The sequence below is a fragment of the Vulcanococcus limneticus LL genome (assembly GCF_943369875.1).
GTDB classification, from domain to species: domain Bacteria; phylum Cyanobacteriota; class Cyanobacteriia; order PCC-6307; family Cyanobiaceae; genus Vulcanococcus; species Vulcanococcus limneticus_A.
In genome coordinates this window covers 1-217,593 of the sequence record NZ_CALROT020000004.1, presented here as the reverse complement: position 1 = coordinate 217,593, position 217,593 = coordinate 1, and the positions used below count along the sequence as shown (strand labels likewise).

Annotated in this window: 223 protein-coding genes, 3 tRNA genes and 2 pseudogenes (1 of these 228 only partly in view); 101 read left to right on the top strand and 127 right to left on the bottom strand. The window is 71.6% G+C overall.

Annotated features, from left to right (window positions below; genetic code table 11):
* From rimP to ACLV7J_RS06950, 5 genes are all read left to right on the top strand, one after another.
* On the top strand, positions 1-473 hold the 3' portion of the coding sequence (gene rimP, locus ACLV7J_RS06970; protein ID WP_411868373.1) for a ribosome maturation factor RimP. The gene continues 1 nt to the left of window position 1, outside the view; 473 of the gene's 474 nt are visible here — the last part of the coding sequence; its start codon straddles the left edge of the window (only 2 of its three bases are visible, at positions 1-2); the stop codon is at positions 471-473.
* Positions 474-550: 77 nt separating this feature from the next.
* Positions 551-2,026 carry a transcription termination factor NusA gene (gene nusA / locus ACLV7J_RS06965; RefSeq protein WP_411868372.1) on the top strand — a complete coding sequence of 492 codons (1,476 nt, stop codon included), beginning with the start codon at positions 551-553 and terminating at the stop codon, positions 2,024-2,026.
* Positions 2,023-2,301, top strand: coding sequence for a YlxR family protein (locus tag ACLV7J_RS06960; protein ID WP_411868371.1), 279 nt, complete (start codon positions 2,023-2,025; stop codon positions 2,299-2,301). Before nusA ends, ACLV7J_RS06960 begins: the two co-directional genes overlap by 4 nt.
* A gap of 64 nt (positions 2,302-2,365) precedes the next feature.
* Complete coding sequence (gene infB / locus ACLV7J_RS06955) at positions 2,366-5,815, top strand: translation initiation factor IF-2 (RefSeq protein ID WP_411868370.1); 3,450 nt, start codon at positions 2,366-2,368, stop codon at positions 5,813-5,815.
* A gap of 2 nt (positions 5,816-5,817) precedes the next feature.
* On the top strand, positions 5,818-6,927 hold the full coding sequence (locus ACLV7J_RS06950; RefSeq protein ID WP_411868369.1) for a low-complexity tail membrane protein: 1,110 nt from the start codon (positions 5,818-5,820) through the stop codon (positions 6,925-6,927).
* Here ACLV7J_RS06950 and ACLV7J_RS06945 read toward each other — a convergent pair.
* Positions 6,928-7,053 (bottom strand): annotated as a pseudogene (locus tag ACLV7J_RS06945) (photosystem II assembly family protein); the annotation flags it as partial.
* Positions 7,054-7,147: 94 nt separating this feature from the next.
* Here ACLV7J_RS06945 and ACLV7J_RS06940 point away from each other — a divergent pair.
* Positions 7,148-7,219 (top strand) — tRNA-Thr (locus ACLV7J_RS06940).
* A 132-nt stretch (positions 7,220-7,351) separates the two neighbouring features.
* Here the strand turns inward: ACLV7J_RS06940 and ACLV7J_RS06935 are convergent.
* Both ACLV7J_RS06935 and ACLV7J_RS06930 read right to left on the bottom strand, forming a co-directional pair.
* Positions 7,352-7,711: a hypothetical protein gene (locus ACLV7J_RS06935; protein ID WP_411868368.1), complete on the bottom strand. Its 360-nt coding sequence runs from the start codon at positions 7,709-7,711 to the stop codon at positions 7,352-7,354.
* A 13-nt stretch (positions 7,712-7,724) separates the two neighbouring features.
* Positions 7,725-8,342: a DUF3177 family protein gene (locus ACLV7J_RS06930; protein WP_411868367.1), complete on the bottom strand. Its 618-nt coding sequence runs from the start codon at positions 8,340-8,342 to the stop codon at positions 7,725-7,727.
* A 79-nt stretch (positions 8,343-8,421) separates the two neighbouring features.
* On the opposite strand from ACLV7J_RS06930, the gene ACLV7J_RS06925 reads away from it, so the two are divergent.
* From ACLV7J_RS06925 to ACLV7J_RS06910, 4 genes are read left to right on the top strand one after another with little or no spacing between them, the layout of a single operon-like run.
* On the top strand, positions 8,422-9,753 hold the full coding sequence (locus tag ACLV7J_RS06925) for an FIST N-terminal domain-containing protein (RefSeq protein WP_411868366.1): 1,332 nt from the start codon (positions 8,422-8,424) through the stop codon (positions 9,751-9,753).
* An 11-nt stretch (positions 9,754-9,764) separates the two neighbouring features.
* On the top strand, positions 9,765-10,499 hold the full coding sequence (gene trmB / locus ACLV7J_RS06920; protein ID WP_411868365.1) for a tRNA (guanosine(46)-N7)-methyltransferase TrmB: 735 nt from the start codon (positions 9,765-9,767) through the stop codon (positions 10,497-10,499).
* The gene (locus ACLV7J_RS06915) at positions 10,496-11,815 is read left to right on the top strand and encodes an IctB family putative bicarbonate transporter (protein ID WP_411868364.1); all 1,320 of its coding nucleotides are present in this window, start codon (positions 10,496-10,498) and stop codon (positions 11,813-11,815) included. The genes trmB and ACLV7J_RS06915 overlap by 4 nt, the downstream gene beginning before the upstream one ends.
* A complete protein-coding gene (locus ACLV7J_RS06910; protein ID WP_411868363.1) occupies positions 11,815-12,819 on the top strand; it encodes an N-acetylglucosamine kinase in 1,005 nt (334 codons plus the stop codon). Before ACLV7J_RS06915 ends, ACLV7J_RS06910 begins: the two co-directional genes overlap by 1 nt.
* A 29-nt stretch (positions 12,820-12,848) precedes the next feature.
* Here ACLV7J_RS06910 and glmM read toward each other — a convergent pair whose 3' ends face one another.
* Positions 12,849-14,237 (bottom strand): phosphoglucosamine mutase, encoded by a 1,389-nt coding sequence (gene glmM, locus ACLV7J_RS06905; RefSeq protein WP_411868362.1) that lies wholly within the window; start codon positions 14,235-14,237, stop codon positions 12,849-12,851.
* A 52-nt stretch (positions 14,238-14,289) separates the two neighbouring features.
* A complete protein-coding gene (locus ACLV7J_RS06900; RefSeq protein ID WP_255126899.1) occupies positions 14,290-14,529 on the bottom strand; it encodes a hypothetical protein in 240 nt (79 codons plus the stop codon).
* A 167-nt stretch (positions 14,530-14,696) separates the two neighbouring features.
* Here ACLV7J_RS06900 and ACLV7J_RS06895 point away from each other — a divergent pair, with 167 nt between their 5' ends.
* A complete protein-coding gene (locus ACLV7J_RS06895) occupies positions 14,697-16,700 on the top strand; it encodes a transglycosylase SLT domain-containing protein (RefSeq protein ID WP_411868361.1) in 2,004 nt (667 codons plus the stop codon).
* A 15-nt stretch (positions 16,701-16,715) separates the two neighbouring features.
* On the opposite strand, the gene ACLV7J_RS06890 is transcribed toward ACLV7J_RS06895, so the two are convergent.
* Entirely contained in the window at positions 16,716-17,219 is a 504-nt protein-coding gene (locus tag ACLV7J_RS06890; RefSeq protein ID WP_411868360.1) for a hypothetical protein, read from the bottom strand.
* Positions 17,219-17,665: an NIL domain-containing protein gene (locus ACLV7J_RS06885; protein WP_411868359.1), complete on the bottom strand. Its 447-nt coding sequence runs from the start codon at positions 17,663-17,665 to the stop codon at positions 17,219-17,221. Before ACLV7J_RS06885 ends, ACLV7J_RS06890 begins: the two co-directional genes overlap by 1 nt.
* Before the next feature lie 194 nt (positions 17,666-17,859).
* Between ACLV7J_RS06885 and ACLV7J_RS06880 the strand changes: the two genes are divergently transcribed.
* Together ACLV7J_RS06880 and thyX are read left to right on the top strand one after the other, a co-directional pair.
* The gene (locus ACLV7J_RS06880) at positions 17,860-18,369 is read left to right on the top strand and encodes a thioredoxin domain-containing protein (protein WP_411868396.1); all 510 of its coding nucleotides are present in this window, start codon (positions 17,860-17,862) and stop codon (positions 18,367-18,369) included.
* Positions 18,370-18,505: 136 nt separating this feature from the next.
* Positions 18,506-19,228, top strand: coding sequence for an FAD-dependent thymidylate synthase (gene thyX / locus ACLV7J_RS06875; protein ID WP_411868358.1), 723 nt, complete (start codon positions 18,506-18,508; stop codon positions 19,226-19,228).
* Positions 19,229-19,285: 57 nt separating this feature from the next.
* On the opposite strand, the gene ACLV7J_RS06870 is transcribed toward thyX, so the two are convergent.
* A complete protein-coding gene (locus ACLV7J_RS06870) occupies positions 19,286-20,575 on the bottom strand; it encodes an AmpG family muropeptide MFS transporter (protein ID WP_411868357.1) in 1,290 nt (429 codons plus the stop codon).
* 131 nt (positions 20,576-20,706) lie between these two features.
* On the opposite strand from ACLV7J_RS06870, the gene ACLV7J_RS06865 reads away from it, so the two are divergent.
* The 7 genes from ACLV7J_RS06865 (at position 20,707) to ACLV7J_RS06835 (ending at position 24,884) form a co-directional block, all read left to right on the top strand.
* Entirely contained in the window at positions 20,707-21,501 is a 795-nt protein-coding gene (locus ACLV7J_RS06865) for a hypothetical protein (protein ID WP_411868356.1), read from the top strand.
* A gap of 60 nt (positions 21,502-21,561) precedes the next feature.
* The gene (locus ACLV7J_RS06860) at positions 21,562-21,687 is read left to right on the top strand and encodes a hypothetical protein (protein WP_255126887.1); all 126 of its coding nucleotides are present in this window, start codon (positions 21,562-21,564) and stop codon (positions 21,685-21,687) included.
* A 28-nt stretch (positions 21,688-21,715) separates the two neighbouring features.
* Positions 21,716-22,516, top strand: a complete 801-nt coding sequence (locus ACLV7J_RS06855; RefSeq protein WP_411868355.1) for a HEAT repeat domain-containing protein — start codon at positions 21,716-21,718, stop codon at positions 22,514-22,516.
* Between the two features lie 86 nt (positions 22,517-22,602).
* Positions 22,603-22,827, top strand: coding sequence for a DUF2997 domain-containing protein (locus ACLV7J_RS06850; RefSeq protein WP_411868354.1), 225 nt, complete (start codon positions 22,603-22,605; stop codon positions 22,825-22,827).
* A gap of 21 nt (positions 22,828-22,848) precedes the next feature.
* Positions 22,849-23,241, top strand: coding sequence for a DUF1257 domain-containing protein (locus tag ACLV7J_RS06845; protein ID WP_411868353.1), 393 nt, complete (start codon positions 22,849-22,851; stop codon positions 23,239-23,241).
* Positions 23,242-23,664 (top strand): ferredoxin, encoded by a 423-nt coding sequence (locus tag ACLV7J_RS06840; RefSeq protein WP_411868352.1) that lies wholly within the window; start codon positions 23,242-23,244, stop codon positions 23,662-23,664.
* A complete protein-coding gene (locus tag ACLV7J_RS06835) occupies positions 23,664-24,884 on the top strand; it encodes an aldo/keto reductase (RefSeq protein WP_411868351.1) in 1,221 nt (406 codons plus the stop codon). The genes ACLV7J_RS06840 and ACLV7J_RS06835 overlap by 1 nt, the downstream gene beginning before the upstream one ends.
* Before the next feature lie 15 nt (positions 24,885-24,899).
* On the opposite strand, the gene rsmG is transcribed toward ACLV7J_RS06835, so the two are convergent.
* A complete protein-coding gene (gene rsmG / locus ACLV7J_RS06830) occupies positions 24,900-25,691 on the bottom strand; it encodes a 16S rRNA (guanine(527)-N(7))-methyltransferase RsmG (RefSeq protein ID WP_411868350.1) in 792 nt (263 codons plus the stop codon).
* 55 nt (positions 25,692-25,746) lie between these two features.
* Between rsmG and ACLV7J_RS06825 the strand changes: the two genes are divergently transcribed.
* Together ACLV7J_RS06825 and ACLV7J_RS06820 are read left to right on the top strand one after the other, a co-directional pair.
* Positions 25,747-26,364: a J domain-containing protein gene (locus tag ACLV7J_RS06825; protein ID WP_411868349.1), complete on the top strand. Its 618-nt coding sequence runs from the start codon at positions 25,747-25,749 to the stop codon at positions 26,362-26,364.
* Complete coding sequence (locus ACLV7J_RS06820) at positions 26,264-26,566, top strand: DUF3143 domain-containing protein (RefSeq protein ID WP_411868348.1); 303 nt, start codon at positions 26,264-26,266, stop codon at positions 26,564-26,566. The genes ACLV7J_RS06825 and ACLV7J_RS06820 overlap by 101 nt, the downstream gene beginning before the upstream one ends.
* A gap of 8 nt (positions 26,567-26,574) precedes the next feature.
* On the opposite strand, the gene bioA is transcribed toward ACLV7J_RS06820, so the two are convergent.
* From bioA to ACLV7J_RS06790, 6 genes are all read right to left on the bottom strand, one after another.
* Complete coding sequence (bioA, locus tag ACLV7J_RS06815) at positions 26,575-27,870, bottom strand: adenosylmethionine--8-amino-7-oxononanoate transaminase (RefSeq protein WP_411868347.1); 1,296 nt, start codon at positions 27,868-27,870, stop codon at positions 26,575-26,577.
* Between the two features lie 210 nt (positions 27,871-28,080).
* On the bottom strand, positions 28,081-28,245 hold the full coding sequence (locus ACLV7J_RS06810) for a hypothetical protein (protein ID WP_411868346.1): 165 nt from the start codon (positions 28,243-28,245) through the stop codon (positions 28,081-28,083).
* A gap of 10 nt (positions 28,246-28,255) precedes the next feature.
* Positions 28,256-28,936 (bottom strand): dethiobiotin synthase, encoded by a 681-nt coding sequence (gene bioD, locus ACLV7J_RS06805; RefSeq protein WP_411868345.1) that lies wholly within the window; start codon positions 28,934-28,936, stop codon positions 28,256-28,258.
* 38 nt (positions 28,937-28,974) lie between these two features.
* On the bottom strand, positions 28,975-29,820 hold the full coding sequence (locus tag ACLV7J_RS06800) for an SAM-dependent methyltransferase (protein ID WP_411868344.1): 846 nt from the start codon (positions 29,818-29,820) through the stop codon (positions 28,975-28,977).
* Positions 29,807-30,520 carry an alpha/beta hydrolase gene (locus ACLV7J_RS06795; protein ID WP_411868343.1) on the bottom strand — a complete coding sequence of 238 codons (714 nt, stop codon included), beginning with the start codon at positions 30,518-30,520 and terminating at the stop codon, positions 29,807-29,809. Before ACLV7J_RS06795 ends, ACLV7J_RS06800 begins: the two co-directional genes overlap by 14 nt.
* The gene (locus tag ACLV7J_RS06790; protein WP_411868342.1) at positions 30,520-31,752 is read right to left on the bottom strand and encodes an aminotransferase class I/II-fold pyridoxal phosphate-dependent enzyme; all 1,233 of its coding nucleotides are present in this window, start codon (positions 31,750-31,752) and stop codon (positions 30,520-30,522) included. Before ACLV7J_RS06790 ends, ACLV7J_RS06795 begins: the two co-directional genes overlap by 1 nt.
* A 56-nt stretch (positions 31,753-31,808) precedes the next feature.
* On the opposite strand from ACLV7J_RS06790, the gene ACLV7J_RS06785 reads away from it, so the two are divergent.
* Entirely contained in the window at positions 31,809-34,709 is a 2,901-nt protein-coding gene (locus ACLV7J_RS06785) for a DEAD/DEAH box helicase (protein ID WP_411868341.1), read from the top strand.
* Positions 34,710-34,823: 114 nt separating this feature from the next.
* On the opposite strand, the gene ACLV7J_RS06780 is transcribed toward ACLV7J_RS06785, so the two are convergent.
* Both ACLV7J_RS06780 and ACLV7J_RS06775 read right to left on the bottom strand, forming a co-directional pair.
* Positions 34,824-34,946 (bottom strand): hypothetical protein, encoded by a 123-nt coding sequence (locus ACLV7J_RS06780; protein ID WP_411868340.1) that lies wholly within the window; start codon positions 34,944-34,946, stop codon positions 34,824-34,826.
* A 9-nt stretch (positions 34,947-34,955) separates the two neighbouring features.
* A complete protein-coding gene (locus ACLV7J_RS06775) occupies positions 34,956-36,377 on the bottom strand; it encodes a carbohydrate porin (RefSeq protein WP_411868339.1) in 1,422 nt (473 codons plus the stop codon).
* A 454-nt stretch (positions 36,378-36,831) separates the two neighbouring features.
* On the opposite strand from ACLV7J_RS06775, the gene fumC reads away from it, so the two are divergent.
* The gene (fumC, locus tag ACLV7J_RS06770; protein WP_411868338.1) at positions 36,832-38,238 is read left to right on the top strand and encodes a class II fumarate hydratase; all 1,407 of its coding nucleotides are present in this window, start codon (positions 36,832-36,834) and stop codon (positions 38,236-38,238) included.
* Between the two features lie 67 nt (positions 38,239-38,305).
* Positions 38,306-39,964, top strand: a complete 1,659-nt coding sequence (locus ACLV7J_RS06765; protein WP_411868337.1) for an NAD-dependent malic enzyme — start codon at positions 38,306-38,308, stop codon at positions 39,962-39,964.
* A 38-nt stretch (positions 39,965-40,002) separates the two neighbouring features.
* Here ACLV7J_RS06765 and purB read toward each other — a convergent pair whose 3' ends face one another.
* Entirely contained in the window at positions 40,003-41,298 is a 1,296-nt protein-coding gene (gene purB / locus ACLV7J_RS06760) for an adenylosuccinate lyase (RefSeq protein WP_411868336.1), read from the bottom strand.
* Between the two features lie 163 nt (positions 41,299-41,461).
* Positions 41,462-41,782, bottom strand: coding sequence for a hypothetical protein (locus ACLV7J_RS06755; RefSeq protein ID WP_411868335.1), 321 nt, complete (start codon positions 41,780-41,782; stop codon positions 41,462-41,464).
* A 149-nt stretch (positions 41,783-41,931) separates the two neighbouring features.
* Here ACLV7J_RS06755 and ACLV7J_RS06750 point away from each other — a divergent pair, with 149 nt between their 5' ends.
* Complete coding sequence (locus ACLV7J_RS06750; RefSeq protein WP_411868334.1) at positions 41,932-42,759, top strand: TlyA family RNA methyltransferase; 828 nt, start codon at positions 41,932-41,934, stop codon at positions 42,757-42,759.
* A 43-nt stretch (positions 42,760-42,802) separates the two neighbouring features.
* Here ACLV7J_RS06750 and ACLV7J_RS06745 read toward each other — a convergent pair whose 3' ends face one another.
* On the bottom strand, positions 42,803-43,141 hold the full coding sequence (locus ACLV7J_RS06745) for a P-II family nitrogen regulator (protein WP_411868333.1): 339 nt from the start codon (positions 43,139-43,141) through the stop codon (positions 42,803-42,805).
* A 210-nt stretch (positions 43,142-43,351) separates the two neighbouring features.
* Here ACLV7J_RS06745 and queF point away from each other — a divergent pair, with 210 nt between their 5' ends.
* Entirely contained in the window at positions 43,352-43,765 is a 414-nt protein-coding gene (queF, locus tag ACLV7J_RS06740) for a preQ(1) synthase (protein ID WP_411868332.1), read from the top strand.
* Here queF and ACLV7J_RS06735 read toward each other — a convergent pair.
* The 7 genes from ACLV7J_RS06735 to ACLV7J_RS06705 form a co-directional block, all read right to left on the bottom strand.
* The gene (locus ACLV7J_RS06735; protein WP_411868331.1) at positions 43,753-45,084 is read right to left on the bottom strand and encodes a cytochrome c biogenesis protein ResB; all 1,332 of its coding nucleotides are present in this window, start codon (positions 45,082-45,084) and stop codon (positions 43,753-43,755) included. The genes queF and ACLV7J_RS06735 overlap by 13 nt on opposite strands.
* Positions 45,085-45,199: 115 nt before the next feature.
* On the bottom strand, positions 45,200-45,970 hold the full coding sequence (locus ACLV7J_RS06730; protein WP_411868330.1) for a cytochrome c biogenesis CcdA family protein: 771 nt from the start codon (positions 45,968-45,970) through the stop codon (positions 45,200-45,202).
* A 42-nt stretch (positions 45,971-46,012) separates the two neighbouring features.
* Positions 46,013-47,188, bottom strand: a complete 1,176-nt coding sequence (locus ACLV7J_RS06725) for an FtsW/RodA/SpoVE family cell cycle protein (protein ID WP_411868395.1) — start codon at positions 47,186-47,188, stop codon at positions 46,013-46,015.
* A gap of 190 nt (positions 47,189-47,378) precedes the next feature.
* The gene (locus ACLV7J_RS06720; protein WP_255126850.1) at positions 47,379-47,579 is read right to left on the bottom strand and encodes a phycobilisome linker polypeptide; all 201 of its coding nucleotides are present in this window, start codon (positions 47,577-47,579) and stop codon (positions 47,379-47,381) included.
* A 35-nt stretch (positions 47,580-47,614) separates the two neighbouring features.
* Positions 47,615-48,103: an allophycocyanin subunit beta gene (gene apcB / locus ACLV7J_RS06715; RefSeq protein ID WP_094591276.1), complete on the bottom strand. Its 489-nt coding sequence runs from the start codon at positions 48,101-48,103 to the stop codon at positions 47,615-47,617.
* A 38-nt stretch (positions 48,104-48,141) separates the two neighbouring features.
* On the bottom strand, positions 48,142-48,627 hold the full coding sequence (locus ACLV7J_RS06710; protein ID WP_255126849.1) for an allophycocyanin: 486 nt from the start codon (positions 48,625-48,627) through the stop codon (positions 48,142-48,144).
* Positions 48,628-49,067: 440 nt separating this feature from the next.
* On the bottom strand, positions 49,068-52,118 hold the full coding sequence (locus ACLV7J_RS06705) for a phycobilisome rod-core linker polypeptide (protein WP_411868329.1): 3,051 nt from the start codon (positions 52,116-52,118) through the stop codon (positions 49,068-49,070).
* Positions 52,119-52,294: 176 nt separating this feature from the next.
* Between ACLV7J_RS06705 and ACLV7J_RS06700 the strand changes: the two genes are divergently transcribed.
* The 14 genes from ACLV7J_RS06700 (at position 52,295) to ACLV7J_RS06635 (ending at position 62,674) form a co-directional block, all read left to right on the top strand.
* Positions 52,295-53,542 (top strand): class I SAM-dependent methyltransferase, encoded by a 1,248-nt coding sequence (locus ACLV7J_RS06700; protein ID WP_411868328.1) that lies wholly within the window; start codon positions 52,295-52,297, stop codon positions 53,540-53,542.
* Positions 53,543-53,640: 98 nt separating this feature from the next.
* Positions 53,641-54,117, top strand: coding sequence for an ATP synthase (locus ACLV7J_RS06695; protein WP_411868327.1), 477 nt, complete (start codon positions 53,641-53,643; stop codon positions 54,115-54,117).
* A 66-nt stretch (positions 54,118-54,183) separates the two neighbouring features.
* Complete coding sequence (gene atpB / locus ACLV7J_RS06690; RefSeq protein WP_094591273.1) at positions 54,184-54,912, top strand: F0F1 ATP synthase subunit A; 729 nt, start codon at positions 54,184-54,186, stop codon at positions 54,910-54,912.
* Positions 54,913-55,074: 162 nt separating this feature from the next.
* A complete protein-coding gene (gene atpE / locus ACLV7J_RS06685; RefSeq protein ID WP_094591272.1) occupies positions 55,075-55,320 on the top strand; it encodes an ATP synthase F0 subunit C in 246 nt (81 codons plus the stop codon).
* Between the two features lie 121 nt (positions 55,321-55,441).
* A complete protein-coding gene (locus ACLV7J_RS06680) occupies positions 55,442-55,903 on the top strand; it encodes a F0F1 ATP synthase subunit B' (RefSeq protein WP_411868326.1) in 462 nt (153 codons plus the stop codon).
* Positions 55,900-56,418, top strand: a complete 519-nt coding sequence (locus tag ACLV7J_RS06675; protein WP_411868325.1) for a F0F1 ATP synthase subunit B — start codon at positions 55,900-55,902, stop codon at positions 56,416-56,418. Before ACLV7J_RS06680 ends, ACLV7J_RS06675 begins: the two co-directional genes overlap by 4 nt.
* Positions 56,418-56,966 (top strand): ATP synthase F1 subunit delta, encoded by a 549-nt coding sequence (gene atpH / locus ACLV7J_RS06670; protein WP_411868324.1) that lies wholly within the window; start codon positions 56,418-56,420, stop codon positions 56,964-56,966. The genes ACLV7J_RS06675 and atpH overlap by 1 nt, the downstream gene beginning before the upstream one ends.
* A gap of 52 nt (positions 56,967-57,018) precedes the next feature.
* The gene (gene atpA, locus ACLV7J_RS06665) at positions 57,019-58,536 is read left to right on the top strand and encodes a F0F1 ATP synthase subunit alpha (RefSeq protein ID WP_411868323.1); all 1,518 of its coding nucleotides are present in this window, start codon (positions 57,019-57,021) and stop codon (positions 58,534-58,536) included.
* A gap of 12 nt (positions 58,537-58,548) precedes the next feature.
* Positions 58,549-59,502 (top strand): F0F1 ATP synthase subunit gamma, encoded by a 954-nt coding sequence (locus ACLV7J_RS06660; protein WP_411868322.1) that lies wholly within the window; start codon positions 58,549-58,551, stop codon positions 59,500-59,502.
* A 70-nt stretch (positions 59,503-59,572) separates the two neighbouring features.
* Positions 59,573-60,316 (top strand): TIGR02466 family protein, encoded by a 744-nt coding sequence (locus ACLV7J_RS06655; RefSeq protein ID WP_411868321.1) that lies wholly within the window; start codon positions 59,573-59,575, stop codon positions 60,314-60,316.
* Between the two features lie 176 nt (positions 60,317-60,492).
* Positions 60,493-60,816, top strand: coding sequence for a 2Fe-2S iron-sulfur cluster-binding protein (locus ACLV7J_RS06650; RefSeq protein WP_411868320.1), 324 nt, complete (start codon positions 60,493-60,495; stop codon positions 60,814-60,816).
* 71 nt (positions 60,817-60,887) lie between these two features.
* Complete coding sequence (locus ACLV7J_RS06645) at positions 60,888-61,115, top strand: hypothetical protein (protein ID WP_411868319.1); 228 nt, start codon at positions 60,888-60,890, stop codon at positions 61,113-61,115.
* Positions 61,112-62,233, top strand: coding sequence for a DUF3326 domain-containing protein (locus ACLV7J_RS06640; protein ID WP_411868318.1), 1,122 nt, complete (start codon positions 61,112-61,114; stop codon positions 62,231-62,233). The genes ACLV7J_RS06645 and ACLV7J_RS06640 overlap by 4 nt, the downstream gene beginning before the upstream one ends.
* Before the next feature lie 12 nt (positions 62,234-62,245).
* Positions 62,246-62,674 carry a YchJ family protein gene (locus ACLV7J_RS06635; RefSeq protein ID WP_411868317.1) on the top strand — a complete coding sequence of 143 codons (429 nt, stop codon included), beginning with the start codon at positions 62,246-62,248 and terminating at the stop codon, positions 62,672-62,674.
* Here ACLV7J_RS06635 and ald read toward each other — a convergent pair whose 3' ends face one another.
* Genes ald through ACLV7J_RS06610 form a run of 5 tightly spaced genes read right to left on the bottom strand, consistent with a single transcriptional unit; the run spans position 62,675 to position 68,549 of the window.
* A complete protein-coding gene (ald, locus tag ACLV7J_RS06630; RefSeq protein ID WP_411868316.1) occupies positions 62,675-63,814 on the bottom strand; it encodes an alanine dehydrogenase in 1,140 nt (379 codons plus the stop codon).
* 58 nt (positions 63,815-63,872) lie between these two features.
* A complete protein-coding gene (locus ACLV7J_RS06625) occupies positions 63,873-65,570 on the bottom strand; it encodes an NAD+ synthase (protein WP_411868315.1) in 1,698 nt (565 codons plus the stop codon).
* Entirely contained in the window at positions 65,570-66,172 is a 603-nt protein-coding gene (locus ACLV7J_RS06620; protein ID WP_411868314.1) for a nicotinate-nucleotide adenylyltransferase, read from the bottom strand. The genes ACLV7J_RS06625 and ACLV7J_RS06620 overlap by 1 nt, the downstream gene beginning before the upstream one ends.
* Entirely contained in the window at positions 66,169-67,530 is a 1,362-nt protein-coding gene (locus ACLV7J_RS06615; protein WP_411868313.1) for a DUF697 domain-containing protein, read from the bottom strand. Before ACLV7J_RS06615 ends, ACLV7J_RS06620 begins: the two co-directional genes overlap by 4 nt.
* Positions 67,527-68,549 (bottom strand): CNNM domain-containing protein, encoded by a 1,023-nt coding sequence (locus tag ACLV7J_RS06610; protein ID WP_411868312.1) that lies wholly within the window; start codon positions 68,547-68,549, stop codon positions 67,527-67,529. The genes ACLV7J_RS06615 and ACLV7J_RS06610 overlap by 4 nt, the downstream gene beginning before the upstream one ends.
* A gap of 83 nt (positions 68,550-68,632) precedes the next feature.
* On the opposite strand from ACLV7J_RS06610, the gene ACLV7J_RS06605 reads away from it, so the two are divergent.
* On the top strand, positions 68,633-69,952 hold the full coding sequence (locus ACLV7J_RS06605; RefSeq protein WP_411868311.1) for an aminopeptidase P N-terminal domain-containing protein: 1,320 nt from the start codon (positions 68,633-68,635) through the stop codon (positions 69,950-69,952).
* A gap of 88 nt (positions 69,953-70,040) precedes the next feature.
* Positions 70,041-70,739 (top strand): Mo-dependent nitrogenase C-terminal domain-containing protein, encoded by a 699-nt coding sequence (locus ACLV7J_RS06600; protein WP_411868310.1) that lies wholly within the window; start codon positions 70,041-70,043, stop codon positions 70,737-70,739.
* 42 nt (positions 70,740-70,781) lie between these two features.
* Here the strand turns inward: ACLV7J_RS06600 and ACLV7J_RS06595 are convergent, their stop codons facing one another.
* Positions 70,782-71,564, bottom strand: a complete 783-nt coding sequence (locus tag ACLV7J_RS06595) for a TIGR01548 family HAD-type hydrolase (protein WP_411868394.1) — start codon at positions 71,562-71,564, stop codon at positions 70,782-70,784.
* 115 nt (positions 71,565-71,679) lie between these two features.
* On the opposite strand from ACLV7J_RS06595, the gene ACLV7J_RS06590 reads away from it, so the two are divergent.
* The gene (locus ACLV7J_RS06590; protein ID WP_411868309.1) at positions 71,680-72,165 is read left to right on the top strand and encodes a 30S ribosomal protein PSRP-3; all 486 of its coding nucleotides are present in this window, start codon (positions 71,680-71,682) and stop codon (positions 72,163-72,165) included.
* A 108-nt stretch (positions 72,166-72,273) separates the two neighbouring features.
* Here ACLV7J_RS06590 and ACLV7J_RS06585 read toward each other — a convergent pair whose 3' ends face one another.
* The 4 genes from ACLV7J_RS06585 to ACLV7J_RS06570 all read right to left on the bottom strand — a co-directional run bounded on the left by ACLV7J_RS06585 (position 72,274) and on the right by ACLV7J_RS06570 (position 75,496).
* Positions 72,274-73,320, bottom strand: coding sequence for a hypothetical protein (locus ACLV7J_RS06585; RefSeq protein WP_411868308.1), 1,047 nt, complete (start codon positions 73,318-73,320; stop codon positions 72,274-72,276).
* Positions 73,317-73,916, bottom strand: coding sequence for a hypothetical protein (locus ACLV7J_RS06580; RefSeq protein ID WP_411868307.1), 600 nt, complete (start codon positions 73,914-73,916; stop codon positions 73,317-73,319). The genes ACLV7J_RS06585 and ACLV7J_RS06580 overlap by 4 nt, the downstream gene beginning before the upstream one ends.
* Before the next feature lie 108 nt (positions 73,917-74,024).
* Positions 74,025-74,345 (bottom strand): hypothetical protein, encoded by a 321-nt coding sequence (locus ACLV7J_RS06575; RefSeq protein ID WP_411868306.1) that lies wholly within the window; start codon positions 74,343-74,345, stop codon positions 74,025-74,027.
* Positions 74,346-74,476: 131 nt separating this feature from the next.
* A complete protein-coding gene (locus tag ACLV7J_RS06570; protein WP_411868305.1) occupies positions 74,477-75,496 on the bottom strand; it encodes a hypothetical protein in 1,020 nt (339 codons plus the stop codon).
* 162 nt (positions 75,497-75,658) lie between these two features.
* On the opposite strand from ACLV7J_RS06570, the gene ACLV7J_RS06565 reads away from it, so the two are divergent.
* A complete protein-coding gene (locus tag ACLV7J_RS06565; RefSeq protein ID WP_411868304.1) occupies positions 75,659-76,843 on the top strand; it encodes an N-acetylmuramoyl-L-alanine amidase in 1,185 nt (394 codons plus the stop codon).
* Here the strand turns inward: ACLV7J_RS06565 and ACLV7J_RS06560 are convergent, their stop codons facing one another.
* The 7 genes from ACLV7J_RS06560 to ACLV7J_RS06530 all read right to left on the bottom strand — a co-directional run bounded on the left by ACLV7J_RS06560 (position 76,844) and on the right by ACLV7J_RS06530 (position 83,494).
* Positions 76,844-77,803: a hypothetical protein gene (locus tag ACLV7J_RS06560; protein ID WP_411868303.1), complete on the bottom strand. Its 960-nt coding sequence runs from the start codon at positions 77,801-77,803 to the stop codon at positions 76,844-76,846.
* Positions 77,804-77,843: 40 nt separating this feature from the next.
* Positions 77,844-78,692: a hypothetical protein gene (locus tag ACLV7J_RS06555; protein WP_411868302.1), complete on the bottom strand. Its 849-nt coding sequence runs from the start codon at positions 78,690-78,692 to the stop codon at positions 77,844-77,846.
* Positions 78,693-78,849: 157 nt separating this feature from the next.
* Positions 78,850-80,358, bottom strand: coding sequence for a protein phosphatase 2C domain-containing protein (locus tag ACLV7J_RS06550; RefSeq protein ID WP_411868393.1), 1,509 nt, complete (start codon positions 80,356-80,358; stop codon positions 78,850-78,852).
* Positions 80,359-80,363: 5 nt separating this feature from the next.
* Positions 80,364-81,098, bottom strand: a complete 735-nt coding sequence (locus ACLV7J_RS06545; RefSeq protein ID WP_411868301.1) for a vWA domain-containing protein — start codon at positions 81,096-81,098, stop codon at positions 80,364-80,366.
* Positions 81,098-82,420, bottom strand: coding sequence for a protein kinase domain-containing protein (locus ACLV7J_RS06540; RefSeq protein ID WP_411868300.1), 1,323 nt, complete (start codon positions 82,418-82,420; stop codon positions 81,098-81,100). The genes ACLV7J_RS06545 and ACLV7J_RS06540 overlap by 1 nt, the downstream gene beginning before the upstream one ends.
* Positions 82,421-82,457: 37 nt before the next feature.
* A complete protein-coding gene (locus ACLV7J_RS06535; RefSeq protein ID WP_411868299.1) occupies positions 82,458-83,222 on the bottom strand; it encodes an FHA domain-containing protein in 765 nt (254 codons plus the stop codon).
* On the bottom strand, positions 83,219-83,494 hold the full coding sequence (locus ACLV7J_RS06530; RefSeq protein WP_411868298.1) for a hypothetical protein: 276 nt from the start codon (positions 83,492-83,494) through the stop codon (positions 83,219-83,221). Before ACLV7J_RS06530 ends, ACLV7J_RS06535 begins: the two co-directional genes overlap by 4 nt.
* Positions 83,495-83,538: 44 nt before the next feature.
* On the opposite strand from ACLV7J_RS06530, the gene ACLV7J_RS06525 reads away from it, so the two are divergent.
* Complete coding sequence (locus ACLV7J_RS06525; protein ID WP_411868297.1) at positions 83,539-85,956, top strand: transglycosylase domain-containing protein; 2,418 nt, start codon at positions 83,539-83,541, stop codon at positions 85,954-85,956.
* Here ACLV7J_RS06525 and ACLV7J_RS06520 read toward each other — a convergent pair.
* The 3 genes from ACLV7J_RS06520 to atpD form a co-directional block, all read right to left on the bottom strand.
* The gene (locus ACLV7J_RS06520) at positions 85,917-87,215 is read right to left on the bottom strand and encodes a rhomboid family intramembrane serine protease (RefSeq protein WP_411868296.1); all 1,299 of its coding nucleotides are present in this window, start codon (positions 87,213-87,215) and stop codon (positions 85,917-85,919) included. The genes ACLV7J_RS06525 and ACLV7J_RS06520 overlap by 40 nt on opposite strands.
* 217 nt (positions 87,216-87,432) lie before the next feature.
* Positions 87,433-87,840 carry an ATP synthase F1 subunit epsilon gene (atpC, locus tag ACLV7J_RS06515; protein ID WP_411868295.1) on the bottom strand — a complete coding sequence of 136 codons (408 nt, stop codon included), beginning with the start codon at positions 87,838-87,840 and terminating at the stop codon, positions 87,433-87,435.
* A gap of 49 nt (positions 87,841-87,889) precedes the next feature.
* Positions 87,890-89,356: a F0F1 ATP synthase subunit beta gene (atpD, locus tag ACLV7J_RS06510; RefSeq protein ID WP_411868294.1), complete on the bottom strand. Its 1,467-nt coding sequence runs from the start codon at positions 89,354-89,356 to the stop codon at positions 87,890-87,892.
* Positions 89,357-89,673: 317 nt separating this feature from the next.
* On the opposite strand from atpD, the gene groES reads away from it, so the two are divergent.
* Both groES and groL read left to right on the top strand, forming a co-directional pair.
* Positions 89,674-89,985 carry a co-chaperone GroES gene (groES, locus tag ACLV7J_RS06505; RefSeq protein WP_094588579.1) on the top strand — a complete coding sequence of 104 codons (312 nt, stop codon included), beginning with the start codon at positions 89,674-89,676 and terminating at the stop codon, positions 89,983-89,985.
* A 79-nt stretch (positions 89,986-90,064) separates the two neighbouring features.
* Positions 90,065-91,699: a chaperonin GroEL gene (gene groL, locus ACLV7J_RS06500; RefSeq protein WP_411868293.1), complete on the top strand. Its 1,635-nt coding sequence runs from the start codon at positions 90,065-90,067 to the stop codon at positions 91,697-91,699.
* A gap of 121 nt (positions 91,700-91,820) precedes the next feature.
* Here the strand turns inward: groL and ACLV7J_RS06495 are convergent, their stop codons facing one another.
* Positions 91,821-91,952, bottom strand: coding sequence for a hypothetical protein (locus ACLV7J_RS06495; RefSeq protein ID WP_411868292.1), 132 nt, complete (start codon positions 91,950-91,952; stop codon positions 91,821-91,823).
* Between the two features lie 274 nt (positions 91,953-92,226).
* Between ACLV7J_RS06495 and ACLV7J_RS06490 the strand changes: the two genes are divergently transcribed.
* Entirely contained in the window at positions 92,227-93,531 is a 1,305-nt protein-coding gene (locus ACLV7J_RS06490; protein WP_411868291.1) for an ammonium transporter, read from the top strand.
* A 67-nt stretch (positions 93,532-93,598) separates the two neighbouring features.
* Here the strand turns inward: ACLV7J_RS06490 and msrB are convergent, their stop codons facing one another.
* Genes msrB through gpmI form a run of 3 tightly spaced genes read right to left on the bottom strand, consistent with a single transcriptional unit; the run spans position 93,599 to position 95,942 of the window.
* Positions 93,599-94,078 (bottom strand): peptide-methionine (R)-S-oxide reductase MsrB, encoded by a 480-nt coding sequence (gene msrB, locus ACLV7J_RS06485; protein ID WP_411868290.1) that lies wholly within the window; start codon positions 94,076-94,078, stop codon positions 93,599-93,601.
* A gap of 28 nt (positions 94,079-94,106) precedes the next feature.
* Positions 94,107-94,343 carry a preprotein translocase subunit SecG gene (gene secG, locus ACLV7J_RS06480; RefSeq protein ID WP_411868289.1) on the bottom strand — a complete coding sequence of 79 codons (237 nt, stop codon included), beginning with the start codon at positions 94,341-94,343 and terminating at the stop codon, positions 94,107-94,109.
* A gap of 24 nt (positions 94,344-94,367) precedes the next feature.
* Entirely contained in the window at positions 94,368-95,942 is a 1,575-nt protein-coding gene (gpmI, locus tag ACLV7J_RS06475; RefSeq protein WP_411868392.1) for a 2,3-bisphosphoglycerate-independent phosphoglycerate mutase, read from the bottom strand.
* Between the two features lie 581 nt (positions 95,943-96,523).
* Between gpmI and pyrR the strand changes: the two genes are divergently transcribed.
* Positions 96,524-97,051 carry a bifunctional pyr operon transcriptional regulator/uracil phosphoribosyltransferase PyrR gene (pyrR, locus tag ACLV7J_RS06470; protein WP_411868288.1) on the top strand — a complete coding sequence of 176 codons (528 nt, stop codon included), beginning with the start codon at positions 96,524-96,526 and terminating at the stop codon, positions 97,049-97,051.
* A 31-nt stretch (positions 97,052-97,082) separates the two neighbouring features.
* Here the strand turns inward: pyrR and ACLV7J_RS06465 are convergent, their stop codons facing one another.
* From ACLV7J_RS06465 to ACLV7J_RS06455, 3 genes are all read right to left on the bottom strand, one after another.
* Positions 97,083-97,304 (bottom strand): ferredoxin-thioredoxin reductase variable chain, encoded by a 222-nt coding sequence (locus ACLV7J_RS06465; protein WP_255126502.1) that lies wholly within the window; start codon positions 97,302-97,304, stop codon positions 97,083-97,085.
* Between the two features lie 75 nt (positions 97,305-97,379).
* On the bottom strand, positions 97,380-98,216 hold the full coding sequence (locus ACLV7J_RS06460; protein ID WP_411868287.1) for a hypothetical protein: 837 nt from the start codon (positions 98,214-98,216) through the stop codon (positions 97,380-97,382).
* A 126-nt stretch (positions 98,217-98,342) separates the two neighbouring features.
* Positions 98,343-99,908, bottom strand: coding sequence for an Hsp70 family protein (locus ACLV7J_RS06455; protein ID WP_411868286.1), 1,566 nt, complete (start codon positions 99,906-99,908; stop codon positions 98,343-98,345).
* Positions 99,909-100,155: 247 nt separating this feature from the next.
* On the opposite strand from ACLV7J_RS06455, the gene ACLV7J_RS06450 reads away from it, so the two are divergent.
* Both ACLV7J_RS06450 and ACLV7J_RS06445 read left to right on the top strand, forming a co-directional pair.
* Positions 100,156-100,386, top strand: coding sequence for a DNA-directed RNA polymerase subunit omega (locus tag ACLV7J_RS06450; RefSeq protein WP_094588561.1), 231 nt, complete (start codon positions 100,156-100,158; stop codon positions 100,384-100,386).
* 14 nt (positions 100,387-100,400) lie between these two features.
* Positions 100,401-100,772: a DUF1818 family protein gene (locus tag ACLV7J_RS06445; RefSeq protein WP_411868285.1), complete on the top strand. Its 372-nt coding sequence runs from the start codon at positions 100,401-100,403 to the stop codon at positions 100,770-100,772.
* Here ACLV7J_RS06445 and ACLV7J_RS06440 read toward each other — a convergent pair.
* Positions 100,735-101,637 carry an NAD(P)-dependent oxidoreductase gene (locus tag ACLV7J_RS06440; protein WP_411868284.1) on the bottom strand — a complete coding sequence of 301 codons (903 nt, stop codon included), beginning with the start codon at positions 101,635-101,637 and terminating at the stop codon, positions 100,735-100,737. The two genes, ACLV7J_RS06445 and ACLV7J_RS06440, sit on opposite strands and share 38 nt — an antisense overlap.
* Before the next feature lie 464 nt (positions 101,638-102,101).
* On the opposite strand from ACLV7J_RS06440, the gene ACLV7J_RS06435 reads away from it, so the two are divergent.
* Positions 102,102-102,368: a DUF2811 domain-containing protein gene (locus ACLV7J_RS06435; RefSeq protein ID WP_411868283.1), complete on the top strand. Its 267-nt coding sequence runs from the start codon at positions 102,102-102,104 to the stop codon at positions 102,366-102,368.
* Between the two features lie 24 nt (positions 102,369-102,392).
* On the opposite strand, the gene ACLV7J_RS06430 is transcribed toward ACLV7J_RS06435, so the two are convergent.
* Both ACLV7J_RS06430 and ACLV7J_RS06425 read right to left on the bottom strand, forming a co-directional pair.
* The gene (locus ACLV7J_RS06430) at positions 102,393-103,160 is read right to left on the bottom strand and encodes a hypothetical protein (RefSeq protein WP_411868282.1); all 768 of its coding nucleotides are present in this window, start codon (positions 103,158-103,160) and stop codon (positions 102,393-102,395) included.
* 83 nt (positions 103,161-103,243) lie between these two features.
* Positions 103,244-103,705, bottom strand: a complete 462-nt coding sequence (locus ACLV7J_RS06425; RefSeq protein ID WP_411868281.1) for an EVE domain-containing protein — start codon at positions 103,703-103,705, stop codon at positions 103,244-103,246.
* Positions 103,706-103,805: 100 nt separating this feature from the next.
* On the opposite strand from ACLV7J_RS06425, the gene ACLV7J_RS06420 reads away from it, so the two are divergent.
* Positions 103,806-104,180, top strand: a complete 375-nt coding sequence (locus tag ACLV7J_RS06420; RefSeq protein ID WP_411868280.1) for a hypothetical protein — start codon at positions 103,806-103,808, stop codon at positions 104,178-104,180.
* 10 nt (positions 104,181-104,190) lie between these two features.
* On the opposite strand, the gene murD is transcribed toward ACLV7J_RS06420, so the two are convergent.
* The 4 genes from murD to ACLV7J_RS06400 all read right to left on the bottom strand — a co-directional run bounded on the left by murD (position 104,191) and on the right by ACLV7J_RS06400 (position 107,305).
* A complete protein-coding gene (gene murD / locus ACLV7J_RS06415) occupies positions 104,191-105,615 on the bottom strand; it encodes a UDP-N-acetylmuramoyl-L-alanine--D-glutamate ligase (protein ID WP_411868279.1) in 1,425 nt (474 codons plus the stop codon).
* Positions 105,616-105,667: 52 nt separating this feature from the next.
* Positions 105,668-105,739, bottom strand: a tRNA-Val gene (locus ACLV7J_RS06410).
* Between the two features lie 191 nt (positions 105,740-105,930).
* Positions 105,931-106,791: a photosystem II S4 domain protein gene (locus tag ACLV7J_RS06405; protein ID WP_411868278.1), complete on the bottom strand. Its 861-nt coding sequence runs from the start codon at positions 106,789-106,791 to the stop codon at positions 105,931-105,933.
* Positions 106,792-106,801: 10 nt separating this feature from the next.
* Positions 106,802-107,305 (bottom strand): hypothetical protein, encoded by a 504-nt coding sequence (locus tag ACLV7J_RS06400; RefSeq protein WP_255126512.1) that lies wholly within the window; start codon positions 107,303-107,305, stop codon positions 106,802-106,804.
* 125 nt (positions 107,306-107,430) lie between these two features.
* Here ACLV7J_RS06400 and serA point away from each other — a divergent pair, with 125 nt between their 5' ends.
* The 4 genes from serA to ACLV7J_RS06380 all read left to right on the top strand — a co-directional run bounded on the left by serA (position 107,431) and on the right by ACLV7J_RS06380 (position 111,096).
* Positions 107,431-109,017 carry a phosphoglycerate dehydrogenase gene (gene serA / locus ACLV7J_RS06395; RefSeq protein WP_411868277.1) on the top strand — a complete coding sequence of 529 codons (1,587 nt, stop codon included), beginning with the start codon at positions 107,431-107,433 and terminating at the stop codon, positions 109,015-109,017.
* A 125-nt stretch (positions 109,018-109,142) separates the two neighbouring features.
* On the top strand, positions 109,143-110,078 hold the full coding sequence (gene prmA / locus ACLV7J_RS06390) for a 50S ribosomal protein L11 methyltransferase (protein ID WP_411868276.1): 936 nt from the start codon (positions 109,143-109,145) through the stop codon (positions 110,076-110,078).
* Positions 110,079-110,253: 175 nt separating this feature from the next.
* Complete coding sequence (locus ACLV7J_RS06385; RefSeq protein ID WP_094588541.1) at positions 110,254-110,553, top strand: ferredoxin; 300 nt, start codon at positions 110,254-110,256, stop codon at positions 110,551-110,553.
* A gap of 141 nt (positions 110,554-110,694) precedes the next feature.
* Positions 110,695-111,096 carry a hypothetical protein gene (locus ACLV7J_RS06380; RefSeq protein ID WP_411868275.1) on the top strand — a complete coding sequence of 134 codons (402 nt, stop codon included), beginning with the start codon at positions 110,695-110,697 and terminating at the stop codon, positions 111,094-111,096.
* A gap of 89 nt (positions 111,097-111,185) precedes the next feature.
* On the opposite strand, the gene psbV is transcribed toward ACLV7J_RS06380, so the two are convergent.
* Entirely contained in the window at positions 111,186-111,698 is a 513-nt protein-coding gene (gene psbV / locus ACLV7J_RS06375; RefSeq protein WP_411868274.1) for a photosystem II cytochrome c-550, read from the bottom strand.
* A gap of 151 nt (positions 111,699-111,849) precedes the next feature.
* Positions 111,850-112,878: a ribonuclease Z gene (locus tag ACLV7J_RS06370; RefSeq protein WP_411868273.1), complete on the bottom strand. Its 1,029-nt coding sequence runs from the start codon at positions 112,876-112,878 to the stop codon at positions 111,850-111,852.
* 143 nt (positions 112,879-113,021) lie between these two features.
* On the opposite strand from ACLV7J_RS06370, the gene ACLV7J_RS06365 reads away from it, so the two are divergent.
* Both ACLV7J_RS06365 and ACLV7J_RS06360 read left to right on the top strand, forming a co-directional pair.
* Positions 113,022-114,620 (top strand): SpoIID/LytB domain-containing protein, encoded by a 1,599-nt coding sequence (locus tag ACLV7J_RS06365; RefSeq protein ID WP_411868272.1) that lies wholly within the window; start codon positions 113,022-113,024, stop codon positions 114,618-114,620.
* The gene (locus ACLV7J_RS06360) at positions 114,620-115,429 is read left to right on the top strand and encodes a glucosamine-6-phosphate deaminase (protein WP_411868271.1); all 810 of its coding nucleotides are present in this window, start codon (positions 114,620-114,622) and stop codon (positions 115,427-115,429) included. Before ACLV7J_RS06365 ends, ACLV7J_RS06360 begins: the two co-directional genes overlap by 1 nt.
* A gap of 58 nt (positions 115,430-115,487) precedes the next feature.
* Here ACLV7J_RS06360 and ACLV7J_RS06355 read toward each other — a convergent pair whose 3' ends face one another.
* The 4 genes from ACLV7J_RS06355 to truB form a co-directional block, all read right to left on the bottom strand.
* Positions 115,488-116,882, bottom strand: coding sequence for a DUF1254 domain-containing protein (locus ACLV7J_RS06355; protein ID WP_411868270.1), 1,395 nt, complete (start codon positions 116,880-116,882; stop codon positions 115,488-115,490).
* Between the two features lie 189 nt (positions 116,883-117,071).
* Positions 117,072-118,562, bottom strand: coding sequence for a DUF1254 domain-containing protein (locus ACLV7J_RS06350; protein ID WP_411868269.1), 1,491 nt, complete (start codon positions 118,560-118,562; stop codon positions 117,072-117,074).
* Positions 118,563-118,859: 297 nt separating this feature from the next.
* A complete protein-coding gene (locus ACLV7J_RS06345; RefSeq protein ID WP_411868268.1) occupies positions 118,860-119,630 on the bottom strand; it encodes a YebC/PmpR family DNA-binding transcriptional regulator in 771 nt (256 codons plus the stop codon).
* Positions 119,631-119,671: 41 nt separating this feature from the next.
* Positions 119,672-120,646 carry a tRNA pseudouridine(55) synthase TruB gene (gene truB / locus ACLV7J_RS06340; protein ID WP_411868267.1) on the bottom strand — a complete coding sequence of 325 codons (975 nt, stop codon included), beginning with the start codon at positions 120,644-120,646 and terminating at the stop codon, positions 119,672-119,674.
* Positions 120,647-120,777: 131 nt separating this feature from the next.
* On the opposite strand from truB, the gene ACLV7J_RS06335 reads away from it, so the two are divergent.
* Both ACLV7J_RS06335 and ACLV7J_RS06330 read left to right on the top strand, forming a co-directional pair.
* On the top strand, positions 120,778-121,566 hold the full coding sequence (locus tag ACLV7J_RS06335) for a queuosine precursor transporter (RefSeq protein ID WP_411868266.1): 789 nt from the start codon (positions 120,778-120,780) through the stop codon (positions 121,564-121,566).
* Positions 121,567-121,682: 116 nt separating this feature from the next.
* Complete coding sequence (locus ACLV7J_RS06330) at positions 121,683-122,423, top strand: class I SAM-dependent methyltransferase (RefSeq protein WP_411868391.1); 741 nt, start codon at positions 121,683-121,685, stop codon at positions 122,421-122,423.
* A gap of 114 nt (positions 122,424-122,537) precedes the next feature.
* Here ACLV7J_RS06330 and rpmA read toward each other — a convergent pair whose 3' ends face one another.
* Together rpmA and rplU are read right to left on the bottom strand one after the other, a co-directional pair.
* Positions 122,538-122,801, bottom strand: coding sequence for a 50S ribosomal protein L27 (gene rpmA / locus ACLV7J_RS06325; protein ID WP_411868265.1), 264 nt, complete (start codon positions 122,799-122,801; stop codon positions 122,538-122,540).
* A 48-nt stretch (positions 122,802-122,849) separates the two neighbouring features.
* Positions 122,850-123,212 carry a 50S ribosomal protein L21 gene (gene rplU / locus ACLV7J_RS06320; protein WP_411868264.1) on the bottom strand — a complete coding sequence of 121 codons (363 nt, stop codon included), beginning with the start codon at positions 123,210-123,212 and terminating at the stop codon, positions 122,850-122,852.
* A 180-nt stretch (positions 123,213-123,392) separates the two neighbouring features.
* Between rplU and ACLV7J_RS06315 the strand changes: the two genes are divergently transcribed.
* From ACLV7J_RS06315 to kaiC, 3 genes are all read left to right on the top strand, one after another.
* Entirely contained in the window at positions 123,393-124,304 is a 912-nt protein-coding gene (locus ACLV7J_RS06315) for a circadian clock protein KaiA (RefSeq protein ID WP_411868263.1), read from the top strand.
* 72 nt (positions 124,305-124,376) lie between these two features.
* On the top strand, positions 124,377-124,751 hold the full coding sequence (gene kaiB / locus ACLV7J_RS06310; protein WP_411868262.1) for a circadian clock protein KaiB: 375 nt from the start codon (positions 124,377-124,379) through the stop codon (positions 124,749-124,751).
* A 52-nt stretch (positions 124,752-124,803) separates the two neighbouring features.
* Complete coding sequence (kaiC, locus tag ACLV7J_RS06305; RefSeq protein ID WP_255126537.1) at positions 124,804-126,348, top strand: circadian clock protein KaiC; 1,545 nt, start codon at positions 124,804-124,806, stop codon at positions 126,346-126,348.
* Between the two features lie 60 nt (positions 126,349-126,408).
* Here the strand turns inward: kaiC and nblS are convergent, their stop codons facing one another.
* Both nblS and purD read right to left on the bottom strand, forming a co-directional pair.
* Positions 126,409-128,475 carry a two-component system sensor histidine kinase NblS gene (nblS, locus tag ACLV7J_RS06300; RefSeq protein ID WP_411868261.1) on the bottom strand — a complete coding sequence of 689 codons (2,067 nt, stop codon included), beginning with the start codon at positions 128,473-128,475 and terminating at the stop codon, positions 126,409-126,411.
* Positions 128,476-128,596: 121 nt separating this feature from the next.
* The gene (gene purD, locus ACLV7J_RS06295; protein WP_411868260.1) at positions 128,597-129,904 is read right to left on the bottom strand and encodes a phosphoribosylamine--glycine ligase; all 1,308 of its coding nucleotides are present in this window, start codon (positions 129,902-129,904) and stop codon (positions 128,597-128,599) included.
* Positions 129,905-129,981: 77 nt separating this feature from the next.
* Here purD and ACLV7J_RS06290 point away from each other — a divergent pair, with 77 nt between their 5' ends.
* The 9 genes from ACLV7J_RS06290 (at position 129,982) to ACLV7J_RS06250 (ending at position 138,764) form a co-directional block, all read left to right on the top strand.
* On the top strand, positions 129,982-131,049 hold the full coding sequence (locus ACLV7J_RS06290; RefSeq protein ID WP_411868259.1) for a hypothetical protein: 1,068 nt from the start codon (positions 129,982-129,984) through the stop codon (positions 131,047-131,049).
* Entirely contained in the window at positions 131,046-131,804 is a 759-nt protein-coding gene (gene purC, locus ACLV7J_RS06285) for a phosphoribosylaminoimidazolesuccinocarboxamide synthase (RefSeq protein WP_411868258.1), read from the top strand. The genes ACLV7J_RS06290 and purC overlap by 4 nt, the downstream gene beginning before the upstream one ends.
* 42 nt (positions 131,805-131,846) lie before the next feature.
* On the top strand, positions 131,847-134,234 hold the full coding sequence (locus ACLV7J_RS06280) for a BamA/TamA family outer membrane protein (protein ID WP_411868257.1): 2,388 nt from the start codon (positions 131,847-131,849) through the stop codon (positions 134,232-134,234).
* A 66-nt stretch (positions 134,235-134,300) separates the two neighbouring features.
* Complete coding sequence (gene lpxC, locus ACLV7J_RS06275; RefSeq protein WP_411868256.1) at positions 134,301-135,158, top strand: UDP-3-O-acyl-N-acetylglucosamine deacetylase; 858 nt, start codon at positions 134,301-134,303, stop codon at positions 135,156-135,158.
* Positions 135,159-135,196: 38 nt separating this feature from the next.
* Entirely contained in the window at positions 135,197-135,682 is a 486-nt protein-coding gene (fabZ, locus tag ACLV7J_RS06270; protein ID WP_411868255.1) for a 3-hydroxyacyl-ACP dehydratase FabZ, read from the top strand.
* Between the two features lie 4 nt (positions 135,683-135,686).
* Positions 135,687-136,535, top strand: coding sequence for an acyl-ACP--UDP-N-acetylglucosamine O-acyltransferase (lpxA, locus tag ACLV7J_RS06265; RefSeq protein WP_411868254.1), 849 nt, complete (start codon positions 135,687-135,689; stop codon positions 136,533-136,535).
* A complete protein-coding gene (gene lpxB / locus ACLV7J_RS06260; protein WP_411868253.1) occupies positions 136,532-137,734 on the top strand; it encodes a lipid-A-disaccharide synthase in 1,203 nt (400 codons plus the stop codon). The genes lpxA and lpxB overlap by 4 nt, the downstream gene beginning before the upstream one ends.
* Positions 137,734-138,414, top strand: a complete 681-nt coding sequence (gene msrA / locus ACLV7J_RS06255; RefSeq protein WP_411868252.1) for a peptide-methionine (S)-S-oxide reductase MsrA — start codon at positions 137,734-137,736, stop codon at positions 138,412-138,414. Before lpxB ends, msrA begins: the two co-directional genes overlap by 1 nt.
* Before the next feature lie 167 nt (positions 138,415-138,581).
* Positions 138,582-138,764, top strand: a complete 183-nt coding sequence (locus ACLV7J_RS06250; protein ID WP_411868251.1) for a hypothetical protein — start codon at positions 138,582-138,584, stop codon at positions 138,762-138,764.
* A gap of 38 nt (positions 138,765-138,802) precedes the next feature.
* Here ACLV7J_RS06250 and ACLV7J_RS06245 read toward each other — a convergent pair whose 3' ends face one another.
* The 5 genes from ACLV7J_RS06245 to ACLV7J_RS06225 form a co-directional block, all read right to left on the bottom strand.
* Positions 138,803-139,075: a hypothetical protein gene (locus ACLV7J_RS06245; protein WP_411868250.1), complete on the bottom strand. Its 273-nt coding sequence runs from the start codon at positions 139,073-139,075 to the stop codon at positions 138,803-138,805.
* 32 nt (positions 139,076-139,107) lie between these two features.
* Positions 139,108-140,598 (bottom strand): leucyl aminopeptidase, encoded by a 1,491-nt coding sequence (locus tag ACLV7J_RS06240; protein WP_411868249.1) that lies wholly within the window; start codon positions 140,596-140,598, stop codon positions 139,108-139,110.
* 85 nt (positions 140,599-140,683) lie between these two features.
* Entirely contained in the window at positions 140,684-141,415 is a 732-nt protein-coding gene (locus ACLV7J_RS06235) for a GIY-YIG nuclease family protein (protein WP_411868248.1), read from the bottom strand.
* Positions 141,416-141,421: 6 nt separating this feature from the next.
* Positions 141,422-142,132 (bottom strand): helix-hairpin-helix domain-containing protein, encoded by a 711-nt coding sequence (locus ACLV7J_RS06230; protein ID WP_411868247.1) that lies wholly within the window; start codon positions 142,130-142,132, stop codon positions 141,422-141,424.
* Between the two features lie 47 nt (positions 142,133-142,179).
* Positions 142,180-142,881 (bottom strand): LuxR C-terminal-related transcriptional regulator, encoded by a 702-nt coding sequence (locus ACLV7J_RS06225; protein WP_411868246.1) that lies wholly within the window; start codon positions 142,879-142,881, stop codon positions 142,180-142,182.
* Positions 142,882-143,086: 205 nt separating this feature from the next.
* Between ACLV7J_RS06225 and ACLV7J_RS06220 the strand changes: the two genes are divergently transcribed.
* Both ACLV7J_RS06220 and tyrS read left to right on the top strand, forming a co-directional pair.
* Positions 143,087-143,410 (top strand): DUF1825 family protein, encoded by a 324-nt coding sequence (locus ACLV7J_RS06220; RefSeq protein ID WP_411868245.1) that lies wholly within the window; start codon positions 143,087-143,089, stop codon positions 143,408-143,410.
* 99 nt (positions 143,411-143,509) lie between these two features.
* Positions 143,510-144,781 carry a tyrosine--tRNA ligase gene (tyrS, locus tag ACLV7J_RS06215; RefSeq protein ID WP_411868244.1) on the top strand — a complete coding sequence of 424 codons (1,272 nt, stop codon included), beginning with the start codon at positions 143,510-143,512 and terminating at the stop codon, positions 144,779-144,781.
* A gap of 36 nt (positions 144,782-144,817) precedes the next feature.
* On the opposite strand, the gene ACLV7J_RS06210 is transcribed toward tyrS, so the two are convergent.
* Positions 144,818-146,443, bottom strand: a complete 1,626-nt coding sequence (locus ACLV7J_RS06210; RefSeq protein WP_411868243.1) for a serine hydrolase — start codon at positions 146,441-146,443, stop codon at positions 144,818-144,820.
* Positions 146,444-146,683: 240 nt separating this feature from the next.
* On the opposite strand from ACLV7J_RS06210, the gene pyrF reads away from it, so the two are divergent.
* Entirely contained in the window at positions 146,684-147,415 is a 732-nt protein-coding gene (pyrF, locus tag ACLV7J_RS06205; RefSeq protein WP_411868390.1) for an orotidine-5'-phosphate decarboxylase, read from the top strand.
* Positions 147,416-147,530: 115 nt separating this feature from the next.
* Positions 147,531-148,904, top strand: coding sequence for a lysophospholipid acyltransferase family protein (locus ACLV7J_RS06200; RefSeq protein WP_411868242.1), 1,374 nt, complete (start codon positions 147,531-147,533; stop codon positions 148,902-148,904).
* Positions 148,905-148,964: 60 nt separating this feature from the next.
* Here the strand turns inward: ACLV7J_RS06200 and ACLV7J_RS06195 are convergent, their stop codons facing one another.
* The 5 genes from ACLV7J_RS06195 to hpf form a co-directional block, all read right to left on the bottom strand.
* The gene (locus ACLV7J_RS06195) at positions 148,965-150,194 is read right to left on the bottom strand and encodes a glycosyltransferase family 4 protein (protein WP_411868241.1); all 1,230 of its coding nucleotides are present in this window, start codon (positions 150,192-150,194) and stop codon (positions 148,965-148,967) included.
* A gap of 28 nt (positions 150,195-150,222) precedes the next feature.
* On the bottom strand, positions 150,223-151,584 hold the full coding sequence (locus tag ACLV7J_RS06190; protein WP_411868240.1) for an MFS transporter: 1,362 nt from the start codon (positions 151,582-151,584) through the stop codon (positions 150,223-150,225).
* Positions 151,572-152,402 (bottom strand): DNA repair protein RecO, encoded by an 831-nt coding sequence (recO, locus tag ACLV7J_RS06185; RefSeq protein WP_411868239.1) that lies wholly within the window; start codon positions 152,400-152,402, stop codon positions 151,572-151,574. Before recO ends, ACLV7J_RS06190 begins: the two co-directional genes overlap by 13 nt.
* A complete protein-coding gene (gene deoC / locus ACLV7J_RS06180; RefSeq protein ID WP_411868238.1) occupies positions 152,399-153,112 on the bottom strand; it encodes a deoxyribose-phosphate aldolase in 714 nt (237 codons plus the stop codon). The genes recO and deoC overlap by 4 nt, the downstream gene beginning before the upstream one ends.
* A 90-nt stretch (positions 153,113-153,202) precedes the next feature.
* Complete coding sequence (gene hpf / locus ACLV7J_RS06175; protein ID WP_411868237.1) at positions 153,203-153,790, bottom strand: ribosome hibernation-promoting factor, HPF/YfiA family; 588 nt, start codon at positions 153,788-153,790, stop codon at positions 153,203-153,205.
* A gap of 71 nt (positions 153,791-153,861) precedes the next feature.
* Between hpf and lipB the strand changes: the two genes are divergently transcribed.
* The 5 genes from lipB (at position 153,862) to queA (ending at position 159,823) form a co-directional block, all read left to right on the top strand.
* Positions 153,862-154,521, top strand: a complete 660-nt coding sequence (gene lipB, locus ACLV7J_RS06170; RefSeq protein WP_411868389.1) for a lipoyl(octanoyl) transferase LipB — start codon at positions 153,862-153,864, stop codon at positions 154,519-154,521.
* 43 nt (positions 154,522-154,564) lie between these two features.
* Complete coding sequence (locus ACLV7J_RS06165) at positions 154,565-156,535, top strand: AMP-binding protein (protein ID WP_411868236.1); 1,971 nt, start codon at positions 154,565-154,567, stop codon at positions 156,533-156,535.
* Positions 156,536-156,682: 147 nt separating this feature from the next.
* The gene (locus ACLV7J_RS06160; protein WP_411868235.1) at positions 156,683-157,123 is read left to right on the top strand and encodes a YlqD family protein; all 441 of its coding nucleotides are present in this window, start codon (positions 156,683-156,685) and stop codon (positions 157,121-157,123) included.
* 116 nt (positions 157,124-157,239) lie between these two features.
* Complete coding sequence (locus tag ACLV7J_RS06155) at positions 157,240-158,598, top strand: dihydrolipoamide acetyltransferase family protein (protein WP_411868234.1); 1,359 nt, start codon at positions 157,240-157,242, stop codon at positions 158,596-158,598.
* Positions 158,599-158,653: 55 nt separating this feature from the next.
* On the top strand, positions 158,654-159,823 hold the full coding sequence (queA, locus tag ACLV7J_RS06150; protein ID WP_411868388.1) for a tRNA preQ1(34) S-adenosylmethionine ribosyltransferase-isomerase QueA: 1,170 nt from the start codon (positions 158,654-158,656) through the stop codon (positions 159,821-159,823).
* Here queA and ACLV7J_RS06145 read toward each other — a convergent pair.
* The 4 genes from ACLV7J_RS06145 to ACLV7J_RS06130 all read right to left on the bottom strand — a co-directional run bounded on the left by ACLV7J_RS06145 (position 159,815) and on the right by ACLV7J_RS06130 (position 162,951).
* Positions 159,815-160,672 carry a hypothetical protein gene (locus ACLV7J_RS06145; RefSeq protein ID WP_411868233.1) on the bottom strand — a complete coding sequence of 286 codons (858 nt, stop codon included), beginning with the start codon at positions 160,670-160,672 and terminating at the stop codon, positions 159,815-159,817. The genes queA and ACLV7J_RS06145 overlap by 9 nt on opposite strands.
* Before the next feature lie 396 nt (positions 160,673-161,068).
* Entirely contained in the window at positions 161,069-161,668 is a 600-nt protein-coding gene (locus ACLV7J_RS06140; RefSeq protein WP_411868232.1) for a superoxide dismutase, read from the bottom strand.
* 240 nt (positions 161,669-161,908) lie between these two features.
* A complete protein-coding gene (locus ACLV7J_RS06135; protein ID WP_411868231.1) occupies positions 161,909-162,523 on the bottom strand; it encodes an FKBP-type peptidyl-prolyl cis-trans isomerase in 615 nt (204 codons plus the stop codon).
* 65 nt (positions 162,524-162,588) lie between these two features.
* Complete coding sequence (locus ACLV7J_RS06130) at positions 162,589-162,951, bottom strand: phasin family protein (protein ID WP_411868387.1); 363 nt, start codon at positions 162,949-162,951, stop codon at positions 162,589-162,591.
* Positions 162,952-163,009: 58 nt separating this feature from the next.
* Between ACLV7J_RS06130 and ACLV7J_RS06125 the strand changes: the two genes are divergently transcribed.
* Entirely contained in the window at positions 163,010-164,563 is a 1,554-nt protein-coding gene (locus tag ACLV7J_RS06125) for an apolipoprotein N-acyltransferase (protein WP_411868230.1), read from the top strand.
* A gap of 15 nt (positions 164,564-164,578) precedes the next feature.
* Here ACLV7J_RS06125 and ACLV7J_RS06120 read toward each other — a convergent pair whose 3' ends face one another.
* The 6 genes from ACLV7J_RS06120 to ftsH all read right to left on the bottom strand — a co-directional run bounded on the left by ACLV7J_RS06120 (position 164,579) and on the right by ftsH (position 169,449).
* Positions 164,579-164,839: a cell division protein SepF gene (locus ACLV7J_RS06120; protein WP_255127346.1), complete on the bottom strand. Its 261-nt coding sequence runs from the start codon at positions 164,837-164,839 to the stop codon at positions 164,579-164,581.
* A gap of 186 nt (positions 164,840-165,025) precedes the next feature.
* Positions 165,026-165,316 carry a hypothetical protein gene (locus ACLV7J_RS06115; RefSeq protein WP_411868229.1) on the bottom strand — a complete coding sequence of 97 codons (291 nt, stop codon included), beginning with the start codon at positions 165,314-165,316 and terminating at the stop codon, positions 165,026-165,028.
* A 137-nt stretch (positions 165,317-165,453) separates the two neighbouring features.
* A tRNA-Ala gene (locus tag ACLV7J_RS06110) sits at positions 165,454-165,526 on the bottom strand.
* A gap of 98 nt (positions 165,527-165,624) precedes the next feature.
* The gene (lexA, locus tag ACLV7J_RS06105) at positions 165,625-166,296 is read right to left on the bottom strand and encodes a transcriptional repressor LexA (protein WP_411868228.1); all 672 of its coding nucleotides are present in this window, start codon (positions 166,294-166,296) and stop codon (positions 165,625-165,627) included.
* Between the two features lie 114 nt (positions 166,297-166,410).
* The gene (gene argF / locus ACLV7J_RS06100; RefSeq protein ID WP_411868227.1) at positions 166,411-167,409 is read right to left on the bottom strand and encodes an ornithine carbamoyltransferase; all 999 of its coding nucleotides are present in this window, start codon (positions 167,407-167,409) and stop codon (positions 166,411-166,413) included.
* Between the two features lie 159 nt (positions 167,410-167,568).
* Entirely contained in the window at positions 167,569-169,449 is a 1,881-nt protein-coding gene (gene ftsH, locus ACLV7J_RS06095; RefSeq protein ID WP_411868226.1) for an ATP-dependent zinc metalloprotease FtsH, read from the bottom strand.
* Positions 169,450-169,613: 164 nt separating this feature from the next.
* Between ftsH and ACLV7J_RS06090 the strand changes: the two genes are divergently transcribed.
* Both ACLV7J_RS06090 and ACLV7J_RS06085 read left to right on the top strand, forming a co-directional pair.
* Positions 169,614-170,315 carry an SOS response-associated peptidase gene (locus ACLV7J_RS06090; protein ID WP_411868225.1) on the top strand — a complete coding sequence of 234 codons (702 nt, stop codon included), beginning with the start codon at positions 169,614-169,616 and terminating at the stop codon, positions 170,313-170,315.
* A 133-nt stretch (positions 170,316-170,448) separates the two neighbouring features.
* Complete coding sequence (locus ACLV7J_RS06085) at positions 170,449-171,189, top strand: potassium channel family protein (RefSeq protein WP_411868224.1); 741 nt, start codon at positions 170,449-170,451, stop codon at positions 171,187-171,189.
* Here the strand turns inward: ACLV7J_RS06085 and ribD are convergent.
* The 3 genes from ribD to ACLV7J_RS06070 are packed head-to-tail and all read right to left on the bottom strand — an operon-like array spanning position 171,179 to position 175,433.
* The gene (gene ribD, locus ACLV7J_RS06080) at positions 171,179-172,291 is read right to left on the bottom strand and encodes a bifunctional diaminohydroxyphosphoribosylaminopyrimidine deaminase/5-amino-6-(5-phosphoribosylamino)uracil reductase RibD (protein ID WP_411868223.1); all 1,113 of its coding nucleotides are present in this window, start codon (positions 172,289-172,291) and stop codon (positions 171,179-171,181) included. The genes ACLV7J_RS06085 and ribD overlap by 11 nt on opposite strands.
* Positions 172,288-172,824 carry a DUF3122 domain-containing protein gene (locus ACLV7J_RS06075; protein WP_411868222.1) on the bottom strand — a complete coding sequence of 179 codons (537 nt, stop codon included), beginning with the start codon at positions 172,822-172,824 and terminating at the stop codon, positions 172,288-172,290. Before ACLV7J_RS06075 ends, ribD begins: the two co-directional genes overlap by 4 nt.
* A 53-nt stretch (positions 172,825-172,877) precedes the next feature.
* Positions 172,878-175,433, bottom strand: a complete 2,556-nt coding sequence (locus ACLV7J_RS06070) for a GH116 family glycosyl hydrolase (protein WP_411868221.1) — start codon at positions 175,431-175,433, stop codon at positions 172,878-172,880.
* Between the two features lie 85 nt (positions 175,434-175,518).
* Between ACLV7J_RS06070 and ACLV7J_RS06065 the strand changes: the two genes are divergently transcribed.
* Entirely contained in the window at positions 175,519-175,866 is a 348-nt protein-coding gene (locus tag ACLV7J_RS06065; protein WP_411868220.1) for a nucleotidyltransferase domain-containing protein, read from the top strand.
* The gene (locus ACLV7J_RS06060; RefSeq protein ID WP_411868219.1) at positions 175,863-176,270 is read left to right on the top strand and encodes a HEPN domain-containing protein; all 408 of its coding nucleotides are present in this window, start codon (positions 175,863-175,865) and stop codon (positions 176,268-176,270) included. The genes ACLV7J_RS06065 and ACLV7J_RS06060 overlap by 4 nt, the downstream gene beginning before the upstream one ends.
* 5 nt (positions 176,271-176,275) lie before the next feature.
* On the opposite strand, the gene ACLV7J_RS06055 is transcribed toward ACLV7J_RS06060, so the two are convergent.
* Positions 176,276-176,527 (bottom strand): hypothetical protein, encoded by a 252-nt coding sequence (locus ACLV7J_RS06055; protein ID WP_411868218.1) that lies wholly within the window; start codon positions 176,525-176,527, stop codon positions 176,276-176,278.
* Between the two features lie 29 nt (positions 176,528-176,556).
* Between ACLV7J_RS06055 and cbiE the strand changes: the two genes are divergently transcribed.
* Positions 176,557-177,894, top strand: a complete 1,338-nt coding sequence (gene cbiE, locus ACLV7J_RS06050) for a precorrin-6y C5,15-methyltransferase (decarboxylating) subunit CbiE (RefSeq protein WP_411868217.1) — start codon at positions 176,557-176,559, stop codon at positions 177,892-177,894.
* An 18-nt stretch (positions 177,895-177,912) separates the two neighbouring features.
* Here the strand turns inward: cbiE and ACLV7J_RS06045 are convergent, their stop codons facing one another.
* The 5 genes from ACLV7J_RS06045 to pheS form a co-directional block, all read right to left on the bottom strand.
* On the bottom strand, positions 177,913-178,422 hold the full coding sequence (locus ACLV7J_RS06045) for a DUF1643 domain-containing protein (protein ID WP_411868216.1): 510 nt from the start codon (positions 178,420-178,422) through the stop codon (positions 177,913-177,915).
* Positions 178,419-178,898, bottom strand: coding sequence for a DUF192 domain-containing protein (locus ACLV7J_RS06040; protein WP_411868215.1), 480 nt, complete (start codon positions 178,896-178,898; stop codon positions 178,419-178,421). Before ACLV7J_RS06040 ends, ACLV7J_RS06045 begins: the two co-directional genes overlap by 4 nt.
* A 5-nt stretch (positions 178,899-178,903) precedes the next feature.
* Positions 178,904-179,602: a winged-helix domain-containing protein gene (locus ACLV7J_RS06035; protein WP_411868214.1), complete on the bottom strand. Its 699-nt coding sequence runs from the start codon at positions 179,600-179,602 to the stop codon at positions 178,904-178,906.
* Positions 179,599-180,516, bottom strand: a complete 918-nt coding sequence (locus ACLV7J_RS06030) for an NAD(+) kinase (protein WP_411868213.1) — start codon at positions 180,514-180,516, stop codon at positions 179,599-179,601. Before ACLV7J_RS06030 ends, ACLV7J_RS06035 begins: the two co-directional genes overlap by 4 nt.
* A 120-nt stretch (positions 180,517-180,636) precedes the next feature.
* Positions 180,637-181,644 carry a phenylalanine--tRNA ligase subunit alpha gene (gene pheS / locus ACLV7J_RS06025; protein WP_255127878.1) on the bottom strand — a complete coding sequence of 336 codons (1,008 nt, stop codon included), beginning with the start codon at positions 181,642-181,644 and terminating at the stop codon, positions 180,637-180,639.
* Positions 181,645-181,770: 126 nt separating this feature from the next.
* Between pheS and surE the strand changes: the two genes are divergently transcribed.
* A complete protein-coding gene (gene surE, locus ACLV7J_RS06020) occupies positions 181,771-182,559 on the top strand; it encodes a 5'/3'-nucleotidase SurE (RefSeq protein WP_255127877.1) in 789 nt (262 codons plus the stop codon).
* Positions 182,560-182,600: 41 nt separating this feature from the next.
* Here surE and ACLV7J_RS06015 read toward each other — a convergent pair whose 3' ends face one another.
* On the bottom strand, positions 182,601-183,182 hold the full coding sequence (locus ACLV7J_RS06015; RefSeq protein ID WP_411868212.1) for a DUF3611 family protein: 582 nt from the start codon (positions 183,180-183,182) through the stop codon (positions 182,601-182,603).
* Between the two features lie 161 nt (positions 183,183-183,343).
* Here ACLV7J_RS06015 and ACLV7J_RS06010 point away from each other — a divergent pair, with 161 nt between their 5' ends.
* From ACLV7J_RS06010 to ACLV7J_RS05990, 5 genes are all read left to right on the top strand, one after another.
* Positions 183,344-184,369, top strand: coding sequence for a bifunctional riboflavin kinase/FAD synthetase (locus tag ACLV7J_RS06010; protein WP_411868386.1), 1,026 nt, complete (start codon positions 183,344-183,346; stop codon positions 184,367-184,369).
* 182 nt (positions 184,370-184,551) lie between these two features.
* Positions 184,552-185,727 (top strand): thiamine phosphate synthase, encoded by a 1,176-nt coding sequence (locus tag ACLV7J_RS06005; RefSeq protein WP_411868385.1) that lies wholly within the window; start codon positions 184,552-184,554, stop codon positions 185,725-185,727.
* Complete coding sequence (thiS, locus tag ACLV7J_RS06000; RefSeq protein ID WP_411868211.1) at positions 185,724-185,963, top strand: sulfur carrier protein ThiS; 240 nt, start codon at positions 185,724-185,726, stop codon at positions 185,961-185,963. Before ACLV7J_RS06005 ends, thiS begins: the two co-directional genes overlap by 4 nt.
* A 26-nt stretch (positions 185,964-185,989) precedes the next feature.
* Complete coding sequence (locus ACLV7J_RS05995) at positions 185,990-186,955, top strand: DUF1517 domain-containing protein (protein ID WP_411868210.1); 966 nt, start codon at positions 185,990-185,992, stop codon at positions 186,953-186,955.
* A gap of 280 nt (positions 186,956-187,235) precedes the next feature.
* The gene (locus ACLV7J_RS05990; RefSeq protein WP_255127872.1) at positions 187,236-187,367 is read left to right on the top strand and encodes a hypothetical protein; all 132 of its coding nucleotides are present in this window, start codon (positions 187,236-187,238) and stop codon (positions 187,365-187,367) included.
* A gap of 250 nt (positions 187,368-187,617) precedes the next feature.
* On the opposite strand, the gene larB is transcribed toward ACLV7J_RS05990, so the two are convergent.
* The 5 genes from larB to ACLV7J_RS05965 all read right to left on the bottom strand — a co-directional run bounded on the left by larB (position 187,618) and on the right by ACLV7J_RS05965 (position 192,043).
* Positions 187,618-188,343: a nickel pincer cofactor biosynthesis protein LarB gene (larB, locus tag ACLV7J_RS05985; protein WP_411868209.1), complete on the bottom strand. Its 726-nt coding sequence runs from the start codon at positions 188,341-188,343 to the stop codon at positions 187,618-187,620.
* Positions 188,324-188,716, bottom strand: coding sequence for a TIGR03792 family protein (locus ACLV7J_RS05980; RefSeq protein WP_411868384.1), 393 nt, complete (start codon positions 188,714-188,716; stop codon positions 188,324-188,326). The genes larB and ACLV7J_RS05980 overlap by 20 nt, the downstream gene beginning before the upstream one ends.
* A gap of 233 nt (positions 188,717-188,949) precedes the next feature.
* Positions 188,950-189,435, bottom strand: coding sequence for a 2-C-methyl-D-erythritol 2,4-cyclodiphosphate synthase (gene ispF / locus ACLV7J_RS05975; RefSeq protein WP_411868208.1), 486 nt, complete (start codon positions 189,433-189,435; stop codon positions 188,950-188,952).
* A 707-nt stretch (positions 189,436-190,142) separates the two neighbouring features.
* The gene (locus ACLV7J_RS05970; protein ID WP_411868207.1) at positions 190,143-191,042 is read right to left on the bottom strand and encodes a hypothetical protein; all 900 of its coding nucleotides are present in this window, start codon (positions 191,040-191,042) and stop codon (positions 190,143-190,145) included.
* Positions 191,043-191,167: 125 nt separating this feature from the next.
* Positions 191,168-192,043, bottom strand: a complete 876-nt coding sequence (locus tag ACLV7J_RS05965) for a LysR substrate-binding domain-containing protein (protein ID WP_411868206.1) — start codon at positions 192,041-192,043, stop codon at positions 191,168-191,170.
* A gap of 575 nt (positions 192,044-192,618) precedes the next feature.
* Between ACLV7J_RS05965 and ACLV7J_RS05960 the strand changes: the two genes are divergently transcribed.
* Positions 192,619-192,885, top strand: coding sequence for a hypothetical protein (locus ACLV7J_RS05960; RefSeq protein WP_411868205.1), 267 nt, complete (start codon positions 192,619-192,621; stop codon positions 192,883-192,885).
* A gap of 29 nt (positions 192,886-192,914) precedes the next feature.
* Here ACLV7J_RS05960 and ACLV7J_RS05955 read toward each other — a convergent pair whose 3' ends face one another.
* The 4 genes from ACLV7J_RS05955 to era form a co-directional block, all read right to left on the bottom strand.
* Positions 192,915-193,175: a hypothetical protein gene (locus ACLV7J_RS05955; RefSeq protein WP_411868204.1), complete on the bottom strand. Its 261-nt coding sequence runs from the start codon at positions 193,173-193,175 to the stop codon at positions 192,915-192,917.
* A 405-nt stretch (positions 193,176-193,580) separates the two neighbouring features.
* On the bottom strand, positions 193,581-194,285 hold the full coding sequence (gene trmD, locus ACLV7J_RS05950) for a tRNA (guanosine(37)-N1)-methyltransferase TrmD (protein ID WP_411868203.1): 705 nt from the start codon (positions 194,283-194,285) through the stop codon (positions 193,581-193,583).
* Between the two features lie 4 nt (positions 194,286-194,289).
* Positions 194,290-194,820 carry a phycobiliprotein lyase gene (locus tag ACLV7J_RS05945; protein WP_411868202.1) on the bottom strand — a complete coding sequence of 177 codons (531 nt, stop codon included), beginning with the start codon at positions 194,818-194,820 and terminating at the stop codon, positions 194,290-194,292.
* A gap of 88 nt (positions 194,821-194,908) precedes the next feature.
* Complete coding sequence (gene era, locus ACLV7J_RS05940; RefSeq protein ID WP_411868201.1) at positions 194,909-196,054, bottom strand: GTPase Era; 1,146 nt, start codon at positions 196,052-196,054, stop codon at positions 194,909-194,911.
* A 52-nt stretch (positions 196,055-196,106) separates the two neighbouring features.
* Here era and ACLV7J_RS05935 point away from each other — a divergent pair, with 52 nt between their 5' ends.
* The gene (locus ACLV7J_RS05935; RefSeq protein WP_411868200.1) at positions 196,107-196,646 is read left to right on the top strand and encodes a hypothetical protein; all 540 of its coding nucleotides are present in this window, start codon (positions 196,107-196,109) and stop codon (positions 196,644-196,646) included.
* Positions 196,647-196,780: 134 nt separating this feature from the next.
* On the opposite strand, the gene ACLV7J_RS05930 is transcribed toward ACLV7J_RS05935, so the two are convergent.
* The 6 genes from ACLV7J_RS05930 to ACLV7J_RS05905 form a co-directional block, all read right to left on the bottom strand.
* Positions 196,781-197,515: a Bax inhibitor-1 family protein gene (locus tag ACLV7J_RS05930; RefSeq protein WP_411868199.1), complete on the bottom strand. Its 735-nt coding sequence runs from the start codon at positions 197,513-197,515 to the stop codon at positions 196,781-196,783.
* Between the two features lie 85 nt (positions 197,516-197,600).
* Positions 197,601-198,098 carry an FUSC family protein gene (locus ACLV7J_RS05925; RefSeq protein ID WP_411868198.1) on the bottom strand — a complete coding sequence of 166 codons (498 nt, stop codon included), beginning with the start codon at positions 198,096-198,098 and terminating at the stop codon, positions 197,601-197,603.
* Complete coding sequence (locus tag ACLV7J_RS05920) at positions 198,085-199,134, bottom strand: PhoH family protein (RefSeq protein ID WP_411868197.1); 1,050 nt, start codon at positions 199,132-199,134, stop codon at positions 198,085-198,087. Before ACLV7J_RS05920 ends, ACLV7J_RS05925 begins: the two co-directional genes overlap by 14 nt.
* Before the next feature lie 11 nt (positions 199,135-199,145).
* The gene (gene rpsP, locus ACLV7J_RS05915) at positions 199,146-199,544 is read right to left on the bottom strand and encodes a 30S ribosomal protein S16 (RefSeq protein WP_411868196.1); all 399 of its coding nucleotides are present in this window, start codon (positions 199,542-199,544) and stop codon (positions 199,146-199,148) included.
* A 188-nt stretch (positions 199,545-199,732) separates the two neighbouring features.
* Entirely contained in the window at positions 199,733-201,208 is a 1,476-nt protein-coding gene (gene ffh, locus ACLV7J_RS05910; protein ID WP_411868195.1) for a signal recognition particle protein, read from the bottom strand.
* 75 nt (positions 201,209-201,283) lie between these two features.
* Positions 201,284-203,398, bottom strand: a complete 2,115-nt coding sequence (locus ACLV7J_RS05905) for an IMS domain-containing protein (protein WP_411868194.1) — start codon at positions 203,396-203,398, stop codon at positions 201,284-201,286.
* A 140-nt stretch (positions 203,399-203,538) separates the two neighbouring features.
* On the opposite strand from ACLV7J_RS05905, the gene pdhA reads away from it, so the two are divergent.
* Complete coding sequence (gene pdhA / locus ACLV7J_RS05900; protein WP_411868193.1) at positions 203,539-204,690, top strand: pyruvate dehydrogenase (acetyl-transferring) E1 component subunit alpha; 1,152 nt, start codon at positions 203,539-203,541, stop codon at positions 204,688-204,690.
* A gap of 28 nt (positions 204,691-204,718) precedes the next feature.
* Here pdhA and ACLV7J_RS05895 read toward each other — a convergent pair whose 3' ends face one another.
* Both ACLV7J_RS05895 and ACLV7J_RS05890 read right to left on the bottom strand, forming a co-directional pair.
* Positions 204,719-205,633, bottom strand: coding sequence for a histone deacetylase (locus ACLV7J_RS05895; RefSeq protein WP_411868192.1), 915 nt, complete (start codon positions 205,631-205,633; stop codon positions 204,719-204,721).
* Between the two features lie 27 nt (positions 205,634-205,660).
* A complete protein-coding gene (locus ACLV7J_RS05890; RefSeq protein ID WP_411868191.1) occupies positions 205,661-206,533 on the bottom strand; it encodes a hypothetical protein in 873 nt (290 codons plus the stop codon).
* Between the two features lie 305 nt (positions 206,534-206,838).
* Between ACLV7J_RS05890 and ACLV7J_RS05885 the strand changes: the two genes are divergently transcribed.
* Positions 206,839-207,411 (top strand): hypothetical protein, encoded by a 573-nt coding sequence (locus tag ACLV7J_RS05885; protein WP_411868190.1) that lies wholly within the window; start codon positions 206,839-206,841, stop codon positions 207,409-207,411.
* Positions 207,412-207,451: 40 nt separating this feature from the next.
* Here ACLV7J_RS05885 and ACLV7J_RS05880 read toward each other — a convergent pair whose 3' ends face one another.
* On the bottom strand, positions 207,452-208,384 hold the full coding sequence (locus tag ACLV7J_RS05880; protein WP_411868189.1) for an RNA polymerase sigma factor, RpoD/SigA family: 933 nt from the start codon (positions 208,382-208,384) through the stop codon (positions 207,452-207,454).
* Positions 208,385-208,556: 172 nt separating this feature from the next.
* The gene (locus ACLV7J_RS05875) at positions 208,557-210,263 is read right to left on the bottom strand and encodes an NAD(P)H-hydrate epimerase (RefSeq protein ID WP_411868188.1); all 1,707 of its coding nucleotides are present in this window, start codon (positions 210,261-210,263) and stop codon (positions 208,557-208,559) included.
* Positions 210,264-210,448: 185 nt separating this feature from the next.
* Between ACLV7J_RS05875 and mnmA the strand changes: the two genes are divergently transcribed.
* Positions 210,449-211,663: a tRNA 2-thiouridine(34) synthase MnmA gene (gene mnmA / locus ACLV7J_RS05870; RefSeq protein ID WP_411868187.1), complete on the top strand. Its 1,215-nt coding sequence runs from the start codon at positions 210,449-210,451 to the stop codon at positions 211,661-211,663.
* A 69-nt stretch (positions 211,664-211,732) separates the two neighbouring features.
* On the opposite strand, the gene ACLV7J_RS05865 is transcribed toward mnmA, so the two are convergent.
* Genes ACLV7J_RS05865 through ACLV7J_RS05855 form a run of 3 tightly spaced genes read right to left on the bottom strand, consistent with a single transcriptional unit; the run spans position 211,733 to position 213,957 of the window.
* Entirely contained in the window at positions 211,733-211,981 is a 249-nt protein-coding gene (locus ACLV7J_RS05865) for a 2Fe-2S iron-sulfur cluster-binding protein (RefSeq protein WP_411868186.1), read from the bottom strand.
* A gap of 54 nt (positions 211,982-212,035) precedes the next feature.
* Entirely contained in the window at positions 212,036-213,532 is a 1,497-nt protein-coding gene (locus ACLV7J_RS05860) for a cobyric acid synthase (RefSeq protein ID WP_411868383.1), read from the bottom strand.
* 53 nt (positions 213,533-213,585) lie between these two features.
* Positions 213,586-213,957 carry an Npun_F0494 family protein gene (locus ACLV7J_RS05855; protein ID WP_411868185.1) on the bottom strand — a complete coding sequence of 124 codons (372 nt, stop codon included), beginning with the start codon at positions 213,955-213,957 and terminating at the stop codon, positions 213,586-213,588.
* Between the two features lie 184 nt (positions 213,958-214,141).
* Between ACLV7J_RS05855 and ACLV7J_RS05850 the strand changes: the two genes are divergently transcribed.
* Positions 214,142-214,747: a Maf family protein gene (locus ACLV7J_RS05850; protein WP_411868382.1), complete on the top strand. Its 606-nt coding sequence runs from the start codon at positions 214,142-214,144 to the stop codon at positions 214,745-214,747.
* Between the two features lie 19 nt (positions 214,748-214,766).
* Here the strand turns inward: ACLV7J_RS05850 and ACLV7J_RS05845 are convergent, their stop codons facing one another.
* From ACLV7J_RS05845 to ACLV7J_RS05835, 3 genes and pseudogenes are all read right to left on the bottom strand, one after another.
* The gene (locus ACLV7J_RS05845) at positions 214,767-215,639 is read right to left on the bottom strand and encodes a YcgJ family protein (protein ID WP_411868184.1); all 873 of its coding nucleotides are present in this window, start codon (positions 215,637-215,639) and stop codon (positions 214,767-214,769) included.
* 255 nt (positions 215,640-215,894) lie between these two features.
* Complete coding sequence (gene psbC / locus ACLV7J_RS05840; RefSeq protein WP_411868183.1) at positions 215,895-217,283, bottom strand: photosystem II reaction center protein CP43; 1,389 nt, start codon at positions 217,281-217,283, stop codon at positions 215,895-215,897.
* Positions 217,267-217,593, bottom strand: a pseudogene (locus ACLV7J_RS05835) (photosystem II D2 protein (photosystem q(a) protein)); the annotation flags it as partial. The gene psbC and the pseudogene ACLV7J_RS05835, both read right to left, overlap by 17 nt.

Here is a 217,593-nt window from a genome sequence, read left to right as displayed (position 1 = left end):
TGCCCCATCCCCTGATCCCCGACCTCCAGACCCTGGCCAGCCAGGTGGCGGACAGCGCCGGATTCCAGGTGTGCGGTGTGCAGCTGCTCAGCCACCGCATCCCGATGACGCTGCAGGTGCAGCTGCGTCTGGCCGATGGCGGCGACGTGAACCTGGACGACTGTGCCCGCTTCAGCGTCCTGCTGGACGCGGCCCTCGAGGCCGGCGAGCTGCTCCAGGAGGCCTACGTGCTGGAGATCTCCAGCCCTGGCATCGGCGAGGAGCTGATCGAGGACCGCGACTTCCGCAGTTTTCGTGGCTTCCCGGTGGAGGTTCACTACACCGATGCCAGAACAGGGGGCGAGGCCCGGCGTGAGGGCCTGCTGCTCGAGCGCGACGCGACCACCGTGCACCTGAACGTGCGCGGCCGCACCGTTCGCTTCCCCCGAAGCGACGTGCTCGCGGTGCGCCTCGTGGCCCCCACCGAGGGCTGAGCCCAGCCCGGAGCCGCCGCTGCGGCCCCAGTCCGACTCCCCGCCTTTTCCCACCCAACCCCGCGCGACCTCGATCTATGGCACTGGTTCTTCTCCCCGGTCTGGCGAACCTGATCGAGGACATCAGCGACGAGAAGAAGCTGCCCACCCAGGTGGTGGAGTCGGCGCTGCGGGAGGCCCTGCTCAAGGGCTACGAGCGCTATCGCCGCACCCTCTATCTGGGCATCAGCGAAGATCCCTTCGAGGAGGACTACTTCTCCAACTTCGACGTGGCCCTCGACGTGGACGAGGAGGGCTACCGGGTGCTGGCCTCCAAGATCATCGTGGAGGAGGTGGAGAGCGAAGACCACCAGATCGCCCTTGCTGAAGTGCAGCAGGTGGCCGAGGACGCCCAGATCGGCGACACGGTGGTGCTCGATGTCACCCCCGAGAAGGAGGACTTCGGCCGCATGGCCGCCGCCACCACCAAGCAGGTGCTGGCCCAGAAGCTGCGCGACCAGCAGCGCCGCATGATCCAGGAGGAATTTGCCGACCTCGAGGACCCCGTGCTCACCGCCCGGGTGATCCGCTTCGAGCGCCAGAGCGTGATCATGGCCGTGAGCAGCGGCCTGGGCCGGCCCGAGGTGGAGGCCGAGCTGCCCCGCCGCGACCAGCTGCCCAACGACAACTACCGCGCCAACGCCACCTTCAAGGTGTTCCTCAAGGAGGTGAGCGAGGTGCCGCGGCGTGGCCCTCAGCTGTTCGTGAGCCGCTCCAATGCCGGCCTGGTGGTCTATCTCTTCGAGAACGAAGTGCCCGAGATCCAGGAGGGCTCCGTGCGGATCGTGGCCGTGGCCCGCGAGGCCAACCCGCCGTCGCGCGCCGTGGGCCCCCGCACCAAGGTGGCCGTGGATTCGGTGGAGCGCGAGGTGGATCCGGTGGGCGCCTGCATCGGCGCCCGCGGCTCCCGCATCCAGCAGGTGGTGAACGAACTGCGGGGCGAGAAGATCGACGTGATCCGCTGGTCGCCCGATCCGGGCCAGTACATCGCCAACTCCCTCAGCCCGGCCCGGGTGGAGGCGGTGCGCCTGGTGGATCCCGAGGGCCAGCACGCCCACGTGCTGGTGCCGCCCGATCAGCTGAGCCTGGCCATCGGCCGCGAGGGCCAGAACGTGCGCCTGGCCGCCCGCCTCACCGGCTGGAAGATCGACATCAAGAACAGCACCGAGTACGACCAGGGCTCGGAGGACGCCAAGGTCGCCGAGCTGATTGCCCTCCGCCAGGAGGAGGAGGCCCTGCAGGCCGAGGCCGAGGCGCGGCTGGCCGCCGAGCAGGCCCTGCGCGCCGAAGAGGATGCGCGCCTGCGGGAGCTCTATCCCCTGCCGGAGGACGAGGAGGGCTACGAGGAGGAGGGCTATGACGAGCAGGCCTACGCCGAGCAGGCCGACCCTGAGCAGCCCGCGGCGGCGGCCAGCGAGGCGGCCCCCGAGGACGCCGAGGGCGAGGCCAGCACGGCTGACGCCACCGACGACGACGCCACCACCGGCGATGCCGCCGAGGATGCGGTCGGGTGAGTGGCAAGCCCGTCCTGCGGCGCTGTGTGACCTGCCGGGAGCTGCTGGATCGCCAGGGGCTCTGGCGGGTCATCCGCCTGGCGGACGGGGGGCTGGCCCTGGATGGGGGCATGGGCCGATCGGCCTACCTCTGCCCCAGCCAGGCCTGTCTGGAGGAGGCGCGGCGGCGCCGCAAACTGCAGAAGGCCTTGCGCTGCCAGGTTGCGGATTCCATCTACGCCGCGCTGGAGCAGCGCCTTCTCAGCGCACCGGCAGCGGGCGCTGAGGCAAGATAAACAGTGGCCTCACCGTGCGTGCGGGCCCGGTGGCACCCGTTGCCCCGACCGATTGGAGCATTGAATGACCAGCAGCGGCAAAGTCAGGATTTACGAGCTGTCCCGGGACTTGGGCCTGGAGAACAAGGACGTGCTCGAAGCCGCCGAGAAACTGTCCATCGCCGCCAAGAGCCACAGCAGCTCGATCAGCGATGACGAGGCCTCCCGGATCCGGGGGCTGATCACCGGCAACGGCCAGCCGGCCGCTCGCCCCGCCGCCGCTGCCCCGGCCGCTGCGGCGCCGGCCGCCGCTGCTGCGGAACCGCCCAAGGCGATCCTCTCGGTGAAGAAGGCCGCAGCACCGGCCGCCAGTGCCCCCGCTGCAGCGCCTGCCGCCCCCGCCCGTCCGGCTGCGCCAGCCGCCCCGGCCCGCCCCGCCGCAGCGGCTCCCGCTGCCTCGCCCAAGCCCCCGATCACCAAGCCGATGGCCCCGGCCGCCAAGCCCGCCGCCCCTGGTGCCGCCACCCCGGCCCCGGCCCGGCCCGCCGCTGCTCCGGCCCGGCCGGCTGCCCCCGTGGCGCCGCCGGCCCGCCCCGCCGCCGCTGCCCCGGCCGCGCCCGCCGTGAAACCGCCGGCCGCCAAGCCCGCCGCCGGCGCGGCCCGCCCGGCCATGCCCGCCCGGCCGGCGGCCGCCCCTGCCCGTCCCGCGGCGGGTCGCCCGGCCCCGGACATCGTGGCTAAGGCGCCCGCCGGCGCCCCGCCCGCCCGCAAGCCCGCCGCTCCGGCCGCCGCGGCTCCTGCGGCCCCCGCCACACCCCGGCCCGCCACCGCGCCCCGGCCCACGCCTCCCGCGGCCTCCGCGCCCGTGCCGCGCCCCAGCGCGCCGCCGGCCCGCCCCGCCGCCTCCCCCCAGCGCCCCGGTGCCCCGGCGCCGGCCCGCCCCGGTGCCGTCAAGCCCCAGCTCGTGGGCCGGCCCCAGCCCGGTCAGGGTCAGGGCGGTGGCAGCAGCCGCCCCGCGCCCCCGGCCGGTCGCCCCTCCCTGAGCCAGCGCCCCGGCATGCCCGTGCGCCCCGGTGCCCCAGCCCCCGTGCGCCCCGGCCAGCAGGGTGCCAAGCCCGGCTCACCGCCGGTGCGGGCCCAGGTGGAGCTGGTGGGCAAGCCGATCCGCCGCGATGCCGCCGGCCCCGCGGGCCCGGTCCGTCCGGGTGCCCCCGGCCGCCCCGGCATGCCCCAGGGCATGCGCAAGCCCGTGGCTCCGGGCGAGCTCATGCAGCTGCAGAAGCCCGGCGCCCGCCCGATGGCGGCCCCGCCGCGCCGTCCCGCCGCCGCCGAGGGTGGCGCCGGTGCCCCCGATGCGCCCCGGCCCACCGCCACGCCGCCCTCGGCGCCCCGTCGCCCCGGTTTCCGCACGCCCCAGCCGCCCGGCCGCGCCCGTCGCCCCGACTGGGATGACAGCGCCAAGCTGGAGGCCCTGCGCAGCCGCTCGCCCCAGAAGCAGCGCACCAAGGTCCACATCATTGGCGAGAACGACGACGCGCTGACGGCTGAGACCGGCGGCTACGCCGGCGAATACGAGGCCCAGGTGCTGCAGGCCAGCCTGGCCCGCCCCGCCAAGCCCCGCGGCAAGGCGGCGGCCCCCGCCGCCAAGCCCGTGGCGGCGATGCGCAAGCGCAAGAAGGAGACCACCCGTCAGCGCCAGCGCCGCCGCGCCATGGAACTGCGGGCCGCCCGCGATGCCAAGGCCGTGCGTCCCGACATGCTCGTGGTGCCGGAGGGCAACCTCACGGTGCAGGAGCTGGCCGATCGCCTCGGCGTCGAGAGCTCCGAGATCATCAAGAGCCTGTTCTTCAAGGGCATCATCGCCACGGTCACCCAGACCCTCGACCTCTCGGCGATCGAGACGGTGTCCGAGGAATTCGGCGTGCCGGTGCTGGAGGACGACGTCCAGGAAGCCGCCAAGAAGACGGTGGAGATGATCGAGGAGAGCGACCTGGCTCACCTGATCCGCCGTCCGCCCGTGGTGACCGTGATGGGCCACGTGGACCACGGCAAGACGAGCCTGCTGGACGCGATCCGCAAGACGCGGGTGGCGGCCGGCGAGGCCGGTGGCATCACCCAGCACATCGGTGCCTACCAGGTGGAGATCCCCCACGCCGGGGAGCACCGCAAGATCACCTTCCTCGACACGCCGGGCCACGAGGCCTTCACCGCCATGCGGGCCCGCGGTACCAAGGTGACCGACGTGGCCGTGCTGGTGGTGGCCGCTGACGATGGCGTGCGCCCCCAGACCCTGGAGGCCATCAGCCACGCCCGCGCCGCCGAGGTGCCGATCGTGGTGGCGATCAACAAGATCGACAAGGAGGGCGCCCAGCCCGACCGCGTCAAGCAGGAGCTCTCGGCCCTGGACCTGGTGGCGGAAGACTGGGGCGGCAGCACCGTGATGGTGCCGGTGAGCGCCATCAAGGGCCAGAACATCGACCAGCTGCTGGAGATGATCCTGCTGGTGACCGAGGTCGAAGACCTCCAGGCCAACCCGGATCGGATGGCCAAGGGCACCGTGATCGAGGCGCACCTCGACAAGGCCAAGGGCCCGGTGGCCACCCTGCTGATCCAGAACGGCACCCTGCGCACCGGCGATGTGGTCGCCGCCGGCCCCGTGCTCGGCAAGGTGCGGGCGATGGTGGACGACACCGGCAAGCGGGTCAAGGAGGCCGGCCCCTCCTATGCCGTGGAGGCCCTCGGCTTCAGCGAGGTGCCCACCGCCGGTGACGAGTTCGAGGTCTACCCGGATGAGAAGACCGCCCGCGCCGTCGTGGGCGATCGTGCCAACGAGGCCCGGGCCACCCGCCTGGCCCAGCAGATGGCGTCGCGCCGGGTGTCGCTGGCGTCGATGTCCGGCAAGGCCAGCGAGGGTGAGCTCAAGGAGCTCAACCTGATCCTCAAGGCCGATGTGCAGGGCTCGGTCGAGGCCATCCTCGGCTCCCTGGAACAGCTGCCCCAGGGCGAAGTGCAGGTGCGGGTGCTGCTCTCGGCCCCGGGCGAGATCACCGAGACCGACGTGGATCTGGCGGCCGCCTCCGGCGCCGTGATCGTGGGCTTCAACACCTCCATGGCTCCCGGCGCCAAGCGCGCCGCCGATGCCACCGGCGTGGACGTCCGCGACTACGACGTGATCTACAAGCTGCTGGAGGACATCCAGATGGCCATGGAGGGCCTGCTGGAGCCGGAGCTGGTGGAGGAGAGCCTGGGCGAGGCCGAGGTGCGGGCCGTGTTCACCATCGGCAAGAGCGCCGTGGCGGGCTGCTACGTCACCAACGGCAAGCTGCAGCGCAACTGCAAGGTGCGGGTCTGGCGCGCCAAGGAGAAGGTGTTCGAGGGCGACCTCGACTCCCTCCGCCGCAACAAGGACGACGTCAAGGAAGTCGCCACCGGCTTCGAGTGCGGCATCGGCACCGATCGCTTCGCCAACTGGCAGGAAGGCGACCGGGTGGAGGCCTTCAAGCTGGTCACCCAGCGCCGCACCCTCAGCGTCTGACCGTGACCACCAGCCGGGCCGACCTGCCCCAGGCCACCCCGCTGCCGGGCCATCCCGCCCGGCGCGAACCGCTGCTCTGGCTGCAGCTGCTCGGCCTGGCGGCCCTGCCCCTGGAGGCAGTGCTGCTGGTGCTGGTGCTCGGTGGCGCCGACCCAGGACCCTGGCCGGCTCTGGAGCGGCTGCTGGCCTGGGCCCTCGGTGGCCTGGGCTCGGCCTTCCTGTTCTGGCGCCTGCCGCCGGATCTGTGGTCGCTGCTGCTGCTGCAGGTGCCGCTGCGGGGCCGGCGACCCGATCAGTTGCGGCTCAGCGCCCTGCAGGAGGTCCTGCCGCTCAAGCTGCTCACCAGCGCCGGTGTGGTTCTGTCGCTGCCCCTGATCTGGTGGGCGGACGGCGCGGCGGGCCTGGCCTGGTCCTGGTCGCCCCTGGCCGGCAGTTCCCGGCTGGTCGGCCTGCTGGCGGCGGCCCTGGTGCTGGCGCTCCTGCAGTGGCAGTGGCACCAGCTGGTGCAGGCCCTGTGGATGCTCAGCCGCCGGTCCGAGCTCGTGGCGGTCACCACGCCCCTCAGCCAGGCCGAGGCGGCCGAGCGGCGTCTGAACCTGGGGCTGCCCCTACTGCTGCTGGCACCGCTCCAACTGGATCCCCAGCCTCCGGCCGCGGCCTCCCCGGCTCGAGCGGCAACGGAAGCGGCCACGGCCCCGGAGTCAGTGCCTGAAGCCACTAAGCCCCAAGGACAGGCTTCTGGCCTGGCCTCCGAGCCCCCTGCGCCCAGCGAGCCCGGGCAGACCAGCGAGCCCGAGCAGACCAGCGAGCCCGAGCCAGTTGAGTCCGTGGAGCCCACGGCACCCATGGAGTCGTTCGAGCCCGATCACGCGAGGGAAGAGGCCGTGGACCCTGAGCCGTCCGCGGAGCCTGAGCCATTCGCGGAGCCCGATCCGTCCACCGAGCCTGCGCCGGACCCCCTGCCCGAGCTCCCCGAGGTGTCAGCGCCCCTCGCGGCCGCCCCGGCCGACCTTCCCGTCAGTGAGCCCAGCCTCGTCGACGGGACCGCTGCGATCCTTCCAGAGCAGCAGGCCGAACAGGCCGAGGGCACTGACCTGGATCAGCAGGTCTGAACCGGCCACCTCACCGCCGGCGGAGGCCCGCAGCGCCATGGCGGCGAGGCCCACGCCGGCCGATGCGGTGAAGGCCAGCCACAGCCCCCGCCGCAGACCCCGCCAGGGGGTGCGGGCCTCCTGCATCAGTCGGGCGCGCAGGGCCGGGTCCAGGGGGTCACGGGCGGGAGGAACCATCGACGGCCAGCGGCTGAGGGCCGAATGCTAAATTCGTGGCCACGCCGGTGTAGCTCAGTGGTAGAGCAACTGATTCGTAATCAGTAGGTCGCAGGTTCAAATCCAGTCACCGGCTTTTGGCTCCAAAAGTTATTGCTTCGGGCTCAATCATGGATTGGGCCTTTGTTCTGTTCGGGCTCTTGGCTCGGATGGCTTCGGGCTGATCGGCGCCGGCCGCTAGCGGCTGGATTGCCGTCATGCCGCCCGATCACGCCGACTGCCAGTGCTCAGGGCTCAGAAACTCCTGCACCGGTCCCGGTCCGGCCAGAAGCCGCTCAGCCGCCGGATTCAGGGGGCCCTCCAGCAGCTCCGCGGTCTCGATCACGGCGCCCTCCGGTAGGGCCGGCTGATCCGGGTCAAAGGCCGTGGGATGGCTCACGCTGCTGGAGAAGCCGCGGAAGATCAACAGCTCGAAGGGCTCGGAGCCGTCTGCCCCGCCAGGCCCGTCCGACCCAGTGCCCGGGATCGGCAGGCATCCCCGCAGCCGCAGCACCCGATCCGACCGGGAACGGCTCAGCTCCTCCAGGGCGGCCAGCAGCTCGGCGATGGTCGGGGGGTTGGATGGCATCACCGGCTCCACGTCAGAAGCCACCGGCCACGCGCCCCTGCTTCGGCAGCCGCACCAGCAGCCACTGCAGCAGCCCCACCACGTAGGCCACCAGGCCCAGGTAGCCCACGAAGGCCGCCACGGCGGAAGTCCACTCGCCGCCGAACACGAAGGAGAACACCTTGGCCACATGCAGGTGCAGGCCCTTGGGGGCCTCCAGCCACACGGCGCAGACGGGCTGCTGCAGGGCGCCCGCCAGGCAGCGGAAGGCCGAGGCGCTCAGGGCCGCCCCCAGCAGCCCGAACACCGTGAGTCCCCAGCGCCAGGCCCGCACCGTGAAGGGCAGGGGCCGCCAGGGGGGCAGGTCGGCCAGCTCCTCGTTGAGGTCCACCCAGAACCACACCGAGGCCACCAGCAGCAGCTGGGCCACGGCCCCCAGCAGATAGCCCAGGGGCCTGGCGTCGGTCAGCAGCAGCACCGTGATCGGCAGCAGGCTGGCCACCCGCCAGTAGATGCCCAGCAGGCGCAGCAGGGCCTGCTCCCGCTTGAGGGTCGCCCAGATCAGCAGCACCAGCGGCAGCCCCAGGGCAAAGATCGCCGCCAGGCGGTAGTCGAGCCAGACAAGGGTGCGGTAGGGCAACAGGTCCGGCACGGGGAGGGCTCAGGGAGGTGCCATTATCCGCGGCCCGGCGCACCCCTGCCCGCCGGCGGGCCCACGGTAGGGTCCGCCTATGGCGGTACGTCTTCCGGCCCAGCTTGCGCGGCGTTGGTCCCTGCCCTGGCGAGCCCGCCGCGGGCGGGTGGCCCGCTGCCGCACGGCCCTCTCCCGGGCGGTGGCCCTGGAGCTGGCGGTGGCCGAGATCGTGCGCGATCTGAACCGGCAGGCCCCGCGGCGCCCCCGCCTGCCCGGCCGGGCGCCCCAGCCGGCGGATCTCGCCCTGGTGTTCTGTTCCACGGCCTTCGCCAGCGATCTGCAGCGGCTGTTGCCGCTGCTGCGGGAGGCGATCCCGGCCCGCCACTGGATCGGCTGCGCCGGCGGCGGTGTGGTGGGCACGGGCCCCGATGGCGTGCCCCATGAGCTGGAGCAGCAGCCGGCCCTCAGCGTCACCCTGCTGGATCTGCCCGGCGCCGACCTGCAGCTCTTCCAGCTCGAGGGCGACGCCCTGCCCGACTTGGATGGCCCCAGCCAGCAGTGGATCCAGTGGGTGGGGGCCGATCCCGAGCGGGGGCGCTCGATGCTGCTGTTCGTGGATCCGGGCTGCCCGGCCATCAACGACCTGATCAGCGGCCTCGACTACGCCTACCCCGGCATCGCCAAGGTGGGCGGCATCGCCGGCCAGCACAGCGCCAGCCACGGCTCCCTGTTCTTCGACGACCGGGTGGTGGGCGGCGCGGTGGGCTGCCTGATCGGCGGCCGCTGGCGGATCGAGCCGGTGGTGGCCCAGGGCTGCCGGCCGATCGGCCCGGTGTTCGCCGTGGAGAAGGCCGAGCGCAACGTGCTCCAGCAGCTCAGCGCCGATAACCAGCGCGGCACGCCGGTGGCCTGCCTGCAGGCCATCCTCGAGACCCTGGCGCCGGCGGAGAAGGAGCTGGTTCGCCACGCCCTGTTCCTGGGGGTGGCCCGCAGCAGCTTCCAGCTCGGCGGCCCCGACGACGGCCTGCAGCGTCCGGCGTTCCTGGTGCGCAACCTGATCGGCGTCGATCCCCGCAACGGGGCGGTGGCGGTGGCGGAGCGGATGCGGGTGGGCCAGCAGGTGCAGTTCCACCTGCGCGACGCCGGCGCCTCCCGCCAGGAGCAGGAGCAACTGCTGGGCTCACTGCAGCGGCGCGGCGGTGAGCCGCTGGCGGCGCTGCTGTTCGCCTGCCTGGGCCGGGGCGAGGGCCTCTACGGCCGCGCCGACGGTGATGTGGAGCTGGCGGGCGCCCTCTTCCCCCGGCTTCCGATCGCCGGCGCCTTCTGCAACGGCGAGATCGGGCCGGTGGCCGGCACCACCCACCTGCACGGCTACACCGCCAGCTGGGGCTTCCTGCTGGGGGATCCCGAGCCTGCGCCAGAGGTCTGAATCCGTCCGCGATGGTCCGTCAGCACGTCAACCCGCTCAGCCGCTTCTTCCAGCAGCCCCGGCCCCTGCCGCCGCCGGCCGAGCTGTTCGCGGAGCCCGATCGGCCCCTGCACCTGGACATCGGCTGCGCCCGCGGCCGCTTCCTGCTGGCCCTGGCCCAGGCCGAACCCCAGCGCAACTACCTGGGGGTGGAGATCCGCCGGCCCCTGGTGCAGGCGGCCCAGGCGGACCGCGACGCCCTGGGGCTCTCTCACCTGCACTTCCTGTTCTGCAACGCCAACATCAGCCTGCAGGACTGGCTGGCGGCCCTGCCGGCCGGGCAGCTGGAGCGGGTGTCGATCCAGTTTCCCGACCCCTGGTTCAAGAAGAAACACCACAAGCGCCGGGTGCTGCAGCCGGCGCTGCTGCTCAGCGTCGCCGCCGCCCTGGCTCCGGGGCGGGAGCTGTTCCTGCAGAGCGACGTGCCGGCGGTGATCGAGCCGATGGTGGCCCTCACCGAGGCCAGTGGCTGCTTCGAGCGCCCCGCCGGCGACGAGCGCCCCTGGCGCCGCACCAATCCGCTGGCGGTGCCCACCGAGCGCGAGACCTACGTGCTCAACCAGGGCCTGCCGGTGTATCGGGTGCTCTACCGGCGCACCAGTGCCCCCCTGCCGCCGCTCGCGGCCCTGGAGGAATGGCAGCGGGCCGCCGATAATCCGCCCGACGACCCGGCGACCACGCCGGCCTCCGAACCCCCCGCCGCATGACCCAGGCCATTCCGCCGGCCGAACCGGCCACCCCCTGGTTGCTGCGCTGGCAGGGGCTGCTGGCGGGGGGCACCGGGCCGCTGGCCTCGCGGCTCAGCCTGGTGGCGGGCCTGGTGCTCTGCGCCCTGATGGCCGGCCTGCCCCTGGTGACCCGCGGCGGCCTCAGCCTGCTGATCACCGCCTCGGGCCTGCTCTGGGTGCTGTGGGCCCTGCGCACCCCCCCCGGTCGGATCGGCGCCATCAGTGGCTGGCTGCTGGTGATGCTCGGGGTAATGCTGCTGGCCACGGGCTTCTCGCCGGTGCCGGTGGCGGCGGCCAAGGGCCTGGCCAAGCTGGTGAGCTACCTGGGGGTCTACGCCCTGATGCGCCAGCTGCTGGCGGCCGCTCCCCCCTGGTGGGACCGGATCGTGGCCGCCCTGCTGGCGGGCGAGCTGGCCACCAGCGTGATCGCCATCCGCCAGCTCTACGGCGACACCAGCGCCCTGGCCCGCTGGGCCGATCCCAACTCCGTGGCCGACGGCACGATCCGCGTCTACGGCCCCCTGGAGAACCCCAACCTGCTGGCGGGCTACCTGATCCCGATCCTGCCCCTGGCGGTGGTGGCGCTGCTGCGCTGGCGGAGCTGGCCCCAGCGGCTCTATGCGGCCGCCGCCCTGGTGCTCGGGGCCGCGGCCCTGCTGCTCAGCTACAGCCGCGGCGGCTGGCTGGGGATGGTGGCGGCCCTGGGGGCGGTGGGGCTGCTGCTGCTGCTGCGCGCCATCCGCCATTGGCCGGCCCTGTGGCGGCGGCTGGTGCCACTGCTGGTGCTGCTGCTGGGCGTGGCGGTGCTGGTGGTGGCCGTGACCCAGATCGAGGCGCTGCAGGTGAGGGTGATGAGCCTGTTCGTGGGCCGTCAGGACAGCTCCAACAACTTCCGGATCAACGTGTGGCTGGCGGTCCTGCAGATGGTGCAGGACCGCCCCTGGCTGGGGATCGGGCCGGGCAACACGGCCTTCAACCTGATCTACCCCCTCTATCAGCAGCCCAAGTTCAACGCCCTGAGCGCCTACTCGGTGCCGCTGGAGCTGCTGGTGGAGGGCGGCATTCCCGCCCTGCTGGCGGGCCTGGGGCTGCTGACGGCCAGCCTGCGCCAGGGCCTGGCCCAGCTGCGCGGCGAATCCGCCTGGGCCCTGCCGGCCCTGGGCGCGGTGGCGGCGATCGCGGGCCTGTGTGCCCAGGGGGTCACCGACACGATCTTCTTCCGGCCGGAGGTGCAGCTCACCGGCTGGTTCTGCCTGGCCAGCCTGGCGGTGAGCCGCACGGCTGACGCCCCCTGATGGGCCCTGCTCCGACCCCGCTGCCAGGTGAGCCTGTCCCCGGCCACCTGATCGCCGGCTTCGATGCGGGCCAGACCCACACGCGCTGCCGCCTGGCCTGGGTGGGGGCCGATGGCCGCCGCCAGCTGCTGGCCGAGGGCGAGGCCGGCGGCGTCAGCCATCTGGCCGCCCCGGGTGGCCCGGAGCGGTTCGTGGCGGCCCTCAACGACAGCCTGGCGGTGGCCCGGGCGGCGCTGGTGGCCTCCGGCTCCGCCAGCGTGGCAGCGTTCCCCCTGGCGGCCGCGGCGATCGGCGCCAGCGGCATCGAGCACGGCAGTGCCGTGCAGGCCCAGGGCCTGGACCTGGCGGCGGCTGCCCTGGGCCTGCCCCTGGAGCGGCTGGCCGTCACGGGCGACGAGCGCACGGCCCTGGGCGGGGCCGTCCCCCGGGGCCCCGGCATCCTGGTGATCAGCGGCACCGGCTGCATCGCCCTGGGCCGCGACGGCGCCGGTCGCACCCACCGCTGCGGCGGCTGGGGCTGGCTGCTGGATGGGGCCGGCTCCGCCATGGACCTGGGTCGCGACGGCCTGGCCCTGAGCGTGCAGATGGCCGATGGGCGGCTGCCCGAGACCCCCCTGCGGGCTGCGCTCTGGCAGGCCCTGGGCGCCGAGGACGCCCAGGCGGTGAAGGCGGCGGTGGTGGATCCGGGCTTCGGGCCGGCGGGGTTTGCGCGCCTGGCGCCCCTGCTCGATCAGCTGGCGGCCAGCGGAGATCCCCACGCCCGGCGCATCCTGGCCCGCTCGGCCGAGGCCCTGGCGGAGCTGGTGGGCGGCGTCGCCGCGGCCCTGGGCCTGCAGGACCCGCCGGTGTGCGCCGTGGGTGGGGCCGTCACCCATCTGGCCCAGCTGCGCCAGGGCTTGGCCGAGCAGCTGGCCCGGCGGCTCCCGGCCGCCCGCCTCGTGCCCCCCGCCGGCGATGCCAGCGACGGCGCCCTGGCCCTGGCCGCCGAGCGCCTGCGGGACTGAGGCCAAGCCCCAGGGGGCTGCCGGCGGCCTCAGGCGGCGTTGAGGTGCTGCTCCGCCAGGGCCGCCAGGTGCCCGGCCCAGTGGTCCACGTCGCCCTGCTCGGCGGCCTCCACCATCACCCGCAGCAGTGGCTCGGTGCCGCTGGCCCGCACCAGCACCCGCCCGCGCCCGGCCATGGCGCCCTCCGCGGCGGCCACGGCGCTGGACAGGGCCTCGCACTGCTCCCATCCGGTGCGGCGCTGCCGGTCGGGCACGGTCACGTTCACCAGCTTCTGGGGGTAGGGCTGGAAGCTGCCGTCCATCCAGTCGGCCAGGGATCCCCCCTGCTGGCTGATCAGGCTGGCCACCTGCAGGGCGGTGAGCAGGCCGTCGCCGCTCATGCCGTGGTGGGCCGAGAGGATGTGCCCCGACTGCTCTCCCCCCAGGGCCGCCCCCAGCTTCTCCATCGCCGCGTGGACGTACTGGTCGCCCACGGCGGTGCGCTCCAGCAGACCGCCCTTCGCCTGCCAGGCCCTCTCGAAGCCCAGGTTGCTCATCACGGTGGCCACGATCCGGTTGGCGGGCAGCTGGCCGCCCGCCATCAGGGCCTGGCCCCAGAGGTAGAGGATCTGGTCGCCGTCCACCACCCGGCCGCGGCCGTCCACCGCCAGCATCCGGTCGGCGTCGCCATCGAAGGCGAAGCCCATCGCCGCACCCCGCTCCAGCACCGCAGCCCGCAGCGGTTCCAGGTGGGTGCTGCCGCAGCCCTGGTTGATGCGGCTGCCGTCGGGCTCGCCGTGCAGCACGGTGAGATCCGCCCCGAGGCTGCGGAACACCGCCTCGCCGCAGCTGGTGGCCGAGCCCCAGCAGAGGTCGAGCACCACCTTGAGGCCGTCGAGGCGGGTGCTGCCGACGCTCGCCAGCAGGGCCTCGCGGTAGCCCATCAGCAGGTCGTCGCGCCGGTGCACGCTGCCGTTGCCCGGCAGCTCAGCGGCGGGTGCCGCCCCGTGCAGGCCCGCCTCGATGGCCGCCTGCTGCCCGCGGCCGAGCTTGGCGCCGCAGGCGCCAAACACCTTGATGCCGTTGTCGTGGGGCGGGTTGTGGCTGGCGGACACCATCAGGCCGCCGCTGGCCCCCAGCCGCCGGATCGCGCCGGGCACCGCCGGGGTGGGACACAGGCCGATGTCGAACACCTCGCGGCCGGCGGCGGTGAGGCCCGCGGCCAGGGCCGCCACCAGCATCGGTCCGCTGCTGCGGGAATCCCGACCGATCACGATCGGCCCGCCGGCCGGCAGCACCTGGCCGCACCAGAAGCCCAGCTGCAGGGCCAGGGCGGGGGTGACGACGCTGCCCACCCGGCCGCGGATGCCGTCGGTGCCGAAGCTGGCGCTGCCGGGGTCCAGGGGTTGACCGACCGGAAAGGGGGCCAGATCCGCCATCGCGCTGCAGTGCCGAGCAAGCGGCCAGGCTAAGGGCTGGTTCCGGGCCGCCTCAGCGCCAGCGCCGCGGCCACCAGGCCCAGCGCAGCAGCTCGACCGCGGCCCAGAGCAGCAGGGCGCCCACCAGCCAGCCCGGCAGCAGCGCCAGCGGCCAGATGGGGCGCAGCAACATCACCAGCCCGGCGGCCGCCAGCACCTGCAGGGCCCGCCGCCGCTGGGGCGCCCCAGGCAGGGTGCTGAGCAGGGGCGGCAGGGCGGGCAGCCGGCGCTGCAGGGGATGGAGCAGGCCCATGGCCCGGGGCGCGGTTCTCCCCAGCATGCCGACTCCCGCAGAATGCCCCCATCTGCCCGCGGCCCTTGCCAGCGCCGAGCCCGTCCGCCGCCCCTCCGCCAGCGGCCAGCCGTTCCGGCGCGACCTCTTCCGGCTCCTCCGGCGGCGCCCCCGCTCCCCGGGGTGCCTTGCTGATCGGCCTCACCTGTCTGGGGACGGGCCTGGCCCTGGTGGCGGGTCGCCAGCTGCTCAGCCAGGGGGCCGCCGCCCTCGATCCCACCACCCCGGCGGCCGAGCTGGAGCGGCTCCGCCACGTCAGCGCCGATCCGGAGCGGCGCCGCGAGGCTGCCCTGCTGCTCAGCGCCCGCCCCGAGACCCCGCCAGCCCGCCAGGTGCTGCTGCTGCGGGGCCAGGGCTGGGGCCGCGACCCGCTGGCGGCGGTGGCGCTCAAGCGCAGCGCCGAGGCCGCGGCCGCCGCCGGTCAGGCGCCGCTGGCGGAGGCCCTCTGGGGCGAGCTGTTGGAGCGCTTCCCGCAGCAGCCCGCCAGCGCCGATGCCCTCTACGCGCTGGGCCGCGACCGCCCCCCCCTGCGCCAGCGGCTGCTGCAACGCTTCCCGGCCCATCCGGCCGCCCTGGCCGCCGCCCTGGAGCAGGGCGCGGCCGTGCATCTGGCCCGCTGGGGGCCGCGCTGGCCCGGTGCCGAGCCGCTGCTGCGCCAGGCCTGCGCCGCCCAGGGGCCGCGCCCCTCGGCCGCCGAGCGCGGCCAGCTGGCGGCGGGGCTGGCCCAGCTCGGGGACGGTCCGGCGGCCGTGGCCTGCCTGCGGGGCGCGCGCGGCTCCGCCCCCCTGGAGCTGAGCCTGGGCAAGGCCCTGCTCAAGGGCGAGGGCCCGGCCCCGGCCCAGGGCGATGCCCGGCTGCTGGCCCTGGCCCGCCGTCTCCCCGCCAGCCCCGAAGCCCTGGAGGCCACCGCGCTGCTGAGCCAGCAGCAGGATCCCGCCGCCCTGGCCCGCCTGGCCCAGCTGCCCCCCTCCCTGCAGGACAGCGCGCCGGTGCAGGCGCGCCTGGCCCTGGAGCGCCGCCGTCCCTGGCGGGGGGTGCTGCAGCGCTGGCCCCGCGATCCGGCTAGCTGGGATCTGCAGTGGGAGCTGGCCCGCGCCGCCGCCCTGAAGGGCCAGTGGGGCGAGGTCTCCACCCTGCTGGCGGCCCTGCGTCCCGACCAGCTGCCGGCCCCCCTGGCCGCCCGCCAGCTGTTCTGGCAGGGCCTGGCCGCCGAGAACCAGGGCAACCGGGCCGGGGCGGAGCGCTACTGGCGCCAACTGCTGCCCCTGGCCCCCGGCGGCTACTACGGCTGGCGGGCCCGGGTGCGGTTGGGGGAGCTTGAGGAGCGCGACCCGCGCGATCCGCAGGCCACGGCCGCGGGGCTCGGGGCCCCAGCCGCGTCGCCGGCTGCGGCTGGGGCCCGCGAGCTGCCCTGGCAGCCGCTGGCCAGCGGCGATCCGCTGCTGGATCGGCTCTGGCGCCTCGATCTGCCGCTGGAGGCCTGGGAGCTGTGGCGCACCCGCCGTGGCGGCCGCCCGCCGGAGGGTCCCGGGCAGCTGCAACTGGAGGGCCGGCTGCGTACTGGCATCGGTGATGACTGGACCGGCCTGGGCCAGCTCGACCAGGCCGCCCTGCGGCTGCCGGCCGGCAGCTGCCGGGTGCAGTGGCAGCGGGAGCAGCAGCTGCACCCCCGCCGCTACGGCAGCGCCTTTGCCCAGGCCGCTGCCCAGGCGGGGCTGGATCCCAACCTGCTGTTCGGCGTGGCCCGCCAGGAATCCCGCTTCACGGCGGGGGTGAGTTCGGCGGTCGGCGCCGTGGGCCTGCTGCAGCTGATGCCGGCCACGGCCGCCGAGGTCGCCGGCGAGCCCCAGTCGCTGGAGGCGCTGAAGCAGCCGGAGCGCAACACCGCCCTGGGGGCCCGCTACCTGCGCCAGCTGCTCGACCAGTGGCAGGGCGCGCCCTTCCTGGCGGTGGCCAGCTACAACGCGGGGCCGGGCGCGGTGGCCGGCTGGCTGGGGGCGGGGCGGCCCGACCCGCGGCGCCAGCCCGAGCTGTGGACGGAGGCCATCCCCTACCCGGAAACGCGGCTGTACACCAAGAAGGTGCTGGGCAACGCCTGGAGCTACGGCCTCCCCGAGGAGCCCGGCTGCTGACGGGCGGGGCCGGGTTCAGCCAATGAAGCGATCGAGGCTGACGTGGAGCTGATGGCCGATCCACACCCCCGCCAGCACGAGCAGGCTCAGGGAGGTCACCGCCAGCCAGGGCGGCGGCACGATCCGCAGCCGCGTGAGGTCGAGGCGGGCCAGCAGGACGGCGCAGGCCAGTACCAGCACCTCGGCGAACACGCTCAGGTGCATCAGGTAGAGGCCGCCGGTGATCACCACCAGCAGGGTCACCACCAGGGTGAGGGCCTTGCTGGAGGACATCATCAGCGAGAGCTCCCGCAGCAGCAGGTCCGGCATGGTGCACAGCACCACCACCAGCACGGCCTGGCCGCACTGCAGGGGCCAGAACAGGTCGCGCAGGATCGCCCCCTCGCTTCCCACCGCCGGCAGGCTCGCCACCTGGCGGGCCACGTCGGTCCAGTGCAGACCCTGGTAGATGCACACCAGCAGCAGCACCAGCAGCATCGGTGCCCGCACCGGCAGGACCAGCAGACGCAGCAGGGCCATCAGGACAGGCTCCGTACGGCCGGCAGGTCGGCGCTGGGCTGATCCAGCACCAGGGCAATGGCCTCCAGCGGGCAGCTGGGGATGCACTGCTCGCAGACCAGGCAGCGCCGGGCGTCGAAGTGCAGCCGCCAGAGCGGCGGCGTGCTGCCCAGGGCGCCGCTGGGGCAGACGCTGGAGCAGATGCCGCAATCGACGCAGCGGTCGAGGTCGACGCGGATCTGGCCCTGGGCGCGGTTGAGGGCCAGCCCCTGGCCTTCGAGCCAGTGCTCGGCGGCGTCGAGGTCGTCGATGTCGCCGGAGAGCTCCACCACCATGGTGCCGCTCTGGTTGGGGGCGATCTGGGCCCGCAGGATCTTGGCGGCCACGTCGAACTCCACCGCCAGCCGGTAGGTGATCGGCTGGTGCACCGCCTCGCGGGGGAAATGCAGGGTGATGCGCCGCTTCACGCTTCGGCTTCCGCCAGCTCGGACCGTAGCAACATTCGCCCGCCCCCACCGCAGGGGCGCCGCACCGATCGCCTGGCGCTGGCAGAGTGAACAACCCCTCTGCGCTCCCAAGCGTGAGCCCCGAGCCCTCCGCCTCCCCCACCCGTCCGCAGGCCCTGCCCCAGGCCGGACCGCTGCTGGATCGCCGGGCCCGGATGCTGCTGGCGGCCCTGGCGGCCGTGCTGGCCGTGGCGCTGTTCGCCCTGCGGGGCGGGCTGCAGCCGGCGGCGCCCCTGGAGAAGCTGGCGCGCCAGTCGCTGGATCTGCCGGTGGCCCTGGCCAACGGCCGCCCCACCCTGGTGGAGTTCTACGCCGACTGGTGTGAGGCCTGCCAGGCGATGGCGCCGGCGATGGAGGCGATCGAGCAGGAGCACCGCGGCGCCCTCGACGTGGTGCTGCTCAATGTGGATAACCCGCGCTGGCAGCCGGAACTCGAGCGGTTTGAGGTGAACGGCATTCCCCAGCTGGAGCTGTTCGCCGCCGATGGCCGTCCCGTGGGCCGTTCCCTGGGCGCCCGCAGCCGCCCCGAGCTGGAGGCCCTCTCCGGCGCCCTGATCGCCGCCGCCCCCCTGCCCCGCCTGGCCGGCGTGGGCACGGTCAGCAGCCTGGGCCAGGCCGCCGCTGCCGCCACGGCCCCGCTGGCCGGCCCCCGGAGTCATGGCTGATCCGGTCCCCGCTGGGGCTCACCCTGCCCTGATGGCCAGGCGGCCTCCGGCGGCTGCCAGGACCCTCGCTCACCCCCGCAGCGCCCAGCGGCAGCGGACCTAGGGTGCCGCCGGCCCCGCCTGCGCCCACCGCTCCATGAACCGCTTCCGGGTCGAGCTGATCGCCGCCACCCCCAACCCCCAGCAGTGCATCTACGCCGCGATGCACCAGGACTATTCGGAGGGCTTCGTGGCGGCCGACCGCGCCAACTGGCCCGATGAGGCCAAGGCCGGCGAGATCTGCGTGAAGCGTCTGCTGGCGGGGGAGCGCGGCCACTACGGCCCGCTCGAGCATGCCCAGATCGTGCTGAATGTGGGCTGGTTTCCCCACTCGGTGATGCAGCAGGCCCGCACCCACAGGGTGGGGGTGAGCTTCGACGTGCAGTCGATGCGCTACACGGGCGACCGCATCCGCCGCGCCGCCCGCGGGGAGCTGGAGCTGGAGGAGGTGTTCTACCTGCGGCCGGTGGGCAGCTACAGCGACCGCCAGGGCAAGAAGTATGCGTACACCGAGGAGCAGCGGGCCAAGGACCTGCAGCTCTGCCAGGCGGCCGCCGAGCGCTACGCCGAGCTGCTCGATGCCGGCTTCGCCGAGGAGCACGCCCGCGGCATCCTCCCCTTCGACTACCGCCAGCACTTCGTGGTGAGCTTCAGCCTGCGGGCGTTCCTGCACTTCATGGACCTGCGGGCCAAGCTCGATGCCCAGGAGGAGATCCGGGTGCTCTGCGATCTGCTCTGGCCCCACTTCGTGGCCTGGGCGCCGGAGATCGCCGCCTGGTACGAGAAGAGCCGGCTGCACAAGGCAAGGCTGGCGCCGTAGCGCCAGCCATTGGGCGCACCTCCCGGTGCGACGCCCGGCTGGCGCCGTAGGGCCCCCTCAGGTGGGATCCCGCGCGGGATCGAACGCCCCCCGCGCCTCCGACTCGCTCCAGGGGGCCAGCCGCGTCAGCAGCAGCAGGGCCGGCACTGCGGCCAGCACGGTGAGCAGAAAGAAGCCGGGCCAGCCCACCCGCTCGGCCACCAGCCCCGCCGGCGCCGAGAGCAGCGAGCGGCTCATGGCGTAGACGCCCGAGAGCAGGGCGTACTGGGTGGCGGAGAAGCGGGGGTTGCAGAGGCTCATCAGCAGAGCCACGAACACCGCGCCCACCATGCCGCCGCTCACGTTCTCCAGGCTCACCGCCGCAATCAGCCCGGTGAAGCCGCCACCGAAGCGGGCCAGGGCCCAGTAGCTGAGGTTGCCGGCGGCACCGGCGATCGCGAACAGCCACAGCGAGCGGTTCATGCCCAGCCAGGCGAACAGGGTGCCCCCCAGCAGCGTGCCGACCATGGTGGCGCCGATGGCCCAGCCCCCCTGCACCAGGCCGATGTCCGCCTCGCTGAAGCCCTGCAGCTTGAGAAACGGGATCGCCATGGCGCTGAGCAGGCCGTCGGGCCAGCGGTAGAGCAGCACCAGCAGCAACAGCTGCCAGGTGCGGTTCGGCCCCGCCCGCCGCACGAACTCCCGCGCCGGCCCCACCACCGCCTGGCGCAGGCTGGTGACCGCATGCTCCACCGGCCGCAGCTTCGGCGCCGTGAGCGTGAACGGCACCACGGCGGCCACCAGGCCCGCGGCGGCGAGGAAGGCGGCGGGCCAGCCATAGCGATCGGCCAGCAGGAAGCCACCGGCCCCCACGGAGAGCATCGCGGCCCGATAGCCCAGGGCCGCCGCCGCCGCTCCCGGTCCCCGCTCCGCCTCGGGCAGCAGGTCAGTGCGGTAGGCATCCACGGCGATGTCCTGGGTGGCGCTGCAGATCGCCAGCACCAGGGCCGCCACGCCGATGGCGGTGAGATTGGCGGGGTCGGTGCTGGGCCGCAGCAGCGCCATGGCGGCGATCACGGCCACCAGCAACAGCTGCATCACCAGAAGCCAGCCGCGGCGGCGGTCGGGCCAGGGGATCGGCCAGCGATCCAGCAGCGGCGCCCAGAACAGCTTGAGCGTGTAGGGCAGTTCCGCCAGGGGGATCAAGCCGATCAGGGCCAGGGGCACGCCGCTGGCCGTCAGCCAGCCCTGCAGCAGCTTGCTGCCCACCATCAGCGGCGCGCCGCTGGCCACGCCCTCGGCGGTCACGGCCACGAGCCGGCGGGTGGTGCCGGCGGGCCGCCCGGCTGGCTTGACCTGCGGGACCATCGGGGCGGCTCAAGTGGCGGCACGCTAAGGCCGTTCCGGGACCCCGGCCTGGCGCGGCGATGGCGCGGCGCTGACGGCCGCGGCCAACCTGGCCTGGTCTGTCCAGAGTGGGGCATCCCGCTCCTGTCTCCATGGCTGTCCGCTGTTCTCTCCAGGGCCTCAGGTGGGCGGCCGCCGCCGGCCTGACCCTCGTCCTCGGGGCGGACCTGCTGACGGCCGGAGCCCAGGCGCGCCCCGCCCGCGGCGGCGTCGGTGGCCCGGCCTCCGGCGCCGGCGTGCGTCCTGGTGCCGGCTTCGGCGCCCCCGGTGCCGGCCTGACGCCCCGCCCCGGGGTTGGGGCCGGTGGTGTCGGTGGTCCTGCCTCGGGTGCCGGCGTTCGCCCCGGGGCCGGCTGGGGTGCCCCCGGCGCCGGTCTGACCCCTCGCCCCGGAGTGGGAGCCGGTGGGGTGGGCGGCCCGGCCTCCGGGGCGGGCGTGCGCCCTGGTGCCGGCTGGGGGGCTCCGGGGGTGGGCCTCACCCGCGCCCCGTCCGCCGCCTATGGCGCCGCCGCCTATCACCCGGGCTGGGCCGGGGGTGGCTACTGGGCCGCCCGGCCCTGGACCAGCGGCTGGTACGGCGTCCGGCCCCTGGGCTGGGGGGTGGCGGGCCTGGCCACCGGTGCCGTGATCGCCGATGCCGTGAACAGCGCCGCCGACCAGCAGTCCACGGTGTTCGTGGTGCCCCAGACCAGCTACCAGCTCAACTACGCCACGGTGCTGGCCGCACCCCCCAGTGGCGTGCGCTTCTCCTACGGCGCCAACGGCGTGCTGCAGACGGCCCAGGGGGATTGCCAGAGCGGCCAGCTCAACGGCCTGCCCGCCAGCAGCGCCGAGGCCGCCCAGCTGCTCAATGCGGCCTGCGTCGTGGCCTACGGCAGCGGCCAGTAGGGAGGCCCGGCGGGGTCGGGCCGGCTGGACGGCCACAATGGGTCCAACGCCGAGTCCGCCGTGCAGTTTCTCCGCTCCACCCTGCTTCCGGCCGCGATCGTGCTGCTGTTCGGCCTGGCCCTGTTCGCGGTGAGCGCCCGCATCTGGCTGCCGGGCGACATGGCCGCCCCGGCGCCGATCGGCTGAGCCGGGGGCCGGCTTTTACGATCCCCCGATGACGGACCCCTTCCCACCGTTCTCCCACAGCCCGGCCGAGCTGGCCCTGGATCCGGAGGTGCTCGCCTCGGAGCTGGCGGAGGAACTGCTGGGGGATCCCCTCGACGACCTGGACGCCCTCGACCCCGGTGAAGCCGACGTGGCCGCCGAGTGCGACCTGGGTCTGCAGCTGCTGCGCGGCAGCCACGAGGAGCGCATGCAGGGACTGCGCATCTTCTGCGAGCACCGCGACCCGCGCGCCCCGGCCCAGCTGCTGCCCCTGCTGGAGGCCAGCTGCCCGATCCTGCGCATGAGCGCCGTCTATGCCCTGGGCCGCAACCCCGACCTGCAGGCCGTGACCCCGCTGCTGGCCCTGCTCCAGAACGACAGCAACGGCTACGTGCGCAAGGCCGTGGCCTGGAGCCTGGGCAGCTACCCGGATGCCCCGGTGATGAATCCCCTGATCCGGGCCCTGGAGAACGACATCGCCGCCGTGCGCCTCTGGGCCGCCAGCTCCCTGGCCGACGCCGGCGCCACGGGCCTGGCCAAGGCCGACCAGGCCGCCGGCCAGCTGCTGCTCAGCCTGCGCATCGACAGCGAGCCGGTGGTGCGCAGCAACTGCGCCTGGTCGTTGGGCCGCCTCTACGCCGATCTGGTGGAGCCGCGCCAGCGGGAGGTGGTGGAGGCCCTGCTCAAGGCCATGCTCCACGACGGCGACCTGACCGTGCGCGACGAGGCACGCCTCGCCCTGGAGCAGCTGGAGGATCCGCTGGTGCTGGAGCGCCTGCAGACCCTGGTGGATGAGGGGCTGCTGAGCTGATCGCCTGGGCGCATCAGCTGGGCCGATCCCGTGCCCCCGGCGCCTGGACAACGCGGCTAGCATCCCGTCACCTTCCGCTGCCCGGAATGGCCCAGCACACCATCCGATTCCGCATCCGACCCGACGGTCGCGTGGAGGAGCTGGTGGAGGGCATCGCCGGCAGCGGCTGCGAGGAACTCACCGAGCGGATCGAGGCCAAGCTCGGCGTGGTGCAGCAGCGCCGCGCCACCTCCGAGGCCTACCAGGCCCAGGCGCTCGCTTCCGGCCAGTCGGTGACCGCCGAGCAGACCATCACCGCACCGCTGTCCTGAGTTCCCCGCGAGTCCTGCCCCATGTCGCACTTCAGCACCGTCAAGACGGAACTCCGGGACCGCAGCGCCCTGCTCGAGGCCCTGCGCGATCTGGGCCACCAGCCAAGCGAGGGCGAGCGCCCGGTGCGGGGCTACCGCGGCCAGACGGTGCTCGCTGACCTGGCCATCGCCAGCGAGCAGGGCGGCGACCTCGGCTTCCGCTGGAACGCCGAGGTCGGCAGCTACGAGCTGGTGACCGACCTCGACCTGTGGAAGCAGCCGGTGCCGGTGGAGCGGTTCCTGGCCCAGCTCACCCAGCGCTATGCCCTGCGCAGCATCCTGGCCGCCTCCGAGCAGGAGGGCTTCCAGGTGAGCGAGCAGCGCCAGGCCCTCGACGGCAGCATCGAGCTGGTGGTGACCCGCTGGGACGGCTGAGTGCCCCGGCCTGTCCCGGTCGATCCCTCCCTGGCCTTCGCGGCCGCCGCGGCTCCAGCCGTCGAACCCAGCGGCCGTGAGCCGCTGCTGGGTGGCGGGCTGCGCCAGAAGGCGGTGTGGGTGGATGAGGCCGTGTGCATCGGCTGTCGCTACTGCGCCCACGTGGCCGGCAACACCTTCGTGGTGGAGCCCGACTGGGGCCGCTCCCGTGCCCTCCGCCAGGACGGCGACAGCACCGAGACGATCCAGGAGGCGATCGACACCTGCCCGGTGGACTGCATCCACTGGGTGGCCTACGAGGACCTGCCCGGCCTTGAGCAGCAGGCCCGCAGCCAGGAGCTGCTGCCCCTGGGGCTGCCGAGCGCGGCCCGGCCCAAGCGCTTGATTCCCCGCGGTGGCTCCGCCCTGGGCGAGTCGCCCTGATGGCATCCCCTGAGTTGCCGGCCCCGCTGCCGACCCGCCGCTTCGGCCGCACCGAGCTGGCCATGCCGGTGCTGTCGCTGGGGGGGATGCGCTTCCAGCAGAGCTGGAGCGACCTGCCCGCCGATCAGATCACGGACGAGAGCCAGGCCAACCTGCGCTCCACCCTGGAGCGGGCGGTGGCCCATGGCTTCCACCACGTGGAAACCGCGCGCCATTACGGCACGTCGGAGCGCCAGCTGGGCTGGCTGCTGCCCCAGTGCCCCGACCCCCGGCGCCTCCTGCAGACCAAGGTGCCGCCCCAGGACGATGCGGCGGCCTTCGAGGCGGAACTGGCCCTGAGCTTCGAGCGGCTGGGGGTTGAGCGGGTGGCGCTGCTGGCCATCCACGGCCTCAACCTGCCGGAGCACCTGGAGCAGACCCTGCGGCCCGGCGGCTGCCTGGACGTGGCCCGCCGCTGGCAGGCCGAGGGCCGCATCGGATCCGTGGGCTTCTCCACCCATGCCCCCCTGCCGCTGATCCTGGAGGCGATCGCGTCGGATCGCTTCGACTACATCAACCTGCACTGGTATTTCATCCGCCAGGACAACGGCCCGGCGATCGCGGCCGCCACCGCCCACGACATGGGCGTGTTCGTAATCAGCCCCACCGACAAGGGCGGCCACCTGCACAGCCCGTCGCCGCGGCTCCTGGAGCTCTGCGCGCCGCTGCACCCGATCGTGTTCAACGACCTGTTCTGCCTGTCGGCCCCTGGGATCCACACCCTCAGCGTGGGGGCCGCCCGGCCGCAGGACCTGGAGCTGCACCTGCAGGCCGTGGCGCTGCTGCCCCGGGCGGCGGAGCTGCTGCCGCCGATCGTGGCGCGGCTGGAGCGGGCCCGGCGCGAGGCCCTGGGTGACGCCTGGCTCGCCAGCTGGGAGCAGGGCCTGCCCCAGTGGCAGGACACCCCCGGCCAGATCAACCTGCCGGTGCTGCTGTGGCTGCACACCCTGCTGGAGGCCTGGGACCTGCAGAGCTTCGGCCGGGCCCGCTACGGCCTGCTGGGCTCCGGCGGCCACTGGTTCCCCGGCGCCAATGCCGATCCACTCGATGTCTCGGTGAGTGAGGCAGAGCTGCTGGGCGTGCTCGGCGAGAGCCCCTGGGCCGCGCAGATCCCCGACCTGCTGCGGCGGCTGCGGCAGCGGATCGGCGGTGAGTCGGTGCGCCGGCTGCAGCAGAGCTGAGGCCCCGGCCGGCGTTCAGGCCCCGAGTGGCACCTTGGCGGGCACCCCCACCGCCCGCGGGTACTGGCCCGGGCAGGGGGCCGTGGCCTGCAGGGTCAGGGCGGTGCGCAGGCCCCGGCCGGCCGGCAGCTCGCGCTGCTCGCGGCGGCTCACCCGGGCCTTGAGCAGGGCCAGGGCCCGATCCAGCTCCGTCTGGTCGCCCGCCGACCACTGGCCGCGGTAGAGCATCGCCTCGCCGCCGCTGGCCAGCAGGGGCACCAGGTATTCGGCCACCACCGGCGCCGACGCCACGGCCCGGGCCAGTGCCAGGTCGAACTGGCCGCGGCAGCGCTTCTGGCGGCCCGTGCGCTCCACCCGCTCGCAGCGCAGCTCCACCCGCTCCGCCAGGCCCAGGGCTTCGGCCATGGCCTGCACCGCCTGGGTCTTGCGGCCCACCGAATCCACCAGGGTCAGGCGGGCGTTGGGCAGGGCGATCGCCACCGCCAGGCCCGGGAAGCCGCCGCCGGTGCCCACATCGATGCAGCGCAGCGCCGCTGCGGGGCGCTCCCGCAGCAGCGGCAGCAGCGGCCAGAGGCTGTCGAACACCTGGGCGATCCAGAAGTCGGCCCCCTCCACCAGGCGGGTGAGGTTGAGGCGGCCGTTCCACTCGCGCAGCTGCTGCTGCAGGGCGATGAACTGCGCCCGCTGGCTGTCATCCGGCGCCCAGCCCAGGGCCTGCCACAGCTCCGGGGTCGGGCCGGCCCAGGCCCCATCGGGGTCCGCGGCGTTGGTGGCGGCAGCAGCGCTGGGCTCGGGGGCGGCGGGCATCCGCGGGCGGGCAGGGGCAAGCTCTCTAGGATCCCGCACACCAGGTGCTGCAGCGGTGGTCGCCGGCGATTCCCTCGGAGAGGCCCGCCACAGGGGCCATGCCAACCACTACGAGCTGCTCCAGCTGGAGCCTTCGGCCTCGGCCCAGGAGCTGCGCCAGGCCTTCCGGCGCCTGAGCAAGCTCTACCACCCGGACACCACCACCCTGCCGGAGGTGGAGGCCCAGGAAGCCTTCGGCCGGCTGCAGCAGGCCTACCACGCCCTCAGCGACCCCGAGCGCCGCCGCGCCTACGACGCCAGCCTGGTCGCCACCCTGGCGGCGACGCCCCCCGCCCCGCCGCCGAATCTGCGGCGGGTGGTGACCCGCCCGCCCGCCTCGGTGCGGCGCGACCTCTCCGGTGGCGAGTGGTTCGCCCTGGTGCTGCTGGCCCTGGCGGTGGTCTTCAGCCTGGTGCTGGGGGTGGGACTGGCCTGGGCGCGCGGCGCCGAGCTGGTCCGCCCCCCCAGCTGGTGGCCGGCGCCCGTGGACTCGGCGGGGCAGACTGCCGACTTCCCCGCTTCCGCCCGTTCGGATGTCGCCCCTGCCGTCGCCGCAGACCCCCCTGTATCACCACCCCCTGCCGGCCCTGGAGCAGTGGCTGCAGGAGCTGGGGGCGGTGCAGCAGCGGGGTAACCCCTGCCTCTGGGATCTGCACCACCGCGACTGGAGCGCCGAGATCGAACTGGAGGCCGAGGAGCTGAGCGTCCGCTGGCAGCAGGCGACGGCCCCCGCCGCTGCGGCAGACGGCCCCCGAGCCGGGCTGCGCAACGAGCGCCACTTCCCCTACGGCCTCTCCCGCGCCGACGTGGAGGCGGCGATTCTGGCCGGCCCCTGAGCCTGGCCTCAGAGGTCGTCCAGGGCGCGGCCGATCGCCGCGTAGCACTGCTCCAGCTGGGCGTCGCTGAGGCAGAGCGGCGGCAGCAGGTAGACCACCTGGCCCAGGGGCCGCAGGAACACGCCCTGCTCCAGCACCCGCCGCTGCAGCTCCCGGCCCACGGGGTTGAGGTAGCCGGGGCGCTCCACCGCCAGCTCCACCGCCGCCACCGTGCCCAGCAGTCGCGGCCGCCGCAGCCTGGGGTGGCGGGCCAGGGCCTCCAGGTGGGGCCGGTGGCGGGCCTCGAAGCCCGTGAAGCGCTCGGCCTGGCGCTCCAGCAGCGCCAGGCTGGCGTTGGCGGCGGCGCAGCCCAGGGGGTTGGCGGTGAAGCTGTGGCCGTGGAACAGGGTGCGCCGGGGCTGCTCCGCGTCGCGGAAGCCCTCGAACAGCCGCTCGCTCGCCATCGTGACGCCCATGGGCAGGAAGCCGCCGGTCAGGCCCTTGGAGAGGGCGATCAGGTCGGGCTGGATGGCAGCGAGGTGGTGGGCGAACAGGGCACCGGTGCGGCCGAAGCCGGTCATCACCTCATCGGCGATCAACAGGGCGCCGGCGGCCTGCACCCGCTCCGCCACGCCGCGCACGAACGAGGGTCGCACCATGGCCATGCCGCTGGCCCCCTGGACCAGTGGCTCGAGGATCACCGCCGCGGTGGGCACCTCCTCCAGCAGCTGCTCCAGCCGCTCCAGGGCCGCCGCCTCCCGAGCCTCCACGCCGTCGTCGTGCCACCAGGTGGCGGGCCAGGGGGCCCGGGCCACCTCGAACAGCAGTGGCTCGAACGGGGCCGAGAAGAGCGAGCGCTCCCCCAGGGCCATGGCCCCGAAGGTGTCGCCGTGGTAAGCGCCATCGAAGGCGATCAGGCGGCGCCGGGTCGCCGCCCCCGGTGTGCCGGCCTCCTCCTGGTTGCGCCACCACTGCCAGGCGATCTTGAGGGCCACCTCCACGGCGGTGGAGCCGTTGTCGGAGAAGAACAGCCGCTCCAGGCCGGTGCGGGCGCTGAGGGCCGTGGCCAGGGCCTCGGCGGGGGGATGGCTGAAGTTGGCGAAGATCACCTGCTCCAGGGTCTGGGCCTGGGCCGCCACCGCCGCCGCGATCTCGGGTTCCGCGTGGCCGTGCAGGGTCACCCACCAGCTGCTGATGGCGTCGATCAGCTGGCGGCCGTCCTCCAGTTCCAGCAGGGCACCCCGGGCCCGCACCGCCCGCAGCGGTGGATCCGCCGTGGCCACCTGGGTGGTGGGGTGCCAGAGGTGGGGGTGCCAGGTCGCCATGGAGAGGGGGTGCGGCGCAGGAGGACCGCCTCGCCATGATGGAGGGCTGAATCCGGGCGGTTGGGGCCAGGCCTCTCCATCCCGTTGAGGTCAGCTGTCGATTTCAGCTGTCGTCCCCAGGGATCGCAGCGGGTTTCTGCAGCTGCAGAACGGCAACCTCCCCGGACGAACCAGCCGGTCCTGGTCCCGGTTCGGCGCAGCCGCAGGGGCTCAGAGCTTGCCCTTGCAGAGTTCGCTGCGATCCTCCTGCTGGGTCGCGAAGGGACCGCAGCTGGCCCAGCGCACCAGGGAGACCTCGATGTCGGTGAACAGCACAAGCAGTCCGCCGCAGACGGCGACCACGGCCGCAGTCACCAGCAGAGGGGAAGGTTTCATGGCAGCGCCGTCACCCCAGCAGCTTATGGGCGAGGTTCTGGCGCCGCCATTGCTCCGCCAGGATGGTGCGGTTGATCGTCGCGAGCGGCGGTAGACACGCCAGGACGGGGGCTCCGCTCAGCTCCTCCAGGGTGGCGGTGTTGTTGGCATGCGGGGGACCGTTCAGCACCAGCCCGAGCAGGGGGATCCCCCGCCGCCGCAGCGCCTCCACCGACAGCAGGGTGTGGTTGAGGGTGCCCAGGCCGCTGCGGGCCACCAGCAGCACCGGCAGGCCCCAGCGCCGGATCTGATCGATCTGCAGCAGGTCCCGGCGCAGGGGCACCAGCAGGCCGCCGGCGCACTCCACCACCAGGCGGCCGGCCACGGCCGGCAGGGTCAGGCGGGCCGGATCGATCGGCGGCCCGGGCCGCTCGGGATCGCCGCTCTCCAGCTCCGCCGCCCAGTGGGGCGAGGCGGGGGCCGTCAGGCGGTAGGCCTCCGGCAGCAGCCGCTCCGCCGGCAGGTCCAGCAGGGTCCCGATCCGGCCGCTGTCGCCGCCGCCCTCCAGGCCGCACTGCACCGGCTTCCAGTAGTGGGCCCCCAGGCCCTGCACCAGCAGGGCGCTCACCACGGTCTTGCCCACGTCGGTGTCGGTGCCGCAGACCACCAGCTGCAGGGGGGCCTCGGCGCGGCGGTCCTGGACGGGGGGCATGGTGCTGGCCGGTCGGGTGGGTCGGAGCAGGCTGCCGCTCAGGCGGCGCCGGGGCGGCGGCCGAGCAGCAGCAGCACCTCCCATTCCAGGCGGTTGCCGGTGGCGTTGGGCCAGGCGGCCTCCAGGCGCCGCAGCTCCGCGGGCCGCAGGCGGGGGCCGTGGCTGGCCTGGGCGCCGATCGCCTTGATCTGGCCCAGGAAGCCCAGGGCGCTCGGCGCCGGCCGGCTGAACCGCAGGCGGCGGCAGAGCCGGATCTCCAGGTGGCGGGCCACGGCCCCCTCCAGACCCATGGCCTCCGGCAGTTCCAGGCCGGTGAACGGCACCGCGGCGGCGGCCGCGGCGGCGCGCCACTGGCGGAAGCTGGCGGCGGTGGGCACCGCCAGGGCCAGCCAGCCGCCCGGGCGCAGCTGCCCGCCCCAGTGCTCCAGCTGCCGCTCCGGCTGCTCCAGCCACTGCAGGGCGAAGCTGGATCCCAGCAGCGCCGCGCCCCCCAGCTGGGGCGGCAGGCCGCCATTCAGGTCCCAGGGCAGGCTGGCGGTGTCCGGCGCGCCCTGGGCCAGCAGCGCCGGGCAGTTGTCGACCCGCAGCAGCCGCAGCTCCGGCCGCAGCCGCTCGATCGATCCGGCCAGCAGGCCGGTGCCGGCCCCCAGGTCGGCGCAGGGGCCGGCGGGGATCGCCAGGTCGCGGCAGTGGCGGGCCAGGCGCCAGGCCACGGCCCGCTGCAGCCGGGCCTCCCGCCCGTAGCGGACGGCGCCCCGGGCGAAGTTGCGGCGCACCTGGCCGGCGAAGGGGCTGGGCTCCGCGCTGGGCGCCGGCGCCGCTGCAGCTGCAGCGTTCGCTGGGGCCTGGCTCGCCCGGTCCGCCGTGGGTTCAGCCCTGACCATGGCCTCCCGCCGCGTGGGTCTCGATCCAATGCAGCACGGCGGGGATCAGCGTGGGGCTGAGCAGGCTGTGGCCCACCCCCTCCAGGTTCAGGACCTCGGCCTGGGGCAGGGCCGCCCGCAGCAGCGCCCGGCTCTCGGGGGCCACGATCCGATCCTCCGCGGCCTCCACGATCAGCACCCGCGCGGAGCCGGGGAAGCCGGCCGGCAGGCCGTCGGTGCGGCCCAGCAGGGCCAGGTCGTTGTGGAGCCGTTGGCGGCCGTCGCTGCTGAGGCCGTCCTCCAGGGGGCCGTGGGGGAGCCACTCGGGCGGTGCGGGTGCGGCCGCTTCCGTCAGAAACCGGCGCAGCATCGCTTCAGCCTCGGCGTCGCCGGCTTGCAGCTGGGCGGCCATGCCCCGCAGGGCCTGCTGCAGGCGCCGGCCCGGTCGGCCCGGCGGCACGAAGCGGCCGAAGCTGGCCAGCAGTACCAGCGCCGTGGCCTGCGCGAGCAGGTCCGCCGGCAGCAGGTGCAGGCCGAGGGAATGGACCAGCACCACTCGCTGCTTGGCGTCGCCCCAGCTCGGCAGGCGCGGCGTCTGGCGGCCGTAGCCCCGCTCGCCGCAGCTCAGCCGCCAGCCCCGCTCCATGGCGGCGGTGTCCCAGGGGGCCCAGCTGCGGTGGTCGCCGCCCCAGCCGTGCATGGCAATCAGCTCGACGCCCATCAGCTGTTCTCCGGCGGGTGGGCCGGTGGGCCCAGGGCCCCCAGCAGGCGCTCCAGGCTGCCCTGGGGCAGATCGTGGCGCAGCACCAGCCGCAGCCGGGCCGTGCCCTCCGGCACCGTGGGCGGCCGGATCGCCACGCTCAGCAGTCCCGCCGCCTCGAGCCGCTGCTGCAGGGCCAGGGCGGCGGCATCGCCGCCCACCAATAGCGGCAGGATCGGACCCTCGCCGGGGGGACGGGCCCAGCCGGCGGCCTCCAGGCCGTCGCGCCAGCGCTGCGCCCGCGCCAGCAGCGCCGCCCCGTATCCGGGCTCCTGCTCCAACAGCTCCAGGGCCGCCACGGCCGCGGCGGCCAGGGGCGGGGCCAGGGCGGTGCTGTAGCGGAACGGTCCGGAGAACTGCTCCAGCCAGTCCCCCACCACGCCATCGGCGGCCAGGAAGGCGCCGCCACTGCCGAAGGCCTTGCCGAAGGTGCCGCTCACCAGGTGCACCCCCGCCAGCCCCTGGCCCAGGCCGCGCCCACCGGCCCCAAGCACCCCCAGGGCGTGGGCCTCATCCAGCAGCAGGGCGGCGCCGTGGCGCCGGCACAGCTCCGCCAGGGCCGCCACGTCCGGTGAGGTGCCCTCCATGCTGAACAGGCTCTCGCTCAGCACCACCAGGCGCCGCTGCGGCTCGGCGCTGCGGGCCCGCTCCAGCCGCCGGGCCAGATCGGCCAGGTCGTTGTGGGCAAAGCGCTGCAGCCGGGCGCCGGCGGCCTGCACCCCCACCAGCAGCGAGTGGTGGATCAGCCGATCGGCCAGCACCAGGCTGTGGCGATCCGCCAGGGCACCGACCGCCGCCAGGTTCGCCTGGAAGCCGCTCGGAAACAGCAGCACCCGCTCCCGCCCCAGCCAGCGGGCCAGGCGCCGCTCCAGCTCGGCATGGACCGGCCGCGTGCCGCTCACCAGCCGCGAGGCGCCGGCCCCCACGCCCTGCTCGGCGATGCAGGCGCTGGCGGCGGCCTTCAGCCGGGGGTGCTGGGCGAAGCCGAGATAGTCGTTGCTGGCCAGATCCAGCAGGAGCGGGTCGTGCGAGTCGGTGGGGGAGGCGGCAGGCGGGGTTGCCCCTGCCGCGACGGCCCGCAGGCTCCCCGGCCCGGCGGCCTGGAAGCGGCGCAGCTGGCGCCGCCGCTGGGCCGGCAGGGCCGCGAGGGCGGCGGCCAGGGGGGCCAGGGGATCGGGGGGGGCGTCGCTCAAGGGCTGGCCGGTCACGGGCACCTGGGCTCAACGCAGTCTGCTCCTAGGATTCCCCCATGCGCAGCACCGGCCCCGACGTGCCCGATCAGGACTCCGATCCGGCCGGTTCCACCCCCCAGACGCTCCCCTCGGCCGCCGATCCTGAGCGAACGGTCCCGGATCCCGATCAGGCCGCTCCTGACCCGTCTCCAGGCGCCACCGCTGGGTCGCCGACCGCCTCAGGCGATGTTCCCCCCCTCGATCAGCTCTTCCCCTTTCCCCTCGACGACTTCCAGCTCGAGGCGATCGATGCCCTGAACCAGGGCCACTCGGTGGTGGTGAGCGCCCCTACCGGCTCCGGCAAGACGCTGGTGGGGGAATACGCGATCTACCGCGCCCTGGCCCACGGCCAGAAGGTGTTCTACACAACGCCGCTCAAGGCCCTCTCCAACCAGAAGCTGCGCGATTTCCGTGAGCAGTTCGGCCCCGAGAACGTGGGTCTGATGACCGGCGACTTCACGGTGAACCGCGAGGCGAAGGTGGTGGTGATGACCACCGAGATCTTCCGCAACATGCTCTATGCGGAGGCCGATCAGGACGACGATCCCCTGGCCGATGTGGAGGCGGTGGTGCTCGACGAGTGCCACTACATGAACGACTCCCAGCGCGGCACCGTGTGGGAGGAATCGATCATCCACTGCCCGCTCACGGTGCAGCTGGTGGCCCTCTCGGCCACGGTGGCCAACGCCGGCCAGCTCACCGACTGGATCGCCAAGGTGCACGGCCCCACCCGGCTGGTGATGAGCAGCTTCCGGCCGGTGCCGCTGCAGTTCAGCTTCTGCAGCGCCAAGGGCCTGCATCCGCTGCTCAACGACGAGGGCACCGACCTGCACCCCAACTGCAAGGTGTGGCGCGCCCCCAAGGGCCACAAGCGCAAGGGCCCGAAGACCCCCAAGCCGCCCCAGCCCGAGGCCCCGCCCCTGGCCTTCGTGGTGGCCCAGATGGCCGAGCGCGACATGCTCCCCGCCATCTATTTCATCTTCAGCCGCCGCGGCTGCGACAAGGCCGTGCGCGACCTGGGCAAGATCTGCCTGGTGTCGCCCGAGGAGCAGGCCCGCATCCGCACCCGGCTGGAGGACTTTGTGGCCGCCACCCCCGAGGCCGTGCGTGAGGGCGGCCACGACGACGCCCTGCTGCGCGGCATCGCCGCCCACCACGCCGGCGTGCTGCCCGCCTGGAAGGAACTGATCGAGGAGCTGTTCCAGCAGGGGCTGGTGAAGGTGGTGTTCGCCACCGAGACCCTGGCGGCCGGCATCAACATGCCCGCCCGCAGCACCGTGATCTCGGCCCTCTCCAAGCGCACCGAACGGGGCCACCGGCCGCTGATGGGCAGTGAGTTCCTGCAGATGGCGGGCCGGGCCGGCCGCCGGGGCCTCGATTCCCAGGGCTACGTGGTGACGGTGCAGAGCCGCTTCGAGGGGGTGCGCGAGGCCGGCCAGCTGGCCACCAGCCCCGCCGATCCGCTGGTGAGCCAGTTCACCCCCAGCTACGGCATGGTGCTCAACCTGCTGCAGCGCTACGCCCTGCCCAAGGCCAAGGAGCTGGTGGAGCGCAGCTTCGGCCGCTACCTGGCCTCCCTCGATCTGGTGGAGGACGAGGCCCGCATCGCCGAGCTGCGGGCCCAGCTCGGCCACATGCTCGGCAGTGCTCCGGAGGTGGCCTGGGACGACTTCGAGGCCTACGAGAAGCAGCGCGGTCGCCTGCTGGAGGAGCGGCGCCTGCTGCGGATCCTGCAACAGCAGGCCGAGGAGACCCTGGCCCACGAACTCACCCTGGCCCTGCGCTTCGCCAGTGAGGGCACCCTGGTGAGCCTGCGCGCGCCCCAGCTCAAGGGCCGGGTGACGCCCGCGGTGATCGTGGAGAAGCTCGAAGGGCCCGGCCAGTTCCCGCTGCTGCTCTGCCTCACCGACGACAACGTGTGGATCCTGGTGCCCTGCGGCGCGGTGGTGAGCCTCCACGCCGAGCTGAGCTGCCTGCAGGTGCGGGAGATCCAGGCCCCCGAGCTGCACCGCGCCGGCGAGCTGCGCCACGGCGACCAGGCCAGCGGCGGCCTGGCCCTGGCGGTGGCTTCGATGGCCCGCCGCCACGACATGACCACCCCCCAGTACGACCTGGCCGGCGAGGTGCAGGCCCAGGCCCACCTGGTGCGGGAGCTGGAGTTGGCCCTGGAGCTGCATCCGGCCCACCACGCCGGCGATCGCAAGCGGCTCAAGAAGCAGCGCCAGCGCATGGAGGACCTGGAGGCCGAGATCGAGGAGCGGCAGCGCATCCTGCACTTCCGCGCCAACCGCCACTGGGAGACCTTCCTGGCCCTGATCGACATCCTGCAGCGCTTCGGCTGCCTGGGCGGCGAGGAGGGCCTCGAACCCACCGAGATCGGCCGCACCGTGGCGGCCATCCGCGGCGACAACGAGCTCTGGATCGGCCTGGCCCTGATGAGCGGCCACGCCGATGAGCTGGAGCCGGCGGATCTGGCGTCCCTGCTGGAGGCCATCTCCACGGAGGTGAACCGGCCTGACCTGTGGAGCGGCTACCCGCCGCCCCCCGCCGCCGAGGAGGCCCTGCACGACCTGCGCGGCATCCGCCGCGAGCTGCTGCGCCAGCAGGAGACCGCCAAGGTGGTGGTGCCGGTGTGGTTCGAGCCGGAGCTGATGGGCCTGGTGCACGCCTGGGCCAAGGGCGCGGCCTGGAACGATGTGATCGCCAACACCTCCCTGGATGAGGGCGATGTGGTGCGGATCATGCGCCGCACCGTGGACCTGCTGGCCCAGATCCCCTACTGCGAGGCCATTAGCGAACGGCTGCGCAGCAACGCCCGCCTGGCGCTGAAGGCCATCAACCGCTTCCCGGTGTGTGAGCCGATCGACCTGGCGGCGGCGGGGGCGGGGCTCAATCCGGCCACCGAGCGGGCGGCCTGAGGGCCTGGAGATCCTGGCTGCGTCCCCCGGCGGTCAGAGGTCTGATCCGGGGTGCTCCCCGATCCCAGCCAGGCTGGTCAGCCCTGCTCCTTCCTGAGTCTTCGCTGGAACGTATCAGCGGTTTCCCGGCCGCAGCACCAGCGCCACCACGGCCAGCAGCAGGGTGGTGCTCACCACGGCGTAGACCACGTCGGCCTGGGCGATCCAGAAGCTGGCGATCAGGGGGGTGCTGTCCATCGGCCGGTCTCAGAAACTCACCACCGCATTCACGCCCAGGGCCAGGGCATTGGAGGTGGCGGGGCTGCCGCCGGGACGGATCAGATACTGCACCCCCGGCTGCAGGGTGAGCCCCGGCAGCAGCTGCAGGGCATAGGAGAGTTCAATCGTGAGTTCGCTCACCTGGGGCCGGATCGCGGCATCCAGCAGCGCCTCGGCCTGCTGCTGCCGGCGCAGGGCCGCGCTGTAGCCGCCGTAGGCCACCCCGAGGGCGAGCACGTCCTTCGGGCGGCTGGCGAAGGGGCCGTTGACCACCAGGCCCGTGCTGAAGAACAGCGGCATCGGACTCACGGCCTCGTCGGGGGCCGTGACCAGGCTGCCGAACACCCCCAGCTGCCGGCCCTCGGCCTTGGCACCCAGGCGGGTGAGCGCCTGATCGCCCACCAGGTAGAAGCCGTGGCGGCCCCCGCGCGTCTGGGTGGAGTCGTAGGCCGGCACGCTGCCCCCCAGCACGAAGCCGCCCAGCTTGAGGTTGCCGGGCAGGCCGGTGGCCTGGGGCCCCTGGTTGCGCATCCAGCCGATCTCGCCGATCCCGAAGGCCGGGCCCCGGAAGGTGAAGTCCAGACCATGGACGCTCGCCTCGCCCACGGCGGGGTCGGCGTTGTAGAGGCCTGCCATCACGTAGACATCACCGGCTGGCCTGTAGCGGGCCCGGGCACCCCAGGTGGTGGCGGGATAGCCCAGGGCTCCGGGAGCGTTGTAGAAGATGGCGAAGGGGATGGCGTTGAAGGCCACCGAGGTGAACTGGCGGAAGTAGGAGGAAGCGGCAAACTCCTCGCCGTAGAGGCTGTCAATCGACAGCCGGCCCAGACGCACGTTCAGTCGGTCGTCAAACAGCGACTGGCTATAGCTCAGGGTGGTCAGCCTGGGGCCGGGCGGGGCCACGTCGGACGACTGGATCGGAAAGGTGTTCCCCACAACATCCTGCGAGAGCTGGGTGCCGAAGTTCACCGCAAAGCCCACATGGAACTGGCCTCCCTTCAGCCCCAGCGTTTTGCCGGTATCCACCTTCAGATCGGCGCTGACCATGCTGTAGGTGGTGAAGCCCCTTTCGAGGCCTCCGCTGGGATTCCCATAGGGGTCCGTGATCAGCAGGACCTCGGCCTGGATGCCCTTCTCCCAGAGCGAGCTGCGCAGGCCGCCCCAGTCGCCGAGCAGGTGGTTCTCCTTGAACTGCTGCGCTTGCGCCGCGGGCGCATTGGCCGCGGATGATGGCGACGCTGCGGGCGGGGGCGGCTGGGCCCCTGACGGCCCAGGCTGCCCGGTTTCGGATTCCGCGGCGACGGTGCTGGTCTCAGCAGAGAAGGCTGCTGAACCACCGGCCAGCAGGGCGGAAAGGGCCAGGCACAGGCCTGGGGCGCCGAAGAGAGATCCCCCTCGCAGCAATGGCATCACCGGATCATCGGATTGGGCGTGGGCGGACCCTAGGGAAACCCGTGCGCGCCTGCTATGGCCGGGGACAAGGGCCGGCCGCCCCTGGCCCCGGCCGGCCTGGGCGTGCTTCTCGTCTCCCGTTGGGATCGCCGGACTGGGCCGGAGCGGCGCTGGCGTGTGGTCGCGGGCCAAGGTGGCTGCCTGGCCTGTGGTTACGGATTCCTTCAGCCTCCGGCTGTCCCTCGGGGCCTGGTCAGGCTGCTCTGGCAAGCCTCCACGTTTAGACGCACTGGCCCATTCTTGGTTCTAGTGTTTGCCCGCCTCCCCTCTCGGATCCTGCAGGGCACGCGCATCATTTTTGGCTTCTCTTCCCATTGGGCCAGTGGCCTGTCCTGGGGCCGTCGGCTCCTGGTTCCGTGCTGTTGGACGTTGTGGGCCGCTCCGGTATTCCCTTTGTCTTCGATGATCTCCAATGAGCTCCACGCGCACTGAAACGGACAGTCTTGGTTCCGTCAGCGTTCCCGCCGACATGCTTTGGGGTGCCCAGACCCAACGCTCCCTCGAACACTTCTCCATCGGGGAGGATCTGATTCCCCGGGAGATGATTCCCGCCTACGCCATCGTCAAGAAGGCGGCGGCGCTGGTCAACGGTGCCGCCGGTCGCCTGGCCGACACCCAGAAGAACCTGATCGTGCAGGTCTGTGATGAGATCCAGGCCGGTCAGCACCTCGACCAGTTCCCGCTGCACGTGTGGATGACCGGCAGCGGCACCCAGTTCAACATGAACGTGAACGAGGTGATCGCCAACCGCTGCTCACAGATTGCGGGCCAGCCGCTGGGGAGCAAGACGCCGGTGCACCCCAACGACCACGTCAACATGTCGCAGTCGTCCAACGACTCCTTCCCCACCACGATGAACGTGGCGGCGGCGCTGGGGGTGAAGCAGAAGCTGATGCCGGCCGTGCAGGCCCTGCGCGATGCGCTTGATGCCAAGGCCCAGGCCTGGGCCGACATCGTCAAGATCGGCCGCACCCACCTCCAGGACGCCACTCCCCTCACCCTCGGCCAGGAGATCTCCGGCTATGTGGGCATGCTGGACGACAACCTGCAGCGCCTGGAGCACGCGGTGGCCGGTGTCTACCGGCTGGCCCTTGGGGGCACCGCCGTGGGCACGGGCCTCAACTGCTCCCCCGGGTTCGACACCGCCGTGGCCGCCCAGATCGGAGAGCTCACCGGCCTGCCCTTCGTGACCGCCCCCAACAAGTTCACCGTGCAGGGCGCCCACGACGACCTGGTGCAGCTCAGCGCCACCCTCAAGACCCTGGGGGTGTCGCTCTACAAGATCGCCAACGACATCCGCCTGCTCTCCTGCGGCCCCCGGGCCGGCCTGGCCGAACTGAAGATCCCGGCCAATGAGCCGGGCTCCTCGATCATGCCCGGCAAGGTGAACCCCACCCAGTGCGAAGCGCTGGCGATGATCGGCGTGCAGGTGATGGCCAACGACGCCGCCGTGGCCTTCGGCGGTGCCGGCGGCTATCTGGAGATGAATGTCTACAAGCCGCTGCTGATCTTCAATGTCATGAAGTCGGTGCGGATCATGACCGATGGCTGCACCAACTTCCGCACCTTCCTCGTGGAAGGGGCTGAGCCGAACCACAAGCAGATCGACGAATTCCTGCACCGCTCCCTGATGCTGGTCACGGCCCTGAGCCCGGTGATCGGCTACGACAAGGCCTCCAAGGTGGCGCACTACGCGCTCGACAACGATCTGACCCTCAAGGAGGCGGCCCTGAAGCTGGGCTTTGTCTCAGAGGCGGATTTCGACCGGGTCGTCGATCCCGCGAAAATGGTGAAACCCTATGTCGCCTCCGCCAGCTGAGGCCGCATTTCGCCGTTCTGACAGTCATCCCGTTCACTCCCTCCCCACCCCTTCAATTTCTCCAGCCATGACCAACACGACCAAGCGCGGGATGGAACTCCTGCATGACCCCACCCTCAACAAGGGCACCGGCTTCACCGCCGCCGAACGGGAAGCCCTCGGCCTCACCGGCCTGGTGCCCGAGGTCACCGAGACCCTGGAAACCCAGCTCAGCCGGGTGACCGAGCAGCTGGCCAAGAAGGCCACGGATCTCGATCGCTTCATCTACCTGATGGGCCTGCTCGACAGCAACGAGACGCTCTTCTATCGCACGTTGATGTCGGATCCGGCGCGGTTCCTGCAGATCGTCTACGACCCCACCATCGGTGAGGCCTGCCTCAAGTTCGACCACATCCTGCGCCGCCCCCTGGGCATGTACCTCTCGATCACCCACAAGGGTCGGGTGCGGGAGGTGCTGCGCAACTGGCCTGAAAAGGATGTGCGCTTCATCTGCGTGACCAATGGCGGCCGCATCCTTGGCCTGGGTGACCTCGGTGCCAACGGCATGGGGATTCCCATCGGCAAGCTACAGCTCTACACGGCCACGGCCGGGGTGCCGCCCCAGGGCCTGCTGCCGATCTATCTCGATGCCGGCACCAACAACGAGCCCTACCTGGCCGATCCCCTCTACGTGGGCCTGCGCCAGCACCGGCCGCCCACCGAGGAGCTCTATGCCTTCGTGGATGAATTCGTGGAAGCCGTGCAGGAGGTGTTCCCCCACTGCTGCATCCATTTCGAGGACTGGACCGGTGTGGATGCCATCGCCCTGCTGGCCCGCTACCGCGACAAGGTGTGCTGCTACAACGACGACATCCAGGGCACCGCAGGGGTGACCCTGGCGGGCGTGATCAATGCCCTCAAGCTCACCGGCGGCCAGCTCAAGGACCAGCGCCTGCTCTTCCTCGGCGCCGGCTCCGCCGCCATCGGTCTGGCCAATCTGATGGTGTCGGCCCTCGGCCAGCAGGGCATTTCAGCTGATGTGGCCCGCCAGCAGATCCGCATGTTCGACACCCAGGGCCTGGTGGTGTCAGGCCGCCCCGGCCTGCCTGACCACAAGAAGCCCTACGCCAAGGATCTGCCGCCCAGCCAGCCCTTCGATCACACCAGCCTGGCCAGCGAGTGCCCCCGCATCATCGAGGCCATCGACGACTTCAAGCCCACGATCCTGATCGGCGTGAGCACCGTGGGCAACCTGTTCAACCAGGAGGTGGTGGAGGCGATGGCCCGCCACAACGCCCAGCCGATCATCTTCCCCCTCTCCAATCCCACGGAGAAGATGGAATGCCTGGCCCCTGAGGCCTACACCTGGAGCAAGGGAACGGTCGTCTTCGCCGGTGGCGTGCAGCTGCCCCCGGTGCATCTCAACGGCCACACCTACATCCCCTCGCAGGCCAACAACCTCTACATCTTCCCGGCCGTGGGTCTGGCCATCCTGGCCACCAACGCCAAGCTGGTGACCGATGAGATGTTCATCGAGGCGGCCCATGCCGTGGCCGACCAGGTGACCGAGGAGCAGCTGAAGCTGGGCATGCTGTTCCCGCCCCAGTCCGAGGTGCTGGAGGTGGCGATCCACACCGCCACCCGGGTGGCCAAGCTGGTGTTTGACAGCGACCTGGCCCAGGTGCCCCGGCCCGACGACATCGAGGCCCTGGTCCGCAGCCACGTCTACACGCCCAGCTACGCCTAGGGCGAGGCTCCGGGGCGGCTGAGGCCGCCCCTTTCGGCTCAGATTCCCAGCCGCTCCCAGATCACCCCCAGGTTCTCCTGGTGCAGGTCGGTGGAGAAGCAGTCGGCCAGCTGCTCGGCGCTGAGGCGGCTGGTCACATCGGCATCGGCCGCCAGGTTGGAGCGGAAGTCGCCGCCCTCGGTGTTCCAGGCCGTGTGGGCGTTGCGCTGCACGATCCGATAGGCCTCCTCCCGGGCCAGGCCCGCCTCCACCAGGGCCAGCAGCACCCGCTGGCTGAACACCACGCCGCCGTAGACGTTCATGTTGCGGGCCATGTTGTCGGGATAGACGCCCAGGCCCTTCACCACCTGGGTCGTCTCCCGCAGCATGAAGTGCAGGGTCACCGAGCAGTCGGGCAGCATCATCCGCTCCACGGAGCTGTGGCTGATGTCGCGCTCGTGCCAGAGGGCGCAGTTCTCCAGGGCCGCCACGGTGTAGCTGCGCAGCACCCGGGCCAGGCCGCTGATGCGCTCGCTGCGGATCGGGTTGCGCTTGTGGGGCATGGCGGAGCTGCCCTTCTGGCCCTTGGCGAAGTTCTCCTCCACCTCCAGCACATCGGTGCGCTGCAGGTTGCGGATCTCCGTGGTGAAGCGCTCCAGGGCGGCGCCCACCAGGGCCAGGGTCTGCACGTATTCGGCGTGGCGATCGCGGGAGATCACCTGGGTGCTGGCGGTATCCGGCTCCAGCCCCAGCTTCTGGCAGGCGATCGCCTCCACCTGGGGGTCGGTGTTGGCGTAGGTGCCCATGGCGCCGCTGATCTGGCCCACGGCCACCACCAGCTCCAGGCGCTCCAGCCGCTCCTGGTTGCGCACCACCTCGGCCAGCCAGCCGGCCACCTTGAAGCCGAAGGTGATCGGCTCACCGTGGATGGCGTGGGAGCGGCCGATCATCACCGTGCCCTTGTGGGCCCGGGCCAGCTCCCGCAGGGCCTCGGCCAGGGCATCGAGCTCGTAGCGCAGCACGGCCACGGAGGCCTTCATCTGCAGGGCCAGGCCGGTGTCCAGCACGTCCGAGCTGGTCATCCCCACGTGGATGTAGCGGCCCGCATCGCCCACGTGCTCGTTCACGTTGGTGAGGAAGGCGATCACGTCGTGGCGCACTTCGGCCTCGATCTCGAGGATGCGCTCCACCGAGAAGGCGGCCTTCTCCTTGATCGTGGCCACCGCCTCGGCCGGCACCCGGCCCAGTTCGCACTGGGCCTCGGTGGCGGCGATCTCCACATCGAGCCAGCTCTGGAATTTGGCCTGCTCGCTCCAGATGGCGCCCATCTCGGGCAGGGTGTAACGCTCGATCAAGGCCGCGCCGGGCTCACTTCTCTCCCAATGTATGGGGTGATACTCCGGCCCCTCGAGATCCCCTACCCCCTCAGCTCAGGAGCTCGTCTGATCGCGGTGGCTGGCGCGGAGGCGGCATCGCCCGCCCCGCGGGCGCCGGCCGCCGAAGCACCAGCCACCGCGATCAGGAGCCCAGGCTCTTGAGTTGGCGGTGGGGGACTTCCCAGTGCACGGCGGGGCCCCAGCTCTGTTGGCGGACCCAGCAGCGGCCGCCCTGGCAGCGGATCAGCTGGAAGGGGGGCAGGTCGGACGGGTGGCGCCGCAGCTTCACGAAGCTGCCGGGGCGCAGGAGTTCGAGCACGTTGCCGTCGGGCTGCGCCGGGGCGGTGGTGAGGCCCTGGCCGCTGCGGGGGTGGCGGGCAGGGCGGCTGTCGCCGGGGCTGATGTTGACGGGCGTGGCGAGGCCCAGGGGGCTCGATCGTCCAGGCTCCTGTAGGCGGGCCATGGCCCCGACTCCTGCGGTGCGGAAATCCTGCGACGGATCCGGGCTTCCGCGCTGTTCCGCACCGGTTTTGTTCGGGATCGCGGGTGCTTGCACGCCTCGGTGTAGGACAACAGCAGCCAACCCGCCGCCGACTCCCTCGCCGCCCCGCCATGGCCCGCAAGCAACGCCTCGACCTGTGGCTGGTGGAGCTGGGCCTGGCCGCCAGCCGGCAGCAGGCTCAGCAGCTGATCCGGGCCGGGCGGGTGCGCAGCGGCGATCGGGTGCTCGACAAGCCCGGCTTCGACGTGGCGCCGGAGCTGGTTCTGGAGGTGGAGCAGCCGCCCCGGTTCGTGTCGCGGGGAGGCGAGAAGCTGATCGCGGCCCTGGAGGCCTTCCCGATCACCCTGGCGGAGCGGGTGTGCCTCGACGGCGGCATCTCCACCGGCGGCTTCACCGACTGCCTGCTGCAGCACGGGGCCCGGCGCGTCTATGGGGTGGATGTGGGCTATGGGCAGACGGCCTGGAGCCTGCGCACCGACCCGCGCCTGGTGCTCAGGGAGCGCACCAACCTGCGTCATCTGCTGCCCGAGCAGCTCTACGGCGCGGAGGATCCGCGGCCCGATCTGGCGGTGGCGGATGTGTCGTTCATCGCCCTGGCCCTGGTGCTGCCGGCCCTGGGCCGGCTGCTGGCCGAGGGTCCGGCGGAGGCGCTGCTGCTGGTCAAGCCCCAGTTCGAGGTGGGCCGCGAGCGGGTGGGCAAGGGGGGCGTGGTGCGCGATCCGGCGGCCCATGCCGATGCCATCGCCGGGGTGATCGCGGCGGCGGCGGGCGAGGGCTGGCGGGCCTGGGGCCTGGTGGCCTCCCCGATCACCGGGCCCGCCGGCAACCATGAATACCTGCTGTGGCTGCGCCGGGGCGACTGGCCGGACCAGCCCGGCAGCCTTGCTCCGGATGGGCCGGCGATTCGCCGGCTGGTGGAGGCCACCCTGGCGAGCTGAGGGGGCGGCGGGCTGCTGCCCCCTGGTCGGCGGCGGCCTGCCGTCAGATGGCGCTGCTGTCGCGGTCGCCGGTGCGGATCCGGATTACCGAATCGATGGTGCTGATGAAGATCTTGCCGTCGCCGATTTCGCCGGTGCGGGCGGCGTCCTGGATCGCCGTCACCACGGTGTCGACGCGGTCGTCGTCGATCACCACTTCCAGCTTCAGTTTCTGCAGGAATTCCACGGTGAACTCCGAGCCGCGGTAGCGCTCCACCTGGCCCTTCTGGCGGCCAAAGCCCCGCACCTCGCTCACGGTCATGCCGACGATGCCGGCGTTCACCAGGGCGAGCTTCACATCCTCCAGTTTGAAGGGACGGATGATGGCCTCGACTTTTTTCATGGGACCGGATTCGATCAGGGAGAGTCTCTCAGGAAAGCGTCCCGGGAGGAAGGGCCTGTGCAGTGCTCAGGCCCCGGACACCGGGCCATTAGGCCGCAGCGGCCCGCCCGGCGGGGTAGCCGATGCTACGGCCGTGATCCAGGCGGCTGGGGGTCCGGATGGAGCGCTGGGGTGCGTAGCATCGCCGATTGCCCCACTGGTGCTCCCGCCATGACCGCCGGCCTCGCCGACTCCCAGACCCGCACCCCCCTCTACGGCGAGCGGTCCATCGCCGAGGCGGAGCTGATCTGCTTCGACAATCCACGGCCTGGTCGGGCCTATGAGATCGCGATTGAACTGCCGGAATTCACCTGCAAGTGCCCGTTTTCCGGCTATCCCGATTTCGCCGTGCTGCGCCTGATCTATCAGCCGGGCCCGCGGGTGATCGAACTCAAGGCGATCAAGCTCTATGTCAACAGCTATCGCGATCGCTCCATCTCCCACGAGGAAGTGACCAATCGCATCCTCGACGACTTCGTGGCGGCCTGTGAGCCGGTGTGGATGCAGCTCGAGGCCGACTTCAACCCCCGCGGCAACGTGCACACGGTGATCCGCGCCAGCCACGGCACCCGTCAGCCCTGCTGAGGGGCGCTGCGCAGCTCGGCCAGCAGCTGGGGCAGCTCCCGCGCGAAGGCCGTGAGGTTGCGGTTGCAGAGGCCGCCCACGTGCAGGCGGCCCCGTTCCGGTTCGGCCACGGCCCAGAGCTGGCGCGTGGCCACCAGGCTGAGGGCCCCACCCGCCAGGGCGATGGCAAAGCCCGCATACACCAGCGGCACCCCCGGATCCCGCTTGAGCAGCAGGCCGCTGGCGGGCAGCACGCTGGCCACCCGCAGGGGCAGCCCCTGGATGTCCACCGCCGGGCCGCCGGGGCTGAGGCTGCCGATCACCTGGGCCTCGGCCGAGTACACCGTGATCGGCCCCTGCTCGTTGGACACGCTCAGCAGCACGGGCTCGCTGCCGTCCGGCCGGGTGGGCAGCACGATGCCCCACACCTGCTCGCCGAGCTGGGGGAAGGCCTGCAGCGGCAGCTCCAGGATCGGGCTCTTGCCCAGCTGCACGCCGATGGCCACCAGGCTCCAGTCCGCCTGATACACCGTGAGGCCGCGCAGGCGCAGCGGATGGTTGACGCTGATCTCGTAGGCCCCGAGCGCCTGGCCGCCGCCGTCGCTGAGGTTCAGCAGGGAGCGGAACTGCTCGGGGCGGCCAGCCGGGTCGCGTTCCACGCGGAACGTCTCCAGGGCCACGGTGAGTTCGCTGTCGCCGCGGCGGCCCAGCAGCTCCAGCTCCCGGCCCGGGGCCAGGTAGCGCTCCAGCCGCTGGCCCGCCAGGGCCCCCCAGGCTGCGCCCACCATCAGCACCACCAGGCCCGTGTGCACCAGCAGGGGCCCCACCCGGCCCAGCACGCCCTTGCGGGCCGCCAGGCGCCCCTCGGCCGGCTGCAGTTGCCAGCCCCGCTGGGCCAGCAGGGTCTGCAGGGCCGTGAGCTCGGCGCCGGGATCGGGGGTCTCCAGGGTTTCGGCCAGGGTCAGCTTGCTGAGCTGGCGCGGCGAGCGGTAGTCGATCCAGCGCAGGGCCGCCTGCAGGGCGGGCCACTGGCGGCGCCAGCTGCACAGGATCAGGGCCAGGCCCAGCCAGGCCAGCAGGGCCAGGAACCAGCTGCTGGAATACACGTGGTCGAGCTGCAGCCGCAGGATCGCGTCGCCGTTGAGCAGCCCCAGCCAGGGCTCGCTGTCGAAGACGCGGTGATAGAGCTCGCTGGCTTCCTTCTGGGGCACGAGCGTGCCCACGCCGCTGGTGATGGCGATCACCAGCAGCAGGCCGATCGCCACCCGCAGGTCGGAGATCCAGGCCAGCAGCCGGCCGAGCAGGCCCCAGCGGCCGAGGGATGGGGCGGCGGTGCTCATCGGCGGGGGATCCGGTGGAGAAGGGGGCAGGGAGAGATGGGGAAGCGTTGGGCCCGGCCGCCGGACAAGCCGTCGGGCCGGCCGCTGGGCTGGCGGCGGCGGGCTGGCCGCGGGCTCATGACCACTGGGCCAGCAGGGTGAGCCCGCCGCTGATCAGCAGCACGACGCCGCTGATCGGCGGCACCCACTGGCCCAGGGCCCGCAGGGCCAGCAGCCGCGGCAGCCAGGCGGCGGCGGTGCCGGCCAGCAGCAGCGGCAGCACCTGGCCGCCGGCGAAGCAGGTCAGCAGAACCACTCCCACCAGCGGTTCGCCCGCCTGGGCGATCCAGGCCAGCAGCACCGCCAGCACCGGGGTGGTGCAGGGGGAGGCCGCCAGCCCGAAGGCCAGGCCGGCCGCCAGGGGGGCCAGGGGGGCGGGCACCCGCTGGCGCCACTGCTCGGGGTCGGGGCCGGCGGGCAGCTGTAGGCGCACCAGGCCCAGCAGGTTCAGGCCCATCACCAGGGCCAGGGCCCCCACCAGGGTGGGGATCAGGCCCGGGATCTGGCCGTAGAGGCGGCCCAGCCAGCCACTGGCCAGGCCCAGCAGCACCAGGGCGCCGATGATGCCGCCCGTGAAGCTGAGGCTGCGCAGCCACGGCCGCCCCCCATCGCCATCGAAGCCCGCCAGGTAGGCCAGGGTCACCGGCAGCAGCGACAGCGAACAGGGCCCCAGGCTGGTGAGCAGACCGCCGGCGAACACGAGGGCCAGGGTCAGCGGGCCCGGGGCCGCCAGGGAGCTGCGCAGCAGGTCTTCGCTGCTGCGGGCCCAGTCTGCCACCGGCAGCAGGGTGGAGAGGGTCAGGCTGGCGGCCGTGCTCAGGCTGGTCGCAATGGGCAGAGCCAGCATCGGCAAGTCCACGCGCTCCGGCGTCTGGGCAGTCGGCCCAGCCTATCGGGGTGCTCCCGTGGGTTTGGCGCTGACCTGGGCCAGCCGGCGGGCCCGGGCGGGCCGCGGCGGCTCCAGGCCGGCCGCCTCCAGGGAGCAGCGGATCAGCAGGCCGGCCAGCAGCAGGCTGGCCAGCAGCGAGTTGCCGCCGTAGCTGATCATCGGCAGCGGCAGGCCGGTGGTGGGCATGGCGCCGCTGGCCACGGCGATGTTCATGATCGACTGGCCCACCAGCAGGGTGGTGCAGCCGATCGCTACCAGGCGCTGCTGGTTGCTGCGGCAGGCCAGGGCGACCCGCAGGCCCGCCAGGCCGAACAGCAGCAGGAACAGCAGCAGCATCAGCGAGCCCACGTAGCCGAACTCCTCGGCAAACACCGCGAAGATGAAGTCGGTGCTCTGGATCGGCAGGTACTGCAGCTTCTGGGTGGAGAGCCCCAGCCCCTCGCCCCACACGCCCCCGGAGCCGATGGCCAGCAGGCTCTGCACCAGCTGGTAGCCATCGCCCTGGGCGTCCTTCCAGGGGTTGAGGAAGGAGGTGACGCGAATGCGCTGGTATTCGTTGATCAGGATGCTGCCCACGCCCACCATCGCCCCCAGCGAGGCGGTGGCCGCCAGGCCGGTGAGGCTGATGCCCGAGGCCAGGGCCATCAGCCAGAGCAGCAGGCCGGTGAGGGCGGCGGTGCTGAGGTTGGGCTGCTTGAGGATCAGCAGGATCAGCACCCCGAACACCCCCAGCCACATCAGCTTCTGATCGGGGGCAATCCGCTTCCAGTGGGAGAACAGGGCGGCCCCCTGCAGCACCACGAAGGGCTTGATCAGCTCGGTGGGCTGGATCTGGATCGGGCCCAGCACCAGCCAGCGGCTGGCCCCGTTCACGGTGCTGCCCGCCACCAGGGTGGCCGCCACCAGCAGGCCGCCCACCAGCAGGGCCGGCCCCGCCAGCCGCAGCCAGCGCCGCAGGTTCGTGCGGATGCCGAGCCAGAGCAGACCCCAGCTCGCGAGCATCCAGAGGCCCTGGCGTTTGAGGTAGTAGGCCGCGTCGCCCATTTCGCGGCTCGCCACCCACCAGCTGGCGGAGGCGAGCACCAGCAGCCCCAGCAGGCTCCAGAGGGCCACCATGGCCAGCAGCAGCCGGGCCTCGGCGGGCCAGTGGGCGAGGGGCAGCGGCAGCAGGCGCAGACCCCCGTGGCCGGAGGCCGCGCCGTGGCGCTGCGGGCGGGCGGCAACGGGGGCGCTGGACAAGGCGGTGCTGGTGCAGCTGGACACCGACTATCCCCCATCTGCGCGGTGGTTGCCAACAAAAAAGCCCGGCTTGCGCCGGGCTGATGGATTGCACGTTGGCTTGGTGCACGACTAGGGCGTTGAAGCCTCAGTTGCCGACGTTGACCTGACGACGACCGGTGACCAGTTCGACCTTCAGGATCTTGCCGCCCTGCTTCATGATCCGCTGCTGTTCAGCGAACCAGCTTTCGAAGGGCACCCACTTGGTGAAGAAGGTGTTCTGCAGCTCGCGCTGAGTCCGGGTCTTCTCAGGAGAGGGGATGCAGGCCGTGATCTTGAACAGACGCATGGGAATGATCCGCAGGGTGTGCCGAGGGCGCGGGATCAGTTACCCAGGCCGGAGCTGATGTAGTCGAGGTAGACGCCCAGTTCACGACCGGCATCAGGACCCACCAGGCTGGCAGCCACTTCCTTGATGGCCTGGATCGACTGGACGGTGGCGCCGATGGGCACGCCCAGGGAGTTGTAGGTCTCCTTGAGGCCGTTCAGCACGCGCTCGTCGAGGATCGAGGTGTCACCCGCCAGCATGGCGTAGGTAGCATAGCGCAGGTAGTAGTCCAGGTCGCGGATGCAGGCGGCATAGCGACGGGTGGTGTACATGTTGCCGCCCGGACGGGTGATGTCCGAGTACAGCAGCGACTTGGCGACGGCTTCCTTGATGATGGCAGAGGCGTTGGCGCTGATGGTGGCGGCAGCGCGCACGCGCAGTTCACCGGAGGCGAAGTACTGCTCCAGGCGGCCGATGGAGGAGCCGTCGAGGTAGAGACCCTGAACGTCGGCCGAATTGATGACGTTGGTGATGGCGTCTTGCATGGAAGCTGAGAAGAGGCGGGATTAGAGAAGAAGCAACCTCAGGAGAGGGCGCCGACGACGTAGTCGAAGTAGAAGCCAGCCTCTTCGGCATCGGCACCGGTGAGCAGGCTCGCGGAGGCGACCTTCAGTTCACGCACGGCCTCGGCGATGCCCTCCAGGGGCGTGCCGAGGGAGCGGTACATCTCGCGGGCGCCGATGATCCCGATTTCCTCGATCGGGGTGACGTCACCAGCCACCACGCCGTAGGTCACCAGGCGCAGGTAGTAGTCGATGTCGCGCAGGCAGGAAGCGGTCATCTCCTCGCCGTAGGCGTTGCCGCCGGGGGAGATCAGGTCGGGGCGCTTCTGGAAGAGGGCGCCGGCGGCCTGTTTCACCAGGCGCTCGCGGCTCTCGCTCAGGACCTGGGCTACGCGAATGCGGCGCTGGCCACCACTCACAAAAGCCTTGATCTGGTCGAGTTCGCCAGGGCTGAGGTAGCGGGCTTCGGCGTCCGCGTTGATGATCGAGTTGGAGACGATGCTCATGCAGTTCTGCCTCGAAACAAGCGGTCGCCTGAACGGAGACCGATATCCGGTGGGTAAGGGGGCTCTCTCAGGGCCTCGCTGCCAGGGGCTGCCCGCTTCGGCGGACGGCCCGCCTTGGCGGGGCTGAGCTGGGGGAGGCGACAGCAGTGCTGATCGCCGAATCATTCTGTGGCAGAGCCCCGCGGCAGCCCCGGCTGCGGTAACAGTTCTTCACGGCGTCTCGATCCCGCAGATCCCTTGGCTTGCAAGGGCTTTCGGCGATGTTGTGAATACGCGGCCCCTGTCTCGCTTGTTAACAATCAGGGGGCTTGATCGCCCATTTGCGCACAGTCTGCCAATCGGGATTCTCCTGGCTTGTTGTCACAAATAAAAAAGCCGGCCCCTTGGGGGGCCGGTGTGGAGCTGGTTGGCCCGTTGGGGGCTGACCGAACCCGACGGGGTCAGATGGCGCCCTTGATGGGCGGATTGAGGGCCGCATTGCCGCCGTAGAGCGCGGCCGTGCGGTTCACCGTGGTCAGCGGGATGCCGTCGCTGGTGGCCAGGCCGCGCAGGTAGGGCACGGTGTCCCGGCCGAAGGCGTCGGCGTAGTCCTGGCTGCTGAGGATCGCCTCGATGGCGGCCCGCAGGCCCTGGGTGGTGCGGGTGGCCAGGAAGCGGCTGGTCTCCTCGGGCTGGGCGGCGCGTCCCAGCAGGGCCAGGTAGGCGGCGGCGGCGGCCCGCAGGGGCGCCATGCGGTTGAGGCGGCGCTCGAACAGCTCGCTGCCGGCCACCTTGGCCACGAAGTCGGCCACGCTCAGCTGGCCGTTGCGCAGCTGTGACTCGGCATCCACCAGCCGCTCGGCGGCGAGGGGCTGACGGTTCAGCAGCTGGCGGTAGACCGCGTCGATGGCCTGCTTCTGTTCGCTGGGGCCGGGTCGCTGGGCCAGCTGCAGGGGGCGTCCGAGGCTCTGACGGCGGCCGAAGCCCTGGGGACGCTCGGGCCGCAGGGCCTTCTGCATGGCCTGGCCCGGCTGCTGGGCCAGGCCGGCGCCCAGGCCGCCCGCCACGGCCTTGGACCAGCCGCCGACCACGGGAGCCCCACCGCCCACGGCGATGGTGGGGGCCGCCGGAGCGCTGCCGACGCTAGGGGCGTAGCTGGTGACCCCCGAGCTCCAGGTGGGGGTGAGGCCGCCGCCGGGCTGCCAGCGGGGCGCGCTCCAGCGGCGGGTGGGTTCGGGCGGGGTGGCGATGGTGCCCGGGCCCTGCTCCGCGGTCGCGCTGGGGGTGAGGGTCTGGCCGCCGCTGAGGGTGGCGCTCCAGCCGCCCCGCACCACGGCCGCCTTGGCGGGCAGGTTGCGGGGGGTCAGCTCGCCCGCATAGCGGAAGTCGCTCGGGGGAGCCACCTCGGGGCGTGGGCGCGGCGTGAGGTCGACATAGGCCGCCAGATCCAGCTCGCGCCTCAGGGCCGGCACCCGCCGGCTGTTGAGGTCGGTCGGGGTGATGAAGCGCTCGTAGGGAACCGTGTCCTCGCCGAAGGTCTCGCTGTACTCGCGGCTGTCGAGGATCGCGTCGACCACGCCGTAGAAGCCCTTGCGGGCCGCCACGTCGAAGTAGCTGTCGATCTCCCAGCGCCCGAAGGTGGGACGGCCCAGCAGGCGGCGGTGGATGACCTCGATCGCCTTGGTGATGTAGAGGCCGCTCCAGTAACGGCGGCGGAAGGCGTTGGAGCGGGCCACCTGGCGGATGAACTCCCGCAGGCTGAGATCGCCGTTCTCCAGCTTGATCTCTTCCACCTTGTTGCGCTCACCGGCGTAGCCGGTGTTGCCCAGCACCTGCACGTACACCGCATTGATCACGGCCTGGGTGCCGGCCTCGGTGTTGCGCACGCTGGGCTGGCCGCCGCGGCGGGGCACCGAGTTGCCGCCGGTGGCGATCTGGGACAGGCGCACCACCTTGGGACCCACCTTGCGGGGGGTGGAGGCGCGGAACTGGGGGCTGTTCATCTGGCCGGGCTGGCGCAGACCGTTGCCCACCAGGATGCGGCGGCTGTCGTAGCTGAACGGCGCCGGACGCGTGGCCACGCTGGCGGTGCCCGAGGGGAAGATCGCCCCGTAGTTCAGACCCAGGGGATCGTTGCCGCCGCCATAGGGGTGCTGGTCGGCGAAGGGCCGGCGGTAGCTGGCGTAGAGGGTGACGTACTGGGGAGCGCCTTCGAACGGGGCGCTGAAGCGGAACAGCTTGCGGTTGCTGCCCCAGCCGGCGCTCTCCTGGGCCTCTTCGCCGATGTCCCGCAGGAAGGGAACGGTTTCCTCGCCGAAGACCTGGGCGTACTCGGCGGTGTTGATCAGGGAATCCACCAGGCCCTTGAGGCCCTGGGCGCTGACGATGTCGAAGTAGCGGGTGAATTCCTCCTTGGAGCTGATGCCGCGGCCCAGGAAGTGGCGGAAGGCCAGCTCCACGGCCCGGCTGTTGGAGAAGCGGCTGTAGAACTGCTGGCGGTATTCCTTGCTGTGGCCGAGGGCGCGGATGAATTCGCGCACCGAGATCTGGCCCTGGCGCAGCTGGGTGGCCTGCACCGGCGCCACCTCCTGGCTGTAGCCCTTGAGGATGTCGCGCTCGAACACCTGGCGGTAGGCGGCGCGCACCACCTCGGCCTTCTGGGCGCCGGTCATGCCCGGCTTCATGTTGTAGCGGAGGGCCTTGCCCTGGGCCGCCAGGGCATAGATCGCCGGCAGCTGCAGGCCCTGGTTCTCGGGGCTGCCGAGGCGCTGGCGCGGCGAGGGGGTGGGAACCTCCAGCTCCTTGATCAGGACGTTGAAGCTCTCGATCAGCAGCTGGCGGGCTTCAGGCAGGTCCTTGAGCAGGGCGGCCGCACCGGCGCGCATCTCCTGCAGGGCCACGTTGGTGGCGGCCAGGGAGCAGCCCTTCTCGAGCACGTCGCGCAGGCCGCGGGTGTTGACCGCGAGGATGCTGGGATCGCCCGCCACCACGGCGTAGCCCACATAGCGCAGGAACCAGGCCAGGTCGCGGATCGACTTCTTCATCCGCGCCGTGCCGTAGACGGCGACGCTGATCGGCGAGAAGCCGGTGGGGATCACCACCCGCACGTCGGCGTCACCGCCGCCTTCGAGCAGGCGGGTGAGGAAATTGCCCTTGCTGGCGCCGGTGCCGGTGAAGGTCTGGACCGACTTCTGGAAGGCGACCTGGTCGGCAGCGAGGGGCGTCTCCTCGCTGGCGGCCGGACTCAGGGGCGCATCCAGATAGGAGAGCGGCGTGCCCCCCGCGAAGATGCGGTTGGCGGCACGGGCCACGATCGCCTCGGCGTTGGCCGAGAGGCGACGGGCGGCCTCGAGGCGGAGCTTGCCGCTCTCGAAGAAGGTGGCGAGCGTCTGCAGCTCAGTGCCGTCGGGGAAGCGATCCTGCTGTTCCGCCTGACGGACGCTGGAGAGCGGCAGGGTGTCGTAGCGCTGGGGTGCAACCCTGCTGCTGCCGCTGCTGGCGGTCACAGTCATGGAGGAGAGCGAACCGGGCCAAGGCAACTTACGGCTGCCCCTCTGGCCCCCCGGCCGGCCATGAACAAATGTTTGCAGCCTGACGTGATCCCCTGCTGCACCCCGGCTGGGGCCATGAAAAGCTCGCCCCAGCAGGTCCCCGTGCCGGCGGTCCTGCTCCGCTTGTTTCCCCTGCCATGACCCAGTCCCCGGCCGATGCCGCCACGCCGGTGGTGAGCGCCTTCTACGACCGCTTCCCCTACCCCGGGGATCCGCTGCAGGACGGCCCGCCGCCCGGATACAACTGGCGCTGGTGCGTGGATACCGCCTACGCGGCGAGCACCGGTGCCCTGCCGCCCCAGCGACCCGAGGGCCGGCCCCTGCGGATCCTCGATGCCGGCTGCGGCACGGGGGTGAGCACCGACTACCTCGCCCACCTCAACCCCGGCGCCGAGATCCTGGCGGTGGACATCTCCCCCGGCACCCTGGAGGTGGCCCGTGAGCGCCTGCGGCGCTCCGGCGGCGATCGCCAGGCCTCGGTGCGGATCGAGAACCGCAGCCTGCTGGAGCTCCAGGGCGAGGGCCCCTTCGACTACATCAACTCGGTGGGGGTGCTGCACCACCTGCGCGAGCCGGAGGCGGGCCTGCGGGCCCTGGCCGCGCTGCTGGCCCCCGGTGCCCTGCTGCATCTCTTTCTCTATGCCGACGGGGGCCGCTGGGAGATCCACCGCAGCCAGCGGGCCCTGACGGCCCTGGGGGTGGGCAGCGGCGCCGAGGGCCTGCGGCTGGGGCGCCGGCTGTTCACCGAGCTGCCCGAGCACAACCGGCTGCGGCGCCACCACGAGCAGCGCTGGGCCATTGACTGCGCCGCCGACGCCAACTTCGCCGACATGTACCTGCACCCCCAGGAGACGAGCTACAACCTCGAGCGCCTGTTCGCCTTCGTGGCCTCGGCGGACCTGCACTTCGCCGGATTCTCCAATCCCCAGGTGTGGGATCCGGCCCGGCTGCTGGAGGGAGAGCTGCTGGAGCGGGCCCGCGCCCTGCCCCCGCGCCAGCAGTGGCAGCTGGTGGAGGACCTGGATCCGGACATCAGCCACTTCGAGTTCTTCCTCAGCCAGGGGGAAGCGGCCCAGCACGCCTGGTCGGACGACGGAGCCCTGCTGGCGGCCCGCGGCCGTCGCAACCGCTGCCTCTGGGGCTGGCCCGGCACCGCCCTGCTCGATTCGGACATGGCGCCCCTGGATCTGAGCGCCGATGGCCTGGCCCTGCTGCAGGCCGTGGAGGCCTCCGGGGCGGCGGGCGAGACGGCCGGCGGGGGGCTGTCCAGGCCCCTGGGTGAGCTGCCGCTGGGCTGGGAGCAGGCCCGGCTGCTGGAGACGGCCAGAACCCTGCAGGGGCAGCAGGTTCTGCTGCTCCAGGCAGGGGCTTGTAACGCTGCGTGATAGATTCCGCGCGCCTTTCCAGAGCCTCGGCGCCCTTGCAGGCAGGCCCCTTTTCCCCCCCCGACGACGTCCCCTCAGCGGGATCGGAAGGCGGGTTGGTGAACGGTTCCCCCGCCGGCGAGCCTGCCGACCTGGCCCTGGACCCGGTGGCCTCCGACTCCTCGGAGACTCCACCGTCCACCAGCCCCGCAGCAGCCGCTGCGGACCCTGCGGCCGCCTCGGCAGCCGTCGATGGCGGGCTGGACGACTACCGGCGACTGCAGCAGCGCCTGTTGCTCGCCACCGTGATCGTCTCCGCTGCGGCGGTGGCCTTCACGGCCTTGCGATTCGATCTCCCCACCGCCGGCAGTCTGCTGGTGGGTGCCCTCGCCGGCCTGCTCTACCTGTGGCTCCTTGCCCGCAGTGTGAGCAAGCTCGGCAACGGCTCCAAGAAGGTGGGCAAGATCCAGCTGCTTGTGCCGGTGGTGCTGGTGCTGGCAAGCTCGCGCTCCCCCCAGCTGGAGCTGTTGCCGGCCCTGATCGGCTTCGTGCTCTACAAGCCCGCCCTGATCCTCCAGGCGCTGTTCGACCGCTGAGCCGCCCCTGGCTCCGCCGGCCCCCATTCCCACCCGTCGCCCGCGCGACACCGCCCTTCCAGCCCGATGGTTCCCTTGCCACTCGCTCTTCCCTTTGCCGAACTGGAGGTGGGCCAACACCTCTATTGGCAGCTCGGGAACCTCAAGATCCACGGTCAGGTGTTCCTGAGCTCCTGGGTCGTGATCGGCGCCCTGCTCGCCCTGGTCGTGGTCGGCACCCGCAAGCTGGAGCGCGACCCCCGCGGCGTGCAGAACCTGCTCGAGTTCCTCTGGGACTACATCCGCGACATGGCGCGCGAGCAGATCGGCGAGAAGGCCTACCGCGACTGGCTGCCGTTCATCGGCACCCTGTTCCTGTTCATCTTCGTGAGCAACTGGGGCGGCGCCCTGGTGCCCTGGAAGCTGATTCACCTGCCCAGCGGTGAACTCGGTGCCCCCACCGCCGACATCAACACCACCGTGGCCCTGGCCCTGCTGGTGTCGCTGGCGTACTTCTACGCCGGCCTGAGCCGCAAGGGTTTCCGGTACTTCGAGTACTACGTGGAGCCCACGCCGATCATGGTTCCCTTCAAGATCGTCGAGGACTTCACCAAGCCGCTCTCGCTCTCCTTCCGTCTGTTCGGCAACATCCTTGCCGACGAACTGGTGGTGGCGGTGCTGGCCTTCCTGGTGCCCCTGGTGGTACCCCTGCCGGCCATGTTCCTCGGCCTGTTCACCAGCGCCATCCAGGCCCTGATTTTCGCCACCCTCGCCGCCTACTACATCGGCGAAGCGGTGCACGAATCCCACCACTGATCAACCCTGATCCCGTCAGACCGGTCCCCCCGGTCTGGCAAACTCTCTGCGCGCAGGTCCGGTTCGTTCCGGGCCCATCTCCCCACCCGAGATGTCCCGGCGCAGGGTTTCGTCCCCGGTCCATCCCGCGCTTTCCCGGCGCCCCACACACCTAGTTCCACCATGGATTCCATCACCTCCGCTGCGTCTGTTGTGGCTGCTGGCCTGGCCGTCGGCCTGGGCGCCATCGGCCCCGGCATCGGTCAGGGCACCGCTGCCGGCGGCGCTGTCGAAGGCATCGCGCGTCAGCCTGAAGCTGAAGGCAAGATCCGCGGCACCCTGCTGCTGTCCCTGGCCTTCATGGAAGCTCTCACCATCTACGGCCTCGTGGTCGCCCTGGTGCTGCTGTTCGCCAACCCCTTCGCCTGATCGCGAACGGAGGTGAGCGGGGGTTCGGTCGCCGGTTGGCGGCTGACCCCTGGCTCCTACCGCTCGCACCCAGCTCCCAAGCCGTTCCGCGGCCCGCTTCATCCGCCCGCACCCCCGCCTCATGACCAGCTGGCTACTGCTCGGTGCAACGGAGGGAGGTCTCTTTGACCTCGATGCCACCCTGCCGCTGATGGCGGTGCAGGTGGTGCTCCTCACCTTCATTCTCAATGCCCTGTTCTTCCGCCCCGTTGGTCGGGTCGTGGAGGAGCGCGAGGGCTACATCACCACCAGCCGTGCTGAGGCCAAGCAGAAGCTGGCCCAGGTGGAGCGTCTGGAAGCGGATCTCGCCGCCCAGCTGAAGGAGGCCCGCCTGGCCACCCAGAAGCTGATTCAGGACGCGGAGCAGGACTGCGACCGCCTCTACCGCGAAGCCCTGGCCGCCGCCACCGCGGATGCCAATGCCTCCCGCGAACAGGCCCGCCGCGAGATTGATGCTGAGCGCGAGAGCGCCTTCAAGCAGCTCCAGGGTGATGCCGAGAAGCTCGGTGACCTGATCGTCGACCGCCTGCTGGCCGCCAAATGAACTTCCCCACGATCCTGGCCGCGCACGGTGCATTCGGGCTGAACCTGAATCCGTTCGAGACCAACATCATCAACCTGGCGATCGTCATTTTCGCCCTCTACAAATTCCTCCCCAATTTCCTGGGCGGCATTCTGGAGCGGCGGCGTGCGGCGATTCTCACCGACCTGACCGACGCCGAGACCCGTCTGGCCGCCTCCACCGAGGCTCTGGCCCAGGCCCAGCAGGGTCTGGCCGAGGCCCAGAAGAAGGCCGAGCAGATCCGTGCCGACGGCAAGGCCCGTGCCCAGGCGATCCGCCTGGAGAACGAGAAGCGCACCATCGAGGAGATGGCCCGCCTCAAGCAGGGTTCCGCCGCCGACCTCCAGGCCGAGGCCGCCCGTGTCACCACCCAGCTGCGGCGTGAAGCGGCCCGCCTCGCCATCGAGAAGGCCCTGGCCAGCCTGCCCGGCAAGCTCGATGCCGACGCCCAGGCCCAGCTGCTGAACCAGTCCATCCAAAACCTGGGGAACGCCTGATGCCGCTGCTCAACACCGTCACTACCCCCTACGCCGAGGCCTTCCTGCAGGTCGCCGAGGCCCGCAACGAACTCGCCGAGGTGGTGGATCAGGCCAAGGCCGTCCTGGCCCTGTGGCAGGAGTCCCCGGAGCTGCGCAGCGCCCTGGGCTCCCCCGTGCTGGAGGTGGACGCCAAGAAGGCGGCCCTCACCAAACTGTTCGACGGCCAGGTCACGCCGTCGTTCCTGAACCTGCTCAAGCTGCTGGCCGACCGCCAGCGCATCGGCATCCTCGATGCCGTGCTGGAGCGCCTGCTCGAGCTCTACCGCGAGCAGAACAACATCGCGCTCGCCACCGTGACCTCCGCCACGGCCCTCAGTGAGCAGCAGCAGTCCGATCTGCGCAGCAAGGTCCAGGCCGTGGCCGGCACCGACAAGCTGGAGATCAACCTCCTGGTGGATCCCGCGCTGATCGGCGGCTTCGTCGTGACCGTCGGCTCCAAGGTGATCGACGCCAGCCTGGCCGGTCAGGTGCGTCGCCTCGGACTGGCGCTGGCCAAGGTGAGCTAGCCCCGCACCGCCTCCCCCTTCTCACCCACCGTCCTCCCCTCCACCGCCTCCCATGGTTTCCATCCGCCCCGACGAGATCAGCGCGATCCTCAAGCAGCAGATCGCTGACTACGACAAGTCGGTCTCCGTCAGCAACGTCGGCACCGTGCTGCAGATCGGCGACGGCATCGCCCGCGTCTACGGCCTGGAGCAGGTCATGGCCGGCGAGCTGGTGCAGTTCGAAGACGGCACCGAAGGCATCGCCCTCAACCTCGAGGACGACAACGTGGGCGCGGTGCTGATGGGCGAAGGCCGCGGCATCCAGGAGGGCAGCACCGTCAAGGCCACCGGCAAGATCGCCTCGGTGCCCGTGGGCGATGCCCTGCTGGGCCGTGTCGTCAACGCCCTGGGTCAGCCCATCGACGGCAAGGGTGACATCGCCACCACCGAGACCCGCCTGATCGAGTCGATGGCGCCTGGGATCATCCAGCGCAAGTCGGTGCATGAGCCCATGCAGACCGGCATCACCGCCATCGACGCGATGATTCCCATCGGCCGCGGCCAGCGCGAGCTGATCATCGGCGACCGCCAGACCGGCAAGACCGCCATCGCGATCGACACGATCATCAACCAGAAGGGCGAAGACGTTGTCTGCGTCTACGTGGCCGTGGGTCAGAAGGCAGCTTCCGTGGCCAACGTGGTGGAGGTGCTGCGCGAGAAGGGCGCCCTCGACTACACCATCGTGGTGGCCGCCAACGCCTCCGAATCCGCGGCGCTGCAGTACCTGGCTCCCTACACCGGTGCCGCCCTGGCCGAGTACTTCATGTACAAGGGCAAGGCCACCCTGGTGATCTACGACGACCTCACCAAGCAGGCCCAGGCCTACCGCCAGATGTCGCTGCTGCTGCGTCGTCCCCCCGGCCGTGAGGCCTACCCCGGCGACGTGTTCTACTGCCACAGCCGCCTGCTGGAGCGCGCCGCCAAGCTGAGCGATGCCATGGGCAAGGGCTCGATGACCGCCCTGCCGATCATCGAGACCCAGGCCGGTGACGTGTCGGCCTACATCCCCACCAACGTGATCTCGATCACGGACGGTCAGGTGTTCCTGAGCTCCGACCTGTTCAACTCCGGCCTGCGCCCCGCCATCAACGTGGGCATCTCGGTGAGCCGCGTGGGCGGCGCCGCCCAGACGAAGGCCATCAAGAAGATCGCCGGCACCCTGAAGCTGGAACTGGCCCAGTTCGACGAACTGGCCGCCTTCTCCCAGTTCGCCTCCGACCTCGACGCCGCCACCCAGGCCCAGCTGGCCCGGGGCAAGCGTCTTCGCGAACTGCTCAAGCAGTCCCAGTTCAGCCCCCTGAACCTGGCCGAGCAGGTCGCCGTGGTCTACGCCGGCGTCAAGGGCCTGATCGACAGCGTGCCCGTGGATCAGGTGGTGCAGTTCGCCCGTGAACTGCGCGAGTACCTCAAGAGCAACAAGCCCGAGTTCATCCAGAAGGTGCTCACCGAGAAGCAGCTCAGCGACGAATCCGAGGCCATGCTCAAGGACGCCATCAAGGAGGTGGTTTCGACCATCGCCGTCGCCGCCTGAGGATCCTGAGTAATGGCGAACCTCAAGGACATCCGCGACCGCATCAGTTCGGTCAAGAACACGCGCAAGATCACCGAGGCCATGCGCCTGGTGGCTGCCGCCAAGGTGCGCCGTGCCCAGGAACAGGTCCTGCGCAGCCGCCCCTTCGCCGATCGCCTGGCCCGGGTGCTGGAGAACCTCCAGTCCCGGCTGCGCTTCGAAGATGCCGATGCTCCCCTGCTGGAGGATCGCGACCTGCGCAATATCACCCTGCTCGCCGTCACCGGCGACCGGGGTCTGTGCGGTGGCTACAACGCCAACATCATCAAGCGCACCGAGCAGCGTTTTGCTGAGCTCAAAGGCCAGGGCTACGCGGTGGATCTGGTGCTGATCGGCCGCAAGGCGATCACCTACTTCCAGAACCGAGCCCACCTTTACAAGATCCGGGCCACCTTCACCGGCCTGGAGCAGGTGCCCAACGCCGCTGAAGCCGGTGCGATCGCCAACGAGGTGCTCGCCGAGTTCCTCTCCGGCAGCACCGATCGGATCGAGATCATCTTCACCAAGTTCATCAACCTGGTGAGCTCCAAGCCGGTGTCCCAGACCCTGCTGCCCCTCGATCCCCAGGGCATCGCCACCCCCGACGACGAGATCTTCCGGCTCACCACCCGCGACGGTCGTCTCGGCGTGGAGGTCGACAAGATCGCGAACGTGGCCCCGACCCTGCAGTCGGACTTCGTGTTCGAGCAGAGCCCCGAGCAGCTGCTCAACGCGCTGCTGCCGCTCTATCTGCAGAACCAGCTGCTGCGCTCGCTGCAGGAGGCTGCGGCTTCCGAGCTGGCCAGCCGCATGACGGCCATGAACAACGCCAGCGACAACGCCAAGGCCCTCGCCAAGTCGCTGACGCTGGACTACAACAAGGCCCGCCAGGCCGCCATTACCCAGGAGATTCTGGAAGTGGTGGGCGGCGCGGCCGCGATGAGCTGAAGCCACGTTCTGGCTTCAGGCAGGCTGAGGGGAGCCCCACCACGGGGCTCCCCTTTTTTGCATGTCGTTGATGCCGCCGTCCGCGTCCGGTTCCCTCGGTCTGGAGCCGCTGTTCCCGCTGGCGCTGGCCCGGGTGCAGCTGCGGCCCGACCCCTGGGATTCGGCGGTGTGGATGCAGGAGGTGCTGGCGCTGCGCGGCCAGGCCACGGGCAACCCCGAGCCCGGTTGCGCCTGGACCGGCGACATCAACGGCGTGTGGCAGTTGCAGCGGCTGGAGCCCTTTGCCGGCCTGTGCCAGCAGGTGCAGCAGCAGGCCTGGGCCTATCTGGAGGCCCTGGGTTTTGACCGGTCCGCCGTGGCGCTGCACATCCAGCGGGCCTGGCCGGTGGTGAGCGAGGCGGGCCAGGTGGTGGGCCGCCACCACCACCCCAATGCCCATCTCAGCGCCGTCTACTACCTCAACGGCGATGGCAGCGGCCGCAGCGGCTGCCTGCGGCTGTTCCCCCAACGCCAGGCCAATGAGCTGGTGCCCGGGCTGGCCGTGGGCCATGGCGGCCCGATCCGTGCCGATCACCCCGGCACTGAGCGCTGGAATGCCCCCTGGCTGGATGTGGCGCCCCAGGCCGGCCTGCTGGTGCTCTTCCCCTCCGCCACCGACCACGCCGTCACCGCCAACGAGGACGACGACGAGGTGCGCCTCTCCATCGCCTTCGACCTGGCCCTCACCGCCCCCCTGGCCCCCCCCGGCGCCCCCGCCCCCCCCGAATACCTGGCCCCCCACCCCGCCCAGTGGACCCAGCTCCCCCCCGGCTAATACCTCCCCCCACCCCCACCCCCCACTCCTGGTCCGCCCCCTGGCGCCTGCCGGGCAGCGCGCCTCCGCCCGCGGCGAAGCGCCGCCCGGCAGGCGCCAGGGGGCGGCAAGTGCCAGTTCCGTGATCCGGGAAGATGGTCCCGATCCGGCCAGTCGCCGCAGCTGCGGCCCTTCCCATGAGTGAGAGCTTCACCGTTGTCGCCGAGTTGAACGGCACGTCGCACAGCTTCAGCTGCCGCGCCGACCAGACCGTGCTGGCGGCGGCCGAGGCGGCGGGGGTCGCCCTGCCCAGCTCCTGCTGTTCGGGGGTGTGCACCACCTGCGCCGCCCGGGTGACCGAGGGCAGCGTCCACCAACCCGACGCGATGGGCGTGAAGGCCGACCTGCAGGAGCAAGGGTTCACGCTGCTGTGCGTGGCCTTCCCCCGCAGCGATCTGAAGTTGATCGCCGGCCAGGAGGACGCCCTCTACGAGGCCCAGTTCGGTCAGTACCAGAAGTGAGCGGATCGGCTCCCGGCTCTGAGCCGCAGGGCCTGGACCCGCAGGAGCTGGAGCCTGGGGGCCTGGTCTCGTTGGGGCAGTCGTCCCTGCCGCGGGGGGCGGATGGGTCTCGGTCCCTTGCGCTTGAGGCGGTGGAGCTGGAGCTGGTGCGGCGACCCGGTCCGCTGCTGGAGCAGATCCAGGCGGCCCTGGCGGCCCAGGGGCGCCTGCTGCGGTGGGCGATCACGGCTGTGGAGCCCGGAGCTGGCGGCGGCCCTGAGGGCTCGCGGCTGCGCATCGAAGCGGTGCTTCAGCGATGAGCCGCGAGCCTGGCTTGGCCCTCGCTGCCGCAGGCGCGGCGGGTTCCCCGGGTGCCCCCCTGCCCACCCTGCTGGTGATCCCCACGGGCATCGGCTGTGAGGTCGGGGGCTTTGCGGGCGATGCCCTGCCCTCGGCCCGGCTGCTGGCGGCCGCCAGCGGCTGCCTGATCACCCACCCCAACGTGATGAACGGGGCGGCCCTCTACTGGAGCGACCCACGCCTCCACTACGTGGAGGGTTCGGCCCTCGACCGCTTCGCGGCCGGGGAGCTGGCGTTGCGGCCCGTGCGGCGGCAACGGGTCGGTCTGCTGCTCGATGCCGGCATCGAGGCCGAGCTGCGCCACCGCCACCTGCAGGTGGCCGATGGCTGTCGCGCCAGCCTGGGCCTCAGCATCGGGCCGGTGCAGGTCACCGACGAGCCGCTGGAGATCACGCTGACCAGCGGGGCCAGCGGCGCCAGCTGGGGCCGCCTGGGCCGGCCCGGGGCGCTGCTGCGCGCCGGTCGGCGGCTGCAGGCGGCGGGGGCCACGGCGATCGCCGTGGTGGCCCGCTTCCCGGAGGACCCCGCCAGCGAGGCCCTCGCTGCCTATCGCCAGGGATCGGGCGTGGATGCCCTGGCGGGGGCCGAGGCGGTGATCAGCCATCTGCTCAGCCGGGAGCTGGGGATTCCCTGTGCCCATGCCCCGGCCCTGAGTCCGCTGCCCCTGAATCCGGCCCTGGATCCCCGGGCCGCCGGTGAGGAGCTGGGCTACACCTTCCTGGCCTGCGTGCTGGTGGGCTTGAGCCGGGCGCCCGATCTGGTGCCGCTGGCGCCCGCGTCGTCCCTGGAGCGGCCCCTGGCCCGCAGCAGCGGCGGGGATCTCCTCGGGGTTGCGGATGTGGGGGCCGTGGTGGCGCCCGCCGGGGCCCTGGGCGGGGCTGCGGTGCTGGCCTGCGCCGAGCGGGGTATCCCGCTGATTGCGGTCCACAACCCCTGCGTGCTGAATGTGTCGGCCGAAGCCCTGGGGCTGGAGGTGCTGCCGGCGGGCAGCTATGCGGAGGCCGCCGGCCTGGTGCTGGCCCTGCGGGAGGGCCTCGATCCCGCCGCCCTGCGGCGCCCCCTGGCGCGGCTGGTCTGAGGTGGAGGGGTGATGGCGCTCGATCGGCCCTGTCCCTGCGGGGGCCTCAGCTACGGCGCCTGCTGCGGCCCCCTGCACCGCGGCACGCGACCGGCGGCCACGGCCGAGCAGCTGATGCGCTCCCGCTACAGCGCCTACGCCCTCGGGGAGCTGGAGTATCTGTTGCGCACCCATCCCTCCCTCGAGCCGCTGGCCCGCCGCCGCCGGGAGCTGGCCGCCAGCCTCGGCGCGGTGCGCTGGCAGCGGCTGTGCCTCCTGGCCACCACGGCTGGAGGCCCCGCCGATCGCACCGGCACGGTGACCTTTGAAGCCCACTACGCCGTGGGCGGCCAGGCGGGGGTGCTGCGGGAGTGTTCGCTGTTCGGCCGCGAGGGTGATCGGTCCGACGGCCCGTGGCTCTACCTGAAGGTCCTGGACCTCTCGGATTCGGGCCCGGGCTGATCAGTGCAGGCAGGCCATCGGGTGGCGGTTGGGCACCCCCAGGGCCTTGGCGACGCCGGGATGGCACACCGCCCCGTCGATCGTGTTCAGCCCCGACACCAGCTCGGGCCGCTCCGTGACGGCCTCCACCAGGCCCCGGCCGGCGATCGCCAGGATGTAGGGAAGGGTGACGCTCACCAGGGCCTCGGTGGAGGTGAAGGGCACGGCGCCGGGCATGTTGCCCACGGCGTAGTGCTGCACGCCGTGGATCGTCACCACCGGATCGGTGTGGGTGGTCTCGCGGCTGGTGGCGATGCAGCCGCCCTGGTCGATCGCCACATCGACGATCACCGAGCCGGGCTTCATCTGCGCCACCAGGGCCTCCTCCACCAGGGTCGGGGCCCGGTCGCCCGGCAGCAGCACGGCCCCGATCAGCAGGTCGGCGCTGGGCACCAGGCGCTCGATCAGGCCGCGGCTGCTCACCAGGCTGGTCAGGCGCCCCTGGCGCTGGGCCTCCAGCCGGCGCAGGTTCTGGGGGGAGCGATCGAGCAGGAGCACCTCCGCGTCCATGGCGGCGGCGATGCGGGCCGCGTTCCAGCCCACCGTGCCGGCCCCGATCACCACCACCCGCGCCGGCCGCACGCCGCTGCAGCCGCCGATCAGCAGGCCGCGCCCGCCGTGGGGCTTCTCCAGCAGATGGGCGCCCACCTGGGCCGCCAGCCGGCCGGCGATCTCGCTCATCGGCGCCAGCAGGGGCAGGCTGCCGTCGTCGAGCTGCACGGTCTCGTAGGCGATGGCCGTGGTGCCGGCCTCCAGCAGGGCCCGGCCCACCTCGGCATAGGCCGCCAGGTGCAGGTAGGTGAACAGCACCAGGTCGTCGCGCAGGAAGCCGAACTCCTCGCGCTGGGGCTCCTTCACCTTCACCACCAGGTGCGCGGCCCAGGCCTCCTCCCGGTCGACGAGGCGGGCCCCGGCGGCGGCGAAGGCGTCGTCGTCGAGGCCTGCCCCCTGGCCGGCGCCGGCCTGGATGCGCACCTCCAGCCCGTGGCTCACCAGCTCCCTCACCCCGTCGGGGGTGAGGGCCACGCGCTGCTCGTCGCGCTTGATCTCCGTGGGCACGCCGATGCTGGCGATGGAGGCGACGCGGCCGGCGCTGGCCATAGGGAGCTGGAGGGATGCCTCCACGATGGCGACGGCGCCGCGGGGCCGCCACGGGGATTCAGGCGCCGGCGGCGATCGGCATGCGCCAGCCGCTGCCGAAGGCCCGCCCGCTCACCTTGAGCAGGGGCGCCGCCTGGCGCCGCTTGAACTCGGCCCGGCGCAGCAGGCCCTGCACCCGCGCCGCCAGCGCCGGATCGGCGCCGCCGGCCACCAGCTCCTCCAGGCTGCGCAGCTCCTCGATCAGGCCCTTGAGCAGGGGGTCGAGCACGGCGTAGTCGGGCAGGGAGTCGCTGTCGCGCTGGTCCGGGCGCAGCTCGGCGCTGGGCGGCTTCTCGCGGATGGCGCGGCCGATCAGCTCCCCCTCGGCCGGAAGACCCAGGGCGGCGCGGCTGGGTCCGGCCTCGGGTGAGTCGATCCAGGCGCAGAGGCGGAACACGGTGGTCTTGTAGAGGTCGCCGATCACGGCCAGGCCGCCGTTCATGTCGCCGTAGAGGGTGCAGTAGCCCACCGCCAGCTCGCTCTTGTTGCCGGTGGAGAGCAGCAGCTGGCCCTGCTGGTTGGCCACCGCCATCAGCAGCGTGCCGCGGATGCGCGACTGCAGGTTCTCCGCCGTGAGGCCGGCTGGAGCCCCGTCCAGGGCCGGCGCCAGGGCGGTGTCGAACCCCGCCATCAGCGGCGCGATCGGCAGGGTGTGGGTCGCCAGGCCGAGCCGCCCGGCCAGCGCCAGGGCGTCGTCGATGGAGCCGGCCGAACTCCAGGGCGAGGGCATCAGCAGCCCCTGCACGTTCTCGGGCCCCAGGGCCGCGGCGGCCAGCACCGCCACCAGGGCCGAGTCGATGCCGCCGCTCAGGCCCAGCAGGGCCCGCCGGAAGCCGCACTTGCGGGCGTAGTCGGCGATCCCGAGCACCAGAACCCGCAGCAGCAGCGCCTCGTTGCCGGGGATCGGGGCGGCAGGGATCCCGGTGGGGTCCGCGGTGGCCGTCAGGTCCCAGCAGGCCAGGGCCTCCTCGGCCCAGGGCAGCTGCAGCAGCACCGCCCCGCCGGGCGCGCTCACGAAGCTGCCGCCGTCGAACACCAGCTCGTCGTTGCCGCCCACCTGGTTCACGTAGACCACCGCACAGCCCAGCCGGTTGGCGGCCGCCGCCGCCAGGTCCCGGCGCAGCTGGGCCTTGCCCTGGGCGAAGGGCGAGGCCGAGAGGTTGAGCAGCAGGTCCGGCGCCAGGGGGATCAGATCGCCGATCGGGTCGCCGCCGCTGAGCCGGTGGCCGTGCAGGTCCTCGTCCACCCAGAGGTCCTCGCAGAGGCTGAGGCCCAGGCGCCAGCGGCGCCCGCCGCGCTCGAGCTCCAGCAGGCAGGGCTCGGCGGCGGGGCGGAAGTAGCGCCGCTCGTCGAACACGTCGTAGCTGGGCAGCAGCCGCTTGCGGGCCACGATCCGCCACTGGCTGCCCTCCACCAGGGCCGCCGCGTTGAACAGGTCGGGATGCTGCGGGCCCGGCACCGGCTCACTCACCCCCAGCAGCAGGGCCAGGCCCGCCGGCAGCTGCGCCGCCAGGCGGTCGAGCTGCTGGTCCTGGAGGCGGCGCAGGTCGGGGCGCAGCAGCAGGTCCCGGGCCGGGTAGCCCCACAGGGCCAGCTCCGGCGCCAGCACCAGCTCGGCGCCGGCATCCGCGGCGCGCCCGCAGGCCTCCAGCAGCCGCTCGGCATTGCCGCGCAGGTCGCCCACCAGGGGATTGCACTGGGCGAGCGCGAGGCGCATCAGGGCGGGGTGCCGAGGCCGTAGAGATTGTGCTGGATCAGCTCCGGCCATAGCTCAGCCGGCACCTGGTCGCGGCGGGCCCGCTGCCGGATCGCCGAGCTGGCCGTGGCGGGAATCGAGAGCGGCAGCAGCTCCACCCTGCCGCCCAGGTCCCGCAGGGGCTGCAGGTCGGCGGGGGCCACGGGCCAGCCCTGGCGTGGCACCACCGCCAGCCGGCAGCCGCCGAGCAGATCGGCGGCCCGAACCCAGCGCGGGATCTGGGGCACCAGGTCGCTGCCCACCACGAACACCAGCTCCCGGCCCGGCCAGAGGGCCCCGGCCCGCTCCAGGGTCTCGATCGCCCGGGGGCTGCTCAGCCCCTGCTCCAGCCGCAGGCCCGGCCGGTTCAGGGCCGCCACCACCGCGCCCAGCAGCCGGGCCCGCACCTCCAGCGGGGCGCCGTGGGCCTTGAAGGGGTTGTCGCTGGCCCAGGTGGCCACCAGCGGATAGGTGGCGGCCAGGCCCGCCAGCAGGCTGCGGTGGCCGCAGCTGGGGGGATCGGCGCTGGTGCCGAACAGGGCCACGGGGCCCTGGCGCTCCGACCCGGCGGCAGCCGGACTCACGGCAGCAGCCCCTGCAGGGCCGTGGCATCCGGGCTGGCCAGGCCGCCGCGAACGCCGGCGCCGGCCGTTTCCCCCGGGGCCGGCCAGTGCTCCAGCCAGGCCCGGGCCCGTCCGTCCTGGCGGGCCAGGCGCCGCAGCAGCGAGGCCGGTCGGCGCGCCCCCAGGCCCGCGCCCCGCAGCAGCTCCGCTGCGGCCAGCCGGCCGGTGAGGCGGGTGGTGTGCACCGCCAGGGCCGCCTGGGCCAGGGCCACCGGCGCCGCCGGCGCCAGGCTGAGGCCGCCGCTCAGGGGCGCCGCCAGCAGCAGCAGCTGGCGGATGGCCCCCAGCCCGAGCTGGATCCCCAGCTGAGCGCCCCCCAGCAGGGCGTTCTGGGCCGAGAGCCGCACCAGCAGCGCCCGGGCCCCGGCGCCGCCCATCGGCAGGCCGTAGAGCTGGCAGAGCTGCAGCACCAGGGCCGTGTCGAGGGCCAGGCCGCCGGCCAGATCCAGCAGCAGCAGGGGGTTGGCGGCCACCCCCGTGGCCTTGAGGGCGGCGAAGCGACCGATCAGCCCCTGGGCCGCCGCCCGGCCCTGGCGCAGCCGCCAGGCCTGCAGGCTCTGCTGGAAGCGATCGGCGGCCCGCAGGGCATTGAGGCCCAGCAGCAGCTCGCCGCTGCTCTCCAGCAGGGCGGTGAGCTGGCGCCGCAGGGGCTCGATCCGGGGGGCGCCGGCCACGCTGCGCACCCGCCCGTCGGCCAGCAGCTCGGGCCGGCGGGGCGCCGAGGCCACCGCCAGCAGCTCCAGGTGGCGGGCCGCGGCCGGCAGGCGGCGACGGATGCTGGCCAGCAGGGCCTCGTGCTCCGCCTCGGGCCAGCAGTCGATGCGGTTCAGCACCAGCAGCAGCGGCTTGCCGCTGGCCAGCAGCAGCTCCAGGGCCTCGGCCTCCGGCGTGGTCAGGTCGCCATCGAGCACCAGCAGCACCAGATCGGCCCCGAGGGCCACCCGGGCCGCCAGGCGCTGACGGGCCCGGGCGGCGATCTCGTCGATGCCGGGGGTGTCCACCAGCTCCACCGCCGCCAGGCCCGGGACCGCCACCGGCCAGCGGGCCCGCTGCTGGCGGCGGGTGCAGCCGTGGGCCACGTCCGTGGCGAAGGTGGCCTCCCCCAGCAGCGCGTTGAGCAGGCTCGACTTGCCCACCCCCACCCGCCCGAACACGGCCACCCGCAGCAGGCGCCGCTCCAGGGCGTCCAGCTGCCGCTCCAGGGCCTGCCACTCCGGCGCCAGCACCGAGCGCTCCCGGGCGGTGAGCGCCAGCTCACCCCGCCACTGCTCCAGCAGCAGCCGGCAGCGCTCGGCCACGGGCGGCGGGCTGGGGGTCATGGGCTGAAGGCCTCCAGGGACCTGCCGCCCGGGGGACGGCGCCACCAGCCTGCCAGCACCGCCAGCACGGCCTCGGCCCCGATCACCCCCACGAAGCCGCCGAATTCATCCACCACCACCCGCTGGGCCTGGCTGCGGCGGCGGAAGGCGGTCAGCAGCCGGTCGGCGCGGATCATCTCCGGCACGAACTCCACCGGCTCGCTGTGCTGGGCCACGGTGCTGCCGCCCTCGCCGCGCACCAGGGCCGCCAGCAGATCCTCGCGGCTGGCCACGCCCAGCACCTCGTCCACCTCCTGGCCCAGCACCACCCAGGAACTGGCCCCCGGCTGCACCAGGGTGTCGCGCACGGCGCTGAGTTCGGCCTGGCCCGGCAGGGTGGGGGCCGACACCCGCGGCAGCATCAGATCGCGGGCGGTGAGGTCGTTGAGCTGGAACACCTTGCCGATCATGGCGGCCTCATCCGCCTCGATCTGCCCCTTCTGGGAGCCCAGCCGCGCCAGCAGCCGGATCTCCTCCTCGTCGGTGGTGAGCTCGTTCTCGGCCGTGATCGCCGGCATCAGCCGCTCCAGCAGCAGCACCAGCGGCAGCATCACCCTGAGCAGCAGCGACACCGCCGCGGCGCTGGCCAGCGACACCGGCAGGGCCAGGCGGCTGCCCAGGGCCTTGGGCAGGATCTCGCCCAGCAGGATCACCAGCACGGTGAGGCCCACGGAGAACAGCGGCAGGGCCGCGCCCCGCAGCCCCAGGCGCTCGAACACCTGGGCCGCGTAGCCGCCCAGCATCAGGCTGCCGAAGATGTTGAAGCCGTTGTTGGCGATCACCAGCACCGCCAGGGCCCGGCCCATGCGGCTCTTCAGCTGCTGCAGGCTGCGGGCGCCGCGGGGCGGCTGGGGCCTGCCCGCCAGTTCATGCACCCGCAGCGGGTTGGCGGTGAGCAGGGCGGCCTCCACCCCGGAGCAGACGGCGGATCCCACCAGGATCAGCACCACCAGGGCCGCCAGGCCGATCAGCTCATTCATCGCCGTGGGCTCATCCCGCTATTCAAGCCGCACGCATTGAAGCGGCTGTGCCATCGTCGCGCTCAGCCCCTGCGCCGCCGCCCATGCTGATCGGGCCCGAGACCTTTGCCGCCCGCCGCGCCCGTTTCCTGGAGCGGCTGGGGGGTGCGGCGGCGGTGATTCCGGCGGCCCCGCTGGTGACGCACCACGCCGACGTGGAGTACCCGTTCCGGCAGAACAGCGACTTCTGGTATCTCACCGGCTTCGATGAGCCCGATGCGGTGGCGCTGTTCCTGCCCCACTGCCCGGAGAACCCCTTCGTGCTGTTCGTGGAGCCGAAGGACCCCACCGCCGAGGTGTGGAACGGCCGCCGCTGGGGCTGCGAGGGCGCCGTGGAGCGCTTCGGCGCCGACTTGGCCCACCCCCGCAGCGAGCTGGCCCAGCGCCTGGGCGACTACCTCAAGGGGGCCGAGGGCATCGCCTTCCGGGTGGGTCGCCACCCGTCGGTGGAGCCGCTGGTGCTGCAGGCCTGGGCCAGCCAGCTGGACCGTGCCCCCCGCAGCGGCACGGCCGCCCTGGGGCTGGTGGCCCCCTGCCCGCTGCTGCACGAGCTGCGGCTGCGCAAGGGTCCCGAGGAGCTGGAGCGGCTGCGGGAGGCGGCCCGCATCTCGGCGGCCGCCCACGAGCTGGCCCGCGAGGTGGTGCGGCCGGGGCTGGGGGAGCGCCAGGTGCAGGCGGTGATCGAGCAGCACTTCCTGGAGCAGGGCGCCCGCGGACCGGCCTACGGCTCGATCGTCGCCGGCGGCGACAACGCCTGCGTGCTGCACTACACGGCCAACAGCGCCGTGCTGCGCGACGGCGACCTGCTGCTGATCGACGCCGGCTGCTCCCTGGCCGACTACTACAACGGCGACATCACCCGCACCTTCCCGGTGAACGGCCGCTTCACGGGCGAGCAGCGGGCCCTCTACGAGCTGGTGCTGGCGGCCCAGGAGGCGGCGGTGGCGGCGGTGCAGCCCGGCGCCACCGCCGAGGGGGTGCATGGGACGGCCGTGCGGGTGCTGGTGACGGGCCTGCTGGAGCTGGGGCTGCTGGCAGGCGATGCCGACGGGATCATCGAGCAGGGCGCCTACCGCCACCTCTACATGCACCGCACCGGCCACTGGCTCGGCCTCGATGTCCACGACGTGGGCGCCTATCGCCTGGGCGAGCACCACGTGGCCCTGGAGCCGGGCATGGTGCTCACCGTGGAGCCGGGCCTCTACGTGAGCGACCGGCTGGCGGTGCCCGAGGGCCAGCCGGCGATCGACGACCGCTGGAAGGGCATCGGCATCCGCATCGAAGACGACGTGGCCGTGACGGAGCGGGGCTACGAGAACCTCACGGCGGCGGCCCTCAAGGCGCCGGCGGCGCTGGAGCGCTGAGCCGGCCCATTGCGCCGGCCCCGCGGGCTGCATAGCGTCCACCCAGGCCTTCGGCCCCAGACGCTCCACGCCCCGCGTGGATCCGGCGATGACAGCACCCCGCGTTGAGAACCCCGGCCCCCAGGCCGGCACCAGGGACCGTGCCCCTGAGCGGGCTCCATACAGCTCCCCGGACTGTCCCGTCGCTCGCCGCCGCGTGTGGCTCGGTGCCCTGCGGCATCTGGCCCTGGTGGATGGCCACCTTGCCGAGGCCGAGCGGCATCAGCTCGAGGCACAACTGGAGCGCGAGGTGCCCGGCGAGACCCTGGAGAACCTGGGGCTGCCCGGCGATGAGGCCCTGGCCCATCGCCTCGGCATCGGCACCCCCTTCGCCGAGGAGTTCCTGCGCAGCGCCGTGGTGGTGGCCCTGGCGGATGGCTACCTCAGCCCCCTGGAGGTGGATCTGCTGCGGCACTGGAGCCAGCTGCTGGCGGTGGGCCAGGAGCTCGTGGCCCATCTGGAGAGCGACTGCGGCGACGAGCCCGCGCCGAACCATCGGCTGCTCGATCCGCTGCGGCGCTGGCTGGAGGCGATCGAGCCCCGGGATGCGGCGGTGGCGCGGATGCTGGTGCGGCTGATCCCCGCCCAGTGCCCGTTCGAGCGGGATCTGGTGCTGTTCGGCCGCAAGCTGGCCCACATCCCGCCGATGTGCAAGATCAACCCCGTCTACGACCAGTTGATGGCCCTGCGCTTCCGGTGCCTCTGTGTTCTGGAGGGTGAGGCGCTGCCCGGGCGCGAGGGCGCCTGATCGGTCAGGCCGTGGCGATCCCGGTGAGGGCAGGGCGGTCCCTTATCCGGGCTGGCTGTCCCTGGGGGTCAACGGCAGGTGCTCCGCCACCCGGTCGGTGGAGGGGATCACCGCATCCGCGCCGGCGGCCAGCAGCTGGGCCTCGTAGCGGCAGCGCTCGGCTTCCCGGCCCGGCTGCTGCAGGTGGGGCGGGGCCACGGCCAGGCTGAGGAAGCGCTGGCCGGGTTGCTGCTCCCGGGCCCGCTGCACCGTGAGCACGTCGGCCACGGTGTCGCCCAGGTAGGCCACGGGGGGCGCCTCGGGGCCCAGGGGGCCGGCCAGGACGTGGGCCAGGCGTAGCAGGCCGGTGGGATCGGGCTTGTCGGGGGCGTCGCCCATGGCGATCAGGGGCGGATCGGCCAGGCCCAGGCGCGCCTCCAGCACGAAGCGGGCCGACGGCGGCTCGGCGCCGCTCACGAAGCCCCAGGCCACGCCGGCGGCGCTGAGGACCTCGAAGAACGGCCGCTCCACGAGCAGCGGCTCCTGGCCGATGAACCCCCGCCAGGCGGACGGATCCCCGTCGGGGTCGCCGCCGAAGTAGAAGCCGTTGAACACCGCCACCAGGTCGGCGAAGGCCGGCAGGGGGCTCTGGCCGGGCTGGCCCAGGCCGCCCCGGCGCAGCAGCTCGAGCGAGGCCTCCCAGTCGTTGTTCCAGCGGCCCTCGGCCTTGAGGGCATCGATCGCCGCCGGTTCGGGCCGCCGGCCGCTGAACCGGTGCACGGTCTCCACGATGGCGCGGCGGTAGCTGGCGCCCACATCGCGGATCACGCCGTCGATGTCGAACAGCAGAACGGCCGCGGGACCACCGCCGCTGGACGGGCCGACGGGCAGGCTGGCCGGTGAGCTGGGCGTCAGGGCAGGGGCCACGGCGGCTGGTAGGTTAGTTGTTTGTGTCTAAGCCTTGAGCGCTGAAACCATGAGCACCGAGAGCGCTGAGAGCGCCGTGGCCACGGCGGTACCTGAGCTGAACCAGGCCGCTGAGGACACCACCGAAGGCCGCCCGGTGCTGCGTGGTGCCAGCGCTGCCCTGGCCACCGCCACCATCGACGAGAACGGCGTTCCCTCCGGCCGTACCCCCAAGGCCGATGAGGGCCGCTTCCTGCTGAAGATCCTCTGGCTGCCCGACAACGTGGCCCTGGCCGTGGACCAGATCGTGGGCGGCGGCCCCAGCCCCCTCACCGCCTACTTCTTCTGGCCCCGGGAAGACGCCTGGGAAACCCTGAAGACCGAGCTCGAGGGCAAGAGCTGGATCACCGACAACGAGCGCGTTGAGATCCTCAACAAGGCCACCGAGGTGATCAACTACTGGCAGGAGGAGGGCAAGGGCAAGAGCCTCGACGAGGCCAAGCTCAAGTTCCCCGACGTCACCTTCTGCGGGACCGCCTGAGTCCGGGCACTCCGCTGACGGCGACGCCGAGCCCCCTGTCCGGGGGCTTTTTTCATGGGCGCCGCTCCAGGCTTCCACGGGCCGCGGTTCAGCGCAGGGCCCCAGTCCTCACTGGCGCCCCTTGAGCACCTGGCCGAAGGCACTGTCCGTGATCACCGCCGGGGTTGTGGCCGTGTCGACGGTGAAGCTGCGGCTCTCCAGCTGGCTGGTGCCATCCGGATAGGTGAAGGTCACCTGGCCCTCCAGGGTGAGGGTGCTGCCGCTGCGGCCGCTCTCCCGCAGCTCGGCGACGCTCACCCGCTCGAACTGGTTGAAGAAGGTGGGATCGAACTGGTCGGCGGCGGCTCCGGCGAAGAAGCCGCGGGCGGCGTCGTAGTTCTTGCTGGAGAGGGCCCCGTAGAGCTCCTGCACCCGGGAGATGGCCTGATTCAGGTTGGCGGCCTCGCTGCTGGCCGCCTCGTCGCTGGTGGGCGGGCCGGGCTCGGGTTCCGGCAGGGTCGGGGTCGCCGGCGGTGTCACCGGCTGGGCCACAGGTACGGGCGGGCGGGCCTCGCTGGTGCCGAGCTGGGGCTGGCGGCGGCCGGCCATCTGCAGGAACACCAGCAGGCCCAGCAGCCCCACCAGCAGGCCGCCACAGAGGAAGGAGAGCACCACCACCAGGGAGCGGCTGCCGCCGCCGCCGGCGCCGCTGCGGTTCGCGGCCAGCAGCGCCAGGGCCTGCTCCGACGTGGGCGGGCGCGGATCGTCGAGCGGCACGGGCATCGCCACCAGACCGACTGGCTCCGGCACGGGGGCCGGCACCGGTGCGGCGGCGACAGCCGCGGCTGCACCCGCGACCGGTGTGGCGGGCAGGCCCAGCAGCCCCTCGACCACCCGCTGCATCCGCTGGCAGATGGCGGGGGTGAACACCTCCTGCAGCTCCTGCATCAGCCGCGTCAGCAGCCGCGGATCCGCCAGGGGCTCGGCCTGGCTCGCCGCGCTGTGGAAGGCGGGGCAGAACACCAGGTAACGCAGGGCCGGCAGCAGGCCGGCCTGCTCGGCGCCGCCCAGATCGCCCACCAGCGCCTGCAGCCGCCGCCCCTCCACGGGCAGGCCGCGCTGGCGGTCCTGGATCACCTGGGCGCGCAGGGCCGCGCCGAGCTGGTAGTCGTTCATGGCGGTGGGGCCGTGGGCCGGCTGGAGCCGGTGGGGCCGGCCTGGGCGGGCCGTGGTCCCATCCTCCTGTCCGCCGGTCCGGCCGGCCAGGTCGCGGCCAGGGCCGCCTCCAGCTCCGGGCTGGCCCCCAGGGCGCGGAGCGGCCGGGGCGTCTGCTGCGGCTCCCGGGCCAGGAAGGCCGTGCCGAGCAGGGCCCCGAGCGGATCGGTGGCGGCGTTGCGCTGGAGCTGGCGGGCCTGGAGCTGACCCGTGGCCAGCCCGGTGATCTGGCTCTGGCGCTGCCTGAGGCTGGCGGGGCTGAACAGTTGGCGCACGGCATCCATCTTGCCGCTCGAGAGCTCGGCATAGAGCTTTTGAGCCCTGGTGATCGCCTGGTCAGGGTTGGCCTCCTGTGTGCCCAGATCAGGTGCCGGGGAAGGCGGGCTGGCCGCGGGCTCCTGTGGTTGGAGTGGAGCTGCTTCGGTTTCCAGCGGCTGCTGGCTGGTGCCTTGGCTGCTGTGAAGGGGCTGCAGTGGTTGACGGCTGATCTGTGCCATCCAGCCCAGCGCTCCCAGGACGCCCACCACCAGCACCTCGGCCATGAAGCTGAGCACCACCGCCACAGATCGCCTGCCGCCTGCGGCGGCGCGCCCGCAGCCGGGCTGCTCCCGGATCAACTCCTCGATCGGCCAGCCCGCGGGCAGTTCACCCCCCTGTGGGATCGCTCACGTCGACTGGCTTGACTGCCCGGCGATGGACCGCAGCGGTCGGTGCAGCGGTTGCGGAGGCCTTGGCATCGGCTGTGGCCCAGGGGTGGTGGGCGGTGCGCTGGCCTTGCCCAACGCTGCGATCTCCCCTGCGGGCAGCCCGAGCAGGTCCCGCAGCACCGCCGTCATGCGTCGGCAGATCGCAACGGTGAACGCCTTCTCAAGTTCCTCGTGCAGTAGGTGCAGGCGGGTTTCCCCGGTCAGCGCTGGCCTCTGCTCCACGGCGTTGCTGAACGCCGGGCTCCTCACCAGATAGCGCAGGGCTGGCAGCAGGGGCATCTGAAGCTCGCCGCAGGGTCGCCCATCAACAGCTGCAGGTGCTGGCCCTCGCACGGAATGCCGCTCTGCAGGTCGGCCATGATCCGCTCTCGCAGCAGGACGCGAAGCTGATGGTCGTTCATGGCTCGCGTTCAGTCGTCCACATGGCCAGGAATCCAGGAGTTTGCCCCGTCCTGATGGCTGATGGCGATGATCTTCTGGCCGTTGTGGGTGTCGTTGCGCCAAGACATCGGTACATCCTGGCCGTTGGTTCCCTGTACCACGCCAGTCCCGCCGTTCATGAAGCGGTAGACCGTGCGTTTGCCGTCACCCCAGATCACGGCATAACCGGTATTGGTGTCGCCGCCTTCATCACGGCAAGCCCAGAATTCCAGTTGTGATTTATCCTCCAGCGTCCGTTCGCCACGGGCGTCCGTCTTGGAGAAGGCACAGGTGTCTGGATAGGTCTGGCTGGGGCCCTGGCCGAATTTGTACTCCTCTGGTGGCCCCCAGGGATTGGAGGGGGCAGGGGTGGGCTCCTGCAGCTGACGTGGTGCGGGGGCAGCTGGTGAGGGCGTGGTCGGAGCCTGGGTTGTTGAAGGCGAATCCTGGCGTGTCGGCGGGGATTGGCCGGTCAGCAGCCAGATCAAGCCCACGAGCCCTCCCCCACAGATGAGGGCCAACAGGGCGATCATCGCGGCAGTCAGCCCGCTTTGGCCCTGGGATGGCGTCTGAATGGCGTAGGTGACTGTGGTGCTGGGGGTGGGTTGTGCTGAAACGCTGTGGCTGGAGGGCGGCCAATCCTGTGAGTGGGGGGGCGGGTTATCGACCCACTGTCCGTGAGTGCGCGGTTCGTCGATATCCGGCAGGTTGAGGATGCCACTCAGCACACGTTGCAGTCGAAAGATGATGGTGCTGCTGTAGGTAAATTGCAGATCTGCAATCAGGCTGTCGCGTCCACTCCGCAGGAGGGATGGTTGGCTCTCGTGCAGCAGCCTGCGCAAGCTGGGACGCAGAATCATGTCCCGTAAGGGTGGGAGTAGAGATGGATCACTCCCCATCAGGTCTGGCAGGCTGTTGATCAGTCGGCTGTCGGGATTGTTGTTGCTGCCATTCTGATTGAGAAACTGTGCAATTCTCTTGCCAAGTTGATAGTCAGGGCTGCCTGTCAAGGACTTTTTTGTCGCTGTTATCAGTATAGGATCGGCGTGAACCTGGGGCTGAGCAGCTCCGCAGTACTTCTGGGCGCTGCCCTATGCGCGCTCCTGGGTGGCCTGTGCTGCTCCGGGGCGGCGCCTTGGTTCCTCTCTCCCGTTTCACCAGGCTGACTCCTGATGCGCTCTCAGCAGGCCTCCGATCTCTTCTCCCTGGCTCGAGGCCTGGTGTTATCGGCGCGCAGGCGTGGACTGGCGTCGGAGGAGGTACCGGCTGCCATCGCCCATGCGTTGCAGCACTTGCTGGCTGATCAGCCTCAGCTGCGGGAATGCCTGATCACCCTGCTGCGCCACCCGGCCTGCGTCACCCTGCTGGCTTCGGATCAGGATGGCGCCCGTGCTCAGGCCCTGAAGGAGCTGCTGGATGGCGCTGGTCGGAGCCTTCCGGCCGACAGCGTGTCGCCGCAGCAGGCCTTCCTCGATGGCTTGCTGGAGGGCTGGCAGGAGGGTGGGGATTCAGCTCCTGCCTCGGGGCTGTCCGCAGATCGGCAGGAGCCCGATCTACGCAGCTGGCTGCTGGGGCTGGGCGTGGGTGTGGCCATCGGCGCGGGCCTCAGTTGGCTGGGACTGACCGCGTTTCGAGTGGCGGCACCACCCCTCCCAGCGATCGATCCGGCCCTTGCGCCGGCAGGTTCTCCGGCCACGGGCACCGCAGGTTCATCGTTGCGCGCGCCAGCCACGCCCGTGGCGGTGGATGGCCTGGACCGTTGCGCCCGTCTGGGGTCACCCCAGCAGGAGACCCAGCGGCTGGCGGCGGCCAGCAACTTTGGCAAACGGCAGACGCAGGACGCCAGCGGTGCTGCCATCCCGGCAGAACCTGCACTGATCGTGTTGCATGAAACGGTTCTGGATCTGCCCTCAACGGTTGAGCTCTTCCAGCGTGATCAGGCCAATGATTCGGCCCAGGGCAGTTATCACGTGTTGATCGGGCGTGATGGAGAGAGAGTGCGCATCGTGCCCGACCAGGCCCGTGCCTATGGCGCTGGCGATTCTGCTTTTGGGGATCTCAGCTTCAAGACTTCGGCAAACAATCCACCATCCATCAACAACATTGCTTTGCATGTCAGCCTGGAGAGTCCTGAGGATGGCCGTGGCGATCAGGGCGGGCACTCGGGATACACCGAAGCGCAATACCGAGCCTTGGCTGAACAGATCTTGCGCTGGCAGGCTCTCTATGGGATCCCCTTGGAGCGGATCACGACGCATGCCGCGGTGGATCGCAGCCGCAGTCGCTACGACCCCCGCAGCTTCCGGTGGGATCGGTTTGAGCAGGTCTATACGCAGGTGCGGCGCAGCTGCGCCTGATCAGCGCTGCGTGGGGTCGCCAACCCAGAAGCTGTAGGGATGACTGCTGTCTTCGGTGAGCTGCTGGGCGAAGGCTGCTGCTGTATCGCGATCGCGAAAGCTGGCGACCTGCGCATTGCCGTTGGCATTGGTGAAGGCGTCGCCGCGGCAATGCAGGCGGGAGGCTTCGAGGGCTTCGCCGGGGCCCACCACCGGCCACCATGTTTGGCCGGGCTGGGGAGGTGGACCATCGTTGCCGCCGTAATCCACGCAAGCCTGCCACTGGCCGGCCGTTGCGGCCTCCGGCTCTGACCGCGGCGGTTCGGGTGCCGGTTGGATGAGGGGAGCAGTCGGTGCTGGAGGGCTGCTCGGCTTCGTGGCGGCCGGTGGGCTGGTGGTGCCGTTGGTGCTGCGGTTGCCGATCAGCACCCCCGCCAGGGCCATCACCAGCGCGCCGCAGATCAGGGCCAGCAGCGCGATCAGGATGGACGTCGGCCCCTGCGCATGGGTGGGGATGGTCACCACCGTGGGGGGCGCGGAGGCGACAGGAGGGGGTTGGCTGCTGGGTGCTGATGACCAGGAGGCTGACGGGCCGGCTGGTGCTGCGCTCCTGACGGTGGATGGGGGAGCCGCTGCCGGCCAGGTGGCGGCAGCGGCCCCGTGCAGGTTGAGGCACCCCTGCAGCACCGCATCCAGCCTGTTCAGCACTGTTGGGCTGTAGACGTCAGCCAGATCCCGCAGCAGGGCGTCGCGAGCATGGAGGAGCTGTCCCTGGCTGCCCAGGCTGAAGAGCTGCCGGAAGCTGGGTCGCTGCAGCAGATCCCGGAGCGGGTTGAGCAGCGAGGTCTCGGCACCGAGCAGATCCTGGAGCTGAGCCTGCAACCGGCGGCTGAGCACACCGCCTTCAAAGGCTGAGTCTCCGCTCTGCTGGATCAGCTGGGCCAGTCGTTGCCCCAGCGCGTGGTCAGAGGTTGAAGCCAAGGGCGCAGCTGTGAGTGCGTTGAGCCTACCGGCCGGCTAATTAGCCACGGCGGGGCTGAAGCACCCGTCCGAATTCGCTGCTGGTGATCAGCACGGGCGTGGTGCGGGTATCCATCGTGAAGCTACGGGATTCGGTCTGAACATCGCCATTCGGATAGACAAAGGTCACCACGCCTTCGAAATTCATCGTTGAGCCGGCGCTGCTGGTCTGGCGGAGATCCGCCACGGTCACCCGTTCGAATTGGTTGAAGAAGGTGGGATCAAACTGATCGGCGGCCTGGCCGCCGTAGTGGTTGGAGGCGCTTGCATAATCCTTGGCGGAGAGGGCGGCATAGAGCTCCTGAATGCTGGCCACGGCGGCATCGATCGCTGCGGTGCCGGCCGGTGCGGCGCTTGGTTCACTAGCCGGTGCCACTGGGCTGGACGGCTGCGGCTCCGGTGGGTTCGTCGGTGCGGGGGGCGTCGCGCTGACATTGACGGCTTGTTTGCCCTGCTGCTGCTGCTGCTGCCAGAGCAACAACAGCAGCCCGCTCCCCACGATGCCGATCAGGAAGCAGAGCAGAGCCACCACCCAGCTGCTGCCGCTGCTGCTCGTGGTCACCAGGGTGGTGACCGCCGGCTGGTTGACCACCGCCTGAGCCGGTGGCACCGGGCTCCAGGCGGGGCTGGGGTGCGGCGCCTGTCGCTCGGGCATCCCGACCATCCCTTGGATCACCCCCTGGAGCCTCTGGCAGATGGCCGGGCTGTACTGGGCTTCCACCTCCGCCAGTAGTCGGGCGGCGATGCGGCCGTCATCACGGCCGCTGGGCTGGGCCAGGGCGCTGGCCATGGCGCGCGAGCGCAGCAGGAAGCTGAGGGCCGGCAGCAGATCCTGCTGATCGGCAGCCACCAGCTGCGGCAGGCGAGACTCAACGCTTCGGGAGCCTGATGATCCGGGTTGATCCAGGGCTGCTCGGATCGCGCTGCCCAGTGCGTAGTCCGTCATAACTGGCCGCCGTGCTCGCGTGGGGATTGAGGAGGCTGAATGGAGGCGGAGCAGGTTGGATTCATGGATCTGTTGAGACGGTGGGCTGGTCGTCTGTGGGTGCGGCTTGCTTACTGAACTCTCTGCCCTGCTGAGGCTGAATGTGTTTTGCCCAGTAGGCTTTCAATGCTTTGTTGAGAGCAGGGCACAAGGCTGCAAGTTGCGTTTGCTGTGTGCTGCCTGGGCGGTTGAGGGCAATCAAGCTGCCCTGCCAATCGTTGTCGGCCAGGAGTCGTTCGATGTGTCTGGGTTGCTCACGGCTGTGCTTGGGAATTTCCTTGCGTTGGTTCAGTGTGGATTCGATCAGGGCCTGCTCCATCCTGCAGAGCCTTTTGATTTCCAGCTGAATGCTGTTTTGCTGAGTGGCCGTCAGTCGCGCCGGGATGTCCTGGCTGGGCTCGGCGAACGTGGTTGGCGTGGAGAAGGGCCGCAAGAGTGCCGGTCTCAACCAAACCCAGGCAGCTACAAGCAGGGCGCTGCCCGTCGCGAGTCCCACGCCAATTCGCAGGAGAGCTGGGCCTGCTGTTGGTCTGGCTTGCCGTCGCCCCCGTCTGGATTGGGGACTCGGCTGCTCCGCCGCAAGTCTGGGATGTTCCGGCAGCCGTGGTAGCGGCGTCAGATCGGGCAAAGCCGCCATTGGCACCGGTTGCGATGGCACCGCCCCGGGCTGCAGGCTCCCGAAGCAGGCCAGGGCCACGCTGACGTCGTCGCCACTGCCCTCGCGGCTGATGCGATCAAGGCTGGTGTCCAGCCGCTCCGAGCTGCCCGCAGCGATGGCCTTGTGCGTCTGGGCTTCCTCCAGCAGGTAGCGGCTCAGAGCCAGGTGGTCGGCGTCGGTGGCGCAGGATTTGCGGATGCCATCGGTGCTGAGCACCAGCCCGCAGGCCTGGCGCTGGTCGCCGCTGAGGGGGTACACGGCGGTGCGGGAGGCAAAGCAGCGGCTGGCGCTCGGCAGGCAGAGGCTCTCCGTGGCCTCACCCTGGTGGCCTTTGTCGGCCTCCTGGCTGATGAGCTGATCGGGCTGATGGTCGCTCAGCAGCACCAGATCCCAGTCGCCCAGCCCGGTGTGGGCCCACCAGTGGGGAGTCAGCACCACCAGGGCCAGGGTGCTGCCGTAGGTCTGGGCGGAGAACGACTCGCCCTGATGCTCCGGCGGCAGGTCCCGTTGTTGCCAGTCGGCCTGGATGGCTTCTTGCCAGGCCGCTACCAGCTGAGAGGGCAGCTCATCTGCCAGCCACTGCCGAACAGCCCCGAGCGCATCCGCTCCAGGGGTGCTCAGAGGACGCCTGGCCAGATCCTTGGCGGCCAGCTGCAGGGCCAGGTCGCAAGCCAGCCGGCTTCCCACATCACTGAGCCAGTAGCGGCTGCCGCCGTGGCCGTCGGCCACGGCCATCAGGCCCACCGGCAGTCCATCGGCACTGCGCAGACTGGCGCACGAGGAGGCGTCCTGGCAGGGCACCCCACGGCGTTGATGGGAGGCGCCGCAGCGGCTGCGATGCAGCGGTGCGGACCAGCTCCAGGACCCAGACACCTCAGTCACCAGACCATGGGGCCAACGTCGCCGATCGGATCCATTTCGGTGGGAGGCAGATCCGGCAGAGGGGTACTGCCGGTGTCCTGGGAGTCAGCCATCCGGCTCACGGGCATCGAGGCCGCTCCGACCACCGCCGTCGAGGCCCATTGGATGTACTGGGCCAGGGAGGTTGCGTTGCTGGCCTGCAGCGGCCTGCGCGGGGAACGCTCGCGCTGGTTGGCGGGTGCGGGCCCGATGAACTGCTGCAGCACCTCCAGATCGGCATCGTGGCCGAGGGCGATTGCCAGGCGCACGGCCTTCTGAGCCCAGGGTTCGCGCATCAGCCGTTCGAGGCCGGCTTCAAAATCGTCGGTGGGCTGGCCATCGGAGATCAGCACCAGCACGGGGGGAAGCGCTCGCTCCTCCATCGGTGGGGTGTGCAGCTGCTCGGCCACCAGCCTCAGGGCGTCGCCCATGGCGGTCACCCCTCCGGCCTCAAGGTCACGCCACTGCAGTGTCTCCACCGAGGTGGGCTCAGCGATATGCCAGCTGGCCTGATCGGAGAAGGCCACAGCCCTTACCAGCACCCGGGCCTCCGGGTTGTCGCGGGCAACGTTGGCCATGCCCGGCAGCGACTGCCGAATCGCCTGGTTGAGCGACTGCATCTTGCCCTGGGCGGCCATCGAGCCGGAGCAATCGCACAGATAGAAGAAATGCAGCGGCCGGTTGGCCAGACGAACGTTTGGAAAGCCGGGCATCAGGATCGCGTGCTGAGGTGCTCGCTTCTGGCGGGCTCCAGGCGCACCGCACCCCAGGGTGTGTCGAGCTGGAGAAGCGCTGCGAGATTACATGTTTTGCCTGGGGCAACGGCATGCTGCTGGCCCCCCGCAGCCGTGGCCCGCCAGGGCTGATCGCTCAGGTTTCGCAGTCCAAGCAGCCTGGGGTCGCTGGGGTGGGCCACCACGCGCGCGATCGGCTCATCGAGGCGCGGTGCCTCCAGGCTGTTGAAGTGGTGGGCATGTAGCTCGTTATCGGTGCAGGCCATCACCCGACCGTTGGCCATGCGCAACGCCGCAGCGATGCCCAGGGGCTCGGCGCAATACCAACAGGTGGTCTGGGAACTGAAGTGCTCCGAGCCGCAGGCGGGACAGGTCTGGCGCTGGTCGAGCACGGCGGCCAGCTTCTCCATCCACTGCCCGGTGAGGGCCCGTTGGCTGGGGGCATGCATGCCTGTGCAGAAGGATTGAATGAACAGCTCCTGAAGGGGTATCGGATAGATCGGCCAGAGCAGCAGAGCGGCAGCGTGCTCCGTTGGATCGGGCCGGTTTCGGCAGTCCTGTGGGTCGAAGATGAACACCGGATCCTCCCCGTAGAGCTTGCGGCGCGCCGGTTCATCCAGGCAGCGAATGGCCAGCTCCATCTGTCCGCGGAGTGGATGGTGTCGGGTCAGCAGCATGAACAGCAGTACGGCGATCGAGAAGAGATCGCTGTTGGCACCGGGTCTGCCCCGTCTCATCAGGATTTCGGGAGCCATGAATCCCGGGGTGCCGAGCACGCTGCCGAGGTCGCGGCCATCCACATCCACGTTGTCGTTATCGCAGATCAGGATGCGACCCGTTGCCGCCTCCAGGAACAGATTGCCAAGAGAGATGTCCTTGTAACAAAGGCCTTTGCTGTGCAGCGCGTGAAAGGCCTCGGCCAGGAAAAAGCTGGCCCTGAGGGCCTGGCGCAGACTGATCTCGAGCCGACCGCCGTAGTGCTCCACCGCGCCGACGAACTGAGGCGGCCGCAGCTCCATCAGATAGCCGAAGCCGGGATTCTTGCTACGGATCAACGGCAGGCTGGAGGCGGAGGGGCGCAGCAGCGTGATCGGCCAGAGGAAGGCACGACTGGGTGCGGTGGCGCGGATGCTCTCCAGCAGCCTCCGTTCCAGGTGCGGATCTCTCTCCAGGCAGCTGGGCAGATACCACTTGAGCGCCAGACGCTCGCCGCCCACCGCCACCTCAAACACCTGCCCCTGGGTGCCCCCGCCCAGGCCTCGCAACACCTGGACGGGGCTGCTCAGGCCTTCGAATTGCATCCAGGCGCCTTCCGGCAGTATCCAGGTCACGGGGTCCTCAGGGGTTCTCGAGACTCTGACCGATGGCCTTGCGGATGCCGTTCCGGTGTGAGAGAGCGGTCACCCGGTTGGCAAAGGCACGTCGCTGCGCCTGGCCGTCGTGCTGGACGATCAACAGGGTGTGGCTCTTGCGGGAGCCCAGCACAATCCAGCCGCACAGAGCCGCCAGCTCCAATGGCCAGAACAGCAGCGGGAAGGGCAGCAGCAGCAGGCCACCCAGGCAGGCGAGCACCCACCAGCTGAAGATCTTCGGGTAGAGGGGTTCGCTGAGCACCACCGCCGATCGGATCTGGTTCACGGGCACGGTGGTGCCGTCGATGTCGATCGTGCGAGGCGGCGGCGTTCGTGGCGCAGCACTGGTCCCCTGTGGTGTTCGCGTGCCAGGGCTCGGTGCGGCTTGCGCCGATGCCGCATGGGCGGGGGCCTTGGACGCTGGGGCCTCCGTCGGAGCGGGCGTCTCCAGGTTGAACACCAGCACCGGTCCATCCCGCCCCAGACGGATCTCATCCCCATCGCTCAGGGGGCGGCAGCGTCGGATTCGCTCCCCCTCCAGATAGGTGCCATCGCTGCTCTGCCAGTCGCACACCACCCAGCCGTTGCTGGCGGTGTAACGCACCACCGCATGGTGAGGGGATACACCCGGCTGGCTCACCAGGGCCAGGCGGTTGTTGCTGGCGCTGCCGATGGTCAGCGGTTGGCCGCTCTGCAGCGCCAGCCGCTTGCTGGGGGTGTCGCGCAGGTGCAGTTGGGCCGTGGTGCTCATCGCCCCTGCCGCCGGCGTTGCCACCACAGGCGCCAGTCGTCGCTCACGTCGGTCCACCAGCCGCCGTCGCCCTCTCGGTAGGGGATGACCCTGCCGGGGAACAGCAGGGCCTTCGCCGCCATCACAACACTCACCAGAACCATCAGCAGCAGAATCCAGCCGGGAATGGCTCCGGGCAACCGGGCTGCGAAGATCGCCCTGATGGCGTACAGGGCAAGCGTTAAAGCCAGCCAGAGGCGAAACGACTCCCAGGGGTCATGGTGACGCGGCAACGGCGCAGAGGGGTGCTTTGCCTACCCTATGACTCTGCAGATCGGTGGTGGTGGTGATGGAGCAGACCACGGTGGAGCAGGAGACTTCCGCCCCCCCCATGGGTCGCCGCCAAGCCTGGCGCCAGTTGCTTGCGGCTGTGCGTGGCCGCGGCAGCCTGGCCGGCGCTGGCAGGCGTGGTGCGCTCTTCCAGGCCTGGCATGATCTCCGCCAGCGTCAGGCTGTTGCTGAGCTCTGGCAGGGGCAGCAGCGGATCAGCCGCCTGGTGCTGGGTGCGGGGCGCGTGCGCATCGGCCGCGATCCAGGCACGGAGCTTCCGGTGGATGTGGCGGGCGTGAGTCGCGTGCACGCGATCCTCGAGCGTGCCCGCGCGAGTGACCGCGACTTCACCCTGGAGGATTTCAACTCCGCCAACGGTCTGTTCCACCGCGACCGGCGCATCAAGGCGATCAGCCTGCGAGATGGCGATGCGGTTTGGCTGGGCTCTCCGCTGAAGGGTGATGCACCCGTCCTGCGCTACCACCATCCCCGCAGTGCGCTTGAGCAGGCGATTCACTGGCTTGGGATCGGCAGCCTGGTGAGCTCGGCACTCCTGGTGAGCGGCATGCTGGCGGCGGCCACGGTGGCAGGCGGCTCGAAGATCCGCTCCATCGCCGGGCCGGTGAAGATCTTTGCCAGCGATGGCAGTCAGGTGGATGCCAAGCAGGGTTCGGCAACGGCCCTGCCATCCCTGGCCAGCTATCCGCTGCATCTTCGTCAGGCGTTGATTGCCTCGGAGGAGGCACGCTTCGGTTGGAACAGTGGCCTTGACCTGTTCGGCACGTTCCGATCGGCATTGCTGGGCAGCGGCGGCGGTAGTGGTCTCACCCAGCAGGTGGCGCGTCTCTACTATGCCGATGTTGGTCGGGACTACAGCCTCACCCGCAAACTGCGGGAGCTGTGGGTGGCGTTGCAGCTTGAGGTTGGATATAGCAAGAATCAGATCCTGAAGATGTATCTGGACCGGGCTCATCTCGGTCTCGGTACTGATGGTTTTGAGCAGGCCGCTCAGATCTACTTCCGGCGTTCGGCCAGTCAGCTGGATCTGGCTCAGTCGGCATTTCTGGTGGGGTTGCTGCCGAGTCCCAATGGCTATAGCCCTTGTTATGCGCCGCAACCATGGCAAGAAGCCGCTGCGTTGGAGGAGCGCCTGCGTCAACAGGGCAAGGGAAATCTGAGTGAGGGCGATCGGCAGAGGGTGAAAGCTCTGCGGGACGGTGAATGGTTGCCGGTGCACCGTCGCAACCTGGTCCTGCAGTTGATGCATGAACAGGGTTTTCTGGGCTACGGCCCCCAGGCCGACCAAGTGCTGGCGGATGCCAAGCGCAAGCCTTTGAACATCGATTCCTCCTCTTGTCGGGAAAGCGCAACCAAGGCTTATCCCTATTTCAGTGATTATGTGATCAGCGAATTGGAGGGTGTAAGGTTTGGCCTGAATTTGAATGAAGATTCGGGTGGGAACTACTACGTTGAGAGTACTATTGACCCCGCTTTGCAAGCTCTTGCTCAGCAGCAGCTGCGTAGGTTTCTGGATGGCCAGGCTGCAGGTGTCGGTCTTGCGCAGGGGGCTCTGATCAGTGTCAGACCCAGTACCGGAGAAATCCTCGCTTATGTGGGTGGGGGGGATTACGGTCGATCAAGTTTTGACCGGGTCCAGGCTTTGCGTCAGCCTGGTTCTACCTTTAAATTGTTTCCCTTCATCGCCGCCCTTGAGGCTGGCGTGAAGGTGGGAGATTCAATCTCCTGTGCGCCGCTGAGTTATGTGGCTGGTTGCAGTCATGGAGCTGGTTCTTCGGGTGGTTTGGCTACGGTAATTGACGGCTTTGCCTTGTCGGAAAACGTTGTGGCCTTGCGGCTCGGGGAGCGGGCTGGCCTTGCTCAGGTTGTCAAACGGGCACGGGACCTTGGTATCAGCAATCCTCTGGATGCTGATTACAACACGATGCTCGGTGGTCGTGAAACGCTGCTGTATGAGATGGCCCGTGCCTATGCCGTGGTTGCCAACGGCGGACGATCCGTGCCGCTGCATGGCGTGAAGCGAATCGTGGATCTGGGCATGTGCTCCTCGATCCGTCGCCTCAGCGATTGCCCATCCGGCAGCGTCACGGTGCCGATCGGTGAGCAGGCGCGCCAGTTGATCAAGCCCGAGATCGCCGCCGATATGGATCGGTTGCTGGCTGCCGTGGTGCAACGCGGTACCGGGCGCGCTGCCGCTGTGGTCGCTGATGGCCGCGGCAAGACCGGAACCACCAACAACGGTGTCGATGTGCTGTTCATTGGTTACTCCCCCTCGCTGGATCTGCTTTCGGCGATCTGGATGGGCAACGACGACAACCGCCCGGCCGAGGCTGCCAGCGGGGCGTTGGTGGCTGAGCTCTGGGGCCGCTACATGGCGGCCGTGGCCCGGGCCCGCGCCGCCGCCTGAAGCAGCTCGCCGGCTCGGCTCACCAGGGCCCAGCCGATCCCCAGCACCAGGCCCCACCACCACTGGCTGCTGAGCAATCGATCAAGCGGCCGGCTGTCGTCCTGGGCGCTGCGGCGCGGCAGCACCCAGGCCAGCTGCAGGGCGCCGTAGAGCACCAGCAGCACCCAGGCCGGAATGCCGAAACCCAGGCGGCCCAGGGGGAAATCCAGGGCGCGCCAGTGCAGCAGGCTGGCGGCCGTGCCCAGGCCCACCAGGGCACTGATCGCCCCGGAGGCCCCGTCCCAGCGCCCCTCGGGGGTGCGGCGCTGGGCCACCAGCAGGGCCAGGGCCACGGTGGCCAGGCTGGTGAGGGCGTAGCGCAGCACCACATCGGCCAGGGGCAGCGGCGAGGGCCCCAGCAGCACCAGCAGCATCAGCAGATTCACCGCCGCCTCGCGCTGGTCGTGGTGGATCCAGGGGGCCGTGAGCCAGCGCCAGGCCCCGTGGGGATTGGTGGCATCGGCCTGCTCCAGGGGCCACTGGCGCCGGGCCGTCTTGAGGGGCCCCAGGGCCAGGGCCTGCAGCAGAGCGAGCAGCACGGCCAGCACCACGCCCCCGCTCCAGCCCCAGCCATCGAACAGGCGCCGGTCGAGTTCCAGTGCCGCCCACCACCACACCAGGGCCAGGGCGAAGGCCAGGGCCAGGCCCGGCCCCAGCGGCCGCAGCTGCTGGGCGAGGGCGCTGAGGCCTGCAGGCCCCGTGAGGGCGGCTGGGCGTGGTGCCCCCAGGCCCCCGCGCGGTCCGGCCACCGCCAGGGACCCATCCAGGGGTGGCTCCGCCACCGCCAGCTCCAGACCTGTGGCCTCGGCCGCTGCTCCGTGGAGACCGTTCGGGCTGCTCGGGCCACCGACAGGAAGCGCCAGGCCCTGGGCTCCCTGGGCGCGACCCGTCGGTGGCGCGTCGGGTGCGGGCAGGCCGACCGGCAGGCCGCTGGCCGCCTCCAGCAGCTCCAGCAGCTCTGCCAGCACCCTCGGCGCATAGGTGCGCTCCAGCTGCTGCCGCAGGCTCTCCAGGGCCGAGCGCTGGGCCCCGCCCTGCTGCCGCAGCACCTGGCGCAGCAGCGGCTGGGCCGCCAGATCCCGCACCGGCCCGCTCAGCCACACCTCGGCCCCGAGCCCATCGATCAGCCGGTTCGCCAGGGCGGTGCGGTTGTCGAGATCGAGCACGCCAGCCTCCAGCCAGCCCCTCACCTGCAGCCCCAGCTCCCGCCCCGTCCCCATCACCCCAGCCCCTGCGGCCCGAGCTTAGGAGTCCCCCCAGGCCCACCACCCCAAAGCCCCCCCTCCGCCATTCCCCCACCCACCTGGCCACCCGCGCCCATCAAAAAGCCCCCGGACTTGCCCTCTGATTCGTATTCCGCCCAACGGGCGGTGACGAATCAGAGGGCAAGTCCGGGGGCAACACCAGGAGCCCGGCCCAAAGCCGGGGACATGGCCCTCAGCTCGCCAGGGTGGCCTGCTGCCGGGCCCGAGCCCGCGCCAGCTCCTGCTGGGCCTTCACCTTTTCAGTGCTGGCGGGCTGACCTTCGAAGGCCGCGGCGGCCTGCTGGGCCCGGTCCAGCTCGGCGGATGCCGTGCTGGCGTCGATGCTCTTGCCCAGCTCACCGCCGTTGACCAGCACGGTGACCTCGTCGGCTTCCACCTCGGCGAAGCCGCCGAGGACGGCGATCGCCGTCCAGGCGTTGCCCTCACGCACCCGCAGCACGCCCGTGTCGAGGGCGGTCAGCAGGGAGACGTGACCGGTGAGGATGCCGAGCTGGCCGGTGGTGCTGGGCAGGATCACTTCGTCGGCACTGCCGTCGAAGACGCTCTGATCGGGAGCCAGAACGCGGAGGGTGAGGGTCATGGGCGGAGGAGATCAGCAGGCGGGGGGAGTGGGGCGGCGCAGTGCCTGATCAGCCCTTGGCCTCGGCGAGGATCTTGGCGGCCTTGGCCTTCACCTGGTCGATGTTGCCGACGAGGTAGAAGGCGGCCTCCGGCAGATCGTCGAGTTCACCGGCGAGGATCTGGTTGAAGCCGGCGATGGTCTCCTCCAGCTTCACGTATTCACCCTTCTGACCGGTGAAGATCTCCGCCACGAAGAAGGGCTGGGAGAGGAACTTCTCGATCTTGCGGGCGCGATCCACGGTGCGGCGGTCGTCCTCGGAGAGTTCGTCCAGGCCCAGGATCGCGATGATGTCCTGCAGTTCCTTGTAGCGCTGCAGGGTGGCCTGCACGGCGCGGGCGGTGCGGTAGTGCTCATCGCCCACCACGGCCGGCTGCAGCATGGTGCTGGTGGAATCCAGGGGATCCACGGCCGGGTAGATGCCCTTGGAGGCCAGGCCGCGGCTCAGCACCGTGGTGGCGTCTAGGTGGGCGAAGGTGGTGGCAGGGGCGGGGTCGGTCAGGTCGTCTGCGGGCACGTAGACGGCCTGGATCGAGGTGATCGAGCCTTCCAGGGTGGAGGTGATGCGCTCCTGCAGGGCACCCACGTCGGTGCCGAGGGTGGGCTGGTAGCCCACGGCGGAGGGCATGCGGCCCAGCAGAGCGGACACTTCCGAGCCGGCCTGCACGAAGCGGAAGATGTTGTCCACGAACAGCAGCACGTCCTGCTTGTTCACGTCGCGGAAGTGCTCGGCCATGGTCAGAGCCGACAGGCCCACCCGCATGCGGGCGCCGGGGGGCTCGTTCATCTGGCCGTAGCAGAGGGCCACCTTCGACTTGGAGAGGTCTTCGGAGTTGATCACTCCGGATTCCTTGAATTCCTCGTAGAGGTCGTTGCCCTCACGGGTGCGCTCGCCCACGCCGGCGAAGACGGACACACCGCCGTGCTCCTTGGCGATGTTGTTGATCAGCTCCTGAATGAGCACGGTCTTGCCCACGCCGGCGCCGCCGAACAGGCCCACCTTGCCGCCCTGGCGGTAGGGAGCCAGCAGGTCGATCACCTTGATGCCGGTCTCGAACACCTTGGGCTTGGTCTCGAGCTCGGTGAGCTTGGGAGCTTCGCGGTGGATGGGGGCGGTCAGGTCGGTGCTCACCGGACCCTTCTCGTCGACGGGCTCGCCGAGCACGTTGAAGATGCGGCCGAGAGTGGCCTCACCCACGGGCACGGAGATCGGGGAGCCGGTGTCGAGGGCTTCCATGCCCCGCACCAGGCCGTCGGTGGTGCTCATGGCCACGGCGCGCACGCGGTGGTCACCCAGCAGCTGCTGGACCTCGGCGGTCAGGGCCACCTGCTGGCCAGCGGAGTTTTTGCCCTCGATGCGCAGGGCGTTGTAAATCCTGGGCAGCTTGCCGGCGGGAAATTCCACGTCCAGCACCGGGCCGATCACTTGACGGATGATTCCCTTGGTGCCGGAAGCGGCAGGAGCAGCAGCAGCCATATGTAAGGAGGGTCGCGGAGGACGCGCAGCGGGATCCAATCCCGCCCGAAGCGGCGCAACCTTACCACTGCGCGGGAACCCCAGGCGCCGGATCCGGCCGGCTGCCGGCGGCTGCCGGGGCGGCGTCTGGAACCCCGTGGCCCCGGACCGCCACGGGCTGTTCGGTCAACCGCACAGCACCCGCATTGCCCGGCCGGCACCGCTCCCCATAGGTTGGCACTCAGCAGCTTCGAGTGCCAGATCGGCATCAGAAGCGGCTTTCTGTGGCGTCTTTGGCGCCATGCCAATGGCTTCGCAACCCTTTCCGCAATCCATCCATGGCTGCTGTTTCCCTCAGCGTTTCCACCGTCAAGCCCCTCGGCGACCGCATCTTCATCAAGGTCTCCGAGTCCGAGGAGAAGACCGCTGGCGGCATCCTCCTGCCCGACACCGCCAAGGAGAAGCCCCAGGTGGGTGAGGTGGTGCAGATTGGCCCCGGCAAGCGCAACGACGACGGCACCCGTCAGGCCCCCGAAGTGAGCATCGGCGACAAGGTGCTCTACAGCAAGTACGCCGGTACCGACATCAAGCTGGGCAGCGACGAGTACGTGCTGCTCTCCGAGAAGGACATCCTGGCCGTCGTGAACTGAGCCAGGGCTCGCCCGACGATCAGCTCAGACCAGTTCCAGATCAGACCGTTCATCCCTTAATCACCGAGAACTGCCTCCCATGGCCAAGCGCATTATTTATAACGAGCAGGCCCGCCGCGCCCTCGAGAAAGGCATCGATACCCTGGCCGAAGCCGTTGCCGTGACCCTGGGTCCCAAGGGCCGCAACGTGGTGCTCGAGAAGAAGTTCGGCGCCCCCCAGATCATCAACGACGGCGTGACCATCGCCAAGGAGATCGAGCTGGAGGACCACATCGAGAACACCGGTGTGGCCCTGATCCGTCAGGCCGCCTCCAAGACCAACGACGCCGCCGGTGACGGCACCACCACCGCCACCGTCCTGGCCCACGCCATGGTGAAGGCGGGTCTGCGCAACGTGGCCGCCGGCGCCAACGCCATCACCCTGAAGAAGGGCATCGACAAGGCCTCCGAGTTCCTGGTTGGCAAGATCAAGGAGCACGCCAAGCCGATCTCCGACTCCAACGCCATCGCCCAGGTGGGCACCATCTCCGCCGGCAACGACGAAGAGGTGGGCCGCATGATCGCCGACGCGATGGACAAGGTCGGCAAGGAAGGCGTGATCTCCCTGGAAGAAGGGAAGTCGATGACCACCGAGCTGGAGGTCACCGAGGGCATGCGCTTCGACAAGGGCTACATCTCGCCCTACTTCGCCACCGACACCGAGCGCATGGAAGCAGTGCTCGAGGAGCCCTACATCCTGCTCACCGACAAGAAGATCGGTCTGGTGCAGGACCTGGTGCCCGTGCTCGAGCAGATCGCCCGCACCGGCCGGCCCCTGCTGATCATCGCCGAGGACATCGAGAAGGAAGCCCTCGCCACCCTGGTGGTGAACCGCCTGCGCGGCGTGCTCAACGTGGCCGCCGTCAAGGCCCCTGGCTTCGGTGATCGCCGCAAGGCCATGCTCGAGGACATCGCCGTTCTCACCAATGGTCAGCTGATCACCGAGGACGCCGGCCTCAAGCTGGAGAACGCCAAGCTGGAGATGCTGGGCACCGCCCGCCGCATCACCATCAACAAGGACACCACCACCATCGTGGCCGAAGGCAACGAGGTGGCCGTGAAGGCCCGCTGCGAGCAGATCCGCAAGCAGATGGACGAAACCGACTCCTCCTACGACAAGGAGAAGCTGCAGGAGCGTCTGGCCAAGCTGAGCGGCGGTGTGGCCGTGGTCAAGGTGGGTGCCGCCACCGAGACCGAGATGAAGGACAAGAAGCTGCGCCTGGAAGACGCCATCAACGCCACCAAGGCGGCCGTTGAAGAGGGCATCGTTCCCGGCGGCGGCACCACCCTGGCGCACCTGGCTCCCGCCCTCGAGGAGTGGGCCAACGCCAACCTCTCCGGCGAAGAGCTGATCGGCGCCCAGATCGTGGCCTCCGCCCTCACCGCTCCCCTCAAGCGCATCGCTGAGAACGCCGGTGTGAACGGCGCTGTGGTGGCCGAGCACGTCAAGAACAAGCCCTTCAACGAGGGCTACAACGCCGCCACCGGCGAGTACGTCGACATGCTGGCTGCCGGCATCGTGGACCCCGCCAAGGTGACCCGCTCCGGTCTGCAGAATGCCGCCTCCATCGCCGGCATGGTGCTGACCACCGAGTGCATCGTGGCCGATCTGCCCGAGAAGAAGGAAGCAGCTCCCGCCGGCGGCGGCATGGGCGGCGGCGACTTCGACTACTGATCGTCCCCGGCTTCCTGTCCACGGTCCAGTGGACGAGGGGGATCTCCGGATCCCCCTCCCAGGCGCCCCTTCGGGGGCGCTTTTTTCTTGCTCTTCCCCGGCCCCCGGGGCCTGGGCGTGCTCAGCGCTGGCTGGCCTCGCTGTTGGTGTCGGAGCCGGTCTGGTGGCCCTGGAGATGGCGCTCGCAGGCGCCGGCCGCACCGGTGGTGGCCAGACCAGCCAGCAGCAGCACGAGGGAGAGCAGATGTCGCATCCGGGAAGGGTCGGGCTCCGGCTCAACGTAGGCGGGTGGGCTGACGTTGTCGGGCTCTGTCACCAGCCACCCATGAAGGGCCCATGCCCTGCGGGCCGGTGATGTGCCCATGGCCATCCGCCTGCCCCTGAGCTCCAGTCCTCACCCCCGCTTGAGCCCTGCGGCGACCCGGACTTTGTCGCGGTTCCTACCGTTTCCGCCTCGTTTCGTAGCAACGGCTACCGGTCTGGTGACCACGGCGCCGCAGGGTGTCGGCCGTGCTGAGGGAGCTCCCTTGTTCAGTCCGGCTGAGACGATCCTGCTGGCGGCGGCGACCCCCATGGCCGAGGCCGCCGCGGCGCTGCGCAGTGCCAACAACGGGTTCGTGCTCATCAGCGCCGCGCTGGTGCTGATGATGACGCCGGCTCTGGCGCTCTTCTACGCGGGCTTCGTCCGCAGCCGCAACGTGCTCAACACCATGGTGATGAGCTTCAGCGCCATGGCCCTGGTGAGCGTGCTCTGGGTGCTGTTCGGCTACAGCCTGGCCTTTTCCCCCGGTTCAGGCCCCCTGGCCCCCTTCATCGGCGGGCTGGCCTGGGCGGGCCTGAGCAACTGGTCGGCCCCCTTTGGCGACGGTCAGATCAGCCACGGCGCCGTGGCGCTGTTCCAGACCAGCTTTGCGATCATCACGCCCGCCCTGATCTCGGGGGCAGTGGTGGAGCGGATGAACTTCCGGGCCTGGATCCTGTTCGTGCTGTTCTGGAGCACACTGATCTACATCCCCCTGGCCCACATGGTGTGGGGGCCAGGGGGCTTCCTCGGTGCCGATGGCCTGGGCGCCCTTGATTTCGCCGGTGGTCTGGTGGTGGAGCTGGCCTCCGGCGTGGCGGCGGCCGTGGCGGCGGTGGTGGTGGGCCGGCGCCGCACCTACCCCGACCACGGCGCCCCGCCCCACAACGTGCCCTTCATCCTGATGGGGACCGGCCTGCTCTGGTTCGGCTGGTTCGGCTTCAACGGTGGCAGTGGCCTGGTGGCGGGCAACCTGGCCTCCCTGGCCTGCCTCACCACCAACACCGCCGGCGCCGCCGCGGCTCTGGGTTGGATGCTGATCGAGACCTGGCAGCGCGGCAAGCCCACGGCCGTGGGCGTGGCCACCGGCGCCGTGGCCGGCCTGGTGGCGATCACCCCCGCCGCCGGCTTTGTGAGTCCTCTGGCGGCGGTGCTGATCGGCTTTGCCGCCGCCGCGCTGTGCAGCTGGGCCCTGCAGCTGAAGCTGCGCCTGCGGCTCGATGACACCCTCGACGTGCTGCCGGTGCATGGCATGGCGGGTCTGCTGGGCACCCTGCTCACCGGCGTGTTCACCCTGCGCAGCCTCAATCCAGCCGGTGCCGACGGTGTGATCGCCGGGCGCTGGGGCCAGCTGTGGATCCAGCTCCAGGCGGTGGGCTTCACCGTGCTCTGGGTGGGGGTGGGCACCTACGCCCTGCTCGTGCTGCTGCGGCTGGTGATCCCCCTGCGGGTCACGGATGCGGAGGAGCGCCAGGGGGTGGACATCAACGCCCACGGCGAGGAGGCCTACAACAGCGAGTTCACCAGCTGAGGGAGAGAGCTGAGGGAGATCGCCTGGGGCGCCCCCTGACCCTGAATCAGGGCTGGGGGTTGACGCCTCAGGCCGGATCGAAGGCAAGGGCCACGCCGTTGTTGCAGTAGCGCTTGCCGGTGGGCCGGGGGCCGTCGTCGAACACGTGGCCCTGGTGGCCGCCGCAGCGGCGGCAGTGGTATTCGGTGCGGGGCACGATCAGCTTGAAGTCGAGCTTGGTGACCACCGCGTTGGGCAGGGGCTGCCAGAAGCTGGGCCAGCCGGTGCCGCTGTCGTACTTGGCCTTGGAGCTGAACAGGGGCAGGCGGCAGCCGGCGCAGACGAAGGTGCCGGCACGCTTCTCCTTGTTGAGGGGACTGCTGAACGGCCGCTCCGTGCCCTCGCGGCGCAGCACGTCGTAGGCGGCGGCACCGAGGCGCTGTTTCCACTCGGCCTCACTCAGTTGCCAGGCCGGATCGGCCGCCTTGGAGGCCGCCTCTGCAGAGCGCCCCCCCAGCAGGGGGGAGACGGCGGCCGTGAGGGCGGCGAGCAGGCCACGTCGGGTCATTGGTCTGGGGCGATCGGTGCGGACGGAATCAGGCGCCCTTGAACCAACCGGCACTCAGGGCGGCGGCGAGGCCGAGGAAGGTGGCGAGCAGGGTCCAGCTGACGCGGTTGAGGGTGTTCTCGGCGCTGCGGGCGCTGCTGAACATGGAGCCGCCGCTGCTGGCCAGCCCGCCCATGCCATCGCCCTTGGGGCTGTGCAGCAGCACGGTCACCACCAGCAGCACGCCGCTGGCCAGCCAGATCCAGGTGAAGACGGTTTGGAGCATGGGGGCAGCCTAGGGCGCTGGGGTTCAGACCCCGAGGGTCTGGGGGACGCGGCTGGGGGCGACCGCCGTGCCGGTGGGCAGCACCAGCGTCTGGCCGGTCATGCGGGGCGGCTGGGGCAGGTCCAGGATCTCCAGCAGGGTGGGGGCGATGTCGGCCAGGCCGCCACCCTCGCGCAGGCGCACGTCGGTGCCATGGCCCGGCAGCTTGCGCTTCTCGCCCTCCACCAGGATCAGCGGCACCGGGTTGGTGGTGTGGGCCGTCCAGGCGCGGCCGTCGGGGCCCTCCATCAGTTCGGCGTTGCCGTGGTCGGCGGTGATCAGCAGGGTGCCGCCCATGCGGTTGGTGGCCTCCACCAGGCGGCCCACGCAGCGATCCACCGTGCCGATGGCGCTCACCGTCGCCTCCATCTGGCCGGTGTGGCCCACCATGTCCGGGTTGGCGTAGTTGATCACCACCAGGGAGTAGATGCCCTTGGCGATGGCGGCGATGCAGTTGTCGGTGAGCTGCTCCGCCGACATGGCCGGGGCTTCGTCGTAGGTGGCCACCCGCGGCGAGGGCACGAGGTGCCGGTCTTCACCGGGGAACGGCTGCTCGATGCCGCCGTTCATGAAATAGGTGACGTGGGGGTATTTCTCGGTTTCGGCGGTGCGGAACTGGCGGAGGCCATGGGCCGCCACCACTTCCCCCAGCAGGCCATCCAGGGGCTCGGGTGGGAAGGCCACCACCACCGGCAGGCCGGCCTCGTACTGGGTGAAGGTCACCAGATCGAGGTCGGCGATTCGCTCGCGGGGGAAGGCCTCGAAATCGGGCAGCACCAGGGCCCGCACCAGCTGCCGCACCCGATCGGGGCGGAAGTTGAAGCACACCAGCCCGTCGCCGCCCTTGAGGTGGCCGGGGGCCAGCCGCACCGGCTCGATGAACTCATCGGTGATGCCCTCGGCGTAGGAGGCCTCCAGCACCTGCAGGGGGGTGAGGGGCGTGACCTCGCCCGGCTCGCTCAGCAGCCGGTAGGCCTTCTCGGTGCGGTCCCAGCGGTTGTCGCGGTCCATGGACCAGTAGCGGCCGCAGATCGTGGCGATCCGGCCCACACCGGCCTCGGCGATCTGGCGCTCGATCGTGGCCAGAAAGCCCGGGGCGCTCTGGGTGGCCGTGTCGCGGCCATCGGTGACCACGTGGATCGCCACGTCGTCGAGGCCCCGGCCGGCGGCCCAGCGCAGCAGCCCGCCCAGGTGATCGATGTGGCTGTGGACGCCGCCGTCCGAGCAGAGCCCGATCAGGTGCAGGGTGTTGCCGCTGGCCAGCAGCCGGTCCGCCAGGGCATTGAGGCCGGGGTTTTCGGCCAGGCTGCCATCCTGGACGGCCTTGCTGATCCGCACCAGTTCCTGGCGGATGATCCGTCCGGCTCCGATGGTGAGGTGGCCCACCTCGGAGTTGCCCATCTGGTCGTCCGGCAGGCCCACATCGGCGCCACTGGCCTGGATCAGGGTGTGGGGGTAGGCGTGCCAGAGGGCGTCCATCACCGGCGTGTCGGCGGCGCGGATCGCGTTGTGGGCGTCGTCGTGGCGGTAGCCCCAGCCGTCAAGGATGGCGAGCACCACCGGCGCCACGGCGGGTCGGCTCACGAAGCTGGCGGTGGAACAGGAGCCACCCACCTGGGGCAGGCCGGCATCGACGGGATGGGGGGCAGCCGTGGCATTGGAGGCAGCCGTGGCCCGGGAGGCAGCCGTGGCGCCTGGGTCAGGACAGCCGCTGGGGCTGGACTCACGATCGGAGGAAGGATTTGCTGTCACCCGTTCGCCCCGCTCTTTCACTGCAATATCTCCACAACCCAACCTACCGTGAGCCCTCCTAAGGGCCTGCTTGATCCCCGATTGCGTCAGCTTTTGTCCACAGGGTCGGCCGACCCCTTGGGCGGACGCGGCTGGCGGTACGGGCTCCGCTGCGGCGTCGCCGGGCCCTAGCCCCGCCCCTGAGCCCGCTGGGCCGGTGCCGCTGGGCAAGGCCCGTAGCATGGCGCCCCTTCCCCGATGCCGTGGTCTTGCCCAGTCCCGAGGAGCGCGGCCTTCAGCGGAGCGGCCCCGCCGAGCGCGGTGATGGGGGTTCCGTGGACTTCGGCGCAGGGCCTGCCGCGAACGCCCAGGCCGACGCTGCGGTCCAGGGATACGCCCCTGCCACGCGTGTGGAAATCCTGTCCGCCCAGGAGCTGGGACGCACCCTGAACCGGTTGGCGTCCCAGGTGCTGGAGAGCGTCGACGACAGCCGCTCGCTGCTGCTGCTCGGCATCCCCACCCGGGGGGTGGCCCTGGCGGAGGTGCTGGCCGCCAAGCTCCAGGCCCTCTGCGGCCATCCGGTGGACCAGGGCAGCCTCGATCCCACGTTCCACCGCGACGATCTGCAGCGGGTGGCCACCCGGCTGGCGGCCCCGACCCAGCTGCCGGCGGCCCTTGAGGGCCGCGAGCTGGTGCTGGTGGACGACGTGATCTTCACGGGCCGCACCGTGCGGGCGGCCCTGGAGGCCCTACAGGCCTGGGGCCGGCCCCGACGCGTGCGCCTGCTGGCGATGGTGGATCGGGGCCACCGGGAACTGCCGATCCAGCCGGATTTCTGCGGTCGGGTCGTGCCCACCAGCCGCCAGGAGACGATCGCCCTGTGCCTGCAGGCGATCGACGGTGAGGAGGGCGTGTTCCTGCTGAAGCCAGGCGCGTAGGTCGGCTGCCCCTGGGCGTGGGGCCGGGCCTTCAGGCCACCGGCTCGAGTTCGTCGGCGCGGAAGTGGGCGCGGAAGCGGCCGAAGGCCACGATCACCGGCAGGGTGGGGCTGATGGGACGCCCCTTGAAGTCGTTCAGCACCTGGTGCACCAGGCCCTGCTGGCCCTGGAGATCGAAGGCCTGGCCCCGATGCTCGGGGTGGTGGAACACCACAACGCTCTGGCTGACCCTGACCTGATCTCCCGCTTGCATGGAGGGTGCGCGTGCGACCGGCTCATCCTGTCACGCGTGCTACGCCGCCTGGGGACGCGCCCCCAGGGCGGCAGGTCAGCGGCGGCAGGCGCTCTCCGGCCCGGCCTCCACCACCCGGCCCCCCAGTTCCTTGCAGGCCGAGGTGAAGGCCTGCCAGTCGTCCACGCCCGCGGCGATCTTGGCCGTGACCAGGGCATTGAGCTTGTCGCTCGGCACGTTCGACTCCAGGCCCCCCTTGCCATGGCCGTCGTGCTCCTTCTCGTGGGCGTTCCGCAGTCCGTCGATCCCCTTCTGCACCTGCTGACGCAGGGGTTGGGTGTGGGTCTTCCACCAGGGGTGGTCGATGCGGTTGAGGGCATCGAGGGCCTCCCACCAGCGCTTCTGGGGGATCAGCTGCTGGGCCCGGTCCCGCTGCAGGCGGTTGCGGTTCCAGTTTTCCCGCAGGGTGTCGCCCAGGGCGGTGCCTTCCGGGTTGTGGTCGGCGTTGAACGTGGCCAGCACCGCCAGGGCCCCCTCCAGGTCGCCCCCCTGGAAGCGGGCCAGGGCCCGGGCCTCCAGCTGGCGCTGCCACTCCACCAGGCGCCGCTGGTCGGCGGAGCTGCCGGCCTCCGAATTCACCAGCTGCAGCTGGACCCGCAGGGCCTCGCCCACCTGGCCCGACGTCCAGAGGTTCTCCGCCTTGAGGCGGCGGCAGCGGCCCTGCTCCTGGGGTGCCGCGCCCCCCAGCCAGCGCAGCGAGGTGAGCTGCTCGCCGTAGCGCAGGCAGTCGTCGAGGCGGCCCTCCTGGGCGGCGCGCTCCAGCCGGCCCGGCAGCTGACGCTCCCACCAGTAGGCGGCCCCAACCCCGCCCGCCACCAGGCCGAGGGTGACCAGCAGCCAGAAGCGCGGAAGCCGGTGCCGGCGGATGGCCACGGAAGCAGATCGTCAGTGCAGTGGGCCCGTTCTATGAATGGGCCGGCCCCTGGGTCGTCCCCCGGGACCAGCCGCTGCGTCGTCCACCGGGGTGGCCGCCGGCCAGGGCTGCCGGGTGCCGGCCGCTCAGCGCACGCTGCCCAGGCTGCGCTCCGGCAGGGCCGTGCCGCTCAGCAGGTCCTCGGCCTGGAGCTGCAGCTGCCCGTCGGCATCGATCCGGAACCGCAGCCGCAGCCGATCCACCCCGGCGCTGGCGGCGGGGGCCAGGGGCAGCGCCTGCGGTTGCCGGGGCCAGGCCTCCACGGCGGCCTCGCCGGCCGGCCGCTGGCGCAGCACCGGCATTCCGCCGACGAACACCACCTCGCTGCGCTCCTCGCTGCGCGGCTCCCCCAGCACCAGCTCCAGCTCCCGCTGGCCCTCGCGGCTGGCGGCCAGCACCAGCTCCAGGGGACGCTCGGTGGGCCAGGCCTGGCCCGGCACGAACAGTGGATGCCAGCGGTGGCGACCGCTGCGCTGGTCCCAGCAGCGCAGCGACACGCCGCGGCTCAGCACGTCCTTCACCGCCACGCCCGGGGTCAGGGCCAGGGCGCCGAGGGCCACGGCCTCGATCGGCCGCTCGCCCCGCAGGGGCACCCCCGGGCAGCGCTCCTGCAGCCAGGCCTGCACAGCCGGCAGCCGGCTGGTGCCCCCCACCGGCAGCACCGCATCCAGGTCCGCCAGGCCGATGCCGGCGGCGCGGGCGGCGGCCAGCACGGTCTCCAGCAGCTGGTCGAGGGCGGCGATCAGGCCCCGCCGCTCCAGCAGCCCCGCCAGGCCGGCTCGGTCCAGGCGCAGGGAGCGGGGGGCGGCGCCGGGGGCCGGCGTCCAGAGCGTCAGCGCCTCCGGTTCGTCGCTGAGGGCGCACTTGAGCCGCTCGGCAGCGGCCAGCAGCGACGCCGAAGCCGGTTGGTCCGGGCAGAGGTCGGCGGCGATCCAGTGGTCGATGTCGCGGCCGCCGAGGGCCAGGCCCGCCTTGCCCAGCACCCGGGCGGTGCGCAGGGTCTGGCGAGAGCCCTCCAGGTCGCGGCCGCCGAAGCGCAGCAGCTGGGCGATGGGGGCGGCGCGGCCCTCGCCGCCCTCCAGGGCCACCAGGGACAGGTCGATCGTGCCGCCGCCCAGATCCACCACCAGCACCCGGCTGCCCGGTGCCAGGCCTGCGCCGATGGCGGCGGCGGTGGGCTCATCCACCAGGGCGATCTCCGGCACCGCCAGGCTGGCCGTCACGGCGGTGAGCCAGCGGCGGTAGCCGCGGTAGGCGTCGATCGGGGCGGTGAGCACCAGCCGGCTGGGCGTCAGCTCCGCCGGCAGCTGGCGCCAGAGGCGCTGCAGCAGCAGTTCGGCCGCCTGCTCGGGCGCCAGCAGGCTGGCGGGGGCGTTGGCGGCCGGATCGCCGGCGTCGCCCTGGCCGATGTGGCGTTTGAAATCCCGGTGCAGTTCAGGCCCCGGGTGCTCCGCCAGCCCGGCCTCCAGCACCTGGCGGCCGATCAGGGGCTGGCCGGAGTCGGCCTGGGCCAGCCAGAGCAGGCTCGGCACCACGGCAGGACTGCCGCAGGTGTAGGGGGCAAGCTCCAGCAGCTCGGCGGGGCCGCCGGCCGGCTGGTAGGCCACCACGGTGGTGGTGCTGCCCAGGTCGATGGCGAGGGTGCCGGCCATGGCGGTGGAGCGTGGCGGGGGGCGGAGGGGTGCGGCGGCTGTTCGGGCAGGCGCTGGGCTGACCCGGGGCTTTGCTGAATGCCTCCTTCTACAGGTCCTGACCTGCTGTCTGGCAGCCGGTCGCTCCTGCCGGAGCTGTTCCGCGGCCGTTGGACTCGACCTCGCGCAGCCTCTGGGTCCGCCACCCTTCCGCCCGGGTAGGCCCCGCAAGCTGCTGACCTAAGCTCCCTTTAAAGGCAGTGGAGACATGTTCATCGGCGTCGACGTGAGCCCCAAGGAACTGGCCCAGCGGGCCGAGAGCCTGATCCGCCACTCCAGCAACCGCTACCTCACCACCGTGCGGATCGCCTTCCGCGCCAAGCAGCGCCGCTTTGACGACTTCGACGGCCTGCTCGAAGACTCGATGATCAAGCCCGTACAGCGCGCCATCGTCGAACTCAGCGACGAGCAGGACCAGCCCGACCTGCTGCCCGGCTGAACCGGCTGGAGCGGGTGATCCATCTGGAAGGAGAGGGCTGGCGACTCGCCTGGGACGGTGCGCGCCAGCCCTTTGCTGTGCTCATCGGCGGTGACGGCTGGGCGGCCGAGCTGACCCTGGCGGAGGCCGAGGCCCTGCGGGCCGCCGTGGCCGACCTGGTGGGTCAGCACGCCGCGCTGGTCGATCAGCTGATGGCGGAGGAGGCGATCGAGCTGGAGCTGGAGCGCGGGGTCTGGTGGTTGGCGGTCGAGGGGGATCGCGAGCAGTGGGACCTGCGGGTGATGCTCAGCCCCGCAGGTGGCCAGCGGGCGATCGAGGGCTCCTGGCCGGCGCCGGCCAGCGCGGCGTTCACGCGGGCGCTGCAGCAGCTGGGCGGCCAGCCGTGAGGGCGTGCAGGGCGCAGTAATCGAGCCCGTCCAGGCCGGCGGGCGTGGCCCGCTCCAGCAGCGCCGCCAGCCCCTCCAGGCCCTCCACCGCAAGGCCGGCGCCGCGGGCCGCCGCCAGGAACAGCAGCAGGTCCTTGCGCAGGTGGGCGGTGGGGAAATTGGGGTTGGCGTAGTCGCCGGCGAGCTCCCGTTCCAGCTTCTTGTCGAAGGTGGGGGCGTAGAGGGCGCTGCCGCGCAGCAGCGCCATGAAGGCCTCCACCTCCACGCCGGCGTGCTGCACCAGGTGCAGCGAGAGGCTGAAGGCGTGGGTGAGGCTGGCGATCAGCTGGTTGAGGGCGAGCTTGGCGGCCATGGCGCTGCCCACCTCGCCGAGGCGCACCGGCGTGCCGGCCAGGTCCTGCAGCAGCGGCCAGAGCCGTTCCACGCTGGCGGCGGGGCCGCCCGCCATCAGCTGCAGGTTGCCGGCCAGGGCCTCCGGGCGGCTGCCCAGCACCGGTGCCTCGATGTAGTGGCCACCCAGGCTGCGGATCGCGACGTCGAGCTGGCGGCTCTCGTCCGGCGCGATCGTAGCGATCTGCACCACGCTGCGGCCCGCCAGGGCGCTGCCCCCCTGGTCCAGCAGCACCGCGGCGGTGATCGGCCCATCGCTCAGCACGGTGACCACCACCTCGGCCGCGGCGATGGCGGTGGCCGGCGTGGCGGCCAGCTCGGCCCCGGCGGCCAGCAGCGGCGCGCAGCGCTCGGGCGTGCGGTTCCAGACGCTGAGCCGGTGGCCCCGCTGCAGCAGGCGCTGGCCGATGGCCGCCCCCAGCAGGCCGGTGCCCAGCAGGGCGATCGCGCGGGGGCCGGTGGGTTCGGATGCCATCGATCCAGCTTGCCGGCCCGCGGCCCTGAGATCGGTGGCGAGATTGGCCGCTGATCAGCACTGCTGATCGAAGGGGTTCTCCCCCGCGCTGCTGCGTTCTCCCCAGGGTTTTGCCCCGGTTTTCCGCAGCTCCTCCCCCCAGGTGGGCCCGTGGGGCAGGGGCCTGGGGAGAACCCCGCCGCTCGGCCCTCTCCCGTTGACAGGCCGGACCCGCCGCTTCAAGCGGGGGGCGCGGCAGGGGCACTGTCGCTGAGAGCCACTGCGCTGCAGGCGATCCTGCGGTGAGACTGACCCCCGCGGCCCCTCGGCGCTCCGGTTTGACGCGGGCGCCGTGCTGTGGGGAACTGGTGCCCACAGCGCGGCATCGGGCGATGGAGACAACGGCAGGGCAGACAGCGGCATGGCAGATCACGCCCCGGCAGTCGGCGGTCCACGCGGCTGCGGTACCGACGGCAGTGGCGCCGGTGGCCGCGGCTACGGGGCCTGCGGGGGCCGGCATCGAGCCGATGGAGCCGCCGGGCATGGTGAGCCTGTGGGCCGAGGTGCCCGAACCCCTGCTGCACTCGATGCGGGGCTTCATCGAGGCGCACCCCAACTGGGACCAGTACCGCCTGTTCCAGGCGGCCCTGGCCGGCTTCCTGGTGCAGAACGGCGTGCAGAGCCGCGAGATCACCCGCTGCTACCTGGCCAACCTGTTTCCCCAGCAACCCCGCTTCGCTGAGCCGCTCTGAGCCGGCTCTGCCGCCGCCCGCGTGTCAGGGCTGTCCGCGGTAGGTCAGCAGGCCGGAGCGGTCCTCCGGGCCGAACAGCTGGCGGTAGGCCGCCGCCAGGCTGCAGTTCACCAGCGGCAGGGCCACCAGCAGGCCCGCCAGCAGGGCCAGCGCCCCTGCCACCAGGATCAGGCCCAGCACCAGGCTGAAGGCCAGGCCGCGCCCCCAGTGGGGATCGATGGCGACCCTCCCGGAGCGGAAGCTGTCGACCGGGCCCGTGCCCCCCAGCACCGCCAGGGGCAGATGCAACAGCTGGTTGACGGCGATGTAGGCGAACACGGCCCCACCCGCCAGGGCCGGCAGCAGCCCCAGCAGCGGCTGCACCAGCGTCAGCAGGCCGCTGCCCAGGCCGGCGATCACCAGCACCAGCACGTTGATCAGCAGGAGCAGCAGCACGATCAGCAGCAGCCGCAGGATGGCCCGGCCGTCCCAGCGGGCCAGGTCGCTGAAGCGGGGCCGATCTCCGGCCAGGCCGATCCAGGCGCCGCGCACCAGCCCCACGTTCAACCACAGGCTGCCCACCAGCCCCAGGGTCAGGCCCGCCGCGCTGGCCAGCAGCGCCAGGGGCACGGCCTCCCCCGCGGTCAGGGCATCGGCGCCGACCCTGTGCAGGCTCTGGCCCAGCACCGTGCTGCTCCCCGCCAGCAGGGTGAAGCCCACGAAGCTCCAGGGGGCCAGCTGGAAGCAGCGCCAGCCCTCGCCCAGGGCCCGGCGGATCTGGATCGGGCCGGGGTGCAGGGCCGGCAGCGTCATGGCCGAGGGGGGAAGGGCACTGGGCGGCAACCTACCGGCCGTGCCCGGATGCGCCAGGGATCCTGGGGGCTGCAGTCATGGCCTCAGCGCAGGGGACCCAGCAGGGCCAGCAGCCGCTCGGCGCTGGCCTCGGGCACCGGCAGGATCGAGAGGCGGTTGCCGGCGCGCACCACCGGCAGCTCCTCCACGCTGAACTGCTCGCGCAGCGCATCCAGGCTGAGCAGCTCGGCGAAGCGGCCCACGTACTGGAGCCGCACGCAGTCCCAGCGGGGCGCCTCGGGCTTGGATTTGAGGTCGTAGTACTTGTTGGCGGGGTCGAACTGGCTGGGGTCGGTGAGGCCGGTTTCAATCACCTCCATCATCCCCACGATCCCCGGTGGCTTGGCGTTGGAGTGATAGAAGAAGGCGCGATCACCGATGGCCATTGTCCGCATGAAATTGCGGGCCTGGTAGTTGCGAATGCCATCCCACAGGGTGCTGCCCTCGCGCTGAAGATGGTCGATCCCGTAGACATCGGGCTCGCTCTTCATCAGCCAGTGGACCATTGCTGCGCCAGCATTCGGGCGCCAGGGTAACGCCGCTCCCGATGGCCCGCTTGACGGGCCGACGGCCCTGGGTAGGGTCCGTGGAATCGTCGGCGTCGCCTTGCCCTCCCCCGCCCCGGCCCCGCGTCTGGTCCTCAGCGGCGACCAGCTGACGGCCTCCTCCTCGGGCTGGATCGCCGCCCTGCTCAACCTGGCCTGCCAGGGGCATGGCTACCTCTACCAGCGCCGCTGGGGGGCCTACTGGATCGGGGCGGCGGCGGCGGTGGGCGCTTCCCTGCTGGGCGGCGTGGCCATCGGTGGGGGCACCTGGTGGCTCAACCGGACTCGCCCGGATGTCACCGAACTCACGACCAGCGCCGCCGTGGCGGGCGTGTATCTCGGCCTGGGTGGCGTGGGCCTTGGCTCCGCCGTGGAGGCCGGCCTGGCGGTGAACCGCTCCCGGCGGCGCCTGCAGCAGCCGTCGACTGAGCCCTGATCCCTGACCCTCAGAGCGCCTGCACCAGGCGGCGGAAGTGGTCGCCGCGGGCCTCGAAGTCGCTGTACTGATCGAAGCTGGCGCAGGCGGGGGAGAGCAGCACGGCCCGGCAGCCGTGGCGTGCCGCCAGCTCCCGGGCCAGGGGCACGGCCTGCTCCAGCCCCTCCACGGCGGCCACGGCCCCGCCGTAGCCGCCCTGCTCCAGCAGCCCCTGGAACTCCTGGCGGGCGGCTCCGTAGAGCACCACGGCGGCCGCCTGGCGCCGGAGTTCGCCGATCCAGCCGCCGGCCTCGCCCCGCTTCGACTCCCCGCCCGCCAGCACCACCAGGGGGCCGTCGAGGGCCCGCAGGGCCACTTCGGCCGCGTCGTAGTTGGTGGCCTTGCTGTCGTTGTACCAGCGCACCCCCTCCAGCTCCCGCAGGCGCTCCAGCCGGTGCGGCACCCCGGGAAAGCTGCGGAAGGCCTCCTCCATCACCGCGCCGCTGAGGCCCAGCTCCAGGCCCACGGCGGTGGCCATCAGCAGGTTCTGGCGGTTGTGGGCGCCGGGCATGGCCAGGGCGCGGGCGTCGAACAGGGGGCCATTGGGGCCCATCACCTGCTCGGCCTCGATCCACAGGTGGGGCTCGATGCCGGCGCTCCGGGCCTGCTGGCGCGGGCCGGCGCTCACCCACTGGGCGTGGTCCCAGCTGGCGGCGCGGCTGCGCAGGTCGGGGTCGTCGGCGTTGAGGATGCGCACCGCCGAGCGCTCCAGCAGCCCGCGCTTGATGGCGCGGTAGTGGTCCAGGGTGCCGTGGCGCTCCAGGTGGTCGGGGGTGAGGGTGGTCCAGAGGCCGATGCGGGGGGCGATCGCCGGGGCTGCCTCGATCTGGTAGCTGCTCAGCTCCACCACCAGCCAGGCGGGCAGGGGCCGGCCAGCACCCACCCGTTCCAGGGCCAGTTCCGCCGCCGAGCGGCCCACATTGCCGCCCATGGGCGCATCGAGGCCGGCGCTGGCCAGCAGGTGGGCCACCAGGTGGGTGACGGTGGTCTTGCCGTTGGTGCCGGTGATGCCGATCCAGGGCACGGGCTGCAGGGCCTCCCAGGCCGTGGTGATCTCGCCGTCGGTGCGGATGCCCTGGGAGCGCAGCTCCTCCAGGGCGGGGTGGTCCCAGCGAATGCCGGGGCTGACGATCACCCGGGCCGGCCGCTCAGCCAGGGCCGCGAAGCTGGCGGCGGCCAGGGGCGTGTGCAGCTGCACGGCAATGCCCTCGGCCCGCAGGGCCTCGGCCTTGGCCTCTAGGGCCTCGCCGCCGCCGCTCTCGAGCACCAGCACCCGCTGGCCCTGCTGGCGCAGCAGCCGGGCGGCCCCGAGACCGGAACGACCCAGCCCCAGCACCACGGTGAGCCCGTCTCCTGCCAACGCTTGTCCCGCGAAAGACTGGACCGGGGTCTGCATTGTTCAGGCGCTCGGAATGACGAGAGGCCGTGTAGGCGTTGACTGAAAAAAGTGGGCGATACTGGAATCGAACCAGTGACTCCTACCGTGTCAAGGTAGTGCTCTACCTCTGAGCTAATCGCCCGTGGCACTGATCGGCAGGCTCCACAGGAGTGCCGCAGTCCGAGCAACTTAGCAGTCCGGCTTCCGCCCCAACAGCAGCGCCAACAGCTGCCCCAACAGCCGCGCCAGGAGGCGCCAGGCCATCGGGCCCAATCCGGCGGTCCTCGCCTCTCGCGGCACGGGCCCACAGCCGACGGCCCCGGGCCCGTGCGCTCAGCTGCGCCGCAGCACCACCCGCCAGCGCTCGCGCTTGGTGGGCTGCACCTCCAGCAGCTCCAGTTCGCCGCGCCCCTCCAGCCGCAGCCGATCGCCCACCGCCAGCTCCTTGCTGGGGCTGCTCACCGGTTGCCAGTTGAGGCGCACGGCGCCGCTGCGCACCAGCTCCGCCATGCGGCTGCGGGACAGCCCGAAGCCCGCCGACCCCACCGCATCGAGCCGCAGCGAGGCCTCCACGCTGCTGAGCTGCTTGGGCTGCCGCTGGGCCGGCAACTGCAGCTGCTCCACCGGCAGCGCCTCCAGCTGCACCTCCACCGTGCGCACCCGGGCCGGCTGGCCGTGCAGGCGGGCGGCCAGCTCGGGCGTGACGATCAGCTGGGCGCCGCGATCGCCGCGGATCCAGATGTCGCCGAGCTCGCCCGGTTCGGCTCCGGCGGCCAGCAGGCCGTCCCGCACGTCGCCGGGTTCGGCGGGGTCGAACAGGAAGTTGCCGCTCACCACCAGGCCCATCAGCGGGGCGGCCTCTTCCGCGTGGGCCGCGCCGTCCGCCGGGCTGGTCTCGGCACTGCCCCTGGTCTCGGCGCTGCCATGAGGGGCCGCCGTCTGAGGGGCCGCCGCCAGCTCGGCCCGCTGCAGCAGCAGGCGCCTCCGCTCGGCCTGGGGCCAGCCGCCCGCCGAGTTCAGGGTCAGTTCGCTCAGGCTGCCCAGCCGCCGGTCGGCCTCCTCGCGCAGGTCCGCCGCCACGAAGCCGGTCCACACCGGCTGCCAGGTGCGCAGGGCCTGCTCGGCCTGATCGATCAGGGCGGCCAGCTCCTCGGGCCGGCGGCTTCCTTGGAGCAGGTCCTCGCGGGGCAGCATGGCGGGGGCGTCAGAAGTCGTTGAGGCGCACCAGGGCCTTGGGCTTGGCGGACTGCAGGGTGGTCCAGGGCATCTCCAGGCCCGAGGCGATCTCCACCAGCAGCAGCCAGTTGCCCTCCTCGAGCCGGTTGCGCAGGGCCCGCACCCGGTCGTCCAGGTCGGAGCTGACGCTGGCGGCCGCGGCGAAGCTGCCCATGAAGCCCGAGCCCAGCCCCAGCAGGCCGCCGATCAGGTGGGAGCCCACCGGGCCGGCGAAGGCGAAGGTGTCGAGGTCGGTGATGAAGGTGAAGGTGAGGCCGGCCAGGAAGCCGAAGGGCAGCAGCCAGCGGGCCATGCTGCGCTGCCGCAGCTGGCGGGAGAGCTTGGGGTTGAGCTCCGGCACCGCCTCCACCGGCTCTTCGCCCGTGCCGATGGCCAGCAGCCGCAGCGGCGGCGGCGTCATGGCGGCCAGCTGATCCCGCAGCTGCCGCAGCCGCTTGCGCTCCGAGAGCACCACCACCACGCTGTTTCCCAACCGACGCTCCGCAGGCGACCGCCCTGATTCTCCACGCCCCCGGGGCCCCGGGGGCGCCGCGCGCGGGGGCCGCCTGAGGGCCGCTCTCTACACTGCACCTCCCGCCGCCCCCACCCCGCCGGGTCATGACGAAGGTTCTGGTTTCCGACCCCATCGATCAGACAGGGATCGACATCCTGTCGCAGGTGGCCCAGGTGGACGTGCGCACGGGCCTGCCGCCCGAGCAGCTCAAGGCGATCATCGGCGAGTACGACGCCCTGATGATCCGCTCCGGCACCACCGTGACGGCCGACATCATCGAGGCCGCCGACAAGCTGCGGATCATCGGCCGCGCCGGTGTGGGGGTCGACAACGTCGATGTGCCCGCCGCCACCAAGCGCGGCGTGATCGTGGTGAATTCGCCCGAGGGCAACACCATCGCCGCGGCTGAGCACGCCCTGGCCCTGATGCTCTCGCTGTCGCGCCACGTGCCCCACGCCCACGCCAGCACCATGGCCGGCGGCTGGGACCGCAAGAAATACGTCGGCAACGAGCTCTACAAGAAGAAGCTCGGCGTGGTGGGCTTGGGCAAGATCGGCTCCCACGTGGCCCGCGTAGCCCGGGCCATGGGCATGGAGGTGGTGGCCTACGACCCGTTCGTGTCGGCGGAGCGCGCCCAGCAGATGCAGGTGCGGCTGCTGCCCCTGCCGGCCCTGTTCGCCGAGGCGGACTACGTGAGCCTGCACCTGCCCCGCACGCCGGACACCGAGAACCTGGTGAACGCCGAGCTGCTGAAGACGATGAAGCCCACGGCGCGCCTCGTGAACTGCGCCCGCGGCGGCATCATCGACGAGGCCGCCCTGGCCGAGGCCGTGCAGAACGGCGTGATCGCCGGCGCCGCCCTCGACGTGTACGCCAAGGAGCCCCTGGAGGCCGATTCGGCCCTGCGCGGCGTGGCCGAGCGGCTGATCCTCACCCCCCACCTGGGCGCCAGCACCGAGGAGGCCCAGGAGAACGTGGCCATCGACGTGGCCGAGCAGATCCGCGATGTGCTGCTGGGCCTGCCCGCCCGCAGTGCCGTGAACATCCCCGGCCTCAACGCCGAGGTGATGGAGCAGCTCAAGCCCCACCTGCAGCTGGCCGAGACCCTGGGACAGCTGATCAGCCAGCTGGCCGGCGGCCAGATCAGCGAGCTGGAGGTGCGGCTGCAGGGCGAGTTCGCCGCCCATCCGGCCCAGCCCCTGGTGATCGCCGCCCTCAAGGGCCTGCTCTCCACCGCCCTGGGCGACAGCATCAACTACGTGAACGCCAGCCTCGAGGCCAAGGAGCGCGGCATCCACGTGCTGGAGGTGAAGGACGACGCCAGCCGCGACTTCGCCGGTGGCTCGCTGCAGCTCGTGTCCCGCAGCCCCCAGGGCAACCACTGCGTGACCGGGGCCGTGTTCGCCGACGGCGAGCTGCGCATCATCACCATCGATGAGTTCCCGGTGAACGTGGCCCCGAGCCGCCACATGCTGTTCACCCGCCACCGGGACATGCCCGGCATCATCGGCCAGCTGGGCTCCGTGCTCGGCGAGCACAACGTGAACATCGCCTCGATGCAGGTGGGCCGTCGCATCGTGCGCGGCGACGCCGTGATGGTGCTGAGCGTGGACGATCCGATCCCCCCCAGCCTGCTGGCCACGATCAACCAGATCAACGGCATCCAGGAAGCCCATCCCGTGACCCTCTGAGCCCTTTGCTCTGACGGCCCCGGTCCTGGCCCCGAGCCCTGGCGGGGCCGGCGGCTCACAAGGGGGCCACGGCCGCGGGGCTCCGGCCCCCTGGCCCGCCATCCCATCCCTTGCCCCTCTCGGCCATGTCCCTGTCCTGGTGGCGGCTGGAGCTGCCGGCGCTCCCGGAGCTGGAGGAATCGCTGCTCTGGAAGCTCAACGCCCTCGGCATCCCGCGGGTGGCCGTGCGGCACCGCCCTGAGGCGCCCGAGCAGCGCACCCTGCTGGCCTGGTTGCCGGAGGCCGACTGGCCCGAGGCCGAGCGGGCCCAGCTGGAGCAGGCCCTGGCGCCCCTGGCCGCCACCTTCGGCCTGGCGCTGCCCCCGATCCAGTGGCAGCAGCAGGCCGACGAGGACTGGAGCCTGAGCTGGAAGCAGCACTGGCAGGCCGATCCGGTGGGGGAGCGGCTGCTGATCCTGCCCGCCTGGCTGGAGCTGCCCCCTGAGCACGCCGATCGGCTGGTGATCCGCATGGACCCCGGCAGCGCCTTCGGCACCGGCAGTCACCCCACCACCCGCCTCTGCCTGGAGGCGCTGGAGGCCCTGGCGGCCGAGCGCGGCGGCGATGGGGCCCCCGACCTGGGCCCCATCCGGGTGGCGGATCTGGGCTGCGGCAGCGGCATCCTCGGCATCGCCGCCCTGCTCCAGGGGGCCGCCACGGTGGCCGCGTCCGACACCGATTCCCTGGCGGTGCGCGCCACCCGCGACAACGCCGCCGTGAGCGGCTTCCAGGACCGGCTGACGGTGGCCCTGGGCTCGGTGGAGGCCCTGGCGGAGCTGCTGGCGGGGGAGCCCGCCGACCTGCTGCTCTGCAACATCCTGGCGCCGGTGATCGAGGCCCTCTGCCCGGCCTTCCACACGGTGCTGGCGCCCAGCGGCGTCGGGCTGCTCAGTGGCCTGCTTGTGGACCAGGCCCCGGGGCTGCAGGCGGCCCTGGCCGCCGAGGGCTGGCAGGCGGAGCTCACGGCCCAGCAGAGCCAGTGGGGCCTGATGACGATCCGGCGCGCCGCCCCGGCCGCCTAGCCGCGGCCTGGGCCTGCCGGTGTTGCATAAGGCACGCTGATCTGTGCCCACCCTTTGATTGGGCTTCCCGGCTTCTGGTGCCCAGATCCCCAGGAAGCCACCCCGGCGGATGTAGGAAGGGGCGGTCCTACGGACCCGGGGAATTCTCCAGGTTCCGTGAGCCCCAATCCCTTCCATGGCTTCCTATAAGGTCACCCTCATCAGCGAGAGCGAAGGCCTCAACAAGACCATCGAGGTTCCTGACGACCAGTACATCCTCGACGCCGCTGAGGAGCAGGGCATCGACCTCCCCTACTCCTGCCGTGCCGGTGCCTGCAGCACCTGCGCCGGCAAGCTGGTCTCCGGCACCGTGGACCAGTCGGACCAGAGCTTCCTGGACGACGATCAGATCGAGGCCGGCTTCGTGCTGACCTGCGTCGCCTACCCCACCAGCGACGTCACCATCAAGACCCACGCCGAAGAAGAGCTGTACTGAGCTCCTTGAGCCATCCAGCCTCCCCCCTGGGGCGGCCTTGATGGCTCTCGTTACTCGCTTTCAGTGACTCGGCCACCCTGCGGGGTGGCTTTTTTGTCACCCGCCCTTCGGGGCCTCCCCCGACGATTCGCGCAAACTGCCGTGGCTCTGGCTCCATCCGGCTCCTCCCCTGCCCAGGTGCGGGAGCTGTTCGCGCCCGGCAGCGAGCACACCAGCCCTGGCGGGCAGTACAGCTTCCGGGTGCTGGGCCCCTGCTGCCGGCTGTTCGACCGCGAGGAGCTGCCCTGGCCCTGCTGCCGCCTGGCCTGGCGCAGCAAGGAGCCCAGCTGGCGCCGGATCGGTCGGCGCTTCGTGCCCGACCTGGCCGCCCGACGCTGCCCCTCCTACGTCGTGGAGCTGCTGCAGCCGGGCTCCCGGCCCACCCGCACCGTGCTCACCCTGTTCTCCCAGCGGCTGCAGGGCCCCCTGCAGGAGTGGTGGTACAGCAAGCACCCGCACTCCCTCGACCCTGCCAACGTGGCACCCCCGGCCCCGGTGGAGTGAGCCTCCGACGGCCATGAAAAAGGGGGCTCTGCTGAGCCCCCCTGGGTGGAACGTTGGCTCCGGGATCAACCCGGAGACCTGGCTGGCGATCAGAAGTAGATCTTGCCGCCGCCCCACTGGAGGCCCTGCACCTTGGGGGCCACCAGGATGTAGCCGGCGATCAGGCGCAGATCCTCGTCATCGAGATCGCGCATCTTCACGAACACGTCGCTGCTGCGCAGGCTCGGGTGCACGTCCGAGATGCTGTATTCCCCGTCATAGGAGGTGGGGTCCTTGAGGTAGTCGACGAGGGCGTCGACGTTGTCGCGGGCGGGGGTGGCCAGGGCCAGGGTCTCGGGGTCGAGGCCCACGTTGTGGTTGGTCTTGGTGATGCCGCCGGCGTGGCACTCACCGCAGCTGCTGTTGAAGACCTTGCGACCGGCCTTGATCTCCTGTTCGCTGAAGGTGACCAGGGAGCCGTCGGGCCCGGCGGGCACCGTGAGCTGCTCCGCGGTCCACTGGGCGGCGTTGGCCGCACCGGCGAAACAGACCAACAGGGCCAGGGGCAGAACCAGCAGAGCCCGGGTCAGGACCCGACGCGCGGAGGAGAAGAAAGAGGCCATGGAAAAAGCCGGCAAGTAGGCGGTCATCACCGCACCTGAGCCCTTGTATCACGGGGGAAGGGCCCCCCGGGACGGAATCAGGAAGGCAATCACGAAGTGTTGCAGCCACAGGCCTGGAGCCGCCCGGGGCAGGCCCCGCCGGCCCCGGGACTCAGGGGCTGGAGCTGGTGCCCGCGCTGGCGGTGGCGCGGGGGGCTGCCGCGGCGTCGGCCGCCTGGGGCGTGCCGGCTTCGGGCTCCGGGGCGGCCAGCTCGAGGCTGAGGAAGTCCTTGGCCAGCAGGGTGTTGGGGAAGATCGCCCGCGCCTCGGCCAGCAGGTCGTCGGGGGTCACGGCGTTGCCCGGCATGTAGCGGGGGCTCAGGTGGGTGAGGGCCAGCTGCTTCACGCCGGCGGCCAGGGCGGTCTGGGCCGCCATGGTGCTGGTGGAGTGCTGGCGCTGGAAGGCCATCTCCGCCTCGGCGTGGGCGAAGGTGCTCTCGTGGATCAGCAGGTCCGCGCCGGCGGCCAGCTCCACCGCCGCCTCGCTGAACACGGTGTCGGTGCAGTACACGAGGCTGCAGCCGGGGCGCTCGGGGCCGCAGAGGCTGGCGCCGTTGATGATGCGGCCGTCCTCCAGGGTCACCGTGCGGCCGGCCTTCAGCTCGGCATAGATCGGACCCGGGGGGATGCCCAGCGCCTTGGCCTGCTCCACGGCGAAGCGCCCGGCCCGGGGCTTCTGGTCCACCCGGTAGGCGTAGGCCGGCACCCGGTGGGTCAGGGGGGTGCAGCGCACGGTGATGTCATCGTCGTCGAGCAGCAGGGCGCCGCTCTTGGCCGCCTCCTTCACCCGGTGGCTGCGCAGCGGGTAGCCGATGCGGGTGGAGCTGGTGCGCAGCACCCCCTCCAGGTAGTCGCGCAGCGGGTCGGGGCCGTAGAGGTCGATGCCGCTGCAGGTGCCCGCCAGCCCCAGGCTGGCCAGCAGCCCCGGCAGGCCGAACACGTGGTCGCCGTGCATGTGGGTGATGAAGATCCGGCTCAGCTGGCTCACCCGCAGCTCGCTGCGCAGGAACTGGTGCTGGGTGCCCTCGCCGCAGTCGAACAGCCACAGCTCAGCCCTCTGGGGCAGCCGCAGGGCCACCGCCGACACATTGCGGGAGCGGGTGGGAACGCCGGAGCTGGTGCCCAGGAAGGTGACCTGCACGGCCGGTGGATCTCCCTGATGCTCTCAGGGGCATGCTCCCACGCCGCGGCGGGGCGCTGGGGCCGCCTTGCCGTGCCGGCCCCCTGGCGCCCCCCGGTGGCGGCGTCCACAATGGTCTGCCAACCAGGGATAGGCCCAGCCGCATGCCGAGCCAGCGCGACCCACGGCGCCATGCAGGACGCCCTGCCGCCAAGGCCTGGCCCTGGCCCCTGGGCAGGGTTGCTGCTCTGGCGGCGCCCCTGGCGGGCCTGGCCCTGCTGGCCCCGCTGGTGCCACCGGTTCTGCTGGCGCCGGATCCGGCCCGGGCCGCGGGGCGCCGGGTGGAGGCTCCTTCCCCCGAGCTGCGGGTGTTGCTGCAGGAGGGTCCGGCCCTGACGGTGCGGGCCGCTGGCGCCACCCGCCTGCGCCTGCGCGATGGCCGCGGCAAGGCCCTGCTGGTGATCTCGGGCGAGCGGCCGCTGCGGCTGCGCTGGCGGGCCGGCCTGGTGGAGGCGGAGCCGGATCCCGTCGTGGTGGCGGCAGCGGCTGCGCTGCCGGGGCCCGACCCGGCCGCGGGGGCCGCCGGGGCCGGCGAGCGCACCGGTGCCGGGCCCAGCCCCGAGCCCGAGCCGCTCCAGATGCCCCTGCGGCTCAGCGAGCTCTGGCTGGAGTCGGTGCCCGCGGCCGACTCCGATCCGGCCCTGTGGCTGCAGAAGCGCCGCTACCGCGGCCGCCTGCAGATCCGGCCGGTCAATGAGCAGCTGCAGGCGATCAACGTGCTGCCGCTCGAGACCTACCTGCCCAGTGTGGTGGGCAGCGAGATGCCGGCCAGCTGGCCCCTGGAGGCCCTGCGGGCCCAGGCGGTGGCGGCCCGCACCTACGCCCTCAAGGGCCGCAAGCCCGGGGCCGCCTACGACCTCAAGGCCACCGTCGCCAGCCAGATGTACAAGGGTCTGGAGGCGGAGACCGCCTCGACCCGCGCCGCCGTGGCCGACACCCGCGGCCTGGTGCTCACCTACGGCGACAGCCTGATCGACGCGGTGTTCCACAGCAGCGCCGGCGGCGTCACCGAAAGCAGCGGCGACCTCTGGCCCCGCCAGCTGCCCTACCTGGTGAGCGTGCCGGATTTCGACCAGACCTCCCCAGTGCGGGAGTGGCGCCAGCCCCTGGATCCGGCCCAGCTGCGCCAGGCCTTCGCCGAGATCGGCGGGGCGGCGGCGATCCAGGTGCTGGCCACCACCCCCAGCGGTCGCGTCAGGCAGGCGCGGGTGGTGGGCCCCGCCGGCCAGCTGGTGCTCACGGGCCCTCAGCTGCGCACCCGCCTGGGGCTGAAGAGCACCTTCGTGCGCTTTGAGCTGCAGCCGCTGCTGCCTGGCCCCACGGCGCTGTCGCTGCCGGGTCTGGAGGCGGGCCCGCTCCCGGCGGGCGCCGGCGCCCTGACCCTGCCCGCCCAGGCGCCGCTGGACGCCCCCCAGCCCCTGCCGTTACCGGTGGCCGGGGGGATGCCCGCGGCGCCACCGGCTCCCCAGCTGCTGGTGGCCGTGGGCCGGGGCTTCGGCCATGGGGTCGGCATGAGCCAGTGGGGGGCCTTTGCGATGGCCAGCCGGGGCACCGGCTTCGAGCAGATCCTGCGCCACTACTACCGCGGTGCCCGCCTGCAGCCCTACACCGAGGTGCCCGGCCTGGCCCTGGCCACGGGAGTGGAGAGCCGCGACGACAGCGGCTCCACGGCCACGGCGCTGCCGGTCGGCGGACGGCGCTGATGCCCGGCACCAGCCTGGAGCTCGGCCCCACGGCCGCTCCCATCCGCCTGGCCGTGGAGCCGGGGCCCGAGGCCCTGGGCCGGCGGGTGGCCGCGCGGCTGCTCGGGGCCCTGCGGGATCGTGCCCGCGGCCTGAGCCGGCGCCCCCTGGGGCTCGCCACCGGTCGCACCATGGAGCCCGTCTATGCCGCCCTGCGCAACGACCTGGCGGCCCTGCCGGCGGCGGAGCGCCGCGAGCTGCTGGCCCACTGGCACAGCTTCAACCTCGATGAATACGTGGGCCTCGGGCCCGCCGATCCCCGCTCCTTCGCCGCCACCATGGCCGCCGCCGTCGGCGAACCCCTGGGGCTGGCTCCCGCCCAGCTGTGCCTCCCCGACGGCCTGGCGGCCGATCCGGAGGTCGAGGCCCAGCGCTACGCGGCGTCGATCGCCGCCGCCGGCGGCCTCGGCCTGCAGCTGCTGGGTCTGGGCAGCAACGGCCATGTGGGCTTCAACGAGCCCCCCTGCGGCCCCGAGGCCCCCTGCCGCCCTGTGGAGCTGGCCCCGGCCACCCGCCGCCAGAACGCCGCTGATTTCGGGGGGGATCCGGAGGCGGTGCCGCGCTGGGCCATCAGCCTGGGGCTGGCCGAGATCCTCCAGGCCGAGGAGCTGCTGCTGGTGGTGAGCGGCGGCGCCAAGGCCGAGATCCTGCGCCGCGCGTTGCTGGAGCCCCCCACGGCCGCCGTACCGGCCAGCTGGCTGCAACGGCATCCCCGGCTCCGGGTGATGGTGGATGCGGCGGCGGCGGCGGAGCTCTCCAGGGGGAGTTGAGCGGGGTGCCCGCAGCCGATCCCCAGGGGCTCTGGCCGCTGGGCCCTGGCCCCGGCGCCTAGCGGCGTTCCTCCAGCACCGGCAGGGTCCATTGGCCCGAAAGGGCGGTGGCCCCGGGGCCATAGAGACGGGCCACGAAGAAGAAGGGGCCAGCCGGTGCAGGCAGCCAGTTGGAGACCTTGTCGGGGCCGGGATTGTCGTGCTGGAGATAGAGCTCCAGGGAGCCATCGGCCCCCAGCTTCAGGCCCTGGGTGCGATCGCCGATCGAATAGCGATCGATCGGATTGGCCACCAGCAACCGCTGCGGCAGGTTGTACATCGTGATCGACCAGAATTCACTCACCGGCGGCAGCTGGCCGGCCGGGAAGCGCAGCACCCATCGGCGGCGGCCATCGAGCACCTTGCCGTCGGGGCCCGTCTGCTGGCTGGCGTAGAGGGCTTCGGCACTGCTGTTGCCGTAGATCCCCAGCATCGCCCCCATGGCGCGGTAGGTGAGGTAATCGGGCCCCAGCTCCTGGCGGGTGCCGAAGAACCCCTTGGAACTGCTCTGGGCTAGGGCCTTGCTGCGCAGATTCGCGGCGGCAACGGCCACCCCTTCGCTGATGGCGGTCCGGATCTGGGGATCCAGTCGGGCCGGATCAAAGGCACGCCTGGGGCCGATGCCGATGCGGGCGAAGCGCGCCATCATCGCCCGCTCCGACGGCACGGTGGGCATGAACGGCAGCAGGGCATTGAGATAGGCGATGAAGCCGATCCCCTCGGCCTTGGAGGCATCCCAGGCGGGCCAGGTCACCGGGGGAGCGGGCCGGGGCGGCTTGGTGCCTTCGAAGCGCGAGAGGGGGATCAGCTGATACCTGGCCTGCAGCGCCTGCAGGGCGGGGATGTCATCGGGGCCGTTCAGCTGGGTGCGGGTGAGGGTGCCCACGAAGTCGGTCTCGGCCCGGAACACCTTGGTGATCCCCTTGGGCACGGTGCCCTGCCAGCGGGGGCCAGCAAACAGATAGGTGCCGGCGCCCCGCCCCGTGGCGCGCACACCCGTGTAGGCGAAGTTGTGGGTGTAGAGGTCAAACCACTGATTCACGTAGTAGCGGGGAGCCGCCACGGCTGGCAGCTTCAGCACGATCGGCTCCGCCCGCAGATCCAGCCAGGCCCAGGAGTAGGGCGTGTCGTTGTTGGGGGTGACGATGTCGGTGTCGGCCGGGGTGGCGGAGCGGCTGTAGTGGCGGAAGCGGTTGAAGCCGCCCACGTAGCCCGGGAAGGCCTTGTTCTGGGTCTGGTTCCAGAAGGTCTGGTAGCCCTGCAGGGGGGCATAGGCGTACAGCCAGGCCTCCTCGGCGATCGCCCGCGCTTCGGCGGGGCTGGGGGCCGGCAGGGTTTGGACGTTGTCGGTGGCGTGGGCGGGCCCCGCTGCCAGCAGCGACGGCACCAGCGGCAGGCCTGGGCCTGGGCTCAACAGAGTGGCAGCCAGCGCCAGAGCGGTGCCGGCGGCGAGCGGAGACGGGGTGGAGCAGCCCATGGGCAATGGCGAGAGCGTGAGGGGAGCCGGTGACTGGCGTTGGTGTTGGCCCCCAGGCCGGCAGCGGTGCGGTCGGGGGCTTGACGTCATCCCGGAGGCCGGAGCCGGGCCTGTGGCGTCCCGGCGTCAGGGGCGCCGCGCGGCGATGGGCTCAATGTCGTTGAGCTGCCAGGTCTTGGCGAAGTAGGGCTCGGTGGGGGCGTAGAAGCGGAAGTAGGCGAACCAGCCCTTGCCCGGCGTGGTCTGGATCCAGTTCCTGGCGCCAGCCGGCCGGACCGGTCCGAACTCCACATCCACCGAGCCGTCGGCGTTGCTCACCAGGTCGGGCTGGCGGGAGCTGAGATCGGCGGCGCCCTGGGGGGTGATCAGCGGGCCACGGCTGAGGTTGTCGTAGAGGGTGATCGACCAGAACTGCTTCACCGGGGCGTTGGCTGGCACCCGCATGCGGTAGCTGCGGCCGCCGTCGAGCCACTGGCCCTTGGCGTCCTTGGAGGCCTCCAGATACACCTGGCCGAAGCCCAGCACCCGGCCCTGCATCCCCACCGACATGCCGATGGCCTCGTAGAACCAGGAGCTGCGCTCGTCGAGCTGCACCCGCCGCTTGTCGGGGGATTCCTGGTCGAGGTCGAACAGCACGGCGTACTCCCAGTGCTTGCCGGGGTACACCGAGGCGCCGGGGGTGCGCTTGTCGTAGGCGATGGTGCGGGCCATCAGGTCGCCCAGCTGGGCCGCCTCGCCAAGGATCCGTGCCTGCCGGGCATGGGGCCTGAAGGGCTGGCCCGGGCTGATGCCTAAGGGCGCCAGCATCCCGAACAGCATCCGATCGCGGGGCGCCACCGGTTCGTTGGCGTAGAGATCACTGAGCAGCCGCCAGTAGGAGAGGTCGGCGGGCTGGGCCGACTGCCAGGGGCGACCCCCCACCTCCTCGTAGCGGGACACCGGCGGATTGGCGCGCTGGTTCCAGCCGTAGAGGCGGTGCTGGCGCACGGTGGCCTCGGCCATGGCCCTGTCGGGCGCCAGGCCGCGGGTGCCGAACCAGATCTGGTTGCTGGACGCCCGGAAGATCCTGTAGCCGGGGGCCTCCACCGCCGCGGCGCCGGGGGGAAGGATCAGATACTTGCCGCCGGCCCCCTTGTCGGGGCCGGTCTGGCCCATGTCGGTGATCGGCTGCTGCCAGATGTCGAGCACGCCGCCGGCGGTGAGCCCGGCCGGCACTTCCACCACCAGGGGCCCCTGCCTGGCCAGATCCCAGAAGCTGAAGGCGTAGAGCGTGGTGATGTTGGGCGTCAGCATCCCCGCCTTGTCCTGCAGGGTGCGGTAGAGCAACACGTCGCCGTTGCGCACGCCCATGGTCTTGGCCTGGGCGTCGTAGAGGGCCTTGAAGCCCACGGCTGGCAGGGCCCACAGGTAGCCCTGGGTGGCGCGCTGCCGGTCGAGTTCGTCGTAGAGCTTTTGGGCCGTGGCGGCCGTGGGGTAGCCGTTCTCCAGCTCCAGCCGGCCCAGTGGGCGGAGCTCCACGCTGGTGCTGCTGCTGGACTGGCCCAGGGCTGAACTGGGCAGGAGTCCCATCAGGCACAGGGTCCCCAGGGCAACGGCGGTGGAACGGAACCTCGGCATGGCGGAGCGTGGGACGACGTGGGTTGGCCGGGCGTGCCGACCTGGGCCATCAGCAGCGGCATCGCGCCGGGTCCGCGGCCGGGATGGGCGCGGAAGCCGGGGCGGCGGGGCTGGGGGGCGGTGGGGGGCCCGGTGGGATCCAAGGCCGTCCTTCCCTTGATAGGGCGATCACCTCCAATCGAGGGTGGCCCCCACGGGGATCTTCCGGATGGTTTCTGGATCCGTCCGGCAGAGATCCGGCCGAGCGGCTGATTTCCGCGCACCCGCTCGGCCCCCGGCTTCCGGGGGACGCGGCCGTCAGTCCGCGACGGCGTTCAGCAGCGCCTCATCGGCCTCCAGATTGCTGGTCACGCTGCGCACGTCATCGAGCTCCTCGAGGGCATCGAGCAGCCGCAGGCAGCGGGCCAGATCGGCGGGATCCTCCAGGCGGCAGGGGGTCTGGGCGATCCAGCGGTGCTCCCAGCCGGCCACCGGCCAGCCGAGGCCCCGCAGCCCGTCCTGCAGGGCTTCCAGGTCGGTGAAGCCGCCGATCACCTCCGCCCCCTCGGGGTCGAGCTCGTAGCCGAGGGGCACCGGCCCCCCCTGGGTCTCCAGCTCCAGCAGGCCCTCCAGCAGGGCCTCCTCGGAGAGGTGCAACGGCTCCAGTCGCACCACGGAGCGGTGCTCGAACAGGTAGCCCACACAGCCCGTCTCCCCCAGGTTGCCGCCGTTCTTGCTGAAGGCCAGGCGGATCTCGGCGGCGGCGCGGTTGCGGTTGTCGGTGAGGGATTCGATCAGCACGGCCACGCCGCCGGGCCCGTAGCCCTCGTAGCGCACCGCCTCAAACTGGTCGCCGCCTCCCGCCTGGCCGGAGCCCTTGGCGATGGCCCGCTCGATGTTGGCGGCCGGCAGCCGGCCCGCCTTGGCCTTCTCGATGGCGGTGCGCAGCTGGAAGTTGCCGGCGGGGTCGGCGCCGCCCCGGGCCGCCACCGTGATCTCCCGCCCCAGCCGGGTGAACAGGGCGCCGCGCTTGGCGTCCACGACGGCCTTGGTGCGCTTGATCTGGGCCCATCTGCTGTGGCCGGCCATGGGTGTCGGGGAATCGCGCGAAGGGTGGGCTGGCCCGGGCTTCAGCCGCTGGCGTTGAGCACCAGGCGGGGCTGCAGGCGGCCCTCGGCCAGGGCCCGGGCCATGCCGGCCAGGTTGCCATCCGGGCCGACTACCACCACGGGATCGCCCTCCACCAGGCACCCCACCAGCTCGCCGCAGGCCACCTGGCTGCGGCCGCAGCGCCAGCCCGCCAGATCGGCTTCCTCCAGCCGGTGCCGGGGCAGGTGGGCCAGCACCACCAGCGGATCCAGCAGCGCCGGGGGTGGGCTCAGCTCCAGCCGCTCCAGGGGCACCGCCAGCTCCAGCCCGAAGCCCAGGGCGGCGGTGCGCCGCAGGCTGGCCAGGCAGCCGCCACAGCCCAGGGCCGCCCCCAGGTCCCGGGCCAGGGAGCGGATGTAGGTGCCGGCGGAGCAGGCCACCGCCAGCTCCAGCTGGCCCGTGGCCGGATCCCAGGCCAGCAGCTCCAGGTGCTCGATCGTCACCTGCCGCTCGGCCAGCTCCAGCGCCTCGCCGCGGCGGGCCCGGGCATAGGCCCGCACGCCGTCCACATGCACAGCCGACACCTGGGGGGGGCGCTGCTGGATGGCGCCGCGGAAGGGCGCCAGGGCCCCCTCCAGCTCGGCGGCCGTGAGGGCCGGCACGGCCCGGCGTTCCAGCTCCTCACCGGCCAGGTCGTCCGTGCTGGTGGTGAGCCCCAGCTGCACCACGCCCCGGTAGGCCTTAGCGCCATCCAGGTAGGGCAGGAGCCGCGTCGCGGCCCCCACGGCGATCGGCAGCACGCCGGTGACGGCCGGATCGAGGGTGCCGCCGTGGCCCACCCGCTTGAGCCCGTAGGCCCGCCGCACCCGGCTCACGCAGCCATGGGAGGTGAGGCCCGCGGGCTTGTCGAGCACCAGGAAGCCGCAGGGGGCGGATGGGGCCGCCGCCGCGGGTGCCTCGGGCTGGGGCGCTTCCGCCCCTCCCGTGCTGCTCCCCGCCACCTCCGCCCCCGCCATGGCCGCCTCGCCGCACCTCCAGGCGGGAACTGTTGCATCCGGCCCTTCCCTCGGCCCGCAGCGCTGCCGGCCCGGCCGATCCCCGCCAGCCTGGGGGCCCCCTGTCCGGCGCTCCCCCCGCCCTCCCCCCTGTGACCCTGCAGCAGCGCCGCGACCTGGCCTTCCTGGTGCTGGCCGGGCTGTTCCTGGGAACCATGGGCATGCTCAACATCCTCGGGCTCACCCGCTTCCTGCAGCTGGGCTCGATCGGCTCCTGGCCGATCGTGGTGGCGGTGGGGGCCCTGCCCTACCCGGTCACGTTTCTGTGCACCGACCTGATCAGCGAGATCTGGGGCGAGCAGAAGGCCAGCCAGCTGGTGTGGGTGGGGCTGCTGCTGAACGGCTGGATCGTGCTGATCCTGTGGCTGGGGGGGACGTTGCCGGGCCTGGCGGGGGCGCCGGAGGCCACGTTCTTCGAGGTGCGCCGCCTGGCCTTCGGCGCGGTGGGGGCCTCGATGGCCGCCTACCTGGCGGCCCAGTTCACCGACGTGCGCCTGTTCCATTTCTGGAAGCGCCGCACCGCCGGCCGGGCCCTGTGGCTGCGCAACAACGGCTCCACCCTGGTGAGCCAGCTGGTGGACACCAGCGCCGTGGTGCTGATCAGCCACTACGGCTCCCACGTGCTGCCGGTGCGGCCCGATGCGCCGGTGCTGCCGCAGCTGGTGGCCTTCATCGCCAGCGGCTACCTGTTCAAGGCCGTGGCGGCCCTGGCCGACACCCTGCCCTTCTACGGGCTCACGGCCTGGCTGCGGCACTGGCTGGAGGTGCCGGGCCTGGGATCGGAGCTCGGGGAGGCGGAGGGCCCCTCCGCCCTGCCGGAGCCTCCCACCGCTGGCCCGGCGCCGCTGGGCTCCTCACCACCCGAGGACCGCGGCCGCTGAGACCTACGGTGCCAGCACGCTCCCGTGTGCCTGTGCCGGCCTCCGCCCAACCCCCTCAGCCCAGCGCTGCCACCCCCTCCGGGCCCCCCAGCGGAGGCGCGTCCCTCGCCCCGGCCCTGCCCCAGCTCGATCCCGAGCGCTTCCTGGCCGATGGCTTCGAGCTCACGGCCCAGCTGGCGGTCTTCCTGGGGATCAGCACCGAGGAGCTGGCCGACCGCCTGCCCCTCGGCACCGAGGATCTGGCGGCCCTCCATCCCGGCGCCTTCGACCCGGAGCAGGCCGGCGCCTTCTACGAGGAGACGGTCGGCACCGGCCATCTGCTGGAGCTGGCGGCCTGGCACCTGGGCAGCGCCGACTACATCGCCGACACCCTGCGGCTGCAGGCCCGCTTCGCCCGCGGCCAGGTGCTCGATTTCGGCGGCGGCATCGGCAGCCACGCCCTGGCGGCGGCGGCCCTGCCGGAGGTGGAGGCCGTGTGGTTCGTGGATCTCAATCCCCACAACCGCGCCTTCGTGCAGCAGCGGGCCGAGCGGCTGGGGCTGGCGGATCGGCTGCGCTGCTTCCGGGATCTGGCCGATCCCCAGCTGCCGGAGCGCTTCGACACGATCGTCTGCCTCGATGTGCTCGAGCACCTGGCGGATCCCGCCGGCCAGCTCGAGACCTTCGCCGCCCGCATGGCACCCCAGGCCATCGCCCTGCTGAACTGGTACTTCTTCAAGGGGTTCCACGGCGAGTACCCCTTCCACTTCGACGAGCCCGCGCTGGTGGAGCGCTTCTTCCGCACCCTGCAGGGCCGCTTCCTGGAGCAGTTCCACCCCTATCTGATCACCACCCGCGCCTACCGGCTGCAGGCCTGAGCCTCACTGGGGCTCACCGCGGCTTGATGGCCACAACAAAGCCGGCGGGGAGACCGCCGGCCAGGGGTTTGGGGCCCGCTGGGCCCCGGGATCGCTATGCGCTGAGCCTGAGCCTCAGGCGGCGGCGATGTTGATGCGCTTGCGGCTGCGCAGGCCGCGCTTGATCGTGTCGAAGCTCACCACGCCATCCGCCAGGGCGAACAGGGTGTCGTCGGAGCCGCGGCCCACGTTGATGCCGGGCAGCACGGAGGTGCCGCGCTGGCGGATCAGGATCGAGCCGGCGCTCACGGTCTCACCGCCGTAGCGCTTGACGCCGAGGCGCTTGCTGTTGGAGTCGCGGCCGTTGCGGGTGGAGCCGGTGCCTTTCTTGTGGGCCATGGTTCAGAGGGAACGGGGGGAGGTGGGAGCGGGAGTCTGGGTCTGGCCTCAGGCCAGGGCCTTGCCGCCGACGGTGATCGACTGCACCTGGACGCGGGTCAGCTCCTGGCGATGGCCGTTCTTGCGGCGGGTCTTCTTCTTGGGGCGCATCTTGTAGACGATCACCTTCGGGCCGCGGCGGTGCTCCAGCACCTTCAGTTCGACGGTGGCGGCCTTGACGTAGGGCTGGCCCACGGTGGCGGCGGTGCCGTCGTTCACCAGCAGCACGTTCTCCAGGGTCACGGTGCTGTCCACGTCAGCGTGGATGCGGTCGAGGTCGTAGTAGCGGTTGGGCTGCACCCAGAACTGCGTTCCGGAGGTCTCGACGATCGCGTAGGGACCGGTGGTGGCTGGGTTGGGGGAGGTGCTCATGGCGGTCCGGGGCGTGGACAGGCTGACGGAACACGCGGGGCCTCAGCCGGGAAACCGGCCTGGCCTGCGGGGCGTCATTCGGCCTGCCGCACGGCAATCGAAAGACAAACAACGATCTTCACCTTTCAATCTGCCCATCGTCAACACTGTTGGCAGCGCCCCGGGCCCCAGCTCGGCTCCATGTCCCAGCCGGCACTCACCATCGCCTCCCTCCTCACCGACCGCAGCCTTGAGCAGGCGTGCCACAAGTGGCTGCGCGGCGGCCGCTATTGCCTGGAGGACCTCGGGGCGACGGCCGACCCGGTGGGCGAGCTGGAGCGGCGCTGCGAGAGCTTCGATGTGGTGCTGCTCCAGCAGGGGGCCTTCCCCACCCAGGCCTATGGCCGGCTGGTGGAGCAGGGCCTGCTGCTGCCGGCGGTGGTGATCGGCGAGGTCAACGGCCGCACCGACTACCACGAGGCGGAGGTGCACCTGCCCCTGGACCAGCTGGAGCAGCTCAGCTACAGCGTCGATGCGGCCGTCTCGCGCTTCCTGAGACGCGGCCTCTCCAATGCTCCCCCCGCCGCTACGGCTCCGCCGGCCGCCGCCACGGCTCCACCCCCCGGCTGGGGGCTGCCGAGTCGGATCAAGGATCGGCTCGGCTACCTGGGGGTGTTCTACAAGCGGGATCCCTCGCTGTTTCTGCGCAACCTGCCCGAGCCGGAGCGCGAGGAGCTGCTGGGGTCCCTGGAGCGCACCTACCGGGACCTGCTGCTCAGCTACTTCAGGGACCCGGATGCGGCCAACCAGGCCATTGAGAGCTTCGTGCACACCGCCTTCTTCAGTGATCTGCCGATCACCAAGGCCGTGGAGATCCACATGAACCTGATTGATGCCTTCTGGAAGCAGCTGCGGCTGGAAGGTCACAAGAGCGACTTCCTTCAGGACTACCGGCTGGCTTTAATTGACGTGATGGCCCACCTCTGTGAGATGTACCGCCGCTCCGTGCCCCCCGACTTGCCGGTCGGGGCCGCCATCGCTGAGGCGACAAGCTCCCTGGACGCCGAATTGTCAGGGGCGCCTGCCACGACCATCGGCTCCCCGGGTACCTAGGCCCCGCCCGCCGTTGCTGCCTCACCCACTGCTCTGTCTGATTCTTCGTCCAATTCCCAGCAGGTGATCTGAATGAGCCCCCGCAAGACCTACATCCTCAAGCTGTATGTGGCGGGAAACACGCCCAATTCGATGCGCGCCCTCAAGACCCTGCGCGACATCCTGGTCACCGAGTTCCAGGGTGTGTATGCCCTCAAGGTGATTGATGTGCTCAAGAATCCCCAGCTGGCCGAGGAGGACAAGATCCTGGCGACGCCCACCCTGGCCAAGATCCTGCCGCCGCCGGTGCGTCGCATCATCGGCGATCTCTCCGATCGCGAGCGCGTGCTGATCGGTCTGGATCTGCTCTACGACGAGCTGTCCGAGGAGGAGCTCCACAATCCCCTGGCCTCGGATGCCGCCGGTGCCGAGGCCCCGGCGGGCCAGACCACCCAGGTTGGCTCCTGAAGCCTGTCAAAACCCTGTCACTGCCTAGAATCCCTTCAGGACCACCCGATCGATGCAGGACCCCAGCTCCCCCAACCATGCCCTGCTGCAGGTGCAGAAGCTCCCTACGGGGATCGAGGGATTCGATGACATCTGTCAGGGGGGATTGCCGATTGGTCGATCCACGCTGATCAGTGGGACCTCCGGCACCGGCAAGACGGTGCTCTCCCTCAACTTTCTCTACAACGGCATTCGCCAGTTTGACGAACCTGGCATCTTCGTCACCTTTGAAGAGTCGCCGCTGGATATCCTTCGCAATGCCTCCAGCTTCGGCTGGAATCTGCAGGAGATGGTGGAGCAGGACAAGCTCTTCATCCTGGATGCCTCGCCCGACCCCGAGGGTCAGGATGTGGCCGGCAGCTTCGATCTCTCCGGTCTGATCGAGCGCATCAACTACGCGATCCGCAAGTACAAGGCCCGGCGGGTGGCCATCGATTCGATCACGGCCGTCTTCCAGCAGTACGACGCGGTGTCGGTGGTTCGGCGGGAGATCTTCCGCCTGATTGCCCGGCTGAAGGAGATCGGGGTCACCACGGTGATGACCACCGAGCGCATTGATGAATACGGCCCGATCGCCCGCTACGGCGTGGAGGAATTCGTCTCCGATAACGTGGTGATTCTCCGCAACGTGCTGGAGGGCGAGCGCCGCCGCCGCACGGTGGAGATCCTCAAGCTGCGCGGCACCACCCACATGAAGGGTGAATTCCCCTTCACCATGGGCGCCCACGGCATCAGCATCTTCCCGCTCGGGGCGATGCGTCTCACCCAGCGCTCCTCGAACGTGCGAGTCAGCTCCGGTGTGCCCCGCCTCGATGAGATGTGCGGTGGCGGCTTCTTCAAGGATTCGATCATTCTGGCCACCGGCGCCACCGGTACGGGCAAGACGCTGCTGGTGTCCAAGTTTGTGGAGAACGCCTGCAGCAACAAGGAGCGGGCGATTCTGTTCGCCTACGAGGAATCCCGCGCCCAGCTGCTGCGCAATGCCACCAGCTGGGGCATCGACTTTGAGCAGATGGAGCGTGATGGTCTGCTGAAGATCATCTGCGCCTACCCCGAATCCACAGGCCTTGAGGACCATCTCCAGATCATCAAGACCGAGATCAGCCAGTTCAAGCCATCGCGGATGGCAATTGATTCGCTCTCGGCCCTGGCCCGCGGGGTGAGCCACAACGCCTTCCGCCAGTTTGTGATCGGCGTGACGGGCTACGCCAAGCAGGAGGAGATCGCCGGCTTCTTCACGAACACCTCCGAGGAGTTCATGGGCAGCCACTCGATCACCGACTCCCACATCTCCACGATCACGGACACGATCCTGCTGCTGCAGTACGTGGAGATCCGCGGCGAGATGGCCCGCGCCCTGAACGTGTTCAAGATGCGCGGCTCCTGGCACGACAAGGGCATCCGCGAATTCGTGATCACCGGCAATGGTCCGGAGATCAAGGACTCCTTCTCCAATTTCGAGCGGATCATCAGCGGTGTGCCCCACCGCATCAATGCCGACGAGCGCAGCGATCTGGCCCGGATCGTGCGGGGGGTGGCCAGCGAAGACAAGCTCTGAGGCGGCCCCGCCGGGGCCTCAGCGCTCCACGCGGGTCAGCAGCCCCAGGTCAGTCGTCCCTCAGGCCCGGCCGGCCTGCTCCAGCAGGCGGCGTTCGCGTCGCCGCTCGCTTTCCACCTGCAGCTCATCGCCATCGGCCTGTTCCAGGGGCAGGTCAAACCAGAAGGTGGTGCCCACCCCCAGCTCGCTCACCATCTGGATGCGCGTGCCGTGCTTCTCGAGGATGCCGCGCACGATCGAGAGGCCCAGGCCCGTGCCCACTTCCGTGTGTACGGCATTTTCCACCCGGTAGAAGCGCTCGAAGATGCGGCTCTGGTCCTCGCGGGAGATGCCTGCGCCCGTGTCGGCGATCTCCACCCGCAGCCGCGGCAGGGGCGAGGTGAGTTCGCAGTAGGGGTTGGCGCTGTCCGGCGCGGTGCTGGGATCGAGGGGGCACAGGTCGGGCCAGGGATAGGCCCGCAGGGCCAGGCGGCCGCCGCTGGCGGTGAACTTGAGGGCGTTGCCCACCAGGTTGTCGAACACCTGCAGCAGCAGATCCCAGTTGGCGCGGATGCGGGGCAGGGCGCTGTCCACATCCAGCTCCAGCTCCACGCCCTTGTCCTCGGCGTTGAGCCGGTAGTTGCGCAGGGTCTGCTCCATGGCCGGCCGCAGCTCCACCGGTTCCAGCGCCCAGACCCGATCGCTCTCCAGCCGGGAGAGGTCGAGCACGTCGTTGACGAGCCGGGTGAGGCGATCGGTCTCGGCGTTGGCGATGCCCAGGAATTCCTTCTTCTCCTCCTCGCTGAGCTGGTCGCCCAGGTCGTGGAGGGTCTCCACGTAGCTCTTGATGTTGAAGAGCGGCGTGCGCAGCTCGTGGGAGACGTTGCTGATGAAACGGCTCTGGGCGGCGTTGAGTTCCACCTCGCGGGTGAGGTCCTGCACCGTCACGGCGATGCCCTTGAGGGTTTCGCCACTGGCATCGCGCACCGCCTGCAGCACGATCCGCAGGGTGCGCGCTGGTTCGCCGAAGCTGCAGCGCACGTCGCTGCTGTCTCGGCCATCGATCAGCAGGCTGTCGAGCGGGGCGTGCAGTTCCACGCCGATCCGCTCCGGCAGCTCGACATCCAGGGGGCTGCCCTCCAGCTTGCGCCCCTCCCAGCGGAACAGGCGCCGGGCGGTGGGATTCACCAGCACGATGCGGCCCTCGGCATCCAGCAGCAGCGCCCCATCGGCCATGGTGGCGATCAGCGACTGCTGTTTCACCTGCGCGGCGGTGAGTTCCTCGATGTTGGCGGCCTTGTAGACCTCCAGCTGGGAGGCCATGGCGTTGAAGCCCTGCAGCAGTTCCCCCAGTTCGCCGCCCACCGGCAGGGCGATCCGCGCGGCGAAGTCGCCGTCGGCCACGGAGCGCACACCGCGCAGCAGCTCCTTCACGGGCTGGATGATCGTGAGCGCGTTGAACACCGCCCCCAGGATCACCAGCACCCAGATCGAGATGAACACCGCCACCGTCACCTCGCGGCTGAGGGCGGCGCTGGCCAGCACGGCCTCGTTGGGGTTGATGCCCAGGGCCAGCACCCCCAGGTCGCGATCCCCGGAGACGAGCGGCACGAACACGTCGGTGACCTGGCCGTCCGGGGTGAGGTGCTGGCGGATCAGCGGACCCTGGGGCTGGCGGGCCAGATCGGGAGGCAGTTCGAGCCGGCGGCTGAGCAGCAGCTCACTGCCACCGCTGGTGCCGCTGATCGGAATGCCCAGGTAGATGACCCCATCGGGATCGGCGAAGAAGATGTAGCGAAGGCTGCGGGTCGAACGCCAGAAGCGCTCGGCCACCGCCGCCAGCTCCCGGTCGTTGCCCTCGGCCACCAGCGGCGTCACGTTCGCCGAGAGCAGCAGCCCCAGGTCGCGGGCGAAGCGGGTGTCGCTCATGCGCACATCCGTCTGGATGCCGTTGAGCGCGAAGAAGGTGATCGCCGTCATCACCAGGCTCACCACCAGGGTGGCGGCGGCGAGCAGCTTGGTCTGCAGGCTGAATTCGGCCCACCACAGGGTCAGCCGCTGCCACAGCGACCGGGGCGGCCGTGGGGTGGGCAGGGCGGCCTGGGGGCCCGCGCTGACCGCAGGGGTGGGGGAGGCGGAGCTGATCACGGCGCTCGGGGCTCCAGGCAACCCTAGAGAGGTCCCGCTCCCGGGCCCGGCCCGTCGCCCTGGTTCTGCGCCGGGGTTCTGTTCAGCGGCTGCGCCCCTGTTCAGCTGCTGCGCACCCGGCTCAGCGGCTGCGCACCTGGTGGCCGATGTCGCGGCGGAAGGTGATGCCCTCGAAGCGCACCTGCTCCAGCCCGGCGTAGGCGCGTGCGAAGGCGGCATCGAAATCGTCGGCCTGGGCCACCACCGCCAGCACCCGGCCGCCGCTGCTGAGGCAGGTGCCGTCGGCCTCGCGGCGGGTGCCGGCGTGGAACAGCTGCAGGTCGTCGCCGGGCACCAGGGCGCTGTGGATCGGATCGCCCTTGCGGATCTCGCCGGGGTAACCCGCGGCGGCGGCGATCACGCAGGCGCTGCACTGGGGGGCGATGCTCAGCTCCGGCGCCTGATCCAGGCGGCCCTGGGCGCAGGCCAGCAGCACCTGGGCCAGCTCGGGGCCCAGCAGCGGCATCAGGGTCTCGCACTCCGGATCGCCGAAGCGGCAGTTGAACTCGATCACGCTGGGGCCGTTCTCGGTGAGCATCAGCCCGGCGTAGATCACGCCGCGGTAGTCGATGCCGCGCGCCTGCAGGGCCTTGAGGGTGGGCTCCAGCACCTGCTGCCGCACCTGCTCCAGGCCGGCGGCATCCAGCAGCGGCGCCGGCGCGTAGGCGCCCATGCCGCCGGTGTTGGGGCCCGTGTCGCCCTCGCCGATGCGCTTGTGGTCCTGGGCGGGGGGCAGCAGCACCAGCCGTTGGCCGTCGCTGAGGGCGAACACCGACACCTCGGGGCCATGGGTGCGCTCCTCCAGCACCAGCGAGGCCCCGGCGCTGCCGAAGCGGCCCTCGAACACCTCCTCGATGGCGGCCCGCGCCTCCTCCAGGGTTTCGGCCACGGTGACGCCCTTGCCGGCCGCCAGGCCGTCGGCCTTCACCACCAGGGGCTTGCCCTGGGCCTCCAGGGCGGCCAGGGCCTGCTCGCGGCTGCTGGCGGGCCAGTAGCCGGCGGTGGGGATGCCCGCCTCCACCATCAGCGCCTTGGCCCACTGCTTGCTGGCCTCCAGCTGGGCGCCATCGGCGCCGGGGCCGAACACCGGCAGGCCCGCGGCGCGCAGCTGGTCGGCCAGGCCGGCGGCCAGGGGCGCCTCGGGGCCCACCACCACCAGCTCGATGGCGTGCTCGCGGCAGGCGGCCAGCAGGGCGCCATGGTCGGATTCGGCAATGGCCAGCTGCCGGCAGCCCGCCAGCTCCAGGGTGCCGCCGTTGCCGGGGGCCACCCACACCTGCTCCACGCCGCTGCAGCGGGCCAGGGCCCAGGCCAGGGCGTTCTCACGCCCGCCGCCCCCCACCACCAGCACGCGGGCGGGATTGGGCGCAGCGGCGGCAGGGCTGGGCATGGCGGGAGGGCCGGAGGCGGAGCGGGTGGGAGGGCCCGGCGGGGTCCCCTAGGTTGTGGCCCAGTGGACGCTGCGCGGTGCCATCCCTTCTTTACACGCCGGTGCGGCTGGGGCTGAGTCGCGCGCTGGGGTTGGTCCTGGGCGGGCTGGCCGCCGGGGCTGGGCCGATGCCGGCCCTGGCGGCCGCACCGGCGGCGGCGCCGATCCCCGTTGAGCCCGCCACGGCCGTCCCGCCCGCCCCCAGCGGAGCCGCCCCCGGGGCCTCCGCGCCCGTGCAGCCCGCGGGCTCCACCATCTCTGAGGCCGCCTTCGAGGCGCTGCTGCTGCGGGGTGACCTGGCCTCCCTCGACGCCGCCTGCCTGGATGCGGCCCGCTTCGATCTGGTGGGCCGGCTGCGGCTGCTGCGCAACGCGCTGCTGGCGGTGCAGCCCACACCCCGCTCCCTGGAGCCGGTGCTGCGCAACGCCAATGCCCTGCTCAACTGCCGCGCCCCCGACGACGCCCTCACCGTCCTGAACCGCTACGGCCCCCAGGCCGGGCCCGAGCGGGACCAGTGGCTGATCCAGCAGTGGCGGGCCGCCAACGCCGGTCTGCACCACCGCCTCGCCGCCGAGGCCCTGGAGCGCCTGGCCCAGGGCAGCCTCGCCGCGCTCGAGACCATCCCCCTGCCGCTGCAGCTGCGCCAGGACGGCAGCCTGGCCACCCGCCCGGCCCTGGAGGTCTACGCCGAGCACCTGGTGGTGCTGGGCCGCGACAACGAGGCCGCCGCCGCCCTGCTGGCGGGCCGCCTGCCCGGCCGGCCGGCCGCCGAGCGCCTGCAGCGGGCCGTGGCCCTGCTGCGGGAGCTGCCGCTGGAGCAGCGCAACCAGCTGATCGAGACGGCCCTCGACCAGGCCGCCGCCGCCGGCGCCTGGGGCCTGGCGGCCTCCCTGCTGGCGGACCAGCGGGCCCTGCTGCAGGCCGCGGGCCTGAGTGACCAGCGGCCCAGCGAGCGCTTCCTCCGGCTGGCCCGGCGCATCGACGACGCCTATGGCGAGTGGCAGCTCAGGAGGCAGGATCCTCAGCAGGGAGCCCGCAGCGCGGAGCTGCAGCGCCAGCTGCGCTCGCCGCGGGAGCCCGGAGGCCACACCCGATCCCAGCCATGACTGCCGCCTACACCCTCGGCTCCCTGCTCTACGAAGGCAAGGCCAAGCGGGTCTTCCAGACCGACCGGCCCGAGCTGGTGGCGGTGGAGTTCAAGGACGACGCCACGGCCTTCAACGCCCTCAAGAAGGCCCAGCTGGCCGGCAAGGGGGAGCTGAACTGCCAGATCTCGGCCCGGCTGTTCGAGCTGCTGGAGCGCGAGGGCGTGCCGACCCACTACCTGGGGCTGGAGGGCCGGAACTGGCTGGTGGTGAAGCCTGTGTCGATCGTGCCGGTGGAGGTGGTGATCCGCAACGTGGCCGCCGGCTCCCTCTGCAAGCAGATGCCGATCGCCGCCGGCACGCCCCTGGATCCGCCCCTGCTCGATCTCTATTACAAGGACGACGCCTACGGCGACCCCCTGCTCACCGACGCCCGGCTGGCGCGTCTCGGTCTGCTGACGGTCGACCAGCGGGCGGAGCTGGAGCGCCTGGCCTTCCGGGTCAATGCGGTGCTGCGGGCCTTTTTTGCCGGGATCGGCCTGCAGCTGGTGGATTTCAAGATCGAGCTGGGTTTCACCGCCACGGGCGAACTGGTGGTGGCCGATGAGATCAGCCCCGACACCTGCCGCCTCTGGGACCTGCAGGTGGCCGATGCCAGCGACCGCATCCTCGACAAGGACCGGTTCCGCCAGGACCTCGGCGGCGTCGTCGAGGCCTACGGGGAGGTTCTCAAACGGGTCCACGGGGCGTGCCCTGCACCACGCGTTTACGGGTAACGTCAGCGGCATTTGCGGCTCGGCCGCGTGCTCAGGACGCCCATGGCTGGCCCCCGCAACGGCATGAACCGCGCTCCTCGGTTGCGCGAGGCCCTCGGGGTGGCCGCCACCCTGCCGGTGCTGGCCATCGGCGCCGGGCTCCAGGGCGCCCTCGCCGCCCCGCCGGCCTCCACCCGCACCGACGCCCCCTCCACCGTCCAGCCGGCGCCCGCAGGCGGCGCCCCCACCGCTTCACCCGCCGCGGCCCCTGCCGCTTCACCCGCCGCGGCCCCTGCCGCTTCACCCGCACCGGCCCCCGGCGCCCAGGCGGCTCCGGCTCCAGCGCCAGCCCCCACCCCCGCCGCTGAGAATCCCGCTGCGGTCCCGGGCGGCGAGAGCCTGGCGCCGGCGGCGCCGGCCGAACCGCGCGTTCTGATCAGTGAGGTGGTGGTCAAGGGGCTGGAGCAGCACCCCGAGCGCGAGCGCCTGGAGCTGGCCGTCTACGACGCCATGGCCACCCGCCCCGGCACCCGCGCCACCCGCAGCGAACTCCAGACCGACCTCTCGGCCGTCTACGCCACCGGCTGGTTCTCGGATGTGCGCATCCAGCCCGTCGACAGCCCCCTGGGCGTGCAGGTGGTGGTGACCGTGGCCCCCAACCCGGTGCTCACCAAGGTGGAGCTGGAGGGCATCGGGGCCAAGACGCCCGTGCCCGCCACCCTGATCCCCGACACCTTCGCGGCGGACTACGGCAAGACCCTCAACCTCAACACCCTGCAGACCCGCCTGGGCGAGCTGCAGAAGTGGTACGCCGACCAGGGCTATTCCCTGGCCCGGGTCACCGGCCCCAGCCGCGTCAGCCCCGAGGGGGTGGTGCAGCTGCTGGTGCGGGAGGGCAAGGTGGCCGGCGTGGAGGTGCAGTTCCTCAACAAGGAGGGCTCCGCCACCGACGACAAGGGCCGGGCCTACAAGGGCAAGACCAAGAGCTGGGTGATCACCCGCGAAATCTCGATCAAGCCCGGCGAGACCTTCAACCGCCGCCAGCTCGAGGAGGACATCAAGCGCCTCTACGGCACGGGCCTGTTCGGCGACGTCAAGGTGACCCTGCGGCCCGTGGCGGCCGCGCCGGGTGAGGTCACGATCGTGCTCGGGGTGATCGAGCAGTCCACCGGCTCACTCTCGGGGGGCCTCGGCTACAGCCAGAGCCAGGGGGTCTTCGGGCAGATCCAGCTGCAGGACAGCAACCTGCTCGGCCGGGCCTGGGACATGGCCGTCAACTTCACCTACGGGCAGTACGGCGGCCTGGCGGATGTCACCTTCACGGATCCCTGGATCAAGGGTGACAAGTACCGCACCGCCTTCCGGGCCCGCCTGTTCCTGAGCCGGGAGGTTCCCCAGGTCTTCCAGAGCCAGAACAACGGCAACATCAACACCGTCTCCGACGTCTCCCAAGACTTCTTCCAGGCGCCCTCCTCGGCGAACGCCTACAACATCAACAGCGACAACAACCCCACCGGCACCTCCTTCGGCAGCATCAGCAAGGCGGAGAAGGCCGATCCGAGCCTCAACTGGTTCAACCTCGACGGCAACTCCATCGCCCTGCAGCGCTTCGGCGGCAACGTGCAGTTCGTGCGTCCCCTCAACGGCGGCAACCCCTTCAAGCGGGCCCCCTGGAGCGTGGTGGCGGGCTTCAGCGCCCAGGAAGTGACGCCGATGAACTTTGCCGGTGATGGCATGCCCTATGGCGTCAGCACCAACAACTTCAACGGCAGCCGCACGACCGTCGACAATGTGATCTGCATTGCCTACAACTGCGCCGATAACAATCAGCTGGTGGGTGTGCGGCTGGCCGCCACGATGAACAATCTGAACGATCCCCGTAACCCCACATCCGGCAACTTCCTCAGCCTCGGCACCGAGCAGTTCTTCTCCGTGGGGCCTGATTCCCCCACCTTCAACCGCCTGCGCGCCAGCTACACCCACTACATCCCGGTGAACTGGCTGAAGATCTACAAGGGCTGCCGCACCAAGCCCGGTCAGCCTGCGACCGACTGCAAGCAGGCCCTGGCCTTCCAGGTGAGTGCCGGCACCAACGTGGGCGATCTGCCCCCCTATGAGGCCTTCTGCCTGGGCGGCTCCAACTCCGTCCGGGGCTACTACGACTGCGACCTGGGGGTCGGGCGCAGCTTCGGTGAAGCCACCATCGAGTACCGCTTCCCCCTGTTCAGCATCGTCAGCGGCGAGCTGTTCGTGGACGGCGGCACCGCCTTCGGCAGCCAGAAGAACGTGCCCGGATCCCCCGGCACGCTGCTCAACAAGCCCGGCCAGGGCTTCTCCGTGGGCACCGGCCTGATCGTGACCACCCCGGTGGGTCCCCTGCGCCTGGAGGTGGCGAGCCAGGACTTCAGCGGTGACTGGCGCTTCAACCTCGGCGTGGGCTGGAAGTTCTGAGAACCCGTTCCGAGACCCGGTTCTGAGCACCGCCGCAGCGATCCATCCCCCCGAGGCGCCCCAGCCATGACCCTCTGGCCCAGTGACTACTCCCAGGCCTGGACCCTGGCCGCTCCGGTGGAGCGCACCGGCGTGGGCCTGCACAGCGGCGGCCAGGCCCGTCTGCGCCTGGAGCCCTCGGAGCTGCCGGGCTTCCGGGTGGGCTGGCTGGATGCCCCCCAGCTGGGCCTCACCGCCCTGCACCCCGAGCAGGTGTGCGAGACCCAGCTGTGCACCGCCCTGGCCCTGGGGTCGCGCCGGCTGGCGACGGTGGAGCACCTGCTGGCGGCCCTGGCCGGGGTGGGCATCACGGCGGCCGTGATCCTGGTGGAGGGGGCCGAGGTGCCCCTGCTGGACGGCTCGGCCCAGCCCTGGGTGGAGGCCATCGCCGAGGCGGGCCTGCGGCCGCTGGGCCCGCGGCCCGCCCCCCGGAGCCTGGAGCAGCCGATCACCCTGCAGCAGGGCCAGAGCTTCGCCACCGCCCTGCCCAGCGAGCGGCTGCGGATCGGTGCCGCTATCGAGTTTCCCCAGGCGGCCATCGGCCGTCAGCTCTATTCGCTGGAGCTCACCCCGCAGGCGTTCGTGGAGCAGATCGCCCCGGCCCGCACCTTCGGCTTCCGCGACCAGGTGGAGCAGCTGCGGGCCGCCGGCCTGATCCGCGGCGGCGCCCTCGACAACGCCCTGGTCTGCGACGGGGACGCCTGGCTCAACCCACCCCTGCGCTACCCCGACGAACCGGTGCGCCATAAGCTCCTGGATCTGCTGGGGGACCTGGCCCTGGCCGGTCTGCCCCAGGCCCAGGTCTTTGCCTTCCGAGGCTCCCACGGCCTGCACACCGCCCTGGCCGCGAGGCTGGCGTCCCTCTCCAGTCCCGTGCCGGCCTGAGCCGGTACCCCGGCCGCTCCCCTCCCCGCCTGACGCTCTTGTCCGACTCCACCGCCACGGCCGCCGCTCCCGCCCCCCAGGCGCCCGCTGCGCCGGTGCTCACCAGCGAGCAGATCCTGGGGCTGCTGCCCCACCGCTACCCCTTCGCCCTGGTGGATCGGGTGATCGAGCACGAGCCCGGCAAGCGCGCCGTGGCCCTCAAGAACGTGACCTTCAACGAGCCCCAGTTCCAGGGCCATTTCCCCGGCCGGCCGCTGATGCCGGGCGTGCTGATCGTGGAGGCGATGGCCCAGGTGGGTGGCCTGATCGTGACCCAGATGCCCGAGCTGCCCAAGGGGCTGTTCGTGTTCGCCGGCATCGACGGGGTGCGCTTCCGCCGGCCCGTGGTGCCCGGTGATCAACTCCGCATCACCTGCGAGCTGCTCAGCCTCAAGCGTCGGCGCTTCGGCAAGGTGAAGGCCGAGGCCCGGGTGGATGGCGAGCTGGTGTGCTCCGGCGAGCTGATGTTTTCCCTGGTGGACTGAGGCGATGAGCAGCGCAGCGACCAGTAGTCAGGCCCCGGTCGACGGCCAGACGCGCATCCACCCCACGGCGGTGGTCGATCCCGCCGCCCAGATCGATCTGGGGGTGGAGATCGGCCCCTTCGCGGTGGTCGGTCCGGAGGTGCGCATCGGCGCCGGCAGCCGCATCGGCCCCCATGTGGTGCTGGATGGGCGGGTCACCCTCGGCCGTGGCAACCGGATCTTCCCCGGGGCCTGCATCGGCGCCGAACCCCAGGACCTCAAGTACAACGGCGCCCCCACCGAAGTGGTGATCGGCGACGACAACTCGATCCGCGAGTGCGTCACCATCAACCGCGCCACCCATGACGGCGAGCAGACCAGGATTGGCAACGGCAACCTGCTGATGGCCTACAGCCACCTGGGGCACAACTGCCATCTGGGCGATCGCATCGTGATCGCCAACGGCGTGGCGGTGGCCGGCCACGTGGTGATCGGCGATCGGGCCGTGATCGGCGGGGTGCTCGGCATCCACCAGTTCGTGCACATCGGCACCATGGCGATGCTGGGCGGCATGAGCCGCATCGACCGCGATGTGCCCCCCTTCGCCATCGTGGAGGGCCACCCCGGCCGGCTGCGGGGCCTGAACCGCATCGGCATCAAGCGCAGCGGCCTGGCCGCCCTGGATGACGGTGCCCAGGCCAAGCAGCTGCAGGAGGTCTGGGCCCAGCTCTACCGGGGTGACGCGGTGCTGGCCGAGGCCCTGCAGCGGGTGCGCGCCTGGGATCTCTATCCGCCGGCCGAGACCCTGGTGAGCTTCCTGGAGGCCTCGATCGGTCCGGGCCGCCGTGGCCCCCTGCCCGCCCAGCGTCCATGACCCGCCTGCTGATCAGCACCGGCGAGGTGTCCGGTGATCTGCAGGGGGGGCTGCTGGTCACGGCCCTGTGCCAGGAGGCCGGGCGGCGCGGGCTGGATCTGGAGATCGTGGCCCTGGGGGGACCGCGCATGCAGCGGGCCGGCGCCCGGCTGCTGGCGGATACGGCCCCGATGGGGGCGATCGGCCTGTGGGAGGCGATCCCGCTGATCCTGCCCACCCTGCGGCTGCAGCGGCGCGTCAACCGCTGGCTGAAGCGCACCCCCCCGGATGGTGTGGTGCTGATCGACTACATGGGCGCCAACGTGAGCCTGGGCCGGCGGCTCAAGCACAAGCTGCCCGCGGTGCCGATCACCTATTACATCGCTCCCCAGGAGTGGGCCTTCAGCTTTGGTGAGGGGGGCACCACCCGCCTGATCAGCTTCACCGATCGGATCCTGGCGATCTTCCCCGAGGAGGCCCGCTTCTACGGCGCCCGCGGCGCCCAGGTGACCTGGGTGGGCCACCCCCTGCTCGACACCCTCCAGCAGCTGCCCTCCCGCCAGGCCGCCCGCGCTGAGCTGGGCCTCGAGCCGGACGAGCCCCTGCTGCTGCTGCTGCCGGCCTCCCGCAGCCAGGAGCTGCGCTACCTGGTGCCGCCCCTGGCGGCGGCCGCCGCCGAACTGCAGCGGCTCAGGCCGCGGCTGCGGGTGCTGGTGCCCGCGGGCCAGGCCAGCTTCGAGGCCCCCCTGGCCCAGGCCCTGGCCGCGGCGGGCCTGCGGGCCGAGGTGGTGCCGGCGGCCGAGGCCGACCGGCTGCGGCCCGTGCTCTGCGCCGCCGCCGATCTGGCCCTCACCAAGTCCGGCACGGTGAACCTGGAGCTGGCGTTGCGGGGGGTGCCCCAGGTGGTGGGGTATCGGGTCAGCCGGCCCACCGCCTGGGTGGCCCGGCACCTGCTGCGCTTCCAAGTGGACCACATCTCGCCGGTGAACCTGGTGCTGGGGGAACGGCTGGTGCCCGAGCTGCTTCAGGACGACCTGACCGCGGCGGCGATCGTGGCCGAGGCCCTGCCGCTGCTCGAGCCGGGCCCCGGCCGCGAGCGGATGCTGGAGGGCTATGGGCGCCTGCGCCGGGCCCTGGGGGAGCCGGGCGTCACCCAGCGGGCGGCGGCCGCCATCCTGGATGGCCTGCCCGCCGCCACCCCCGCCGTGGTGCCCGCCTGATGCGCCTGGTCCCCCGTCCTGCCCGCCTGGGTGCCCTGCTGCGCGATCGCTGGCGCCGCTGGTGCGGCCTGGCCCTGGGGCTCCTGCTGCTCACCGCCCTGGCGGCGCCGGCCCAGGCGGCCGTGGAGGAGGCGGTGCTGGCCGGCGGCTGCTTCTGGTGCCTGGAGCACGACCTGGAGCATCTGCCCGGCGTGCTGGACGCGGTGAGCGGCTACAGCGGCGGCTCCCTGGCCAACCCCACCTACCGCCAGGTGTCCGCCGGCGGCACGGGCCACCAGGAAGTGGTGCGGGTGCGCTTCGACACGGCCCGGATCAGCTACCCCACCCTGCTGCGGGCCTACTGGCGCAACGTCGATGCCCTCGATGGCGGCGGCCAGTTCTGTGACCGCGGCAACTCCTACCGGCCCGTGATCTTCCCCAAGGGCGAGCAGCAGACCGCCCAGGCCCGCGAGAGCCTCCAGGCCGCCGCCCGCGAGCTGGGTCGACCCGCCGCAGCCCTGAAGGTGGCGATCAAGCCCCTGCAGACCTTCTGGCCGGCGGAGGCCTACCACCAGAACTACGCCGAGACCAACGCGGTGAAGTACCGCTACTACCGCTGGGCCTGCGGCCGGGACAGGCGCCTGGATGAGCTCTGGGGGTCCCGGGCCCGCACCAGTCGGTCATGGGGCCCTGACCGCTGATCGGCGGTCCATCCCCCAGCTGGCACGCTTCGCCCGCTGCTTTCTGTTGAAAAGCTGAAGGCCTTGGCCGCTCCAGAGGCCAACCCTTCAGTGTTCAAGCGGATTTCACGCCTGTTGGTGCCGATTCCCAGCACCTACGTTGTCCTGGTCCACCAGTCCGGGTCTGTATGTATCTGCTGACCATCCGCGAAGGCCTGGTCACCCGCCACGTGGGTCCCTACGCCAGCCCGAAGCAGGCCGCCGACGACCTGGACCGGCTACTGCGCCAGTTCGGTGAGCGGGCCCGCTGGCAGATCCACGCGCTGGAGTCGCCGGAGCAGGTGTTCGGCCGCGCCCCGGTCGCGGCCTGAGGGGTGGCGCCGCCCGAGGGCCGGAGCCACCTGGGGCCTCACTCGGGCAGCTGCTTCTTCTGGCCGGGGTAGCCCCGCAGCAGGCCGCTCTCGATCATCAGGCCCACGCCGGCCACCACGGCGATCAGCCCGAAGGTGCCGTACCAGAACCAGGGGCCCGGCTCCTTGATCAGGGCCGACGACTGGGCCGACTGGGCCCAGGTGTGGATCGTGCGCCGGGTGATCGCCTCACCGATCAGGCACAGGCCCGCGGGCAGCAGCAGGACCCCGGCCTGGGCCTTGACGTACCAGCGGATCTTGCGAGCGGCCATGGTGTCGGCTCGGACGTCGGGGCGCGCCCACCCTAGGCGGGGCCGCCCTGAAGCACCCAGTTCACCAGGGTGCGCACCCCGAAGCCGGTGGCGCCGGCCGGATCCAGCCCGCGGCCCTTGTCGCTCCAGACGGTGCCGGCGATGTCCAGGTGGGCCCAGGGGATGTCCTTGGCCACGAAGTCCCGCAGGAACAGGGCCGCCGTGATCGAGCCGCCGGGGCGGGGGCCGGTGTTCTTGAGGTCGGCCACGCCGCTCTTGAGGCCGTCCTTGTAGGAGGCCCGCAGGGGCATCCGCCACAGGGCCTCACCACCCCGCTCCCCGGCGCCCACCAGGGCCTCGGCCAGGCCGTCGCTGGGCGACCAGAGGCCGGCGATCTCCTCGCCCAGGGCGATCACGCAGGCGCCGGTGAGGGTGGCGAGGTCCACCAGGGCGTCGGGTTCGAGCTTGCTGGCGTACACCAGGGCATCGGCCAGGGTGAGGCGCCCCTCGGCGTCGGTGTTGTTGATCTCGATCGTCTTGCCGTTCGAGGCGGTGACGATGGCGCCCGGGTGGATGGCGTTGCCGCTGATCATGTTTTCGCAGGCGGCCACGATCGCGTGCACCTCCACCCCCGCCGGCTGCAGTTCGGCGATGGTCCGCATGGCCCCCAGCACCGCCGCGCTGCCGCCCATGTCGTACTTCATCATCTCGATCTGGGAGCCGGCGGTCTTGAGGTTGTAGCCGCCGGAATCAAAGGTGAGGCCCTTGCCCACCAGCACCAGGCGCCGCTCCGCGCCGGCCGCGGGCCTGTAGGTGAGGTGAATGAATTTGGGGGGCAGATCCGAGCCCTGGGCCACCGCCAGATAGGCCCCCATGCCCAGGGCCGCGCAGTCGTCGCGCTCCAGCACCTGCAGGTCCAGGCCGAAGTCCCGGGCGATGGCGGCGGCCGTGTCGGCCAGGCCCTGGGGGGTCACCACGTTGGGGGGCGCGGCCACCAGCTCCCGGGCCAGCTCCACGCCGGCGCACACCGCCGCCACCCCGGCCAGGGCGGCTGCGCTGGCTTCCGGCTGGTCCAGCAGGGTCACGCCGCTGGGCAGCTGGCGGGGTTCGCTTTCGCTCTTGAAGCGCTGGTCGGCAAAGAGGCTGAGGCGCACCGCCTCGGCGATGGCGGCCGCCGCGGCGCCGGCCTCCAGGCCCTCCAGGGGCAGGGCCAGCCCCAGCTCCCCGCCGCCGGCGGCCAGGGCCGCCTTGGCCGCGGCGGCGGCAGCGGCGCGCAGGCCATCGAGGCTGAGGTCGGCCGGATCGCCCAGGCCCACCAACACCAGGGTGCGGGGGTTCTGGCCCAGCAGCTCGAAGCTCACGCTCTCGCCGGGTTTGGCCTTGAACGGGCGCTGCTGCAGCCGTTCGCCCAGGGCGGCCCCGAAGCGGGTCTCCAGCGCGCCGCGCTGGGCTGCGGCCAGGGCGCCCTCGCCGCCGAACAGGCCCACCGCCAGAACGTCGCCGCTCCAGTCGCGGGCGGTGGACGGGCTGCAGCGGAACTCCATCGGGACCTGGCGGGTGGGCGCGATCGTAGGTCTGCTGGCTGGGGCGGCGCCGGCCGGGAGGGGCCTGGGGCCAGGCCGCGCCGGCTCAGTCCAGGTCGGCGGTGAAGGGGGTGGCCCAGCGGGCCCGGGTCTCCTTGTTGAAGGGGGGCAGCCAGCGCTGGATCAGGGCCTGCTCCAGGGCGCGGCGGGGCTTCACGGCCGCCGGGGCATCGCTCCAGAAGCGGATCGAGAGCTGGCAGCTGAGCTGGGCCCGCTGCAGCGCTTCGCCGTAGGCCGCCAGGTAGCTCTTGCAGTCGTGCTCGCCCTTCCAGCGGCGATCGGCTTGGCCCGTCTCGCCCACGTAGAGCAGCAGCGGCTGCTCCTCCAGGTGGGGCGGCCGATCGAGCACGAAATAGAGGGCGGCGCCCGCCTGGGGGGCGCTGGGCCAGCGCCAGAACTGCAGGTGCTGGGCGGCCAGCGCCAGGGGGTCCAGGCCGGCGGCCAGGCGCTCGAGGTCGTCCGTGGCACCGCCGCCGGCCGGGCGGCCAGCGGCCGCGGCCCAACCGGCATCGGCCGCGGGCGATCCGGTGGACCAGAGGCTGCCCTGGCTGGCGGGCCCGGCGTCCGTAGCCCCGGCCGCCGCCGCGAACAGCGGAGCCTGGACAGCGGCCAGCCGCTGCTGCCAGTCGCGCAGCTGCCGCTGCTGCAGCGGCAGCGCCTCGGCCCCGGCCGCTGGGCGGGCTGGGTCCGCGGCGCGGCCGGGGCCATCCAGGCCGGAGCCGTGGCCCAGGTCCGGGCCGAACAGGCTGCCCTGGCGGGGCTGGCGAGCGGGTGTCATCGGCCCTCAGGCGGAGCGCGGCAGCTCGGGACCGGCGGGGCCCTTGCCGAAGCGCACCCGGCCGATCAGCTGTTCCACCACCGCCGGCGGCAGCTGCAGCCGCTCCTGCAGGTCCGCCAGATGGGCGAAGGGCTCCCGCTGGCGCTCGCGCAGCAGCCGCTGGCAGCGGGGCCCCGCCAGCTCCGGCAGCCGCTGCTGCAGCTCCGCCGCGCTGGCCCGGTTCAGATCCACCGCCTGGGCTCGGGCGGCGGCCGGGGCTCCATCGCCATACCAGCGGAACAGCAGCAGCGGCTCCCAGCTGCGCAGCAGGGCGCCATCGAGCTCCAGCAGGCGCTGCAGGTCGTCCGGGCTGCTGAGCTGCACGCCGCCGGCCTGCAGCCGCAGCAGCAGATCCACCTGGGCCGGCTGCAGGCCGGGCAGCCGCAGCCAGTCGGCGGCGGTGGCGCGGTTCACATCGAGGCGCCAGCCCAGGGCGGCGGCATGGCGCACCTCCTCCGCGGACGTCAGGCGCCGGGCCGGGTTCTGGCGCAGCTTGAGGGCCAGCAGCTCCTGCTCAATCTGCTCCTGAGCAAGGGCCTCCGGCTGCAGGGGCTCGCTGGGCTTGGCTTCGGCGGGCTGGGGGTCGGCCTGGCCGGGGGGCCTGGCCCGCGGCGCCAGCTGCCCGGCGGCCTCCAGCAGGCTGCGGGCAAGGGGATCCAACCAGTGGCCCTTGGCCATGGCGGCTGGGGCGCGCTCAGGGACGCCCGACCTTACCGAGGGCGGCCTCACTCCACCAAGCCCAGCCGGATCCCCAGCGCCGCGGCGTGGGTGCGGTTGCGGGCGCCCAGCTTGGTCATCACCCGGCCCATGTGGGTCTTGACCGTTTCGGCCGTCACGTAGAGCTGGCTGGCGATCTCGGCGTTGCTGTGGCCATCGGTGGCCTGGGCCAGCACGGCCAGCTCCCGCGGGCTGAGGTCCTCGCGGGGGCCGTCCTGGTGCAGGCCATCCAGCTCGGGATGGGCGAACAGGCTGCGCAGCTCCCGGTCGAGGTACACGCCGCCGTTGCAGACCGCCCGCACCGCGCCGGCCCCATCGCCCAGGCCGAGGCGCGACTCCAGGCAGATCCCCTCGCAGCCGGCGCGGATGGCGGCCCGGATCCGCGCCCGGCGCCGCGGGTTGCCCACGATCAGCAGGGTGCGCTGCTCGGGATCGTGCTGTTTGACGGCCAGCACCAGCGCCACGCCGCAGCCCTGCTCCAGCTGGTCGCTGCAGATCAGCACGTCGGGCCGGTGCCGCCGCACCTGGACCAGGCCCTCGGCCTCGGTGGTGCCCGCCCCCACCACCTGGCCGGGGCGGGCGAAGTTGCTGCTGATGACGGTGAGGGTGAGACGACTGCCCAGGCAGAGCACCAGGCGGCTCTCCCGCAGCAGCGCCTGGCTCTCCAGGGTGTTGCGGTGCAGCTGCTCCAGCAGCGGGGTGTAGTCCATGCCGATCGGGTCGTCAGCGCAGTCCCCAGACTGTCCACGGGGCCGGCTGGGTGCCACGGTCTTCAGGCAACGGCGACGCTGATCGTCTGCGGCCGTGGGGCATCCCCATCCCGGTCAATACGGGCCTCCGCACTCGCCACGCCCCCGTGGCGGCCAGCACAATCGAGGCCAATCCCCAAGCGCCCCTGCGCGCCGCCCGGCTCCGATGGCCTTCTTCGAATCCGAGATCGTCCAGGACGAGGCCAAGCGGCTGTTCACCGATTACCAGCAGCTGATGCAGCTGGGCGGCGAGTACGGCAAGTTCGATCGCGAGGGCAAGAAGCTGTTCATCGAGCGGATGGAGGAGCTGATGGACCGCTACCGCGTGTTCATGAAGCGCTTCGAGCTCTCCGATGACTTCCAGGCCAAGCTCACGGTGGAGCAGCTGCGCACCCAGCTGAGCCAGTTCGGCATGACGCCCGAGCAGATGTTCGAGCAGATGCACCGCACCCTGGAGCGGATGCGGGGGGAACTGGAGAAGCAGGGCTGAGCCACGCTCCCTGACCTGACCCTCCCCAGAGCGGACCTGGCCGGCCTGGGGAGGGCCTCTGCGTACGATCCGCAGCGATTGCCAGACGCGGCGCAGGAGATGGCCATGGGCACGTGGGCGCTACCGGACTGGCTCGAGCGGGGCGTCGCTGATCTGTTCCCGGCCGGGGCTGCAGCGGAGTCGGCGGCGGATCCCGACCAGCAGCTGGCGGCCCGCCTGGTGCAAGCCGAGCGCACTGGCCGCCCCCTGCGGGTGAAGCTCGGCATCGATCCCACCGGCTCCGACATCCACCTGGGCCACTCGATCCTGTTCCGCAAGCTGCGGGCCTTCCAGGACGCGGGCCACACCGCCGTGCTGATCATCGGCGACTTCACCGCCCGCATCGGCGATCCCACCGGCAAGAGCGCCACCCGGGTGCAGCTCAGTGCCGCCCAGGTGGAGGCCAACGCCGAGACCTATCTGGTGCAGCTGGGCCTGGGCCAGGATCCGGCCCACGCCCTGCTGGATTTCCAGACCCCCGGTCGCCTGGAGGTGCGCCGCAACAGTGAGTGGCTGGCCGGCCTGGATCTGCCCCAGGTGATCGAGCTGCTGGGCACCTCCACGGTGGGCCAGATGCTCGCCAAGGAGGATTTCGCCAACCGCTACGGCTCCGGCACGCCGATCTCCCTGCACGAGTTCCTCTACCCGCTGCTGCAGGGCTACGACTCGGTGCAGGTGCGCGCCGATGTGGAGCTGGGCGGCACCGACCAGAAGTTCAACGTGGCCATGGGCCGCGACCTGCAGCGCCACTTCGGCCAGCGGCCCCAGTTCGGGATGCTGCTGCCGATCCTGCCGGGCCTGGACGGCGTGCAGAAGATGAGCAAGAGCCTGGGCAACACCGTGGGCCTCACGGAGGACCCCCTCTCGATGTACTCCAAGCTCGAGAAGGTGCCCGATGCGGCGGTGGAGGAGTACCTCACCCTGCTGACCGACCTGGAGCTGGCGGCCCTGCCCGTGAACCCGCGGGAGCGGCAGAAGGCGATGGCCCTGGAGATCACCCGCCAGCGCCATGGCGTGGCCGCGGCTGAGGCGGCCCAGGCCGATGCGGCGAAGCTCGTGGCCGGCGCCGCCGGCAGCGGAGCGGCGGATGCGGAGGTGCCGGAGGCCTCGCTGGCGGCGGTGAATTTCCCCGCCAAGGCCTTCTATCTGCTCAGTGCCGTGGGGATCTGCGCCAGCAGCAGCGAGGCGCGTCGCCAGATCCAGGGGGGTGGTGTGAAGCTCGACGGCGAGAAGCTCACCGATCCCAACCAGGAGTTCGCCACGGCGGCCGCCCTGGAGGGCAAGGTGCTGCAGCTCGGCAAGAAGACCTTCCGGCGGCTGGTGAGCGCCTGAGGGCGGGGAGTTCTGGGCCGGACCGCCGGGCTGCCCTCAGTCCCGCTGGAACGTCCCCATCCCGTCGAGGTTGAGGTTGTCGAGGCGCACGCCCGTGGCGCGGCCACCTGCCCCCACCGTGAACACCACGGCGCTGGGGCCAAAGGCGTTCTCGCCCACCGGCTGGTAGCGGAAGGTGTGACCGCTCACGTGGGTGAGGGGGAAGCGCAGCGGCGCCGGACCCAGCTCCAGCTCCAGGGCCTGCCCCTGCTGCCGCACGGTGATCGGGCCCACGTAGCCGTTGCGGTAGCGGCCCGCATAGGCCTGGGGCGCCAGGGCCCGGACCGGTGCGGCCGGCGTCACCACCTGGGGGTAGTCCTGGTTGCTCATGGCCTGGAACACCTGGTTCAGCGCCGGGAAGTAGTCCTGCCGGATCGCGCCGCGGCTGGCGAGGTCCAGGACGCTCAGGGCCAGGCTCTCGGGCAGGCCCACCGGCTGGCCGTTGGTGAGGGCCACGATCCCCAGCTTCTCCTGCGGCAGCAGGTACACGGCGGTGGAGGCGCCGAGGTTGAAGGCGCCCGAATGACTCAGCTGCACCTCGCCGCGGTCGGTGTAGCCCACCCCCCAGCCGAGCCCGTAGAGCCCGGCATGGTCCTGGCTGGGATTCTTCGGCGGGGTGCTGATCATCTGGGGGCGATGGGTCTCGCCCAGGGCCTCGGCTGCCACCAGCTGGCGCCCATCGATCCGGCCACCGGCCAGCTGCAGCCGCAGCCACTGGCCCAGGTCGCGGGCCGACGCGCTCACACCACCGGCCGGTGCCTGGGCCTGGGGATCGCGCTGGTAGCGGGCCACCCAGCGGCCGTCCTCGCGCACGTGGGGCCGGGCGCGGTTGGCCATCGCCATCAGCTCGCTGAAGCGGGAGGTGGTGCGGGTCATGCCCAGGGGCCGGTAGAGCCGCTGGGCCGAGAGCGTCTCCCAGTCCTGAGCCGTCGTCCGGGCGGCCGCCACGGCGCCGGCCGTGAAGCCGAAGTTGGTGTAGTTGTAGACGGATCGGAAGCGGTTGCCGATCGGGATCAGGCGCAGCCGCCGCAGGATCGTGTCCCGATCGAAGCCGATGTCCTCCAGGTGGTCGCCGGCGTGGTCCGGCAGGCCGCTGCGGTGCGAGAGCAGGTCCCGCAGGGTCACGCTGCCGGCGATCGCCGGAGGGCCGATGCGGGCCTCCGGCAGGGTGCGCAGCACCGGGTCGTCCCAGCCCACGCGGCCGTCGCCCACCAGGGCTGCCACCACCGTGCTGGCGATGGGCTTGGAGAGCGAGGCCAGCTGGAACACCGTGTCGCCGTCCACCGGCGCCGGCTGGCCCGCCTCCAGCACCCCGAAGCCACGCAGGTACACGACCCGGTCGTTGTGCACCACCACCACGGCCATCCCCGGCACGCCGCTGCGCTTCAGCAGGTCTTCGGCCAGGCCGTCCAGCTGGGCCAGGGCGCTCTGCAGCCGGGCGGGGGTGACCTGGATCGGCGGCGGCTGGGGGCCATCGGCCGCCCGGGCGGCCGGGCCGTGGAGGGCCGCCAGGCTGAGGCCGGCGCCGGTGAGCAGGGCCAGGCTGGCCCGGGCGGCCGGGGGGACCCGAGTGGCCCGGTGCTCCTGCCGGCCCTGCCGCCGTGCGGTGGTGCGTGCCGCCATCGAAGCCCTGCCGCTGCCGGGAGCCTAGGAACGGCCCTGGGATTCGCCCGCCGCGGCTTCCCCGCCAGGCTGCGCCCGCTGCGGCCCCTCACCAGGTGTCGCCCTCCGCGCCTGGTCCCCTCGCCTGGTCCGTTCCAGCAGTCCGCTCTGCCGGGAGCTGCGGCGGCGCTTCCTATCCTGGCCACCCAGAACGGGGCCAGTCCGGTGAGCGAACGCGACCTGTCCGGGCCGGCGGCCCCCATCACCCAGTCGGCGGCCATCGCAGGGGCCGAGCGGATCATCGTGGCTCTCGACGGCATGGATCCCGAGCGGGCCCTGGCCTTCGCCGCCGCCATTCCCGAGCTGCGCTGGGTGAAGGTGGGGCTGGAGCTGTTCGGGGCCGGCGGCCCTGCGGTGGTGCGGGAGCTGCGCCAGCGGGGGCTGCGGGTGTTCCTCGACCTCAAGTTCCACGACATCCCCGCCACCATGGCCGGCGCCTGCCGCAGCGCGGCCCGGCTCGGGGCCGAGCTGATCACGGTGCATGCCTGTGCGGGCCGCGAGGCCCTGGCGGCGGCCCAGGCCGCCGCGGTGCAGGCCGCTGCGGACTCCGGCCTGCCGGCGCCCACCCTGCTGGCGGTGACGGTGCTCACCAGCTGGGATCCGCTGCGCTTCGCCGCCGAGCTGGCCATCGAGGAGCCGCTGCAGACCTACGTGCCCCGCCTGGCGCAGCTGGCGGCGGCCTCGGGGATCGGCGGGGCCGTGTGCTCGCCCCTCGAGGTGGCGGCCCTGCGCGCCGCCCATCCCCATCCCTTCGCCCTGGTGACGCCGGGCATCCGGCCGGCGGGGGCCGATCGCGGCGATCAGCAGCGGGTGCTCACCCCCGCCCAGGCCGTGGCGGCGGGCTCCAGCCAGCTGGTGATCGGGCGACCGATCACGGCGGCGGCGGATCCGGCGGCGGCCTTTGCGGCCTGCTGCGCCGAGCTGGAGGGCTGAGCGCTCGGCCGGCCCTGGGGCACCGGCTCTGGCTGCAGGGTTGCGGGCATCGGCGCGATGTCGCTCAAATCGGAATTCGTGGAGAAGCTGTAGGCAGCCCTGTTGCCGCGCCGCGATGCCCCGCCTGCCGATCCAGACGGCCCAGCCTTCGCTGCGGTTCATTCCGCCGGACTACACCCCCTGGCTGCGGCGCCTGGCCCAGGCGGCATTGCCGCTGCTGCTGCTCTGCCGCCGCATCCACCGCACCGAGAGCCGCGGCGCCGAGCGCCTGGCGGCCCTGCTGGCCGAGCAGCAGGCCGGCCGGGCCCGGCTGCTGCTGGCCTTCCGCCACCCCAGCACCCTGGATCCGCTGCTGATGGCCCAGCTGCTGTGGTGCGGCGTGCCCCGCGCCGCCCGCCGGGCCGGCATCCGCCTGCCGGGCACCGTCCACAGCCAGTTCCTCTACGACCGCGGCATTCCCCTCTGGGCCGGCCCCCTGGCCGGCTGGCTGCTCTGCCACCTCGGCGGCATTCCCATCCAGCGGGGCAAGCTGGATCGCCTCGCCCTCAAGACCGCCCGCGACCTGTTCGCCCACGGCCCCTTCCCCCTGGCGATCGCGCCCGAGGGGGCCACCAACCACCACGGCGAACTGCTCAGCCCCCTGGAGCCGGGCCTGGCCCAGATGGCCTTCTGGTGCTGCGAGGACCTGGCCGCCGAGGGGCGCAGCGAGCAGGTGTGGATCGTGCCGGTGGGGCTGCGCTACAGCCTGCTCCGGCCGCGCTGGCAGGGGATCGATGCCCTGCTGGCGGGTCTGGAGGAGCGGCTGGATCTGCAGGTCCCCACCGACGCGGACACCTCCGCTGCACCGGCGCAAGCGGCGCTGGGGGATCGGCGCTACGGCCGGCTGATCGCCATCGCCGAGCGGCTGCTGGCCCTGCTGGAGGACTTCTACCGCGAGGCCCACGGCGTGCGTCCTGAGCGGGAGCGGCCGTTCCTGGAGCGGATCGATCGCCTGCGCCACGCCGCCCTGGCGGTGGCGGAGGGCCAGTTCGGGCTGCTGGCGAAGGGCAACCTGCAGGAGCGCTGTCGCCGCATCGAGCAGGCCGGCTGGGAGCGCATCTACCGCGCCGACCTCGATGGGCTCTCGCCCGTGGCCCGCAGCCTGGCGGACTGGAGTGCCGGCGAGGCGGCCCTGCGCATGGGCCACATGCGGCTGGTGGAGCACTTCGCCTCCCTCAGCGGCTCCTACGTGGCCGAGAACCCCAGCCCGGATCGCTACGCCGAGGTGCTGCAGATCCTCTGGCGGGCGGTGGCATGGATCCAGGGGCCAAGCGGTGCCGCCGTGCCCGACCTCGGGCCGCTGCTGGCCCGCATCACGGTGGGCGATCCGATCGCCGTGTCGGAGCGCTTCGCTGGCTACCAGCAGAACCGGCGCGGGGCGGTGGAGGGCCTGACAGCGGAGCTGGGGGCCAGCCTGGAGGCCGCCATCGGCTTGGCGGCCACAGCCTGACGGGCACCGGCCTGGCCGGCGCCGATCCCGGTGGGCCGCTCAGGCCGCGACCGGGACCGTTCAGGCCGCAACCGTGACCGTGGGCACCAGCTCGGCGTAGAGCTGCTCAAGGGCGTCGATGTTGCGCGTGAGGGTGTAGCGCTCCAGCACCCGCGCGCGGGCACGGCGCCCCAGCTCGGCGGTCAGCACCGGCTGGTCCCGCAGCACCGGCAGCAGGGTGCGCAGCTGGGTGGTGACGCCCTGGGTGCTGATCACGATGCCGGCCCCGCCCTCCAGCACCTCGCCGTCGGCGCCGGCATCGGTGGCCACGCAGGCGGTGCCGCTGGCCATGGCCTCCAGCAGCGCCAGGCTGAGGCCCTCCACCAGGGAGGGCAGCAGGAACACCTCCGCCAGCTGCAGCAGCGCCAGCCGCCGGGCCCGCTCGGGCTCGTAGCCCCACCAGATCACCTGGTCCTCGGCGCCGATGGCCTGCTGCAGCGAGGGCCGCAGCGGGCCGTCGCCCACCACCACCAGCACGCAGCCCTGGGGCTGCACGAGCCGCCAGGCCCGCAGCAGCGCCTCCACGTTCTTCTCGGTGGCGATGCGGCCCATGTAGAGGAACACCCGCCGGCCGGCAAAGCGGTGGCGCAGCGCCGCCAGCTCCGCGGCCACGCCGCTGTCCGGGGGTTCCTGGCCGGCGGGGGCCCACTGCTGCGGATCCACGCCGTTGGGGATCACCGCCAGGCGGCTGCGCTTCACCCCCAGCCGGGCCAGCACCTCGGCCTGCAGCTCGGAGAACACGATCACCCGGTCGAAGCGGGCGAGCGACGGGGCATAGAGCTGGTAGGTGAGCTGCTGGGTGCCGGCGCTGAGGTTGCGCAGGCTGGCATCGAAGGCCGGGTGGAAGGTGGCCACCAGCGGCAGCCCCAGCTGCTGGCACAGATCCGGCAGCAGGAAGTCCAGCGGCGAGAGGGTGAGGCTGGCGTGCACCAGATCCGGCCGCAGCCGCTCCAGCGACTCGCGCAGCTCCCGCTGGGCCCCCGGCGACGGGATCGTGTACACCTGGGACTTCACCAGGTAGGGCAGGGCGACCTCCGGGGCCTCGGCGCTGCCCACCGGGTACACCGGGCCCTGGTCGGGGTGCTGCTCCGGCTCGTGGTCGTCGCGACGCAGCGGGAAGCCGGTGGGGGTGTCGAAGTGGATGAAGCTGATGCCGTGGCCGCGGCGTCGGAGGGCCTCGGTGATGGTCAGGCCGTAGGTGACGTTGCCGCAGAAGGGCGATTTCTTGCCCAGCCAGGCAATGTGAACCACGCCGCCGCGCCTCGCTCGAAAGAGAACGCTAGCAGCGTTTCCAGGGCCGCTCCAGCAGCGCCGCCACCAGGGCCAGGGCCGCCAGGACCCACAGCACCGGCAGCAGGCCGACGCGGCTCACCAGGGTGCCGGCCAGCACCAGGGGCAGGCTCAGGGCGATGTTGATCAGGTTGTTCTGCAGGCCGAACACCTTGCCGCGCTGGCTCTCGGGGGTGTCCTCCTGGATCGTGGTCTGGGCGGGGATCGCCAGCAGGGCCGCCCCCACGCCGAGCACGCCGCAGAGGGTGAGGGTGAGCAGCAGGCTGCCCCGCAGCTGGCCCAGCAGCACCAGGCTCCAGGCGATGGTGCCCAGGCCCGCGGAGGCCAGCACGCGTCGGTTGAAGCCATGGCCCACCTGGGCCACGGCCACCGCCCCCACCGCCAGGCCGGCTCCGCTCATGGCCAGCAGGGTGCCGAAGCGGGTGGGGCCCAGCCCCTGGATCGCCGAGGCCAGGCTGATCGACATCACGTAGAGGGCCGCCAGCAGGCTGTAGAGCAGCACCAGGTGGATCATCGAGCTGCGCACGCTGGGCAGGTCGCGCAGCACCTGCATGCCCTCGCCGATCTCCCGCCAGACGCTGGTGGTGCTGGCGGGCTTCACCTCCTCCTCCACCCGGATCCAGGCGATGAACAGGGCGGCCAGGCCGTAGCAGATCGGCAGCAGCACGAATTCGCCGTTGGCGATGCCCAGGCGCGCCAGGCCGTTCTGCAGCAGCCGCAGCACCGGATCGCCCAGGGCGAAGCCCACGATCGTGGCGCCCATGCTGGTGGCCTGGTAGAGCGAATTCGCCGCCAGCAGCTGGGGCGCCGGCACCAGCATCGGGATCGCCGCCTGTTCGGCCGGGGCGAAGAACTGGGTCAGCACCGATTCGAGAAAGGTGATCAGCAGCAGGCCCCAGTAGCCCCAGCTCAGCCCCAGCCAGTGGGGGCCATCCAGCAGGCAGAGGGGCACGAGCATCGCCAGGCCGGCGCGGATGCCGTTCGAGGCCACCATCACCTCGCGCTTGCGCCAGCGGTCGGCCCAGACCCCCGCCACCAGGCCCAGCAGCATGGCCGGGATCGTGTTGGCCACGTAGATCCCCGTGGCCAGCAGGGTGATCAGCTGGGCGCGGCTCTCGATGTCGAGCTTGAAGTGGCCGGCGGCCTCCGCCAGGGCGCCGCCGGCCGGGGGTGTGCTGCTCACCCAGTACTGGGCGATCAGGAACACCATCAACACGATGTAAAACTTGTCCGCCAGCTGGCTGAACACCTGGCCGAGCCACAGCTTGCGGAACTCCGGCAGCGCCAGGACCCCCTGGATGCCGGATGGTCTGGAGCCGGACGGTCTGGCGGTTCCGCTCAAGGGCTCCATCGGTTGCCGGACCCCGATGATGCCGCAGCAGGCCCCCCCGGCACGATCGCCTCGCGCACCAGGCGCCAGGCCCGGGGTGAGCGGGCCAGGTGCTCGCGGCCCCAGATCTCCACCAGCTGCAGCAGCCGCAGCCACACCGGCACGGGGCCCATCAGGCTGCCGTCGCGCTTGCGGGGCAGGGCGGGCCGCGGCAGCCGCTGCAGCAGGGCCAGCTCCGAGGCGTTCAGCACCAGCTGGGCCCCCGCCACGGCCCCCAGCACCAGGCCCTCGGCGGGGATCAGGCTGCAGCGCCAGCTCCAGTCGCCGAGGGGGGGCTCCAGCCGGGTGCCGCTGCGGGCGCAGTGGGCCAGGGGCAGGGCGTAGCCCCCCAGGGCCAGCAGGTGCACGCTGCCCTGCACCGCCAGGGCCAGGGCCTCCACGCCGTCGCTGCGCTCCTGCACCACCAGCTCCAGCCGCGCCAGCTGCAGCAGCAGGTCGTCGAGCAGGCCCGGCACGGCGACGCCCTCGGGCACCAGCTGCAGGCTCAGCTCCGCCAGGCCCTGGGCCGCCGCCAGGGTCTCCAGCCGCTGGGCCAGGGCGGCGAAGTTGCGCCGCACCTGCAGCTGGCGCACCCGCCGCAGGCCGCGGCCGCCGCCCACCTGCAGCTGCAGCACCGCCAGGGGCACCGCCGCCGCCAGGGAGCTCTTCGGCTTGCGGGCGCCGGGCACCGCCAGGCGCACCAGTCCGTCGCTGGCGCTGAGCAGGGTGAGCAGGCGATCGCTTTCGCCCAGGGGACCGGCCTTGAGCACCAGCCCCTCCAGGCGGCTGTCGGCGCTCACGGTGCGGGGGGCTCGCCGGATTCGGCCCCCGCCGCCGTGCGGCCGCCGCCCTGGCGCAGGGCCTGCATCAGCGCCACGCCGCGGCTGGTGCCCAGGCGGCTGGCGCCGGCCTCCACCAGGGCCAGCGCCTGCTCCAGATCGGCGATGCCGCCGGAGGCCTTGATCCCGGCCCGGCCCCGGGCCAGCTCCCGCAGCCGCCGCACCTGCTCCACGCTGGCGGCCGGGCCGAAGCCGCTGCCGGTCTTGAGATAACTGGCGCCCACATCGATTGCGGCGGCCACCGCCAGCTCCAGGGCCTCGGGGGCCAGGCGACCGGCCTCCAGGATCACCTTCACCGGCAGGCCCAGCTCCACGATCGGGGCCAGGTCCTGGCAGAAAGCGCTGCTGTCGCCATCGGCCAGGGCCCCGAAATCGGGCACCACATCCAGCTCGTCCGCCCCGGCGGCGGCGGCCCATTCGGCCTCGGCCCGCTTGATGGCCGCCGGGATGGCGCCAAAGGGAAAGCCCACCACCCCCACGAGCCGGGTGAGGGAGCCGCTGCTGCCCAGGCGCTCACGGGCCACCGGCAGCCAGCGTGACGCCACGCACACGCCGCCAAAGCCGAAGTGGCGGGCTTCGTCGCAGCAGCGCCGGATCGCCTCGCTGCCCACGTGGGGATCCAGCAGGGCGTGGTCGATCAGGGGGGCGAGGTCGGGGAGGTCGCGGGCCACGGGCTCAGGAAACCGGCCGAAGGCCGGCTGAGACCGGCACGGCCTCTGGGGGCCGTGCCGGATCGGTGGGGGCAGTCTCCCCCGGCCCGCTCAGGATTCCCGCGCCTGGATCACGCCGAAGCCACCGTGGTTGCGGTGATACACCACCTGCAGCTCCCCGCTCTCGGCGTCGCGGAACAGGTAGAAGTCGTGGTCGATCAGCTCCAGCTGGTGCAGGGCGTCGTCCAGGCTCATCGGCGGCATGGCGAAATATTTACGGCGCACGCCGGGGCTGGGCAGTTCCGCCTCCTTGCCGTCGGTGAGGCTGGCTCCGGGGGGCGGCAGGGTGGCGGCGCCGGCCTCCTCGTCGCGGGCGGAGCGGTGCACCGGACCCTGGTGCTGCTCCTGCAGCCGGTCCTTGAAGCGCCGCAGCTGGCGGGTCAGCTTGTCGGCCACCAGATCGATGCTGGCGTAGAGGTTCTCGCTGCGCTCCTGGGCCCGGATCACGGTGCCGTTGGCGAAGACCGTCACTTCTGCGGTCTGCTGCGGCACCCGCGGATTGCGGGCCACCGAGAGGTGCACATCGGCCTCCTTGACCAGGCCGTTGAAGTTGCCGATCGCGCGCGTCAGCTTCTCCTCCGTGTAGTCGTGAATGGCCGGCGTCACGTCCAGATTGCGGCCGTGGATCAGAAGCTTCATCCCAGTGCTCCCAGGCTTCGGGGACGCCCCAACGCTAGGAACGGTGGGTGAAAACCCCAGCCGCTGACGCAATCTGTTTCCAATCTCCAGGCCCGGTGGACTACGCCACGGGCTGGGGCTGGCAGCGGCAGCTGCAGGCGCGGTTGCTGGCGGATCCGGCCGGCCCCGACGCGGTGCTGCTGCTGGAGCACGAGCCCTGCTACACCCTGGGCCGCGGCGCCAGTGAGGCCTTCCTGGGCTTCGATCCGGCCGCGCCGCCGGCGCCCCTGTTCCGCATCGATCGGGGCGGTGAGGTGACCCACCACGTCCCGGGTCAGCTGGTGCTCTACCCGGTGCTCAACCTGCAGCGCCACGGCGCCGACCTGCACCTCTACCTGCGGGAGCTGGAGGGGGTGGTGCTGGATCTGCTGGCGGAGCTGGGGCTGGAGGGGGAGCGGGTGGCGGGGCTCACCGGCGTGTGGCTGGAGGGCCGCAAGCTGGCGGCCATCGGCGTGGGGGCGCGGCGCTGGATCAGCCAGCACGGCCTGGCCCTCAACGTGGACTGCGACCTGGCCGGCTTCGGCGCGATCGTGCCCTGCGGCATCGCCGATCGGCCCGTGGGGCGCCTGCTGGACTGGCGGCCGGAGCTCACGGCGGCGCAGCTGCGGCCCCGGCTGCTGGCGGCCTTCGCCCGGCGTTTCAACCTGGCGCTCCGTCCCCCTCGGGCCCCCGAAATCCTGCAGGGGTTGTAACGATGCCCCTCAGTCCGCCACCGCGCTGAGCGCGCCCACCGAGATGGCCCCCTCCACCCGGAGCTCCAGCCGCGCCGAAATCCATTGGAGCGCCGATCGCAGCGATCACCGCGCCCTGGCCCTGCGCGACGACTGGAGCGGCATCAGCGGCCTCGAGCAGCTCTGGCCGACGCTGGCGGAGCGCTACGGCGCGGCGGTGGCCGTGGAGGCCCCCCACGCCAAGCCGCCGGAAACCCTCAGCTACAGCGAGCTGCAGCAGCGGATCGACCAGGCCGCGGCGGCCTTCGCGGCCCTGGGGGTGCGGTCGGGCGACGTGGTGGCCCTGTTCGCCGAGAACGGCCCCCGCTGGCTGGTGGCCGACCAGGGTCTGATGCGTGCCGGCGCCGCCGACGCCGTGCGGGGCAGCGCCGCCCCGGCCGAGGAGCTGCGCTACATCCTCAGGGACTCCGGCGCCATCGGTCTGGTGGTGGAGTCGGCGGCGCTGCTGCGGCAGCTGGCCCTGGGCTCCGAGGAGCTGGGGCAGCTGCGCTTCGTGCTGGTGCTGGAGGGGGAGGGGGGCGCCGAGGCGCCGGTGGTGCCCTGCCTCGGCTGGGCCGACTTCCTGGCCCGCGGCGCCCAGGCGCCCGTGCCGCCCTGGCCCACGGGCGGCGAGGAGCGGCTGGCGACCCTGCTCTACACCTCGGGCACCACGGGCCAGCCCAAGGGCGTGCCCCTCAGCCACGCCAACCTGCTGCACCAGATCCGCACCCTGGGCGTGGCGGTGGCGCCCCGGCCCGGCGACCACGTGCTCAGCGTGCTGCCGATCTGGCACGCCTATGAGCGCACCGCCGAATACCTGCTGCTCAGCTGCGGTTGCCGCCAGACCTACACGACCCTTCGGCACCTCAAGGCGGATCTACAGCGGGTGCGGCCCCAGTATCTGATCAGCGTGCCGCGGCTGTGGGAGGCCCTGCTGGCCGGCTTCGAGGATGCCGTGGCCGCCATGCCGCCGGGCCGCCAGCGCCTGCTGGGCCGGGCCCTGGCCATCAGCCGCTTCCACAGCGCCCAGAAGCGCCGCGCCCGCGACCTCACCCTCAGCCCCCATGGCCCCCTGGATCGGCTGGCCGGTGCGGCCCTGGCGGCGGGCAGCTGGCCCCTGCATGCCCTGGCGGCGCGCCTGTTCTGGCCCAAGGTGCGGACCCAGCTGGCCGGCGGTCGGCTGGGGACGGCCATCAGCGGCGGCGGCGCCCTGGCTCCCCACGTGGACGGCTTCTTCGAGGCGATCGGCATCGAGCTGCTGGTGGGCTACGGCCTCACCGAGACGGCACCGGTGCTCACCTGCCGCCGCCCCTGGGCCAACCGCCGCGGCAGCGCCGGCCAGCCCCTGCCGGGCACGGCCCTCAAGATCGTGGAGCTGGAGGGCCGCGCCACCCTCGGCTGGGGCGAGCGGGGCCGGGTGCTGGCCCGGGGGCCCCAGGTGATGGCGGGCTACTTCGGTAAGCCGGAGGCCACCGCCAAGGTGATCGACGCCGAGGGCTGGTTCGACACCGGCGACCTGGGCCACCTGCTGAGCGATGGCTCCCTCGTGCTCACCGGCCGGGCCAAGGACACGATCGTGCTCAGCAGCGGCGAGAACATCGAGCCCGGTCCCCTGGAGGAGGAACTGGCGGCCTGCTCTCTGGTGGAGCAGGTGATGCTGGTGGGCCAGGACCGGCGCCAGCTGGGCGCCCTGATCGTGCCGCGGCCCGAGCCCCTGGCGGCCTTCGCCCGGGAGCAGGGGCTGACCCCGCCGCCGGCCTTCCCCGACGGCTCCCCCGCCGGCGCCGAGGCGGCGCTGCTCAAGGCGCTCACCGGCCGGCTCAACCGCCGCCTGGCGGCCCGGCCCGGCTCCCGGCCCGACGAGCGCCTGGGGAGCGTGGCCCTGGTGGAGCCCTTCAGCATCGAGAACGGCCTGCTCACCCAGACCCTCAAGCAGAAGCGCGACCGCATCACCCAGCGGGATGCCGCGGCGATCGAGGCGATCTACGGCCGCTGACCCCGTGGTCCCGCGGGGCAGGGCCGGGTGGTGCCGTGCGGTGGGGTTGCGGCTGCAGCTGGGGCGCCGGGCGGCCCCGGGTGCGGCGATCCGGCCGTTGACCCCCAGGATCCCGGCTGACAGCCTGGGCTCTGCTTTTTTGCTTCCATGGCCGACGGCTCCCTCTCGATCAAGCGCTCGATCACGGTGCGGGCCGTGGTGACCCCCCGCTGGAAGGAGGACGCCGAGCGGGAGCTGAGCAACGCCATCGCCGGCAGCGACGGCCAGCTGGCCCAGCTGGAGCAGGAGGGCCAGCAGGTGGTGGACGCGATCCGCAGCCAGAGCGCCAACCCCCTCGATCCCCGCGTGTCGGAGCAGGTGGCCTCGGTGCAGGAGCAGGTGGCCGCCAAGCGGGCCGAACTCGAGGAGCAGAAGCGCCAGCTGCTGGAGCAGCAGCGCCAGGTGCGCGAGCTGGAGCTGGAGCAGATCGTGGAGCAGGGCCAGCTGGAGAGCTTCACCGACGTGCGGGTGGGCGACAACCTGGTGGAGAAGCTGCAGGTGGCGGTGGTGGTGCGCGACGGCGTGATCGAGGCGATCGAGGGCGCCTGAGCCCGGCCGGAGCGGGCGCCCGGCGGCTCCATCCCCCCGCCGGGCCGCGCCCGCAGGCCAGCGGGTCGCGTCCGCAAGCCACGTAAAATCCGCCCCAATTGCGCGGCAGACCTCCGTTGGCCACCCACGAAATCTTCATGCCGGCCCTCTCCTCCACCATGACGGAGGGCAAGATCGTGGAGTGGCTGAAGAAGCCCGGCGACAAGGTCGCCCGCGGCGAGTCGGTGCTGGTGGTGGAGTCGGACAAGGCCGACATGGACGTGGAGTCGTTCAATGAGGGCTTCCTGGCAGCCGTGCTGATGCCGGCCGGCGGCACGGCTCCGGTGGGCGAGACCATCGGCCTGATCGTGGAGACCGAGGCCGAGATCGCCGAGGCGGCGGCCAAGGCTCCGGCCGCCGGATCCGCCGCTGCGGCACCCGCTGCGGCACCCGCTGCGGCCCCAGCCCCTGCCGCTCCCGCGCCGGCTCCGGTGGCCGCAGCGGCTCCTGCTCCGGTTCCCGTCGCGGCCCCCGCTGCCGTGGCTCCCGCCCCCGCCCCGGTGGCCTCCGGCCGGGTGGTGGCGTCGCCCCGGGCCAAGAAGCTGGCGGCCCAGCACGGCGTGGCCCTCGAGACCCTGCGGGGCAGCGGCCCCCACGGCCGCATCCAGGCGGAGGACGTGGAGCGGGCCCTGGGGCTGACCGTGGCCGTGCCGCGGGTGGCCGAGGGCTCGGGCCCCGCTGTGGCGGCTGCCGGTAACGGGACCGCCGCCCCTGGCGCCGCGGCTCCGGCGGCCGCCCCCGCCGGCCAGAGCTTCGGGCGCCCCGGCGAGAGCGTGGCCTTCAACACCCTGCAGGCGGCGGTGGTGCGCAACATGAACGCCAGCCTGGCGGTTCCCACCTTCCACGTGGGCTACACGATCACCACCGATCGGCTGGATGCCTTCTACAAGCAGGTCAAGGCCAAGGGCGTGACCATGACGGCGCTGCTGGCCAAGGCCGTGGGCGTGGTGCTGGCCCGCCATCCCCAGGTGAATGCCGCCGCCAGCGACACCGCCATGATCTACCCCGGCGCCGTGAACGTGGCCGTGGCCGTGGCCATGGACGACGGCGGTCTGATCACGCCGGTGCTGGCCAATGCCGACCGCACGGACCTCTACTCCCTGGCCCGCAACTGGGCCGACCTGGTGGCCCGCTCCCGCAGCAAGCAGCTCAAGCCCGAGGAGTACAGCACCGGCACCTTCACCCTCTCCAACCTGGGCATGTTCGGGGTGGATCGCTTCGACGCGATCCTGCCGCCGGGCACCGGCGCGATCCTGGCGGTGGCCGCCTCCCGTCCCACGGTGGTGGCGGGCAAGGACGGCTCGATCCGCGTCCGCAACCAGATGCAGGTGAACCTCACCGCCGACCACCGCGTGATCTACGGAACCCACGCCGCCGCCTTCCTCAAGGATCTCGCCCAGCTGATCGAGACCAACCCCGAGAGCCTGGCCCTCTGAGTGCAGCGGGGTGCCCATGCTCCCCGTTGTCTCGCCTTCGCGCTCGATGCCCTCGATGGATCCCGCTGATCTGCGGCTCTCCAGCTACGACTTCCACCTGCCGGAAGAGCGGATCGCCCAGCGGCCGGTGGAACCCCGCCATGCCGCACGGCTGTTGGTGGTGGATCCCGCGGGCGTGGGCTCAGCCCCCCACGCACGCCATCGCACGGCCTGGGACCTCCAGGAGGAGCTGCGGCCGGGCGATCTGCTGGTGGTGAACGACACCCGGGTGCTGCGGGCGCGGCTGGAGGCGCGCCGGCCCACGGGCGGCGCGGTGGAGCTGCTGGTGCTGGAGCCCTGGCAGCCGCTGCCGTCAGCCTCGGCCACCGAGGCGGAGGGGGTGGCGCCGGCCCCCGGCCAGTGGCTCTGCCTGGCCAAGCCGGCCAAGAAACTCAGGCCCGGCGACTGGCTGGAGCTGGTGGCAGATGGTCAGCCGCCCCTGGCGGTGCAGGTTCTCGGCAGTGATCCGAGCACCGGCGGCCGCATCGTGCAGTTTCCGCCGGAGTGCCGGGATGCGGCGGCCCTGGAGCCGCTGCTGGTGCGCTACGGCGCCATTCCCCTTCCCCCCTACATCCACGAGCACGATCCCAGCGACAACGAGCGCTACCAGACCCGCTACGCCGCCCGGCCCGGTGCCGTGGCCGCCCCCACCGCCGGGCTGCACCTCAGTGATGCGCTTCTGGAGGCGATCCGGGCGCGGGGGGTGGAGTTGGCCACCACCACCCTGCACGTGGGGCTGGGCACGTTCCGGCCGGTGGAAGCCGAAGACCTGCGCCACCTCGAGCTGCACAGCGAATGGGTGGAGGTCACCCCCCGCTTGGTGGAGGCCGTGGCCGCCTGCCGCGCCCGTGGCGGCCGGGTGATCGCCATCGGCACCACCTCGGTGCGCAGCCTGGAGGCGGTGGCCCAGCTGCACGGGGGCGATCTGCGCCCCCACACCGGCCCGGTGAACCTGGTGATCCAGCCCGGCTACCGCTTTGCCGTGGTGCAGGGGCTGCTCACCAACTTCCACCTGCCCAAGAGCTCCCTGCTGCTGTTGGTGAGTGCCCTGATCGGCCGCGAGCGGCTGCTCGCCCTCTACGCCGAGGCGATCGAGCGCGAGTACCGCTTCTTCTCCTTCGGCGATGCCATGTGGATCGCGCCGGAGGCGGTGCTCAGCAGCGCGCAGCCCACGGGATCAGCCTAAGGTCACCCGGGCATGGTGCTCGTCGGCCTTGGCGGCTGGCGGACGCTGGCGGGTCTCAAGGAGTCGCCAGCCCGCCACCGCCAGTCCAGCGCCGAGGGCCAACAGCAGCAGGTCCCGCAGCCAGCCGGGCAGCCTGCCCGCCAGGTTTTCCGGAAGTGGGGTGCCTTTGGGGTCGGGCCCGTAGGCCACCTGGCAGGCGGCATTGAGCAGCTGGGCCTGGGCGGCCGTGCTGGGCACCTGGCCGTCGAGCAGGCCCTGCTGGCAGTTGGCGGCCCCCTTGATCGGCGGGCTGTCGGCGATGGCGTAGCTGAAGTCGGCGCCGCCTGTGCCCACCGAGTCCACGGTGGCGTAATTCAGCTGGTAGTCGCTGTCGGGCACCTCAATCACCGGCGACTGTTGCTCGGAGGCGGCGTTGACCAGGGAGCTGATCACATCGGCACCGGCCAGGGCCGCCAGGCCCCAGCCCAGCGATGAGCCCCCCCACCAACCCCAGGTGTCGGGGCTCCAGTTGTACCAGCCATAGCCCCAGGGCCGGCTGCCCCAGTACCCCCCATCGGCCCAGCTGGTGTTCCAGCCGCCGTAGTTGCGGTTGTAGAAGTTGGCCTCGCGGTTGACCTGGCCGTTGAGGCGAGTGCTGTCCAGGTTGCCCCAGCTGCGGTTGCCGCCACCCTGGTTGAAACGCCGGAACTGGTCGGCGGAGATGTTGTGGCCGGTCCAGGCGGTGCGGCTGCCGGCTCCATAGAGGGGATGGCTGCCGCCGTAGCCCGGACTCAGGTCCCGATCCGTGGCTCGGTACGCCGGTGCGGCGCGCTCGATCGGCGCAGCTCGCTCAACTGGCGCCGATTCCATCCGGGGTGCTGATTCAACCCGTGGCGCTGATTCGACTCTGGGGGCGCTGAAGTGGTAGCCGCCCCCGCCCCCGCGGCTGAAGCTGCCCCCACTGAAGCCGCCGCCCCCGTGAAACCCCCCACCCCCGTCACCACCCCTGCGCGCCTCCGCCGTCAGCGGGGCACCCACCGCTCCGACCAACAGGGCGGCACTGAGGGCAAGGGTGGTGGGCTTGAACATCCGGGCGACAGCAGATCAGACCCTTGGATGGTCTGCAACAGCGGAGATCCAGTCAGCGCTTCTGGAACGATTGTTGATGTCCCAGGTCCAGGGTGCCCCGGGGTGACGACAAAAAAGCCCCCGGGATCACCGGGGGCCATGGGGTAGGAGAGCTCAGTGCTCGCCTACCGTCGTCGCTCAGGCGGCGGCCAGGTTGGCGGCCACGAAGTCCCAGTTCACCAGCTTGTCGAGGAAGGTGGTGATGTAGTCGGGGCGGCGGTTCTGGTAGTCGAGGTAGTAGGCGTGCTCCCACACATCCATGGTGAGCAGGGCCTTCTGGCCGTGGGCCAGGGGCAGATCGGCGTTGGCGGTCTTGGTCACCTTGAGGGTGCCGTTGTCGAGCACCAGCCAGGCCCAGCCGCTGCCGAACTGGGTGGCGCCGGCGGCCTTGAACGCTTCAACGAACTTCTCGAAGCTGCCGAAATCGGCGTTGATCTTGTCGAGCAGGGCGCCCGTGGGGGTGCCGCCGCCGCCCGGCTTGATGCACTGCCAGTAGAAGCTGTGGTTCCACACCTGGGCGGCGTTGTTGAACACCCCGGCCTTGCTGGCGTCACCGGCCACGGCGGTGATGGTCTCGTCCAGGCTCTTGCCCTCCAGCTCGGTGCCGGCCACCAGGTTGTTGAGGTTGGTCACGTAAGCGTTGTGGTGCTTGCCGTGGTGGAACTCGAGGGTCTGGCGGGAGATGTGGGGCTCGAGCGCATCGAGGCCGTAGGGCAGCGCGGGCAGCGTGTGAGCCATGGGGTTGGGAAAAGCTTGGGGACAGCCCGCCGTGGCGGGCGTGGGCTGGATTGGACGTGGGCTGGACCTCGCCGGGGCAAGGCGCCGAGGCCAGGCGCTGATCCGATCGGCGCACCGTCGCTGACGGAGCCCGGAGCCGTGATCTTAATGATCACATCCGGTGGCGAGGGTCGCCCGCCGTGTCGAAAAAACCGCCCGCTGCTGCTAAGGCAGCGCGGGCGCTTGGGGGCTGGAAGCCGCTCAGTTGCCGACCTTGAGCAGCTCCACCTCGAAGATCAGGGTGGCGTTGGGGGGGATGACGCCGCCGGCGCCGCGCTCGCCGTAGGCCAGATCCGAGGGGATCACCAGCTTGCGCTTGCCGCCCACGCGCATGCCGGCGACGCCCTCATCCCAGCCCTTGATCACCCGGCCGGCGCCGAGGGGGAAGGAGAAGGGGCCGCGGCCGTAGCTGCTGTCGAATTCCTTGCCGCTCTCCAGGGTGCCGCGGTAGTTCACCGAGACGTTCTGGCCGGAGCTGGCTTCGGGGCCGTCGCCGATCACCAGGTCGGTGATGCGCAGGCCGCTGGGGGTGACGCGCTCCTTGGCGGCCACCATGTCGCCGCCGAGGGCGCTGGCGCCGGAGCTGGCGATCTGGGGGTCGGGGCTGTCGCTGGCCATGGCAAAGAGGGTGGGGTTGGGGTCGTCGGGATCGAGCTCGAAACCGCGGGCGGCGCTCACCACTGCAGGCGCTGCAACGGCAGCCGCAGGGCTGGCGGGGACGGCGGCGGCCACGGTGGAGGGGGCCACCAGCTGGCTCACCAGGGCCAGGAGCAGGCAGGCCACGCAGACCGCCGAACTGATCAGGATGTCGCGCATGGCAGGGCAGGTGGCGCCGTGAATCAGGGATTCTGCCAGCGCCTGCCCGGCGCGGGGCTGTGGCCTCAGTCGCTGAACTCCTGGGCGCTGCCGCCGGCCGGCCCGCCGGTGCGCAGCTGGCGCAGGCCCTGCTCGAGCCGATCGATGCGGCCCCGCAGTTCGTCCACCTCCCGCTGGCGGGCCAGGCCCACGTCCTGCAGCAGCTGATCGAGGTTGCGCTCCAGCTGCCGCTCGGTCTGCCGTTCTAGGTCCGGGTTCTCACCGCGCAGGCTGGCCAGCACGTCGTCCACCAGGGCGCTGGCCTGGGCGGGATCGAGGCGGCCGCTGCTCACCCAGGCCTGGGTGACGGACCGCAGCCGATCCGCCACCAGGGAGGTGGTGCCAAGGCCGCGCAGCAGAAGCTGCTGGAGGGGGTTGGTGGGGTCCATGGCGCGGTGGCCGCTGCTCAGCTGCCACTGACCTTGGCGCTTCCGTAGCGTCGTGGCCATGGCAGAGAACCGGCGCCCTTGGTGGATCTCCGCCCCCCTGGTCGGGGCCCTGGCCGGCGCCCTGGCCGGGCTGGCGCTGCCGCCCCTGGGCTGGCCGCCGCTGCTGTGGCTGGCCCTGGTGCCGCTCTGGAGCCAGGGCCCCTGGGCCGGCGGCCTGTGGGGGCTGGTGGCGGTGCTGGTGAGCCACCGCTGGCTGCTGGGGCTCCATCCCCTGGACTGGATCGGGGTGCCCCTGCCCCTCAGCCTGCCCCTGTGCTGGCTGCTGCTGCTGCTGATCGCCCTGCTGGGCGGGCTGCTGGTGGCGGGCTGGCGGGCGCTGATGGAGCGGCTAGGGCCCGAGCGCTGGAGCACGGCCCTGCTGGGGGTGGCCCTGTGGGGCCTGGCGGAGGTGCTGCTGGCCAAGGGCCCGCTGTTCTGGATCGGCCTGGGGGCCGCGGCCCTGCCGGGCGATCGGGCCCTGGCGGGCCTGGCGCGGTTCGCGGGGGCCGGTGGGCTGGCGGCGCTGCAGCTGCTGCTCGGCTGGGGCCTGTGGCGCTTCCTGGCATCGCTGCTGGCCGGGCGCCGGGGCTGGCGCCGGCTCCTGGCCGGCTGGCTGGCGGCGGTGGCGGCCCTGCACCTGCTGGGTTGGGGCCTCCTGCAGCCCGGGGAGGCCAGCGCAGCGGCGCTGCCACGGGTGCGGCTGCGGGAGCCGGGGAGTCCTGCCCTGGCGGCCGGTCTGGACCAGGCCCGTGCGCCCCTGCCGGGACTGCCCCTGCCCCCGGTGCCGCTGCTGGTGGTGCAGCCGGCGATTCCCACCCGCGAGAAGTTCAGCGCCCTGCAGCAGGAGCGCCTGCTGGGCCGCCTGGCCGCCGCCCAGCGGGAGGCCAGCCAGCTCCAGGCGGAGGCGGTGCTGCTGCCGGAGGGGGCCCTGGCCCTGGGTCAGGCCCTGCCGCTGCAGGCGCCCGTGGAGGTGCTCAGCGGCGGCTTCCGCCAGCAGGGCGTCGAGCAGCGCAGTGCCCTGCTGCGCTTCCCCCCTGAGGCGCTCGCCCCTGCGGGCTGGCTCGACAAGCACCGCCTGGTACCCCTGGGGGAGTGGGTGCCCCTGGGCGGGCTGCTGCGCTGGTCGGGACTCTCGGCGGTGGGGGGGCTCAGCCCTGGTTCGGCCTCGCGCCTGCTAAGCCGGCCGGCGGGGCCCATCGGTGTGGCCATCTGCTACGAGATCTCCGACGGCAGCGCCCTGGCGGCCGCCAGCCGCGATGGGGCCCGCTGGCTGCTGGCCAGCGCCAACCTCGATCCCTATCCATTGCTGCTGCAGCGCCAGTTCGCCGCCCTGGCCCAGCTGCGGGCGATCGAGGCGGGCCGCTGGCTGGTGAGCTCCGCCAACACCGGTCCGAGCCTGGTGGTGGATGCCGCCGGTGCGGTGCGCCAGCAGCTGCCGGCGGGGCGGCCGGCCACGGCGCTGCTATTGGTCCAGCCCCTGGTGGGGCTCACCCCCTATGCCCGGCTGGGGGAGTTGCCCCTGCTGCTGCTGGCCCTGGTCGGGGGGCTGCTGCGCTGGCGCTGGCGCCCCTGAGCCGACGCCTGGGGGTCAGTCCCGGCTGAAGCTGGTGCTCTCGGGCGCGAACAGGAACACCTGCTCCCCGATCCGGGCGGCGGTGCCGTCGAGGGCGTAGATCGCGCCCGTGAGGAAGTCCACCACCCGCTGGCCGATGGCCGGCTCCAGGCCGGAGAGGTCCACCAGCAGGGTCTTCTGCTCGCGCACGTGCAGCAGCGCATCGCAGCCCGCCTCGAAGGAGAGGGGGTGCACCACCACCACTTCGGGCTGCCGGCTGTAAAAGGGATCCTCCATGGGTCTAAGGGTGCCTGCCCTGGCGGCCTGGGGCCAGGCCACTCCCCATCGGATCGGGACCTGAGCGGCGTTGCCTTGCTCTCCCCTGGCCAACGGGAGCCGCTGGAATCCCGCCGCACGCCAGGCTCCGAAGCGAGACCATCCATCTCTGGGGGGCCATTGGCTGGTCTCGGGACGCCCGCCGGTTCAGGACTCGCCGCCCTCGCCCTCGCCCTCTCCGTCGCCTGTGCCTGTGCCCTGCGGCTGTGGCTTGGGCTCCATCTGGACGCCCAGGGCCCGGCAGGAGGCGATGGGATCCACCCCCGGGGCCACGCCGAGGGCCTTGCGCAGCGCATCGAGCTGGCCCACGGACTGGAGATCGATGCTGGTGGCGACCTGCTCGCAGGCCAGCTTCTGGAGGGCCCGGGTATCCGGTCGGCCACAGCCGCTGACCAGGACCAGCGCGATGCCGGCCCCAACGGAGGCAACCCTGATCATCGGCAGCGGAACAGTGACGCCGTCACGGTAAGAACAGCCACCTGCGGCTGCCTTCTTGGCCCTGCAGGTGGCCGGGGAGCTTCACCCGAGATCCGCCCATAAAAAAAAACTCCTGACAGGCAGGAGTTTCTGAAAAGTGGAGCCAAGCGGATTCGAACCGCTGACCCCCTGCATGCCATGCAGGTGCTCTACCAGCTGAGCTATGGCCCCGTAGGAATCGGTTCGCTCGCGAAGCGCTGGTCGCCTCGCGTGGGCCGTTGGCCCCGCTGCCGATGGGAAGAGCTTACACCGCAGCGGGTCCCGCCCCCTCACACCTGGCGCCAGACCGCCACCAGTCGGCCCTGGATCGTCACCTGGTCGGCGTCCACCAGGATCGGGGCGTAGGCCGGGTTGGCGGCCTCCAGGCGCACCCGCCGGCCGTCGCGGTGGAAGTGCTTGAGGGTGGTGCCGCTGCCGGGCACCAGGGCACTCACGATCGTGCCCTCCCTGAGGCGGCTGGGCTCGCTCACGGGCTCCATCAGCACCACGTCGCCATCGGCGATGTGGGCGTCCACCATCGAGTCGCCGTTCACGCTGAGGGCAAACAGCCCCTGGGTCTCGAGCACCGGCGCCAGGTCGAGCCGTTCGCACACGTCGTCGAAGGCCTCCACCAGGCCGCCGGCGGCCACCGCCCCCAGCACGGGAATGCCGCGGCTGAGGCTGCCCAGCAGCTGCAGGGTGCGGGCCTGGCCCTCCTGCCAGGTGATCCAGCCCTTCTGCTGCAGATGCCGCAACCGGCTCTGGATCGGCGCGGGCGAGCGCAGCCCCATCGCCTCCATCATCTGGCGGATCGAGGGGCTGTGGCGGTGATCGCCGATGTAGGCCACCAGCCAGTCGTAGAGCTCCTGCTGGGCGGGAGTGAGGGCCTGCGGCTGGTCGCTGGAGGAGGCGGCGGTGGTGGAGGCGGTGGTGGCGAGGGAGCCCGCGGACCTGGCGATCACCGGCAATACGGATGAACTATCTGCCATTCATGGCAGAGCGCGGCGCACTTGTCCAGTGCTGGCGCGGGATTGTCCCCGTCCACCACCGCTGCTCCCATGGGCGGGGAGCCGGCTTCAGCCCCCCAGCAGGGCGGCGAGCAGGGCCTGCTGGGCGTGCAGGCGGTTCTCGGCCTGGTCGAACACGCGGCTGGCGCTGCCCTCGATCGCGCCGGCGCTGATCTCCTCGCCCCGGTGGGCCGGCAGGCAGTGCAGCACGATGGCGCGGCTGTCGGCCTCGGCCAGCAGGGCCTCGTCGAGGCACCAGCCGGCGAAGGCCCGCTCCCGCTCGGCCTGTTCCTCTTCCTGGCCCATCGACGCCCACACATCGGTGTAGAGGCCATGGGCGCCGCGCACCGCCGCCACCGGCTCATGCAGCACCTCGATGCTGCAGCGCCCTGCGGCGAGCTGGCGGGCCTGCTCCAGCACCGTGGGGCTGGGGGCGAAGCCCTCGGGGCAGCCGATGCGCACGTTCACCCCCAGCAGGGCGCCGCCGAGCATCAGCGAGTGCGCCACGTTGTTGCCGTCGCCCACGTAGGCCAGGGTCAGGTCCTGCAGGCGCTCCAGCTCCAGGCGGCCGTCCGGGGCGGTGGCAAAGGCTTCCGCCAGGGTGAGGTAGTCGGCCAGGGCCTGGCAGGGGTGCTCCAGGTCGGTGAGGGCATTCACCACCGGCACCGTGGCCCAGTGGGCATACTCCGCCAGCTCAGCCTGGGCGAAGGTGCGGATCGCCAGGGCATCCACATAGCGGCTCAGCACCCGCGCCGTGTCGGCCACGGGTTCCCCGCGGCCCACCTGGGTCACCTGGGGGTTGAGGTCGAGGGTCTGGCCGCCCAGGCGCGCCATCGCCACCGTGAAGCTCACCCGGGTGCGGGTGGAGGCCTTGCTGAAGATCAGGCCCAGGGTGCGGCCGCCCAGGTCGATGCGGGTGCGGCCCGCCTTCAGGTCCGCGGCCAGCAGCAGCAGCGCCTCGGTCTCGGCGGGACTGAGGTCGGCGGAGGAGAGCAGGTCGCGGCCCTGGAGGCCGGCGAGCACGGGGTGGCTGGCGAGGGGGGAGGTGGCGGCGCTCGGAACAGCCATGGACCCGTCTCAAAGAACCCTTATCCGGGATCGGGGGCCTGTCCGTCAAGGGGGAGGGAGCCACAGCAGGCCCAGGCCCAGCGCCATCGAGCGCCCATGAAATAGGGACCCCCTGGGGGCCCCTCGACGCGAACCGGCCGCGCCGGTCGGGGGATGGCCTCAGCCGCCCACGGCGGCGGCTTCCGGCAGGACGCTGCTGGCCAGCAGGTTCTTGAGGTCGTCGCCCTCGATCACCTCCTTCTCGAGGATCTGCTGGGAGATCGATTCGAGCAGCTCGCGGTTGTGGTGCAGGATCGAGAGGGCCCGGTCATGGGCGCGATCCACCAGCCCGCGCACCTCCTTGTCGATCGCCTGGGCTGTGGCGTCGCTCACCACCCGGCGGGGGTTGTTGCCGCCGCCGAGGAAGCGGCTGCCGCCCTGCTTGTCGTAGGCCAGGGGGCCGAGGGTGTCGCTCATGCCGTAGGTGCCCACCATCTGCTCGGCGATGTCGGTGGCGCGCTGCAGGTCGTTGGCGGCGCCAGTGGTGACTTCGCCGAACACGATCTCCTCGGCGCTGCGGCCGCCCAGCAGGGTGGCGATCTGGCCTTCGAGGTCTTCCTTGGAGTTGAGGAAGCGCTCCTCGGTGGGCAGCTGCAGGGTGTAGCCCAGGGCGCTCATGCCCCGGGGCACGATCGAGATCTTGGCCACCTTGCTGCCGCCGGGCATCAGGTGCCCCACGATCGCGTGGCCCACCTCGTGGTAGGCCACCACCTTCTTCTCGTCGGGCTGCAGCACCCGGCTCTTCTTCTCGAGGCCGGCCACCACGCGCTCAATGGCCTCGTTGAGATCGCCCTGTTCCACGGTGGTGCGGTAGGCCCGGGCCGCCAGCAGGGCCGCCTCATTCACCAGGTTGGCCAGGTCGGCGCCGGCGAAGCCGCTGGTGGCCTGGGCGATCTTGTCGAGATCCACGCCTGCGGACAGCTTCACCTTCTTGGCGTAGATGTCCAGGATCATCTTGCGACCCGAGAGGTCGGGGCGATCCACGAGCACCTGGCGGTCGAACCGGCCGGGGCGCAGCAGGGCCGCGTCGAGGGTTTCCGGCTGGTTGGTGGCCGCCAGCACGATCACCGGCTTGTCCTGGGCGGCGAAGCCGTCCATCTCGGTGAGCAGCTGGTTGAGGGTCTGCTCCCGCTCGTCGTTGCCGCCCACCACGCCCATCGAGCCCGAACGGCTCTTGCCGATGGCATCGAGTTCGTCGATGAAGATGATGCAGGGGGCCTTCTTCTTGGCCTCTTCAAAGAGATCGCGCACCCGGGCAGCACCGGCGCCCACGAACAGCTCCACGAACTCGGAGCCGGAGATGATGAAGAAGGGCACGCCCGCCTCACCGGCCACGGCCTTGGAAAGCAGGGTCTTGCCGGTGCCCGGGGGGCCCACCAGCAGCACGCCCTTGGGGATGCGGGCGCCGATGGCGGCGTAGCGCTCGGGGGTCTTGAGGAAGTCGACGATTTCGGTGAGTTCCTGCTTGGCCTCATCCACGCCGGCCACATCGGCGAAGGTCACCCGCGATTCCTCATCGGGCACATAGACCTTGGCTTTGCTCTTGGTGAAGCTGAGGGCCCCCTGGGCCCCACCCATCTGCCGGCGGGCGAAGAACTGCAGCACCAGGATGAAGATCAGCGGCGGCACCACCCAGCTCAGCAGCGTGGTGAAGAAGCTGGGCTTCTGGGGCGGGGCGGCGGCGAATTCCACCCCGTTCTGCTCCAGGCGCTGGGGCAGATCCATGTCGAAGATCGGCGTGGTGGCGAGCACCGTGGGGGCTCCCTCCGCCGGGGCTTCCTTCAGCTCGTAGCGGATCTGTTCCTGGGTGATGTAGGCCCGCTTGACGTTGCCGTCATCCACCTGGTTGATGAACAGCGAGTAGGGCACCCGCGGCACCTGCTGGGCGCCCTGGTTGGGCAGGAAGCTGCTGAACAGCAGCAGCACGCCGAAGCCGATCAGCACCAGGTTGATGATGCCGAAGCGCCTGTTCGGGGGGGTGTCGTCCTGGCGGATGGCCATGGGCTCGCGGGCTGGCGATTCAATGGGCCCAAACTAGGTGGCCCCCCTGACCCGGCGCCTCCACCGCCAGGGGTGAGAACCGAACGCCGGCGGCCCCACCGCCCATCCAGCCCGCCCGTCCGGTCCGCCTGCCGGGGCCGCATCCCTCCCGTTCCCCGCCTGCGATGTGCGGCCGCTTCTCCCTCACCACCGCCCTGGACCGGCTGCTGCCGCGCCTGGGGGACTCCGTGCCCGAGGGGCTGCTGGAGCACTACGCGCCGCGGTCGCGGATCGCCCCCGGGGAGCCGGTGCTGGTGCTGCGCCAGGAGCACGGGCGCATCGGCACGGCGCTGATGCTCTGGGGCCTGCTGCCCGAGTGGAGCCGCGATCCCCTGGCCGGGCCCCGTCCCTTCAACGCCCGCAGTGAGACCGTGGCCGAGAAGGCCAGCTTCCGGGGCCCCTGGCGCCACCGCCGCTGCCTGCTGCCCGCCGATGCCTTTTATGAAAAGGGCCGGCTGATCCGCCGCTGCGACCGGGCCCCCTTCTGGCTGGCGGGCCTCTGGGACCGCTGGATCGGGCCGGAGGGCAGCGAGGTGGAGAGCTGCTGCGTGCTCACCACCGCCGCCCATGGCCTGATCCGCCCCCTGCACGATCGGATGCCGGTGATCCTTCCCGATGGCCTGGAGCAGGCCTGGCTGGCGCCGGCCGACGGGCCGCAGCTGCGGGCCCTGGAGCCGCTGCTGGCGGGCTGGGATCCGGCCGGCTGGGAGCTGCTGGAGCCCGCGGCGCGGACGGATCGCCCCCGGGGCACCCGGTCGGCGGGCGCGGCGACCGTCGGCGGCGGGGCTGCCGGGTCCGGGGCCGCCCAGCTGGATCTGTTCCGCTGAGGGGCCCACAATCGAGCCAGATCGGCTGGAGCCTGGTTCCCTGTCCCCTGCTCCCCATCGGCCCGACTCCCCGCCGCCACCCGCCTCGGCCCAGGCCCTGCGGCGGCGGCACCGCAGCTACGGGCGGCTGCTGGTGCTCTGCCTGGTGCTGGTGGGCGCCTATGCCCTGCCGCCGGTCTGGAACCGGATGGTGGCCGTGAGCTGTTTCGCGCTGCTGCCGCTGGTGCTGCTGCGGGGCATTGGCCAGGCCAGCCCCGATCTGCCCTTTCGCCGCTGGGTGCGCCTGGGCTACTGGCTGCTGGGCCTGCTCAGCCTGGTGGCCTTCCTGTTCTGGCACTTCACCCCGGTGGGCCTGAAGAGCAGCGGCCTGCCGGTGCTGGTGCTCTGGACCCTGTTCGTGGGCTGGAGCAGCGTGCGGCTCGTGAAGGCCCTGGCCCGCGAGCCCGTGGTGCATGGGCCGGTGCTGCAGGGGGCGATGGCCGGCTACCTGCTGCTGGGGCTCACCGCCGGCCTGCTGTTCAGCGCCCTGGAGACCCTGCACCCGGGCAGTTTTACCAGCGTGCACCACGCGGGCGGGCAGCTGCTGGTGCCCCGCACCTCGGCCTTCAGCCCGGGGGTGCCCGTCCAGCAGCTGGACATGATTCGCTTCCACTACTTCGCCCTGGTGACCCTCACCACCACCGGCTACGGCGACATCCTGCCGGTGACGCCCCAGGCCCAGATGGCCAGCGTGGTGCTGGCGCTGGTGGGCACCACCTACGTGGCGGTGGTGATGGCGCTGCTGATCAGCCGGCTCACGGTGCAGGAGTCGGTGGGCGGCCCTGGCGGCTCCGCCGGTGATGGCCGCCGCGATGGGGAGGGCCCTAGAGACTGAGCTGCCAGAGCAGGTCGTGATCGAGGCGCTGCAGGTGCCCGTCCGTCATGGACGCGGCGGCGTTCACATCCACCAGCTCCAGATCCCCCAGAGGGGTGCGGGCCGCGTCGCCCCCCAGCAGCTTCGGGGCCACCACGGCGGCCAGCTGCTGGATGCAGCCCTGGCGCAGGGCGGTGGCGGCCAGCTCCGGGCCGCACTCCCACAGCACCTGGTTGCAGCCCCGCTCGGCCAGGGCCTGCATCAGGGTGTCGGGCTCGCAGGGCTCCAGCACCAGCCGCTCCACCCCCAGGTCGTCGAGGCGGAAGCGGGGTCGCCCGGGGGCCCCGTAGCCGTGGGCCACCAGGGTGGGGGCCGTGCTCTGGTCCCAGAGGCGGGCGCCCTCGGGCAGATCCAGGCGGCGGCTCAGCACCACCCGCAGCGGCTCCGGCTGACGCTGGCCGCGGCTGGTGAGCAGGGGGTCGTCGGCGCGCACGGTGCCGCCGCCCACGATCACGGCATCGCAGCTGGCCCGCAGCCGGTGCACCCAGGCCCGGGCCGCCGGACCGCTGATCCACTGGCTGGAGCCGTTGGGCAGGGCCGTGCGGCCATCGAGGCTCATCGCCCACTTGAGGATCCCCAGGGGCCGGCCGCTGCGCACCCGGTGCAGGAAGGCGCGGTTCTGGGCCCGGGCCTCGGCTTCGCCCACCCCCTGCACCACCTCGATGCCGGCGGCCCGCAGTTCCGCCAGTCCCTGGCCGGCCACGCGCGGGTCCGGGTCGGCCAGGGCCACCACGACGCGGGCCACGCCGGCGGCGATCAGGGCCTGGCTGCAGGGGGGCGTGCGGCCGTGGTGGCAGCAGGGCTCCAGGGTCACCACGGCGGTGCCACCCCGGGCCCGGGGGCCCGCCTGGCGCAGGGCCCCCACCTCGGCGTGGGGCTCGCCGGCGCGGGCGTGGTAGCCCTCGCCCACCAGCTGACCGTCGGCATCGAGCACCACGCAGCCCACCAGGGGGTTGGGGCTGGTGCGGCCGGCGCCGAGGGCCGCCAGCTGCAGGGCCCGCCGCATCCAGGGCAGCCAGACGCCGGGCTGCGCCGAAGCGGCGGCGGGCTGGCTCCCCGTCATGACGCGCCGGTCTCCCGCCAGTCGGGCAGGCTGCGCCACTCGCCCACCACGTAGGGCGGCACGGGCAGCTCCACGAACACGCCGGGCAGCTCCAGCCGCAGCGGTCGGTTCTGCTGCAGGTCTGCCAGCAGCGGCGCCAGGTTGAACTCGGCGGCGGCATCGCGGCCGTCGAGCGCCAGCTTGGGGTTGGCGGTGGTGATGTCGTCCAGCTGCCAGCTCTGGCGGCCGGAGCGCACCAGCAGCGCCGTGGGGTGATCGAGGCGCACCTTGCCCGGATAGCCCACGATCCGCAGGGTCACCGGCCCACCGGGCGGTCCCTGGCGGTAGGCCACCACCTGCCAGCTGCGGTAGTCGAGGTCCCGCAGGCTCTCGAGGCTGCGCACCACCGAGGCGCCGTTCTCATCCGGGTGGGCGTGCACCTGGGCGACGGCCACCGGCGGCGCCGCCAGCCAGGCCAGCAGCGCGATCGCCAGGGCCAGCAGGGGGCGCAGCAGCCCTGGCGGCGTCTGGGGCCTGGGGGAGGGCAGGGTCATGGAGCGATGGGGACTTGCAGTGGGGGCCATGGGGCCAGCCTGCCTGGGGGCCGTCAGGCCTCCCGCTCGGCGCCGGGGATGGGCTGCCAGCCCGTGTGGGTGGCCCACAGGCCCCAGATCGCCATGGCCCGCAGGTAGTGGCAGGCGCGGAAGGTGTTCACGCCGGTGATGGCCTCCGGGGTGCGGAACTGCAGGCCGCCCGCGTACACCTGCTCCACCACGGCGCCGATGATGGCAAAGGCGGTGCCGCTGTCGCCCATCAGGCGGTAGTAGGAGGCCAGGCCGAAGTTGATGCCGGTCCACACCTCCAGGGGGTGGGTGCCGTTGGGATCCAGGGGCGTGCCGTCGCGGCGCAGGCCGTTGGCCACCCCGAGCTTGCCGCCCTGGAAGCCCTCGAAGCAGGCTTCCTTCACCGCCTTCAGGGCGCTCTGGGCCCGCTCGCCGGCCACCACGGGGGGCAGGCCCAGCAGGCGGGCGTAGAAGTCGCCGCAGAGCTGGTCGGCCATCACCACCGGCGTGCCGCTCTCGGCGTCGATGTTGTAGTACTCGCCGTTCCAGAGCAGGCGGTCGAAGTTGGCGCGCGACTGCTCCAGCCAGCCGCTGAACTCCCGCTGCTCGTGGGAGGTGTCCAATTCCATGGCGAGCTGCAGTTGCTGGGCCATGGCCAGGGCCGCCTCCAGGGCCGCGATCCAGAGGGCGCCGCAGTAGGCGCTCACCCCCTTCAGGGGCCAGTCGTCGAAGGTCTGGTCGGGGGCGCCGCCGTTGTCGGGCAGGCCGTCGTTGTTGGCGTCAAAGGTCTTCAGGTAGCGCAGGGCCTGCACCGCCGACGGCCAGCAGTCCGCCAGGAAGCGCAGGTCTTCGCCGCCGGGGGCCAGCTTGAAGGTGCGCCACACCTGCAGCACGTAGTCGCTGGCCAGGTCCTTCCAGAGGTTGCAGTCCTGGTAAGCGGTGTAGTTGCTGGCATCCCAGGGGCGCTCGTTGGGGGCACCCAGGTCGTGGGGGGTGGCGCCGGCCACCTTGCGGGCGGCCTCGACGCGGCCCTTGCCCTGGGTGAAATACCAGCCGATCGGCCGCGGCGTGGGGTCCGCGGCGGGGATGGTGCGGGCGAAGCTGCGCAGCACCGCCTTGTCGAGCTCCGGCCAGAGCTGCAGCAGGGCGAAGGAGCCGTAGAGCCGCACATCGAGGCTCTCGTACCAGGCGTAGTCGAGGCACTCGAGCACGCCGAAACGGCCCACGGGATCGCCGGGGCCGGCGGCGCTCCAGAGGCTGCCGCCGGAGGCGAGGTCGTAGAGCTCGTTGAACAGCGCCATCCGCAGCGGTTCGGGGATGTCGTCCCGCTCCAGCACCGGCTGCTGCCAGGCGTCGATCTGGGCGCGCCAGTCGCGCCAGTCCCGCAGGGCCTCGGCGGCGATGGTGGCGGCGTTGTCGCCGCTGGCGCCGTAGAAGTCGGTGTAGCGGCGCAGGTCGCGCACGCCGCTGGCAAAGGCGGTGACGGGCAGGTCCCAGGCGATCACCACCGGGATCTCCACGCTGGCGCCCGGCTCCAGCCGCAGCCGCACCGCCAGGGCGGCGCTGGCCGGATCGGCATCGCCGCTGCGGCGGTCGTTGTCGCTGTCGGGGATCGCGCCATCGCGGGCGAAGGGCTCCCAGAGTTCGGCGCCCGTGCCGGCCGGATTCCAGCGGCTGCAGCGCTGGATCTGGGGGGCACCCTCCCCGAGCGGGCCGCTCACCCCTGGCCCGGCCAGCTCCGTGCCCTCGGGCACCGCCAGGCACCACTGGCCTTCGCCCTCGCCGATCGGGTTGGAGCGCTCGCCCTCCAGTAGCACGCCCCGCAGGCCCGGCTGGTCGATCCAGCGGTTGCGCTGGCCGGCGCTGCGGCCGACGGCGGGCACGTAGTTGTGCTCGGGGCTGCCGTCGTCGCGGAAGTGGACGGCCGCCGAGGCGTCGGTGTTGGTGAACCAGCCGGTGGTGTTGCGCCAGCTCAGCAGCAGCGAGAGATCGAGGGGCTGGTTGGTGGGGTTGGTGAGGCTCCAGCGGAACACCACCACCGGGTAGCTGCTGCGCTGGTAGTCGCCGGGCAGGATCGGGCTGAAAGCCTCGCAGGCCAGCTCGGCGTCGAACACGCCCTCGTAGCTGGTCCAGGTGAGGGGGTAGCGGGCGGCGTAGGTGCCGGTGCGCTGCTCGGCGCTGCTGGCCGGGTACCAGCTCCAGGAGGGCAGGGGGTCTGCCGCGTCGGGGCGGCTGGCATCGCGCTCGGGCTTCACCGCCAGGGCGTGGGCTCGGCTGTGCTCCCCGTCACTCTCGAACAGGGCGAACTGGCAGTCGGGCAGGGTGCCGAACCAGTGCTCGCCGCCGTCGAGGTGCCAGAGGTTGAAGCTGCCGTCGGGGCCGCGGCCGATGCAGCCGGCGCCGAAGCCCCCAAGGGGGGCGCCGTGGTTGGGGCCGTCGTCGAGGTTGCTGGCGTAGCGCACCGTGTAGGGCCGCTCCCAGCCCAGGCCGAAGGGCCGGCTCCAGCTGGCCGCCGGGACCTGCCAGTCGGAGCCGGCCTGTCGGCCGGAGCCCTGGCCCCGCAGCAGCGATCTCAGGGCGGAGAGGCCGAAGCGCGCCATGGGGCCACAAAAAGTGCGCCCAGCTTGTCAGAACCGGCTGGTCGGGCTGGCGGGCGGGGCGGTTCAGCCCCCGTAGCCTGCTGTCATGCCAACGCTGGCCGCCATTCGGGAGCAGCGCCGCAGCGAGCGGCTGGCTCGGCTGCGGCAGGCCGTGGCGAGCCAGCTGAACGATCCCGCCCACCAGCAGGTCTGGCTGTTTGGTTCCCTGGCCCGCGGCGACTGGGACGCCTACTCGGATGTGGATCTGCTGGCCGTCGCGCCGGATCAGGCGGCGGCGGAGCAGCTCGCCGATGCCCTGCGGGCGGCTGGCCTTGCCGACGACGTGATCGCGCTGACGCGGGAGCGCTGGCAGCAGCGCCAGTCGGGCGACGATCCCTGGTGGCGGGGCATCTGCCGCGATGCCATTCCCCTCGCTGGAGAACCACCGGTATGACTCCCCGGCTGCAGGCCCGGTGGAAACAGGCCGAGAGCGACCTCGCCATGGCCGAGTTCGCCCGTGCCGGCGGCTTCTTTGCCCAGGCCTGCTACCACTGCAGCCAGGCTGCTGAGAAGGCGCTCAAGGGTCTGTTGATCGCCCTGGGGGAGGAGCCGCCGCGCAGCCATGCCCTCGAGCGGCTGGTGGATGCCCTGGCGGCGACGGGTCTGCCGGTGGATCAGCTGCGCGACCTGCAGCTCAAGGTCCTCAGCCGCATGACCACCGCCACCCGCTACCCGGATGGGGACGAGGCCCCGGCCGATCTGTTTGATGACCGCGACTGTGCGCAGGCTCTGGCCATTGCCCGATCGGTTCTGGCGAGGGTGCGTGAGCAGCTGCAGCCGCCAGACGCCCCGGGCTGAACGCCTCAGCCCGGATCCGGCTCGCCGCCCGCGCCCTGGAAGCCGCCGCTCACCTCCTGATCCACCAAGGCGTCGAGGGTGACGGCGGAGCGCACCAGGGCCTGGTAGCGCTGCACCACGCGGCGGTTGCGCTCGATCCAGTTGCCGGCATCGCCGCCGGCCAGGCCGCCGCCGTCGCCGGCGAGCAGCTCCAGCTCCTTCTGCTGGGCCAGCAGGGCCAGCACCAGCTCGTGGATGCGCTGGCGGCGATCGCGCATGGGGGCAGGGGAGCGGGCGGCTGAGCATCATGGCGCCAGTGGCGGGCAACGTCCTGGGCAGCGAGGGGACGGCGGACAGCAGCGGCGTGCTGGCGGTGATCGGCACCGATGCCGGTGGCCTGGCGGCACTGCCGCTGAAGGCGCAGGCGCTGATCCGCTCGGCGGCGCTGGTGGCGGGGCCGCGGCGGCTGCTGGAGGCGCTGGAGCCCTGGTGGGCCGCCGAGAAGGCCGCAGGGCGGCTGCACCCCCAGGCGACCTGCCCCGAGCCTGTATCCACCGATCGCCCGGAGACGGCCTGGCCTGCCCTGGAGGCGGCCCTCGCCGGTGGCCGGCCGGCCGTGGTGCTGGCAAGTGGCGATCCGCTCTGGTTCGGCATCGGCCGGCTGCTGCTGCAGCGCTTCGGCCCGGAGCGGCTGCGCTTCCATCCGGCCCCCAGCTCGCTGCAGCTGGCCTTCGCCCGCCTCGGCCGCCCCTGGCAGGACGCCAGCTGGATCAGCCTGCACGGCCGCGACCCCGAGCCCCTGGCGGCCGCCCTGCAGAAGCGCCCCGCCGCCCTGGCGGTGCTCACCGACCCGGGCCGCGGCGGGGCGGACGCGGTGCGGCGGATTCTGCGGGCCTCCGGCCTGGAGTCGGCCTACGCCCTCTGGCTGTGCGAGCGGCTCGGCCATCCCGACGAGCGGGTGCAGCGACTGGCTCCCGCCACTCCCCTGCCGGCGGACTGCGATCCCCTGCACCTGGTGCTGCTCATCGCCGAGCCGCCGGCGCCCCCCGTTGATCCCGCCGCCCTGCCCCTGTTCGGCCTCGACGACGGCCTGTTCCTCCAGCACGACGACCGCCCCGGCCTGATGACCAAGCGGGAGGTGCGCATCCAGCTGCTGGCGGATCTGGAGCTGCCCGAGCGCGGCGTGCTCTGGGACATCGGCGCCGGCGTGGGCTCGGTGGGGCTGGAGGCCCTGCGGCTGCGGCCGGGCCTGGCGGGTTGGTTTCTGGAGCAGCGGGGGGGCTCGGCCGGCCTGATCGCCGCCAATGCCGAGCGGCTGGGGGTGGGGCCGGCGGGGATCCAGGAGGGCCGGGCCCCCGAGGCCCTCGCCGCCCTCCCCGACCCCGATCGGGTGCTGATCGGCGGTGGCGGCCGCGAGCGCGCGGCGGTGCTGGCGGCGGTGCTGGAGCGGCTGCGGCCCGGCGGGGTGGTGGTGATCCCCCTGGCCACCGTGGAGGCGTTGGCGGAGCTGCGGCCGCTGCTGGAGCAGGCCGGCTGCCGGGTGGCGGTGGCTCAGCACCAGGCCTGGCGCGGGGCGCCCCTGGCCGACGGCACGCGCCTGGCGCCGCTCAACCCGGTGCTGGTGCTGAAGGGGCGCAGGGGCTGAGGGCCTGGGCGCTGTGCTTCAGGGCGGGGACCAGGGCTGCGGCGTCAGGTCCGCGGGGAGATACAGCGGGTGGGCCGGTTCCCCCGTCCGGGTGAGCCGCAGGATGTGGAGGTCCGGCAACAGCCTCCGCACCGCCCGGTTGCGCCCCAGAAACGTGCCGTGACTGCCCCAGGCGGCCAGCACCAGGCCGGCGCCATCGGCCAGCTCCTGGAGGCTCCGGTCGTTCTCCGGCCCGATCGGATCGGCGGCCTGGCGGAGGCGCTCAGGAGTGACGGCCCGGTAGGCGAACAGGTTCGCCATGCGGAGCGCCCCGAAGCCCCAGGCGCGGGCGAAGCCGATGCAGCGCCGGATGGTCGGGTCGTCCTGGGTTTCATCCGCCGTGCTCGGATTGAGCCCCACCACCATCAGGGTGTGCCCCGCTCCCCAGCGCCGCCACAGCCCATAGCGGTAGGTGCGGCAGGGGCTGAGGCGGGCGCTGCGCTCCAGTCCGTCGTCCGCTGCCCCGCCCGGCAGGGCACGGGGGGTCACGGCGTGGCGGCCCGGGGCTGCAGCGACCGGATCACGGCGGGGGTCCCCACCCGGATGCCCAAGGCCGCCGCCTGCCCAGCCGCCAGTTCCACCACGCCATCGCTCGCTTCGGCGGGCCCGTAGCTGCGGCAGGGCAGGCGCGGGCAGGGGGCGGCGGCCGCCTCAATGGCGATCACCCGGCCCTCGCGCAGAAACACCATGTCGAGCGGGGAGGGGGTGCGGTGCATCCAGAACTTCACCGGTTCGGCGGGCTGGAAGCGGAACCACATGCCGGTGAGGGGCGCCAGGGGCGGGCGGCCCATCAGGCCCCAGGCGTACTGCCGCGGCGTGCTGGGCACCTCCAGCTGGATGCAGGGGCGGGAGCTCGCCAGGGCGCTGGGGGGCGTGCTGGCCGCGGCTGCGGCCGGGGCCTCCAGGCACCACTCGGCGGTGGCGGGCAGGTACTGGGGCGGCGCCGCCTGGGCGGGAATGGCCATGGCGATCAGCGCGGGTGGGCGGGATGGAGCGGCGGCGGCCCGTCGCTGAGGCAGTAGCCCTGGCCGCGCACGGTGTGGATCAGCCGCCTCTCGCCCCCCTCCTCCAGCTTCTGGCGCAGGTAGCGCACGTACACCTCGATCACGTTGCTGGCGGCCCCCTGCTGGTCGTGCCACACCGCCTTCAGGATCTGCTCGCGGCTGAGCACGGCGCCGCTGTGCTGCATCAGGTAGAGCAGCAGGGCGTACTCCCGGGCCGTGAGCGCCAGGCTGCGGGAGCCGCGCCGCACCTCATGGCGGCTGGGCACCAGGCTCAGGTCCGCCAGGGTGAGCCGGTTGGGCGGCGGCGCGGCCTTGGCGGCCACCTTGGCGTGCAGCCGCAGCCGCTGCAGCAGATCGCTGGCGCCGATGCCGGAGAGCCAGAAGTCGTGGGCGCCGGCGCAGAGGCAGCGGGCCCGGGCCGCCACGCTGTCGCGGCCGATGTCGAGCAGCAGCACGGCGCCGGGCAGGGCCTGGCGCAGCGCCGGCAAGGTCCCGGCGGCCTCCGCCGCCAGCACCACCAGATCGGGGGTTCCAGCGGCCGTCCAGCTGGCGGGATCCTGGGGGTCGCCCAGCTGCACGACGTAGCCGGAGGCCTCCAGCCGGGGGGCCTGGGCGATGGCCTCGGCGCCCAGCAGCAGCAGGGGGCTGCCTGCGCCGCCGCTCATGCCGCGCCCCCGTTGCCCGGCTTGGCCACGTGGGGCAGACCCCAGCCCAGCTTGTTGCGCAGCACCTGGAAGAACTCGTGGTCCGCCAGGCGCACGAAGCGCACGGGGTGCTCGCTGCGGCGGATCAGCACCCGGTCCTCCGGCCAGATGTAACAGCCGGCGCTGCCATCCACCACCATCATCAGCCGCTCCGGCGTGGCGGGAAACACCGTCACCGGCTCCCGGTCGCTGAACACCAGGGCCCGGGAGGCCAGGGAGTGGGGGGCGATCGGCGTGAGCTGCAGCACCGGGCAGTCGGGGGTGATCACCGGGCCGCCGGCGCTGAGGGCGTAGGCCGTGGAGCCGGTGGGGGTGGAGAGGATCACGCCGTCGGCGGCGATGTCCACCGGGGCGTGGCGGCCGATGGCGATCTCGAAGTGGCACATTGAGGTGAGCGGCTCGCGGTGCAGCGCCATCTCGTTGAGGCAGAGCACCTCCCAGCGCCGCTGCTCACCCCGCAGCACGCTCACCACCAGCATGGTGCGCTCCTCCACCGTCCACTCGCCGGCGATCAGCTGCTCCAGGGCCGCGTCGAGCTTGGGCAGGTAGGTCTCGGCCAGGAAGCCCAGGTGGCCGGTGTTGATCGTGAGGATCGGCACGTCGATCGGCGCCGTCTGGCGGGCGGCCGAGAGCACGGTGCCGTCGCCGCCGAGCACCAGGGCCAGCTCCATGCCGCGCCGGAAACTCGCCGGCACGCAGGCGGTGTGCCCCAGGGTGCGCAGGTGCTGGTCGGGGTTGGCGAAGCCCACCATGCCGCCGGCGCTGCTCACCCGCATCACCTCGTAGCCGGCCGCCACGAAGCGGGCTTCGATGGCGTCGGCGGTGCTGAGGGCCAGGTCCTTGCCGTCATTCACGATCAGTCCAACGCAGGGCACCGATCGCAGGCGGGGGGCTGCAGGAGTTTATGAGGGCCCCCAGGAGCACCGCCTGTCGGGCTTCACACGCGGTGTGTACCGCTACGGCACGGCGTGCCGCCGGGGCTCTGCCGATCGGCCTCAGAACTGCTCGAGGAAGCGCAGGTCGCTGGTGAACAGGCGGCGGATGTCGTCGATGCCATGGCGCACCATGCAGAAGCGCTCCACCCCCAGGCCGGCGGCGAAGCCGCTGTAGCGGGTGGGGTCGATGCCGAGGCCCTCCAGCACCGCCGGATCGACCATGCCGCAGCCCATCACCTCCAGCCAGCGGCCGCGCCACTGCACGTCCACCTCGGCGCTGGGCTCGGTGAAGGGGAAGTAGCTGGCCCGGAAGCGCACCGGCAGATCGCCGAAGAACTGCTGCAGGAAGGCGGTCACGGTGCCGCGCAGGTGGCTGAAATCCAGCCCCTCATCGATGGCCAGCACCTCCACCTGGTGGAACACCGGCGAGTGGGTGGCATCCACCGCGTCGCGGCGATAGACGCGGCCGGGGGCCACGATTCGCACGGGGGGCGGATTGGTTTCGAGGTGGCGGATCTGCACCGGCGAGGTGTGGGTGCGCAGCAGCTCGTGCTCCGACAGATAAAAGGTGTCCTGCATGTCCCGCGCCGGGTGGTGCGGCGGGATGTTCAGGGCGGTGAAGTTGTAGTGGTCGGTCTCGATCTCGGGGCCCTCCTCCACCCGGTATCCCAGGCCCGCAAAGATGTCCACGATCTCCTCGATCGTGCTGATCAGCGGGTGGCGGTGGCCGGCCGGGATCGTGCTGGCCGGCATCGTCACATCGAGGCTTTCGGCGGCGATCCGCTCGGCCATGGCCGCCGACTTCACCGCCGCCAGCCGCTCCGCCAGCAGCCCCTGCACCTGCTCCTTGAGCACGTTGGCCCGCTGGCCCACCAGCGGCCGCTCTTCGCCGGGCAGCTTGCCCATGGCGCCCAGCACGCCCGAGAGCTTGCCCTTCTTGCCCAGCAGACCCACCCGCAGGTCCTCCAGCTCGGCGGCACTGGCGGCGGCGGCGATGGCGGCGGCGGCCTGCGCTTCCAGCTGCTCGAGCTGGTCAGTGAGCTGCTGCAGGCTGACGGTGGCGCTCACGGCGGGAACACGGCGACCGCCGACTGTAGGCAGCGGCCCCTGGCGCCACCCGCCGATGGCAGGGGCAACACGCGCTGCCCGCGGGGGCTCCCCCTAGCTTGCGAGCAGTGCACCCGCCCGGCGCCGATGGCCCCCCTGCGCATCCTGATCAGCAACGACGACGGGGTGTTCGCGGCCGGCATCCAGGCCCTGGCGGCCGAGGCCGCCCGCCGCGGCCATGCCGTGACCGTGGTCTGCCCGGACCAGGAGCGCTCCGCCACCGGCCACGGCCTCACCCTGCAGACCCCCCTGCGGGCCGAGCGGGCCGATGCCCTGTTCGCCGAGGGGGTGACGGCCTGGGCCTGCAGCGGCACCCCGTCCGACTGCGTGAAGCTGGCGCTCTTCTCGCTGCTGGAGGCCCCGCCGGATCTGGTGCTCTCCGGCATCAACCACGGCCCCAACCTGGGCAGCGACGTGTTCTATTCCGGCACCGTGTCGGCGGCGATGGAGGGCACCCTGGAGGGGCTGCCGGCCCTGGCGGTGAGCAGCGGCTGCTTCCAGTGGCGGGAGTTCGCCCCGGCCGCGGTGATCGCCCTCGACCTGGCCGAGCGCAGCCTGGCCGGCGGCTGGCCCGAGGGCCTGCTGCTCAACCTCAACGTGCCGGCCCTGCCCGCCGCCGAGATCGGTCCGCCGCGCTGGTGCCGCCCTGGTCTGCGCCGCTACGTGGACCAGTTCGACCGCCGCAGCGATCCCCGCGGCCGCACCTACTACTGGCTGGCCGGTGAGGTGGTGACCGATCTGGAATCCGCCGGGGCCGGCCCCGAGGCCTGGCCCACGGATGTGGCCCAGGTGCACGCCGGCGGTGCCGCCCTGACGCCGCTGCAGCCGGAGCTGTTCTGGCGCGGGGGGCTGGAGCGGCTGCCCGACCTGGGCTGAGGCTCCCCTGGGTCAGCGGGGCCGCCCGGCTGTTGGCCGCGTCAGCGGGGCCGATAAATGCGCTGCAGCAGCCACAGGCTGATCACCAGGCCGATCAGGTGGGCGAACAGCACCTGGGTGTTGCCCAGCACCGAGAACATCTCGATCGAGGTGATCGGCAGGCCCACCACCCGGCCCTGGGTGCCGGCCGGCATCTGGATCTGGGCCCCGAAGAACCCCGGCACCTGCTGGGAGGCCTGCACGAACAGGCTGCCCGCCAGCGACTGGTAACCGAGCACGGCCAGCACCAGGCCGCCCAGGTCGGCCAGCAGGCCCCGCTTGATCAGCCGGGCCGTCTCCCCCTTGCTGGGGCGCACCGGGCTGCTGAGGGCCCGGCCGCAGCGCACGGTCAGCCAGCTCTGCCACAGGCACCAGAGCAGCACCAGAAACGACAGGGTGGTGAGGGAAATGCCGGGCCCCAGGCCCAGGGCCCGGGAGGAATTGGCGGCCAGGCGCCCGCCGATGTTGTTGAACACCAGCACCCCCACCACCACCACCGCCAGCACCACCTGGGTCCAGAAGCGGATCCAGCCCATGCGGCGCAGGGCGGCGGAGATCAGCTGCAGATCCAGGCGGTCGGCCATCGGAAGGGGAGAGGTGCCGCGGCGCGGCAGGGCGGACCCCGGACGGGGGCTGGCCCCAAACTTGCCATGGGAGGATCGCTCCGGCGAGGGCGACAGTTGCGACGCACGGTGATCAAGACGGCACTCCCCCCTCGGCATCCCGCCCAAGCCCCGGGGTGGCTTTGATTCCGCTGCGGGCGCCTGAGGAGGCGCAGCGGCCCACCGCCGTGGCCCTCGGCAGCTTCGATGGCCTGCACGCGGGGCACCGCCGGGTGATCGCCGCCGTGACCGGGAGCGCTGGCGCCGCCGGGCGCGCTGAGGATGGCGGGCTGGGGCCTGCGCTGGTGCCCACGGTGGTGAGCTTCTGGCCCCACCCCCGTGAGGTGCTGTTCGGCGACACCCGCCTGCGCCTCGACATGCCCTCCGAGAAGCTCGAGCTGCTGGAGCCCCTGGGCATCCGCCAGCTGGTGCTGGTGCCGTTCACGCCCCAGCTGGCGGCCCTGAGCCCCGAGGCCTTCGTGGCCGAGGTGCTGGTGGGGCAGCTCCAGGCCGGCCGTGTGGCGGTGGGCGAGAACTTCCGCTTCGGCGCCGGCCGCAGCGGCGACACGGCCCTGCTGCAGGAGCTCGGGGCGCGCCACGGCCTTGCGGTGCAGGTGGTGCCGACCCTGCGGGACGACGAGGGGCGGCTGAGCAGCAGCCGCATCCGCCGGGCCCTGGCGGCCGGCGACCTGGCGGCGGCCGAGGCCCTGCTGCAGCGCCCCTACCGCTTCGGCGGCCGGGTGGTGCGGGGCCGGGGCCTGGGCCGTGAGCTGGGCTGGCCCACCGCCAATCTCCAGGTGGATGGCCGCAAGCTGCTGCCGCTGGAGGGGGTCTACGCCGCCTGGGCCCGGGTCAACGGCGGCGAGCCGCTGGCGGCGGTGATGAACCTGGGCCCCCAGCCCACGGTGGACCCCACCGCCCCCTCGGCCCTGGAGGTGCACCTGCTCGGGCGCCAGCTGGAGCTCGAGGGCAGTGAGCTGAGCGTGCAGCCCGTGGCCCTGCTGCGCCGCCAGCAGAAGTTCGAGAGCCTGGAGGCCCTCTGCGCCCAGATCGCCGCCGATGCCCAGCGGGCCGGCGACCTGCTGGCGGCCAGGTCTCCGGGGGCCAGCACGGCGCCCCCGAAGGGGGCCGCCGCTGGCACCGCCGGTGAGGCTCAGCCGGCCGGGTAGGCGTTGGTGAGGCCCCAGCCGATGAAGGCGGCGATGCCCCCCAGCAGCAGAATCCCGGAGATCAGCACCAGCATTGGGCTGTCGGTTCCGCCCTGGTCCATCGCTTCAGGCCCGTCGTGTGTTGGCGCCAGCCTAGGCAAGCCGTCGCCCCCAGCCCTTCCCCGATCCCCCCGCCCGTGACGATGCCCGCACCGACTCCCGCCAGTGCCGCCGGCCCGGATCCCCTCGCGACGGCCGCGCCGCCGGCCCTGGAGTCGCCGGGCCGGGAGCGGCGGGCCGTGGATCGCCTGCTCGACGCCAACCTCGATCGGGCCCGCGAGGGCCTGCGGGTGATCGAGGACTGGTGCCGCTTCGGGCTGGACCGGGTGGATCTGGTGGCGCGCACCAAGGACCTGCGCCAGCGGCTGGGGCGCTGCCACCGCGCCGCCTACAAGCTGGCCCGCCACACGGCCACGGATGGGGGTGCCGGCCTGACCCACCCCGCCCAGGCGGAGCGCACGGCCGCCGCCGCCGTGGTGGCCGCCAACTGCGGGCGGGTGCAGGAGGCCCTGCGGGTGCTGGAGGAATTCGGCCGCGACCCCGACCCTGCCCTGGCCGCCGAGGCCGCCGCCATCCGCTATGCCCTCTACGACCTGGAGGTGGAGCTGCTGCGCGCCGCCGCCGGCCCCGGCTGGCGCCGGGCGCTGCTGCAGCGCTGCCGGCTCTATCTGGTCACGAGCCCTGGGCCCGGACTGGAGGCCACGGTGGCGGCGGCCCTGGAGGGCGGCGTGCGGCTGGTGCAGTACCGGGCCAAGGAGGGCGGCAGAGGCAGCGACGGCCAGCCCCTCACCGACCAACAGCGCCTGCTGGAGGCCCGGGCCCTGCGCCAGCTCTGCGCCCACCACGGCGCCCTGTTCCTCGTGAACGACCGCATCGACCTGGCCCTGGCGGTGGACGCCGACGGTGTGCATCTGGGCCAGGGGGACCTGCCCCCCGCCATCGCCCGCCAGCTGCTGGGCCCCGAGCGCCTGATCGGCCGCAGCACCCATGCCGTCGGCCAGCTGCGCCAGGCCGTGGCCGACGGCTGCGACTACGTGGGCGTGGGGCCCGTCAACGCCACGCCCACCAAGCCCGGCCGGGAGCCGGTGGGGCTCGACTACGTGCGCCAGGCCGCCGCCGAGAGCCCGATCCCCTTCTTCGCCATCGGCGGCATCGAGGCCGCCAACCTCGCGGCCGTCCTGGCGGCGGGGGCCAGCCGGGTGGCGGTGGTGCGGGCCATCACCGGCGCCGCCGATCCCCGGGCCGCGGCGGCCGAGCTGGTGGCGCTGCTCGGCTGCGGGGCGGCCGACCCGGACACGGGCGCGGAGGCCAGCCGATGAGCACCCCCCCCAGCCCAGAGGCCACTCCCACCATCACGGTGCGGCTCAACGGCGAGGAGCGCCGCTGTCCGGCCGGCCTGAACCTGCAGGAGTTCCTGGAGCACGTCGGCTACCGGCCCCAGCTGGTGGTGGTGGAGTTCAACGGCGAGATCCTGCCCCGCTCCCGCTGGTTCGCCCAGCCGGTTCGGGAAGCCGACGGCCTGGAGGTGGTCACCATCGTGGGAGGCGGTTCCTAGATTCCAGCGATCCCCGGGTCACGGCCTTGTCCCCCAACCGTCCGCCCCTGCAGCTCTCCCTGCGGCTGCGCCGTGTCTGCAGCGTCCTGCTCGTGCCGGCGTGCCTCGCAGTGCTGTTGGCGGTGCCCCAGCCCAGCTTGGCCGCCAGCGGCGGCCGCATCGGCGGCGGCAGCTTCCGCTCCGCCCCTTCCATGCCGCGCAGCTACAGCGGTGGTGGCTACCGGGGTGGCTATGGCGGCGGCGTCCAGCGCGGCTACGGCGGCGGCATCGGCTTTCCCTTCATCGTGCCCTTCTTCGGGTTCGGCGGCGGCGGCCTGTTCGGCTTCCTGATCCTGATGGCCGTGGTGGGCGTGGTGCTCAACGCCCTGCGCGGCGGTGGCGGCTCCCTGCCGGCCGGCGAGGGCGGTGGCCGGCTCGATGGCTATCGGCCCGACGGACCGGTCTCGATCACCCAGCTGCAGGTGGGTCTGCTGGCCTCGGCCCGGGAGCTCCAGGACGACCTGCGCAGCCTCGCCGGCAGTGCCGACACCTCCAGCAGCACGGGCCTGCAGCGGGTGCTGCAGGACACCACCCTGGCCCTGCTGCGCCACCCCGATCTCTGGGTGTACGCCAACGCCGAGGTGGGTGAGGTGCCCTTCGCGGCGGCCGAAGCCACCTTCAACCGCCTCTCGATGACCGAGCGCAGCAAGCTGCGCAGCGAGCTCACCACCAACGTGGGCGGCCGGCGCTCCTCGCTCCCGGCCGCAGCGGTGGGGGCCGCCGATGCCACCAGCGACTTCATCGCCGTGACCCTGCTGGTGGCCAGCCGTCGTCGCCTCACCCTCAAGCCGGTGAGCGGCTCGGAGGAGCTGCGCGAGGCCCTGCGGCTGGTGGGTTCGGTGCCCTCCACCGACCTGCTGGCCCTGGAGGTGATCTGGCAGCCCGATGGCACCGGTGAGGTGCTGAGCACCGAGGAGCTGATCACGGCCTATCCGGATCTGAAGCACCTCTGAGCTGCCGGCAAGCCGCCGTCCGGCCCCAACCCCGCTGATCGGCCTGGCTTCAATGCTGCCGATCAGCGGGGCTTTGTATTTCGGCCTTGGCGCTGTTGCGAATCTTTCGCATTTCCTCGGATTTGCTGCTCAGGACCGCGCAAGTGGAGAACTTAAGAAACTCTTCGGGCTCAAGGTGTGCGTGAGGGTTCTCTTCAAGCCCTCTCTCTGTTTATGGTGACGAATCCATTCGCACTCCGGCCTAGTGAGGCAGTCCGTTCGCAAACCTGAGCCCCGTTCCATGAAGTGGCAGGCGAACGGCGAACTGGCCGGCAGTGACCTCTTTGCCCTGGTCTGTGAGCTGGAGCAGGTGGAAACCGAGGAGCGCCGCCATGAGCTCTGGCGCCTCGGCCACCGCTACCCCCAGGGCTGACCCAGCTCCCCAGCCCCTGCCGGTGGGGTTGCGTGCCCCTGGCGCCGGCCGCACACTGCGGCCCAGCTGGAACCCTCGCCCATGGCCCCCCGCTCGCCCCAGTGGGTCAACACGCCGGTTCTTCTGGAGGCCCTGGAGCGCTACGAACAGGGCCGGCTCTCCCATGCGATGGCGCTGTGGCTGCATCAGCTGCTGGAACTTGATGGGCCGGTTCTAGGGGCTCGATCGGCGGACTCGTCCGCCCGGTCGCTCAGGCCCCGCTGCGGTCAGGGCCATGGTGCCCCGGGCCACCCCTGAGGATCCGCAGGGCCGCCATCGCGGCGCCATAGCCGTTGTCGATGTTCACCACCGTGAGGCCCGGCGCGCAGCTGGCCAGCATCCCGTGCAGGGCCGCCAGGCCGCCGGCGCTGACGCCGTAGCCCACGCTCACCGGCACCCCGATCACCGGCTGTGGCACCAGACCGGCCAGCACCGTGGGCAGGGCCCCCTCCATGCCGGCGCAGGCGATCAACACCCGGGCCTGGGCCAGGCTCTCCAGTTCCGCCAGCAGGCGGTGCAGCCCCGCCACCCCCACGTCCACCAGCAGCCGGGTGGCCACACTGTGGAGCCGTAAGGCCAGCTCTGCCTCCTTCGCGACCCCCAGATCGCTGGTGCCGCCGCAGAGCACCGCCACCTGGCCCAGGCCTGGATCGGGGTCGGGCAGATCCCCCCAGGTGAGGCAGCGGGCCTGGCGGTGGTGCTCCAGCCGCGTGCGCCCGCTGCGAAGCCGCTGCGCCACGGCCTCCGCCTTGCTCACCTCGACCCGCGTCACCAGGCCCAGCTCGCCAGCCTCCTTGAGGTGCTCCAGGATGGCGGCGATCTGCTCGGCGTTCTTGTTCTCGCCCCAGATGGCCTCCACCATGCCGATCCGGCGGCGGCGGTCCAGGTCGAGCCGGGCCTCCTGGGGAGGGGGCGGCTCAGAGGGGGTGGAGTTCACCTTCAAACACCAGCGGAAAGGGGTTGCCCTGGGGGATCCCCGTGGCCTGGCGGGCGAGGGCCTCAAAGCGGTTCTGCACCCGGTCCACCTCCTCGGCGGAGATCGCCTGCCACTGGGCGCGGCTGGCCCAGCGGATCAACAGCGTGCCCTCCTGCCGCTCGGGGTCCCAGAGCAGCTGGCGATCGAGGAAGCCCGGCTGCTGGGCCAGCCAGGGTTCCCAGCTGCCCCGTTCGGCCTCCAGCCAGGCGTCCAGGCCGGCGGCGGGCACCTGGAGGCGCAGGTGCTCCACCACCACCGGTCCGCCCGCCGCTCGGCTCGCCGGTTCGTTGCTGGCGGAGGCGCTGGAGGGCTGGGGAAGCTCGCTGGCGGCCATGGCGGGCGCTGGACGGAACAGGTGGGTGCCCAGGGTGCCGTGGTCGGTCGGGCTCGGGGGCAGCAGGGCCGGCGCGATCAGCAGCAGCGCGGCCAGGAGCAGCCCACGGAGTAGCCGTCCACCCAGAAGCCGCCCGCCAAGCCTCTGCCCCAACCGAAGCCGTGGCCATCGGTTGGGTGCGATCGGGGGCGACGGCTCGGCCATGGCGGCATTCTGGGCCGCCGCCCGCCCTCTCAGGGGCGCTGCAGCAGGGCCACGGCGTGGCAGGAGATGCCCTCCTCGCGGCCCTCGGCACCGAGCCGTTCGTTGGTGGTGGCCTTCACGCCCACCTGCTCGGGATCAAGGCCCATCCGCTGGGCGATGGCGGCCCGCATCGCCGCGATGTGGGGCTTGAGCTTGGGACGCTCGGCCACCACCACCGAATCCACGTTGGTGATGCTCCAGCCCCGCTCGCTCACCAGCGCCACCACCTGCTCCAGCAGCACCAGGCTGTCGGCCCCCTTCCACTGCGGGTCGTCCGGGGGGAAGTAGCGGCCGATGTCCCCCAGGGACAGGGCGCCCAGCAGGGCATCCATGATCGCGTGCACCAGCACGTCGGCATCGCTGTGGCCATCGAGGCCCAGGCCTGCGGGGTGCTCCAGCCGCTGGCCCCCCAGGATCAGGGGACGATCCGGCACCAGGCGGTGGATGTCGTAGCCGTTGCCGATGCGCAGCTGCATTGCTGTGTTCCTCAGAACCCCAGTGGCGCAGTGGTTTTGCCGCGCTTTTGCACCTTGGATTTTACCTCCGACGCAACGATGAATCCATGGAGTCAGCGCCAGTGACCCCTCGCAGACCCCGGCAACCGAGTCCTCCTGGAGTGCCGGGTGTCCATGGGGGGGCCTTGCTTGAACCTCCCGCCTCGTCACCCACGGAGCCCACCTCACCCAGAACCTGCGAGGTCAAACCCCGTACTTCCGCTGCCAGGCGATGGGGGTCGTCACGACTGCCCCCGCCTTGACCCGATTGCAGCAGGGACGGGGCCTTGATCCTTCACGGCGGGAACTGGTGGGGTAGAGCCCAGCGAACTGGATTCGAGAGGCACCCCAGACGGTCTGCGGGCCCTGGGGTGCCGTGATCCGAGGTCAGCAGTGGGGAGTCCGCCAGCATCAGCCGAGCAAGAGCTGTCAGGCATCCAGAGCGGAGTGATCCTCCCCCCTTTTTTATTTTGATGCTGGCGCCTTGGCGTGGGAGGGTGCCTTCTGTGAGTCGTTGGAGTGGATGGGACGGACGCTCAAGACCCCACGATCTCCAACAGATCCTCAATCCCGCAATCCGGCACCGCCACGAGCTTGGATGCGCATCCAGCGATGGCGATCATGCCACCATCTGATCGGATCAACCAACAGGTAATCAGTTGCGTTGGTGGTGCCTCAAGGCCAAGCCACTAGGAGACGAGAGACTTGAATTTGGCGTTCAGCGGCAGAGCGGCGCCATCGAGGATGGTCACAGCAGGGAGACCAGCCGCAACGGATCGGATATGACCCAGAAGGTCGCAAACCAGTTTGCGAAGACGGGGATGTTCAGAGTATTCCGACCTGACAACAAGAGCGTCTCCCACCAAAATGGGGAGTTCGCACGGGAGCACAATGTGCCCGGGACCATACAAGCCAATGGTCAGCGGTGATGCGATGCCAACAATCAGATCTTCAATTGGCAGAGGTGATGCAGGCAGGCGGTCATCAAGCGTGGCATTGAGTCCAAGTGACTCAAGAACGGCCTGAAAGACTGGAAAGGAATCTTTGGGAAGTGGCTGGATTGGGTACGGACGGACATCTGCCAGCGTCGCGGAAGACCCAAGCGCCGCCAATGGGTGAGAATCCTTGACAACCAGATAACTCGGCATGGAGCAGAGTTGGATGGTTGTCAGCGATGGGTCGGTGGGATGATCCGGAGACGAGCACAGCCATGCATCAATGATCCGATTCTGCAAGAGGTATACAGGCCGCTCGTATTCCAAGTAGTTCATATTGCCCTGTTGCCACCCATCAATCTTCAGGGATGAGTAGGAGTCACGCAGCCAATGCTGAGCGTCAATGCGCAGTGTACGATCAAAGTCCCATCGATAGCGTTGATGAACATGGCGCTCAGCGCACAAGAGCGTTGTGTCGCCATCAAGGTGCCATTCTGCCGCCTTCCTCTTCAGAGTGACACCAAAGACTTGCTGACTCTTCTTGACATGACGACTAACGGTTAACTGGTTGCAATTGAGAGACTCTGCCGCAGACGCCCCGGTTCTTAACCACTGAAGGTGATCGAAAGCGGCAAGGCATCCAACGTCTACCAAGGCTGCGCGCTAATTCATGCAAGCATTATGCGTCAAGCGCCAGTCACCTGCGAGAAAGGCGGACGGGAATGCTAAGAAAACCCCTGTCTATGCAGAAACCGCATAGACGGTGATCGTCAGGGGTGTCACGCCGAGACCAGTTGAATCTCGGGATGATCCGATGAAATTGACCTTAGTCTGAAAAGAAGGCGTTCGCGTAACTCGTCCAGGGCACGGTGACCAAGAAAATACTTCCGAAAGACGAGAGCATGCCCCGATTCAAAAGGAAGAAGCAAGGGAAGCCTGCGTAATTGACCGCCGGAGGCAATCATGCTCAGCGGTGTTCCATAGCCAATGGCCAAATCTGCCTCTGTCTTGCCTTCCCATTGGTCTGTGCGGTAGCGAGTCGTGCGGAGGTCGTCATTCCAGAGGTTGATGCTCTTTAGATCGTGTTCGACCAAGGGAAGCATTTCTGTTGGAGGTGGCAACGTCGGAAATTCAGCAATATCGCCATAGTCGATGGAGTTGCGCTTGAGCAATGGGTGGCCAGGGGCGCATGTGAAGAATATTGGCATGCGCGCAAGCGTGATGACAGCAAGATCCGGATCCCCAGGTGACGGTAAATCGGGAAGATCGGCGAGCCAGCAATCGATCACTCGATCACGAAGTAGCTGAAGGCTGCGCTTCGTTACGGCGATATCCGAGCGCCCGAGAATCCAGCGACTGGGCAGACTGTCGCCAAGAGTCGGTGCACTCCAATGGGTTGCTTCCAGTCGAAGTGGTCGAACCCCCAGTCGACGCGCTAACTGATGAACTTCCCGTTCCATCTGAATCAAGGTCGTATCTCCTATCAGTTCCCATTCGCCATCCTGGCGCTCCATCGTAAGATCAAACACACTGAGTGCTGTCAGGCAATGACTGCTTATGGTTTGCTGGCTTATCCCGTATCGCTTCGAGACTTCTTCGCTGCATCCCAGCCACTGAATCCCGTCCAGTCCGAGGAGGACATCGAGCTCGACCAAGGCGATGGAAATCTAATTAATCAGCACAATACAAAAGTGCGATATAGCCGTCAATCGCCGGCGTAGGCAAGGATTGATCTGTGCGCTTTGATGCTAGTGGTGCCAGTTGGTGATAGTTTCCAACGCGTCTTCAATCCCGCAATCCCGCAATCCAGCACCGTCACGATCTCGGATGCCAGATCAAGTGGCCGTGCTGCTGCCCTCTCATCGGTTCGCCCTGGGCGGGTGGAGATCGCAGGGCAAGGGAGGATGCTGGGGCAGGAGCGGCAGGCCATGGACGCCGAGCTGTTGGAGGTGTTCTCCGGTGCCGAACCGCGGATGGGTCTTCGTGCCCCTGGAGGTTGGCTTCTGCGGCAACGCACCCGAGCCCGTTGGGACGATCCCGCTGAGGTGCGTGATGCCGGTAAGGGCCTTCAGCGGCAGGCGCAACGGGATGGACGGGCACAGCGACTGGCGAGCACCTGTCTCGGCCTGACGTTGGCGAGCGCCTGAGGCGGTCCGCCCTTCCAGGCGGCTAGGATGTGACAACTTGTTAACGGGATATGTTCGGTGCTCTGTTCGGTTTTCTCTTTGCGGTGGTTTCGTTCGTTCAAGTGCCGCAGTGGGACAACGACTGGACCAAGTGCTCTGTGTCAGTCCCCGATACCGCCTGCCATTGGTATGTGGTGAACCCCGACAACACGTTTGGCAAAGGTTTCAGTTGGATCACCGCTCCTGAATTCGACATCAAGACTCTTCGTGACATCGGCATTCAGCACGACGTCACCGTGGCACAGGGATACCAGACCACCGTTGAGATGATGGATGCCGACTCAACGGTCAAATACGGGGACGACTACTGATCGCTTCAACCCGAAGACGCACCTCAGCATCAGACGCGAAACACCTGCTGCAGGTGGGTAATCGGGTTGGTGCCGTCTTCCCCACGCACGAACCACTGCTCGGTGCTGCCGCTTCTTAACAGAGCACGGAAGTCGTCGGCTTCAATCAGGATGCCGCTCTCTACCGCCAGAGCGACCAACTCTTCTGGCGTGGTGGCACCGTAAAACTTCTGCTCAATCTCGGGGTCACCATGCACCTGATGGCAGAGGTGATCCAGCGCATCCAGCAGTGGCTGCGAGTCGTTGTCCACTCAGCTTGAACGGGTCGGTGACAACGCTACCCAGCCAGCATCACCCCCAGCGCAGAACGACACAGACGCAGGTGTGGACGCTGCAGGTGCGTCAGGTGCTCGCAGAGGCTCAGTGCAGCGAGCAGCGCTCACGACCCCACCTCCATCACCGCAAGACCGGTTGCCGCGGCCTCGGGCCCCTCAGGTTTCGCTGAAGCCGCCCGCAGGGCCTGGCAGGGCCTGGGTCAGTTCCACGGCCGTGCCGCTGGCTCACACCATCACCAGGCCGCTGCTGCTGCCGAGCACCTCGTCGTCGAGGTTGCCCCCCCCCCACCACGGCATTGGCCCCGAGCAGGCGGGCCCGGCGGGTCATGTTCTCCAGGGCCGGCCCTCGACGCTGGGGGGGGTGATCAGCCTGGCGATGGCTCAGGGGTCTTGGGCCTGGTGCTGAGCCTGCCACAGCGCGAACAGATCCGGACGCCGCTCGGCGGTGCGCTGCTGCTGCTGCTCGGCCCGCCAGCGGGCGATGGCGCCGTGGTCGCCGCTGCGCAGCACCGCCGGCACCTCCAGGCCCCGGAAGCTGGCTGGACGGGTGTAGTGGGGGTGCTCCAGCAGCAGGGCGCTGTGGCTCTCCTCCTCCAGGCAGGCCTCCGTTCCCACGGTGCCGGGCAGCAGCCGCACCACGCCGTTGATGATCGTCATCGCCGGCAGCTCGCCGCCGGTGAGCACGAAGTCGCCGATCGACACCTCCTCGTCGGCCAGGGAGCGGATGCGCTCGTCGAAGCCCTCGTAGTGGCCGCAGAGGAACACCAGCTGGTCGTAGCCGCCGGCCCAGCGGCGCAGGTCGTCCTGGCGCAGGGGCTGGCCCTGGGGGCTCATCAGCAGCACCCGCCGCCGCGGCAGCACGGGGATCGCCTCCACCGCGGCGAACACGGGCTCCGGCTTGAGCACCATGCCGGCGCCGCCGCCGTAGGGCTCATCGTCGACCTTGCGGTAGCGGTCGCTGGCGAAATCGCGCGGGTTGTGCAGGTGCAGCTCGGCGCGACCCGCCGTGAAGGCCCGGCCGATCACCCCCAGGCTCAACAGGGGCGCGAAGGCCTCGGGGGCCAGGCTCACCACATCGAGGCGCATGGCGTCAGGCGGCGGCGCCCGGGGCCGCCGCGGGGCTGGCCGGGCGCTGCACCCGGCGGATCTCGGAGCTGAAGCTGGCCCGGCCCGGGGCGCCGCCCTTGGGCTGGTCCACGGTGCTGCGCAGGCGCAGGTTGGGCTTGGTGAACCAGATCCGCTCGCGCAGCTCCCGCTCGTCCGTCTCGATCACCAGCTCCAGGCTGCCGTCGGGCCAGAGGGTCCAGTGGCCGCCACGGCCGTCCTCGCGCCCGGCGTGGAAGCGGCCATCGGCGCTGAAGTGCAGGGCGCTGCGGCGGCCGGGCTGGTCCTGGCTGGTCACCGCCAGGCCGCCGAGATCGCCCTGGGCATCGCCGGGCAGCAGCTCGATCTGCAGCTCGCCCCGCTCGCTGGCGTGCCAGCTGTCGTCCTCGGCGGTGGCCTCCAGATCGAAGCGGCTGCGCAGGCTCATCCACTCGCCGGCGCAGCACTGCAGGAAGTCCGGCAGGTCCGCGGGGGGAAAGGAAAGCTCGGCCGGGGCAGCGCTGGGGGCGGCGGTCACGGGCAGGGGTGCGCGGAGACGGGGGGCGCGATCGGCCCATTCTCTCAGCCGGGGGATCGGCCCAGCGGCTGGCGTGCCGCCGCCGGGGTCAGTCGCCCCGGTAGCCCAGTTCCGCCAGGCGGCTGGGGTTGCGGCGCCAGTTGGGCACCACCTTCACGAACAGCTCCAGGTACACCGGCCCGTCGATCAGCTTCTGCATCTGCAGCCGGGCGCCCTTGCCGATCTCCCGCAGCATCTGGCCGCCCTTGCCGATCAGGATCCCCTTCTGGCTGCTGCGCTCAACCAGCACCGTGGCCAGCACCGCCGTGCGCGGCCCGTCCTCCACGATCCGCTCGATCTGGACCGCTACCGAGTGGGGCACCTCCTCGCGGGTGTGGGTCAGCACCTGCTCGCGGATCAGCTCGGCCAGCAGCAGCTGCTCCGGCTGGTCGCTCACCGCCTCGGGGGGATACAGGTGCGGCCCCTCGGGCAGATCGGCGGCCAGGGCCGCCACCAGCGCCTCGGTGCCCTCGCCCGTGAGCGCGCTCACGGGGTGCAGGGGCCAGTCCAGCGGTGCGCTGGAACGGGACGGCGCGTCGCCGGCCTCGCCGGAGCCGTCAGGGTCGGGGCCGGCCAGCAGGGCGCGGTAGCTGGCGGCCAGCTCCTCGGCCCGCTCGGGATCCACCAGGTCGTGCTTGTTGAGGGCCACGTGCACCGGCACCCGGCTGTGGCGCAGCAGGTCCACGATGAAGCCGTCGCCGCGGCCGGCCGGCTGGCTGCCGTCCACCAGCAGCAGCACCACATCCACCTCGCCGATGGCGCCGCGGGCGCTCTGCACCAGCCGCTGGCCCAGCAGGTGGTGGGGCTTGTGGATGCCGGGCGTGTCCACCAGCACCAGCTGGGCCTCGGGGGTGGTGAGGATCGCCCGCAGCCGGTTGCGGGTGGTCTGGGCGATGGGGGAGGTGATCGCCACCTTCTCGCCCACCAGCTGGTTGAGCAGGGTGGATTTGCCCACGTTGGGACGGCCCACCAGGGCCACGAAGCCGGAACGGAAGCCCGCGGGGCTCAGCCCCAGCCCGCCGCCGGCGCCGCTGGGGGGCTCCGGGATCGGCAGCAGGGTGCCGGTCGTCTCCGGGTCCGACCAGGCCTCGCCGGGAAGGGCTTCGGTGGGGATGGCGGCGGGCTGGGCCGCGCCGGGCGTGGGACGGCGCTTCGGGCTGGTCCGCCGTGGCTCGCTGGGGTGGCTTGGCTCCATAACCTCAACACTGACAGTTCGCCGGCCCGATCCCCGTGGCCGTCCTTGCGCCATGACCGATGCCACCGGCTCGTCCGCCCTGCTTGAGCCCACCTTCCAGCAGGCCATGGAGATCACCGCCCAGTGGCTGGGCCTGTGGGAGGCCGGGGAACTGAGCGATGAGGTTCTGGCCGACCGCGTCGGCGAGCTGGTGGGCAGTCGCGACGGCGCCCGCGGCTTCTTTGTGGTGGCCCTGGCGGGCGACTCCCCGCTGATGGATCGGCTGCCGGACCCTGTGGCGCTGGCCCTGCGCAGCGCCGGCCCGGGCGTGGTGGACCTCAGTGCCCGCAACCTGGCCATGAGCACCGCCATGGCCCTGCACCACCGCCGCAGCGGCGATGGCGGCCAGCAGGCGGGCTCGGAGCGGGTGCAGCTGCGCTGCACCGAACTGCTGCGGCTGCTGGAGCCTGCGGAGGTGAAGGGGCGCCTCGAGACCCTGCTGGCGGCCACCGCCGGCCAGGGCGAGGACGTGGCCTTCCTGGAGCGCTGGGGCTACGACGCCGAGCAGAAGGCGGCCATCGCCGAGGCGGTGCTGGCGGTGGCGGAGGGCTGAGCACCACGCCTCGCTCGATGCCCGGGCACGGCCACAAAAAAAGCACCCCCGTGATGGGGGTGCAGGGCGTGGAGCGATGGAACTGAAGCGGCCGATGCTGAACAAGCAGGCCGCCGATCCACGCTGCGCCGGATTCAGTCGCGACGACCGCCGCCATTGAGGGCGATGATCAGGCGCAGGATGAAGATGAACAGGTTGATGTAGGTGAGGTACATCCCCAGGGCGCCGGCCAGGTACTGGTCGTCGCTGTAGGTGCGGGGCATCGTGTAGAAGTCCACGAAGGCGGCACCCACGAACAGCACGGTGCCGAAGCCGGCGATCAGCAGCTCCATGCCGCCGCCGCCGAAGCCGGGCACGAAGATGCCGCCCACGATCTGCACCACCATGGCGATCAGCAGGCCGAGAATGCCCAGGCCCACCACGCCGCTCAGGGCCTGACCGACGCTGTCACTCATGCGGCGACCCACCACCGAGGCGATCACGAAGGTGATGCCGGTGGCCAGGGCGGCGGTGCCGATGGCGCCGATGCCGGCGGTGCCGATGGCCATCGCCACGATGCCGCTCAGGGTGAAGCCGGTGAGCAGGCTGTAGGCCGTGAGGATCGGCAGGGCCGTGCCGTTGTTGCCCTTCAGGGCCGCGTTCTGGGCGACGAAGAACAGGATGAAGTTGCCGATCAGGGCCACCCAGAACAGCGGCATGAAGCCGGTGGGGTTGCTGGCCATCAGGGCCAGACCGCCGAGCACGCCGCCGGCGGTGAGCACCATGCCGCCGCCCACATAGGGCAGGGCCTTGTTCACCACATTGGGGCCCACCAGGGCGCTCGATTGCGCCTCGCGGATGGCCTCCTGGAAATTGCTGCTGGCCGGCATGGCACAGGGATTTGAACTCCATCCATCCTGCCAGCGCCGGCCGGGCTGCGGCGCGGATGTGTCGCTCAGGTGGGTGCGGATCTCCCTATCGGGGCTCGGGCCGGGATCCGGGCCAGAGCCTGACGCTCAGCACGGCAACACCCGTACCGAGGCTGGATTCCACGAAGCGCAGCAGGGCGTTCAGGCCCGGGCTCAGCTTCGGATCGAGGCTGCCGGTGACCATCACCACGATCACCGTGATCGCCGCCAGGCGGCCGTGGCTCGGGATGTTCACCGCCGCGCAGAGCATCACCGTGGCGAAGATCGCCAGGGCCATGCCCAGGGGGTGAAAGGGCAGCAGGCTCATGTAGACCGCGCTGGTGAGGGCACCGATCGCCGATCCCAGGATCCGCAGCGAGGCCGAGGACGTGGTCTCTTTGCGGGTGGCCTGGGTCACCACGATGGCTGAGATCGCCGACCAGAGCCCGCCGATCTTGGGGAGGTAGCCCGGGAACAGGCTGGTGAACCAGAAGCCCACCAGATAGGCCACCAGAGCCGCCACGGCGATTTCGGCGGGGATGCGCAGGCGCTCAGCGCTGTTCACGAGGGGAGCTGGGGGTGCGGTTGGTCGCGTTGCCATCGAATCGCCTGGTGCCGGCGGGCGCCAGCCTGTCCGCATCACGGCGGGCATAGGCCGTCACCAGCCGCTGCACAAGCGGATGGCGCACCACATCGGCGGCCGTGAGCCGGCAGATGGCCACGCCCTCCACCCCCTCCAGCACCTGGGCCGCCTCGATCAGGCCGCTCAGCTGGCCGGGGGGCAGGTCGATCTGGGTGGGATCGCCGGTCACCACCATGCGGGAGTTCTCGCCGAGGCGGGTGAGCACCATGCGCATCTGGGCGGTGGTGGTGTTCTGGGCCTCGTCGAGGATCACGAAGGCATCGGCCAGGGTGCGGCCGCGCATGTAGGCCAGGGGCGCCACCTCGATCACATTCTTCTCCAGCAGCGCCGCCGTGCGCTCCTGCCCCAGCAGCGTGTGCAGCGCGTCGTAGAGGGGCCGCAGGTAGGGATCCACCTTCTGCTGCAGATCGCCGGGCAGGAAGCCCAGCCGCTCGCCGGCCTCCACCGCCGGCCGGGTGAGGATCAGCCGCTCCACCTTGCGCTCCTGCAGCATCCGCACCGCCTGCACGGTGGCCAGGAAGGTCTTGCCGGTGCCGGCGGGGCCCAGGGCCAGGGTGAGGTCGTGGCGCTCGATCGCCTCGACGTAGCTCTTCTGCTTGAGGGTGCGGGGGCGCAGCAGCCGGCCGGCCTGGCTCTTGGCCAGCACCTGCTTCCCCAGTTGCTGGTGCTCGTCGCCGCGGCCCGTGTCCAGGGCCGCCAGGGCGGTCTGCACGTCCACCTGGGTGACGGGCTGGCCCTCCTGCCAGATCGGGCGCAGCAGTTCCACCAGGCCGGAGGCCCGCTCCAGCTGGTTGGGGCGTCCCCGCAGCTGCAGCGCAAGACCCCGCAGCACCAGGGAGGCACCAGTCAGGGCCTCAAGGCGATGCAGGGTCGCTTCCGCTTCCCCGGCCAGGGCCAGGGCGGCGTCCTGGTCGGGGAGGTCGATCGTGAAGGTCTGAAGGGTGTCAGCCCCGGACATGGGGCCGGACCTCAGGCTTCAGCGGCGGCTTCGGCAGGGGCGGCGGCCGCTGCAGCGGCTTCCTCGGCGGCCTTGGCGGCAGCGTCCGCCGCTTCCTTGGCGGCCTGCTTGGCAGCGGCTTCGCGGGCAGCGGCCTGCTTGGCCTGGCCCACGGTCACCGAGGGGCGCACGGTCTTCTCGACCAGGCCGCCGCGCTCCAGGAGGGTCAGCACCGAGTCGGTGGGCTGGGCGCCCTGGGCCAGGCGGGCACGGATGGCCTCGGTGTTCAGCCGGGTCTCCTTGGTGCGGGGGTTGTAGAAGCCCAGCTCCTCCAGGGGACGGCCGTCCCGGCGGGACGTGCTGTTGGTGGCCACCAGGCGGAAGCTCGCTTCCCGCTTCTTGCCGAACCGCTTCAGGCGGAGCTTGATCATCGTGGCCTTGCCTTACTTGACTGGAGGGTGGGTTGGATCAACAGCCCTTGGGGGTGGCCCTGGGGGCGCCCCTGCGGGTGAGACCGATCGGGCGGTGTGGAATCACGCGCCAAACGACAAGAATACCTTGCGACCGAACGGGCCTCCCTGTCGCCGCGGCGCAGGTGCGGCGACCGCGTGCCGCTGGCTCAGAGCTCGCCGAAGCCCTTGCGCTTCTTGGCGGGCTTGGGGGGCCTGGGCATCGCCCCACCGCCCCGGCCCGCGGGCATGCCGCCACCGGGGAAGCCCCCCATCCCGGGCATGCCGCCCATGCCGGGGAAGCCGCCACCCATGCCCGGCATACCCGGCATCCCAGGCATGCCGCCGCGGGTCATCTGCTGCATGAAGCCGCGCATCTTCTGGAAGTCGGCCAGCACCTTGTCCACATCGGCGGGGCTGTGGCCGCTGCCGGCGGCGATCCGCCGCCGCCGCGACGGCTGGGAGGCCAGCAGTTCCGGCTGCTGACGCTCGGCCTCGGTCATCGAGCCGATCATCGCCTCGATCTTCTTGAGCTGCTGTTCGCCCTGCTTGAGCATGCCGTCGTCGATCTTGTTCATGCCCGGGATCAGCTTCATCAGGCCGCCGAGCGAGCCCATGCGCTTGATCAGGCGCATCTGCTGCAGGAAGTCGGAGAAGTCGAAGCTGGCCTCCTGCAGCTTCTGCTGCATGCGGGCCACATCGGCCAGCTCCACCTCCTTCTGGGCCTTCTCCACCAGGGTGAGCACGTCACCCATGCCGAGGATGCGGCTGGCCATCCGCTCCGGGTGGAAGGGCTGCAGCGCCTCCACCTTCTCGCCGGTGCCGATGAACTTGATCGGCGCGCCGCTCACCTTGCGGATCGAGAGGGCGGCGCCACCGCGGGAGTCGCCGTCGAGCTTGGTGAGCACGGCGCCGGTGATGCCCACCTGCTCGTGGAAGGCCCGGGTGAGTTCGGCGGCCTCCTGGCCGATCATCGAATCCACCACCAGCAGCACCTCATCGGGCTGCACGGCCTCGCGGATCCGCACCATCTCCTCCATCATCGACGTGTCGATCTGGAGGCGGCCGGCGGTGTCCACCAGCACCGTGTCGAAGCCCTCGGCCCGGGCCTTGGCGATGCCGGCCGCGGCGATGTCCTCGGGCCTGGCCTCGGTGCCGAGGCTGAACACCTCCACGCCGATCTGCCGCCCCAGGGTCTGCAGCTGGTCGATGGCGGCGGGGCGGTAGACGTCCGCCCCCACCAGCAGCGCCTTGCGCCCCTGCTCCTTGAGGTGCAGGCCGAGCTTGGCGGTGGCGGTGGTCTTGCCGGCCCCCTGCAGGCCGGCCATCAGCACCACCGAGGGTTCCCCGGGCTTGCCGCCGGCCGCCAGGGGGGCGTTCTCGCCGCCCATGGTGTCCACCAGCTGCTCGTGCACCACCTGGATGAACTTCTGATCCGGGTTGATGCCGCGCACCACCTCGGTGCCGAGGGCCTTGCGGCGCACCTCGTCGACGAACTCCTTGACCACCGGCAGGCTCACATCGGCCTCCAGCAGGGCGCGGCGCACCTCCTTGAGGGCCCCCTCGATGTTGGTTTCCGAGATGGCGCCCTGGCCCCTCAGGTTCTTGACGGCGTCTTCAAACCGCTGGGAAAGCTCGTCGAACATGGCTGTGGGGCGTGCGCGCACGGGTGGGGCACGAGGCCCCGCGTGGCGCGATCGTAAAAAGTCGCCGTGCCGGGCTCAGCGGCTGGCGCGGAAGGCGGCCAGGTGCCAGGTCTGGCCGTCGCGGGCGAACACGTAGGTGTTGCGCCGCTCTCCCTCGGGGGTGGAGGCGATCAGCTTGCCGCCGGCGTCCTTGCGGGCGTCGCTGTAGCGGAGGGTCACCTCCGCCTCGATCCGCTGCGGCGTCTGGCTGGTGACGCTGAAGTTGCGCACCTCGGCCGTGACGGTTTCGTTCTCGCCGCGGCTGGCGTTCTGCCGCTGCTGGCTCTCGACGTTGCCCACCAGGGCGCTGCGGGCCAGCTGCGGCAGGGGGTGCTCCGGCGTGGCGCCTGCCAGCACGGCGGCCTTGGCGGCCAGCCAGGCCTCGAGCAGCGCCTGCAGCTGGTCGGCGTTGGGTTCCGCCACCGTGAGCGGCAGGCTCGGGCTCGCCGGCGCTGCGGGGGTGGGGGCGGCGGCTCCAGGGCTCGTCGCCGGCTTGGGGCCCTCCGGGGCGGCGGTTTCAGCCCCGCCCTGGGTGGTGCTCTCGGGGGCGGGCAGCACCGGGATCGGCTGGCCGCGCTCGGGCTTCGGCCGCAGGGCCAGCCAGCCACCGATGCCGACGCCCCCCAGGGTCACCGCCATCGCCAGGGGCAGGGCCCAGCTGGGCCGCTCGGCCAGCAGCTCAGCGGCCGACCCGCGCAGCTGGGCCCAGCGCTCGCCCAGCTGCAGGTCCGGCCAGGCCAGGCTCGGCCAGCGCAGGCCCAGATCCGGCCAGTCCTCCTCGTCCTGCTCCGGCTCCAGGGGATCGGCCAGGGCTCCGGGTTGGCTCGGCTCCACCAGGCCGCTGGCCAGGGGGTCTCCCGGCCACTGGGGCAGCGTGTCGAGGCTGTCCAGCGTTGTCGGGGCGCCGGCGGCTGCAGCCGCCGCGGTGTCCGGCGGGTGGAGCGGCGCGCTGCGGGCCCGCCGGCGGTCCTGCTGTTCCACGTAGACCTGAACGTCCCGGTCGGCGAACCAGGCCTCCAGGTCGGGATCGGCCTCAATGTCGCGGAAGCCGGGCAGCACCTCCCGCTCCAGCCAGTCGCGGCAGTAGGCGCAGAGGCCGGCCAGGGGCTCCTCCCCCTGCTCGGCCGCCCACTGGCGCAGTGCCGGGTCCGACCCCTGCTCGAACAGGGCCTGGGCCGGCTCGATCTGGCCCAGCAGCAGCTGCTGACAGGCCAGGAAGGGCTCCACCCCCGCCTGGCCGCTGGCCGCCAGGCGCTCGTAGGCGGCCTGCAGCCGCTCGGGCTTGCGCCGGGCGAAGCCGGAGGCCGTCAGGGCGATGCTCGCCAGGAAGTCCGCCAACGGCGAGCCGGCCTCGGCCCAGCGGCTGAACAGGTCCACCTGTTCCTGGGCCGTGAGGAACTGGCGGATCTGCTTGAAGAAGGGCTGGAATTCGCTGGCGGGGAAGGCCGTGTCGGCCTCGCCCTCCAGGCCGCCGCGGCGCCGCACCAGCTGCTCCAGCAGCTGCAGGCCCTCGTTGCGCTCCAGGCTGGCGGAGAGGTCGCGGCTGAGCAGGTCGAGCACCCGGTAGGGCAGCAGGGCATCAAGGGCCAGCTCCAGCCGGCGGCGCTGCTCCGGTTGCTGGCCCATGCGCTGCAGCAGCTGCAGTCCCTGCTGCAGCACGCGGGCGGCGGCCTCGTAGCGGCGCTGCTGGCGGTAGTCCTCGGCGGCGCCCTGGCAGGCCAGCCCCGCCAGCAGCGCCAGGTCGGCCTCGCGGCTGCTGCCCAGGGCCGGCGCCTGGGGCGGCTGCAGGCCGCGGCTGGCCTTCTCGAAGGCCTCCTGGGGCTGCCCCGCCTCCATCAGCAGCAGGAGGCCGCCCACCTCCTTGGAATTGGGGATCTCCAGGGCCGGGATCCCGGTCTGGGCACCGTCGCTGCCGGCTTCGCCCTCGGCGCTGAGGGCCGTCAGCTCGGCCTCATAGGCGCTGCGGCGCCGGTCGTCGCTGAGCAGGTCGGCGCTGCTGCGCAGCAGGTCGGCCCGGGCCTGGAGCGTCTCGTGGGTGAAGCCCTGGTCGGGGGCCCGGTCCAGGCGTTGCTGCAGGGCGCGGAGCACCGTCTGACCATCGGTGGCCGGGCTCACCCCCAGCAGGCGGAAATGGTCGATCGGCAGTTCCAAGCCGGGCCCTTCTCTGAGGCGTGACTGTAGGCAGGGTCAGCGGTTTTGACCGCCGCCGTGGCGGCTTTCGGTACCGCTTTCGGTGGCCGGACCCCGTACAGTCGGTCCCAGCATCAGGCTCCCGCGACAGGACGGCCGACATGACCCAGGCAGACATGAGCCAGGCCAAGACCAGTCAGGCCGACGCCAGCGCGGACGCGAGCGACGTTCTCGCGGCCAGCGGCGCCCCCGCCTGCTCCGGCGACGCGAGTGCCGTGGGCCTGCACGCCGAGCGCCTGCTCAACCTCTACCCCTCCACCCCCGCCACGGTGTCGCGGGAGGAGGGGCTACTCCTCTACCGCGACATGACCCTGGGTCGGCGCTTCGAGGACAAGTGCGCGGAGATGTACTACCGCGGCAAGATGTTCGGCTTCGTGCACCTCTACAACGGCCAGGAGGCCGTGAGCACGGGCGTCATCAAGGCGATGAAGATGCAGCATGACTGGTTCTGCAGCACCTACCGCGACCACGTGCACGCCCTCAGCTGCGGCGTGCCGGCCCGCGAGGTGATGAGCGAGCTGTTCGGCAAGGAGACCGGCTGCAGCAAGGGCCGCGGCGGCTCGATGCACCTCTTCTCCAAGGAACATCACCTGCTGGGGGGCTATGCCTTCATCGGCGAGGGCATCCCCGTGGCCCTCGGCGCCGCCTTTACCAGCCGCTACAAGCGCGACGCCCTCGGTGATGCCTCCAGCGACGCCGTCACGGCGGCCTTCTTCGGCGACGGCACCTGCAACATCGGCCAGTTCTATGAGTGCCTGAACATGGCGGCGCTGTGGAAGCTGCCGATCCTGTTCGTGGTCGAGAACAACAAGTGGGCCATCGGCATGGACCACAACCGCGCCACCAGTGATCCGGAGATCTGGCGCAAGGCGGCCGCCTTCGGCATGCATGGCGAAGAGGTGGACGGCATGGACGTGCTCGCCGTGCGCGGTGCCGCCCAGCGGGCCATCGAGCGGGCCCGCGCCGGCGAGGGCCCCACCGTGTTGGAGTGCCTCACCTACCGCTTCCGCGGCCACTCCCTGGCCGACCCCGACGAGCTGCGGGCCGAGGCGGAGAAGGAGTTCTGGGCCCAGCGCGACCCGATCAAGCGCCTCGGCGCCCACCTAATCGAGCACAGCCTGGCCACGGCCGAGGAGCTCAAGGCGATCGAGAAGGAGATCGACGCCGAGGTGGCCGACTGCGTGGAGTTCGCCCTCGCGGCCCCCGAGCCCAAGCCCGAGGAGCTCACCCGCTACATCTGGGCAGAAGACTGAACCGCCGGCTGCGGCCCCACCGCGGACCTCATAGCCCGTGCAGGCGGGCCTGCTCCGACGCCGCCCGGAACACCAGGCCGTGGCGCTCCACCAGGGGCGCCAGGTCGTCGTAGCCGCCGCCGATCATCGTGGCCACCGGGATGCCGCGTCGCAGGCAGGCATCGAGCACCAGGCGGTCGCGGTTGAGCAGCCCCTCGCTGCTCAGGGCCAGCCGCCCGAGGCGATCGCCGCGGTGGGGGTCCACGCCGGCGTTGTAGAGCACCAGCTCGGGGCGCTGCTGGTCCAGCAGGTCGGGCAGCACGTCCCCGACGGCCGCCAGGTAGGCCTGGTCCTCGAGGCCGTCGGCCAGGGGCAGATCGAGGTCGCTGCGCTGCTTGTGCAGGGGGAAGTTGCTGGCGCAGTGGGCTGAGAAGGTGAACACCCGCGGCTCCTCCGCGAAGATCGCCGCGGTGGCATCGCCCTGGTGCACGTCCAGGTCCACCACCATCAGGCGCTGCACGAGCCCCTCGGCCAGCAGCACCCGGGCCGTCACCGCCGCGTCGTTGAAGATGCAGAAGCCGCTGCCATGGTCGGGGAAGGCGTGGTGGGTGCCGCCGGCCAGGTGACAGGCCAGCCCATGGCGCAGGGCCAGCCGCGCCGTGAGCACCGTGCCCCCCACCGCCAGCCAGGTGCGCCGCACCAGGGGCGCGGTGGCCGGCAGGCCGATGCGGCGCTGCTCCGCGGCCGAGAGCTCGCCCCGGGCAAAGGCCTGGTGGTAGCGGTGCCCATGCACCAGCTCCAGCCAGCGCCTGGGGGCCGGCAGGGGCTGGTGCAACTGCGCGGCCGTGGCGAGGCCTTGCTGTCGCAGCTGATCGTGCAGCAGCCGGAACTTGGCCATCGGAAAGCGATGGCTGCTGGGCAAGGGTGCCGAGTAGGCCGGGTGGTAAACGAAGGGGGGCCTCACGGGGTGTGCCGGCGCACAGGGTTGAGGCTAGAGCCGCACCGTGAGTTCGCCGTTGTGCCTGGCCATCGCCTGGGCACGGCGGCGCAGCTGGTCGAGCAGGTGCTGGATCTCGGCCTGCTCGCACAGATCGCGACGCACGATCAGTGCCAGGCAGTCGTTGATGCCCGTTGGCCAGTCGAGCACGCTGAGGCCCTGGCTGAGATCCGTGGAGAGTGAATTGACGGGAATGGTGGCCAGGCTCTGGGTCACCCGGCCTTCCCAGTCATGGAATTGATAGGGATCCATGCTGATCGTGTCCTTCCACAGTCCCTTCTGGGCCAGGAGCTGTCCAAAGCGTGGATAGCACGCGAGATGGAGACCAAGCGAGGGATAGGTGATGAGATCGTTGGTGGAGAGTCCCGTCTCACCGGCCAGTGGATGGCTGGTTCCGCCCGCGATGTGCAGCGGCATGGTGGCGATCTCAAAGGCGATGACATGGGGATCCTCCTGGTCGGGCAGGTCGGCCTGGGTGCAGGAGATCCAGGCGTCGATGATCCTCTCCCGCAGCAGATGAAGCGGCCTCTCGATGCCGATGCGTCCAGGGGGGCCGCTGATCCAGGCCTCGGGAAGGTCCAGGAGAATGGCTTGCCCCGCCCAGTGGTCCGCATCCAGCCGCAGTCGCCTCGCTTTGAGAAATCGATACAGCTGATGCACATGTCTCTCCAGCCTGAGCAGCTGGGAGTGGGGCACCGTGTCCCACGCGTTCCCGCATTTCTTGAGCTTGATTCCCAGCCTGGCTGCGGCCTGCGTCGCGCGGCGTGAGATGGCGCTCTGGCTGCAGTGGCAGTGGTGCGCGGCCTGTTCCCCGGATCCAAACCAGATGAGAGAGTCGAGGGATTCCAGGGTGTCTGGCGCCAGCATGCCGTTCGAAATCCTGCATGCATCCTAGGGAGTGAAATCCGCGGATTGGTGCTAACGCCGGTATCGATGACTACGGAAGTCCGGAGTTTCGTGGCGCCGGCATGGCTGTGTCGTGCAAACGTCAATCGGCGCGATTCCGTTGGGTGCCTGTCTATGCTGCAGGCCATGCAAAGGGCGCAGCTCTTTGTCGCCTTTGCTACAGATTGGGCGGGATGAGTGAGGTCCTGAGGGTTCAGTCGACTCCGTTGGCGGCCCTGAATTCGCTGGCTGTGCTGACCTCCAGTGCGCGGGACTGTGGGTCCCGGGTGGCACCCTGTCTACCCGTCAGGGAGGCCTACCCCCTGGCCGATGGCCAGGACTATGCCCACAAGACGGCGTCCTTGCGGCTGGGTGGAGTTGGCGTTTCCGTCGGGCTGGGCTCGTCCTTCTTCTTTGAGGTGGACAACCACGAGGTCGTGACCCTGCTGCTGTCGTCCGGTGGCCGGGCCCGGGTGGAGCTGGACGGTGCGGTCTATGGCAACAGTCCGCAGCAGCCCGGGCTGTTCCTGCCCGGCGAGGCCTACCGCTGTGAACTGGCTGACGCCAATGGGTTGGTGGTGACGGCCCGGCCCGAGCGTCTGGCCGCCATGGCGCTGGTGATGGCGGAGGAAGTGGACGCCCCCACCCTGGACCTGGCTGTGCTGCAGCAGCCCCTCGAGCTGGGGCCCCTGTGTGGCCGCTCAGCCCACCTGCTGGATCTGCTGCGCAGGACCCTGTCGCTGCTGGATGGGCTCCAGGCCACCGCCAGGTGGCCGTCCCAGAGTCAGGGCCTGGAAGACCTGCTCTGCCGTCTGATCGCAGGGCTGCTGTTCCCGAGCCTGGTCGGGCCGGGACGCTGAACCAGGGTGTTGCTCCTCTGAACCGATGCAGACCGCAGGATCAGATCGACGACGGCATCCGGCGCGTCAGGTGCCGCAGCTTGCGCAGGGCCTTGAGTTCCACCTGGCGCACCCGCTCGCGCGACACATCCAGCAGCCGGCCGATCTCGGCGAGGGTGTGGCGCTCCTCGCCCTCCAGCCCGAAGCGCAGCTCCAGCACCTGGCGCTCCTGGTCGGTGAGGTAGGTGAGCCAACGGCCCAGCTGCTCCTGGTGGATGCTGCGCTCCACCTGGTCGAGGGGTTCGGCGCCGTTGTTGTCGGCGATCAGATCGCCCAGGAAGCTGCGGCCCTCCTCGCCGTTCACGGGGGCATCCAGGCTGGAGGTGGTGAGGGCCTGGCGCAGCAGGGCATCGAGCTCGTCGATGGGGATGTCCATCGCCTCGGCGATCTCGCGGCGGCTGGGCATGGCGCCGAGCTTGTGGGCCAGCTCCAGGCTCACCTTGCGGATGGTGCTCAGCCGCTCGGAGAGATGCACCGGCAGCCGGATCGTGCGCGACTGGCAAGCGATCGCCCGGGTCATGCTCTGGCGGATCCACCAGAAGGCATAGGTGGAGAATTTGTAGCCGCGGGTGGGATCGAACTTCTCCACGGCCCGCTCCAGCCCCAGGGAGCCCTCCTGAATCAGATCGAGCAACTCCAGGCCCTTGCCCTGGTATTTCTTGGCGACGCTCACCACCAGGCGAAGATTCGCCTTCATCATTCGTTGCTTGGAGCGGCGTCCGACCCGGATGGTTTTCTGCTCCTTCTCGCTGTAGTTGCCCTCGCCGCGTTGCTCTTCCACCAGGCGCATCATCGCCTGCACCTGGTTGCCGAGTTCGATCTCCTCGGAGGGGGTGAGCAGGGGGACGCGGCCGATGGTGGCGAGGTACCAACTGATCGGGTCACTGCTGCGGCGCCGCGTGCTGGAGCTGGCGGAGAGGCTGGAGGCCGTCATGAGTCCGCACCAGGGAAGATTAGGAAATCTCCTATGGATTGGCGCTGGCACGCTGTTGCTTCAACAACCCTTCAGCTTTTATTCCTAAAACCACATGCTTTGTGTTGAGACTCACGCTATAGCCTGCATCCGTGTGTCAGTGAATACCGAAGCCTTGCCTTTGGGGCCGGCGCTACTCGTCGGGCAAGGGCGTGGTGGCGTCGCTGGCGTGATGGCGGGCGCCGTGGGCCAGGACCGCGGCGATGGCCATCGGCGTGGCCCCTCCTGCCCCCTGGTCCCGGCTCGCCGCTAGGCCCGCCTGGGCGTGCTCCAGGGCCGCGGCGGCCAGCAGGGAGGCATCCGCGGGCCAGCCGGCCGCCAGGGCCAGGGCGCCCCGGCCGGCGGCGTAGCCCGCCAGCACGTCGCCCAGGCCGGCCCGGGCCGCCGCTGGACTGGCCTGGGCCAGTTGCCAGCGGCGACCATCGGGGGCCGCCACCACGCTGCGGGCCCCCTTGAGCAGCACGACCGCGCCGCTGCGCTGGGCGGCGGCAGGGGCCGCCTGCAGGGGAGGCAGCTCCGCGAGGTCGGGGAAAAGGCGCGCGAATTCACCGGCATGGGGGGTGAGCCAGGTGGCCCCGGCCCGCTGCTGCAGCCAGGACAGGGCCGTGTCGGCCCCCGCGCCTCCAACGGAGCCGCCGCCGGCTGCCAGCCGGTTGAGCCCGTCGGCATCGAGCACCAGCAGGCCCGGAAACGGCTGCAGCGCGGCCCAGAGGTGGGCCTCGCCGGCTGCAGGCTCCCCAGCTCCAGGCGCGGCGGCTGCCGGCCCGCTGCCTGGGCCGACGCCGGGGCCCAGCAGCAGCGCATCCAGCCGCTGCAGAGCACCGTCCAGCTGCGCGGGATCCAGGGCCGCCAGATCCAAGCCCCCCTGGCCGTTGCTGCCCAGGCTGGCGCTCACCACCACGTGGGGCTGGACCGCCCACAGCCCGGCGGCCACCGCCTCCGGCAGGCCCGCCCGCAGGCTGCCGCAGCCACTGGCGCTGGCCCCCAGCAGCGCCAGCTGGGCTGCCCCCCGATAGGCCGGGCTGCCCGCCAGCACCAGCAGCCGCCCCCGGCCGTACTTGGCCGCCTGCGGGTCCGGCCGGGGCCGGGGGGTCGTGGCGACGGCGGCGGCGCCCAGGGCGAGGGGCTGGTCGGCCGGCAGGGTCTGCAGCAGGGCGGCGGGCAGGCCCAGCTCGATCCGCTCCAGCCGGCCCACCCAGGCCAGGGCCGGGTCCTGGATCAGCCCCTGCTTGAGCAGGCCGATGCAGTAGGTGGTGTGGGCGCAGGCGGGCTGGTTCCCTGTGGGCCGGCCGCTGTCGGCGCAGAGCCCGGTGGGCACATCCACCGCCACCAGCCGCTGCGGCCGCTCCCGCTGCCGGGCCGCCAGCAGGGTCTCGATCGCCTCACCCGCCGGTCGCTCCTGGCCGATGCCCAGCAGGGCATCGATCCAGAGTTCGGGGCCGTTGGCATCGGGCGGCCGCTGCAGCCGCGGGATGCCCAGCCACTGGACGTGGCGCAGATGGCCGGCTGTGAGCGGCTTGTGGCGCTCGTAGGGGCTCCAGATCGCCGTGGCCACTCCGGCCAGGTGCAGTTCGCGGGCGATCACCAGGCCATCGCCGCCGTTGTGGCCGGGCCCCACCAGCACCAGGGCGCCGTGCCGGCGCAGCAGGCCAGCGTGCTGCTCCAGCAGGCGCCGGCCCACGGCCAGGGCCGCCTTCTCCATCAGGGCCTCCACGGGCAGGCCGGACGCGAACAGCTGCTCCTCCAGCGCCGCCATCTGGCGGGAGCTCACCAGCAGATGCTGGGCGTCGCGGCCGGGCCACGGCGGCGGTTGGAGCAGGGGGAGAGCGGGGTCGGGCATGGGCAGGCGGGGCCGCGGCGGCAGGACCGGGAGGGCTCGACCCGGGCCTGGGCGCTGGTCCGGGCCGTCGAGCCGTGGTGTGGAGGCGAGGTGTGGAGCCGGGGCGGGGACCAGGGGTCCGCAACCCGGCTCCATGATGGGGAGAAAGTCCGTCCTGTCCCCCCGGGGTCAGCACCCCGCCGCCGTTGGCCCGCTTCTCCGCCCCGCCGCTGCCCGCGCCCGCCGGCGTCTCCCCGGCTGCCACCCCGGCCGGCGCCGCGGCGATCGAGCGCCTGCGGGCCTGGCCGGGCGAGCACCGGGTGGTGGTGGGCCTCTCCGGCGGCGTGGACAGCTCGCTCACGGCGGCCCTGCTGGTGGAGGCCGGCTGGGCGGTGGAGGGGCTCACCCTCTGGCTGATGAGCGGCAAGGGCGCCTGCTGCGCCGAGGGCCTGGTGGATGCGGCCGCCATCTGCGAGCAGCTGGGGGTCCCCCACCACGTGGTGGATTTCCGCGAGCACTTCCAGCGTCAGATCGTCGACTTCCTGGTGGAGGGCTACGGCGCCGGGGTGACGCCCCTGCCCTGCTCCCGCTGCAACCGGGAGGTCAAGTTCGGCCCGATGCTGGGCTGGGCGGCCGAGGAGCGGGGCATCGAGCGCCTCGCCACCGGCCACTACGCCCGGGTGCGCCACGCCGACGCCGGTGATCCGTTGCCCGTGCCGGGAGATGGCCGCGGCCGGCACCAGCTGCTGCGGGGGCTCGACGCCCGCAAGGACCAGAGCTATTTCCTCTACGACCTGCCCCAGGCGGTGCTGGGCCGGCTGGTGTTCCCCCTGGGCGAACTCACCAAGCCAGACACCCGCGCCGAGGCGGAGCGCCACGGCCTGCGCACCGCCCAGAAGCCTGAGAGCCAGGACCTCTGCCTGGCGGACCACCACGGCTCCATGAAGGCCTTCCTCGATGCCTACCTGCCGCCTCGCCAGGGGGAGATCGTGCTCAGCGACGGCCGGGTGGTGGGCCAGCACGACGGCATCGAGCACTTCACGATCGGCCAGCGCAAGGGCCTCGGGGTGGCCTGGAGCGAGCCGCTGCACGTGGTGCGTCTCGATGGCGCCATGAACCGGGTGGTGGTGGCGCCCCGCGCCGAGGCCGCCCGTTCGACCTGCGTGGTGGGTGCGATCAACTGGGTGTCGATCGAGCCGCCCACCGCCCAGCTCGAGCTGGAGGTGCAGGTGCGCTACCGCAGCGGCCCCGAGCGCGCCCTGCTCACCCCCCTGCCCCCCACGGACGCCGACCATGCCGCCGAGCGTCCCCACCGCTGCCGGCTGGAGTTTGCCGAGCCCCAGTTCTCGATCACGCCGGGGCAGGCGGCCGTCTTCTATGCCGGCGAGGTGCTGCTCGGGGGGGGCTTGATTCAGGCCTGAGGCTGGCCCTCGGGCCTGGCATCGCAGCGCGCCGGCGGCCCCGAGAGCCAGCGCCGACCCGTGGGGTGTCTACCAGTGGGGATCCACGGCGATCTCCAGCAGGAGCCGGCCGCTGGGGCTGGCCGGCACCGTGGCGATGCAGGCGCGCACCAGCTGGCCGTTGACCTCGAGCTCGCAGGCGCCGCAGCTGCCCCCCAGGCAGCCGGTGGGGATGGCGTAGCCGGCCTCGGCGGCGGCCTGCAGCCAGTCCTGGCCGGGCTGCACCTGGCTGCGGCGCCCGTCCGGCCAGATCACCTCCAGGCTGTGCCGTTCCGGCATCGGCTGTTTTCCCCTCGATGGAGCCAGTCTCCGGTACCGGCCCGTGGGGCCGGCTCAGCCCAGCAGCGGCCCCAGATCCACATGGGCCTCGAAGGCATCGGCCAGGCGGTCGAGCAGCGCCTCCCGCTGGCGGCTGTGGTGCGGCACGGCTTCCGGCAGGGGGGAGAGGCCGCGGCGCTGCCGCAGCAGGTTCAGCCAGCGGCGCCGCCAGGGCCCGTCCTCGAACACGCCATGCAGGTAGGTGCCGGCCACCAGGCCGCCCCGCCCGCTGTCGGCGGGGCGCCACCAGCCCAGCGCGGCGTCGGCGGCGAGTGGCTGGCAGGGGGCTGCGTCGTCGAGGAGTTCGGTCGTGCCCCGGTGCAGCTCGAACCCCTCCAGCGGCAGGTCGCCCCCGTCCCCCGGTGGGGGCCAGAGCGCCCGGCTGCGGCGCTGGCGCAGGGCCTTGGTCGCCCCGAAGCGCGTGCGCAGGGGCAGCATCCCCAGGCCCGCCCGGCTGGTGGGGCCGCCCTCGCCCTCCAGGCCATCGGGATCCTCCAGCGCCACCCCCAGCATCTGCAGGCCGCCGCAGATCCCGAACACGTGGCCCCCCTCCGCCAGGTAGGCCTGCAGCTCGGCCGCCAGGCCGCTGGCCTGCAGCGCCGCCAGGTCCCGCAGGGTCTGCTTGCTGCCGGGCACGAGCACGGCATCGGGCTGGCCCAGGCGCTCGCCGGGACGGATCCAGCGCAGCTGCACGCTGGGCTCGGCCTCCAGGGGATCGAGGTCCGAGAAGTTACTGAGGGAGGGCAGCCGCAGCACGGCGATCTCCAGCTCCGCCTCGCCCTTGCGGCCGCGGCGCTCCAGCAGATCCAGGGAGTCCTCAGGCGGGAACAGCTCGTCGAGCCAGGGCATCACCCCCAGCACCGGCACGCCCGTGTGGCGCTCCAGCCAGTCGCGGCCGGCATCGAACAGCTCGCGGCGGCCGCGGAAGCGGTTGATCAGCAGGCCGCGGATCAGGGGCCGCTCCACCGGCCGCAGCAGCGCCAGGGTGCCCACCAGCTGCGCGAAGACGCCGCCGCGCTCGATGTCCGCCACCAGCAGACAGCGGGCCCGCAGGAACTGGGCCAGGCGCAGGTTGGTCAGGTCCCGCGCCTGCAGGTTCACCTCCACCGGACTGCCCGCCCCCTCCAGCACCAGACGCCCCTGGGGGTGGGCGGCCTGCAACTCCGCCAGCCCCGTGCGGATCGCCCGCCAGCCGGGCCGGAACCAGTCGCGGTAGTAGTGCTCGGCGCGGGCGCTGCCCACCGAGTGGCCCAGGTGGATCACCTCGCTGGTGGAATCACCCTGGGGCTTGAGCAGCACCGGGTTCATGGCCGCCACCGGCTCCAGGCCCGCCGCCCAGGCCTGCAGGGCCTGGCTGTAGGCCATCTCGCCGCCGGCCCCATCCACCCAGGCGTTGTTGCTCATGTTCTGCCCCTTGAACGGCAGGGGCGTCTCGCCGCGGCGGCGCAGCACCCGGCACAGGGCCGCCGTCATCAGCGATTTGCCGGCTCCGCTGCTGGTGCCGAGCACCATCAGCGGCGTGGGCCGGGGTGGGGGTGGTTCTGGGGGCAGGCCTGGGGTGACGGTCACAGGCGCGGCCGGCGGCGGCGCAGGCCGTGCAGCAGCCGTTCCCCCAGGCCCGCCCGGGGCAGCTCGCCCGGCCACTCACCCAGCAGCTGCCGGCCCATGGGGGTGAGCCGCACCCGCTCGGTGAGCCCCTGGCCATCGACCTCGCGGCGTAGCACCCCCAGGCGGATCAGCCAGATCAGGTGGTCCTCGGCGCGCTGGGGTGTGAGCGGCCGGAACCAGTAGCGACCGCGCTCGGGGTGGTCGCAGAGGCCGCCGCTGCTGATCGCCTCGACGGCCACCCGTTCGTAGAAGGCGCGCCGCAGGGGCAGGCAGCGCAGCGCCGAGGCGGCCCGGGCCAGGGAGCGGGGATCGGTGAGGCTGCCATCCATGGGCCGATTCTCCCGGACGGCTGACCCGGAGCGCGGCTGGCGTGAGGGCTGATCGCTGGCGCCGCGTGGGGCCTGGCTCATTGGTGCCGGGCCGCGATGGCCCAGGCCCGTGATGGCCCAGGATCGAAGCCCGTGGCTGCTCGGCCCCATCCAGGCCTCCCGCCCTATCCCCTCGCTGCCGGCCGTGCTGCTGCTCGCCTCCGCCTCCCCCGCCCGCCGCCGGCTGCTGGAGCAGGCGGCCATCCCCCACCGGGTGCGGGTGAGTGGCGTCGATGAGGAGGCCATCCAGGAGCCCGATCCCACCCGGCTGGTGCAGCGGCTGGCCCAGGCCAAGGCGGCGGTGGTGGCCGATCTGGAGCGCCAGGAGGCGGCGGGCCAGGGCCCCGGGGTGCCCGACACCGCCGCCGGCATGCCCGTGCTCGGCTGCGACTCGGTGCTGGTGTTCGAGGGGGAGGTGTTCGGCAAACCCCGCGACCCGGACGAGGCCATGGCGCGCTGGCGCCGCATGGCCGGGTCCTGGGGGGAGCTGCACACCGGCCACTGTCTGATGGGCCCAGGGGCAGGCCAGGCTGCGCTCCTGGCCACGGTCACCACCCTGGTGCAGTTCGCGCCGCTCAGCCCGGCCGAGATCGCGGCCTATGTGGCCACGGGGGAGCCGCTGCACTGCGCCGGTGGCTTTGCCCTGGAGAGGATCGGCGGCCTCACGGTGGAGCGGATCGAGGGCTGCTTCAGCAATGTGATCGGCCTGAGCCTGCCGCTGCTGCGGCGCTGGCTGCAGCCCCTCGGCTGAAGCCAGCGGGCCATCGGCCTCAGCGGAACAGGTTGTTGAACAGATCCTGGAGGAACTGGTTGGTGGGGGTCTGACTCCAGGGAAGGGGGCGCTGGTTCGCGCCGGTGCCGTAGCCGTAGTCGTAGGTGGGCTGGGTCATGAGCTGCAGATCAGCCCAGCGGAAGATCAGATCGTTGCCGCGGCTGTAGAACTGGGCCGGCCAGACATTGGCGGCGTCATTGAGCACCAGCTGGCCCTGGCGGTTGCGGAAGGCATAGCGGCGGCCGTCGCTGAGTTCCACCACGTAGGCGGTGCCATCGGACATGGTGCGCTGGCGCAGTCCACACGTACCCCGGAACAATGGCTGGCCCCGCTGGCTCAGCTCGCAGCGGCTGAGTTGCTGGCCTGGGAGCGTGTTACCGCCATTCCAGTTGTTGGTGCCGTTGTTCCAGCTGCCGTTGCTCCAGTTCCCATTGTTCCAGCTTCCGTTATTCGACGATCCGTTATTCCAGCTTCCATTGGTTGAGGACCCGTTGTTCCAGGTGGTGTTGCCATGGCTCCAGGCGTTGCCGTTCCAGTTGCTGCCGAACAGCTGGCGGCTCAGGCGGTAGCTCACGTTGCGCCGCTTCCAGCCGTCATCCCAGCAGACCTGGCGCTGCAGTTCGCACAGTTCGCCGCTGCTGAAGCTCAGCTGGTTGGGCCAGGGGCGACCGGAGAGCTGGCGGCGCAGGTCCTGTTCGGCGCGCCAGCCGAATCGGCTGCGGGTTTGAAAATAAGAGATCCCATTTTTGTCGTAGCAGATCTTGCTGCCCCGATCACAGATCACGCCATTGTGTGGAAAAGAGAGGCCCTGGTCCTCGGCCTGGGCGGGGGCTGCGGCGGCCAGGGGCAGGGCGACAGCGCCAGCAGCCATCCTGCGCAGCAGACGGGGCCATTGATGCAGGGCGGGGAAGGCCATGGTGGTCTCCAGTGGGATGCCGGCAACCTAAACAGCATCGGTGCGGCAGATGCATCCCGATTCCATCTGTCGACTGCGCAGGGATGACCAACTCTTTCTGAGCGGGCGTGCTGGGCGTGGACTGGCGGTGGCTGGCCATGAAAAAGCCCCCGCTGGTGGCGGGGGCCGTTGTGGATGATCCCAGTCCGTTGGGCTGGGAACCGGCCTGGATCAGTCCAGGTCGGGCATGGCCAGGGTGGGCTCGGCCTTGCGGTCGATGCCCTTCTCGAAGCCAGCGGCGGCAGCGCGGGCGCGGCCGGCATGCCAGAGGTGGCCCACCAGGAAGAAGAAGGCGAGCACGAACTGCGTGGACGCCAGCCATTGGCGGATGTTCACGAAGTTCACCGAGTTGGGCTCGGTGATGATGCCGCCCACGGAGTTGAGGGAGGCGTTGGGGGCGTGGGTCATGTAGTCAGCCGCGCGGCGCACTTGCCAGGGCTGAATGTCGTTCTGGAGCTTGTCGAGGCTCAGACCGTTGGGACCACGCAGGGGCTCCAGCCAGGGACCACGGAAGTCCCAGAAGCGCATGGTTTCACCACCGAAGATGATCTCGCCTGTGGGGGAGCGCATCAGGTACTTGCCCAGACCGGTGGGGCCCATGGCCGAACCGATGTTGGCGCCGAGGCGCTGGTCACGCACCAGGAAGGTGAAGCTCTGGGCCTGGGAGGACTCGGCGTTGGTGGGGCCGTAGAACTCAGAAGGATAGGCGGTGTTGTTGAACCAGATGTAGGCCGAGGCGATGAAGCTCATGAAGCTCAGGGCGCCCAGGCTGTAGCTCAGGTAGGCCTCACCGTTCCAGATGAAGGCACGACGCACCCAGCCGAAGGGCTTGGTGATCACGTGCCAGATGCCACCGAAGATCAGGGTCAGACCCAGCCAGATGTGGCCGCCGATGATGTCTTCCATCGAGTTCACCCCGATGATCCAGCCCTCGCCACCGAAGGGGGCCCGGGTGAGATAACCGAAGATCACACCGGGATCGAGGGTGGGGTTGGTGATCAGGCGAACGTCGCCGCCACCGGGGGCCCAGGTGTCATAGACACCGCCAAAGAACATGGCCTTGAACACCAGCAGCAGCGCACCCACACCCAGCAGGATCAGGTGGTAGCCAATGATGTTGGTCATCTGGTTCTTATCGCGCCAATCCTGCGAGAAGAAGGCGGAGTAGTTCTCCAGAATCTCGGGGCCGCGGATGGCGTGATACAGACCGCCCACGCCGAGCACGGCGGAGCTGATCAGGTGCAGCACACCCACCACGAAGAAGGGGTAGAGGTCGGTGACCTCACCGCCGGGACCCACGCCGTAGCCGAGGGTGGCCACGTGGGGGAACAGGATCAGGCCCTGTTCGTACATGGGCTTGTCGAAGGTGAAGTGGCTCACCTCGAACAGCATCATGGCGCCGGCCCAGAACACCATCAGGCCAGCGTGGGCCACGTGGGCGCCGAGCAGGCGGCCGGAGAGGTTGATCAGACGGGCGTTACCCGACCACCAGGCATAGCCGGTGGAGTCGAGATCCTTCCCGCCGATCCCGGAGAGGGAGGGATTAGAGAGCGTTACCACGGGGCAGAACCTCTTCAGGGAAGACGAAGTTTTCGTGCGGCTGGTCAGCCGGCGCCATCCAGGCGCGCAGACCTTCATTCAGCAGAATGTTCTTGGTGTAGAAGGTCTCGAACTCGGGGTCCTCAGCGGCGCGGATCTCCTGCGACACGAAGTCGTAGGCACGCAGGTTGAGGGCCAGGCCGATGATGCCGATGCTGCTGGTCCACAGACCCATCACCGGCACGAACAGCATGAAGAAGTGCAGCCAGCGCTTGTTGGAGAACGCGATCCCGAAGATCTGGCTCCAGAAGCGGTTGGCGGTGACCATCGA

Coding starts and splice junctions, on each gene's coding strand:
- nusA (WP_411868372.1), top strand. CDS start 551: ATGGCACTGGTTCTTCTCCCCGGTCTGGCGAACCTGATCGAGGACATC.
- infB (WP_411868370.1), top strand. CDS start 2,366: ATGACCAGCAGCGGCAAAGTCAGGATTTACGAGCTGTCCCGGGACTTG.
- ACLV7J_RS06935 (WP_411868368.1), bottom strand. CDS start 7,711: ATGCCATCCAACCCCCCGACCATCGCCGAGCTGCTGGCCGCCCTGGAG.
- ACLV7J_RS06925 (WP_411868366.1), top strand. CDS start 8,422: ATGGCGGTACGTCTTCCGGCCCAGCTTGCGCGGCGTTGGTCCCTGCCC.
- trmB (WP_411868365.1), top strand. CDS start 9,765: ATGGTCCGTCAGCACGTCAACCCGCTCAGCCGCTTCTTCCAGCAGCCC.
- ACLV7J_RS06915 (WP_411868364.1), top strand. CDS start 10,496: ATGACCCAGGCCATTCCGCCGGCCGAACCGGCCACCCCCTGGTTGCTG.
- ACLV7J_RS06910 (WP_411868363.1), top strand. CDS start 11,815: ATGGGCCCTGCTCCGACCCCGCTGCCAGGTGAGCCTGTCCCCGGCCAC.
- glmM (WP_411868362.1), bottom strand. CDS start 14,237: ATGGCGGATCTGGCCCCCTTTCCGGTCGGTCAACCCCTGGACCCCGGC.
- ACLV7J_RS06900 (WP_255126899.1), bottom strand. CDS start 14,529: ATGGGCCTGCTCCATCCCCTGCAGCGCCGGCTGCCCGCCCTGCCGCCC.
- ACLV7J_RS06890 (WP_411868360.1), bottom strand. CDS start 17,219: ATGGCCCTGCTGCGTCTGCTGGTCCTGCCGGTGCGGGCACCGATGCTG.
- ACLV7J_RS06880 (WP_411868396.1), top strand. CDS start 17,860: ATGCTGCTGGCGGCCCTGGCGGCCGTGCTGGCCGTGGCGCTGTTCGCC.
- thyX (WP_411868358.1), top strand. CDS start 18,506: ATGAACCGCTTCCGGGTCGAGCTGATCGCCGCCACCCCCAACCCCCAG.
- ACLV7J_RS06870 (WP_411868357.1), bottom strand. CDS start 20,575: ATGGTCCCGCAGGTCAAGCCAGCCGGGCGGCCCGCCGGCACCACCCGC.
- ACLV7J_RS06865 (WP_411868356.1), top strand. CDS start 20,707: ATGGCTGTCCGCTGTTCTCTCCAGGGCCTCAGGTGGGCGGCCGCCGCC.
- ACLV7J_RS06855 (WP_411868355.1), top strand. CDS start 21,716: ATGACGGACCCCTTCCCACCGTTCTCCCACAGCCCGGCCGAGCTGGCC.
- ACLV7J_RS06850 (WP_411868354.1), top strand. CDS start 22,603: ATGGCCCAGCACACCATCCGATTCCGCATCCGACCCGACGGTCGCGTG.
- ACLV7J_RS06845 (WP_411868353.1), top strand. CDS start 22,849: ATGTCGCACTTCAGCACCGTCAAGACGGAACTCCGGGACCGCAGCGCC.
- ACLV7J_RS06835 (WP_411868351.1), top strand. CDS start 23,664: ATGGCATCCCCTGAGTTGCCGGCCCCGCTGCCGACCCGCCGCTTCGGC.
- rsmG (WP_411868350.1), bottom strand. CDS start 25,691: ATGCCCGCCGCCCCCGAGCCCAGCGCTGCTGCCGCCACCAACGCCGCG.
- ACLV7J_RS06820 (WP_411868348.1), top strand. CDS start 26,264: ATGTCGCCCCTGCCGTCGCCGCAGACCCCCCTGTATCACCACCCCCTG.
- bioA (WP_411868347.1), bottom strand. CDS start 27,870: ATGGCGACCTGGCACCCCCACCTCTGGCACCCCACCACCCAGGTGGCC.
- ACLV7J_RS06810 (WP_411868346.1), bottom strand. CDS start 28,245: ATGAAACCTTCCCCTCTGCTGGTGACTGCGGCCGTGGTCGCCGTCTGC.
- bioD (WP_411868345.1), bottom strand. CDS start 28,936: ATGCCCCCCGTCCAGGACCGCCGCGCCGAGGCCCCCCTGCAGCTGGTG.
- ACLV7J_RS06800 (WP_411868344.1), bottom strand. CDS start 29,820: ATGGTCAGGGCTGAACCCACGGCGGACCGGGCGAGCCAGGCCCCAGCG.
- ACLV7J_RS06795 (WP_411868343.1), bottom strand. CDS start 30,520: ATGGGCGTCGAGCTGATTGCCATGCACGGCTGGGGCGGCGACCACCGC.
- ACLV7J_RS06785 (WP_411868341.1), top strand. CDS start 31,809: ATGCGCAGCACCGGCCCCGACGTGCCCGATCAGGACTCCGATCCGGCC.
- ACLV7J_RS06780 (WP_411868340.1), bottom strand. CDS start 34,946: ATGGACAGCACCCCCCTGATCGCCAGCTTCTGGATCGCCCAGGCCGAC.
- ACLV7J_RS06775 (WP_411868339.1), bottom strand. CDS start 36,377: ATGCCATTGCTGCGAGGGGGATCTCTCTTCGGCGCCCCAGGCCTGTGC.
- fumC (WP_411868338.1), top strand. CDS start 36,832: ATGAGCTCCACGCGCACTGAAACGGACAGTCTTGGTTCCGTCAGCGTT.
- ACLV7J_RS06765 (WP_411868337.1), top strand. CDS start 38,306: ATGACCAACACGACCAAGCGCGGGATGGAACTCCTGCATGACCCCACC.
- ACLV7J_RS06755 (WP_411868335.1), bottom strand. CDS start 41,782: ATGGCCCGCCTACAGGAGCCTGGACGATCGAGCCCCCTGGGCCTCGCC.
- ACLV7J_RS06750 (WP_411868334.1), top strand. CDS start 41,932: ATGGCCCGCAAGCAACGCCTCGACCTGTGGCTGGTGGAGCTGGGCCTG.
- ACLV7J_RS06745 (WP_411868333.1), bottom strand. CDS start 43,141: ATGAAAAAAGTCGAGGCCATCATCCGTCCCTTCAAACTGGAGGATGTG.
- queF (WP_411868332.1), top strand. CDS start 43,352: ATGACCGCCGGCCTCGCCGACTCCCAGACCCGCACCCCCCTCTACGGC.
- ACLV7J_RS06735 (WP_411868331.1), bottom strand. CDS start 45,084: ATGAGCACCGCCGCCCCATCCCTCGGCCGCTGGGGCCTGCTCGGCCGG.
- ACLV7J_RS06730 (WP_411868330.1), bottom strand. CDS start 45,970: ATGCTGGCTCTGCCCATTGCGACCAGCCTGAGCACGGCCGCCAGCCTG.
- ACLV7J_RS06720 (WP_255126850.1), bottom strand. CDS start 47,579: ATGCGTCTGTTCAAGATCACGGCCTGCATCCCCTCTCCTGAGAAGACC.
- apcB (WP_094591276.1), bottom strand. CDS start 48,103: ATGCAAGACGCCATCACCAACGTCATCAATTCGGCCGACGTTCAGGGT.
- ACLV7J_RS06710 (WP_255126849.1), bottom strand. CDS start 48,627: ATGAGCATCGTCTCCAACTCGATCATCAACGCGGACGCCGAAGCCCGC.
- ACLV7J_RS06705 (WP_411868329.1), bottom strand. CDS start 52,118: ATGACTGTGACCGCCAGCAGCGGCAGCAGCAGGGTTGCACCCCAGCGC.
- ACLV7J_RS06700 (WP_411868328.1), top strand. CDS start 52,295: ATGACCCAGTCCCCGGCCGATGCCGCCACGCCGGTGGTGAGCGCCTTC.
- atpB (WP_094591273.1), top strand. CDS start 54,184: ATGGTTCCCTTGCCACTCGCTCTTCCCTTTGCCGAACTGGAGGTGGGC.
- atpE (WP_094591272.1), top strand. CDS start 55,075: ATGGATTCCATCACCTCCGCTGCGTCTGTTGTGGCTGCTGGCCTGGCC.
- ACLV7J_RS06680 (WP_411868326.1), top strand. CDS start 55,442: ATGACCAGCTGGCTACTGCTCGGTGCAACGGAGGGAGGTCTCTTTGAC.
- ACLV7J_RS06675 (WP_411868325.1), top strand. CDS start 55,900: ATGAACTTCCCCACGATCCTGGCCGCGCACGGTGCATTCGGGCTGAAC.
- atpH (WP_411868324.1), top strand. CDS start 56,418: ATGCCGCTGCTCAACACCGTCACTACCCCCTACGCCGAGGCCTTCCTG.
- atpA (WP_411868323.1), top strand. CDS start 57,019: ATGGTTTCCATCCGCCCCGACGAGATCAGCGCGATCCTCAAGCAGCAG.
- ACLV7J_RS06660 (WP_411868322.1), top strand. CDS start 58,549: ATGGCGAACCTCAAGGACATCCGCGACCGCATCAGTTCGGTCAAGAAC.
- ACLV7J_RS06655 (WP_411868321.1), top strand. CDS start 59,573: ATGCCGCCGTCCGCGTCCGGTTCCCTCGGTCTGGAGCCGCTGTTCCCG.
- ACLV7J_RS06650 (WP_411868320.1), top strand. CDS start 60,493: ATGAGTGAGAGCTTCACCGTTGTCGCCGAGTTGAACGGCACGTCGCAC.
- ACLV7J_RS06640 (WP_411868318.1), top strand. CDS start 61,112: ATGAGCCGCGAGCCTGGCTTGGCCCTCGCTGCCGCAGGCGCGGCGGGT.
- ACLV7J_RS06635 (WP_411868317.1), top strand. CDS start 62,246: ATGGCGCTCGATCGGCCCTGTCCCTGCGGGGGCCTCAGCTACGGCGCC.
- ald (WP_411868316.1), bottom strand. CDS start 63,814: ATGGCCAGCGCCGGCCGCGTCGCCTCCATCGCCAGCATCGGCGTGCCC.
- ACLV7J_RS06625 (WP_411868315.1), bottom strand. CDS start 65,570: ATGCGCCTCGCGCTCGCCCAGTGCAATCCCCTGGTGGGCGACCTGCGC.
- ACLV7J_RS06615 (WP_411868313.1), bottom strand. CDS start 67,530: ATGACCCCCAGCCCGCCGCCCGTGGCCGAGCGCTGCCGGCTGCTGCTG.
- ACLV7J_RS06610 (WP_411868312.1), bottom strand. CDS start 68,549: ATGAATGAGCTGATCGGCCTGGCGGCCCTGGTGGTGCTGATCCTGGTG.
- ACLV7J_RS06605 (WP_411868311.1), top strand. CDS start 68,633: ATGCTGATCGGGCCCGAGACCTTTGCCGCCCGCCGCGCCCGTTTCCTG.
- ACLV7J_RS06600 (WP_411868310.1), top strand. CDS start 70,041: ATGACAGCACCCCGCGTTGAGAACCCCGGCCCCCAGGCCGGCACCAGG.
- ACLV7J_RS06585 (WP_411868308.1), bottom strand. CDS start 73,320: ATGAACGACTACCAGCTCGGCGCGGCCCTGCGCGCCCAGGTGATCCAG.
- ACLV7J_RS06575 (WP_411868306.1), bottom strand. CDS start 74,345: ATGCCCCTGCTGCCAGCCCTGCGCTATCTGGTGAGGAGCCCGGCGTTC.
- ACLV7J_RS06565 (WP_411868304.1), top strand. CDS start 75,659: ATGCGCTCTCAGCAGGCCTCCGATCTCTTCTCCCTGGCTCGAGGCCTG.
- ACLV7J_RS06545 (WP_411868301.1), bottom strand. CDS start 81,098: ATGCCCGGCTTTCCAAACGTTCGTCTGGCCAACCGGCCGCTGCATTTC.
- ACLV7J_RS06540 (WP_411868300.1), bottom strand. CDS start 82,420: ATGCAATTCGAAGGCCTGAGCAGCCCCGTCCAGGTGTTGCGAGGCCTG.
- ACLV7J_RS06535 (WP_411868299.1), bottom strand. CDS start 83,222: ATGAGCACCACGGCCCAACTGCACCTGCGCGACACCCCCAGCAAGCGG.
- ACLV7J_RS06520 (WP_411868296.1), bottom strand. CDS start 87,215: ATGGGGACGGGGCGGGAGCTGGGGCTGCAGGTGAGGGGCTGGCTGGAG.
- atpC (WP_411868295.1), bottom strand. CDS start 87,840: ATGACCCTCACCCTCCGCGTTCTGGCTCCCGATCAGAGCGTCTTCGAC.
- atpD (WP_411868294.1), bottom strand. CDS start 89,356: ATGGCTGCTGCTGCTCCTGCCGCTTCCGGCACCAAGGGAATCATCCGT.
- groES (WP_094588579.1), top strand. CDS start 89,674: ATGGCTGCTGTTTCCCTCAGCGTTTCCACCGTCAAGCCCCTCGGCGAC.
- groL (WP_411868293.1), top strand. CDS start 90,065: ATGGCCAAGCGCATTATTTATAACGAGCAGGCCCGCCGCGCCCTCGAG.
- ACLV7J_RS06495 (WP_411868292.1), bottom strand. CDS start 91,952: ATGCGACATCTGCTCTCCCTCGTGCTGCTGCTGGCTGGTCTGGCCACC.
- msrB (WP_411868290.1), bottom strand. CDS start 94,078: ATGACCCGACGTGGCCTGCTCGCCGCCCTCACGGCCGCCGTCTCCCCC.
- secG (WP_411868289.1), bottom strand. CDS start 94,343: ATGCTCCAAACCGTCTTCACCTGGATCTGGCTGGCCAGCGGCGTGCTG.
- ACLV7J_RS06465 (WP_255126502.1), bottom strand. CDS start 97,304: ATGCAAGCGGGAGATCAGGTCAGGGTCAGCCAGAGCGTTGTGGTGTTC.
- ACLV7J_RS06455 (WP_411868286.1), bottom strand. CDS start 99,908: ATGGCCGGCACCCTCGCCATCGACCTGGGCAGCACCACCACCGTGGTG.
- ACLV7J_RS06450 (WP_094588561.1), top strand. CDS start 100,156: ATGTTCATCGGCGTCGACGTGAGCCCCAAGGAACTGGCCCAGCGGGCC.
- ACLV7J_RS06440 (WP_411868284.1), bottom strand. CDS start 101,637: ATGGCATCCGAACCCACCGGCCCCCGCGCGATCGCCCTGCTGGGCACC.
- ACLV7J_RS06430 (WP_411868282.1), bottom strand. CDS start 103,160: ATGACGCTGCCGGCCCTGCACCCCGGCCCGATCCAGATCCGCCGGGCC.
- ACLV7J_RS06425 (WP_411868281.1), bottom strand. CDS start 103,705: ATGGTCCACTGGCTGATGAAGAGCGAGCCCGATGTCTACGGGATCGAC.
- murD (WP_411868279.1), bottom strand. CDS start 105,615: ATGCAGACCCCGGTCCAGTCTTTCGCGGGACAAGCGTTGGCAGGAGAC.
- ACLV7J_RS06405 (WP_411868278.1), bottom strand. CDS start 106,791: ATGCTGCCCCGCGAGGACCTGCTCCAAGGAAGCCGCCGGCCCGAGGAG.
- serA (WP_411868277.1), top strand. CDS start 107,431: ATGACGAAGGTTCTGGTTTCCGACCCCATCGATCAGACAGGGATCGAC.
- prmA (WP_411868276.1), top strand. CDS start 109,143: ATGTCCCTGTCCTGGTGGCGGCTGGAGCTGCCGGCGCTCCCGGAGCTG.
- ACLV7J_RS06385 (WP_094588541.1), top strand. CDS start 110,254: ATGGCTTCCTATAAGGTCACCCTCATCAGCGAGAGCGAAGGCCTCAAC.
- psbV (WP_411868274.1), bottom strand. CDS start 111,698: ATGGCCTCTTTCTTCTCCTCCGCGCGTCGGGTCCTGACCCGGGCTCTG.
- ACLV7J_RS06365 (WP_411868272.1), top strand. CDS start 113,022: ATGCCGAGCCAGCGCGACCCACGGCGCCATGCAGGACGCCCTGCCGCC.
- ACLV7J_RS06360 (WP_411868271.1), top strand. CDS start 114,620: ATGCCCGGCACCAGCCTGGAGCTCGGCCCCACGGCCGCTCCCATCCGC.
- ACLV7J_RS06350 (WP_411868269.1), bottom strand. CDS start 118,562: ATGCCGAGGTTCCGTTCCACCGCCGTTGCCCTGGGGACCCTGTGCCTG.
- ACLV7J_RS06345 (WP_411868268.1), bottom strand. CDS start 119,630: ATGGCCGGCCACAGCAGATGGGCCCAGATCAAGCGCACCAAGGCCGTC.
- truB (WP_411868267.1), bottom strand. CDS start 120,646: ATGGCGGGGGCGGAGGTGGCGGGGAGCAGCACGGGAGGGGCGGAAGCG.
- rpmA (WP_411868265.1), bottom strand. CDS start 122,801: ATGGCCCACAAGAAAGGCACCGGCTCCACCCGCAACGGCCGCGACTCC.
- rplU (WP_411868264.1), bottom strand. CDS start 123,212: ATGAGCACCTCCCCCAACCCAGCCACCACCGGTCCCTACGCGATCGTC.
- ACLV7J_RS06315 (WP_411868263.1), top strand. CDS start 123,393: ATGTCCCAGCCGGCACTCACCATCGCCTCCCTCCTCACCGACCGCAGC.
- kaiB (WP_411868262.1), top strand. CDS start 124,377: ATGAGCCCCCGCAAGACCTACATCCTCAAGCTGTATGTGGCGGGAAAC.
- kaiC (WP_255126537.1), top strand. CDS start 124,804: ATGCAGGACCCCAGCTCCCCCAACCATGCCCTGCTGCAGGTGCAGAAG.
- purD (WP_411868260.1), bottom strand. CDS start 129,904: ATGCCCAGCCCTGCCGCCGCTGCGCCCAATCCCGCCCGCGTGCTGGTG.
- purC (WP_411868258.1), top strand. CDS start 131,046: ATGACTGCCGCCTACACCCTCGGCTCCCTGCTCTACGAAGGCAAGGCC.
- ACLV7J_RS06280 (WP_411868257.1), top strand. CDS start 131,847: ATGGCTGGCCCCCGCAACGGCATGAACCGCGCTCCTCGGTTGCGCGAG.
- lpxC (WP_411868256.1), top strand. CDS start 134,301: ATGACCCTCTGGCCCAGTGACTACTCCCAGGCCTGGACCCTGGCCGCT.
- lpxA (WP_411868254.1), top strand. CDS start 135,687: ATGAGCAGCGCAGCGACCAGTAGTCAGGCCCCGGTCGACGGCCAGACG.
- lpxB (WP_411868253.1), top strand. CDS start 136,532: ATGACCCGCCTGCTGATCAGCACCGGCGAGGTGTCCGGTGATCTGCAG.
- msrA (WP_411868252.1), top strand. CDS start 137,734: ATGCGCCTGGTCCCCCGTCCTGCCCGCCTGGGTGCCCTGCTGCGCGAT.
- ACLV7J_RS06250 (WP_411868251.1), top strand. CDS start 138,582: ATGTATCTGCTGACCATCCGCGAAGGCCTGGTCACCCGCCACGTGGGT.
- ACLV7J_RS06245 (WP_411868250.1), bottom strand. CDS start 139,075: ATGGCCGCTCGCAAGATCCGCTGGTACGTCAAGGCCCAGGCCGGGGTC.
- ACLV7J_RS06240 (WP_411868249.1), bottom strand. CDS start 140,598: ATGGAGTTCCGCTGCAGCCCGTCCACCGCCCGCGACTGGAGCGGCGAC.
- ACLV7J_RS06235 (WP_411868248.1), bottom strand. CDS start 141,415: ATGACACCCGCTCGCCAGCCCCGCCAGGGCAGCCTGTTCGGCCCGGAC.
- ACLV7J_RS06230 (WP_411868247.1), bottom strand. CDS start 142,132: ATGGCCAAGGGCCACTGGTTGGATCCCCTTGCCCGCAGCCTGCTGGAG.
- ACLV7J_RS06225 (WP_411868246.1), bottom strand. CDS start 142,881: ATGGACTACACCCCGCTGCTGGAGCAGCTGCACCGCAACACCCTGGAG.
- ACLV7J_RS06220 (WP_411868245.1), top strand. CDS start 143,087: ATGGCCTTCTTCGAATCCGAGATCGTCCAGGACGAGGCCAAGCGGCTG.
- tyrS (WP_411868244.1), top strand. CDS start 143,510: ATGGCCATGGGCACGTGGGCGCTACCGGACTGGCTCGAGCGGGGCGTC.
- ACLV7J_RS06210 (WP_411868243.1), bottom strand. CDS start 146,443: ATGGCGGCACGCACCACCGCACGGCGGCAGGGCCGGCAGGAGCACCGG.
- ACLV7J_RS06200 (WP_411868242.1), top strand. CDS start 147,531: ATGCCCCGCCTGCCGATCCAGACGGCCCAGCCTTCGCTGCGGTTCATT.
- ACLV7J_RS06190 (WP_411868240.1), bottom strand. CDS start 151,584: ATGGAGCCCTTGAGCGGAACCGCCAGACCGTCCGGCTCCAGACCATCC.
- hpf (WP_411868237.1), bottom strand. CDS start 153,790: ATGAAGCTTCTGATCCACGGCCGCAATCTGGACGTGACGCCGGCCATT.
- ACLV7J_RS06165 (WP_411868236.1), top strand. CDS start 154,565: ATGGCCCCCTCCACCCGGAGCTCCAGCCGCGCCGAAATCCATTGGAGC.
- ACLV7J_RS06160 (WP_411868235.1), top strand. CDS start 156,683: ATGGCCGACGGCTCCCTCTCGATCAAGCGCTCGATCACGGTGCGGGCC.
- queA (WP_411868388.1), top strand. CDS start 158,654: ATGGATCCCGCTGATCTGCGGCTCTCCAGCTACGACTTCCACCTGCCG.
- ACLV7J_RS06145 (WP_411868233.1), bottom strand. CDS start 160,672: ATGGAATCGGCGCCAGTTGAGCGAGCTGCGCCGATCGAGCGCGCCGCA.
- ACLV7J_RS06140 (WP_411868232.1), bottom strand. CDS start 161,668: ATGGCTCACACGCTGCCCGCGCTGCCCTACGGCCTCGATGCGCTCGAG.
- ACLV7J_RS06135 (WP_411868231.1), bottom strand. CDS start 162,523: ATGCGCGACATCCTGATCAGTTCGGCGGTCTGCGTGGCCTGCCTGCTC.
- ACLV7J_RS06130 (WP_411868387.1), bottom strand. CDS start 162,951: ATGGACCCCACCAACCCCCTCCAGCAGCTTCTGCTGCGCGGCCTTGGC.
- ACLV7J_RS06125 (WP_411868230.1), top strand. CDS start 163,010: ATGGCAGAGAACCGGCGCCCTTGGTGGATCTCCGCCCCCCTGGTCGGG.
- ACLV7J_RS06120 (WP_255127346.1), bottom strand. CDS start 164,839: ATGGAGGATCCCTTTTACAGCCGGCAGCCCGAAGTGGTGGTGGTGCAC.
- ACLV7J_RS06115 (WP_411868229.1), bottom strand. CDS start 165,316: ATGATCAGGGTTGCCTCCGTTGGGGCCGGCATCGCGCTGGTCCTGGTC.
- argF (WP_411868227.1), bottom strand. CDS start 167,409: ATGGCTGTTCCGAGCGCCGCCACCTCCCCCCTCGCCAGCCACCCCGTG.
- ftsH (WP_411868226.1), bottom strand. CDS start 169,449: ATGGCCATCCGCCAGGACGACACCCCCCCGAACAGGCGCTTCGGCATC.
- ACLV7J_RS06090 (WP_411868225.1), top strand. CDS start 169,614: ATGTGCGGCCGCTTCTCCCTCACCACCGCCCTGGACCGGCTGCTGCCG.
- ribD (WP_411868223.1), bottom strand. CDS start 172,291: ATGACGGGGAGCCAGCCCGCCGCCGCTTCGGCGCAGCCCGGCGTCTGG.
- ACLV7J_RS06075 (WP_411868222.1), bottom strand. CDS start 172,824: ATGACCCTGCCCTCCCCCAGGCCCCAGACGCCGCCAGGGCTGCTGCGC.
- ACLV7J_RS06070 (WP_411868221.1), bottom strand. CDS start 175,433: ATGGCGCGCTTCGGCCTCTCCGCCCTGAGATCGCTGCTGCGGGGCCAG.
- ACLV7J_RS06065 (WP_411868220.1), top strand. CDS start 175,519: ATGCCAACGCTGGCCGCCATTCGGGAGCAGCGCCGCAGCGAGCGGCTG.
- ACLV7J_RS06060 (WP_411868219.1), top strand. CDS start 175,863: ATGACTCCCCGGCTGCAGGCCCGGTGGAAACAGGCCGAGAGCGACCTC.
- ACLV7J_RS06055 (WP_411868218.1), bottom strand. CDS start 176,527: ATGCGCGATCGCCGCCAGCGCATCCACGAGCTGGTGCTGGCCCTGCTG.
- cbiE (WP_411868217.1), top strand. CDS start 176,557: ATGGCGCCAGTGGCGGGCAACGTCCTGGGCAGCGAGGGGACGGCGGAC.
- ACLV7J_RS06040 (WP_411868215.1), bottom strand. CDS start 178,898: ATGGCCATTCCCGCCCAGGCGGCGCCGCCCCAGTACCTGCCCGCCACC.
- ACLV7J_RS06035 (WP_411868214.1), bottom strand. CDS start 179,602: ATGAGCGGCGGCGCAGGCAGCCCCCTGCTGCTGCTGGGCGCCGAGGCC.
- surE (WP_255127877.1), top strand. CDS start 181,771: ATGGCCCCCCTGCGCATCCTGATCAGCAACGACGACGGGGTGTTCGCG.
- ACLV7J_RS06015 (WP_411868212.1), bottom strand. CDS start 183,182: ATGGCCGACCGCCTGGATCTGCAGCTGATCTCCGCCGCCCTGCGCCGC.
- ACLV7J_RS06005 (WP_411868385.1), top strand. CDS start 184,552: ATGCCCGCACCGACTCCCGCCAGTGCCGCCGGCCCGGATCCCCTCGCG.
- thiS (WP_411868211.1), top strand. CDS start 185,724: ATGAGCACCCCCCCCAGCCCAGAGGCCACTCCCACCATCACGGTGCGG.
- ACLV7J_RS05990 (WP_255127872.1), top strand. CDS start 187,236: ATGAAGTGGCAGGCGAACGGCGAACTGGCCGGCAGTGACCTCTTTGCC.
- ACLV7J_RS05980 (WP_411868384.1), bottom strand. CDS start 188,716: ATGGCCGCCAGCGAGCTTCCCCAGCCCTCCAGCGCCTCCGCCAGCAAC.
- ispF (WP_411868208.1), bottom strand. CDS start 189,435: ATGCAGCTGCGCATCGGCAACGGCTACGACATCCACCGCCTGGTGCCG.
- trmD (WP_411868203.1), bottom strand. CDS start 194,285: ATGCGCCTCGATGTGGTGAGCCTGGCCCCCGAGGCCTTCGCGCCCCTG.
- era (WP_411868201.1), bottom strand. CDS start 196,054: ATGGAGCCAAGCCACCCCAGCGAGCCACGGCGGACCAGCCCGAAGCGC.
- ACLV7J_RS05935 (WP_411868200.1), top strand. CDS start 196,107: ATGACCGATGCCACCGGCTCGTCCGCCCTGCTTGAGCCCACCTTCCAG.
- ACLV7J_RS05930 (WP_411868199.1), bottom strand. CDS start 197,515: ATGCCGGCCAGCAGCAATTTCCAGGAGGCCATCCGCGAGGCGCAATCG.
- ACLV7J_RS05920 (WP_411868197.1), bottom strand. CDS start 199,134: ATGTCCGGGGCTGACACCCTTCAGACCTTCACGATCGACCTCCCCGAC.
- rpsP (WP_411868196.1), bottom strand. CDS start 199,544: ATGATCAAGCTCCGCCTGAAGCGGTTCGGCAAGAAGCGGGAAGCGAGC.
- ffh (WP_411868195.1), bottom strand. CDS start 201,208: ATGTTCGACGAGCTTTCCCAGCGGTTTGAAGACGCCGTCAAGAACCTG.
- pdhA (WP_411868193.1), top strand. CDS start 203,539: ATGACCCAGGCAGACATGAGCCAGGCCAAGACCAGTCAGGCCGACGCC.
- ACLV7J_RS05890 (WP_411868191.1), bottom strand. CDS start 206,533: ATGCTGGCGCCAGACACCCTGGAATCCCTCGACTCTCTCATCTGGTTT.
- ACLV7J_RS05880 (WP_411868189.1), bottom strand. CDS start 208,384: ATGACGGCCTCCAGCCTCTCCGCCAGCTCCAGCACGCGGCGCCGCAGC.
- ACLV7J_RS05875 (WP_411868188.1), bottom strand. CDS start 210,263: ATGCCCGACCCCGCTCTCCCCCTGCTCCAACCGCCGCCGTGGCCCGGC.
- ACLV7J_RS05865 (WP_411868186.1), bottom strand. CDS start 211,981: ATGCCGGAACGGCACAGCCTGGAGGTGATCTGGCCGGACGGGCGCCGC.
- ACLV7J_RS05860 (WP_411868383.1), bottom strand. CDS start 213,532: ATGGTGCTCGGCACCAGCAGCGGAGCCGGCAAATCGCTGATGACGGCG.
- ACLV7J_RS05855 (WP_411868185.1), bottom strand. CDS start 213,957: ATGGATGGCAGCCTCACCGATCCCCGCTCCCTGGCCCGGGCCGCCTCG.
- ACLV7J_RS05845 (WP_411868184.1), bottom strand. CDS start 215,639: ATGGCTGCTGGCGCTGTCGCCCTGCCCCTGGCCGCCGCAGCCCCCGCC.